Source organism: Segatella copri (assembly GCF_026015295.1).
GTDB classification, from domain to species: Bacteria; Bacteroidota; Bacteroidia; order Bacteroidales; family Bacteroidaceae; genus Prevotella; species Prevotella copri_C.
Map to the genome: position 1 here is coordinate 115,343 of NZ_JAPDUW010000001.1, position 230,686 is coordinate 346,028.

182 protein-coding genes, 5 tRNA genes, 3 pseudogenes and 1 riboswitch (1 of these 191 only partly in view) are annotated in these 230,686 nt (G+C 45.4%); of the genes and pseudogenes, 78 read left to right on the forward strand and 112 right to left on the reverse strand.

What is annotated here, in order from left to right:
• The 13 genes from ONT18_RS00405 to ONT18_RS00465 form a co-directional block, all read right to left on the reverse strand.
• Window positions 1–119: the beginning of a hypothetical protein gene (locus ONT18_RS00405; protein ID WP_264903548.1), read on the reverse strand. The gene continues 625 nt to the left of window position 1, outside the view; 119 of the gene's 744 nt are visible here — the first part of the coding sequence; it begins with the start codon at window positions 117–119; its stop codon lies beyond the left edge, outside the window.
• 48 nt (window positions 120–167) lie between these two features.
• The gene (locus ONT18_RS00410; protein ID WP_117694445.1) at window positions 168–779 is read right to left on the reverse strand and encodes a polysaccharide deacetylase family protein; all 612 of its coding nucleotides are present in this window, start codon (window positions 777–779) and stop codon (window positions 168–170) included.
• Window positions 780–852: 73 nt separating this feature from the next.
• Window positions 853–4,287, reverse strand: a complete 3,435-nt coding sequence (locus tag ONT18_RS00415) for a glycosyltransferase family 117 protein (protein WP_264903549.1) — start codon at window positions 4,285–4,287, stop codon at window positions 853–855.
• A 166-nt stretch (window positions 4,288–4,453) separates the two neighbouring features.
• Window positions 4,454–5,155: a metal ABC transporter ATP-binding protein gene (locus ONT18_RS00420; RefSeq protein WP_153083617.1), complete on the reverse strand. Its 702-nt coding sequence runs from the start codon at window positions 5,153–5,155 to the stop codon at window positions 4,454–4,456.
• Between the two features lie 13 nt (window positions 5,156–5,168).
• Complete coding sequence (locus tag ONT18_RS00425) at window positions 5,169–5,972, reverse strand: metal ABC transporter solute-binding protein, Zn/Mn family (RefSeq protein ID WP_264903550.1); 804 nt, start codon at window positions 5,970–5,972, stop codon at window positions 5,169–5,171.
• 77 nt (window positions 5,973–6,049) lie between these two features.
• Window positions 6,050–6,502, reverse strand: coding sequence for a YqaA family protein (locus tag ONT18_RS00430; protein WP_118063560.1), 453 nt, complete (start codon window positions 6,500–6,502; stop codon window positions 6,050–6,052).
• The gene (locus tag ONT18_RS00435) at window positions 6,499–7,446 is read right to left on the reverse strand and encodes a hypothetical protein (protein ID WP_264903551.1); all 948 of its coding nucleotides are present in this window, start codon (window positions 7,444–7,446) and stop codon (window positions 6,499–6,501) included. The genes ONT18_RS00430 and ONT18_RS00435 overlap by 4 nt, the downstream gene beginning before the upstream one ends.
• A gap of 122 nt (window positions 7,447–7,568) precedes the next feature.
• On the reverse strand, window positions 7,569–8,837 hold the full coding sequence (gene purD / locus ONT18_RS00440) for a phosphoribosylamine--glycine ligase (RefSeq protein ID WP_117587961.1): 1,269 nt from the start codon (window positions 8,835–8,837) through the stop codon (window positions 7,569–7,571).
• Between the two features lie 74 nt (window positions 8,838–8,911).
• Window positions 8,912–11,155 (reverse strand): S9 family peptidase, encoded by a 2,244-nt coding sequence (locus ONT18_RS00445; RefSeq protein WP_264903552.1) that lies wholly within the window; start codon window positions 11,153–11,155, stop codon window positions 8,912–8,914.
• Window positions 11,156–11,279: 124 nt separating this feature from the next.
• The gene (locus ONT18_RS00450) at window positions 11,280–12,860 is read right to left on the reverse strand and encodes a THUMP domain-containing protein (protein WP_022120474.1); all 1,581 of its coding nucleotides are present in this window, start codon (window positions 12,858–12,860) and stop codon (window positions 11,280–11,282) included.
• On the reverse strand, window positions 12,844–13,785 hold the full coding sequence (locus tag ONT18_RS00455) for a serine O-acetyltransferase (protein ID WP_117694464.1): 942 nt from the start codon (window positions 13,783–13,785) through the stop codon (window positions 12,844–12,846). Before ONT18_RS00455 ends, ONT18_RS00450 begins: the two co-directional genes overlap by 17 nt.
• 162 nt (window positions 13,786–13,947) lie before the next feature.
• Complete coding sequence (locus ONT18_RS00460; RefSeq protein ID WP_264903553.1) at window positions 13,948–18,387, reverse strand: acyl-CoA dehydratase activase-related protein; 4,440 nt, start codon at window positions 18,385–18,387, stop codon at window positions 13,948–13,950.
• Window positions 18,388–18,453: 66 nt separating this feature from the next.
• On the reverse strand, window positions 18,454–19,821 hold the full coding sequence (locus ONT18_RS00465; protein WP_264903554.1) for an MATE family efflux transporter: 1,368 nt from the start codon (window positions 19,819–19,821) through the stop codon (window positions 18,454–18,456).
• A gap of 173 nt (window positions 19,822–19,994) precedes the next feature.
• On the opposite strand from ONT18_RS00465, the gene ONT18_RS00470 reads away from it, so the two are divergent.
• Window positions 19,995–21,146: an N-acetyltransferase gene (locus ONT18_RS00470; RefSeq protein ID WP_264903555.1), complete on the forward strand. Its 1,152-nt coding sequence runs from the start codon at window positions 19,995–19,997 to the stop codon at window positions 21,144–21,146.
• Between the two features lie 339 nt (window positions 21,147–21,485).
• Here the strand turns inward: ONT18_RS00470 and ONT18_RS00475 are convergent, their stop codons facing one another.
• The 9 genes and pseudogenes from ONT18_RS00475 to ONT18_RS00515 all read right to left on the reverse strand — a co-directional run bounded on the left by ONT18_RS00475 (window position 21,486) and on the right by ONT18_RS00515 (window position 31,323).
• Complete coding sequence (locus ONT18_RS00475; RefSeq protein WP_264903556.1) at window positions 21,486–21,962, reverse strand: hypothetical protein; 477 nt, start codon at window positions 21,960–21,962, stop codon at window positions 21,486–21,488.
• Window positions 21,963–21,974: 12 nt separating this feature from the next.
• Window positions 21,975–24,176 carry a peptidase domain-containing ABC transporter gene (locus ONT18_RS00480; RefSeq protein ID WP_264903557.1) on the reverse strand — a complete coding sequence of 734 codons (2,202 nt, stop codon included), beginning with the start codon at window positions 24,174–24,176 and terminating at the stop codon, window positions 21,975–21,977.
• A gap of 9 nt (window positions 24,177–24,185) precedes the next feature.
• Window positions 24,186–26,510 carry a TonB-dependent receptor domain-containing protein gene (locus ONT18_RS00485; protein ID WP_153122229.1) on the reverse strand — a complete coding sequence of 775 codons (2,325 nt, stop codon included), beginning with the start codon at window positions 26,508–26,510 and terminating at the stop codon, window positions 24,186–24,188.
• 12 nt (window positions 26,511–26,522) lie between these two features.
• Complete coding sequence (locus ONT18_RS00490) at window positions 26,523–27,986, reverse strand: radical SAM/SPASM domain-containing protein (RefSeq protein WP_153122230.1); 1,464 nt, start codon at window positions 27,984–27,986, stop codon at window positions 26,523–26,525.
• 74 nt (window positions 27,987–28,060) lie between these two features.
• On the reverse strand, window positions 28,061–28,222 hold the full coding sequence (locus tag ONT18_RS00495; protein ID WP_176930815.1) for a hypothetical protein: 162 nt from the start codon (window positions 28,220–28,222) through the stop codon (window positions 28,061–28,063).
• 285 nt (window positions 28,223–28,507) lie between these two features.
• Window positions 28,508–29,263 carry a hypothetical protein gene (locus ONT18_RS00500; protein ID WP_264903558.1) on the reverse strand — a complete coding sequence of 252 codons (756 nt, stop codon included), beginning with the start codon at window positions 29,261–29,263 and terminating at the stop codon, window positions 28,508–28,510.
• A gap of 35 nt (window positions 29,264–29,298) precedes the next feature.
• Window positions 29,299–30,249, reverse strand: a pseudogene (locus ONT18_RS00505) (relaxase/mobilization nuclease domain-containing protein).
• A complete protein-coding gene (locus tag ONT18_RS00510; protein WP_264903559.1) occupies window positions 30,246–30,659 on the reverse strand; it encodes a MobC family plasmid mobilization relaxosome protein in 414 nt (137 codons plus the stop codon). Before ONT18_RS00510 ends, ONT18_RS00505 begins: the two are co-directional and overlap by 4 nt.
• A gap of 184 nt (window positions 30,660–30,843) precedes the next feature.
• Window positions 30,844–31,323, reverse strand: coding sequence for a DUF3408 domain-containing protein (locus ONT18_RS00515; RefSeq protein WP_153093595.1), 480 nt, complete (start codon window positions 31,321–31,323; stop codon window positions 30,844–30,846).
• A gap of 397 nt (window positions 31,324–31,720) precedes the next feature.
• Here ONT18_RS00515 and ONT18_RS00520 point away from each other — a divergent pair, with 397 nt between their 5' ends.
• Both ONT18_RS00520 and ONT18_RS00525 read left to right on the forward strand, forming a co-directional pair.
• Complete coding sequence (locus ONT18_RS00520; RefSeq protein WP_008628599.1) at window positions 31,721–32,032, forward strand: helix-turn-helix domain-containing protein; 312 nt, start codon at window positions 31,721–31,723, stop codon at window positions 32,030–32,032.
• Between the two features lie 82 nt (window positions 32,033–32,114).
• Complete coding sequence (locus ONT18_RS00525) at window positions 32,115–32,423, forward strand: helix-turn-helix domain-containing protein (protein WP_008145366.1); 309 nt, start codon at window positions 32,115–32,117, stop codon at window positions 32,421–32,423.
• A 238-nt stretch (window positions 32,424–32,661) separates the two neighbouring features.
• Here the strand turns inward: ONT18_RS00525 and ONT18_RS00530 are convergent, their stop codons facing one another.
• The 5 genes from ONT18_RS00530 to ONT18_RS00550 form a co-directional block, all read right to left on the reverse strand.
• Window positions 32,662–33,024, reverse strand: a complete 363-nt coding sequence (locus ONT18_RS00530; protein ID WP_264903560.1) for a hypothetical protein — start codon at window positions 33,022–33,024, stop codon at window positions 32,662–32,664.
• The gene (locus ONT18_RS00535; RefSeq protein WP_264903561.1) at window positions 33,021–34,232 is read right to left on the reverse strand and encodes a site-specific integrase; all 1,212 of its coding nucleotides are present in this window, start codon (window positions 34,230–34,232) and stop codon (window positions 33,021–33,023) included. The genes ONT18_RS00530 and ONT18_RS00535 overlap by 4 nt, the downstream gene beginning before the upstream one ends.
• Before the next feature lie 64 nt (window positions 34,233–34,296).
• Complete coding sequence (locus ONT18_RS00540; RefSeq protein ID WP_264903562.1) at window positions 34,297–35,529, reverse strand: phage integrase SAM-like domain-containing protein; 1,233 nt, start codon at window positions 35,527–35,529, stop codon at window positions 34,297–34,299.
• A gap of 840 nt (window positions 35,530–36,369) precedes the next feature.
• Window positions 36,370–37,008, reverse strand: coding sequence for a helix-turn-helix transcriptional regulator (locus ONT18_RS00545; protein WP_006847727.1), 639 nt, complete (start codon window positions 37,006–37,008; stop codon window positions 36,370–36,372).
• An 87-nt stretch (window positions 37,009–37,095) separates the two neighbouring features.
• Window positions 37,096–39,699 (reverse strand): DUF5686 and carboxypeptidase-like regulatory domain-containing protein, encoded by a 2,604-nt coding sequence (locus ONT18_RS00550; RefSeq protein WP_259301894.1) that lies wholly within the window; start codon window positions 39,697–39,699, stop codon window positions 37,096–37,098.
• Window positions 39,700–40,130: 431 nt separating this feature from the next.
• On the opposite strand from ONT18_RS00550, the gene ONT18_RS00555 reads away from it, so the two are divergent.
• The 9 genes from ONT18_RS00555 to ONT18_RS00595 all read left to right on the forward strand — a co-directional run bounded on the left by ONT18_RS00555 (window position 40,131) and on the right by ONT18_RS00595 (window position 54,793).
• The gene (locus tag ONT18_RS00555) at window positions 40,131–40,673 is read left to right on the forward strand and encodes a phosphatidylglycerophosphatase A family protein (protein WP_264903563.1); all 543 of its coding nucleotides are present in this window, start codon (window positions 40,131–40,133) and stop codon (window positions 40,671–40,673) included.
• An 89-nt stretch (window positions 40,674–40,762) separates the two neighbouring features.
• A complete protein-coding gene (locus ONT18_RS00560; protein WP_264903564.1) occupies window positions 40,763–41,431 on the forward strand; it encodes a CDP-alcohol phosphatidyltransferase family protein in 669 nt (222 codons plus the stop codon).
• Window positions 41,432–41,466: 35 nt separating this feature from the next.
• Window positions 41,467–42,303 carry a phosphatase PAP2 family protein gene (locus ONT18_RS00565; RefSeq protein WP_264903565.1) on the forward strand — a complete coding sequence of 279 codons (837 nt, stop codon included), beginning with the start codon at window positions 41,467–41,469 and terminating at the stop codon, window positions 42,301–42,303.
• Entirely contained in the window at window positions 42,276–42,689 is a 414-nt protein-coding gene (locus tag ONT18_RS00570; RefSeq protein ID WP_006847720.1) for a GtrA family protein, read from the forward strand. The genes ONT18_RS00565 and ONT18_RS00570 overlap by 28 nt, the downstream gene beginning before the upstream one ends.
• A 356-nt stretch (window positions 42,690–43,045) precedes the next feature.
• Window positions 43,046–44,068 (forward strand): LacI family DNA-binding transcriptional regulator, encoded by a 1,023-nt coding sequence (locus ONT18_RS00575; RefSeq protein ID WP_264903566.1) that lies wholly within the window; start codon window positions 43,046–43,048, stop codon window positions 44,066–44,068.
• A gap of 51 nt (window positions 44,069–44,119) precedes the next feature.
• A complete protein-coding gene (locus ONT18_RS00580) occupies window positions 44,120–48,256 on the forward strand; it encodes a hybrid sensor histidine kinase/response regulator transcription factor (protein WP_264903567.1) in 4,137 nt (1,378 codons plus the stop codon).
• A gap of 114 nt (window positions 48,257–48,370) precedes the next feature.
• Complete coding sequence (locus ONT18_RS00585; RefSeq protein WP_264903568.1) at window positions 48,371–51,325, forward strand: TIM-barrel domain-containing protein; 2,955 nt, start codon at window positions 48,371–48,373, stop codon at window positions 51,323–51,325.
• A gap of 1 nt (window position 51,326) precedes the next feature.
• Window positions 51,327–53,828 (forward strand): glycoside hydrolase family 2 TIM barrel-domain containing protein, encoded by a 2,502-nt coding sequence (locus tag ONT18_RS00590; RefSeq protein WP_264903569.1) that lies wholly within the window; start codon window positions 51,327–51,329, stop codon window positions 53,826–53,828.
• 389 nt (window positions 53,829–54,217) lie between these two features.
• Window positions 54,218–54,793, forward strand: a complete 576-nt coding sequence (locus ONT18_RS00595) for a GNAT family N-acetyltransferase (protein ID WP_264903570.1) — start codon at window positions 54,218–54,220, stop codon at window positions 54,791–54,793.
• A gap of 247 nt (window positions 54,794–55,040) precedes the next feature.
• On the opposite strand, the gene ONT18_RS00600 is transcribed toward ONT18_RS00595, so the two are convergent.
• From ONT18_RS00600 to ONT18_RS00610, 3 genes are all read right to left on the reverse strand, one after another.
• Window positions 55,041–56,417 carry an alanine/glycine:cation symporter family protein gene (locus ONT18_RS00600; protein WP_118139507.1) on the reverse strand — a complete coding sequence of 459 codons (1,377 nt, stop codon included), beginning with the start codon at window positions 56,415–56,417 and terminating at the stop codon, window positions 55,041–55,043.
• 78 nt (window positions 56,418–56,495) lie between these two features.
• Entirely contained in the window at window positions 56,496–57,068 is a 573-nt protein-coding gene (locus ONT18_RS00605; RefSeq protein ID WP_264903571.1) for a DUF4230 domain-containing protein, read from the reverse strand.
• A gap of 17 nt (window positions 57,069–57,085) precedes the next feature.
• Window positions 57,086–57,757: a DUF4230 domain-containing protein gene (locus ONT18_RS00610; protein ID WP_264903572.1), complete on the reverse strand. Its 672-nt coding sequence runs from the start codon at window positions 57,755–57,757 to the stop codon at window positions 57,086–57,088.
• A 371-nt stretch (window positions 57,758–58,128) separates the two neighbouring features.
• Between ONT18_RS00610 and ONT18_RS00615 the strand changes: the two genes are divergently transcribed.
• Both ONT18_RS00615 and ONT18_RS17375 read left to right on the forward strand, forming a co-directional pair.
• The gene (locus ONT18_RS00615; protein ID WP_218435440.1) at window positions 58,129–58,707 is read left to right on the forward strand and encodes a DUF4738 domain-containing protein; all 579 of its coding nucleotides are present in this window, start codon (window positions 58,129–58,131) and stop codon (window positions 58,705–58,707) included.
• Window positions 58,708–58,796: 89 nt separating this feature from the next.
• A pseudogene (locus tag ONT18_RS17375) lies at window positions 58,797–58,904 on the forward strand (DedA family protein); the annotation flags it as partial.
• A 742-nt stretch (window positions 58,905–59,646) separates the two neighbouring features.
• Here the strand turns inward: ONT18_RS17375 and ONT18_RS00620 are convergent.
• The 7 genes from ONT18_RS00620 to ONT18_RS00650 all read right to left on the reverse strand — a co-directional run bounded on the left by ONT18_RS00620 (window position 59,647) and on the right by ONT18_RS00650 (window position 66,903).
• A complete protein-coding gene (locus tag ONT18_RS00620; RefSeq protein ID WP_089544302.1) occupies window positions 59,647–60,030 on the reverse strand; it encodes a hypothetical protein in 384 nt (127 codons plus the stop codon).
• A 10-nt stretch (window positions 60,031–60,040) separates the two neighbouring features.
• Entirely contained in the window at window positions 60,041–60,634 is a 594-nt protein-coding gene (locus ONT18_RS00625; RefSeq protein ID WP_022328649.1) for a C39 family peptidase, read from the reverse strand.
• A 257-nt stretch (window positions 60,635–60,891) separates the two neighbouring features.
• The gene (mobV, locus tag ONT18_RS00630) at window positions 60,892–62,256 is read right to left on the reverse strand and encodes a MobV family relaxase (RefSeq protein WP_089544304.1); all 1,365 of its coding nucleotides are present in this window, start codon (window positions 62,254–62,256) and stop codon (window positions 60,892–60,894) included.
• Between the two features lie 190 nt (window positions 62,257–62,446).
• Entirely contained in the window at window positions 62,447–63,397 is a 951-nt protein-coding gene (locus tag ONT18_RS00635) for a toprim domain-containing protein (protein ID WP_089544305.1), read from the reverse strand.
• A 276-nt stretch (window positions 63,398–63,673) separates the two neighbouring features.
• Window positions 63,674–64,930 carry a primase-helicase family protein gene (locus ONT18_RS00640; protein WP_022121237.1) on the reverse strand — a complete coding sequence of 419 codons (1,257 nt, stop codon included), beginning with the start codon at window positions 64,928–64,930 and terminating at the stop codon, window positions 63,674–63,676.
• Window positions 64,931–65,311: 381 nt separating this feature from the next.
• On the reverse strand, window positions 65,312–65,683 hold the full coding sequence (locus ONT18_RS00645; protein WP_089544307.1) for a hypothetical protein: 372 nt from the start codon (window positions 65,681–65,683) through the stop codon (window positions 65,312–65,314).
• On the reverse strand, window positions 65,680–66,903 hold the full coding sequence (locus ONT18_RS00650; protein WP_089544308.1) for a site-specific integrase: 1,224 nt from the start codon (window positions 66,901–66,903) through the stop codon (window positions 65,680–65,682). Before ONT18_RS00650 ends, ONT18_RS00645 begins: the two co-directional genes overlap by 4 nt.
• 294 nt (window positions 66,904–67,197) lie before the next feature.
• Here ONT18_RS00650 and ONT18_RS00655 point away from each other — a divergent pair, with 294 nt between their 5' ends.
• From ONT18_RS00655 to ONT18_RS00700, 10 genes are all read left to right on the forward strand, one after another.
• Window positions 67,198–68,415, forward strand: a complete 1,218-nt coding sequence (locus ONT18_RS00655; RefSeq protein ID WP_264903573.1) for an OmpA family protein — start codon at window positions 67,198–67,200, stop codon at window positions 68,413–68,415.
• Window positions 68,416–68,435: 20 nt separating this feature from the next.
• Entirely contained in the window at window positions 68,436–69,350 is a 915-nt protein-coding gene (locus ONT18_RS00660; RefSeq protein ID WP_264903574.1) for a FimB/Mfa2 family fimbrial subunit, read from the forward strand.
• A gap of 61 nt (window positions 69,351–69,411) precedes the next feature.
• Complete coding sequence (locus ONT18_RS00665) at window positions 69,412–70,323, forward strand: fimbrillin family protein (protein ID WP_264903575.1); 912 nt, start codon at window positions 69,412–69,414, stop codon at window positions 70,321–70,323.
• A 32-nt stretch (window positions 70,324–70,355) separates the two neighbouring features.
• On the forward strand, window positions 70,356–71,345 hold the full coding sequence (locus ONT18_RS00670; RefSeq protein ID WP_264903576.1) for a fimbrillin family protein: 990 nt from the start codon (window positions 70,356–70,358) through the stop codon (window positions 71,343–71,345).
• An 11-nt stretch (window positions 71,346–71,356) separates the two neighbouring features.
• Window positions 71,357–72,871 carry a fimbrillin family protein gene (locus ONT18_RS00675; RefSeq protein ID WP_264903577.1) on the forward strand — a complete coding sequence of 505 codons (1,515 nt, stop codon included), beginning with the start codon at window positions 71,357–71,359 and terminating at the stop codon, window positions 72,869–72,871.
• Between the two features lie 178 nt (window positions 72,872–73,049).
• Window positions 73,050–73,529 (forward strand): LytTR family transcriptional regulator DNA-binding domain-containing protein, encoded by a 480-nt coding sequence (locus ONT18_RS00680; RefSeq protein WP_264903578.1) that lies wholly within the window; start codon window positions 73,050–73,052, stop codon window positions 73,527–73,529.
• 150 nt (window positions 73,530–73,679) lie between these two features.
• Window positions 73,680–74,561, forward strand: coding sequence for a DUF2589 domain-containing protein (locus ONT18_RS00685; RefSeq protein WP_264903579.1), 882 nt, complete (start codon window positions 73,680–73,682; stop codon window positions 74,559–74,561).
• On the forward strand, window positions 74,558–75,061 hold the full coding sequence (locus ONT18_RS00690) for a DUF2589 domain-containing protein (RefSeq protein WP_264903580.1): 504 nt from the start codon (window positions 74,558–74,560) through the stop codon (window positions 75,059–75,061). Before ONT18_RS00685 ends, ONT18_RS00690 begins: the two co-directional genes overlap by 4 nt.
• Window positions 75,062–75,074: 13 nt before the next feature.
• Window positions 75,075–75,272, forward strand: a complete 198-nt coding sequence (locus tag ONT18_RS00695) for a hypothetical protein (protein ID WP_151202092.1) — start codon at window positions 75,075–75,077, stop codon at window positions 75,270–75,272.
• Window positions 75,273–75,360: 88 nt separating this feature from the next.
• Window positions 75,361–76,227 carry a hypothetical protein gene (locus tag ONT18_RS00700; protein ID WP_151202093.1) on the forward strand — a complete coding sequence of 289 codons (867 nt, stop codon included), beginning with the start codon at window positions 75,361–75,363 and terminating at the stop codon, window positions 76,225–76,227.
• Between the two features lie 99 nt (window positions 76,228–76,326).
• Here the strand turns inward: ONT18_RS00700 and ONT18_RS00705 are convergent, their stop codons facing one another.
• Window positions 76,327–77,274 (reverse strand): Rpn family recombination-promoting nuclease/putative transposase, encoded by a 948-nt coding sequence (locus ONT18_RS00705; protein WP_264903581.1) that lies wholly within the window; start codon window positions 77,272–77,274, stop codon window positions 76,327–76,329.
• A 301-nt stretch (window positions 77,275–77,575) separates the two neighbouring features.
• Here ONT18_RS00705 and ONT18_RS00710 point away from each other — a divergent pair, with 301 nt between their 5' ends.
• Window positions 77,576–77,719: a hypothetical protein gene (locus ONT18_RS00710; protein ID WP_153082491.1), complete on the forward strand. Its 144-nt coding sequence runs from the start codon at window positions 77,576–77,578 to the stop codon at window positions 77,717–77,719.
• Window positions 77,706–78,203 carry a DUF6169 family protein gene (locus ONT18_RS00715; RefSeq protein WP_118117046.1) on the forward strand — a complete coding sequence of 166 codons (498 nt, stop codon included), beginning with the start codon at window positions 77,706–77,708 and terminating at the stop codon, window positions 78,201–78,203. The genes ONT18_RS00710 and ONT18_RS00715 overlap by 14 nt, the downstream gene beginning before the upstream one ends.
• A gap of 106 nt (window positions 78,204–78,309) precedes the next feature.
• On the opposite strand, the gene ONT18_RS00720 is transcribed toward ONT18_RS00715, so the two are convergent.
• Window positions 78,310–78,498: a hypothetical protein gene (locus ONT18_RS00720; protein ID WP_119229956.1), complete on the reverse strand. Its 189-nt coding sequence runs from the start codon at window positions 78,496–78,498 to the stop codon at window positions 78,310–78,312.
• Window positions 78,499–78,711: 213 nt separating this feature from the next.
• The gene (locus ONT18_RS00725) at window positions 78,712–78,951 is read right to left on the reverse strand and encodes a hypothetical protein (RefSeq protein ID WP_264903582.1); all 240 of its coding nucleotides are present in this window, start codon (window positions 78,949–78,951) and stop codon (window positions 78,712–78,714) included.
• Between the two features lie 233 nt (window positions 78,952–79,184).
• On the opposite strand from ONT18_RS00725, the gene ONT18_RS00730 reads away from it, so the two are divergent.
• Window positions 79,185–80,282, forward strand: coding sequence for a PDDEXK nuclease domain-containing protein (locus tag ONT18_RS00730; protein ID WP_264903583.1), 1,098 nt, complete (start codon window positions 79,185–79,187; stop codon window positions 80,280–80,282).
• A 391-nt stretch (window positions 80,283–80,673) separates the two neighbouring features.
• Here ONT18_RS00730 and ONT18_RS00735 read toward each other — a convergent pair whose 3' ends face one another.
• From ONT18_RS00735 to ONT18_RS00745, 3 genes are read right to left on the reverse strand one after another with little or no spacing between them, the layout of a single operon-like run.
• Window positions 80,674–81,102 carry an N-acetylmuramoyl-L-alanine amidase gene (locus tag ONT18_RS00735; RefSeq protein ID WP_234564288.1) on the reverse strand — a complete coding sequence of 143 codons (429 nt, stop codon included), beginning with the start codon at window positions 81,100–81,102 and terminating at the stop codon, window positions 80,674–80,676.
• A gap of 10 nt (window positions 81,103–81,112) precedes the next feature.
• Window positions 81,113–81,217, reverse strand: coding sequence for a smalltalk protein (locus tag ONT18_RS00740; RefSeq protein WP_022120813.1), 105 nt, complete (start codon window positions 81,215–81,217; stop codon window positions 81,113–81,115).
• A gap of 25 nt (window positions 81,218–81,242) precedes the next feature.
• Window positions 81,243–81,827 (reverse strand): HU family DNA-binding protein, encoded by a 585-nt coding sequence (locus ONT18_RS00745; RefSeq protein ID WP_181992730.1) that lies wholly within the window; start codon window positions 81,825–81,827, stop codon window positions 81,243–81,245.
• Window positions 81,828–82,921: 1,094 nt separating this feature from the next.
• On the opposite strand from ONT18_RS00745, the gene ONT18_RS00750 reads away from it, so the two are divergent.
• On the forward strand, window positions 82,922–84,043 hold the full coding sequence (locus ONT18_RS00750; protein WP_264903584.1) for a replication initiation protein: 1,122 nt from the start codon (window positions 82,922–82,924) through the stop codon (window positions 84,041–84,043).
• Window positions 84,044–84,057: 14 nt separating this feature from the next.
• On the forward strand, window positions 84,058–84,285 hold the full coding sequence (locus tag ONT18_RS00755; RefSeq protein WP_254970217.1) for a DUF4248 domain-containing protein: 228 nt from the start codon (window positions 84,058–84,060) through the stop codon (window positions 84,283–84,285).
• 123 nt (window positions 84,286–84,408) lie between these two features.
• Here ONT18_RS00755 and ONT18_RS00760 read toward each other — a convergent pair whose 3' ends face one another.
• From ONT18_RS00760 to ONT18_RS00770, 3 genes are read right to left on the reverse strand one after another with little or no spacing between them, the layout of a single operon-like run.
• Window positions 84,409–84,789 (reverse strand): hypothetical protein, encoded by a 381-nt coding sequence (locus tag ONT18_RS00760; RefSeq protein WP_006846253.1) that lies wholly within the window; start codon window positions 84,787–84,789, stop codon window positions 84,409–84,411.
• Window positions 84,790–84,845: 56 nt separating this feature from the next.
• Window positions 84,846–85,322, reverse strand: a complete 477-nt coding sequence (gene ribH, locus ONT18_RS00765; RefSeq protein ID WP_006846254.1) for a 6,7-dimethyl-8-ribityllumazine synthase — start codon at window positions 85,320–85,322, stop codon at window positions 84,846–84,848.
• A 28-nt stretch (window positions 85,323–85,350) separates the two neighbouring features.
• Window positions 85,351–86,046 (reverse strand): tetratricopeptide repeat protein, encoded by a 696-nt coding sequence (locus ONT18_RS00770; protein ID WP_153112903.1) that lies wholly within the window; start codon window positions 86,044–86,046, stop codon window positions 85,351–85,353.
• Window positions 86,047–86,255: 209 nt separating this feature from the next.
• Between ONT18_RS00770 and recF the strand changes: the two genes are divergently transcribed.
• On the forward strand, window positions 86,256–87,353 hold the full coding sequence (gene recF / locus ONT18_RS00775) for a DNA replication/repair protein RecF (RefSeq protein ID WP_217315200.1): 1,098 nt from the start codon (window positions 86,256–86,258) through the stop codon (window positions 87,351–87,353).
• A gap of 33 nt (window positions 87,354–87,386) precedes the next feature.
• Entirely contained in the window at window positions 87,387–87,677 is a 291-nt protein-coding gene (locus ONT18_RS00780) for a DUF721 domain-containing protein (protein WP_217327216.1), read from the forward strand.
• 273 nt (window positions 87,678–87,950) lie between these two features.
• Here ONT18_RS00780 and ONT18_RS00785 read toward each other — a convergent pair whose 3' ends face one another.
• The 17 genes from ONT18_RS00785 to ONT18_RS00865 all read right to left on the reverse strand — a co-directional run bounded on the left by ONT18_RS00785 (window position 87,951) and on the right by ONT18_RS00865 (window position 104,739).
• Window positions 87,951–88,496: a 5-formyltetrahydrofolate cyclo-ligase gene (locus ONT18_RS00785; protein ID WP_264903585.1), complete on the reverse strand. Its 546-nt coding sequence runs from the start codon at window positions 88,494–88,496 to the stop codon at window positions 87,951–87,953.
• Between the two features lie 3 nt (window positions 88,497–88,499).
• On the reverse strand, window positions 88,500–90,227 hold the full coding sequence (locus ONT18_RS00790) for a S41 family peptidase (protein WP_264903586.1): 1,728 nt from the start codon (window positions 90,225–90,227) through the stop codon (window positions 88,500–88,502).
• Between the two features lie 45 nt (window positions 90,228–90,272).
• Window positions 90,273–90,725: a deoxycytidylate deaminase gene (locus ONT18_RS00795; RefSeq protein ID WP_118152954.1), complete on the reverse strand. Its 453-nt coding sequence runs from the start codon at window positions 90,723–90,725 to the stop codon at window positions 90,273–90,275.
• Window positions 90,726–90,729: 4 nt separating this feature from the next.
• A complete protein-coding gene (locus tag ONT18_RS00800; RefSeq protein ID WP_264903587.1) occupies window positions 90,730–92,817 on the reverse strand; it encodes a M3 family metallopeptidase in 2,088 nt (695 codons plus the stop codon).
• Window positions 92,818–93,198: 381 nt separating this feature from the next.
• Window positions 93,199–93,873, reverse strand: coding sequence for a Crp/Fnr family transcriptional regulator (locus ONT18_RS00805; protein WP_119226870.1), 675 nt, complete (start codon window positions 93,871–93,873; stop codon window positions 93,199–93,201).
• A gap of 6 nt (window positions 93,874–93,879) precedes the next feature.
• Window positions 93,880–94,899 (reverse strand): FAD:protein FMN transferase, encoded by a 1,020-nt coding sequence (locus tag ONT18_RS00810; RefSeq protein ID WP_264903588.1) that lies wholly within the window; start codon window positions 94,897–94,899, stop codon window positions 93,880–93,882.
• A gap of 21 nt (window positions 94,900–94,920) precedes the next feature.
• A complete protein-coding gene (locus ONT18_RS00815; protein WP_317511188.1) occupies window positions 94,921–95,616 on the reverse strand; it encodes a DUF6048 family protein in 696 nt (231 codons plus the stop codon).
• The gene (locus tag ONT18_RS00820) at window positions 95,567–96,046 is read right to left on the reverse strand and encodes a DUF6452 family protein (protein WP_118152946.1); all 480 of its coding nucleotides are present in this window, start codon (window positions 96,044–96,046) and stop codon (window positions 95,567–95,569) included. The genes ONT18_RS00815 and ONT18_RS00820 overlap by 50 nt, the downstream gene beginning before the upstream one ends.
• The gene (locus tag ONT18_RS00825; protein WP_117691989.1) at window positions 96,034–97,005 is read right to left on the reverse strand and encodes a glycosyltransferase family 2 protein; all 972 of its coding nucleotides are present in this window, start codon (window positions 97,003–97,005) and stop codon (window positions 96,034–96,036) included. The genes ONT18_RS00820 and ONT18_RS00825 overlap by 13 nt, the downstream gene beginning before the upstream one ends.
• A gap of 35 nt (window positions 97,006–97,040) precedes the next feature.
• Window positions 97,041–97,655, reverse strand: coding sequence for a DUF4199 domain-containing protein (locus tag ONT18_RS00830; RefSeq protein ID WP_006846268.1), 615 nt, complete (start codon window positions 97,653–97,655; stop codon window positions 97,041–97,043).
• Between the two features lie 207 nt (window positions 97,656–97,862).
• Window positions 97,863–97,936 (reverse strand) — tRNA-Thr (locus tag ONT18_RS00835).
• Window positions 97,937–98,128: 192 nt separating this feature from the next.
• Window positions 98,129–100,702, reverse strand: coding sequence for an endonuclease MutS2 (locus ONT18_RS00840; protein WP_264903590.1), 2,574 nt, complete (start codon window positions 100,700–100,702; stop codon window positions 98,129–98,131).
• Window positions 100,703–100,808: 106 nt separating this feature from the next.
• Window positions 100,809–101,489, reverse strand: coding sequence for a thiamine phosphate synthase (locus ONT18_RS00845; protein ID WP_264903592.1), 681 nt, complete (start codon window positions 101,487–101,489; stop codon window positions 100,809–100,811).
• Between the two features lie 41 nt (window positions 101,490–101,530).
• The gene (thiD, locus tag ONT18_RS00850) at window positions 101,531–102,352 is read right to left on the reverse strand and encodes a bifunctional hydroxymethylpyrimidine kinase/phosphomethylpyrimidine kinase (protein WP_264903594.1); all 822 of its coding nucleotides are present in this window, start codon (window positions 102,350–102,352) and stop codon (window positions 101,531–101,533) included.
• Between the two features lie 8 nt (window positions 102,353–102,360).
• Window positions 102,361–103,263 carry a radical SAM/SPASM domain-containing protein gene (locus ONT18_RS00855; protein ID WP_264903596.1) on the reverse strand — a complete coding sequence of 301 codons (903 nt, stop codon included), beginning with the start codon at window positions 103,261–103,263 and terminating at the stop codon, window positions 102,361–102,363.
• Window positions 103,264–103,445: 182 nt separating this feature from the next.
• Window positions 103,446–103,530 (reverse strand) — tRNA-Ser (locus ONT18_RS00860).
• Between the two features lie 333 nt (window positions 103,531–103,863).
• The gene (locus tag ONT18_RS00865; protein ID WP_117692000.1) at window positions 103,864–104,739 is read right to left on the reverse strand and encodes an FAD-dependent thymidylate synthase; all 876 of its coding nucleotides are present in this window, start codon (window positions 104,737–104,739) and stop codon (window positions 103,864–103,866) included.
• Between the two features lie 111 nt (window positions 104,740–104,850).
• Between ONT18_RS00865 and tsaA the strand changes: the two genes are divergently transcribed.
• Entirely contained in the window at window positions 104,851–105,531 is a 681-nt protein-coding gene (gene tsaA / locus ONT18_RS00870) for a tRNA (N6-threonylcarbamoyladenosine(37)-N6)-methyltransferase TrmO (protein ID WP_264903599.1), read from the forward strand.
• Window positions 105,532–105,558: 27 nt separating this feature from the next.
• Here tsaA and ONT18_RS00875 read toward each other — a convergent pair whose 3' ends face one another.
• The 6 genes from ONT18_RS00875 to sppA form a co-directional block, all read right to left on the reverse strand.
• Window positions 105,559–106,962: a glycoside hydrolase family 28 protein gene (locus ONT18_RS00875; protein ID WP_264903601.1), complete on the reverse strand. Its 1,404-nt coding sequence runs from the start codon at window positions 106,960–106,962 to the stop codon at window positions 105,559–105,561.
• Window positions 106,963–107,096: 134 nt separating this feature from the next.
• Window positions 107,097–107,169 (reverse strand) — tRNA-Phe (locus ONT18_RS00880).
• A 111-nt stretch (window positions 107,170–107,280) separates the two neighbouring features.
• Window positions 107,281–108,393: a thiamine-phosphate kinase gene (gene thiL, locus ONT18_RS00885; RefSeq protein WP_117727746.1), complete on the reverse strand. Its 1,113-nt coding sequence runs from the start codon at window positions 108,391–108,393 to the stop codon at window positions 107,281–107,283.
• Between the two features lie 23 nt (window positions 108,394–108,416).
• A complete protein-coding gene (locus tag ONT18_RS00890) occupies window positions 108,417–109,226 on the reverse strand; it encodes a purine-nucleoside phosphorylase (RefSeq protein WP_119226860.1) in 810 nt (269 codons plus the stop codon).
• Window positions 109,111–110,286, reverse strand: a complete 1,176-nt coding sequence (gene lpxK, locus ONT18_RS00895; RefSeq protein ID WP_118064278.1) for a tetraacyldisaccharide 4'-kinase — start codon at window positions 110,284–110,286, stop codon at window positions 109,111–109,113. The genes ONT18_RS00890 and lpxK overlap by 116 nt, the downstream gene beginning before the upstream one ends.
• Before the next feature lie 65 nt (window positions 110,287–110,351).
• Window positions 110,352–112,136, reverse strand: a complete 1,785-nt coding sequence (sppA, locus tag ONT18_RS00900; RefSeq protein ID WP_118152934.1) for a signal peptide peptidase SppA — start codon at window positions 112,134–112,136, stop codon at window positions 110,352–110,354.
• Between the two features lie 264 nt (window positions 112,137–112,400).
• Here sppA and ONT18_RS00905 point away from each other — a divergent pair, with 264 nt between their 5' ends.
• A complete protein-coding gene (locus ONT18_RS00905) occupies window positions 112,401–113,210 on the forward strand; it encodes an alpha/beta hydrolase (RefSeq protein WP_264903603.1) in 810 nt (269 codons plus the stop codon).
• Between the two features lie 296 nt (window positions 113,211–113,506).
• Here ONT18_RS00905 and ONT18_RS00910 read toward each other — a convergent pair whose 3' ends face one another.
• The gene (locus tag ONT18_RS00910; protein ID WP_234564302.1) at window positions 113,507–114,934 is read right to left on the reverse strand and encodes an undecaprenyl-phosphate glucose phosphotransferase; all 1,428 of its coding nucleotides are present in this window, start codon (window positions 114,932–114,934) and stop codon (window positions 113,507–113,509) included.
• A 434-nt stretch (window positions 114,935–115,368) separates the two neighbouring features.
• On the opposite strand from ONT18_RS00910, the gene ONT18_RS00915 reads away from it, so the two are divergent.
• The 7 genes from ONT18_RS00915 (at window position 115,369) to guaA (ending at window position 123,486) form a co-directional block, all read left to right on the forward strand.
• On the forward strand, window positions 115,369–116,712 hold the full coding sequence (locus tag ONT18_RS00915) for a sugar phosphate nucleotidyltransferase (protein WP_118079041.1): 1,344 nt from the start codon (window positions 115,369–115,371) through the stop codon (window positions 116,710–116,712).
• 150 nt (window positions 116,713–116,862) lie between these two features.
• A complete protein-coding gene (locus ONT18_RS00920; RefSeq protein ID WP_006846288.1) occupies window positions 116,863–117,135 on the forward strand; it encodes a co-chaperone GroES in 273 nt (90 codons plus the stop codon).
• 100 nt (window positions 117,136–117,235) lie between these two features.
• Window positions 117,236–118,864 (forward strand): chaperonin GroEL, encoded by a 1,629-nt coding sequence (groL, locus tag ONT18_RS00925; protein WP_006846289.1) that lies wholly within the window; start codon window positions 117,236–117,238, stop codon window positions 118,862–118,864.
• 365 nt (window positions 118,865–119,229) lie between these two features.
• Window positions 119,230–119,445 (forward strand): hypothetical protein, encoded by a 216-nt coding sequence (locus ONT18_RS00930; protein WP_006846290.1) that lies wholly within the window; start codon window positions 119,230–119,232, stop codon window positions 119,443–119,445.
• Window positions 119,429–120,973, forward strand: a complete 1,545-nt coding sequence (locus tag ONT18_RS00935; protein ID WP_117692142.1) for a RapZ C-terminal domain-containing protein — start codon at window positions 119,429–119,431, stop codon at window positions 120,971–120,973. The genes ONT18_RS00930 and ONT18_RS00935 overlap by 17 nt, the downstream gene beginning before the upstream one ends.
• A gap of 77 nt (window positions 120,974–121,050) precedes the next feature.
• On the forward strand, window positions 121,051–121,794 hold the full coding sequence (locus tag ONT18_RS00940; protein ID WP_153119452.1) for a nucleotidyltransferase family protein: 744 nt from the start codon (window positions 121,051–121,053) through the stop codon (window positions 121,792–121,794).
• A gap of 81 nt (window positions 121,795–121,875) precedes the next feature.
• Window positions 121,876–123,486 (forward strand): glutamine-hydrolyzing GMP synthase, encoded by a 1,611-nt coding sequence (gene guaA / locus ONT18_RS00945; protein ID WP_264903604.1) that lies wholly within the window; start codon window positions 121,876–121,878, stop codon window positions 123,484–123,486.
• 44 nt (window positions 123,487–123,530) lie between these two features.
• On the opposite strand, the gene mscL is transcribed toward guaA, so the two are convergent.
• Entirely contained in the window at window positions 123,531–123,956 is a 426-nt protein-coding gene (mscL, locus tag ONT18_RS00950; protein WP_264903605.1) for a large-conductance mechanosensitive channel protein MscL, read from the reverse strand.
• 354 nt (window positions 123,957–124,310) lie between these two features.
• On the opposite strand from mscL, the gene gap reads away from it, so the two are divergent.
• From gap to ONT18_RS00965, 3 genes are all read left to right on the forward strand, one after another.
• Complete coding sequence (gap, locus tag ONT18_RS00955; protein WP_022121643.1) at window positions 124,311–125,342, forward strand: type I glyceraldehyde-3-phosphate dehydrogenase; 1,032 nt, start codon at window positions 124,311–124,313, stop codon at window positions 125,340–125,342.
• 133 nt (window positions 125,343–125,475) lie between these two features.
• Window positions 125,476–126,444 (forward strand): tRNA (adenosine(37)-N6)-dimethylallyltransferase MiaA, encoded by a 969-nt coding sequence (miaA, locus tag ONT18_RS00960; protein ID WP_022121644.1) that lies wholly within the window; start codon window positions 125,476–125,478, stop codon window positions 126,442–126,444.
• A 108-nt stretch (window positions 126,445–126,552) separates the two neighbouring features.
• A complete protein-coding gene (locus ONT18_RS00965; protein ID WP_022121645.1) occupies window positions 126,553–127,482 on the forward strand; it encodes a diacylglycerol/lipid kinase family protein in 930 nt (309 codons plus the stop codon).
• 77 nt (window positions 127,483–127,559) lie between these two features.
• Here ONT18_RS00965 and ONT18_RS00970 read toward each other — a convergent pair whose 3' ends face one another.
• Window positions 127,560–128,264, reverse strand: coding sequence for a Crp/Fnr family transcriptional regulator (locus ONT18_RS00970; RefSeq protein ID WP_118079039.1), 705 nt, complete (start codon window positions 128,262–128,264; stop codon window positions 127,560–127,562).
• Between the two features lie 212 nt (window positions 128,265–128,476).
• On the opposite strand from ONT18_RS00970, the gene ONT18_RS00975 reads away from it, so the two are divergent.
• From ONT18_RS00975 to ONT18_RS00985, 3 genes are all read left to right on the forward strand, one after another.
• Complete coding sequence (locus ONT18_RS00975) at window positions 128,477–130,420, forward strand: amylo-alpha-1,6-glucosidase (RefSeq protein WP_264903606.1); 1,944 nt, start codon at window positions 128,477–128,479, stop codon at window positions 130,418–130,420.
• A gap of 18 nt (window positions 130,421–130,438) precedes the next feature.
• Window positions 130,439–131,707, forward strand: a complete 1,269-nt coding sequence (locus ONT18_RS00980; RefSeq protein ID WP_264903607.1) for a glycosyltransferase family 4 protein — start codon at window positions 130,439–130,441, stop codon at window positions 131,705–131,707.
• An 85-nt stretch (window positions 131,708–131,792) separates the two neighbouring features.
• Window positions 131,793–133,241 carry a glycoside hydrolase family 57 protein gene (locus tag ONT18_RS00985; RefSeq protein WP_119237430.1) on the forward strand — a complete coding sequence of 483 codons (1,449 nt, stop codon included), beginning with the start codon at window positions 131,793–131,795 and terminating at the stop codon, window positions 133,239–133,241.
• A gap of 112 nt (window positions 133,242–133,353) precedes the next feature.
• On the opposite strand, the gene ONT18_RS00990 is transcribed toward ONT18_RS00985, so the two are convergent.
• The 8 genes from ONT18_RS00990 to ONT18_RS01025 form a co-directional block, all read right to left on the reverse strand.
• Entirely contained in the window at window positions 133,354–135,144 is a 1,791-nt protein-coding gene (locus ONT18_RS00990) for a glycoside hydrolase family 43 protein (RefSeq protein WP_264903608.1), read from the reverse strand.
• 21 nt (window positions 135,145–135,165) lie between these two features.
• Window positions 135,166–137,196: a glycoside hydrolase family 28 protein gene (locus tag ONT18_RS00995; RefSeq protein ID WP_264903609.1), complete on the reverse strand. Its 2,031-nt coding sequence runs from the start codon at window positions 137,194–137,196 to the stop codon at window positions 135,166–135,168.
• Window positions 137,197–137,439: 243 nt separating this feature from the next.
• The gene (locus ONT18_RS01000; RefSeq protein WP_264903610.1) at window positions 137,440–139,149 is read right to left on the reverse strand and encodes a RagB/SusD family nutrient uptake outer membrane protein; all 1,710 of its coding nucleotides are present in this window, start codon (window positions 139,147–139,149) and stop codon (window positions 137,440–137,442) included.
• Window positions 139,150–139,173: 24 nt separating this feature from the next.
• Window positions 139,174–142,449, reverse strand: coding sequence for a SusC/RagA family TonB-linked outer membrane protein (locus ONT18_RS01005; protein ID WP_264903611.1), 3,276 nt, complete (start codon window positions 142,447–142,449; stop codon window positions 139,174–139,176).
• An 862-nt stretch (window positions 142,450–143,311) separates the two neighbouring features.
• On the reverse strand, window positions 143,312–145,024 hold the full coding sequence (locus tag ONT18_RS01010) for a DUF5123 domain-containing protein (protein ID WP_264903612.1): 1,713 nt from the start codon (window positions 145,022–145,024) through the stop codon (window positions 143,312–143,314).
• A 26-nt stretch (window positions 145,025–145,050) separates the two neighbouring features.
• On the reverse strand, window positions 145,051–146,985 hold the full coding sequence (locus ONT18_RS01015; protein ID WP_264903613.1) for a RagB/SusD family nutrient uptake outer membrane protein: 1,935 nt from the start codon (window positions 146,983–146,985) through the stop codon (window positions 145,051–145,053).
• A gap of 16 nt (window positions 146,986–147,001) precedes the next feature.
• Window positions 147,002–150,247 carry a SusC/RagA family TonB-linked outer membrane protein gene (locus ONT18_RS01020; RefSeq protein WP_437183701.1) on the reverse strand — a complete coding sequence of 1,082 codons (3,246 nt, stop codon included), beginning with the start codon at window positions 150,245–150,247 and terminating at the stop codon, window positions 147,002–147,004.
• Between the two features lie 433 nt (window positions 150,248–150,680).
• Window positions 150,681–154,082: an Ig-like domain-containing protein gene (locus ONT18_RS01025; RefSeq protein WP_264903614.1), complete on the reverse strand. Its 3,402-nt coding sequence runs from the start codon at window positions 154,080–154,082 to the stop codon at window positions 150,681–150,683.
• 294 nt (window positions 154,083–154,376) lie between these two features.
• Here ONT18_RS01025 and ONT18_RS01030 point away from each other — a divergent pair, with 294 nt between their 5' ends.
• The gene (locus tag ONT18_RS01030) at window positions 154,377–155,078 is read left to right on the forward strand and encodes a hypothetical protein (RefSeq protein ID WP_264903615.1); all 702 of its coding nucleotides are present in this window, start codon (window positions 154,377–154,379) and stop codon (window positions 155,076–155,078) included.
• 209 nt (window positions 155,079–155,287) lie between these two features.
• On the opposite strand, the gene ONT18_RS01035 is transcribed toward ONT18_RS01030, so the two are convergent.
• Entirely contained in the window at window positions 155,288–157,912 is a 2,625-nt protein-coding gene (locus ONT18_RS01035; RefSeq protein WP_264903616.1) for a glycoside hydrolase family 88 protein, read from the reverse strand.
• A 283-nt stretch (window positions 157,913–158,195) separates the two neighbouring features.
• Here ONT18_RS01035 and ONT18_RS01040 point away from each other — a divergent pair, with 283 nt between their 5' ends.
• Complete coding sequence (locus ONT18_RS01040; RefSeq protein ID WP_022120800.1) at window positions 158,196–158,792, forward strand: sigma-70 family RNA polymerase sigma factor; 597 nt, start codon at window positions 158,196–158,198, stop codon at window positions 158,790–158,792.
• Here the strand turns inward: ONT18_RS01040 and rpe are convergent.
• Both rpe and ONT18_RS01050 read right to left on the reverse strand, forming a co-directional pair.
• Window positions 158,789–159,442 carry a ribulose-phosphate 3-epimerase gene (gene rpe, locus ONT18_RS01045; RefSeq protein ID WP_117727141.1) on the reverse strand — a complete coding sequence of 218 codons (654 nt, stop codon included), beginning with the start codon at window positions 159,440–159,442 and terminating at the stop codon, window positions 158,789–158,791. The two genes, ONT18_RS01040 and rpe, sit on opposite strands and share 4 nt — an antisense overlap.
• A gap of 13 nt (window positions 159,443–159,455) precedes the next feature.
• Window positions 159,456–159,584 carry a hypothetical protein gene (locus ONT18_RS01050; protein WP_022120798.1) on the reverse strand — a complete coding sequence of 43 codons (129 nt, stop codon included), beginning with the start codon at window positions 159,582–159,584 and terminating at the stop codon, window positions 159,456–159,458.
• Window positions 159,585–160,155: 571 nt separating this feature from the next.
• Between ONT18_RS01050 and trpD the strand changes: the two genes are divergently transcribed.
• From trpD to ONT18_RS01085, 7 genes are all read left to right on the forward strand, one after another.
• Entirely contained in the window at window positions 160,156–161,160 is a 1,005-nt protein-coding gene (trpD, locus tag ONT18_RS01055) for an anthranilate phosphoribosyltransferase (RefSeq protein ID WP_264903617.1), read from the forward strand.
• Window positions 161,161–161,325: 165 nt separating this feature from the next.
• Complete coding sequence (gene trpC / locus ONT18_RS01060; RefSeq protein WP_264903618.1) at window positions 161,326–162,132, forward strand: indole-3-glycerol phosphate synthase TrpC; 807 nt, start codon at window positions 161,326–161,328, stop codon at window positions 162,130–162,132.
• Window positions 162,133–162,260: 128 nt separating this feature from the next.
• Window positions 162,261–162,881 (forward strand): phosphoribosylanthranilate isomerase, encoded by a 621-nt coding sequence (locus tag ONT18_RS01065; protein WP_264903619.1) that lies wholly within the window; start codon window positions 162,261–162,263, stop codon window positions 162,879–162,881.
• Between the two features lie 44 nt (window positions 162,882–162,925).
• A complete protein-coding gene (gene trpA / locus ONT18_RS01070) occupies window positions 162,926–163,702 on the forward strand; it encodes a tryptophan synthase subunit alpha (RefSeq protein ID WP_264903620.1) in 777 nt (258 codons plus the stop codon).
• Window positions 163,703–163,779: 77 nt separating this feature from the next.
• Window positions 163,780–164,979 carry a tryptophan synthase subunit beta gene (gene trpB, locus ONT18_RS01075; protein ID WP_022121018.1) on the forward strand — a complete coding sequence of 400 codons (1,200 nt, stop codon included), beginning with the start codon at window positions 163,780–163,782 and terminating at the stop codon, window positions 164,977–164,979.
• Between the two features lie 117 nt (window positions 164,980–165,096).
• Window positions 165,097–166,533 carry an anthranilate synthase component I family protein gene (locus tag ONT18_RS01080; RefSeq protein WP_264903621.1) on the forward strand — a complete coding sequence of 479 codons (1,437 nt, stop codon included), beginning with the start codon at window positions 165,097–165,099 and terminating at the stop codon, window positions 166,531–166,533.
• Between the two features lie 81 nt (window positions 166,534–166,614).
• Window positions 166,615–167,181: an anthranilate synthase component II gene (locus tag ONT18_RS01085; RefSeq protein ID WP_118079021.1), complete on the forward strand. Its 567-nt coding sequence runs from the start codon at window positions 166,615–166,617 to the stop codon at window positions 167,179–167,181.
• Window positions 167,182–167,409: 228 nt separating this feature from the next.
• Here ONT18_RS01085 and ONT18_RS01090 read toward each other — a convergent pair whose 3' ends face one another.
• Window positions 167,410–168,390 (reverse strand): ROK family protein, encoded by a 981-nt coding sequence (locus tag ONT18_RS01090; RefSeq protein WP_264903622.1) that lies wholly within the window; start codon window positions 168,388–168,390, stop codon window positions 167,410–167,412.
• 311 nt (window positions 168,391–168,701) lie between these two features.
• On the opposite strand from ONT18_RS01090, the gene ONT18_RS01095 reads away from it, so the two are divergent.
• The 6 genes from ONT18_RS01095 (at window position 168,702) to ONT18_RS01120 (ending at window position 175,276) form a co-directional block, all read left to right on the forward strand.
• The gene (locus tag ONT18_RS01095) at window positions 168,702–169,379 is read left to right on the forward strand and encodes a LysE family translocator (RefSeq protein WP_117692055.1); all 678 of its coding nucleotides are present in this window, start codon (window positions 168,702–168,704) and stop codon (window positions 169,377–169,379) included.
• 82 nt (window positions 169,380–169,461) lie between these two features.
• Complete coding sequence (locus ONT18_RS01100) at window positions 169,462–170,016, forward strand: DUF4924 family protein (protein ID WP_006846332.1); 555 nt, start codon at window positions 169,462–169,464, stop codon at window positions 170,014–170,016.
• Between the two features lie 58 nt (window positions 170,017–170,074).
• Entirely contained in the window at window positions 170,075–171,661 is a 1,587-nt protein-coding gene (locus ONT18_RS01105) for a peptide chain release factor 3 (RefSeq protein ID WP_117727133.1), read from the forward strand.
• A 69-nt stretch (window positions 171,662–171,730) separates the two neighbouring features.
• The gene (locus ONT18_RS01110; RefSeq protein ID WP_117727148.1) at window positions 171,731–173,491 is read left to right on the forward strand and encodes a chloride channel protein; all 1,761 of its coding nucleotides are present in this window, start codon (window positions 171,731–171,733) and stop codon (window positions 173,489–173,491) included.
• A gap of 80 nt (window positions 173,492–173,571) precedes the next feature.
• Window positions 173,572–174,666, forward strand: a complete 1,095-nt coding sequence (gene fmt, locus ONT18_RS01115; RefSeq protein ID WP_264903623.1) for a methionyl-tRNA formyltransferase — start codon at window positions 173,572–173,574, stop codon at window positions 174,664–174,666.
• Window positions 174,667–174,703: 37 nt separating this feature from the next.
• Window positions 174,704–175,276 (forward strand): L-threonylcarbamoyladenylate synthase, encoded by a 573-nt coding sequence (locus tag ONT18_RS01120; RefSeq protein ID WP_118079018.1) that lies wholly within the window; start codon window positions 174,704–174,706, stop codon window positions 175,274–175,276.
• A 198-nt stretch (window positions 175,277–175,474) separates the two neighbouring features.
• On the opposite strand, the gene ONT18_RS01125 is transcribed toward ONT18_RS01120, so the two are convergent.
• From ONT18_RS01125 to rlmN, 9 genes are all read right to left on the reverse strand, one after another.
• Window positions 175,475–175,550 (reverse strand) — tRNA-His (locus ONT18_RS01125).
• Between the two features lie 34 nt (window positions 175,551–175,584).
• Window positions 175,585–175,660, reverse strand: a tRNA-His gene (locus tag ONT18_RS01130).
• Between the two features lie 78 nt (window positions 175,661–175,738).
• A complete protein-coding gene (gene secG, locus ONT18_RS01135) occupies window positions 175,739–176,134 on the reverse strand; it encodes a preprotein translocase subunit SecG (RefSeq protein WP_006846337.1) in 396 nt (131 codons plus the stop codon).
• A gap of 36 nt (window positions 176,135–176,170) precedes the next feature.
• Window positions 176,171–176,950: a tetratricopeptide repeat protein gene (locus tag ONT18_RS01140; RefSeq protein ID WP_264903624.1), complete on the reverse strand. Its 780-nt coding sequence runs from the start codon at window positions 176,948–176,950 to the stop codon at window positions 176,171–176,173.
• Between the two features lie 112 nt (window positions 176,951–177,062).
• The gene (locus tag ONT18_RS01145) at window positions 177,063–177,584 is read right to left on the reverse strand and encodes an LptE family protein (protein ID WP_006846339.1); all 522 of its coding nucleotides are present in this window, start codon (window positions 177,582–177,584) and stop codon (window positions 177,063–177,065) included.
• On the reverse strand, window positions 177,581–178,945 hold the full coding sequence (locus ONT18_RS01150; RefSeq protein ID WP_118190363.1) for a sigma-54 interaction domain-containing protein: 1,365 nt from the start codon (window positions 178,943–178,945) through the stop codon (window positions 177,581–177,583). Before ONT18_RS01150 ends, ONT18_RS01145 begins: the two co-directional genes overlap by 4 nt.
• Before the next feature lie 161 nt (window positions 178,946–179,106).
• A complete protein-coding gene (locus tag ONT18_RS01155) occupies window positions 179,107–180,204 on the reverse strand; it encodes a PdxA family dehydrogenase (protein WP_118079016.1) in 1,098 nt (365 codons plus the stop codon).
• A gap of 8 nt (window positions 180,205–180,212) precedes the next feature.
• A complete protein-coding gene (locus tag ONT18_RS01160; protein ID WP_264903626.1) occupies window positions 180,213–181,148 on the reverse strand; it encodes a DUF4837 family protein in 936 nt (311 codons plus the stop codon).
• A gap of 17 nt (window positions 181,149–181,165) precedes the next feature.
• Window positions 181,166–182,233, reverse strand: a complete 1,068-nt coding sequence (rlmN, locus tag ONT18_RS01165) for a 23S rRNA (adenine(2503)-C(2))-methyltransferase RlmN (protein WP_118253805.1) — start codon at window positions 182,231–182,233, stop codon at window positions 181,166–181,168.
• 136 nt (window positions 182,234–182,369) lie between these two features.
• Here rlmN and ONT18_RS01170 point away from each other — a divergent pair, with 136 nt between their 5' ends.
• On the forward strand, window positions 182,370–186,152 hold the full coding sequence (locus ONT18_RS01170) for a DUF4922 domain-containing protein (protein WP_264903628.1): 3,783 nt from the start codon (window positions 182,370–182,372) through the stop codon (window positions 186,150–186,152).
• A 9-nt stretch (window positions 186,153–186,161) separates the two neighbouring features.
• Window positions 186,162–187,487: an MFS transporter gene (locus ONT18_RS01175; RefSeq protein ID WP_119228742.1), complete on the forward strand. Its 1,326-nt coding sequence runs from the start codon at window positions 186,162–186,164 to the stop codon at window positions 187,485–187,487.
• A gap of 52 nt (window positions 187,488–187,539) precedes the next feature.
• Here ONT18_RS01175 and ONT18_RS01180 read toward each other — a convergent pair whose 3' ends face one another.
• Window positions 187,540–187,953 carry a secondary thiamine-phosphate synthase enzyme YjbQ gene (locus ONT18_RS01180; RefSeq protein WP_006846346.1) on the reverse strand — a complete coding sequence of 138 codons (414 nt, stop codon included), beginning with the start codon at window positions 187,951–187,953 and terminating at the stop codon, window positions 187,540–187,542.
• A gap of 249 nt (window positions 187,954–188,202) precedes the next feature.
• Window positions 188,203–188,314, forward strand: a riboswitch (SAM-I-IV-variant riboswitch).
• Between ONT18_RS01180 and ONT18_RS01185 the strand changes: the two genes are divergently transcribed.
• The gene (locus ONT18_RS01185) at window positions 188,314–188,565 is read left to right on the forward strand and encodes a hypothetical protein (protein ID WP_264903631.1); all 252 of its coding nucleotides are present in this window, start codon (window positions 188,314–188,316) and stop codon (window positions 188,563–188,565) included. It overlaps the preceding riboswitch by 1 nt.
• Before the next feature lie 70 nt (window positions 188,566–188,635).
• Here the strand turns inward: ONT18_RS01185 and ONT18_RS01190 are convergent, their stop codons facing one another.
• Complete coding sequence (locus ONT18_RS01190; RefSeq protein ID WP_264903633.1) at window positions 188,636–189,490, reverse strand: TIGR02452 family protein; 855 nt, start codon at window positions 189,488–189,490, stop codon at window positions 188,636–188,638.
• An 88-nt stretch (window positions 189,491–189,578) separates the two neighbouring features.
• On the reverse strand, window positions 189,579–189,752 hold the full coding sequence (locus ONT18_RS01195) for a hypothetical protein (protein ID WP_182384224.1): 174 nt from the start codon (window positions 189,750–189,752) through the stop codon (window positions 189,579–189,581).
• A gap of 848 nt (window positions 189,753–190,600) precedes the next feature.
• Between ONT18_RS01195 and ONT18_RS01200 the strand changes: the two genes are divergently transcribed.
• The 3 genes from ONT18_RS01200 to ONT18_RS01210 all read left to right on the forward strand — a co-directional run bounded on the left by ONT18_RS01200 (window position 190,601) and on the right by ONT18_RS01210 (window position 196,878).
• Window positions 190,601–192,283, forward strand: a complete 1,683-nt coding sequence (locus ONT18_RS01200; RefSeq protein ID WP_264903636.1) for a class I SAM-dependent DNA methyltransferase — start codon at window positions 190,601–190,603, stop codon at window positions 192,281–192,283.
• Between the two features lie 3 nt (window positions 192,284–192,286).
• Complete coding sequence (locus ONT18_RS01205) at window positions 192,287–193,507, forward strand: restriction endonuclease subunit S (RefSeq protein WP_264903638.1); 1,221 nt, start codon at window positions 192,287–192,289, stop codon at window positions 193,505–193,507.
• Between the two features lie 125 nt (window positions 193,508–193,632).
• On the forward strand, window positions 193,633–196,878 hold the full coding sequence (locus ONT18_RS01210) for a type I restriction endonuclease subunit R (RefSeq protein WP_264903640.1): 3,246 nt from the start codon (window positions 193,633–193,635) through the stop codon (window positions 196,876–196,878).
• Window positions 196,879–197,053: 175 nt separating this feature from the next.
• Here ONT18_RS01210 and ONT18_RS01215 read toward each other — a convergent pair whose 3' ends face one another.
• The 3 genes from ONT18_RS01215 to ONT18_RS01225 form a co-directional block, all read right to left on the reverse strand.
• Window positions 197,054–197,413, reverse strand: a complete 360-nt coding sequence (locus ONT18_RS01215) for a HepT-like ribonuclease domain-containing protein (RefSeq protein WP_006846415.1) — start codon at window positions 197,411–197,413, stop codon at window positions 197,054–197,056.
• On the reverse strand, window positions 197,397–197,705 hold the full coding sequence (locus ONT18_RS01220; RefSeq protein ID WP_118190354.1) for a nucleotidyltransferase family protein: 309 nt from the start codon (window positions 197,703–197,705) through the stop codon (window positions 197,397–197,399). Before ONT18_RS01220 ends, ONT18_RS01215 begins: the two co-directional genes overlap by 17 nt.
• Before the next feature lie 369 nt (window positions 197,706–198,074).
• Entirely contained in the window at window positions 198,075–198,941 is an 867-nt protein-coding gene (locus ONT18_RS01225) for an SGNH/GDSL hydrolase family protein (protein ID WP_228115171.1), read from the reverse strand.
• 158 nt (window positions 198,942–199,099) lie between these two features.
• Here ONT18_RS01225 and ONT18_RS01230 point away from each other — a divergent pair, with 158 nt between their 5' ends.
• Entirely contained in the window at window positions 199,100–200,272 is a 1,173-nt protein-coding gene (locus tag ONT18_RS01230; protein WP_264903654.1) for an MFS transporter, read from the forward strand.
• A gap of 276 nt (window positions 200,273–200,548) precedes the next feature.
• Here ONT18_RS01230 and feoB read toward each other — a convergent pair whose 3' ends face one another.
• The 4 genes from feoB to ONT18_RS01250 all read right to left on the reverse strand — a co-directional run bounded on the left by feoB (window position 200,549) and on the right by ONT18_RS01250 (window position 208,592).
• A complete protein-coding gene (gene feoB / locus ONT18_RS01235) occupies window positions 200,549–203,080 on the reverse strand; it encodes a ferrous iron transport protein B (RefSeq protein ID WP_264903665.1) in 2,532 nt (843 codons plus the stop codon).
• A gap of 245 nt (window positions 203,081–203,325) precedes the next feature.
• On the reverse strand, window positions 203,326–206,664 hold the full coding sequence (gene secA, locus ONT18_RS01240) for a preprotein translocase subunit SecA (protein ID WP_022120998.1): 3,339 nt from the start codon (window positions 206,662–206,664) through the stop codon (window positions 203,326–203,328).
• A gap of 223 nt (window positions 206,665–206,887) precedes the next feature.
• Window positions 206,888–207,247 carry a hypothetical protein gene (locus ONT18_RS01245; RefSeq protein WP_228112481.1) on the reverse strand — a complete coding sequence of 120 codons (360 nt, stop codon included), beginning with the start codon at window positions 207,245–207,247 and terminating at the stop codon, window positions 206,888–206,890.
• A gap of 67 nt (window positions 207,248–207,314) precedes the next feature.
• Entirely contained in the window at window positions 207,315–208,592 is a 1,278-nt protein-coding gene (locus ONT18_RS01250) for an Lnb N-terminal periplasmic domain-containing protein (protein ID WP_264903671.1), read from the reverse strand.
• Window positions 208,593–208,757: 165 nt separating this feature from the next.
• Here ONT18_RS01250 and ONT18_RS01255 point away from each other — a divergent pair, with 165 nt between their 5' ends.
• The 4 genes from ONT18_RS01255 to ONT18_RS01270 all read left to right on the forward strand — a co-directional run bounded on the left by ONT18_RS01255 (window position 208,758) and on the right by ONT18_RS01270 (window position 214,392).
• Window positions 208,758–210,065 (forward strand): hypothetical protein, encoded by a 1,308-nt coding sequence (locus ONT18_RS01255; RefSeq protein ID WP_264903673.1) that lies wholly within the window; start codon window positions 208,758–208,760, stop codon window positions 210,063–210,065.
• A gap of 43 nt (window positions 210,066–210,108) precedes the next feature.
• A complete protein-coding gene (gene lptC, locus ONT18_RS01260; protein ID WP_022120994.1) occupies window positions 210,109–210,774 on the forward strand; it encodes an LPS export ABC transporter periplasmic protein LptC in 666 nt (221 codons plus the stop codon).
• Window positions 210,775–210,793: 19 nt separating this feature from the next.
• A complete protein-coding gene (locus ONT18_RS01265; protein ID WP_117727113.1) occupies window positions 210,794–212,065 on the forward strand; it encodes a hemolysin family protein in 1,272 nt (423 codons plus the stop codon).
• 176 nt (window positions 212,066–212,241) lie between these two features.
• The gene (locus ONT18_RS01270) at window positions 212,242–214,392 is read left to right on the forward strand and encodes a peptidylprolyl isomerase (RefSeq protein ID WP_264903676.1); all 2,151 of its coding nucleotides are present in this window, start codon (window positions 212,242–212,244) and stop codon (window positions 214,390–214,392) included.
• A gap of 146 nt (window positions 214,393–214,538) precedes the next feature.
• Here the strand turns inward: ONT18_RS01270 and ONT18_RS01275 are convergent, their stop codons facing one another.
• The 3 genes from ONT18_RS01275 to rfbA all read right to left on the reverse strand — a co-directional run bounded on the left by ONT18_RS01275 (window position 214,539) and on the right by rfbA (window position 218,535).
• Window positions 214,539–214,967, reverse strand: coding sequence for a BT0820 family HAD-type phosphatase (locus tag ONT18_RS01275; protein WP_006846429.1), 429 nt, complete (start codon window positions 214,965–214,967; stop codon window positions 214,539–214,541).
• Between the two features lie 84 nt (window positions 214,968–215,051).
• A complete protein-coding gene (locus ONT18_RS01280) occupies window positions 215,052–217,595 on the reverse strand; it encodes a GumC family protein (RefSeq protein ID WP_118079005.1) in 2,544 nt (847 codons plus the stop codon).
• 64 nt (window positions 217,596–217,659) lie between these two features.
• On the reverse strand, window positions 217,660–218,535 hold the full coding sequence (gene rfbA, locus ONT18_RS01285; protein ID WP_022120989.1) for a glucose-1-phosphate thymidylyltransferase RfbA: 876 nt from the start codon (window positions 218,533–218,535) through the stop codon (window positions 217,660–217,662).
• Between the two features lie 227 nt (window positions 218,536–218,762).
• Here rfbA and ONT18_RS01290 point away from each other — a divergent pair, with 227 nt between their 5' ends.
• From ONT18_RS01290 to ONT18_RS01310, 5 genes are all read left to right on the forward strand, one after another.
• On the forward strand, window positions 218,763–219,413 hold the full coding sequence (locus tag ONT18_RS01290) for a hypothetical protein (protein WP_006846432.1): 651 nt from the start codon (window positions 218,763–218,765) through the stop codon (window positions 219,411–219,413).
• Window positions 219,414–219,502: 89 nt separating this feature from the next.
• Entirely contained in the window at window positions 219,503–219,796 is a 294-nt protein-coding gene (locus ONT18_RS01295) for a hypothetical protein (protein ID WP_022120986.1), read from the forward strand.
• A gap of 11 nt (window positions 219,797–219,807) precedes the next feature.
• Window positions 219,808–220,107: a cell division protein ZapA gene (locus tag ONT18_RS01300; protein ID WP_022120985.1), complete on the forward strand. Its 300-nt coding sequence runs from the start codon at window positions 219,808–219,810 to the stop codon at window positions 220,105–220,107.
• A 29-nt stretch (window positions 220,108–220,136) separates the two neighbouring features.
• Entirely contained in the window at window positions 220,137–221,672 is a 1,536-nt protein-coding gene (gene rny, locus ONT18_RS01305; protein WP_117586134.1) for a ribonuclease Y, read from the forward strand.
• Window positions 221,673–221,788: 116 nt separating this feature from the next.
• Entirely contained in the window at window positions 221,789–222,487 is a 699-nt protein-coding gene (locus ONT18_RS01310; protein WP_264903681.1) for a tRNA 2-thiocytidine biosynthesis TtcA family protein, read from the forward strand.
• A 141-nt stretch (window positions 222,488–222,628) separates the two neighbouring features.
• Here the strand turns inward: ONT18_RS01310 and ONT18_RS01315 are convergent, their stop codons facing one another.
• The 4 genes and pseudogenes from ONT18_RS01315 to ONT18_RS01330 all read right to left on the reverse strand — a co-directional run bounded on the left by ONT18_RS01315 (window position 222,629) and on the right by ONT18_RS01330 (window position 224,994).
• Window positions 222,629–223,531, reverse strand: coding sequence for a transglutaminase-like domain-containing protein (locus ONT18_RS01315; protein ID WP_264903682.1), 903 nt, complete (start codon window positions 223,529–223,531; stop codon window positions 222,629–222,631).
• A 16-nt stretch (window positions 223,532–223,547) separates the two neighbouring features.
• Window positions 223,548–223,712, reverse strand: coding sequence for a hypothetical protein (locus tag ONT18_RS01320; RefSeq protein WP_153073933.1), 165 nt, complete (start codon window positions 223,710–223,712; stop codon window positions 223,548–223,550).
• Window positions 223,713–223,722: 10 nt separating this feature from the next.
• Window positions 223,723–223,890, reverse strand: a pseudogene (locus ONT18_RS01325) (PD-(D/E)XK nuclease family transposase); the annotation flags it as partial.
• A 435-nt stretch (window positions 223,891–224,325) separates the two neighbouring features.
• Window positions 224,326–224,994, reverse strand: coding sequence for a Crp/Fnr family transcriptional regulator (locus ONT18_RS01330; RefSeq protein WP_264903684.1), 669 nt, complete (start codon window positions 224,992–224,994; stop codon window positions 224,326–224,328).
• Window positions 224,995–225,205: 211 nt separating this feature from the next.
• On the opposite strand from ONT18_RS01330, the gene ONT18_RS17380 reads away from it, so the two are divergent.
• Window positions 225,206–226,186, forward strand: a complete 981-nt coding sequence (locus ONT18_RS17380; protein ID WP_264903686.1) for an Rpn family recombination-promoting nuclease/putative transposase — start codon at window positions 225,206–225,208, stop codon at window positions 226,184–226,186.
• Window positions 226,187–226,305: 119 nt separating this feature from the next.
• On the opposite strand, the gene hcp is transcribed toward ONT18_RS17380, so the two are convergent.
• Both hcp and ccsA read right to left on the reverse strand, forming a co-directional pair.
• A complete protein-coding gene (gene hcp, locus ONT18_RS01340) occupies window positions 226,306–227,949 on the reverse strand; it encodes a hydroxylamine reductase (RefSeq protein WP_264903688.1) in 1,644 nt (547 codons plus the stop codon).
• 311 nt (window positions 227,950–228,260) lie between these two features.
• Complete coding sequence (gene ccsA / locus ONT18_RS01345; protein ID WP_264903690.1) at window positions 228,261–230,525, reverse strand: cytochrome c biogenesis protein CcsA; 2,265 nt, start codon at window positions 230,523–230,525, stop codon at window positions 228,261–228,263.
• Window positions 230,526–230,686 lie beyond the last annotated feature (161 nt).

A 230,686-nucleotide genomic window follows, 5' to 3' on the forward strand; every position in this document is an offset into this window, starting at 1 on the left:
TTCTTCTTGCTGAAGTCATTGCCTTCGATGGTAGCATCGATGATGCCACGTGCGTAAGCTTCGAAGAAACCTCTTACAAATGCAGCTACTGCCTGATAACTGTTGATTCTTTTGCTCATTTCTTGTCTGTGTTTATTGGTCTGTTCCTGTTTGGGAATAACAGCTTCTTATTCAAAAGTCTTAAATTCATACCCCTGTTCCATGAGCCATTCTATGGCCTGAGGGAGCGCTGTCTTCAGCTTTTCAATGCTCTTCAGCGAGTCGTGGAAGGTGATGATGCTGCCATTGCGGGCATATCGCTTCACATTGTTCACCACATCTTCTGCCGTCATCCATTTGGAATAGTCGCGCGTCACCACGTCCCACATGATGACCTTGTAAGTGCGGTGCAGCCACCAATACTCACTTGGTCGCATCCAGCCGTGAGGTGGACGGAAGAGATGGGCATGGATGATATCGTTCGCCTTATTGGTGTTGAGCACGTAGGAGATGACGCGGTGCTTGAAGGCACCGATATGATTGAATGTATGGTTGCCTACCTGATGACCCTCTGCCACAATCTGGTTGTAGAGGTCATGATTGCGCAATACATTCTCGCCTACCATAAAGAAAGTAGCCTTGATATTGTACTTTCTCAGGGTCTCTAAGATGAATGGAGTTGACTCTGGAATCGGACCGTCATCAAATGTAAGATAGACAGAATGGTCTTTCTTGTCCATTCTCCAGATGGCCTTTGGATATAACCATCTGAGCCATTTGGCTGGTTGCTCTATGAACATGAATAAAACAGGTTTATATGAATAATGAAAAGTTTGGTGTCGTGTTTCGCGACACCAAACTTTTTTCTATTTTTTACTGATTGCCTTCCGGCATTCTGCCACCTCTGCCATGATAGAGACGGTAGAGGTTGTTGAGCTGCTTCTCATACTTCTGCTCCAACTGTGGACTCACCATTCCGGCAGCCTCGCAGATGCTCTGCATGATCATAATCTGACGGATGCAATCGTTCTCTGCCTGGAGGAAACGGTCGTTTGGCAGCGAGAGATAGTAGTTGAGGTATTGTGAAGCATTCTTCCATACCGCTTCTATATATTCCTTGCCCTTGGCTTTCTGACCGGTCATCAGCCAGCCGCGAGCCATATCCAAGCCACCGCTCATGTAGTCGAGGGTAACATTGTAGGCAGGAATCTCGGTATCAGCCTTCTTCAGGATGTTGATAGCCTTCTGCTTCTTGCCTTCGGCGATGAGCTGGAGGGCTGTCTGGGCGAGCAGGCGACGGTGTGTATAGCACATGCGCATGGTTGTCTCGTCGATGTAGAGTCCCTTCTGCTTCAGGTTGCCGAACTTGAATCGGGTCATGATGTTGTGATAAGCCTTCTCTGTATCGAAGTTCTTGGCACCTGGCTTGTTGGTGGTGAACGGAGTGATACGGTTCACAAGTCCCTCCTGTACGAAGTTGTCACCGAGGTTCATATAGTTCTCTTCGCCTACGGTGAGTGCTACGTAGAGCGGACGGGTCCAGTTGCACTGTGCCAACATCTCAAGCATCATGAGATCGCCCTTGTAGAGTGCGCTCTTGCCGGCAAGCGAGATGACCATCTTGTCTGGAATAGAATCTGATGCCATCATCATGCCGCTCTTCTTTACAGCCTCCTTGTCGATGGTGACATAGAGGGTATCCGTAGGGATGAAGTGCATGTCAGGGTTCTTGCTGCGTACCCAGTTCTTCAGGATGTTCTTGAGCTCGAACGGTTCGTCACCAAACTGCTTCTTGGCATTCTCCGGATCCTGCTTGTAGAAGTCGAGAATCTGCTTCTTTGCTTCAGGCTCTACAGATACATATTCGTTGGTACCTGAACAGAAATCGAGACGTGACCAGGTGATTGGCACAGATGGTGAGTTGTATGCAGGACGCTTCATCTGGTCGATATACCAGTCGGTCTGCAGGTAGCTCAGGTTACATACGCGGGCATCTGTTCCAACGCCTTCTACCTCCTGGTTGTACCAGAGTGGGAAGGTATCATTATCACCATTGGTAAAGATGATAGGGTTGCCCTTCTCCTGGAGTGACATCAGGTAGTTCTGACCGAAGTCACGGCAGGTGTAACGGTTTGATCGGTCGTGATCATCCCAGGTCTGTGATGCCATCTGGATAGGTACGAGAAGTGTGATGACTGCTACGATGGCTGTTACGGCAGTACCGCTGAGCTTCATCTTGCGCTTCAGGATGTCGATGATGGCGAGTACGCCGAGACCGCACCAGATAGCGTATGCATAGAATGAACCGGCGTAAGCATAGTCACGTTCACGTACCTGCATAGGTGTCTGATTCAGGTAGATGACGATGGCAAGACCTGTCATGAAGAACAGGAAGAATACGATCCAGAACTGCTGGATACCGATAGGGAGGAGCACTTCCTCTTCCTTGCCGTTCTTCATTACCTTCTTCTTGCGGGTATACCAAGCCTGCCAGAAAAGTCCGACGAGACCGAGAATCAGCGGCATGCAGTAGAATACATTGTGGCCCTTGTTCTCCTTCAGGTCGTCTGGCAATTTGCTCTGGTCGCCATAGAGTGAATCATCAATGAATGAGAAACCGGTAATCCAGTTTCCGTGCTCTGGCTCACCATTGCCCTGGATGTCGTTCTGACGGCCGGCAAAGTTCCACATGAAGTAGCGCCAGTACATGAAGTTGCACTGATAGGAAAGGAAGAAGCGGATGTTGTCAAACTGTGACGGCATCTTCACCATCATACTCTCTCCGCAGCGGTCGTAAGGAATCTCTGTGCCTTCTACACCGCCCATCCAGTCTTCGTATGCCTGGGCATGAGCCGAACTGTACATACGAGGGAAGAGCATGTTCTGGGCATAGATATACTTATTTTTGTGACTTACTACGAAGTAAGAGTCCTTCTCATCAGCCGAAGCCTTCTCCTTGCGCTGGTAAACCGGTGCGCCTTCCTTCATGACAGGCTTGCACATGTTGCCGTCTACTTCGAGGGCTACCTGTGATGTATAAGCCTGGCCATAGAACAGAGGGCGGTCGCCATACTGGTCGCGGCTCAGATAACTTCCCAGGGTAAAGATGTCCTCAGGAGAGTTCTGGTCCATAGGAGGGTTGGCAGAAGAACGGATTACGATGAGTGCGTAGCTGGAATAACCAATCATCAGCATCAGCATGCAGAGCAAGGCTGTGTTCTTGACGCGTGCTGAGATGAGCGGCAGGAGCTGCATCTTCTTTTTGGCGATGCCAGTAGATTCGTCAACGCCTGTTACTACTTCCTGCTTGCGCTTGTAGCCGAGTACGAACCAGAGGATAACCAGCACGATGATACCGGTGATGGCAGCTGTCCAGCCATATCCGTAGAATGGGATGCCGAGCATGCCGAAGCCGAGAACGAAGGCGATATTCTGCTTCTTCTCGTTCTTCTCTGATGCATTACAGGTCTCGTAGATGCCCCAGATGACTGAGGCTACGAGGCAGATGATATATACGATTTCACCGGTATTGAACGGACAGCCGAGGGTGTTGACAAAGAACAGCTCGAACCAGCCGCCTACGGTGATGATACCTGGAACCACACCATACAGTACGGCTACCACTACGAGGAATGAAAGGAACAGTGCCAGGAGTGAACCCTTAAGGTTGGCATGTGGCACCTTCTTGTAGTAATAAACCAATACGATGGCTGGGATACAGAGCAGGTTGAGCAGGTGGACACCGATACTCAAACCGGTCATATAGGCGATGAGCACAAGCCAACGGTCGCTATGAGGCTCGTCAGCATGGTCTTCCCACTTCAATATCAGCCAGAATACCACAGCGGTAAAGGCAGAAGAGAACGCATAAACCTCACCCTCGACAGCTGAGAACCAGAAGGTATCGCTGAAGGTGTAGATGAGTGCGCCCACCATACCGGATGCCTCGATGGCAATCAGCTTGCTGGTAGTCAGTTCTTTCCAGTCGCTGATAACGAGTCGGCGAGCCAGGTGGGTGATGGTCCAGAAGAGGAACATGATACAGACGGCGCTCAGCAGGGCGCTCATCGTATTTACCATCTTGGCTACCTGGGTAGTGTCGCTGGCGAAATGTGTGAAGAAATTGCCTAAAAGCATGAAGAATGGTGCCCCAGGTGGGTGACCGATCTCCTGCTTGTAAGCAGTCGTAATAAACTCAGGACAGTCCCAGAAACTGGCTGTCGGTTCAATTGTGGAACAATAAGTGAACGCCGCAATGATGAATGCGACCCATCCGAAGATATTGTCCACTAATCTGTACTGTTTCATTATTGTTTAAACTTTAATGTATTATATTTCTTTCTGAATGCTTTCTCTGTTTCTGAATGCTTTCTCCGTGCCTTTCATAAAGGCACATTCCAGTTGCAAAGATAATAAAAAGATGAGATAATATGGATTTTTGCACCTGTTTTTTAGGCATTATTATATAATAAGCCTATACATTTAAGAAATGCTCTTCCAGTTTCTCTCTCGGCATATCTGCCGTATCGTGGTAGTGGAGATGATGATTTACGCAGGCGATGTGCTTTACGTTATTGAGCACTTCGGCTACATCATGGCTTACGATGATAATGGCGCATTCCCGGTTGATCTGTTCCAGCATCTCGTACATCTGCTTCTGGAAACGGCGGTCGATGTAGGTGTTGGGCTCATCCAGTATCACTACATCGGGTTTGGAAACAATGGCGCGGGCGAGGAGTACTCGCTGCAGTTGTCCGCCGCTCAAGGCTGCGATATGGCGGTCTTTCAACTCTGTGAGCTGCATCTGTTCCAGACAGTCGAGTACCTGCTGGTGCTGTGCCTGGGTGTATCTCGAAAAGAGACTTTTGGTCTTGCTGAGTCCTGAGAGTACCACTTCATAGACGGAGATAGGGAACTGTTTGTCGAGATGGTTGTATTGGGGCAGATATCCCATACTGATTTCCCTTACTTCCTCCCCGTCTTTATAAAAGCGGATGCTGCCGTCTGTGGGTTTCATCAGTCCCAGGATGAGGCGCATGAGGGTTGTCTTGCCACCACCATTGGGACCGATAATGCCAAGATAATCGTCTTTGCAGACGGTGAGGTTGATGTCGTGGAGCACCTCCTTGCCTTCATAGCCAGCAGAAAGATGCTCGATTTTTATGATTGGAGTCATATTATTGTAGTTTTTACTTCCCAACAACGATTTTCTTGCCTTGTACCGCTGCTGCCGCTTCCTGCATCGCCCAGTTCCAGTCTCCCTGCAATGGATTGATATCCATTGGCTTGGTCTGGCTTTCCTTGATGAAAGTATTGGTGTTGCGGTTGGCAAACTCTGCTTGTATGAGGCAATATTTGATCTTCTCTTTTCTTGCTCTCTCGATGAGGCTCTTCAGCTGGGCAGCACTCGGCTCCCTGCCTTCTTCCTCTATGGCAAGTTGCTCCAGCTGGTAATCACGGGCAAAGTAGGTGAGGATAGGGTGATAGATGACGAACTTGCGAACCATCTCCGGATTATCCTTGAAACTCTTTCTGATGATGCTGTCTCGCTTGTCGATGATGCTGAGCAGCGACTGGTAGTTCTTCTCGAAGAACGCCTTGTTCTTCGGCTCCAGTTCGCAGAGCGCCTTGAGGATGTTGCTGGCTATGATGCGGGCGTTGCTGCAACTCATCCATACATGCGGGTCGGTATTGCCGCCTGGTGTCTTGGCGGGCGTGATGCCTGTGGAGGTATCTATCACCTTCATGTCAGGAGCGTTGTCCTGCAGTTTCTTCATCCAGGTCTGTTCGAAACCGATGCTTCCCACTTTCAGATAGAGGGCACTCCTGGAGAGTTCCATCATCTGCTGGGCGTATGGCTCGTAAGTCTCTGGATTGTTACCATTCGATACCATTACGTTGACATCTACCTTGTCTTCGGCAATCTTATCTACGAAATATTGGTAGGGAGGGATGGTAACGGTTACAGTAGGCTTGGCATTACTTTCAGCCATGCCAGCCTTTTGCTGGTTGCTTTTGCAGCCAACCATTAGGGCGCATATTATAATAAGGTATAAAAATCTCTTCATAATTAAACGATAAAACTCAGTCCATAGACCAATAAAACATATCTTAGTACTTTTCCGATGGTGATACTGAGTATCGAAATCGGAATATTGGCTCTTGTCAAGCCTAAAACGATGGTGATGGCACTTCCCAATAGTGGGAGAAAGGCGAAGAATCCCATCCAGGCGCCTCTGCCTGCCATGAAACGTTCAGCCTTATCCAGACTTTTTTTCTTCACATGCAGGTATTTCTCTATCCATTCCATCTTACCCATTCTGCCCACACCGTAGTTGAACATGGAACCAAGCACATTGCCGATGCTACCGTAGATAACGAGGGGGAGAGGCTCTAGTCCAGCTGCCTGCAAGCCTGCCATTACTGCCTCGCTGCTGAATGGGAAGAAAGAACCTGCCAGAAAAGCTGCAGCAAGCATGCCCCAATAGCCCCAGTCGATTAAGAAACTGATAATCCAACTCATAGTAAGATGCTCTCTGGTACGAGTATGTTGTAAGCCATGATAAGTACCAGCATGATGAGCAGCAGGATGAAGGAGATGTTGGTAAACTTACCTCTGGTGAATGTGATGAAATGGGCGATAAGCGGTGCTGTATTTACAATCAGGATGCCGCCCAGTTCCTGTATATGTCGAGGCTGGAGGACGATGAAGATGATGCAGGCAACCGATATCATGATAAACGTTTCGTAGATCATGCGGGTTCGTATCTTATCGCCGTAGCTGGTGCGTATGAAGTGGATGGAACCGATGATGGTGAGCAGGGTAACGAAACTCAGGTTCAGTACCTGATGGTCGGTAACCTGCGAATAATCAAAGAGTTCGCTGTAGCTGATGAATTCGCAGAAGTGGTCAGCCAGACCCTGTATGTTGTCGGTATAGAAGAAATAACCGGCTGCAAACCAATAGGGCACGATGAGACCTACCAGGGATGCAAAGAATGTCTTTACGCTAAACGAGAGGGTAAACACCATCATCATGATCCACAGGATAGGCATGAAATAGCCTATCTGTACGAAAACCATCGATGCCAGACCGATGCAGGCAAAGGCGTAGAAAGTCCAGCCTGTAGAGCGCTTATCCTGATAGCAATTCCAGATAATGAGATAAAAGGCGATGAAACACATCGTCACAATACTGCTTTTTAAAGAGAGTTGGGGGAGTCCTGCCATCGTCATTAATGCCAGAAAACTGCAGGATACCATTCGGCTGTAGGTACGCATGAGGGCATTACGGTTGTTCAGTTCCACCATCAGCAGGGTACACATGGCTGTAAAAGCAAATTCTACCCAGATATTGGATACCAATAAACCTACTGCAACCCAAACCAGCGTGGCAAGGGTTGCAGTAATAGGTAAAGAGTAGCGGCTAGCCGCTACTTTATTTTGAAAAGTTTTCTTTCTTAACATCTAATTCAATGTTGAATGCTTAAAACAATGTTGAATGTTGAATGTTGAATGTTGAATTGCCTAACGGACTCAAGGGCGCTAGCCTAATTCAACATTCAACATTCACCATTCAACATTAAAATCTAAAGGTCCTGTCCGATATCAGAACGGAAGTACTTGTCGGTGAACTGGATCTTCTGTGCCTCAGCAAAGCTCTTCTTCAGGGCTTCTTCCTTGTCCTTGCCGTAGCTGCTTACGCAGATGACACGACCACCGTTGGTTACTACCTGACCATCCTTCATGGCTGTACCGGAGTGGAATACTACCGAACCTTCTACATCGTCGATGCCCTGGATAGGATAACCCTTCTTGTAAGCCTCAGGATAACCGCCGCTTACGAGCATCACGCAGACTGCTGCACGCTCGTCAAACTCGATGCTGCGCTTGTCCAAATCGCCTGCTGCTACACCTTCGAAGAGATCCACGATGTCGCTCTTCAGGCGGAGCATCACGCTCTCTGTCTCAGGGTCACCCATACGGCAGTTGTACTCGATTACCATAGGCTCGCCTTCTACATTAATCAATCCGAAGAAGATGAATCCCTTATAGTCGATGTTCTCCTCAGCAAGTCCCTCTACGGTAGGACGGATGATGCGCTCGTCAACCTTCTGCATCCACTCCTTGGTAGCGAATGGTACAGGGGTAACGCTACCCATACCGCCGGTATTCAGACCGGTATCGTGCTCGCCGATGCGCTTGTAATCCTTAGCCTCAGGCAGAATCTTGTAGTTCTTGCCGTCGGTCAATACGAATACAGAGCACTCAATGCCGCTGAGGAATTCCTCGATGACTACGCGTGCAGAAGCGTTGCCGAACATACCGCCGAGCATCTCCTTGAACTCCTTCTTAGCCTCTTCCAGGGTAGGGAGAATGAGAACGCCCTTACCGGCGCACAAACCGTCAGCCTTCAGTACGTATGGAGCCTTCAGTGTCTCCAGAAATTTCAAGCCTTCCTCTACGTGCTCGCCGTCGAAAGTCTCATACTGGGCAGTAGGGATGTTGTGGCGCTTCATGAACTTCTTGGCGAAGTCCTTGCTGCCTTCCAATACGGCGCCAGCCTTTGATGGACCGATGACAGGGATGTTCTGGGTGCGAGGATCGTTCTTGAAGTCATCGTAAACACCCTTTACCAATGGGTCTTCCGGACCAACTACCACCATATCAACGCCATTCTCTACTGTGAAGTTCTTGAGCGCCTCAAAGTCGTCTGCCTTGATATCTACGTTCTCGCCGACATTCTGAGTACCGGCATTACCAGGAGCGATGAAGAGTTTTTCACACTTCTCGCTCTGAGCGATTTTCCATGCTAAGGCGTGCTCGCGGCCACCGCCTCCTAACAATAAAATTTTCATTTGCTGTAAGTTATTGTTTGTTATTTGATGTAGAAGTAAACTCCCCTTTTCGGAGAATGTTTACTCCTAGATATTTACTTGAGATAATCGAAGAAATAATTGCTGATGCGCTCATGCAGATGAGTGCTCTGATGACCTCTCATGTTGTGAGGCTCGCCAGGATAGACGAAGAAGTCTGGCTGGGTGCCTGCTGCGATGCAAGCCTTGAGGAAGGTGAGGCAGTGCTGTGGCACTACAGTCACATCGTTCAAGCCCTGGATAATCTGCAGCTTGCCCTTCAGGTTCTTTGCCTGATAGAGCAGGGAGGTCTTCCTGTAACCCTCTGGGTTGGTCTGTGGGGTGTCCATATAGCGCTCGCCATACATCACCTCGTACCAGTGCCAGTCGATTACCGGACCGCCTGCTACGCCTACCTTGAACACATCAGGGTGGTTGGTCATCAGCGAGATGGTCATGAATCCGCCGAAGCTCCAGCCGTGAACGCCAATCTTGTCTGCATCTACGTAAGGCAGGGTCTTCAGATATTCCACGCCCTTCATCTGGTCTTGCATCTCAATCTGTCCGAGCTGGCGGAAGGTAGCCTGCTCGAAAGCCTTGCCACGGTTCTCGCTTCCACGGTTGTCGAGGATGAAGAGCAGATAGCCCTTTTCTGCCATGTAGGTTTCCCAACCACGGCTAGAGTAGTTCCAGCGGGCATCTACGTTGTGGGCATGAGGTCCACCATATACATATATAATGGTAGGATACTTCTTGTTTGGATCGAAGTTTACCGGCTTCACCATTCTCCAGTAGAGGTCTGTTTCGCCATCGGCAGCCTTGATGGTACCGCAGCTGTACTCAGGCACATTGTAGCCCTTCCAAGGGTTCTCGGCTGTGAAGTATGCGGTGCGCTTGCCGTTCTCGGTATTCACGAGGGCAATCTTGCGAGGCACGGTAGGAGTAGAGTAGTTGTCGAAGACATACTGTCCGTTCTCGCTCAAAGTGGCGCTGTGCCATCCCTTGCCGCAATCATCTACCAGCGTACGCTTGCCGGTTTTTGTATCTACGGCAAAGATGTTTCTCTGGATAGGCGACTTCTCGTTGGATGCGATGATGATGCTCTTGCGCTTGCTGTTGAAACCGAGTACTTCCATTACCTCCCATTTGCCGGAAGTCAACTGCTTGATTTCAAGTGATTCTGTATTGCTTGCCATGCGGCTTCCGTGCTTGCCCAGGGTGCAGAGATAGAGGTGGTTGTAGCCATCCTTGCGGCTCTGCATGATAAAGCTGTTGCTGTCCCAAGGCAGGAACTGGATAGGGTGGCAAGGCTCCACGTATTTCTCGTCGGTTTCGCGATAGAGCTCGCCTGTCTTCTCGCCGGTTTCTGCATTGTAGGCAGTCAGACGGCAGTCGTTCTGGTCGCGGTTCAGTTCGAACATATAGATGGTCTTGCTGTCCGGACTCCATGCGATGTTGGTGAAGTAGCGGTCGGTTGGATCGCCAGCCTTCAGATAGATGGTCTTGCCGGTCATGCAGTCGAACACGCCTACGGTTACCTTGTGTGATGTCTCGCCAGTCATCGGATACTTGTCTGGTGCAGGAGTAGCAATGCAACTCTGTGTTTCAGGATGATTGAAACCGATTTCCGGGATGTCGACCTGTGGATAGTCGGTTACCATACTCTGGTCCATGCGATAGAAGGCGAGCAGTTCGCCGTTCGGACTCCAGAAGGTTCCCTTGCTGATACCGAACTCATCGCGGTGAACACTCTGTCCATAAACAATTTCGCGGCTTCCGTCCTTTGAAAGCTGGAAATCGTGAGATTTCTTCTCTTTTGTCAGGGCGTTGCTTGTTACATCGAAGGTACGCACATAGAGGTTGCTGCCCTTCAGATAGGCGAAGGCGTTCTGCTGGGCGTTGGCCTCCAGGAGGTTCTCGCCGTCAGCATAATCCATCTCGCTCAGCAGCTTATGCTTCTTGAAGTCTACGGTATAAGTCTTGCTGCCGTTGCTTACCATCACGATGTTCTTGCCTGCAAAAGGGAAGATAGCATTGTAGAGGGCTCTTACCTTGATGTCTTTGGTAGGAGCAATCCACTGGTTGATGTCATTGATGCCGAAGAGTTTGGTCTCCTTGCCTGTCGTCTTGTTGACGAGATAGCAGGCATCTACATCCTGGCGAACGAGTTCATTGCCCCACCAGGTGCACCAGCGGTTCTTAGCTACCATGTTACGATAGTTGTTGCCGCCGAAGTTCAGGTCTTCCAATGTAAAGGTTTTCTCGCCTTTCTGAGCAGGAACCACGTCCTGAGCCTGTAAGTCGGTTGCATTCATAGCCATTATGATCATAGCAGCAAAAGATAATTTATAAATTGAATTCTTCAGATTCATTATATTCTTTACTTTACTTTATCGGGTTTACCACCCATGCGTCGTGAAACACGACGCATGGGTCGATATGTCTTTAATCCTCGTCGTCGAAGTCAACGCTGAAGTTCTTCTTGCCTCCGCGCTTGCCTCCGAAATCACGGCCACCACGTTTGTCGCCCTTGAAGCCACCACGCTTGTCGCCTTTCTCGAAACGCTTTCCGTCGCGCTTGCCACCGAAGTCACGGCCACCCTTGCGGTCGCCCTTGAAGCTACGGCTGCCACGCTTGTCATCGTCGTCATCATTGCGTCGACCGCCACCGATACGTGAACGGCCGCCCTTATGGAACTCAGCACGCTTCTTCTCGAAGTCTTCCAGACGGTGAGTATGGAACTTGAAAGAACGGATATCGTCCTCTTCGTTTTCAGTCTCCTCGCTTACACGCTTCTTGAATTCACGCTCCTTCTTGAAACGGTGCTTCTGAGCCATCTCGCTCTTCTCGCGCTCAGTCTTCACTATACCGCCTTCAGAACGGAAGTCCTTCATCTTGCCGTCGAACATCACATACTTGCGGAATTCGCACTCCAAGCTTCCGTTGAATACAGGAATCTTGATAGATGGTTTCAGACCAATCTGTTCGAAGCACTCCTCGCGGTAGCTCAATACCCAAGCCTCGTTGCCGGCAAAAGCCTTCTTGAAGCGCTCACCTATCATCTTGTAGGTGTTCAGGAGGTTAGGGGTAGAGATGCGCTCACCGTATGGAGGGTTCATCACGATGATGCTCTTCTCGGCAGGCTGGGTGAAGTCCTTGAAGTCCTGCTGGGCGATGGTGATATCCTTGCTCAGTCCGGCAGCACGAACGTTGAGATTAGCTGTATTGACAGCCTTCATGTCAACATCGTAACCATAGATATGGTGCTCGAACTCGCGCTCCTGAGAGTCGTCGTTATAAATCATATCGAAGAGATCCTGGTCAAAATCGTTCCATTTCTCGAAAGCAAACTCCTTGCGGAATACACCTGGAGAGATGTTGCGGGCGATGAGGGCAGCTTCGATGGCGATGGTACCTGAACCACACATCGGGTCGATGAAATCGCATTCGCCCTTCCAGCCAGTCATCAGAATCATACCTGCAGCGAGAACCTCGTTCAGAGGAGCCTCTACCTGCTCCTGGCGGTAGCCACGGCGGTGCAGACTCTCACCACTCGAATCGAGACTCAAGGTGGCATTGTCTTCTGCAATGTGGATGTTGAGGCGGATATCCGGGTTAGATACGCTGATATTTGGACGTGTACCCTGCTTCTCGCGGAACCAGTCAACAATCGCATCCTTTACCTTGTAGGTTACGAAGCGTGAGTTGCGGAACTCCTCTGAGTAGACTACTGAGTCAACAGAGAAAGTCTTCTTCACGTCTAAGATGTCATCCCACTTGATCTTCTGGATCTGATCATACACCTCTTCAGCGCTTCTAGCCTTGAAGTGCTTGATAGGCTTTAAGATACGGATGGCTGTGTGCAACTGGAAGTTAGCACGATACATCATTTCCTTGTCGCCTGTGAAAGACACCATGCGGCGACCGATCTGTACATTATTGGCACCCAACTGGGTGAGCTCTTCAGCCAAGACAGGCTCGAGGCCCATGAAGGTCTTGGCAATGAGTTCAAATTCCTGTTCCATTATTGAATTCTATATCTAATAAACTTTGTTTTTCTTTTTTATATTTCTTTGTTTTGGGTTTCATATCCTTGGTAACCCATACGTTGGCTCCCACTACGCAGCCTTCTCCGATGGTGATGCGACCGAGGATGGTGGCATTGGCGTAGACGATGACATCATTTTCGAGGATAGGGTGGCGAGGGATTCCCTTGATAGGATTGCCGTCCTTATCGAGTGGGAAACTCTTGGCTCCGAGGGTAACACCCTGGTAGAGTTTCACATTGTCGCCGATGATGCAGGTAGCTCCAATCACCACACCCGTACCGTGGTCGATGGTGAAGTGCTTGCCGATGGTAGCCTCCGGGTTGATGTCAATACCGGTTTCCGAATGCGCCAGCTCAGTCATCATTCTCGGAATGAGCGGCACTCCCAGTTCGTGCAGTACGTGGGCGATGCGGTAGTTGGTAATCGCCTTGATGACCGGGTAGCAGGAGATGATTTCTCCGTGGCTCATGGCAGCTGGGTCGCCCTCGTAGGCAGCCTCTACATCGGTAGCCAGAATCTTGCGCAGTCTCGGAAATTCCATGATTGCCTTGGCTGCAATCACGCCTGCCTTGGCACGCTGGTGCTGCAGTTCAGCCTGGGTTTCCGTTTCGCAGTCGTTGGCGAAGCAGAGACCGGCGAGAATTTGCTCTGACAGCATCTCATAGAGTTTCTCTACTCTTACTCCAATGTGATATTTGATGGTTGAGATATTTACCGAAGAATTGCCGAAATATCCCGGAAAGAGGATAGAACGGGACAAACTGATGATTTCTTCGAGCGCCTTGCCCGAAGGAAGTGGATTCCCGTCTCGATGCTGATGGAAGAGACCCTTCAAAGATTCGGCGCTCGAAAGCTCCTCGATGGTCTCTGTCAGCTGATGAGTTAATGTATCTTTACTCATTTTCTTAATGTCTCAATAAAATTTGAGTGCAAAGATACGATTATTTTCTTGAATGACAAAGAAATAGCTATGGTTTTTTGTATTTTTTAGAGTGATTTTTTGAGGGAGGAAAGACGGAAAGACCCATGTACGGTGTTTTACCGTACATGGGTCTGGCTTGTCTTATTTTGCGATGCTGTCCAGGAAGAGGAGCAGTCGGTTGGTGACGTTTACCTCTGAAACACCGGAATCGAAGTCGAGTGATACGAGGTTGAGTGTAGGGAAACGGTCGTGGAGACGTTTCTCGATGCCCTTGGAAATCACGTGGTTAGCGATGCAACCGAAAGGCTGGAGCGAGATGATGTTGTTCACGCCATCACGGATGTAACCTACGATGTCGGCAGGCAGAAGCCAGCCTTCGCCAAACTGGGCTGCGAGCGAAACCAGTCCCTGTACGTCCTTCGCATCATCATAGATATTGGTGAACGGACGGAAGTAGCGGAACTTGCCGGCTGCCTTGTTTACCTGGCGCAATCTTCTGCCTATCAGCGCCTGATAAGCGCCCTTGATGATGAAATCGGGCACTTTGGTGCAACTCAGCCGCATGTGTTTCTGTATCTCCACGTTCACAAATTCCTGCAGGAAGAAGGGGGCAAGCAGAGGCGGAACCACCTCAATGCCGCGCGAAATGATGTTCTGCTCCAGGAACTGGTGGGCGAAAGGATTGAACTTCAGGAAGATTTCGCCTACGATTCCTACCTTCGGCAACGTTCTGTCGAGGGTCAACTGGTTGAATTCTTCGGCTGCCTGTTCCAGGAGTCGGATGAGTCCTTTGGCTGAATTCTGGGCGATAGGTCCGTCTATCAGCTGCATGTATTTATCGCGCAACTCTCTGGCAATGCCCGGTTTGCGCTCTCTTACGATGCAGGCGTTGTACATCTCGTTGATTGCATCGCCATAGAAAATGGCGGTAACGATAATCTGACTGTATTTCAGCCAAGGTACATTGAAGCCGTCCTGCTCGTTGTAGTCTTGTTTGTCGTCTGTTGAGCCTGATGCTTCGCCTGTTGAGGCTGTTACACCGAGCGTGAGCAGCGGAATGTCCTGGAATCCATTGGAAATCATCGCACGCTTGATGAGACCGGCGTAGTTGGTTGCGCGACACTGACCGCCCGTCTGACTCATCACTACTGCCGTATTGTTCAGGTCGTATCTGCCTGATTTCAAGGCTTTGATGATGTCGCCGACGATGAGGGTTGCCGGATAACAGACTTCGTTGTTGGCAAACTTCAAGCCGAGTTCGGCGCTTACCTCATCGCTCATCGGAAGTACCTCTACATCATAGCCTATCAGTTTCAGGATAGGCGGAATGATAGGGGTGAGGTATTCGGTCATGAAAGGAGCGAGAATCTTGCGATGAATGTCCTGCTTGGTGAATACCTTGGTCTGCTGTAAATGTTGAATGTTGAGTGTTGAATGTTGAATTTCTTCAGCTGTTGAATTTTTCACTCTTCGTTCTTCACTCTTCACTTCCTTTACTCCCTTCAGGCTTTCTATCAGCGAGCGGACACGGAGTTTCAATGAGCCGATATTGCTTACATCATCTATCTTCAGCAGCGTGAACGGCTTGTTGTGGCGCTTCATGATGTCGCGAATCTCGTCCTGGATAAAACTGTCAGGGCCGCAGCCGAAGCTGGTCATCTGGACGAAATGAACCTCATCGCCCTGTTCGGCTGCCCATTGCGCTGCCTTCAGAATGCGGTTCATATACGCCCATTGCTTTACGAGATAAGTCTCTGGCTGACAGTTGTATGCTTCGTTGTTGTCCTGGCTGGCTAATGCTGCCTCATTTCTTTCTGCCGCCAGGTTCTCCAGATTGAAGTCTTTAAAATCTGCAAAGAGATTACCCCGGGCGATGTCTTCGCTGATGACGTTGACTCCCAGATTGGCAATCATCTCGCTCAGCTTGTGCTGAATCAGCGGGTCTGTATGATAAGGACGGCCCGCCAGCAGAATCGTAAGTCCCTTGTTTGGCTTCAGAATCTCCCAGCCCTGTTTCTTAATCTCAGCTGCATATACTGCCTGAGCATAGAGGGCCTCTCTCAGCGCTTTATGGGCAGTCTTCTTGCTTACTCCCAGTTGCTTGAGATAATCGGTAATCTGTTTTTCCAGCGCCTTAGGCTGGGCAAAGTTGATGACGGGTGTATCGATCGGTTTCTTCAGATTGATGACCGACTTGATGACATCGCTGTAGCCAGAAACGACCGGACAGTTGAAGCTGTTCAGCGTATTCTTCGGGTCGTCATTATGCTCATAAACCACGTATGGCATGAGGATGCGGTCAACCTTCGGGTTCTCGTTGAGTTCCTTCAGATGACTGTGAGCCAGTTTAGCCGGGAAGCAGATATTATCGCTCATCACCGTATTCAAGGCTCCTTCATACTGGCTGAAAGTGGAATCTGAAGAGAGAATCACGCCCAATCCGGCTGCCCGGAGCAGCGCATTCCAGAACGGATATTCCTCGTACATATTGAGGATGCGAGGAATGCCTACCCATGTACCGTGAAACGCGGTAGCAGGTTGGTTAACTGTCTCTCTATCAAAGAGTAAACTGTATTTGTATTCGTAAATATTTTTGCCTTTTATCCCGTTTGCTCCTTTGTTGTTGAACACTCGCTCACACTTGTTTCCTGAGTAGAATCGGTTGCCGCCGGCAAAGGTGTAGCGGGAAACATAACAATGGTTTTCGCAGCCTTTGCATTGCAGCTGTTTGGTTTCATAATGAGCCAGATTCTGGAGATCATCGATGGATCTTGATGAGGCAGGTTGCTCGTCTTCTCCAGATGTGCGATGCTTGTAATCTGCCGCCGCATGAAGGGCACAGCCGTAGGCGCCCATCAGTTCAGGCATGTTGCTTCGTGCCACTTCGGTATGGGTGAGCAACTCAAATGCTCTTACCACCGCATCGTTTCTCATCGTACCACCCTGCACAACGATTTTGCCTCCAAGGTTCTCATTACCATGGAGTTTCAATACCTTATAAAGACAGTTCTTGATGACCGAATAAGAGATTCCGGCAGAAATATCAGCTACAGATGCGCCCTCTCTGAGCACCTGCTTCACCTTCGAGTTCATGAAGACGGTGCAGCGGGTTCCCAGGTCGCAGGGAGCCTTCGACTGGCAGGCGAGTTGAGCAAAATCGCCTACAGAATAACCCATATTGTTGGCAAAGGTCTGGATAAACGTTCCGCAGCCCGAACTGCACGCCTCGTTGAGTTCCATGCGCACCACAGCCCCTTTCTCCACGAAGATAGCCTTCATGTCCTGTCCGCCGATGTCCAGGATAAAACTCACGTCGGGCATGAGTGAGGCAGCCGCTCTTTCGTGCGCCATTGTTTCGATAATGCCGCTGTCGAGTCCGAAAGCCGCCTTGATGAGTTCTTCGCCGTAACCTGTAGAGCAGGACCCTACGATTTCCAGTTCAGCGCCTCGCAATGCTGCTTCCTGCTTCAGGGCGTTCAGTCCATCCGCTACTGCCTTGATCGGATTTCCCAGATTCAGGCGGTAATTGGTAAAGACAATATCTCCCGTAGGTGTCTCCGCATTCACCCTTACCGCAACAATCTTCGTCGTAGTAGAGCCCGAGTCAATACCAATCACAACCTGCTGTTTTCCTTTATTCAGCGGTTGGGTTTCGGTAGCGAATTTAGCCTTAGATTTGAGCCATTCCTGGTGCTCTTTCTCATTCTTGAACAGAGGCAGCAGACTGCTGGTCCATTCCGTTTGTATTTCTTTTTTCATCCGACTTCTGAGTACAGAAACTGAGGCTGCAGAATCTGCCGATTTAGCCCGGTAAGCACAGCCCAGAGCCGGAATGAGATTGCTGTTTCCTGATACGATGAAATCGTTTGGAGAGAGATGGAGATAATCGCAGAAAGCCTTGCGGAGAGCCGGAAGAAAGGTAAGCGGACCGCCGCAGAGCAGGATAGGAGCCTCGAAGCTGATGCCGTGAGAAAGCGTAACCACCGTCTGTACGGCGATGGAATGGAAGATGCTGGCTGCAATATCGGCTTCGGGCAGATTGCGCGCCATCAGGTTCTGGATGTCGGTCTTGGCAAATACGCCGCAGCGGGCAGCCATCGGATAAACGTGCTCTGCCTTCATCGCCAACTCGCTCATCTTCTGGTTTTCTACGCCCATCAGCACACTCATCTGGTCGATGAAAGCGCCCGTTCCGCCAGCACAGTTGCCGTTCATGCGCAGTTCCATATTTCCGTTTTCCTTGAAGAAGATAACCTTCGCGTCCTCGCCACCAATATCGATGAGCGCTTTCGCCTCAGGATGAGCCGTACGGGCATAGACCGATGCAGCCACCACCTCCTGTACAAACTCCGCCTGGAGCTGTTCGGCAGTAGCCATTCCTACGCTTCCCGTTACGCAGATTCTTGCCTCTGCATCGCCCGTGAGGGCTAAAATCTCATCGAAATATTGCGACACAAGTTCGTTGACACGAGCGTTGTGGCGTTCGTATTTTGAGTAAATTACCCGGTTATCGCTGTCGATAACGGCTATTTTGGCTGTCGTAGAGCCAACGTCCAATCCTATGTAATAAGTTTTCTCCATTTCTCTTATCTCAAGTATTTCTCTTATCTCAAGTATTTTCTCTTATCTCAAGTATTTTCTTTTATTCTAGTGGCTTTTCCCAAGTTCCATCTGCTCTCTTCTCATATCCCTGAAAGCGCTCCAGGCTATCGGAACCGCAACGGCAAACGAGCAGCAATCTGCCCACATCTGACACATCTCCACGCCCAGCAGTCCGAAGAAATAGGGGAGGATGAAGATGAGCGGAATGAAGAAAAGTCCGCTGCGTGCTGCCGCTACGATGTTGGCTCTCACCGGTTTACGGATGGTCTGCATTAGCATGTTGGTGAGCACGATGCTGGCTACGAGCGGAAAACTGAGCACCTGCCATCGCAAAGCCACCGAACCTACGGCTACAACCGCTGCATCATCGCGGAAGATACTGATGATGGAAGTTGAGAAGATGAAGCCGAGAAGGGCACAGACGCTGAGGAAAACCGTGCCGCATTTGATGCAGAAAAAGAAGGCTTCCTTTACGCGCCCATAGAGTTTGGCGCCGTAGCAGAATCCGCAGAGCGGCTGGAATCCCTGCCCCAGACCGATAACCATCGCATAGGTGAAGAAGGAGATGCGGGTAACGATGCTCATGCCCGCAATGGCTGCATCGCCAAACGCACCTGCTGCCACATTGAGCATCAGCGTAGCGATACTTCCCAGTCCCTGTCTTGACAGCGAAGGGGTTCCGCCGAAGATAATCTCCTTGGCAAAGGCGCGGGTAGGGGTGAAATTGCTGAGACGGATGCGGATGTTCTCGCCTTTATACGTCATCCAGAACAGCATGGCGCAGCCGAAACACTGGCTGATGAGGGTGGCTACGGCGGCTCCGGTAATGCCCAGTTGGAAGTAGAGAATGAGCAGAGGAGCCAGAATCAGATTGAGCAGCACACCCGACATGATGCCTTTCATCGCATACATCGTATTGCCCTGAAATCGCATCAGATTATTCAGCGTAAGCGAGGTGGTCATAAAGGGAGCACCCAGCAGGATAATGCCCAGATAACGCTCTGTATAAGGAAGAATGGTGGGCGTAGAACCCATCAGCAGGCAGAGCGGTGTGAGGAAAAGATGCCCCAGAATGGCTATGAGGAGACCGGTAAGAAAACTCAGCACAAAGCCTGTTGTTGCCATCTTCTGTGCCTCTTCCGTATGCTTGGCGCCCAACTGTCGCGAAACATAATTGCCCGCTCCGTGACCGAAGAAGAAACCTATCGCCTGAATCACAGCCATTGCTGCAAAGGAAACGCCTACCGCTGCCACACTCTGCGTGTTGATGCTGCCCACGAAATAGGTGTCGGCGAGATTGTACATGCTCGTCGACAGCATACTGATAATCGTTGGTATGGCCATCGTAAAAATCACATGATGCACAGGGGCATGAGTGAGGAACGTATAGTTGTCTCTTTTCTCTTTCTTCATAACTTTATGATGCTCTTTTGGGGCATTTCAACCTGCAAAGGTACATAAATATCCACAAAGTTGGACAATTATGAACAAACTTTTATAAATTTATAAGAAAAGAGTTGCATTATTCGTAAATTTATTGTATTTTTGCACCGCAATTGAATATATATACAAAAAACAATTTACTAATGAATGATGAGATAAGAATCATACCGGTAACAACAAAAAAGGGGTTGAAAACCTTCATTCAGTTTCATTATGATCTCTACAGAGGCCATAAGTTTGCCATTCCTTTTTTGCGTTTCGACGAGATGAATACGCTGGACCCAAAGAAGAATCCTGCCTTCGAATTCTGTGAGGCTCAATACTTCCTGGCGGTTGACAGCGAGGCTCGTATCGTAGGTAGAATTGCTGCCATTATCAACCATCGTGCCAACGAAGAGTGGAACAAGAAGCAGGTTCGCTTCGGTTGGTTCGATTTTGTGGATAATGTAGCGGTTTCCTGTGCCTTGTTGCGCACGGTAGAAAACTGGGGCAAGAGCAAGGGAATGAACGAATGTGTAGGTCCGCTCGGATTTACGGATATGGACCGTGAAGGCTTGCTCATCGAGGGCTTCGATCGGAAGTCTACGATGTATATCAATTACAATTATCCTTATTACAAGACGCATATGGAGAGTTATCCGCTCTATGAGAAGGATAACGACTGGCTGGAGTACCGCATCAGGATTCCGGAAGTGACGCCGGCTAAGTTTGCCAAGACTGCCCAGATGATAGAGAGCCGATATAATCTGCATGTTCATAAGTTCACCCGCCGGGAACTGACCTCGGGAGGAATGGGCAGGAAGGTGTTCGAAATCGTGAACGAGACTTATAAGAATCTCTATGATTTCCAGCAGCTTACGGAGAAGCAGATAGATGAATATGTAAATACTTATATCAAGAAGGCTGACTTGAACCTGGTAACGGGTGTGGTGGATGGCAACGCTGGCAACAAGCTGGTAGCCTTCGGTGTTTCCTTCCCTTCGTTTACCGATGCGCTGCGCGAGATAGGCGATGGCAAGCTTTTCCCTACGGGTTGGCTGAAGGTGCTGAAGGTTCTGAAGTGGCACAAGACGGATACGGTAGATTTGCTCTTGATAGGTGTTCTTCCGGAATATCGCAAGAAGGGAGCCAACGCGCTTATTTTTGCCGATCTGATAGAGCAGTATCACCGTTATGGCTTTAAATGGGCTGAGGCAATGCCGCAGATGGAGACCAATACCGGTGTTCAGAGCCAGTGGCAGTATCTGGAGAGCGAACAGCATCGCCGTCATCGCTGCTATAAGAAGAAGATTTAAAAGTCTCTGTTTTGAGCCATTTAGGTGTAAAAAAGATAGAAAATGGGCTAAAAAGTTAATAATTCTAACTCGCTCTAAATTGGACTTTGATTGAAAATCAAGAAGTTGGGCGTTTGCCTATATTATATAGGTAACAATATGGAAACGAGCGGACTTCTGCTCGTTTCTGTATTTTGCAATATGCAAAGAACGCCTCAATTCGGGGACAAAGATACGACAATTTTCTAAATATCCCATAACTAGCAAGGAGAAATTTACGGAATTTAGAACTTTTTGAGTTAAATCTGATGCTTACCAACAATATGTATCCAAAAACAAACAGCAGTATTCGGATATAGCTTATCCGAATACCTGCTGCCATAACGTTTTGTTGCTGACGATGATTCTGACATCGGCTTTCATGTACTTTTGCAACACAGGGGACTTTTGTCCCTGTGTACTCACAGTGGCTATAGCCATAAAATAGTTACCATCTTCCCTATGTATGAGCCTGGCTTTATGGCTTGTGATGTCGCAGTTACAAGATGCATTATCGTTGCCCTCGAAAGATACATGAGCCGTCCTTGGCTCATCGAAAAGGTACAAATACTTATATGGCACAAACACTTGCACTGTTCTTTGATTGATGACCTCACCATTAGCATCTATGGATATAGGATAAGGTATCTTGTAGAAAGCAACTGCGAGGGCGAGGACTATTATCGTAATGACAACCGTTCCCAAGCTGACGAGGCGAGGAGGAACCTTGCCTATCACGTTCCTCACCTTCTCGCTTCTCAACTCGATATTATCTGTTTCTTTTTCTTTCTGTTCCATGTCAAAAGCATTTTAGTTTCCCAATTCCAACTGATTCTTCACAAGATTATAGTATGCTCCTCGCTTGGCGGTCAAAGACTCATGGTTGCCTTCCTCAACCACTTTGCCATGGTCGATGACCACGATTTGGTCGGCATTCTTCACTGTGCTTAGGCGATGAGCTACAATCACAACAGTCTTACCCTTATAGAACTTATCCAAGTTCTCGACGATGCTCCTCTCGTTGTTGGCATCGAGCGAGTTGGTCGCCTCGTCAAGGAAGATGTAGTCGGGATTCTTATACACCGCCCTCGCTATCAAGATGCGTTGTTTCTGTCCCTGGCTCAGTCCCACGCCATCACGTCCAATCTTGGTGTTGAACTTCAGAGGCAAAGCCATCACATAGTCCTTGATACAAGCTATCTCGGCAGCTTTCAACAACCGTTCCTTGTCTATGTCGCCATCGTCAACGGCAATGTTTCTTGCGATACTCTCCGAGAAGATAACACCATCCTGCATGACAACACCACATTGTCTGCGCCACCACTTTTTGTTGAGTTTGTTGATGTCAGTATTTCCAATGTTGATTGTTCCCTCCAAGACAGGATAATAACCAAGCATCAAACGGATGAGGGTGGTCTTTCCACTGCCAGATGCGCCAACGATGGCTGTTACCTTACCTTGCGGAATGTGAATGCTCACATCGTCTATGGTTTTGCGCAAAGCATGTGGGTCGTACTTGAACATGATGTTCTTGATGTCAATGCCCTCATTCTTATCTTCAATAGAAGTTAGCAAGCCTTCCTTTCCATTCTCATCATCCATCTGGTGAATCTCGTTGATTCGCTCCAAGCTAATCTTCACATCTTGCAGAGAATAGAAGAAGTTCATCAGTTGCTCCACAGGCGAGTTGAGCTGTCCGATGATGTATTGCACGGCAAGCATCATACCGAGTGTCATTTGCCCATGAATCACGGCAGTTGCAGCGACTACCGTGATGATGATGTTCTTCACCTCGTTGATGAAAATACTTCCAGCTTCCTGTGTCTGTTGGAGTTTGAGCGACTTCATCTGCACGCCGAATAGCTCAGCTTGTGTGTCCTCCCATTCCCATCTTCTACGTTGCTCACAATCCTGCAACTTGATTTCCTGCATATAGGTGATAAACTCATAAGTTTTGTTATTGTTGATGGCTTGCTGCTCGAACAACTCATAGTCAAGCACCTTCCTCCGCTTCAAGAACAAGGTCATCCATGCACCATAGAGGATGCTTCCCAACAAAAAGATGGTAAACACCAACTTGTTGTAGAAGAACAGTACCACCGAGAATACCACAAAGGTTAGCACGGCAAAGGTGATGTTGAGCGTCTGCTGCGTAAGGAAGTTGTTCACACGGGTATGGTCGTTCATTCTTTGCATCAAGTCGCCCATGAGTTTCGTATCAAAGAAAGACATAGGCAGTTTCAATAGCTTGATGAAGAAGTCACTTACCAATGATATGTTGATGCGTAAGGATATGTGAAGCAACAACCATCTGCGGATAAAGTCTATTGCCGTTCGGCTGATTGTAAGCATCAACTGCCCCAAGAGTATCAGCCAAACAAAACCTATATCTTGGTTCTTGATACCGACATCCACGATAGATTGGGTAAGGAATGGCAGGACAAGCTGCAGGAGGCTTCCGACTACCAGACCCAAGATAATTTGTCCGAAATACTTGCGATATTTCCTCACATATCCAAGGAGAAAGCGGAAAGACCTCTTCTCTTTGATGTGTTCTTCGTCCTCCATCTTATAGGTAAAGAAAGCAGGAGTGGTTTCCAAGAACATGGCAATGCCCTTGTCCTCGCCATTAGATTTCGTGCTTATCCAATGTTGCTTGAACTCATCCAAGCCATAAGTTACCAATCCTTTTCCTGGGTCAGCTACATAAAACTTCTTGCCTTTCTTGACCTTATATAAGACTACAAAATGGTTTTGGTCCCAGTGAAGGATGCTAGGCAAAGGGGCTTTACCTAACATAGTAGTGGTTACCCTTGCACTTATCGTATGCAATCCAAGCGTGTTGGCTGCTTCATTAATGCCAAGCATGGAAACACCTTCCGTGGTGGCAAAACAAAGTTTCGACAGAGAATCCAAAGAGTATTCTCTGCCGAAATATTTGCATACCATCTGCAAGCAAGCTATGCCACATTGCATGGAGTCGTGTTGAAATATTATTGTTATTTTTCTCATTTTTGAACATTATAGACTCATCCTACTTTTTTGACTTTGTCCTGCCCCTGTACCTTTATACTTCTTTTTTGCCACATTAAATCTATATCGGATAGTTAGAGAATATTCACTTATTGAGTAATCATGATGAATTATTTCTCGCATACTTCCGGAGTACATTTTACTATGCATATTCCCTGTACCGAGCAAATCATTAGCATAAAAGAACACTACCATTTTTCCTTTCAGAAACGATTTATATATTGATAAATTCGAGCTGAAATAATTACGGTACATATAAGAAGTTTCATCGTCACCCTTAGTCTGCGCTGTTAGCAGCAGGGAGATTGTACAGAACTTAGTATCTATAGTATTATCAAAACGCACCGTAATCTTTGGATTGTCAAGACCGTGCCCTCCATGAGTTTCCATGTCAAACCATTGCTTGAAGAAATGGAAACGCAAAGAGGGATGCCATATTCCAAATTTGGGACTTGCGGAAAGCGAAGCCCCGATACGATTATATGGTTTCCAATTCACATTTTGTATTAACGCTATATTAGGATTGTCCTTGTACGACTGAGTTAACATCACAATTGGATCAGATACATGAGTATAAATGCCCTCAGCCATAAGCCATTTGTAAGACACCATATAATTAATGTTACGGCTTATTTCCGAGACAAGGAAGGGGTTTCCTGATTCATAAGTATAACGATTATCATACCCTATTCCTGACCGCATATCATAATATGAAGGACGCTTTATTGTAGCTCCATAGCTTAATTGCATTTGGGTTTTTCCTACCGGAAGGGATAATGATAATGAAGGAAGGAGATTCCCATACCTCTTACTTTGTTCGGGGATTCTTTTTCCTTCTTCATAATAATTAAAATCCGTATTCTCATACCTTATTCCCGCAAGGACTCTCAATTGCCCGAATTTCCGTGTATAATCACAAAACACAGAGGCCATGCCCTCCTTGATTCTGTTATCCTGTTTGTCCAATAATCCCATAGGCTGAACATCATACGAACTGTTACGGTTAGTATTAGAGTATTCTCCTCCGAAAGAAAGTTGTCCTTTCCAAAATGGCAAAGTCAATGTCAGCTTGGAAGCAAAAAGCTCATTCTTGGTATTTGTTTTTGTATGTACAGCTTTATCCTGCCAATCGCCTCCATACTCTTGGTACCTTTCAAGGGTATTTACTTTGGAGAAATCTTTGTCCCAAAGCCAATCGGTATTAAAATTTATGTCCACGATGCCTATTTTCCCCATATAATAAACGTTACTACTTGCAAGGCTCATGTTGCCTGGTTTTGCTATGTCACTTGCGGATTCTTCCGTGAAGGCATAATCTTTATATATGGTTGTCGCTATATTGCTTACAGCTTTATTGAACATGCGGTTGAAGTTGAAACTTGCACCTATAAAACTATTATTGCTTATCTGATAGTTAACTCCTAGTCCGCAATATAATTGCCTGTTTCTTATGCTACCCTTAATATCATTGCGTTGATGCCAAACATTGTCGACATAGGTGTTTTGAACGAGATCTTGCTTGATTGAACTTTCAGCGTCTTTAATCTTCAAGACAGTGAATGTCTCAAGACCTTTCTTCTGATAGTTTATGTTCAGTTGCTCATATCCACCAATTCTTGAGTTTTCATCATTTTTCCCAAATGTCCTCGTTTCAAATCCGAATCCATCTTTTGTTCTTTTTTTCGTATTGATACGTATAACCGCCTTTACATTTGAGGCATATTGCGCTCCCGGATTTTGTTTTACCTCCACAGTGCTTATTTCATCTGGGTTCAAGCGGTCCAATTCCGTATTATCCCTAACCTTTTTGCCATTAATGTAAATCACTGGTTCACCAATTCCAAAGATATTGATTTTCCCGTTTTGCGTAGTGACATTGGGAATTCGGTCAAGCAAATTGTATATGTTTCCCGTTTTTTCCAATATTGAGCCAGCCACGGTTGTGATAACAGCCCCATTCTTCAACTTACTCTTGGGTAAAGAAGATTTTACGATGACATCTCCTAATGTCATAGATTCCTCTTTTAAAACAATAACACCAAGATTATCATCAGTTACATTTAAGAAAACAGTCCTATATCCTATACATGTTACCTTGACAATTCCATTTTGATGAGGCGTATTAAGTATAAAACTGCCATTTTCATCACTAACAACACCTTTAACAAATACAGAATCTTTTGATTGTAGCATAGCAACATTGGCAAATTGTATTGCATTTCCCTGCTCATCTACAATTTTTCCTGTTATGCTTTGTGCAATACAAGCAAGATTACAACTTATGTAAATTAAAAAAACTACAAAATATCTCATATTTCAGTTTTGCTATAAAATATAACCTGTCACGGTAGAATTTGGACATCTTGGGTCTGGGTAATCAAAATAGCCTTTACCTAAAGTCTTAGATATATCGACAAAACATACACGTCTATTTATAGATTTGCGACAAATATCAATAACTTTGCAATGCTTACAAGGAGAGTTTGTGTCTCTCTTTTCAATTTGACTAAATGTACATATCTCTAATGCTTTTGGTGAATTCCAAATTGTTTTTAATGGGAAATTATATATATTCCCAAGAACAAAGTCTGGATTGTCATAAAGCATTTCACAAGGTGTGCATATTCCTGTAGTCAAAATAGACAGCATATAATTTCCTGCATGGCATATTTGATTGTTACTTACAAACTCGTTAACAGTCTTAAATCTCTTCAACTGATACCCACACTTATTTATTTTATTTAAAAAGATTGGGAAATGTTTCTTTTGAGCATCTACATATGATGAAATAGATGCCAATTGCTCATTTCTTGGTGTATAGTCTTTGTATTCTTCCTTAAACTCAGAATAAAATGCAGGAGTTATTACCCAATCAATAATATTTTCGAATTGAGACAAAAAATCATACAACTCTTTGAAATTTTCAACAGTTCCATTATGGATAGTTATAACACTTCTGACATTTAAAGACACGCCATTTTGTTGGCAATACAAAAACATCTTCTTTACTTTTTCAACATATGCTTTAGAGCCACCAACCATTACTTGTATGATGCCACCATCAATTGAATCTAAAGAAAATTGCATTTTGTCAATACCGATACCCTTTAACAACTTAACATCATCCTCTGTCAACGGTGTCTTTGTCGAAAGAAATGGATAATACCCTTTATTTAATGTATATCCAAGAAGTTCTTTCCAATCTTTACGTGCAAAAATATCACCTCCAGTTAAAGCTATGTTAGAAACTCCAATTTTATGGCATTCATCTATAATTCTTTCTATTTTTTGTAATGGCATAGAAAGGTTTTTACTACGTTTTGCATAGCAATAAATACAATTGGTGTTACATGCCGTTGTCACCATAATGCTAACATTGAAAGGCACTGTAGGACGCTTGTTAATGAATTTGTCAAATGGACTATATCCCTGCTCAAAGTAATATTTACGTTCGTCTGGCAACATACTATAAACCAATAAATGAGCGGGAATAACAAATGTTTGATACTTATAAGTAAACCTACTTTCATTTTTACCGATTAAATTATTCACAAAATATTCAATTTTGGCAATATCTATACCCAATGACAAAGAAATTTTTTGCAATGATATTGTCGTAGTATTTTTACCAATTTCAGATATAATAAATCCTACTACAGGTGGTACGACAAAGATATTCCCAGAATTTCCTTGTACGTCGTTATCTACTTGTTGTTCCAATTTTACAATATACGAACAACATTTTTCATTGCGAATAATATATTGAGGATTTAATCTTATATAGTTCATAATACAATATTTTAAAGGGCATGTCAAAAGTAGCACAACTAATTATAGAAAGTTACTCCTGGCATACCCACATTTTAACATTCTACCCAACCTTTTTCAGGTTGATCTGGAACTGATGGAGACACGATAGTTTCGCCAGCTCCACCATATTCACAAACACAAGTGCTAGAACCACTGCCACCATTTACCTCTTCCATTTCAGAGAGAAGTAAATCTTCAATTTCATTCTTTTTCATTGTCTGTATTTTTATAAGAATGTATTTTTAACCAACAAGCATCACCGTGTTGTCGATGCCTTTAATTTTTCTCAGTAAGGTCTGAGTTGTTTCAACCTTGCACAAAGGTTATTGGAACAATCGTACCAAAACGAAAGCAAACTGCAATTATTTGCATCATTTTGTGTTCCGAGTACAAAGATATGAAGACTTTTTGAAACAAAGTAATTTTCAGAGAATATTTAAACTACATTAAACTATGTTATACGTGATTACACTTTGCATAATAATACAAAAATAGCATTTTCACTTACTTTTTTTACGGTTTACTTGCATCTTTATTCTATTTGATTCATCAATAAGTTGTCTTGCTATACTATCTTTATATGATGCTATCTCAACCATTTTGTGGTAGTGATAGACGGAATCTTCATACACATCAACTTGGGTTCTTAATTTATCAATTATGTCTTCGTCTCGTTGGACATTGAAATGTTTTTCGATGTAGCGAATGTTCGGGTCGTTAGATGGAAGCACCATCTTCAATGCCCTATATTTCAAGTCTGCCTCCTCCCAATCTTGGTGCTCTCGCCATTGGGTGAGATTGCCCCAAATGGAGAGGACAAGAGACAGAGCCAAGCTACCAATGAAAAGAAGAACTTTCTTTGAGGTTGGCTCGAAGCGATGGGTTACAACCTTCTTTTGAGGTGATTTGTTCATTACTTCAAGTTTTTCCTGCAATGCCTTCGAGGTGACAGTATGCTCTTGTTTCATCTGCTTGACAGCATCTACCAAGAGCTTGTTTCGCTGCTCATTTTTTCCAAGTTCAACCTTGATAACGTCAGCAAAAACGACAATGGCATCTCTTAATTTGGATATTTTACCAATGGCTTCCTCTTCTTTACCAAACATTGCAATGATTGAGTTCTCCAATCTGGTTGTGTCATTACTTGCAGGAACAGTTTCCGCTCCTGCGTTCTTTGGTGAAGCAGAAAGTTCATCGACTTTCTGCTCCAATCTCTCAACAGTGCCGTAGATGGCTTCCAACATTTCTTCTTTCATAGTTCTGGTGTTGTTTGAATGGTTTGTAACTTGCATCAAAGGCTAAAGCCTCTTCTGCGTTTCCTCTTTTTCTTCTTGGTGGATTCATCCTCTGGGAATTGCTCAAAGGTCTGTGCATTGGCAGAAGCAAAAAGTCCTATGGAAGAAATACCGTCCCAAGGGTCCTGGCTGCTCTCCGATATGGATGGCACCTGCTCATTCTTGCAACAGCCCTGCTCATATTGCTGAGCAGAGCTGGCTCTTGCTGATAAAAGGTTCTCCGTTCCCTCAAATCTCGCATTCAGCTTGCCAAAGCTATAGCCTCGGCTAATCTGCGTACCTTTGAAGCTATATCCATCCTTGCAGAAACGGATACCTTGTACCTTGGTTCGTTCCTTGTCCTTATAGACAAGTTCCAAGCGAACACCTCGCTTTGCAAGTTCATTCTTGAACTTTTGCCAACTATCAGCGACTTTCAAGGCATCCTTGACAGCATTGTGTATCTCGTATTTTGCACGCTCCGCATTGCGCAATTTGCGAGTGTTAGTCTTGCTCTTGTCAGTTCCGTAAGTCAATCCATACTTGGATTTTAGAGCCTTGGTCACTTGCTCATTACGCCTGTAATCGTGGGCGTCTGATATGAGTTTGCCCTCATTGTTGATGCGGTTATACACGATATGACAATGTGGATTGTCCGTGTTGTGATGCCTTACGATAATGAATTGGGTATCGTTGATACCCATCATTTGCATGTATTCAAGGGCTATCTTAGCCATGAAATCATCCGTCAAACGTGGCTTGTCCTCGGGCTTGAAGCTCAAAGCTATGTGCCCCACAGGCTTCTTAATCCTTGGATTTAGCTATCTTTGCAGCTCAAAACTTTGTACTATCTCGGCATTCGTGCCGAGTAACACTCCATCCGAGGCAAGGATTTTCGCCTCGTCCTTGCCTGTCACGTAGCGGACGCAACCACCAAAGGATGCACCTTTCTTTAGCTTGCCTATCATGTGGTATCCTCCTTTCTGCCCATACTGCTTGGCTTCGGTTTATAACTTGCTTGGCGAAACTCGCCAAGGATTTCTTTCAATCTTCTCAACAAGTCCACCACATATACATGGGTTTCATGGAAACCTCTCTGATGCGACAGCTTGGTAAGTTGGTTGAGGTTGTTCGCCATGCCAATGAGATTCTTGGCGATGGCTACCGTCTCTGCATTGTGTCCGCTGACCACCTCGCCGTTCAAGGCGGACTCACGGATGTACTCCGCCAACTTGCGGTTGGCTTTTCTCGCCCTCAGTCTCAAAGCCTCGTAGCTTGGCTTCGAGAACTTCACCGTGACAGACTTCGACAGCTTGCGAACCCTGCCCGTAGGCGGTCTTCCGCCCTTTTTCCTATTCTGTTCCTGTATGCTTGTCATTCGATATACTGTTTACAGTTGGTACACTCACTTTCTGCGACCGTCGGGAGCAAAATTCCTCCGCCCTCATGGTGGAGCGAGGCGTTTTGGGGTTCCCAAAACATAACCTCGCTCCCTCTCAGAACACGTTAGTTGGAACTACAGCCTTTCAGCTATCCACGTCCAAGGTCGCAGACCTTAATTCTCACAATTTGCGCCAAGCCTCGAAGTCCTCTTCATAAAGGCTTAGGTGGTGGCGCACGATGTTCTCGATGATGCCCGATACGCTCATGCGTCTCCCTCCGAGGATGCGGACGACACGATCAAGACGGTCTCGTACATCGGAACTGACGAAGACTGGCTTGCGGTCGTCAATCCTTGGAACTTGGAGGAAGGTCTGCTGATACTCCTCTAATGTCGCCTTGCGCTGCTTGCCACTGATGCGCTTCTGCGGATTCGGTGGCGATTGAACCTCGTTCGTAAGCTCGTCCTCCATGTTGGAGGTTGTTGCAGCCACATTCTCTGTCACAACTTCTAAATCGGAGTTCTCCACCTCTTCAAAGAAAGAGCTATGTTTTTGGGCATAGTCTTTACCATAAGTGGATGGGTGAAGCGAAGCCATCACCTCCTGTGTCATTTTCTCCTGCTGTTCAGGAGACATTTTCGTTTCTTTTGTTCTTGCCATAGCTTATGCTGTTTTATTTGTTAGTATAGTGGTCACGGTTTGCACCATTGACCGATTGTCGGGTGCAAAGTAAGTGTACTGAGTGCAGCCATGCAACTGATTGGGTGTAACGTGGCAATTTAGTTGTGGCTTGCTTATTTGCATACCGAGATAGTTGTGAGAACTTCAACGTATTTCTCAACTCATCATTGTTCATGTATTCGTTGCAGTCGTGCAAGTTTTTCTTGTTGTTTTTGGCGTTGAAGTCGGCAAACCCCGGCAACATACTGCCACAGAAATTGAAAACGCTTGTTTTTAGATTGCCGTGCCTTATCTTTGCACTCACAAACGTGGAGCACAGCATATGCGTGGAGCTTTGCGACATATAACATAGTATTAACTTAGAAAAAAGAAAAGTATGGGATTCATCGTATTCGAGGAAGAGGCATTCAACTATCTTGATGCCCAGTTGGAGAACTTCGTGAAGCGCATGGACAGAATCCGTGAGCGCAGTGAGGACAAGACCATGAACAAGTGGCTCGACACGCAGGACGTGTGTCAGACGCTCAACATCTGCCCACGGACAGTGCAGACGCTTCGGGACAACGGAACTTTGGCTTATACGCAAATCAGCCACAAGACCTACTACAAGCCGGAGGACGTGATGGCTATCGTAGCAGTAGTGGAGGACAGGAAAAAGGACATGCGCTTTCGCAAGCGCACAGGTTAGGCTGTCAATATACAACAGCCACTTTATCCAATGCAGCAAGTAAACCGAGTAACGTAAGTATCAACAATAAAACGAGACAACTATGAGCAATGAAGTAATGACAAGAAACAGCGAGTGGATGAACCACATCGTGAACCACCTCAACCGAATGGTTGACAATTTTGAACGTGCCGTGATGAACTACCGCCCCATGCTTGGCGGTGAGCGCTTCATGACGGACAAGGAGCTTTGTGCCAGGCTGCAACTGAGCCGAAGAACCCTGCAGGACTACCGAAACAACGGTGTCATCCCGTATATCCAGCTTGGCGGAAAGATACTCTACCGCGAGTCCGACATTCAGAAGATTCTGATGGCTAACTATCGTGAGGCGTACAGAATGAAGGGCTTGTAGGAGAAATACATGTCCTTGATGAGTGGGGTGAAATGAACAAGGCGACAACGTATAACTTACCGAGCGTGGTTGTTATAGGTTGTCGCCTCGTTTTATTGGCTATACCGAGTTGTTCGTGTTTGCCGGGTATCATTTGTGTTACCTGTATAAATCTAATACCATGCTAAAACACACTGCGGTGGTTCGCCCAAGTGGCTGGAGGCGCAAAGCCTCCAAGGAACGTTGCTTTATGGCAGGTCTATGCCATTGCATTCTCTGTAAAGATACAGACCAGTTTAGTGCGGCTTGTCTGTCTGCCGATGACGGACTGCATGATGAACTCCCGAAAGGCTCGGCTCTCAATGCTGTCAATACGGAAGGCTACCGCAATGACGAGTTCAAGGCTATACACATCATAGCTGATGCGGTCGTTCTTCCTGACATGACGGCGTACACCCTGCTCTTTCAGAATGCCGTCCTTGAATACAGCCTTGACAGCCTTGCGCACATAACAGCCGAATATATTATACATGTCGGCAATCTCCTGCATGGTCATCCATACAGTATCGGTCGGCATGGATACCGTTCCGCTCTCGCTGATAGTTATAACTCCTCTGTTCATTTTCCAATAGTTTTTTCGTTCGATAATCTGTTCCTTTCTCGCTTGGCAATAAGCTTATCCATGTCATTTGAAATCTTCTGCTCCGTCACCTGCGCATAGACCTGTGTGCTTGTAATGTCTGCGTGTCCCATCATCTTGGCTATGCTGCCGATGGGAATGTCCTCGTTGAGCATCAAGACTCCGAATGTATGGCGGCTGGCGTGGAATCCCAACTTATTACTTATGCCAAGCACCATTCCAAGGGTATGCACATCAAGATAGATGTCTTTCTTCTCACCCAGTGGAAAAACAGGCTTGCTGTCGTCCGTGGTATTGTAGAGCGAAAGAATCTTCTCGGCTATCGGATGGAGTGGCACGAAGAACTCCACGCCTGTCTTCTCTCTTTCCTTGCGGATGAACTTCCTACCCTCGGAGTTCTCACTGATATGGTGAGGGTACAGTTTCTTTACATCTATATAGGATAAGGAGGTGAGCGAGGCAAAAATGAAACATCTGCGTGCAAGCTCCGTTCGCTCGTCAGCCATCGGGGTAGAGAGCATCTTGATGAAGTCTGCCTTGCTGATATGGGTCATCTTCGGGGCTGCCTTCTTCTCATACCCTATCTTGGCTATGGGATTGAAGCGGATAATGCTCCTGTCCACTGCCTTGTACATCAACATGTTCAGCCAGAGCAAGCAATGGTTCACGTAGCTGTCAATACGTCCCTGGTCTCGTTTCAGGAATAGCTTGTATTCCTCCCCGAAATTCTCGTCTATGTCCTCAAAGGCGATGTCGTCCTTATCCAACGAATGGACAAAGGATCTCAGGTTCTTCTGCCATGTCCGCTTGTGCAGGAAGGTTTGTCTGGCTTTTGCGGTTCGATACCATTCCACGATGGTATCACCAAAGTTCAGCAAGAACCTTCCTGTCGTGTCCTTGTCCTTCAACACTGCCTTCAGCATTTCCACGGTGATGATGCCGTTGGTGGAAAGAAGTGAGTTGTATTTATCCTTGACCTCAGCAAGGAAACTTGCCAATCGTCCGTTGTCCCTTGCGTTCCGTACCTCTCCCTTCTTGGCGTTCCACTCCTGTGGGGTACAGGATATGCCTGTGGAAATGGCTGCACTTTTGCCGTCAACGGTGATGCGGCAAAGTATGTTGGCTGTTCCGTCTGCCTTCACCTTCTGTCTGTTGATGTAAGGCAAAATTGAAAATGTACTTCTGCTCATAGTTGTTGTCCTTATAATATAATAATGTAGTTGAAACTGTAAAAAGAAAAGTTGAAAGCCTTGTTCATAATGCGAGAATAAAGTCCTTCTCGGTTGCAGCGATGAACTTGTCCATGTCCTCAAACAGCTTCTTTTGGGTTACTCTCGCATACCGCTGCGTCATCTTCACATCCTTGTGACCGAGCATCTTGCAGATGGTCTCCATCGGCACACCAGCCTCCAGCGTAATGAGGCTGGCGAACGAGTGTCGTCCCGAATGGTAGGAATAGGTCTTGCTCGTTTCCGCCAACTTGCAGATGGTGATGAGATCGATACGAACACGATTCGTGCTCAGCAATGGGAAAAGGGTATCTCTTGCCCCGTCCTCGTATTTCGCCATCAGCTCCAACGCCTCGGGCAGGAGTTTCACCCTGGCAAGTGTTCCGGTCTTCTTGCGGTTATAGATGAGCCATTTGTCACCATCCTCCAACACCTTGACATTGGCTTTCGTGATGGAAACGGTGTCTATGAAGGCTGTTCCTGCATAGCAGGCGAAAAGAAACAGGTCACGGCTAACGGATAGTCTCGGCTTGTCTTCGGGCAGTTCCACATCACGGATTTTTATGAAATCAGACATGCTGAGAGCCTTGGGTGTCGTAACCCTTGGAGTGCCAACCCGATAATGGGCGAACAGCAGGTTCTTGCACAAGCCTCGCTCAAAGGCAATGCGGCACATCTTCTTGAAGAGCGACACATAGATGGTGATGGTTCCTGATGAAAAGCCTTTCTCGTCAAGCAAGTAATGGTGAAAGTCACTGATGAAAGGCTCGGTCAGCTGTCCGAAAGCCAAATCAGTCAACCTATACTTCTCCCCGATGAACTCAGCGAGATTCTTGCGAATCTTTCTGTAAGTCCAGACACTGCTCTTCGACATATCGATGCCCTCATGGGTGCTGAGTTCACTGATATGCTCGTCCACGAAGGAGAGAAGGGTGGTCTGTGTCTTGACGCTGCCCTGCAAAGCCTCCTTGACATCATTAGCCTCGAAGTCCGTTCTCTTTTCCACAAGCACATCGAAAGCCTTTTGGATGGAAAGCAACAACTGCCCGATGTCCTTGTTGGTCTCCACGGCTTCCTTGCTCTTGCCCTCCAATCGGCTGGCACGGGGATTCCAAAGCGATGGAGTGCAAGACAACTTGCAGGAGAACTGCGCCATAGTCCTGTTCACCGTGATGCGTCCCATGATGGGAGCTTTTCCGTTCTTGTCCATTCCGCTCTTTTTTAGGTAGAGCAACACCTTGAATTTTTCGATTTTCATAACGCTTACATTTTGAGTGTGCAAATATAATCATTTTGTAAGCGTTCCTTGACACGCAAAACATTGATAATCAGTGCAATAAAATCCGTTGATGCACAAAGTTGCCTTTCCGCATTGTTACCTGCTTTGCATAGGTAACTGTGGCTCACGATTTAGTAACTGAACTACTTCAATATTCCTCACTCGCTTGCTTTATGCCGATTTGGCAACTTTGTGCAAATCTACTCATTCCCAACTGTTTACGTTCCAACCTCTCTTATTCTCCTTTGGCTGCTTTAGAGCTTTATGTTAAAAAAACTAACTCATAGTTTTGTGGTTCTCAACTCATAGCTTTCCGGTTAGCAACTCATAGCTTTCCGGTTGAGATAATTAAGAATGCATCGCAATAGGATGAAAAATGGCTGTAAAATGGCTGTTTTTTTCCATCGCGATGCATTATTTTTTCCATCGCGATGCATTATTTTTTGCGTCGCGACGCAATTTTTTTTCATCGCGACGTACCAATTCTTCCGTCGCGACGCATTAATTGCCCCCTCGTGAGGCATCATTGAAGCCTCCCGCTGGTCATCATTTAAGCCTCTTATCTGTCTTAATATAAGGCACTTCTCCGTCTTAATATAAGACGCTTGCCAAGATAAAAAGATGCGCTCTGGAAAGAGAAAATTAAGATGGGGGTTAACAGGTTAACAGTTAACACCCCAAAAATGCATACTTCCATCCACACACTTATATAAAAATAAGTATATATATATTATTATATAATAAGGTACGCGAGGGGGACCATGCAAAAAACAGCTGTTAACTGTTAACCCTGTTAACCCCCCAATGAAAAGTTGATAGTTAAATATAATATTCTGCCGAATCAACCAAACCGGCTCTCAGCGCATATTTCGTAGCCTCGTGAACGTTGTTTACGCCCAGCTTGCGGAAGATGTTCTTGCGGTGGGTATTGACCGTATGGAAGCTGGAAAAGCGCTTCTCGGCTATTTCTTTCGTCGTCATTCCCAGCGCAATGTCTTTCAGAATCTCTGTCTCGGTCTTGGTGAGGTTGATTTTCTCCTGCTCCTCCTGTTTCGGAGCCAGAAGAACCTCCATCATGCGCTGGCAGACAAAACGGTTGCTTGCCACACAAAAACGTATCGCCTCCTTGATTTCCATTAGCGAACACTCCTTCAGCAATACGCTGAACTGCGTACTGCTGGCGATGAGAATCTTCACGAAATCGGCACTCAGATCCTCACTGAACAGTAGCCAGCGCGTATATGGGAAACGCTGGTTTAAAATAAGTAACTCGGCAGCATCATTGATGTCGAAAAGGGTGTAGTCGAGTATAACGACCGTATCCTCATTCTCCTTTAAGGCAAGCATCAGGTCTGCCTTGTCTTCGATGGTCCGGGTTTCCAAACCCTCTATCTTACTGATCACATAGCTCAATCCGGCTCTTGTGATGTCCTGTTTGTCTGCTAGTAGAATCTTCATTGTGTTTACTCTCTTATATGTTGTTTATAAATGTACGCAGATGCCTTGATGCAATAAAAATACTGCATCAAGGCATCTTTTTTCTTATTAGAATGACATGAGGAAGCCCATACGGATGCCCCATTTTGAGATGTTTGCATGGTCATAATAGTTGAGGCGGCGAACATAATCGATTCCGAAGAACTTGAAGATGTTGTGCACGCCGGCTACAAACTCCCAGTATGGCGTCTTGCCAAAGGTATAGGAGTTGGTAGGGAACTTGAAGAGCTTCTCATCATTGAGGTTCTTGCTCGGGTCGTTCTTGCTGGTCAAATCGCCCCAAACACCCTTGATGGCTACATATTCACGCCACTTCAGCTTCTTGATGAGCGGAATGCGGTTGAGCAGCTTGCCGTTCATATCCCAGGCTACTGACCAGAACAACTGGCGGTCGCTCAGGAACTCCCAGTCCTTCATCATACTGATGGTTGCCTCCTGCTCGAAGAGAGAGAGGTTGACCGGTGGCTGGATGAGCATGGTGAAAGGCACTTTGCTCCACTGCGCCTTGCCCACGATGTTGAAATCCATATAACCGAAGCTTCCCAGCCACTGGCGCTTGTAAATGCCCAGCGTGGTGAGGTTGCTCTGATACTGGCCGCCCATGAATCCGTCTAAGCCCATGGTGTGGCGAAGCGAGATTTCAGGACTGTCGAGGTTGATAGGCAGGCGCTGCTGCTTGGTGTTGACATAGGTGACACCCGGGTTGTAATCTAAGCCTACACTCGCCTCTGTAGTGCGTATCTTGCGTATTTCCTCGCCGTCGCTCACCCTGTAGTAGTGGAGATTGCCCACGGTGCGGTTGCTCTGCCAGCGGAGGCTGGTGTCGAAGCGGAAGCCCCAGTCGGTTTCGTAGGTGAAGGTCACCTTCTGGCGGTGATACTGATACATCTGGTCCTGCGTGGTGGCACGGAGGGTCATGAAGAAGTTGTCCTTGTTGTGCAGCAGGTTATCATCGGATGGAGATGTAATATCATGCCCCAGCTCGAAGGTAAGCTTGCGCATCGGGAACTCGAACGGACTGTTCTTCTTCTTGTTGAACGAATAGGTGAGCACATGGCCGTAATACCACTTGTTGCTCTTCAGACCGTAGGCGCCGTAACCATCCCAGAAGAAGTGGGGGTTGAGGGCTGCCATCGTTCTGCCCGCCAGACGCAGGCGCACACCGTCTACGTAGTTGTTGGAGAGGAACGTGTTGATAGGTCCGAGGTCGAAGAGGCTGCGGCGGTCGTTGATGATGCTGTCTCTTTCAACACCCAGACTGTCTTTCACCGTTACCTTTTTGCCCTTGGTATGAGCCACTTCCACATAGTTCTCCATCAGGGCTCTCACACCGAAGATGATGTATTTGAATCCCTTGGAGTTCTCCATGCGGTGGATAAAGCTGTCCATCGACGATTCGCTCTTCGTGAGGCCCACCTGCCGGTATTTGTTCCAGTAAGCCTCATCGCGGTTCATCGCATCCATATCGTGCCTGATCTTCGCCTTGCCCTTGAAGAGCTGCTTCGGCAAGGCATCGAAGGCATAATCGGTGATTCGCGTGTTTCGCACCACCAGCAGGTCCTGAAGGAGCTTGTTGACGTGGAGTTCGGCTATCATATCGTCTTTAGAGAGCACCCACTCGCCGTTGTCGAGCTTGGTGTACTCCTGTTCAATCTTCATGTCAGTAACCCAGTTTACATCGCTGTTGTGAGGCATGTAGAGGTTACATTTCTTCACGTGCAGGCTGCTGTCGGCAAGCACATAGAGTTCGCCTCGGAATCCGAAGTCCTGGCTGTTGGCTGGGATAAACTGCAGATGGTAGCACAGGTCTCTTTCCACATACACCGTATCTTCGATGTAATAATGGTAGAAACTGATGGCTGTTCTGCCGATAGGAGACGGGAAGGGATACTGCAGCAGGCGCACGTAATCATCGTAGATGTCTACATCGGTGAACACCTCTTTCAGAGCGGTGTTGAGAATCTCTCCGGTCTGGATTACCTGTCCGATTCCATTGCTCTGCTGACCCTTGATGATGTCCTTTTCGGTCTTCGGATCTTTGCGGTAAATATGCTGTGAAACCGTCTCGTCGATGCTGACAGGCAGGGTGAGCTTTCCGTTGTACGGAGAGGTTTCTACCTGGTCGAGGAGATACTGGCGGCGCTGGAAAAACTTGCTCTCCAACTGCTCTTTCTTCAGGTCGTTGAGCGCGAGTGTAATCTTCTGATACTTATCATATTGCACATAGTCGTGGTTGCTCAAATCGCTCTTTTTCTTGGCGGCAATCACGCGTCGCATCAGTTCTACGGCAGGATTATCCTTACGCTTGTAGCGGCCTTTTTTCGATTTTACCACCACTTCGGTAAGTTTGTGCGTATCGTCTTTCAGTTTGATTTCCAGGAAGTTGGTCTTTTCGTCAACCTTCACCGATGTGCTCTTGTAGCTCAGTGCGCTTACGGTGAGCATGAGTCCCGGCTTCTTTTCGATGGTAAACTTACCTTCTCCGTTGCTGGAAACTGCGATTTTATGTCCTTTGTATTGCACGCTTGCATACGGTACGGCAAAACCGTCGTCATCGATGACACGGCCTGTTATCTTCTGCTGAGCCATCATCTGAAGTGTAGAAATCATCAGAAGGATGACTGTAAAATACAACTTTTTAATACCTTTCATTTTTTATACCTTATTATATATAGGGGCTCTCCGCCCATGATTTAATCTATTATCTGTCAAATTCCTCACCCCCACATGCCCCGCAAGAGCCGAAGTTTGAGGATGCTTTATTGGCTTTCAGGATGCAAAGTTATAACATTATTCGTAAATAGACGCAAAAACCTATTCATTATTTCAGTTTTTTATGAGATTTTCAGAAAAAGGCTTCCATGCAGTTCCTTCTGTTGCCTGTTCTTGCTCTTCGCCGTGCGAGCCTGAGTGGTATAAAACCCCTTCATATTGCTCTATTTCACCTTTTTATCTGTCAATATATGATGAAATTCCGAAAAATATGAGAAAACTATTTGGTTAATTTAATTTTTTAGCGTAATTTTGCACACTGAAATTTAAAGAAGTAACGCCCTTCTGCGGGCTTATTAAACATCAAGCGAATGAATAACAAGGGAAATCTTACCGACGAGCGGCCTCCTTTGCTGCCCGTCATCATAGGCACCGGTTTCGGCAGTGGCTTCTGGCCTTGGGGACCGGGAACGGCTGGCTCTGTATTGGCAACCCTCATCTGGGCAGCCCTGGCTTACGGACTCGGTATTACGGGCGAGAGTCTGCAGAGTATCACCTTCTTTCTCGTCATTGTTTCCACTATTCTGGGCACTTGGGCAACAGCTCAGTTGCAGCCTTATTGGGGTGAGGATCCCAGCCGTGTGGTCATCGACGAGATGGCTGGCGTGTGGATTCCCCTGTCGTTGCTGACTCCGCTTACCGCTCAGGGCGAAGTGAAAGATGCCTGGTGGTGGGCATTGGTGGCACTTGTTCTCTTCCGCTTCTTTGATATGGTGAAACCGTTGGGCATCAAGAAACTGGATAACAGACAGGGCGCCTTCTATGTGATGGCTGATGATCTGCTGGGCGGCTTCTATGCAGCCGTTTCTTTAATCATCATCAAAATCATACTGGTTTCGACTGGAATCATCTAGTCTGGCATTTCTTAATGCAGACAAATTCTTAAAGAAACAAATTCTTAAGCAGACATTTCTTAAACAGACAATAAAAAATAGATTAAAATATGAATTATAGAGATTTCTTACAAAAAGTTATCTATGCCATCATCAATCCACTTATCAAGGGGATGATAGCAGTAGGTATTACTCCTAACATTGTTACCTTCGTAGGATTCCTGGGCAATATCGTAGCAGCCGGTTTCTTCCTCGATGCTGCATGGATGCTCGGAACAGAGCAGGCTGATTATGCATCTTGCATGGTTACTGTAGGATGGGGTGGATTTATCATCCTGGCAGCCGGTCTCTTCGATATGATGGATGGCCGATTGGCACGTATGAGCGGCAAAAGCAGTCTCTTCGGTGCACTCTGGGATTCTACACTCGACCGCTACAGCGAGCTGGTAAGTCTCTTTGGCATCTGCCTCATCTTCGTACGTATGCAGGGCGATATGGTCTGGTTCTGGATGGGCGTAGTCACCTTTGCTGCGATGATCGGTTCCGTGATGGTAAGTTATGTCCGTGCCCGTGCCGAGGGTTTGGATATTGAGTGCAAGGTAGGTTTCATGCAGCGTCCTGAGCGCGTTGTCGTTACTGCCGTTACTGCGATGATTACCGGCTTTACAGGCAATATCTGGTGGCTGGCTGGCGGCATGATTCTGATTGCCGTTCTGGCAAACATCACCGCTTTCTGGCGCATCTGGCATTGTTATGTTGTGATGAACGCTCATAAATAATAAACTCAAGTTCTATCAATAAAAAGTAGAAAAAAGTGTTTAGTATCTATCTGATTATCCTCCTGGCGGTACTCGCAGCCTGGAAGAAGACACGCCGTTTTGCCTTCTATTTTCTGCCTTGGTTCCTCTTTGGAATCATCTACGATTCGATGCGCCTTTATCCTAACTATATGGTGAACGATATTGACGTGGCGAATCTCTATCATGCAGAAAAGTCGCTCTTCGGCATTGCTGCTTCATCCAGCGCAGAATTGCAGGCTGTAGCCGACCATAGCCAGCTGATGATTCCGGGCGAATACTTCAAGGTTCACCATTGCGGCTTTGCCGATTTCTGGGCAGGCATCTTCTATCTCTGCTGGGTTCCGGTGCCTATCGCCTTTGCCCTTTATCTGTATCTTACGAAACAGCTTAACTGGTTCAGACGTTTCTCCTGGGCTTTCCTGCTGGTGAATGTCATCGGCTTCATCGGCTACTACATCTATCCGGCTGCTCCGCCCTGGTATGCGATGAACTATGGCTTCGAGGCTGTGCTCAATACACCGGGTAATGTGGCTGGTCTGGGCAGATGGGACGCAATGACCGGACTGCACGTGTTTCACGGACTCTACGGCAAGAATGCCAATGTCTTTGCTGCCGTGCCTAGTCTGCATGCTGCCTATATGTTCCTCACCACGATTTATGCTGTAATGAGCCGTAAACGCTGGTATACGGTGGTGCTCTTCGCCTGCATCTGTCTGGGAATCTGGTGGACGGCAGTCTATTCCGGTCATCATTATATCATCGATGTCATGTTGGGTATTCTTACTACGATAGTAGGCGTACTGCTAATGGAATCCAAGAGATTATGGGCAAGATTAAAGAAGAACTCGTAACCTTCGGCAAGGCGGAACTGACCGCCTCCTGCGCCTCAGTGGTAGACTTTGGACTGGCATTCTTCCTCTCAGATATCATCGGCATTTATTACGGACTTGCCAATGCGCTGGGAGTGATAAGTGGCGGCATTACCAACTGCATACTGAATTACCGTTATGTGTTCGGCGATTCCAAGAGCAAGAAAAAGAGTGTAGCCTGGCGCTATTTTATCATCTGGGGCATCAGCTGGATGCTCAATTCGGGCGGCACTATCGCCCTGACCGAATTTCTGAATGCGCACGAACATATTCAGCTGCATTATATGATTCCGAAGAGTATTGTATCTCTGCTGGTAGCGATATTCGTTAACTATCCCGGACAGAAGAAATTTGTTTTTAAGCAGTAATAACCATATCAGATGGGGGCAGTATTCAGTATGTGCCCTCATCTTTTTTTGTATCCTATCAGGTAATCTGTTGGCATTGGGACATAAAAAAGAGTTTGGATTGTCTCCCGACATTCCAAACCCACGCTTGTTTCTAACTAACTTATTATCAACTATTCATTACTTTTCAGTTTGCAAAAATACGAGTTTTTTTCTTATAAAATAAATTTTTTCAGAAAAATAATAACGTAAACGTTTGCGTTTTCGAAAGAAATTGTTATCTTTGCAAAGAATTCACTAACTTTGCAGTCGGAAAGGCAAAATATGCAGAATTTGTGGATACAAAATGTATGTCAATAATAAGCGTAAACTAACAAATGAAACAACGAAGAACATCTTTGAAAGACCTCGCCGATCAACTTGGCGTCAGCATAGCAACTGTATCTAGAGCCCTGCGAAACAGCCATGAAGTGGGTGAGGAGATGACTCAAAAGGTGAAAAGCCTTGCCAAGGAGCTCAATTATCGCCCAAACCCCTTTGCACAGAGCCTCAGAAAAGAAGCACCTAGGGTGATTGGTGTAATTGTGCCAAACCTGGTGACTCATTATTATGCTGCTGTGCTGGATGGTATAGAAGATTATGCCGTAAAGAATGGTTATTCGGTGATCAGCGCCAATAGCCACGAGAATACAGAACACGAGAAGAGAGCGGTAGAAAACTTCCTGAATATGCATGTGGAAGGCATCATCGCCTGTCTGGCACAGGATACGGTCGACTATTCTCATTTCGAGCAGTTGCATAAGATGGGAGTTCCACTGGTGTTCTTTGCCCGTTGTTGCTTAGAAGATAAGTTCTCCCAGGTAGTAGGCAATGGTGATGTTGCAGCCCAGGAGGCTACCCAGCATATGATAGATACCGGTTCGCGCCGCATCGCCTTCATCGGCGGTCCAAACCATCTTGATATGGTGCGCCGCAGAAAACACGGTTATCTGGAGGCGCTGAGAGAGAACCGCATCCCTATCGACCGTGACCTTGTAGTTTGCGACAGAATCGATTTCGATGTGGCCCGAAACGCTACCCTCCGTCTCCTCGAAAAGGAGGACAGACCTGATGCCATCCTCGCCTTTAACGATATTATCACTTATGCCGCCTTCGATGCTATCAAGGAAAAAGGACTCCGAATACCAGAGGATGTTGCTATCATCGGTTTTACCGATGGTGATACTGCTGCCTTCGTTACGCCGAAACTCTCGGCTATCATGGACAAGGCGCACGAACAGGGAACCACTGCCTGCGATCTACTCATGAGAAGTATCAATGGAGATGATAGAATCTACAAAAAAGTGGTACCGATGATTCTGAAAATACGCGAAAGTTCTGAAAAGAACGAAGCGAAATAATTCCTATTTACAGAAAGCAATCTTTTTATAGAACTAAACCAATTAATGCTTATGATGATTAAAAAACAAAACTACTTGAAACATGCCATCGTGCTGTTTCTGCTCTTGCTGCTCATGCAGCCGGGTAGAGCATGGGCTGGCTATGAAAACGTAGAATTCAGCAGCCTCACCAATCATGATGGACTTACGAACAGTCAGGTGGGTGCCATCCTCAAGGACACCAGAGGATACATCTGGTTCGGTACCCAGTCGGGACTGTGCCGCTTTGACGGCTTCCGTATGAAAACTTTCTATTATAGCAACACTGATGATAAGTCGCTGCCTAACAATTCGGTAGATGAACTTCAGCAAGACTATGATGGAAATATCTGGGTGCATACCTCTGTAGGTTACAGCATCTACAAATATGATGAAGAGCAGTTTGACCGCAAACCGGAAGAATGGCTCAAAAACATCCACGTGCAGGGACCTCCTTATAAACTCCTGATAGATAAGGATAAGAACATGTGGATAGCTGTCTACGGTCAGGGACTCTACTATCATAATGCCAAAACCAAGAATACCTACCTTTTTAAATTTACCAAAAAGGCTCAGCCGGGCTGTCTGAAAGAGGGAAATATCAGTAAAATAACCGAGGTTGACGGCGATGCGCTCATTACCTATGGTGATGGTACAATCTGCCGTGTCAACGGACAGAAACAGAAGGTTCTCTGGTACAATTCCTTCCTTGCTAATCATAAAGCTGCCGGTGATAATGGTGCCTATACTTTCTATGATGGTATAGGAGGTTTCTGGGTTTCAGTAAGCAATGCCAATTATGTGTATCAGTCTAAAACCGGAAAATGGACCGATGCCCGTTCTTATCTTACAAACATGGGCATTGATATTCCTTGCCCAACCCATATTCTGATGCGCGATATAGCCCGCGATAAGGCAGGCAATCTCTGGGTGGCTTCCGACCATAACGGTCTCTTCTTCGTTGATTTCAAACGCAAAATCTGCCGTCAATATGTTCATTCCGAAGCAAAGGGAAGTATCGTTGACAATTCCCTGCAGAAGGTTTATGTGGATGATGAGGGAGCTATCTGGGTAGGTAGTTACAAGAACGGCGTGGCTTATTATTCGCCTGCCGCTCAGAAATTCACAACGATTCTGCTTGGTGATGTGTGTACAATCACACAGGATCTGAATGGTAATCTCTGGTGCGGAACCAATGATAGCGGAATTGTATGCTACAGTCCGCTTACCGGACAGAGCTGGCGATTCTCACAGGCTGAAACCGGTCTGGCTTCGGATATTGTGGTCAGCAGCGTAACCATGGCTGATGGTACGATGTATTTCGGAACCTTCAATGGTGGACTTGCCCAATATAAAAATGGCAGATGGAAGAGCTTTCAGGCAGCTCCTGGCGGACTTGCCAATAACAGCGTCTGGTGTCTTGCTGAAGATCCGTATCATCGCCTGATTATCGGAACCTTGGGTTCAGGCTTCCAGATTTATAATCCTGAAAGTGGTAAATTCACAACCTACAATGTTCAGAATTCGGGTATTACCAGCGATTTTATCAATTCGCTCTTCCTGCCGAATAAAGATGAAATTCTGATAGGTCATTCGCAGAACTATTCTATCTTTAATTTCGGAACCCGAAAGGTAACCAATGTGAATACAACCAAGGACGGACAGCCTTTCCCGAGTCCTTCCCTGAATTACATGATGAAGGATAGCCGCGGCATCTTGTGGATGGCTTCGCCTGCGGGTGTCACCATGTATGATGAGGCTTCAGGACAGTTGGAGTCAATCAATGACCTCAATGGTACGCAGGGTACGGTAGGCTGTATGGTGCTCGAAGATAAGCAGCATAACATCTGGCTGGTTTCTGAATTTATCGTTACCCGTGTTACGCTGACCAAGAATAATCAGGGCAAATGGGACATTACGATGATCAGCTTCAATTCGCTTGATGGCTTGCAGAGCCGCCAGTTTAACCAGCGTTCTGCCTGTCTGATGAGAAATGGAGCCATCGCCATCGGCGGTCAGGATGGTATTAATATCATCAATCCTGCCAAGATCCTTCCTGCCCAGAAACATGCAAAAGTCTTGTTCAGCGGTTTCGTACTCTTCGATCATCCGCTGAAGGCAGGTGAGGAGTTTGAGGGAAGAGTGCCTCTGGCTAAATCGCTGGATACCAACCCGGAACTGGATCTCAGTTATAAGGATAAGGCGTTTACCATACAGCTGGCTTCCGACCAGGTAAGTATTCCTGCCCGCTGCCGTTTCCTCTATCGCATGAAGGGACTTGATGACAAATGGATGCTGACACCGGAGGGACGTCCGGAGGCTACCTTTACCAATCTCTCTTCAGGCAGTTATGTCCTGGAGGCAAAGGTGGTGAATGCAGATGGTAGTGTGAGCGAAGAGGTGAGCACGCTGAAGATTCATATTCACCCGCCTTTCTATCTCTCTATATGGGCGTTTATCGTATATATTATATTAATAGGTGTAGCTTTCTATCTCTACCGTAAACGTATGCTCGAAAAGCAACGTGTTAAATTCGAACTCCAGAGCAAGGAAGACAGTATCAAGAAGACCAAGGAGTTGAACGAACTGAAGCTCAACTTCTTCACCAATGTGAGCCACGAACTCCGTACTCCGCTCACCCTGATTATCTCGCCGCTGGTTAGTATGATCAGAGAAGAAAGAGATGAGTCTAAACGCAGAAAGCTGGAGATGATTCATCGCAATGCTACCCGTTTGCTCAATCTGGTAAACCAGATTCTCGACTTCCGCAAGATAGACCAGAACAAGGAAAAACTTACCCTGTCGCGTATCGACATCGTGAACTTCGTTGACAATATCTGTACTTCGTTCCGTACTTTGGCAAACAGCAAAGTAACGCTTGCCTTCGATTCTACGGTGCCTAGTCTGCAGATGTCGTTTGATGCTGATAAGGTAGGAAAAATCGTGAATAACCTCTTGAGCAATGCCTATAAGTTTACGCCAGATGGAGGATTTATCACCGTTTCTCTGAGTGTTGCACTCCGCCAGCGTGTAGGAGACAAGGATTCGGATATGCTCCGCATCTCAGTATCTGATACTGGCAAGGGCATCAGCGATAAGGAGAAGGAACATGTGTTTGAGCGTTTCTATCAGGTCAATGGTACTGAAATGCAACCACAGGGTGGTAGCGGAATAGGTTTGAACCTGGTAAAGAAGTTTGCCGAACTGCATGGTGGTAAGGTAGATGTTACAGATAATCCAAGCGGAGGAACCATCTTTATGGTAGACCTTCCGATAGAGAGCAGTACCACCTCCAATTCTACGGCACATCTCGGTTCCTTGCGAGCAGCACCTATCATAACCACGGTGCATCAGGCTACTGATGATGATCCGGATGCAGGTAAGAACGTTCTCTACGGAATGAGTAAACATGCGCACCAGCCTGGAGAATCGATGATCAAGAAGCCGGTAGTGCTCCTCGTTGACGACAGTGAGGACTTCCGTGAGTTTATGAACGAAGTATTGACAGACTATACGGTTGTTGAGGCTGTCAATGGTCAGGATGCCTGGAACAAGATCATCGACCGTCGTCCTGACATCATCCTGAGCGATGTGATGATGCCTGTGATGGATGGTAACGAACTCTGCCGGATGTGTAAGGACAATGACGAAACAACAGCCATACCTTTCATCATGCTCTCGGCCCGTATGGGAGATGAGCAGCGTAAGGAAAGTCTGAAGTGTGGTGCTGACGAGTATATTGCCAAACCATTCGATATAGATATGTTGAATCTCTGTATTCTGAACCTCTTGAAGAAACGCAAGAATGTGAGCACAGAATATGTAATAACAGAGGCCGACCGCAAATTTATAGATGAGGTGAATGTTTATATCCGCGATCATATGAGCAATCCTGAAACATCGGTAGAATCGCTCAGTACTCATCTAAGCATTTCACGCGTACAATTATATAAACGCATGATTTCGCTGACGGGTATTACACCTTCTGAGTATCTCAGAACCAAGCGTATCAAATTTGCAGAGCATCTGCTCCGCTCGGGCGACTTGAACATCAGTGAAATAGCCTATAAGGTGGGATTCAATAATCCACGTTATTTCACTAAATACTTCCAAGACGCGTATGGCGTTACGCCGTCTCAATATCGTAAGAATCTGTCAGAATCAGAGTAGTTTACGCTTCTAGTTAACATTTTATACACATACAGATAACATTTGCGCACAAAGATACGGGAAATTTCTCGTATCTTTGCCGCAGATTTTTAAACTTTCCTTTAAACGTATAAAATGAGACTAACTAAAACATTATTGATTTCAGCAGTGCTGCTGATGAGTGCCACAGGTATGCAGGCAGCAGGTTTCAACCAGAATGGTAATTATCTCACTGTTCAGTTGAAGCAACACCAGAATTTTGGTCCTAGTCAGATTCGCCTCCAGGTGGTGAGCGATAAGATTATCCGTGTTCAGGCTACAGCCGAACAGAGTTTCCGTAATAAACAGAGTCTGATAATAGTGCCTCAAAACAGCAAGGCAAATTACAAGGTGGAAGAGCAGGGAGACAATCTCATCATTACCACTGCAGCCATGCGTGCTGTCATGAACGAGGCTACGGGTCAGATTACCTTCTATGACCTGAAAGACAATGTCCTTCTCAATGAGGTTGCACAGGGCGGAAAGACATTCAAGCCGTTCACGGTGCCTGACCGTGAAATCGGTGTAGACATTGCCAAGGTTCCTGAAGCACAGAAGCACGGATGGTCATGGCGTGCGCTCTTCAACTCTCCTGATAACGAGGCGTTCTATGGTCTCGGTCAGCATCAGAGTGAGGAACTCAATATGAAGGGTAAGAACGAAGACCTCTTCCAGTATAATACCAAGGTGAGTGTGCCTTTCGTCATCTCTAATAAAAACTATGGCATCCTCTGGGATTCTTATTCTTATTGCCGTTGGGGTAATCCGGAAGATTATCTCCAGCTGAACCGTGCCTTCAAACTCTATGATAAAGATGGAAAGGAAGGTCAGCTGACAGGTACTTATGTAGACAAGAACGGTAAAAAGATTGTTCGAGGCGAAGATAGCATTTACTTTGAGTATGCAATGCCTGAGGCTTCTGAGATTTGCAACAAGACAGATAAGGGCGGCATTCAGAACCTGCCAAAGGGTTTTGCACTGAATGGTTCCAAGGTGGTTTACGAGGGTTATGTGGAGGCTCCAACCAACAGCTTCTATCAGTTTATCCTCTACTATGCCGGCTATATGAAGATTTATATCGACGGCAAACTGGTAGTGCCTGAGCGCTGGCGTACAGCCTGGAATCCGAACTCTTATAAGTTTGAAACTCCAATCAAGAAAGGCGTAAAGACTCCTATCCGCATCGAGTGGCAGCCAGATGGTGATGTTTCCTACTGCGGACTTCGCGTAGCAGCTCCTCGTTCTGAGGCAGAGAAGAACCAGTTGAGCATCTGGAGTGAGATGTCGCCGGATATGGACTATTATTTCATTGCCGGTCAGAATCTCGATGAGGTGATTTCCGGTTACCGTACGCTTACCGGCAAGGCTTCGCTTTATCCTAAGTGGACCCTCGGTTTCTGGCAGAGCCGTGAGCGCTATCAGAGCAGCAAGGACATCGAGGACAACCTGAAGAAGTTCCGCGACTTGCATATTCCTGTAGACAATATCGTTCAGGACTGGAACTACTGGAAGCTGGATTCATGGGGAAGTCATGAGTTTGAGGCTGCCCGCTATCCAAACCCACAGGCGATGCTCGACAGCGTACATGCCATGAACGGAAGATTCATGATTTCCGTATGGCCTAAGTTCTACGATACAGTCAAGAACTATAAGGAACTCGACAGCAAGGGTTGGATGTATCATCAGGCTATCAAGGATGATATTCACGACTGGCTCGGCTTCCGCGGTTCATTCTATGATGCATATTCTGATGGTGCCCGCAAGATGTTCTGGCGCCAGATGGACGAGAATCTTTATACCAAGTATAAGTTCGGTATTGATGCCTGGTGGATGGATGCATCAGAACCAAACGTTCGCGACTGTACCCCGATGTGGTACCGCAAGGCCCTTTCCGGTCCTATAGCCCTCGGTACATCTACCGAATATTTCAATGCTTACAGCATCGTGAATGCTGATGCTATCTATAACGGACAGCGCAGCGTGAACCCTAACCAGCGTGTCTTCCTCCTGACCCGTTCCGGTTTTGCCGGTGAGCAGCGCTACAGTACGGCTACCTGGTCTGGTGACATTGCTACCCGTTGGGAAGATATGCGTGCCCAGATGACTGCAGGTTTGAACTATTCTATGGCAGGTCTGCCTTTCTGGGGAATGGACCAGGGCGGTTTCTGTGTAGAGAACCGCTATGTGGCTGCCCAGCAGGAGTTCGATAAGACCGGTAAGGAAAATGCTGACTTGAAGGAATGGCGCGAGTTGCAGGCGCGTTGGAACCAGTTCGGTTGCTTCGTACCTCTTTATCGTACTCATGGCCAGTGGCCTACCCGTGAGGTATGGAACATTGCTCCGGCAGATCATCCGGCTTACAAGACCATCGTGGCATACGATAAACTCCGTTACCGTCTGATGCCTTACCTCTATAGTATGGCTGGTATGGTTCACTTCAAGGACTATACGATGATGCGTGGATTGGTAATGGACTTCAACGGCGATGACAATGTTTACGACATCAAGGATCAGTGGATGTTCGGTCCTGCTCTCATGGCTTGTCCTGTAGGCGAGTATCAGAAGTACAGCCGCAATGTTTATCTTCCTAAGCAGAAGGGCTGGTATGATTTCTATACCGGTAAGCACTATGCCGGTGGACAGACAATCGTAGCCGATGCGCCTTTCGATAAGATTCCAGTCTTTGTTCCAGAGGGTTCTATTCTTCCTGTGGGTCCAGAGATGGAGTGGAGCGATCAGAAGAAGGCTGAGCTCATCGACCTCTATGTCTATGCAGGCAAGGACGGTTCTTATACACTCTATGAGGATGAGGGAACCAACTACAACTACGAGAAGGGTAAGTATGCTATGATAGACTTCAAGTATAATGATGCTCAGAAGACCGTTACTATCGCTGCCCGTAAGGGTGCTTTTGATGGTATGCTACAGAAGCGTCGCTTCAATATCGTACTTGTTAGTGATAACAACCAGCAGGGCATCAGCCTCGCCAAGGCGCCTAAGGGCAAGATGGTGAAGTATGCTGGTAAGGCAGTTACTGTAAAACTGAAGTAATATGAAGAAGATATTTGCTTTAGCAATCTTTCTATTGGGCGCTCAGTCGTTGAGCGCCCGTGATCGCCAGTCTTTTGATAAAGGCTGGCTTTTCACTTTAGCAGATAGTGCCGGAATGTCAAAGTCTGATTATTCAGACCGGCATTGGCGAAGTTTGAATCTTCCTCACGATTGGGCGATAGAGGGCGATTTCTCCCCTTCGAATCCTTCGGGAGCCAGTGGTGGTGCATTGCCGGGCGGCATCGGATGGTACCGTAAGCATTTCTCGGTGAATCCAAAGGAAAAGTATGACCGGTTTACCATCACCTTTGATGGAGTATATATGAATTCTACCGTGTATATCAATGGTCATAAACTCGGAACCCGTCCTTACGGATACAGTACATTCGAGTATGATCTTACACCTTATATTAATAAGAAGGGTGATAATGTCATTGCTGTGAAGGTAGACAACAGCGACCAGCCTAACAGCCGCTGGTATTCCGGTTGCGGTATTTACCGCCATGTTTGGCTCACCAAAACCATGAAATCTGCTTATATTCCTCAATGGGGACAGTATGTAGTAACTTCTCCACAGGGTGATGTCAGGGTGAAGGTGGATTTCGCTGCTTCCGGTAACAAGATGAAACTCTCTGTCCGTAACACCATCTATGATGCTGCCGGAAAGATCGTAGCCAAGAGTCAGGGTGTTCGGGAACAGAAACTCAAGGTGAAGAATCCGCATCTCTGGGACATCGGAAAGGGATATCTCTATACAGTCAAAAGCGAGCTGTTAGTAAATGGGAAGGTAGTGGATGTTGCTACGACAACTACCGGTTTCCGTGATGTGAAGTTTGATGCTAAGAAGGGCTTCTTCCTCAATGGCAAGAATCTCAAGATAAATGGTGTCTGTGAGCATCATGATTTCGGTTGCCTGGGTGCTGCCGTTAATGAGGATGCGATGCACCGTAAACTTACCATCCTTCGCGATATGGGCGTGAACGCTATCCGAAGCAGTCATAATCCTCCGGCACCAGAACTCCTGAACATGTGCGATTCGATGGGTTTCCTCGTGATGGACGAGAGCTTCGATATGTGGCGCCGCAAGAAATCGAATGGCGATTATGCCCGTTTCTTCGATGAATGGCATAAGAAAGACCTGTCTGATCTCATCAAGCGCGACCGTAACCATCCAAGTATCATCATGTGGAGTATCGGTAATGAAGTTCTCGAACAATGGTCGAATGCGGCTGCTGATACGCTCAGTCTGGAGCAGGCTAACCTGATTCTGAATGCCGGTCATGATGCTTCAACTTTGGCACATAGTGATGAACTGAGTGTCAATTCGCTTCTTACCCAGCATCTGGCAAAAATCGTGAAAGAGTATGATCCTTGGGGCACACGCCCTGTTACTGCTGGCTGCAATGAGCCCGACCCGAAGAATCACCTCTTTAAGAGTGGGGCTATTGATGTTATAGGTTTCAATTATCACCATCAGTGGGTGAAGGATGTGCCAAAGAATTTCCCTGGCAAGCCTTTCATTCTGTCGGAGAGTGTTTCAGCCTTGCAGACTCGTGGCTACTATATGATGCCTAGCGACAGCATTTATACTGCGCCAAAGGAATGGTGGTTGCCTTATACCGATCCTTCGTTTATGTGTTCGGCTTATGATAATTTCCATGCCTCATGGAGTAGTACCCACGAAGAAACCTGGGATGTGGTGAAGCACAACAACTTTGTGGGCGGACAGTTTATCTGGACCGGTTTCGATTATATCGGTGAACCTACTCCTTATGCTTATCCTGCCCGTAGCAGTTATTTTGGCATTATCGATTTGGCGGGTCTTCCAAAAGACAGCTATTATATGTATCAGAGTGAGTGGAGTCAGAAAGATGTGCTTCATCTCTTCCCTCATTGGAACTGGCTGCCGGGACAGACCATCGACATGTGGTGTTATTATAATCATGCCGATGAGGTAGAACTCTTTATCAATGGCAAAAGTCAGGGCATCCGTAAGAAGACAGTCTATGGTGCAAAGAACGAAGGCGATGCTTTCAGAAAGAGTACTGAATATCATGTGATGTGGCGAGTAAACTTTGAACCGGGAGAAGTAAAGGTTGTAGCCAGAAAGAATGGTAAAGTTCTTAGAGAGCAGGTCATAAAAACAGCAGGAGCTCCTCATCATCTTGTGTTGAAGAAGACTTATCAGGGGCATCTGGCTTATGGCTCTTCGTATCCGACCACCTTTGTCGAGGTGAATGTAGTAGATAAAGATGGCAATCTCTGTCCGAACGCAGATAACCAGATTTTCTTCTCTGTTTCTGGAGAACAGGATGCAAGTGGTAATGGTTTCCTGAAAACGCCAAAGATTCTGGGAACAGATAATGGATGTCAGACTTCTTTGGAGCGTTTCACCGATTCACATCGCAAGGCATTCTTCGGAAAATGTGTCGTTGTGATAAAAGGTAAGGGAACGCTCAAGGCACAGGCAGTAGACTTAAAGGATGCTTCTGTAGCTTTGTGATTATAGTAATATTCTGAAAATCAAAACATTAAGGATTTATATTGCGAAGAAGGATACACTCTTTCGGTGTATTCCTTTTTCGCTCTTAAAAACGAAAAAGGTTTTGAAGCATTGGGACCCAAGGGATTTGGGTATCTCTATTATGCTAGTAATAGAAATTTAGCTTCAAAACCTGCGGCAAAGATACATCTTTTTTTCGAATAAAAAAACTTTTTCGAATAAAAAATATAAAAAACTTGCTCTTATCAAAAAATATACGTAACTTTGTAAACGATAAGGCATCAAACCCAATCTGCAATCATGAAAAAAGTAATCTTTGTAGAATTTCCTCACGATGCTGGAGCATGAAAGAAATAACAATAATAAAACAATAAACAAAAAATAGTATAATGAAAATTCAAATAGAACAGGCTACGCCAGACAAGGCTTCGCATATCGCATCGCTTATCATGGAGGCGATGAATGCGCAGTGTTGCCAAAATTTTGCTGGTCCTCAGCATACATTGGTTGATTTTCACCGTATGATGACTAAACTTGTAGAGATGGAGGACAGTCAGTATAGTTATAAGAATACATTGGTTGCTATGTCTACTGATGGCATTCTTGTTGGCATCTTGGTTGCATACGATGGTGCTGACGTCAAAAGATTACGTAAGCGCTTTATTGAGGCTGCGATCGTTGCTTTTGGAATAGACTATTCGGCTATGGAGCTTGAAACAGAGGAAGGTGAGTTCTATTTGGATAGTTTGGCAGTTTCTAACCAATACCGTGGAAAAGGTATTGCATCTAAACTGTTGGATGCTGCTATCTCTCGCGCAAGAGAATTAGGACTTCCTGCTGTAGGTTTGCTTTGTGATAAAGGCAATCCGAAAGCGGAGCGTCTCTATGCGAAGGTTGGTTTCCAATATGTCAATGATACCACTTGGGGTGGTCATGCAATGAAACATCTTCAGTATAAATTGTAATCTGATAGGGCAAACTGTGCAAACGTTTGCCCAATAAAAAGTATAGAAATCAACAGAAAATGTGCTGTTTATTGCGCAAATGGTAGTATCTTTGCACCATAAGTTCATAACGAATAGGTTTTTTGGTTTTTAGAAAAGATATTTTATTAGTTTTTGTTGATTTAATAATAAAAGCTCGGTCTGCAGTGATGCAATGCCGAGCTTTTGTATTTTTACTCCCTTTCAGGGTATTTTCTTTCTGTGTCTTTTATTCTAATTCCTCTATTTCTTTTTCGTCCATGTCTTTATCTAACTGGTCTCTCCACAGATACTTTCTGGTTTCATGCACTATGATACCACTCAGGCAGAGCAAGGAGATAAGGTTTGGTATCGCCATTAAAGCATTCATGCAGTCGGCAATGTTCCAAACCAGTCCCAGACTGATGACACTACCCAGGAAGATAGTAGCAATATAGACTATGCGGAAACAGAGCATCCACTTTTTGCCTTTCAGATATTCTACACACCGTTCTCCATAATAACTCCATCCCAATGTCGTACTGAATGCAAATGTTGCCAGTCCGATGGTCAATATCGGAGCTCCGATATATGGAATCTTACTGAAGGCAGCCTTGGTGAGTGCTGCTCCGTTATGATAGTCGATGTCTGGATATGCTATGATACTTGAGGTGATGACAAGACCTGTAAGGGCACAGATGATGACAGTATCCCAAAAGGTACCGGTAGATGAAACCAATGCCTGGCGCACAGGGTTGCGGGTTTGGGCTGCTGCAGCAACGATGGGTGCCGAACCCAGACCACTTTCGTTAGAGAACAATCCGCGGGCTATACCATAGCGGGCTGCAATCATCACGGTACTTCCAGCGAAGCCGCCACCTGCAGCCTTTGTTGTGAATGCAGAGTCAAAGATTACGTGGATGGCAGGCAATAAATAAGCATGATTTACACAGAGAATGTAGATGCAGCCTAATACATAAAAGAGTGCCATGAAAGGTACCAGCATGCCACAAACCTTGGAGATACTTTTCACGCCTCCAAGAATCACTGCTGCTCCTAAAGCCGTAACGATGGTTCCAGTAATGTATGGAGAAATGCCGTATTGGTTTTCTACCAGGGTTGAGATGGCATTTGCCTGTACCGTGCTACCGATTCCGAATGATGCCAATGCGGCAAAGAGGGCGAACAGGACTGCAAGCCATTTCCAGCCCAATCCTTTTTCCAGGGCATACATAGGACCACCCAACATCGTGCCTCGCTTGGTCTTTACGCGATATTTTACGGCGAGTAATCCTTCGGCATATTTGGTAGAAATACCAAAGACACCGGTTAACCAGCACCAGAGTACGGCTCCTGGTCCGCCAAGAGCGATAGCTGTAGCCACACCGATGATGTTACCGGTACCAATTGTAGCTGCCAATGCTGTTGCCAGTGCTCTGAACTGTGAAACATCTCCTGTGGCATTCTTGTCTTTCTTTACAGACAGTTTGATTGCCTTGAAAATCTTGCGTTGTGGAAAGCGCAAGCGGATGGTCAGAAAGATGTGGGTTCCCAACAGCAGGATAATCATAGGCCATCCCCAGAGGAATGAACTAAATGCGGTGAAAAAATCGTTTATTGCATCCATCTCTTAAAAATTTTATGTTTATCTTATATCTATATTTTTTATACCTGATAACGCAGTTACTTATGTGTTATAACCTTGTTATTTCTCAAATTCTATCTTTACGTTTTTGAATCCCATTGCTTTCAGCATCTCTCTAAACTGAGTCTTGGCATTCGCCTGTGCAGTATAGATATTGGTGCGGTTTAAGCAACGTTTCTTCATAGCTTGATAAGCACGCTCATACATAGCCTGTCTGTCGCTGCCTGTCCATTTGCCTTCTTCAAAGAAACTCTTGGTCTTCGCTTCGTCTATGAAGTTATGGTCCAGCAGTTTGATAGGAGGTAAAGTGCATACGATGCTGTCCTGGCTGGCTTGTAGCCATCCTTTTTTTACATCCTTCATATCGATACCCAAGCGCAACGTTCCGTAATAGATACGTACCAGTTGGTCATCGCCCCAAAAGCCACGGCGTATTGTATCTATCAGTTCTTCATCACTTACAGATAGAAATTCCCATTGGCCGATATTCTCGATGCTTTCTACCTGAGTGGGTGAGAGGGTTGTCTTATCTTCCTGTACCACGCTGACCTCGTTGTCTTTGGTGAACCAATAGAAGGCTCCACCCAGAATAAGGATCAGTGCTAATAGTACGATGATTTGTTTTCTTTTCATATCATTGTTCTCCTCGCTTAGTGATTCTTTTCGATAGTTGTCTTATCCAGAAGAGTCTTCAGATCGTTGAAAGTGAATTTCTTCCTGAAACTGATTTTGATATTCTCTTCTGCAAATCCCATGTCCTGTAGCATCGGAATCAGGGTGTTTGCTGCACTTTGGCGTGCCTGCTCAAGAATATCTAGGTTCGGTATATCGCGAATAATACTTTCCCTGCCTTGTTGTTCGAATAGTGACAGTTCTGCATCACTGTAGTTTCTTCTGGTGAGTGAAACGAATTGTCTTACACCTTCATGATTGATTTTACTGCTGGTGAGCATCACTTTTGGGTCTGGTAAGATGATTTCTATCTTGTCACCTTGTCGGTTAACGTTCTTAGCAGAGAATCCTGAAAAGTCTACATAAGCTTTTAATGTCGCATCCATCGGAATGGCCACCTTGCGGTTTGAGCCGGGAACATGAATATTGAAGTCTTTCTTGAACAGTGAGCCCTTCAGATTGAGCTGGTCATCATGTGTTATAATCTTATGGACATGAGCTTCTGCAGTATATAAGCGATTGCATTTCTGTATCTGCATCACCATCACAGGTATTGTGTCGATGACTTGCTCCTTCTTTTCTGTTTGCTGATGCGAACATGAAACGAAGGCAAAAAATACAGAAATGATAAATATTAACCTCTTTTTCATACTAAATGTCTTTATTATGCTGCAAAGGTACGGCAAATTGTTCGAAAAACAAAACAAAATCGTTTTTTTTGATGTTCTTTTGCTAAGAAATGAAAAAAAAAGCAGAAAAAGCACTTTTTTTTATATCTTGATTAAACCTTTTCATTTTCTTTACGTCAAAGTTACGATTAGAATTCATAAACTGAACTTTTATTATATCGTGTAAGATTCAATAGGAAATTTATTAGTTAGTATTTAGGTATGTAGGGCGCCTGCTTGTGAAAGTAGACGCCTTTTTTGTATCTGATTTTGTGTAAGAATGTAGATTTCGGTTCTTTTCTTTGGCTATTTCAAAAGAAAAATGTACTTTTGCAGTAAGAAAAAATAACGGAATGAAACGAATTGATTATATATTAATAGGTCTTTTGGCTATTTCTAGCTTGACGGCTTGTACAGAAAAGAAGAAGAGTAATATCATTATTGCTCCTAAACCGGTGGCTAAGGTTGTGAACAAAGCTACTCAGAAAATGAGTGATTATGAGCAGACCAGGGAGGCTGACTGGGTTGGTTCCCATTATAAAGTGGTGGTGAAGCGTAGTTCTGACAAGGAACTTCCGGTTCTCCAGTTGGACGAAAACACCAAGTATTATGATAACAGAATTTCGGTTAAGGTATTGAGAAGCGATGGTTCTGAATTCTTTAGCCGTACTTTCACAAAGAAAGATTTCACATCCTATATTGACAAACATACACAGGATATGGGTGCTTTGCTCGGTATTGTGTATGTGAAAGCAGAAGGTGATTATCTTTACTTCGCAGCAAGTGTTGGGTCGCCTGATGTTACCAGTGATGAATATGTACCTCTGGTACTTAAGATTTCCCGAATGGGTAGTATCTCTATATCAAAGGATGAGAAGTTGGATACCAACGCTTCTGCTGAAGAGGAAGAAGAGGAAGAAGATGGGGTATAAAGCGGTTCTTCCGTTAAATGTATGAGTATTTATTATGTCTATTCTGAAATTATTATTGTACTTTTGTAAGCGTATTCATATAATAATGTATATATCAGCAGGCATTAAAGTATAGTCATGAGCTCGGTTACATCATCTTGGCTCTTGCCGTAGTTATTGTAGCTTTCCTTGCATACAAGGGGCTCAAGAAGAAATAAGAAACTATCCTCCATCCTGCTTCCTCAAGCGGGATGGGGGATTTTTCTTTTGTACAGAACTTTCGCATGCAGGCTCCACACGCCTTGAACCAACGGACACCGGCTAAAGATTTACACAGATTCTGGGCTTGAATAGAGTCTGAAAACGTTAAAGAATACTAACAAGGTGTCGCATTGCTCACGAATGAGACACCAAAAACCAAAAATTCATACCTGAAAAAACAAATATTACCCCCCCCACTTTCATATAAAAGCCTTAACTTTGCACCAAGATTTTTACAATCTGTATCATGAAGGATTTAAAATGTTGTAAATTATAATCAAAACATAATAGATATGAAGAAAGTTTTAACTAAGAAAAAAGTATGTTGCTCTTTGGAAAAAGACAGTATATTTTCTAATAAAATTACGCTAAAATCAGCCGAATAGCTAAAAATGAACTATTTATGAGTTTTTCACCTCAACAGAGGTAATGATTTAGCAACAGTTCTAAATTCTGCAATCTGCATACGTTTGCTGCCTAACAACTCTTTTCGGCTGCAAAAATACAAAAAAATAATGAATCTAAGAATTTTATTAAACAAAAAATATCAAACAGAGAAATATGTTGCAAAAAGCACTGTCTTACTAGTGGTCTGTAAAGTCTAAAAGTTGAGTAAAACGTCGTTCGTCACATACTGATGATTGATGAAATATCACACGTGCCTTACTAAACTTTTAGACTTTACAATCTACTAGTTGTTTATTTTGCGAAATACGTATTTACAACATTTGTTGTTGTATTTTGCAATTTTAGCAACTTGTCGGTAAATTCTAAAACTTTAAACTTAACAGAGAAAGTTTTTGTACCCTTTCCTTCTGATGGAAAAATAACATAAAATGTTTCTACGTTTTCCTGCTGTATTAAGTATGGCTTCTCTATAGTATGAGTCTGTCCATTAAAGGAGAAACTAGTTGTGTATGTCGTATCTTTGAATATAAGACTCGAAGTATAAGACTTTCCTTTTGGCAATTGCAACTCCCATTTTTTACCTTTTAAGCTGTCGATTTTAAATGATTGTGCATGAACTAATTGCCCATTTAGGAACAATAGAGAAATAAAAAAATATTTAAAAATCAACTTCATATTTATTTAATTACTTTATACCTGTTAATACTATATTATAATCTTGTAAAAAATACCCAGCATTAACTGAGTACATACAAGCAAGCTCAGGGTCCATATAAATAGCAGCACCCGTATTGGAGTTATATCCTACACATAACACATTATGGGCAGAGCTTTCTATTTGGCTATTTACATCAGTCATGACGGGATGCTTGGCATCTATTGCAGACTTATAATTTGTAAATGTTTGAGTTTTAAAGAAATGTGTTACAAAAGGCTCGATATAATCCAAAGAAACACCATCAATCAAAGGATTTGAATTATATGTCTGTGTATAATATAGAATATACGCTCCCTCATTTACTGTTCCACCAAAAACTTTATTGTTTGCATACTCCATAATTGATGTTACGCAGGCATTAGGTATTTGCTTTGCCATTGTTGTTGGCAAACTGCTTTTGACAAAGACATCACCTTTTTGTTTTGAATATTTTGTCGGGTTATAAATTATTTGAGTGGAAATCTGTTCTTTCGACACATTGTCTGGCTCGATTAAATCAGTCCCTTCACATGCGACCAAAAAAGTTACAGGAATAAAAAATAACAAATGTTTTATCTTCATATACATTTTCCTTTCCAAATGGTTTCGTCATTCAATTCTTGCACTTGTAGCAACCATCTTTAAATCTACAAGATTCTATATTTTTTAGCAAATTTACAAAAAAAATATTTTAAGTGTTGAAAAATTAAAATTATTTATCCTTTTTAACAATATATCTTTGTTTGCCTAGAAATATCTTTTTAAATTTTGACGCTACAAAGATAGCGTGATTTTTCTGACATATCCAAATCCTGAGCAACTTTTTGTTGCTCAGGTCTTTAGATTTTTTCTTCTTTATTTATCTTCGGATTTAAGGTTCTTCTATCTTTTGAGATATTCCATTGCTCCTTGAACCATTCAACAATAGGCTGTCTATTGATACACAGAAACAATTGGTTCGGTTTGGTAGAATCAGAGAACACCTTGATTTCTGCATTCTCCACATTGAACTTTCTTCTGTGCTTCTCGGAATAGAGTGAACCGCTAAAGTTGAGTGCCTTTCCAGCAAGGAGCACACTAATTTGTTCAGCCGTGAAGCCTATCCTCTTGCACAAACTTTCTATTTGCAAGTATGCCTCCAACATCGGGAACCAACGCTTGGCTTTGCGGATGATGTTGTTGAGCATCGTTACCTCCGTGGAGTGCTTGCTTTTCAAATCAACGACCTCTGCTTGGTGTTTCTGTTGCATCTCGCCGAGTTGTTGGGTGTGGCTGTCCTCCATTCGCTGCATTTTCCCATGGAGTTCGTCAATGTATTGCTCTCTGTCTGTCACAAGCTCGCACAACTTTTGGTTGTGCTGCTCCACCTCCTTCAATTTTCCACTACCTAAAAGAGAACAAATCTTCGACACAAAGGCAGTCTTGGCTTCCGTCTTAGCAGCCTGTAGTTTCTCCGTGTTGATTTCGCTCTTGGTCTGTTTGAGCAGTCGCTCTGCTTCCTCCACATCGGATTGCAGCAGTTTCATGCAGTTTTGAAGTCTCTCCGTCTCTCGCTTGATGTTACGGTAATACTGTGCCGTGGAGGTATGCCTCGCATCCGACCCACGGACACCTCGCTTCAAGCCATACTTGCCCATGGCTTCAGCATAGCTGTCGTGATAGCCAACCATCTTGTCACGGTTGAGCACATCATCGGCACACAACCTCACGGCATTGGCTTTCTTGCGGTATGTCCGCTTGCCCTCTTCCGTTGTCTTGTTCTTCGCCTTTCTCCGTTCGCCTGTCACTATCGGAACAATGGAGGCGTGAAGGTGCGGCGTGTGCTCGTCCATGTGGAGAACCACCGACACGACATTTTCCTTGCCGAACGTGTCCTGCAACCACTTCAAACTGTCGTTGCACCAATCGTCAAGCTGACCATTGGCTGCGATGTTCATCATGTCCTCGTGCGTTCCAGACAGCACGGTTCTAATCACCCTCACCTGGTCATTGGTTATCTTGCGCTTGATGCCTGCCGTCTTGATGCGGTGGGCGATGGCTTCGTCACGACCATACACACCGCTCGGCATCTTGACAAGCTCACGGTTGAGGTGAGTTCTCGTAGGGTCAGCGTTGTCGGGTATCACCTTGCGCTCTATGTGGTCTGACTCCCTTGCGTCAGAGCTGCCCTTTGCCTTCTTGAAATCCAAACTGAAATGTCCCATAATAAACTTGTTTTTGAGTTGTACAAATCCGCTTGCCGCATTGCGCCCTGCGCATGGCTCACGGGGTTTCAAAAGGGGATGCCCCTTTGCTCAAATGGGTGTTTTTAGCGGTGGCGTGCCACTGCGTCAAGAAAACGCCCTATTGAGCTATGGCTTTTCCGTTCAGAATAGCCATTGGAGCAGGAACCGCCTACATACCTAAGGCTGCGCCTTTCTTCCGAGGTGGAGCAGTCCGCTTAACAGGCTGTACTTGGTGTACCGACTGTTTGGATTTCACTCCGCACAGATAGTCGTTCAAGTCGTTGTACTCGCTGTACAAGTGGGATGCATCCCTCACACGGTAGCTGAGGGCGTTCTCGATGGCAAGCGTTGCCTTCCGCCCTGCCTCGTCGTTGTCGAGCAGACAACTGATGCGCTCGTAGCCGTGGAGTGCGTCAACAGCCTTGTCCACATTGCTTGTGGAGTTGAGTATCACGTAGTCCTGCGCTTCCAATGACGGACAAGACGGAAACTTCTCCATGCGTAACGAGAGAAAGGAAAGATAGTCCATCATGCCCTCGAAAACATAGCAAGAGTATCTTGGCTCGCCTTGCTGTCGGATATGTGTGATGTCCTTGGGGGACATGCAACCCTTGAAGAATCGGTTACGAACCTCGTAACCGCCCGACTTGTTCTTGAAGCCGATGGCGAAGTAGTTCTTGCCATTATGCGAGAAGTGGAGTTCCACACATTCCTTTCGGGCTATGCACAGGTCAATATTCCGCTCGCTCAGATAGCGCAGGAGTGCAGGGTGGTTGAGCTCCCTAACCTCCAATCTCTCAAAACTCGGCTCGGAAGCTTGCTGAGGGAAAGAAAAGTCGGTCGGGCGTACATGGGGCGCTTGCTTCTCCATCTTGTCCAAGAGATATGGCAAGTTGTCTGATGCGTAAAGGTATGACGCAAGGGTGATGATGTTGCCGCCCTTGCCCATTCCGAAATCGAACCAACTGTTCATCGTGGTGTTCACCTTGAAAGATGGCTCGCTCTCGTTTCTCAGCGGTGACTTGTACCAAAGGTTTGCACCCTGCTGTTTGACAGGGTGGTGTCCCAAACTTAGCAGATAATCTGCAATCTTGATTTGCTTTGCTTCTTGAATATTCATGTCTTACTGTGGATTAAGTGGTGTATGTATTTCTGATGAATTGTTGAAAATAGTATGTATTGGTATGATAACCAAAGGCTTATCTTCTCAACAAACTCTCAACAAATGGTTCTTTTCAACAAAATCACTGGGCAAAAGAGAAAGACAGGCATTAGCGGTCATGTTTTCTCTTTTCAACAGTCTCTTTCTTTTGTTGAGAGATTTGTTGAGAAAATGTTGAGCCTTAAATACTTGATATCCAACACTTCTTTCGTCATATTCAACAATTCAACAAAATTATATGCTATTTAGCTTGTCCCTCGTTACAGTGTAGAACCTGCCCACACGTTTTGTTGGCGAGTAGTGACCGCTGCTGTTGTAGTTGTACTCGTATGAGGTGTAGGTGAGGGCGTTCTCTGAAGGTTGCAGCTTCCAACAGTCCTGCACTATCTTTCGCACAAGGTGCTTCTCCGCTTTCACGTGGTTGCATTGCAACAAGGCGATTGCATCATTGAGGCAGAATTGCAAACTGTCGGTTTGGGTGTTCTCCATGACCTCAAGGAACAGCTCCGACATTTCCACCTCAAGTCGGTTGCGGTTGCAGCGTATGATTCTCCTCAGAGCATCGGTCGCTATCTGTTCGGGGGCGAACCACATACGGCTCTTCCGCTCTGTGGACAGCGTTCTGCCTTGCAGATGGAACAGAAAAGCGGGTATCTCCGCCTTCAGTTTCTCCAAGAAGTCGGTATCGTCAGATTGCAACGATAAAATCTTCCTCACCCAATATCGGGTCTCGCCCTCGTCAATGATGACAGGGAGTGATTCGTTGTTGGAGCACAGCACGAACTTGGCAAAGAAGGAAATCTCGTTCCTGTCCTTGCCCTTGGCTTCCACCTTGTACGAGAGTGTGGTGCTGAGGTTCTTCAACCGCTCGGAATCCTCCCTGCGGCTGAGCAATACCTCGTCCACGACTATGAGCAGTTTGCCAGCCCAATCGGAGTTGAACTGACTGCGGAAGTCCTCGTTGGTGTTGAATGTCACGTTGTCCTGGAACAATGCCTTCAGAAAGTTCAAGAACGTGGTCTTGCCTGTGTTTCTTTCCTCTGATACAAGCAATAGAATAGGCAGCTTCTGCACTGGTCTGAGATAAAGAAGTTGCAGGTAGTCCATGCCAAGCTCATATTGCTCACCGAAGATGTGACTAACCAACTTCTTGATATTTGGGAAGCCCCCTTGCATCGGCTTATGTCCTATCGGCTCGTATAGGTTGAGGAAACCGTCTATCACCGTGCGGTGGTTCACATGTTCGGGAACAGTACAGAAGCCGTCATACTTGTGAACGTACTTGATGAACTCCTTGCCGTAGTCCTGACGCAAGGTCTCCATGTTCCATGGGATGCGCTTTCTTACCTTTCCTCCATTGATGGTAGGTTGGTCAACCACCTTGTACAAGGTTGTGCCAACACGGATGAACACCTCGTTTGTCGGAGGTGCAGCCTGTGGCTTTGCATTTGCCACGCCTACAAGCTGATTGTTGTCGTTTGTCTTGCTCATAATCTAACCTTTGTGAGTTGATAAATTAAAGTTGCAAAGGTAAGGGCGGAAAATCAAAACGCAAAACACAAACTTGCGCAGAATGGAGAAGTTTGCACCGACAATGTTAAAAGATTGGAAATCAATGTGCTTGATGTAGCCTTTCGGGATAAGATAAAACGAAAAATCCCGAAGAGAGGCTTCCTTGCAAACCTTTCCTCGGGATGAACAAAAATGTATTCCTGCATGTCATACGTTTTATATGTCATACGATAAAACTGTAAAACGTTTGACATCAGCAGTTCTTCGTTCTTCACAGAAATGCTTGATACGACAGTGAATCAGTACGTAGGCAAGTCAATACGACAGTGAATAATAGAAGCGTCAAAGATACAACCAATCTCAGCTAATGGCATTTGTCCCTCCGTAGAGTTGTAGGACAATGGCTGCTTTCTCTTTTGCTCCGTACAGCCTCTTGAAGATGGCATTACGAAGTTGCATAGCCCCATTAGAGGTGAGACGGAAGCAAATGGCAACAACCATAGGGAATCCATACAATGTTTGCCAAATACCCTTGGAAGTTTCTTGTCTTTGTTGGACTTCCGACATAGACAACATGCCTTCTTTATATATGACTTGTATCACAGAGTTGAGTTTTGGGGCGGTAACATGAAGCATATTGACCAATTCTCCCTCACTCATCCACAAGTTCTCCAAGTTGGACGGAATGGAAAGTATTCCATTTCCGTCCACGGTGATTACAGTCCTTTTCATACCATTCCTCCCATAACAGGCAAGTGCCCCTTGATTCGACTTTCAAAGACTGCTATGTCATGGTCAAGTTTGTTGCTTGTCACCTTGGCGTATATCTGCGTCGTGGTGATGTTTGTATGGCCAAGAATCTTGCTCACGCTCTCTATCGGCATACCATATTCCAAGGCTAAAACAGCCCAAGAGTGGCGAGACACGTGAAATGAAACCCGCTTCTTGATGCCACACATTGCAGCAACTTTCTTGATGCGCTTGTTGATGTTGCTAAGATTGCCGATATTGAATACGTGGCTTCCTTTTCTGAAAGACTTGTATCTCTCAATAATCTGCATGGGAATATCCATCAACTTGATTTGAAAAGGTACACCAGTCTTCTGACGCTTGGACACAATCCAAGGAGCACCGTTTATCATGCTGATGTTATCTTCCGTCAAGTTCTTGATGTCGATGAAAGAGATACCTGTCCAACAACCAAAGAGAAAGAGGTCTCTCGCAAATGCCATATTCGGGTCTTCCAACTTCATCTCTGTCATGGCGGTAAGCTCGTCCAAGGTCAAGAACTCACGTTCCTTGTGATCTGGGTCAACGTGGTACATGGCAAACGGATTTCTTGGTATCTTGCCGTTGTAGTGAGCTGCCGTTACGATATGTTTCAGTGGTATGGAGTAAATCCAAATAGAGGACTGCGCAAGTCCTACAACATTCTTCAAGTACAGACAATAGTCACGAATGAACTCCTCTGTAAGCTCATTCATGGACATATCGCTGCGCTTGTACTGATACTTGATGAACTCGGCAACATACTTTCTTACCGTCAGATACTTGCGGTAGGTGTTCTTGGCTCTGTCCTTGCCTACACGCTTGGCAAAGGCTGCGTTCTCCTTGTCAAAGGCTCTGAGCAAGGTCTCGTACTCTGTGCCTATGCCTTGGTAGGCATTTCTCACCATCTCAGCTGTAACGAACGCCTCACGGTCGGAAAGGCGTTGGTAATGCTTGGCGATTTGAGCCTTGATGTTGTCAAGCGCAAAGTTCACCTCCTTGGCTTCCTTGCTCTTGCCAATGGCTCTGTTGCCCTTGGCATCCCAGATAGCCTTGGTCACGCTCTGCTTGCAACTGAACTGTGCGATAGTTCCGTTGATTGTCACTCGTCCCATGATAGGGACAATTCCGTTTCTCTCCTTGCTTCCATTTATATAGAAGACTGTCTTGAAAGTGCATCTCATAATTCTTACTTTTTTGTTCGGTGCAAAATTAAACTGTGAGAGCTGCATGACAAAACCAAAACTTACGCAGAATGGGGAAATATGAACCGTCACCGTTAAAAATGCTTATTAGGGCGTTTCTGCGAGGTAATGATTTGAAAGCGTTTCTATTTCATCAATCTGCGTTTTCCGTATTTCCTTGTCTGTGCCACTTAAAGCCAACGGCTGCCACAACCACTTGAAACTCAAAATAAAAGCATCATTCTGCTATTTTTTGCTTTCTTAGGCGTTATTTTCTATAAAAAAAAGATCAATATGAGAAATTACTTAATTGGAAAAGAAAGATTACTGGTCGCAGCACTTGCTTTTATTCTTCCATTTTCTTTCGCGAAAGCAGAAGTAAAAGAAGATGGAAAGACCGGTCAGCAAGGCTGGTATATAGGAGTAGAGGGTGGAATGCCTTTCGGCTTCTCTACCTTCTCTAGCTTCGGACACGACAAGACGCACCTCGGTTGGGCTGCTGGCTTATATGGGGGCTATCGTTTCAACTCCATCTTCTCGGCAGAGTTATCTGCTAAATATGGAGAAATGAAATTGTCGGCACAAGACTGCTGCGTAGAACGTAACTATTGGTTGGGTAGCGACGGTATGCTTTACAACGCAGGTGTCCTGGGCATGGACTGTTGGGAATATGCCAATCTGAAAAGCCATGTCAGGATGGGCAGATATGGGGCAAGAGTGAACGTTCATCTCCTTGGACTGTTCCATCAAACAGCTGACAGCCGATGGGATTTGGCTGTTTCACCTCATATATATGCAGTAACGACCAAGGCTGATATCCGTACTATAGCCGATGACGCTAAGGTGATGAAAGGTTCTACCAACTGGCATTTGGGTTATGGTGCAGACTTGCAGGTAGGTTACCAACTGACCTCATGCCTGAAATTGGGCATCTATTCCGGTTTGACTCGTCTTACTGGCGAACGTATGGACGGAATGCCAGAACATCTGCATAAGAACAACTTTGTTTGGGAAAGTGGAGTAAGATTAGGGATTAACCTCTCTAAAAAGAAGAACAAGGTAGCAGAAACTCCATCAGTTCCACAACAGGAGGTTCTACAACAGGAACCAACTTCTTCGGAGGAGGTCAATCTGAAAAAAACTGTGGATAAGGCAGAAACAAAAGTTGTTGAACAAAACATAAAAGAATCTGCAAAGGTGACTTTCCCTGTCATATATTTCACCTTCAATAGTATCGACATCCAGCAAAATGAAGAGACTAAATTGAATGCTATTCTCAAAACATTGAAAGAGAATCCGAACATGAAGGTGACGGTAACAGGTTGGTGTGACACGAAAGGCAGCGTGGCTGTCAATAAACGTATATCTCGCCAGCGTGCAGAAGCCGTAAAAACCTGGCTTGCGAAGAATGGCATAGAGGCTAATCGCATTACTGCAATAGGAAATGGTAGCGATGACACCCAAGATGCGGATAAGGCTCGCCGAGTAGAGACTATAGACAATAATAAGTAACCCATAAAACAAGATAGAGAATGAAAGCAAAAAGAATATTTAATATTGGGTTATGGGTGCTGCTATGCGTCCCATGCCTGTTGGCAAGTTGCGACCATGATGTTCATGATGGTGAGGATGAAGGTGGCTTGTCTGTATCGCTCACTTGGGCAGATGAAGCCGACCAAGGTACGGAAGTGAAGGATGTGAAGCTCTGGATATTCAATGCCGATGACGGTTCCTTAGTTGAGGAAAAACATGATGGAAGCACGCAGGAGGTAGCAAGCCAACGCTTCGCTCTTCCAGTTGGGCATTATCAGATTCTAGCTGCCACCAACCTTATAGAACCGTTTTTTATCGGTGAGGCTACAAGGGCAACCCTCAATATAAACCAACTCATGTTTGGATTGTCCAATCCAAGTGCCTCTCCCGACCATGCCTATTATGGTGTCACGGACATCGGTATAGACAAATCAAATGTCAACTACATAACCAAAAATGAAATGCGCCATATACTTGCAGAATTGACCATCTTCATTGAAGGAGTTCCTGACAATTTTGCAATGATAGGTAAGGTTCTGAATGTGGCAACCGGACTCCTTCCCCTGCAAAAGAATGAGGATGGAACATTCGGGACAGCAAGCTATACCAAGGAAGAGTGTGATATACCTTTGAGAATCGCAGTGCCTGGCGAAACTTTAAAAACGGAAACATTACGCTTGATGCCGACAGCCAACGGTTTTCATACCACCAAGTTGTTTATCCAACTGATTTCTCCTGGGGGAGTAGTTAGCAACTACGACATCGAAGCACCCATCATGAAGTCTGGAGGCAAGTATCAGATAAACTTGGAATACGAGGAGATGAAACCTTATATGTATCTTACGAGCACGAAGATAGATGATTGGACTGAGGGATGGATTTATCGTGGTGAAATCCTGAATCCTGAAGATTAAGCAACCCTATCATTTAAGCAAGAATCAAAACAAGAATATAAACATAAAATAGTAAAAGACAATGAAAAAGAAGACTTATCTCATTGCCCTGATGGCAATGGCTTTGACATTGGGCAGCTGTTCAGACAACGAGAATGGTATCGGAGGCGAGACCTCCAAGTACATCACCGTTTCTACCAGTATCGGCAATATGACACGTGTTGCCACAGATGCGAATGGCGGTCAAACCTTTGAAGAGGGTGATGAAATCAGTGTGTATGCCTGGATAGGTGCCCCAACTGTAGCTCCTGAGACAAGCGAGCGTGTAGTGAACAACGCCATCAATAAGTTGACTAACGGCTCATGGGTATCAACTCCGCAGATGCTGTGGAAGAACAACCGTGACAAACATTATTTCATCGGTGTGTATCCTACAGCAGCAATATCCGATTTTACAGCTGGCGAATATAAGCTTGATGTTACGAAACAGGAGGATAGCGACCTTTTGGTGGCAGTCAACAAAGATGGCATATCCTATAATGCAGATGAACAGCAAACGGTGCCATTAGCGTTTACTCATGTGATGTCGAAGGTGATAGTCAATATACAATATCGCAATCAGTTTGGTGGTAAGCCTACCGTAGAGAGCCTTGTTGTTAAGAATGCCGCATCTGATGCCTCTGTCAATCTCTTGACCAAGACTGTAACTGTAGCTACAGATGCTGCTCGCACCGACATCAGTATCCCTGTAATCAAGGAAAATGAAAAATATGAGTCTATCATGATACCACAATCAGGCATTACCAAGATTGCTGTTAATATAAATGGCAAGCAATATGTCTACACTCATCCTACTGATATCAAACTGGAGGGTGGCAAATATACGGTAGTAAATCTCATTGTAGGTCGTGACGAGATTACTCTTGGCAATGTAAGCATCGCTGATTGGGGCGAAGGAGAAAACATCAATGGTGGTGAAGCGCAAACAGATTAAAAGATTTGTATAATATTTAAAATTATAAAGTCATGAAGATAAATAAAATATTAGTGGCAGCAGCAATGGCTCTTGGATTCGTTAGCTGCTCAAGTGAAGGAGAATTGACACCTGCTATAGATACATTGAAAGATACTCCGTTGCAGATTAATGCATCTGTAGCAGGTATGAAAACACGTGCAGGATATGATGCTAATAGCGTACCTAACCAATTCTATCTTAAGATAAGACAAGGGCTTAAAGAGCAAAAAAAATATTGGTATGATGTTGTCATGAAACTGGAAAATGGCCAATGGGTTGCTTATAATGCTGAAAACAAGACTGAAACGGTTCAATTACTTCGAGCAGGATATAATATAACTTGCGATCTCTATTCTACTACATTTCCTGGATACGAACTGGATGAAAGCGGAAACCAGATTAAATCTATAGAATTAGAGGTTCTGGCAGACCAAAGCTTAGATGCCAGTGTCAAGGCAAGTGACCATTTGTATGCCTTAAACAAAGATAAAAATATGGAGGTTAAGGCTATTGAGTTAAAATTGGAACATCAAATGTCAAAACTCTCACTAGAGTTGACTTTGGGTAGTCAATATGAAGAGGAGCAAAATCCTGTCAAAGACATGCAGATTGTAGGAACTAAGAGAAAAGTAAATTGGTCAGATGGACATTCGTATGTTAGTGATGACGCTTCTGCAGAGCCAATTATACCATATCTTGCGGGTTACACCAAGCCTACGGATGATTCCCCAAAAGCGAAAGTTTGTTATGAGGTGATTTTAGCTCCACAGACTGTTGAGGCAGGAAACTTTGGTGTTGAATTTAATGTTTTAGGCAAAACTTATCGTTGGTACAGTGATGCTGCTGTTAAATTGAAAGAAGGCACTCAATACACATTGCAACTGACGGCAGGAAAAGATCAGGCTAATCTTGTAGAAGTTACATCTAAGGCTTGGAATACAAAACACAAAAACGAAAATAATGAAGAAGTGGACAACAAGTCGGATATAGAAACCTTTTAATGACTAGAAGTATGAAAATTATAAATAAATACATATTGGTGGCTGCAGCTTCTCTATCTGTTGTTGCGTGTAGCCAAGATGATGGCTTGTCAAATAGCTATCTTAAAGATTCGGATGCTGTTCACATTACAGCCCAAGTGGGAAGTAATGAAGCTACAGGTGGCTTTATTTCTCGCTCCAATCCATTGGGTAGTGAAGTTGAGCAAGCAAAGTTTAATGAAGGCGATGCCATTTCTGTTGTTGCAGATAACCAAGATGCCGTTATTTATTCTTATGATGGTACCAGTTGGAGTCCAAAAGAAAAAGGTCTGCACTTAGTTTGGAATAGTAACGAGATGAATTTTAAGGCTTTTTATCCTGCAAATGCTAATGGTGCTTCTTTTACAGACTTCACACTACCTACTGCATACAATAGCTTAGAGAACTTGGCTTTGGGTGACTATATGACATTTAGTGGTAGCCGCAAGCGTAGTTCCGATAATGATGGCGTGAACTTGGAAATGGAGCGCAAAATGGTGCGCATCGTTGTCGGCCTAAGAGATGTTAATGTTTGGGGAGACACGATGGATGAAGGGTTGGAACTGACAGAAGTAATAATCCATCCTAATACAAATGGATATTTCGATGGTGAAGTTGTTCCCGCTGATTCAAAAGATGTTAGTGTGAAAGCGTACAAACACACTGATGGTAAGTTTTATGCGCTTATTACTCCGACAAAGCCTGTGTCGGATAGGTATAATTATTTGCTTTTCATGACAGTAAAGGTGGCAAAGCCTGATGGCACAGGTGAGCAAGAATTTGAAGTTAGGCGCATTCCACATACAGGTACAGAAGCTGGTAGTAGCTACGAGTACTTTTTAAAGATTGGTAAGGACGAACTTGTTGTAGATAAAATTACAGTATCTGATTGGAAAACTGGTGAAGCGATTCCTGGTGGCGAGGCTTTAGACGATGTAGAGTTTGTTAAAAAGACGATTGCAGATGCTTTGGCTGCAAATAAAACTGATATCGAATTAACATTGAATAGTAACATAGATAGTAACGAGCTATCTGCTGCGATTAGAGATGCTCTAAAAACAACCACTGATGGAAGTGTCAATTTAACACTGAAGGGTATTACTTTCTTCCAAACAGGCTTAGATAATTTTATTAATCATTGTAATAAGTTGAAGTCAATTACTTTACCAGATGCTACAGAATTTAGCATGTGGGCATTTGCAAATTGTGATAAGTTGGAGGAAATATATGCTCCAAAAGTGTCAGTGCTAGGATGTCAAGTTTTTAAAGGTTGTAAAGGATTGAAGAAGATTGCATTGGGAGCTCTTACAAATGTGAATTTGGGGGATGATAGCGAAGCCTTTTTTGGCTTGAATACAGAAAATGTTGATTTGGTCTTGTCTGAATCGCAGAAACAGATGGAGAATCGAAATAATTGGTACTCTACCGAGGAGGATTATAAGTCTACTGATGATTATACGAAAAATATTTTTTTGGGAAGACAATTCAAGTCTGTGACTTTACAGTAAGTTAAAACGAGATTTACATATAGACTCCTAAGCTGGGCAGGAGTATAAGGTGCCCAGCAACTTTTATGAACAAAGTGGGGGCTGCAAGCGGTGGTAATGCCGACTTGCAGCCCTTATTGTATGTAACGCATTCGGCGTATAATCGTTTGTAGCTTGCTACTGCAAATAACAAACGATTATGAAGGAACAAAAATTATTATCAACATCAGTTTTAGTTGAGGCTGTAAGTGTAGCATTGAAATCGCTTACCGTAGATGACGAGGAAAGAACGAGCATAATGGAAGAGCTACAAGCTAGCATAGCTTATGAGCAGAACCGCTCAAGTCCTATTGCTTTCCTAAAAGGCAAGGCAGAAGACGAGTGTGTTGTCTTGAAGAATGTAGCTTGGCTAGAAGCGGATGGCTGCTACACTAAGTTCCATTGCATGGATGGAAGCACACACATTCTTACAGCAAATCTTGTTTCTACTCTGCGCCAACTAAAAGCTAATGGTTGGGATGACTTTCTTCGCATCCACAAGTCGTATGCCGTGAATTTCAATCATATCAAGTCAAAATGTGGCAATACCTTGCGAGTTGGCAAGACAGAGTTAACCATCGGAAGAACCTATCGAGAATACTTTGAAAAACACATCATTATCCTAAACAAATTATCTTAGTTTTGTTGTTCGTATGCCATTGCATACCGTTTGTATGACCCGTTTTGCCTTTTCAAGACAATGTTATACCTTTGCGGCATCAACGTTGAAAGGCGGAACCTGAAAAGCCTACAGAATAACGAGTAAGGAAAATATCTAATATTTACAATTATGGCTACAATCAATACAGCACCTTCGCAGGTCGCTACTTCGGCTCTCGAATCATTACCTTTGGAGAATATTATCGGCGCTCCTCTTGATGCGTGTATCAAAGCTCAGGCTCAAGCGGCACAGACCTCGGCAAGGTTTATCCATGAGGTCGGTTTGCAGAGCAAGGATGATAATGGTGAGTACCAGGCTATCAATGTCGCTTTCACTTTTGTGCAAAACGGCAGACTTACTCGCCTCAACATTCCATTGCTCACCATCGTGCCTATCCCTTACATCGCTATCCAAGACATTGATGTGGCTTTTAAGGCAAACATCAACGCTGCCTCTAGTTCTTCTGACGAGACTACATCCAACACAGAGTATAATGCAGAACTCTCTGGTGGCGGAAGATGGGGCTGGGGATTGTTTGGTGTGAATCTCAACTTGAAGGGGGCTGTCTCTTCCAAGCGTGACTCCCGTGCTACACAAGACTCCAAGTATTGCGTGGAGTATACGATGGATATTGGTATTCATGCAGGGCAAGACAGTATGCCTGGCGGTATGGCTAAGGTGTTGGAAATATTGAACAATAGTATTACGCTGTCTGAGCCACAGGGTACTTTAGCTGTGAATGCTAACGACTTTGTCATCCAAGAGAATGAAGACAAGAAGCATGCTCAGTTGATTGTCACCTACAAGAGTCCGGAAGGAATTTATGAGCCAGATAAGATAACGTGCAAACTAGGTAATGATGCTCAAAATGGACTGTTAGCAGGCAATAGTGTAGTTTATATGTTGACCAAGACAGGTACTTATACATTGACAGCTGGTGCCTTGAAAGAAACAGTGACGGTGAATAGCAACAAGGAAACAACGTCAGACACCAAAAAGGATGAGTCATGATGAACAGTGAAGATAATCGACAGTTGGTGCCTTTGCGAGAGTTAATAGCTACGACCTTGGAGGCAGCTATCGAGGCTGATATGGCGGCTTTGCGTTGCTATTATAACAATCTGTGCGAACTCGCTTTTGATAGCGATGATGCAGAGAAACAGGCAGTTCCTCGTCTTAGGCATCTTTCATTCTCCTATGCTAATGGCGATGAGCAGCAGCATCAAGTGAAATTGCCAGTGCTGTCACTTCTACCACTGCCCATGCTACAGATGAAGGGGATTGATTTCTCCATGGATGCCCAATTGGTGGAAATGAGAAACTTTGATTCGGATGGTGAGAAGACGAATCATGAACTTTACGTCTCTCTAGCCCCACAATCCAAGGCTTTTCAAGAGGAGAAGGGTATAGCTACAGGCTATTCCGCAAAGATAAATATCTCGATGCAACAGAGTGATATGCCTGGAGGCATGGCTCGCTTGCTTCAGATGGTAAATAACTTAAACTTATAAAATCATAGAGCTTATGTTGGATTCCAATAAATTAGGTGGGTTTGAATGCCCTGTTTGCAAGGGCTTTATCCCTGTGAGAATAGAAGAACTGGTGGTAAGTTTGCAAGTGTCTTGTCCTTCGTGCGGTCTGTTGCTGACACTGGATAAGAATAACTCTGGAAAGGCTTTGGGATTGATAGATAATGTACTGAAAAACAAGAAATATGGTTAGAGCATGGCGCAAAAGAATATCTATGGTAAGCCATAATATCCAGAAATTTGCTAAGAAAAAACCCGAAAAGTGCAAAAGGAAGGAGGTTGTGATACGCAGCATCTTGAAAGAGGAGATACCAGATTTGTATCTTTTGCAAGAGGTGACTAGTCAAAATTTCTTCAAGGAGGAAATGCAATGCTTGCGTTCTTCTGACTATTATGTGGCAATGGGACCAAGTTTCTCTTCTGGCAGTTATCTGGAGAGCTATCCTTTGATTTTCAATTTGGCTACGATTCATTATGCTCCATTGCCTTATCGTATGAATGGGCGTATGGCAAATAAGGTCATCCCATTTTCCATAAGAGGTAAGAAGTCACGTGCCAATACCTACTTTGAGGTTTTCATCCCAAAGGGAAGATACAATCTCCGTCCTCCCAAAGTTATATCGGGGGATGAGGAACGTGACCGAGAGTATGATGAGAGGCACAGTAATCTTGCTCATCGCAAGTACTTGGAGTATTATCGTTTACGTATCTTTGCTGTGCATACTTCTCCTGGATTGGATTTGAATAAGCAAATTCAGAGCGTAATCTCAGCACTGGAGAAGGAAGGTGAGAAAGTGGCTTGTATGGCTGTTGGGGATTTCTATGGTGAGAAAGGTGCTAGGAAAACTATGAATAATTATGCTGGCAAGATAGACCTTCCCGATAAGCCTACCAACTATAAGCTAAATGGTGAAGCTTCGCAAAGAGCCGACATGTTTGTGAGGGGCTATGGAGTAGCTCCCTGTGGGGGTGTTCGGACAATATTTCCTCATAGTGTGGGTATAGATGATGGCGCTGGCTATATCAAATCAGGTATAGACCATGCGGCAATAATAGGTACTTACGAGGTGGTGAGTTCTTCTACGATTACAGCAGGTGAAATCATCGACAAATACCAGTCGCTCTATGAATTGAATGGTAGAATTTAGCTAGGCTACCACCACTCTTGCCTTTTCCTTAAAAAGGGTCTATATGCCACGATGAACAGGAGGCGTATAGACCCTTGGTTATATGGTGATATTCGTAATCTACATCTCTGCTTTCAGCAGCTTTATCTCCTCTGACGTCAGCCCCGTCATATCCATGATAGACGCTTCATCCATACCCTTTGCCAGCATCTTCCTGGCAATTTCAAGGCTTCGCAGGTTCATGCCTTCAGCTCTGCCTTCTTCTCTACCTTTCTCCATACCTTTTTCCATACCTTCCTTCATACCAATTTCCTTACCCTCAGCTATACCTTCACGCTTAGCAGTGTCTACGGAATTCTTGATGTCGCGATATGCCATCTTGCTGGTCTCGTACTCCCTCATTTCCTGCGGAGTAAACTTGGCTATCTCGGCTTCCTCGAAGAGACGGTCGAAGACCTTGTCGCACAGTTCTTTAGGGCGCTGGGTAAGTTTATAGAGATTCTTCAGTGCATAGAGCCACTTCTCGTAGAGCGTATCCAGTTCTTCCAGGGATTTGTTGAACTTGGAAATCTCTACATAGATATATTCGAGTTTGTCGTAAAATACTTTGTGGGTAGCTGTGTCGCACAACTGCACATGATGGCGGATTTTCTCCTTGTCGAATGCATCCTCGTTCATGCTGAAGTTGAGCAGGGCAATGGTATAGATATGATTGAGCTTGAAATCCCACTCATTCCCCTTGGGCGCCTGTTCTCGGATAGGGAAGGTGGAGTAGAAGAGGGCGCGATCCTTGAAATACGTCTGGTAGGCATTCTGCATTTCAACGATGAACTTCTCGCCGTTTTCGCCCTCGCAATATACATCAAAGATGGCTCTGCGGTCGGTATATACATCTCCCACATGCTCTGGATTCAGATACGACACGTCCTTCACAACCTGTCTGCCATTAAACAAGCTGTTGAGGAAGCAAATGAGCAAATCCTTGTTCATTGCTGTTCCGAAAATTCGCTTGAAACCGAAGTCGGTCAGCAAGCTGATATATCTTTCTTCTACCTGTTTCATAATCATCTGTATTAAAAATCCATGCCGCAAAGTTACGACTTTATTTTCAAACCCGCAAGAGATTTCAGTGAAAAGTTTATGAAAAAGTAAGAGATTGCGTTTCTTATGTGACAGGACAAGGGTCTATATGCCACGATGAACAGGTGGCGTATAGACCCTTCATTTGTGGCATGGAATGGCTATCTTTTATCTTTTAAAATACGGGAATCCAAATTTTCCCGAAACTTTTCTCCCGTTTTCTTTGCACTTTCAAAATAAAAGCTTATCTTTGCAACCAACAAGAAGTAGAACTTTAAAATGAATAAGTATGGCTTTAAAAATTAAAACTCGTGAAGAAGCAATTGCTGTATTACGAGATATGGTTAGACGTAAAAAAGAAATGGAAGCAAAGGCTCAAATAGACTTTGCTAAAGCACGAGAGGAGGCTGCAGACTGTTATGCATGCCTTTAACTTAACTCGCCTCAATTTTCATTCTCCTTATAAGGTCTGGATAGATAATGGATCATATAAGTTCTTAACAGATTATGGTGTTCAGTATCGAATAGAATTTGTAGAAAACAATAATATTTGGGAGGATGAAAAAGCGTATGAATTCGGCATTCTCAATGAAAACAAGAAGAATTCTCCTAACGATTCTAAAGTTAAAGCAACTATACAATGTATTATAGAGGAATTCTTTCTTACGAATCCAGATATACTTCTATATCAATGTGAAACGGGTGATAGCAGACAGGCTATGCGAGCTCGCCTTTTTACCAGATGGTTTAACGAATTCGATAAACGAGATCGTTTTTGTGTCAAGGTTTCTATTCTTAGGGATGAAGAAGTTGACAATTACATAGCCATTATAGTTCAAAAGAGTAATCCTAAGTTGAATGACATTCTTCGAGATTTTGATGAGTTTATCGGTTTCTTTGATACAAAGCCCGAATAATATAGTAAATCTGCAATTAACTTGGTTGACAAGGGTCTATATGCCACGATGAAAAGGTGGCGTATAGACCCTTGATTATATGGTGATATTCGTAATCTACCTGGCATCAAACCAAAGTAGTCATTTTCAGAAAATCTCGCAGATGAATGTGCTTAATGCCATCAATATTGGTTTGACTGATCACACAACTCTTGCCGACACGCCTCTGGCCCGTCAATGCAATCATCATTCCACGTCCAAACATGCGTTCGATACGATTGGAATACCCAAGTCTTTCTAATATTTTTTGTTTCATACGAGTAAAACTTTTCGCAAAGATACTCTTTTTGTTTCACATAAGTAACAAAAACGATAGATTTTTTGTTTTTATTACTTATAATTAACAGGTTTGGTACACATTGCGCCTCATGGGAAGCGACAAGGGGCTATATGCTACGAAGAAAAGGTGGCGTATAGACCCTTGGTTATATGGTGATAATCGTAATCTACATCTCCGCTATTATATTTTTTATGTATTGCTCAGATTCTTAATGATTTCCAAAGGTAGCTGGGTAGCTTTGGCAACCTGTTCGGCAGAAAGTCCCATTGCCAGCAATCGTTGTGCTGTTTCTGTGTTGGCCTCATGCTTGCCTTCTGCTCTACCTATTTCTATACCTTCACGCTTGGCAGTATCTACGGAATTCTTGATGTCGCGATATGCCATCTTGCTGGCTTCAAAGCTGATATATCTTTCTTCTACCTGCTTCATAATCATCTGTATTAAAAATCCATGCCGCAAAGTTACGGTTTTATTTTCATATCTGCAAGAGTTTTCTGGGATTTTTAAAGGTAAAAAAGTAAAAAGGTAAAAAAGTAAAGATTTTGCTATCCCAATACTATCTGATAACTTTTTCTAAAACTTTTCCCAAAAAACTCTTGCGGGTTTGAAAATAAAGTCGTAACTTTGCGGGAAAGTTGACTTTTAAAGATAGATTAGGTGTTATGGCTGAAAAGAACAATATACCACAGTTTGTGAACAGCGACTCATTCATGGCAGACAAGAACTATGTGAAGTGGTTGTCTGACTTGAAAAAGCGCTTTCATGCGGCACAGCTTAAAGCTGCAGTCAAAGTGAATACAGAAATGCTCAAATTCTATTGGAGTTTGGGCGAGGACATTTGTGAGAAACAGAAACAGTATAAGTGGGGGGCAAAAGTTATTGGAAGACTTAGTCTTGACTTGCGTGCGGAATTTCCTCAGAGTGAGGGATTTTCCAGGACCAACTTGTATGATATCAAACGGTGGTTTGCGTTCTATTCAAGTCAAATAGAATTTGTCCACCAGGCTGGTGGACAATTACAGAAAGTGGATAATGCCAACACACCAATTCCGGAGATTCTGCTTGGTGTGCCTTGGAGACACCAAACGGTAATTGTTTCCAAATGCGATACGATAAACGAAGCCTTGTTCTATCTTAATAAGGTAGTTGAAAACAACATGAGCCGTACAGAATTGGAGTATGTTGTTAAGTCTCAATTGTATGAGCATACAGGCAAGGCGTTGAACAACTTTGATGTTACATTGTCGCAACCGCAAAACCTATTGGCTGCAGAGATTATAAAAGATCCATATAAGTTGGATTTCTTCTCTTTACCGAGCAAGTTCAGCGAAATGGATTTGGAGAATAAGTTGGCTACCAATATTACTCGTTTCCTCTTGGAACTGGGTAAGGGCTTTGCGTATGTAGGTCGGCAGATGGAACTTGATACGCCAAGCGGAAAGGCGTACTTCCCCGACATGATATTCTACCATACTCGGTTGAAATGCTATGTGGTAGTGGAGTTGAAAATCGTGGATTTTATGCCTGAGTTCATCGGTAAGCTGAATTTCTATGTTTCGGCAGCAGATGAGTTGCTTAAAGGAGAAGGAGACAATCCAAGCATTGGCATTCTCCTTTGCAAGGATAAAGACTCGTCCGTTGTTGAATGGTCTTTGCGTGGTATTACCACTCCGTTAGGTGTGGCTAGTTATCAGTTGCAGGAGGTGTATGAACGTACACTGCTTGAAATCAAGCAGGAATCGGCAGAGGAAGAAGACTAAGCAAAATTGAAATCGTAGACAGGGTTTACGATGTTTGCATGTTTGCATGCAAACATGTTTTGGTTTGACTAGCATGTGTGTTGTCTAATGGGGGTAAGTCCCTAATAAGCCCTAATAGCGGGAATTATCAAGCAGGTAACGAAGGTACTTATGCCTAATGGTAAGTACCGATATCCTACTGTGTATTTTACTGTTAACGATGATGTCAAGGCTCTGACAACAGAACAATTAGACAAAATCCGCATCCCTGTCTATAAACAGTTAATTTGAAATTAATATGGAAGAAATATGACGACAAAGAAAAAGGGCGCATCGGATTGGGATGCGCCCTAACTTGTTAAATAAATTCAGAGGGTTTCTGCTCATGAAAAACCCTCTTAATGGAAGAGAATCAGGAAGCATCCAGGAGGTACTGGAGCTTCGTGGCATCAAAACACGGACAGGCTTTCTGAACGCCAGGCAAATCGCGATGCCCCAGGATGGTACGGATGCCCGGAAAACGGTGGTGAAGTTCCTGAATCAGATGCTTCATTGACTCCTTCTGCTCAGGAGTGCGGGTGTCGCTGATGCAGCCCGATGGCGAAAGACCACCCTCGTAACAGATGCCTATGCTGTGCGCATTGTAACCGAGGGCATGAGAGCCCATACGCTCTACCGGGCGACAGGCATGAACCACTCCATCCAGCGTGATGTAGAAATGGTAGCCGATGTCAGTCCAGCCGTTGTTATGAACATGGTCGTAGCGCAGCATCTTCATCGTATAACGGTGATCGCAGCGGCTGCCACTGCAATGCACCACTATCATATCGATGTCTCTCATAGGCATCACTCTAAAGTCCACCTGCCGAAACGCCCAACGCCCCGAGGAGAGCTGTCAGTACGGTTACTGCAAACTTGAGAATCTCATTCCATTTCTGCTTGTTCTTTTCTGTCATAATCTATTCTGTTTTAAAAGGTTAATTATTCTAATCCGTCTCCAGTGTCACCATTGCCGGTACTGCCAGTTCCGCCGGTCTGCTCGCCTGAGGTGTTGCCACCCGTGGTATCGCCGCCAGAAGGAGCATTGTCCTTGGCAGGCTTTTTCTTAGCCTCCTCGATGTCGAGGGTCTTGGCACCCTCCTTCTCAGCCTTGAGGGCAGCCTTCTGTACGGCACGTGATGCAACCTGCTCAAACTCCATACCTACGAAGATGTTGGCAAGATCGCTGCCCGGGATAAACTGGATGTTCACACCCTTGATGTTGATGTCGCTCTTAAATTCGGCTGCAGTTGCCGCACCCTCACTGGTAAGCTGGAGGCGGAACTTGCCCAACTCGCCGAAATCAATCTGGTTGCCTCGCTGCAACTCGATGATCATGTTCTCCTGCATACTGACCAGAACGGCTGTTACATCCGCATAGGATACAGTGGTCTGCATAGCGATCAACTTCGCAAACTTCTTGAGCGAAATGGAGTCTTTCATCTGAGCACGGGCGTAGAAAAGAGGAACTCCTGCTTTGTCACCAAATTTTGACGCAAGCTTTACTAAACTGTAATTAATTGCCATAATACATAAAATTTTAAAATTGTGAATAATCATGTTGTGCACCGGTCTCTTCCCGAATGCTGATACAAAGATACAACATCGGCGGTGCCCCACTTGTCCACTTTGGTACGATAAGTACCAGTTGTGCTCTATTTGGCTCAATTATGTATACTTTTGCACGCAAGCGTATGCTGCAGAATATTCAAGTGGCTCAGTTAACTTACTCAAGTGGCTCAGTTAACTTACTCAAGTGGCTCAATCAGCTTACTCAAGTGGCTTTGTCAGATTACTCAAGTGGCTCAATCAGCGAGTCCAGCCGTCTGAGTAAGCGAATCCAGCCGTCTGCGTAACCCAGTTCAGCCATATCCTTAACCCGACGCAGCCGCTTCAGTTGGTAAACGGAAGAACATCATTTTTTCACCTCATTTGGATGGGCAATGACTATCAGGGCAATTTAGTCTTTCAGAGGGTACCATGAGGGCCAATAATAGGTACCATCAGGGCCAATCATGTATTTTCTGATATGCCCGAATGACTATCTTGGCGAATCTTGAAAATGCAAGATGCTGAATATCAGATAGTTAAATACTAATTTTTCTTTCCTATACTATACCAAGTATATTATATATATACATTTACATCAATTACACTATACGTAATACGGGAAGAAAAAGATTTTTTTTTTCGACAAATCAGCTATTAAAATGCATTTTTCTCTTCAAAAAATTTGCATAAGTCTGAAATTAATATTACTTTTGCATCATGAAAGCGCGGAGAATGCGATTCTCCTCCCGATGAAGGACACCGGGAAATGCTTTCGGTTAAGGATTAGAACATAGCTCATTGAGTAGGAATCGGCCCCAAAAGATGAGTGACCAAATAGTAATCCTTACAAGGCATTCTATGCCTGATAAATTTGATGAAAATTTATCGGCATGGATGCGAAGTAAGGTTATTTGGTAATAAGAAGAAATGGCCGATTTACAATCCTTTATGGATGTAACATTTCAACTTATCATGTTATCCTTACTCCAATTCCATGCCGGTTTTCAATAAACTATAACCAAGACTTGCCCCAATCGGTAGGCCTCTAACGATTTTAACAGAAAACGGAAATGGAACAATTTAATCAACCGCCTCCGGGCGGGCAGCAGGCCTTCCCTCTGACAAATCAACAAGAGAAACAACTGATAGCCATCCTTGGCGTACAAGGATTGTCTTACCAGAACTATTCTGTGCTAGAACTCAAAATCGTTCTACAGATTATCAGGCATGCCCAGAAAGCCATCTTGGGCTATGTCATCCCTTATCAGGTAACTTCACAGACTTTTAATGGCTTCACCGCAGAACAGAGAGCTGCAGGCCACACCGATGTCATCATGAAACTGTCGGAGTTACCTTATGGTGCTCATCATTATGCGCAATTGCGCACTGCCATCAAGCGTATAGAATCCCAGCCCATCCTGCTGCCGTTTAAGCTGGAAAAACAGACATTATACCGGAAATTTGCATGCCTGTTTAAGAGTGAGATATACCAAGACCGGCACAAGAACTGGATGGTAAAATTCCGCTTCGACAACAACGTGATTCGGTTTTTCTACAGTTTCGACAAGGGAGTCAGCCGTATCGACCTCAATGCCATCAACCAATGCCGCAGCGCATCGAGCATCAAGTTATATATCATCATGAATTGCTGGGGTGCAAAGGGATTCACCATCTGCAAAACGGCGCATATCCAGCAACTGATGCATGGCAGGGAAGATTACTACAAGACCTGGTCGGCACTGGACAACAAATGTCTGACTTTTGCCTGCAAAGACCTCAAGCGCCTTTACCAGAACCACATCATCGACCAGTATCTTACCTATAAGCCTTTCTTTCTGGAGGAGGGTGAAAAAGTGAAGCATCACCTGCCCGAACACATCACCTTTACCCTGCACGACCGTCGCACTTCTGGCGAAACTGCGGAGGGTGCAGAAGTGAGCAGCGAACTGAGAGGACAGCGGAGCAAACTGAAACTCCGGCTGCAATACAATTATGATGTGAGCGAGAAGAAGGCTGACCAGCTGAGCGGCTATCTCAGGTTAGATATGATTGGCGACCTGGAGGACTTCTTCCTGCGAAAGGATTATTACATAGCCAACTGCAGGCGTTCGAACAAGAAGATGAACATGGGTGGCTATATGACCACAGCGATGATAGGTTTCTTTAAGGATCATGGTGTAGAAGGATTGTAAAAAATATAAAGCTTATGAATTATCCCCAACGTATGTACAGCAAGACCGAGCTGGGTCTGCTCTACTTTCCCGACACAACCGACGGGGCAACAGCGCGCCGTCATATCATGGGATGGATTAAGCGTTGTGAGCCCCTCTGGAACGAGCTGCAACGTTTAGGCTACCAGGAGCATAGCCAGTATTTCCCTCCCCGCCAGGTATTCACCATCTTCGAATATCTGGGCGAGCCGGGGGCGGAATAGGGAATGTTGAATGGTGAATGTTGAGTGTTGAATGTTGAGTGTTGAATGTTGAATGTTGAATAAAAAAACTCCTGAAGTTTGTTTCAAACAACTTCAGGAGTTTGATTATTTTGTATTGATAGTTTATTTCAATAACTTTTTGTAGTCCTTGTCAAATCCTTGAGGATGACGTCCGATGAAAAGAACATTGAGTAAGCAGTTGGCTGCCAGTTCTACATCGTTGAGATCAGCGCCTTTGCCTTTTTTGACTTCCTTTCCCAGGCATACATCCCATGTGGACTGGAAACAGCTATCATTTGCTCCAACAAACATATCATTTGAGTCAGGATCTTCCATCAGTTCAAACTTGATAACCTTTTTGGATGTGATAGGTTGGATATTGCAAAGCATATCGAATGCTTTTTCAAAAATATCGCGATGCAACTGTGCATTTGGAAACATCACATTGACTGTTGGAAAAATCTCTTCAAATTCAAACGACTGCAATAGCTGGTAGAGTTTCATATGCTTATACCTTATTATATATATAACATTCAGTTTATCAACTCTCGTTGTGAAGACTAGAACTTAGCCATCTTGATAGCATCTATAGCACACTCATCACCCTTGTTACCCAACTTGCCGCCGCTACGATCCTTAGCCTGCTGCAGATCGTTGGTAGTCAAGAGACCATAGATAACAGGAATTTCCTGAGTAGCATTCAGACGGGCAATTCCGTAGGTAACACCCTCGCAGATGTAATCGAAGTGAGGAGTTTCACCACGTATCACACTACCTAAAATGATGACTGCATCATAGCCGCCATTCAAAACCATTTGATGGGCTCCATAGATAAGCTCAAAGCTGCCTGGAACAGTTTTCACATGGATATTCTCAGTGAGAGCTCCATGTTTTTCGAGTGTTTTTACTGCTCCGTCGAGCAAAGCGCCCGTTATCTCAGGATTCCATTCTGCTACAACGATACCAAAGCACATGTTACTGGCGTCTGGTATTTTAGTAAAGTCGTATTCAGATAAATTATGAAGTGCTGTTGCCATATTGATTTCGAATTGTTATCAGTACAGATTAGTTAGAAGCGCGCTCGATGTACTTGTCGATTTCGCCACTCTGTACGAGCATAGCGTTAACATACTTCTTCTTAGCATCCTGATAAAGCTTCAAAGCTTCGTCTTTCTTACCCTGGCTTTCGAGAATCTCGCCTGCCTTGATAATGAATATAGGAGAAAGACTGTTGTTTGTACCATCCTCGGCCTTGCTGTCTGCCATAGAAGCAGCCTTCTTGAAAGCATCAACAGCCTTGTCGAGCTGGTTGAGATGCGCATAAGCATCACCTAAAGCAGATTCAGCAGCAGGACTGATCATCTGGTCGTCTTCTGAAGAGAAAGATTCCAGACTCTTCTGAGCTTCTGCCCATTTGCCGAGGTTTGCATAGCAAAGACCAGCATAGAGGTTTGCCAGGTTACCTGCATCTGTGCTGCTGTATTCGTCAGCAATCTTAGTAAAACCTACATAGCCTGCGCCATCACCCTTCAATGCCTGCTCATACATCTGGTTAGCAAAGTAGGTCTGACCCTTAGCAAGCATAGTGCTAGCCTTGTCCTCACGAGGACCTGAGATCTGAGATACATAACCGAATACACCTGCAATGATAACAATGATAGCTACTACTGCAATGATAATTGCCTTCTTGTACTTCAAGAAGAAGGCCTCACGAATGTTTAGGCTCTCTGTTTCCTGAGCCTGTACGTTGTTGTTTGCCATTTTTATTTTGCTTTTTTATTATTCTATACTTTTTCGTTTCTGGTTTTGGGGCAATCTGCTCAATAGAAAGTTAGCTTTCAAATTGTGGAATGCCGCTAAACTTCTGCAAATTTACTCAATTTTATTCAATTATTGAAATTTCTAGCCTATTTTTTTTGTTTTTTCCTCTTTTTCTGCTAACTTTGCACTATAAAAGCAGAAAAGAGACTATGATTTTAAAGAATATTTCCATTATTAACTTTAAAAATATAAAGAGCGCCAATCTGGAGTTGTCGCCCAAAATCAATTGTCTGATAGGACATAATGGCATGGGAAAGACTAATTTCCTTGATGCAATCTACTATCTCTCTTTCTGTAGGAGTGCCTATAATTCTATCGATTCCCAGATTATTACTCATGATGAGCCTTTCTTTATGCTGGAGGGAAATTATGATAATGATAAGGGGGAGATAGAGAATGTTTACTGTGGCATGAAACGGGGTACTAAGAAGCATTTCAAGAGAAACAAGAAGGAGTATAAGCGTCTTTCGCAACATATTGGACTTATCCCTCTGATTCTGGTTTCTCCATCTGATGTTTCTCTGATAGAAGGGGGAAGTGAAGAGCGCAGAAAACTGATGGATGTGGTCATCTCTCAGTATGATTACTCTTATATAGAGGCTTTGTCCAACTATAATAAGGCTTTGCAACAGAGAAATGCTTTGCTGAAAATGGAGGAGGAGCCTGATATTACGCTGCTGGAACTTTGGGAGCAGCAGATGGCGAGTAATGGTGAATTGCTGTACCGGAAACGGCAGGCTTTCGTTGACGAACTGGTTCCGCTGTTTCAGCAGATTTATCAGCAGATTTCGGGTGATAAGGAGCAAGTCCGTCTTCACTATGTTTCTCATTGCCAGAGAGGTCCTTTGCTGGATGTTATCCAGCGCGACCGGTTTAAGGATCGTGCTGTAGGGTATTCTCTGCATGGTGTTCACCGTGATGATCTGGAGTTTTTGCTGGGTGATTATCCGATGAAGAGAGAGGGAAGTCAGGGGCAGAACAAAACTTTCGTGATTGCCCTGAAACTGGCTCAATTTACTTTCCTGCAGCGCACGAGTTCCAATACGCTTCCTTTGCTCCTCTTAGATGATATTTTCGATAAGTTGGATGCACAGCGGGTTGAGGCTATTGTGAAACTGGTTGCCGGTGACCATTTCGGACAGATTTTTATTACGGATACGAACCGTGATCATTTGGATAAGATTCTCCAGAACATGCAGGGAGATCATACGATATTCTATGTAGAGAATGGGGAAATAATGAAGTAGAAAACTAAAGGTTTCCCTTAAAATTTTGAGAATATGTTTAAAAGAAAAGTTAAGTCAATAGCAGAACTCTTGCCCGAATTTCTGAGAAAGGAAGGGTTGGAGACACCTTTACAGCAGAAACGCCTGATCATGAGTTGGGATTCTGTGGTAGGGGATAATATTGCTGCATATTGTGGTGATAAGTTTATCAAGAACCAGACTCTCTATGTAAAGATAGAGAATGCTGCATTGAGGGCTGACCTCACGATGAGCCGTGCTAACCTTGTTCACCGTTTGAATGAACAGGTTGGTGCACAGGTTATTGCAGATATACGCTTTTATTAATCCTCCGTTCTGATATACTATACTGAACTTTCGCATGTGGTTCAAAAACGGGCTGAAGGCCCAAAAGCTCCTAGCCCAGGGCATCGCCCTGGGTATAGTAGCAGTCAGCAAGGCGCCCTGTAAGGGCAAAAGCTTTATAAATTGCCTGATATTTGAAAGCTTTTGCCCTTACAGGGCGACAGGTTTGCGCCCGTAATAACCCAGGGCGATGCCCTGGGCTAGGAGCTTCTGCCCTTTCAGGGCGTGTGGGGCAAAACTTGCGAAACTTCAGTACTATATGATTTCGTCCATGCATATATCTGTAGGGGTAACAGGAAGGAGTCCTTCCTCTTTGATTTTCTGGAAGTCGAAACAGATTCCTATTTTGTATGCATGTGGAATCTGGGCAAGAAATCTGTCGTAATAGCCTTTTCCTCTTCCTAACCGGTTGCCTTTCATATCGAAACTCATACCTGGGATTACGGCAAGTTCTATCTCAGGATATTTTTCTTCCGGATAAATCTTGCCTTTCGGTTCAAGTATATGATAGGCTCCTTCCTTCAGGTCTTGAACTCCGGAATATTCTCTCAGTTCCATATTTGTATCGTCCAGCACAACGGGCAGTATCACCCGTTTTCCCCTGGAAACAAGTTGGTCTATATAATGATGGGTGTCCACTTCATCAGGAAGCGAATAGTACATCAGTATGGTTTGGACATTCTGAAGATGCGGGTTGGAATCTAAACGTGATAATACAGAAAGCGACAGTTCCTCAAGTTGTCTTGAGGAATACTGTCGCTTTCTGTCTTTTATGATTTTTCTTAATTCTTTCTTGTCCATGCCTTAAGCATTTGCTATCATACAATTATTATGGTGTAAGGAAGAATAGTTGTAGGGCGTATTCGCCATAGCTATCTTTTCTTTCTTCGCAGCGCGTTTTTTGGCTGGCTCTGGTTTCTTTGGAAATGCTGCATGGTTCTCAAATACATCCAGCGTCTTTTTAATGACTGGATCATCAAGATTGATGTACTGGGTCCATGCCTGCTCGTCCAACATATTGTAGATGATACGGCTGTCGATGACACGGACTAACAGTTTGTGTGATTTCTTGATTAAAAGATTTCTACGTTTCAAACCACGTTTATCAGCATAGCTGGCAAACTTTTCAACCATGTCCTGACTGTCAAGATAATCGGCAAGTTCCATCATCTCCTTGAAGTTGTTCAACTTCGGACGGTTATCGTCTGTATAAGTGAAGGCAAACTGCAAGATGAGACCACTCAGACTGGCCTCCTTGAAATAGGATGTCATGCCGAGCGTATCTTCAGGAACAAAGATGTCTGGGGTGATACCACCTCCGCCATAGACAATACGGCCGTTACCTGTATGATAAGCTGGTCCTGTATGCTTGATGCTATCCTGTGAGAAGAACTCTCCGTGCTGGTATCTGTCAAGCAAGTCTTGCTCATAATCCTTGTCATCGCCCAGCGTATATGGCTTCTGGATGCATCTTCCTGAAGGAGTATAGTAGCGCGCAATGGTCAGACGGATGAGGCTGTGGTCAGGGAATTCTATCTGTTGCTGAACCAGTCCCTTACCAAACGAGCGCCGTCCGATGATGGTAGCACGGTCATTATCCTGCATGGCACCCGCAAAGATTTCTGCAGATGATGCAGAACCTTCATTGATGAGAACTACCATCGGAATCTTCTGGTAGGCACCCTTACCGTCACTCGTATAGTTATGTCTAGGCGATTTGCGTCCCTGTGTGTAAACGATGAGCTTCTTGTCTGGCAAGAATTCGTTTGCCATGTTTACTGCAGCCGTCAGGTAACCACCTGAGTTATCCCGAAGGTCAATACAGAGGTTGGTGAATCCCTGCTGTGAGAGTTTGGCCAGAGCAATCAGCATTTCCGGATAGGTGTTCTCGCCAAAGTTCTTGATACGGATATAGCCAGTTTTATCGTTTAGCATGTAGGCTGCTGTAACACTCTTTGTCGGTATTTCACCTCGGGTTACGGTAAAGGTCTGAACCTTCTTGCTTCCATATCGTATAACTCCGATTTTTACCTTGGTATCCTTTGGACCCTTCAGGCGATGCATTGCCTCCTGATTGGTTACAATCTTGCCGACAAAAGGCTTGCCGTCTACGGCTACAATCTTATCTCCTGCCAAAAGTCCGGCTTTCTCGGCAGGTCCATTCTGTATCACATTCTGTATATGTATCGTATCTTGGCGGATGACAAACTCTACGCCTACACCCGAGAACGAGCCTTTCAGATCGTCGGTGGCCTGAGCTGCGTCTTTAGCACTGATATATACGGAATGTGGATCCAGTTCTGCTAAAATCTGTGGAATTGCCTTATCTACCAGCGAGTCGATGTTCACGGGATCTACATATTGGTCATCAATAAGATGGAGCAGGTTGTTCAGACGGTTGCTTCCACTATTGATAACGTTGAGGCGATTTCCAGAGAAATGGTTGGAAAAGAATGTTCCGATGATAATACCTATCACAACACAGAATGCCATGATGAATGGCATAAAGCGGTTGGTCTTATTCTTACTCATGTTCATAACAATTCTCTTTTTACTAACGTTTTATCTATCTTATCTCTAATCTTCTACAGAAGATGTCTTTTCTTCAGGATTGAGGTATTCTACCTTGATTCCTGCTCGTTGCATCAGTTTGATACCATCGTCCAGACGGTATTTCTCTGCATATACAACACGCTTGATGCCCGACTGTATAATCAGTTTGGCACATTCTATACATGGAGAGGCGGTGACGTAAAGCGTACTTCCCTCACTGTTATTGCTGCTGCGGGCCAGTTTCGTAATAGCATTAGCCTCCGCATGGAGAACGTATGGCTTGGTCACGTTGTTATCCTCACAGACATTTTCAAATCCGCTCGGTGTACCATTGTAGCCATCACTGATAATCATTTTATCTTTTACAACTAGTGCACCTACCTGTCGGCGTTTGCAATAGCTGTTTTCAGCCCATATACGTGCCATTCGCAAATAGCGAAGGTCGAGCTTGGTTTGTTTGGAAAGTTCGTTTGCCATCCTCTTATCCTTTATGTTGTACCTTGATTTCGTTACGTTCCAGCAGTGCATCGATGGTTGGCTCTTGTCCACGGAACCGTTTGTAGAGAACCATAGGATGCTCTGTTCCACCCTTAGAGAGTACGTTGTCACGGAAACTTTGAGCAGTCTTCTGGTCGAAGATTCCATTCTTCTTGAATACACTGAAAGCATCAGCATCCAGTACTTCTGCCCATTTGTAGCTATAATATCCTGCGGCATAACCTCCTGCCATGATGTGGGAGAACTGTACGGTCATACAGGTTTCCTGCAACTGTGGCAATATCATCGCCTTTTTCCAGGCTTCCCTTTCATAAGGCATGATGTCGGCAGTAAATTCTTTCTCTTGGGTGTAGTATGCCATGTCAAGCAATCCGAAACTTACCTGGCGCAAGCAACCGTAGGCTGTCATGAAGTTGCGACTCTTCATGATGCGCTCTATGAGTTCATCTGGCAATGGTTCACCTGTCTGATAGTGGAAGGCAAATGTACGGAGAAAATCTTTCTCTATTGCATAATTCTCCATAAACTGTGATGGCAATTCTACGAAGTCCCACCATACGTTGGTTCCCGAAAGACTCTCGAAGCGGGTATTGGCAAACATGCCGTGAAGACTGTGACCAAACTCATGGAGGAAGGTTTCTACTTCTCCTAATGTCAAGAGAGCAGGTTTTTCCTCTGTTGGCTTGGTAAAGTTCATTACCACACTTACGTGAGGACGTATGTTTTTGCCCTTATGGTCTATCCACTGTCCCTGGAATTCTGTCATCCAGGCACCTCCTTGCTTGCCCTTGCGAGGGAAGAAGTCGGCATAGAATACAGCCAGATAGCTTCCGTCTTTATCAAATACCTCGTATGCCTTGACGTCTGGGTGGTATACCGGTATCTCTTTGTTCTCCTTAAAGGTGATGCCATACAGCTTGTTGGCGAGTCCGAACACACCGCCTATCACTTTGTCCAGCTGGAAATAAGGGCGAAGCATTTCTGCATCGAGATTATATTTCTCCATCTGGAGTTTATGAGAATAGAAGCCGAAATCCCATGGTTTCATTTCGAAATCTTTACCCTCCAGCTTCTTGGCAAGGGCTTCCACTTCTTTCACTTCCTTTTCTGCCGTTGGCTTATAAGCCTCTATCAGGTCGTTGAGAAGTTTATATACATGTTCTGTATTGCTTGCCATACGGTGGCGAAGAACATAGTCGGCATAGGTTTCGAAACCGAGCAACTGAGCGAGCTCTCTGCGCAGGTTTACCAGTCGTTTGCAGATTTCCAGGTTGTTCTGCTCGTTATCATGGGTACATACCGTATTGCGTGCCATATACATCTGTTTGCGGAGCTCACGCTGGGTAGAGTAGGTCATGAAAGGAGAATAACTTGGATAATCGAGTGTAAAGATCCAGCCTTCTTTTTCCTGCTCTTTGGCGGTATGCGCAGCGGCAGCTTTTGCTGTTTCTGGAAGTCCGTCGAGCTGAGCTTCGTCTGTGATATGGAGCGTAAATGCCTTGTTTTCTTTTAAGAGATTCTGTGAGAACTGCAGAGTGAGCATACTGGCTTCTTCTGTAAGTTTGCGAAGTTTCTCTTTACCTTCTTCGTCTAAGAGTGCACCGCTGCGTACGAATCCGTCATAGCTGGTGTCCAGAAGCATTTTCTCTTCTGGTGTCAGTTCTCTGTTGGGATGATCGTGAACGAACTTGATGCGCTCAAAGAGTTTCTTGTTCAGCGTGATGTCATTTGCGTGCTTGGTGAGAATCGGACTCATCTTCTGCGCAATTTCTTCCATCTCATCGCAGGTTTCAGCACTCATCATGCAAGAGAAAACGTTAGATACACGGCTCAAGAGGTCGTAATAGTGTTCGCCCTTATCGGGATCAACTCTTGCAATGGTATTCTCAAAGGTTGGTTCTGCCGGATCGTTTACAACCTTGTCTGTAGCCTCGTCATCACGGCGGATTCCCTCCATGAATGCTGGCTCATAATCTTCGAGACGGATTCGTTCGAATGGTACTGTATCGTGCGGTGTATTGTAAGGCACGAAGAATGGGTTGGTTCTATTTTGTATTGTATTGTCTTGCATATTGTTACTTTTTAGCTGCAAAGTTAGCAAAAAAATGCTTTATTGCCTTGATAATAAACGTTTTTAACTTATATTTATCGGTCGTTATACTTTCTTTACTCAAGTTTCGCAAGTTGGCTCCACACGCCCTGAAAGGGCAGAAGCTCCTAGCCCAGGGCAGCGCCCTGGGGTATTATGGACGCAAACTTGTCGCCCTGTAAGGGCAAAAGCTTTAAATACCGGGCAGTTTACAAAGCTTTTGCCCTTACAGGGCGCCTTGCTGACTGCTATTATACCCAGGGCGATGCCCTGGGCTAGGAGCTTCTGCCCTTTCAGGGCGTGCTGCTTCTGGAGCTTTTGGGCCTTCAGCCCGTACTTAAACCACATGCGAAAGTTCAGTCTTTAGCGTTTGATGAGATTTTCCAGTGCAGGGATATAGATTCTGCCTCGTTCTAGCTGGATAAGTCCTTCTGACTGTAGTTCGTTGAGGGCTTTGGATACATAGATGCGCTTTACATTCATCTCTTCTGCTAAACGGGTCATCTTGATATGAAAGATTTTCTCGCCTGCCGGGCGGACGCTGTGGCTCTCGAAGAAACGGATCAGACGCTCACTCAGTGTCTTGGCAGGAACTCTGAACAGTCTGCGGTTGTTCTTCTGGGATTGGGTGCAGACCAAGTTCAGAAGATTGATGCGGAATATTTCATATTCATCGGATAACTTCATGATCTCTTGCTTGCTGACAGACATGATGCTGCAGTTGTTCTTTGCCACATAAGTGTGGGTGAAGCGCTGGGTAAGACCGAAAAGTCGTTCCAGCTGGAATGATTCCGGTGCCGAAATGTCTTCTTCTACCTGATAGCCGTAGTCATCTGCCTGGGTTATCACCTTAATGTCTCCACTGATTAAATAATATAGACGTGTACAACTGGTGCCTTCTTCAACTATAGTTTCACCCGCTTCCAGTTTTTGAAAGTCAAAACGGGTTTTACCAGCTACATTCTGGAAGTCATAGCAAGTCATTCCCAGGAATAATGGGAGTGATAATAAACTGTCGTATAGTCTATTGGTTGACATGTAAGTTTATTTATTTAATATCTTGTTTTTGAGAGATGGTGAATACCATATCTTGTTTTGTCCTTTCTCGTCAGCATAGATGAGATATGCACAGAGGTCCGGATGCTTTTTCAGAATCTGTTTTGCACCCTCCATTCCCATTACCATAAACGAGGTGGCATAGGCATCGGCTGTAGCACAGTTCTTGGCTAAAACCGTTGCAGATAAGATGTTATGCTGCACAGGATAGCCTGTTTTGGGGTCTATGGTATGTGCATACTTCTTGCCGTTTTTATAATAGAAGTTTCTGTAGTTACCACTCGTAGCCATGGTTATGTCGGTAATATCAAGTACATCCTGAATTTCCTGACTCGTATTGGTAGAATCGTCAGTTGGCTTGTTGATACCAATATGCCAAGGCACTTGTTTCTCGCTAACACCGTTTACTACAATTTCTCCACCAATCTCAACCATAAAGTTGCTGATACCTTTCTTTTTCAGGAATCTGGCAACAATGTCGCTGCCATATCCTTTGGCGATAGCAGAACAGTCAAGCATGATCTTAGGATTTTGCTTGATGATGCGTCTCTTTTCCAAGGCTACTTTCTCATAACCTACCAGCGTTTTGATACTGTCTATCTTGGCTTTCGTAGGAGGTACCCCCTGCTTGAATCCAAAGCCCCAGAGGTTTACCATTGGGGCAACCGTGATATCAAAGGCTCCATTGGTTTCTTTTGAGATGCTTTCTGCCATGCGGAATACTTCGGTAAACATTTCGTCTACCTCAATATCTTTACCTTGGTTTACCTGTGTGATGACAGAGGTCTTATTGAAAGGAGACAAGGATTGGTCTACCTTCTTGAGTTCTGTTTCTATCTCTTGCTGGTAGTTGGTATCACTCTGATAGGTAATGTGATAGATGGTGCCAAAGATAAAGCCGGTATCTTTCTGATAGGGCGTATTATGCTGCTGACGTATGATAACGATGGTACCAACGATAAGTATCAACAGAAATGGAATTTGCCAGATAAGTTTCTTTTTTTTCATTCTTTACACATTATGAAGTCTTTAAATCTCAAGGGTTACATTGAATGTTCCGCCAAGGCGTGAACCTCCCTGCTTACCGTAGCCTGGCACATACCAGGTGTTGCCTAATTCTCCATCGTTCTTGAAGAGGCGGCGTTTGTATCTGAAACTCCAGCCCATACGGACGGGACCCCAGATTTTGGCATCAATACCTATTACGCCTTCCAGCCAATGATAGTTGCAGGAAATGCCGTTACCTCCATAGGGCGTTTCGCCGCCCCATACTGGGTCTGTAACGGGTGGGGCGCTCAGGTCATATTCATAATAGGTGCAGGCATAACGGAAACCGCCAAACAGACGGTAGTCGTCGTGTTTGTTCTTCAGAAGATTCCAGTCTACACCTAATCTGAAATAGGGAGCGCTGGTCTTGTAGGTGATTTTGGTTGCCTCATCGCTGGCATCTGCCTTTCCATAACCCAATTCGAAAACAGGATAATACTTGTCTTTCAGATTGATACGGAGAGATGCTTCGTACTGCCCATAGTCGCTAACCATCAACTGTACGGGACCTATCAGGTCAACTCCCACAGCCATACCTCTAAAAAAAGGAATGGTATCAGGTTGCTGCTCTATGATCTTCTTCTTGCTTTGGGCATGACAGGGGAGAACAGCAAATAGGGATAGCATACTAGTTGCGGCTGCCAAAATATATGTAGAAATGTGCTTTGGATGCATCATAATTTACCTCTTTTTGATTGATGACTATTGAGTCAATATAATTGTGAGTAGTCTTAACATCGGTTATCGTATGGAAGAACGATGGACTGCAGTCTACCGACTCAAAATGAGAGCGGTTTTCCTTTGATACAGTCACGGTGTCCTTGAATACTTGCTTCGATAGGGTATGTATCTCGAAAAACAATACGTCTTCATCCAGGCTGTAACTCATAGGCAGACTGAAACTGTCTACGTTTACATCCTTATTGATCAGCACACTATCTGTTCCTGCTATCTTTTTCGTAGAAATCGTTAGCGTGTCTTTTAGCGTCTTGTTGTCGCCCATCAACTTGTATTTGGTATATACAGTATTGTTGAGTGGGCAGTCGAGAGATGTACATCCCATCATGGCCAGAACCATGAAAACGACGAAAGGTATTATTTTCCGCATCTTATTTCTTTTTCTATTTGATAATCGTTACGGTTTGGGTTCTGGCGGCTGATAAGGTCGCCCAGGAATCCGGCAAGGAACAGCTGGCTACCCAAAACCATCGCTACAAGAGCAATGAAGAAGTAAGGTGAATCGGTAATGAGATGTCCGTAGATGCCGTTGTGCAGGTCGATGGCCTTGTCTATGCCTAAGCCGATGAGCGATAGGAAGGCTATGAAGAATACGACGCTACCCAGGAAGCCGAATACGTGCATTGGCTTTTTGCCAAAATTGCTCAGGAACCAGAGAGTCATCAGGTCAAGATAACCATTTACAAAGCGGTTCCAACCCATGAACTTTGATTTGCCGAACTTTCTTGCCTGATGATGAACAGGCTTTTCGCCTATCTTGGCAAAACCTGCATTCTTGGCTAGATATGGGATATAACGGTGCATCTCACCATATACCTCGATATTCTTAACTACGTCGAGGCGATAAGCCTTCAGACCGCAGTTGAAGTCGTGCAGATTGTGTATGCCGCTTACTTTGCGTGCAGTAGCATTGAAGAGTTTGGTAGGGATGGTCTTGCTCAGAGGGTCTCCTTCTTTACGGTTCTGCTTGTAACCTGACACGAGGTCGTATCCCTCTTTCTTAATCATCTGGTAGAGTCCCGGAATCTCGTCTGGAGAATCCTGCAGATCGGCATCCATGGTGATGACAACATCGCCCTGTGCTTCTTTGAAACCACAGAAGAGAGCTGGGCTCTTTCCATAGTTTCTGCGGAATTTGATACCCTTTACTTGCTCATTCTTCTCAGCAAGTTCTTCTATGACGTTCCATGAACGGTCGGTAGAACCGTCGTTCACAAAGATGACTTCATAAGTAAAATCGTTTGAGTCCATTACTCGCTTTATCCAGGCGAAGAGCTCTGGTAACGACTCTTCCTCATTGAAAAGAGGAATTATTACTGAAATATCCATTATCTTGTATTTATCTGTTTGTTTCTTATTTATTGTTATTTTGTATGCTGTTGTTTATCCTTCTTTGCCATTACAGCAGCAATAATCGGACTGAGTACAGCACCTGCTACCAGGTCGGTAATCATAAACATGGAAGCCCAGGCTATCGGTTTCATCATACTGACGGCATCAAGAAGGGCTTTAGATTCCCCTGCAGTTAACTGATACGCTTGTGCTACAATCTGATAGTTGGTTTGCAGTTGGTTCATGAATAGCCCCGTATCCATAAAACGGAACCAAAGATATTGCACAAGGGTAAGCAGAAGGGTTGCATTGAAGAATGTTTGGATGCAATAGTAGAATGCATGACGGAAAGAGATATGTCCGTCTCTTGCATAGTCACGGAATGCCTTCAGTCGCTTGGCCACAACAAATGGGGTTGCTATGATGAGAATGTTGGAAATGAATCCCAGCATCTGGTATTGCGGGTCTACTGCCAGCATGGTACATACGAAACTGACAATCCAGACAGCTCCGAGGATGGCACCATCTTGCCGGGCGAATGCTTTGGTTTGTCTTATCTTGCCTGTGTCGATGATAATCGTTTTAACCTTATGCATTTGTTGGCTTGTCTTCTTTTCTTCCTGATTCTCGTTATTTTCTGTATTCATTGTTTTTATTGTATTTCTACGGATGTAACATATCAATTTGCAAAAATACAACTTTTTTATTATATAAGGTGTAAAGGGTGGAAATATTTATATATAATTAAAGATAAATCCTCGTGAAATAGAGGTTTCAACTGTAATGTTATGCAATATAGAAGTAAAATGTATGTAAATAAAAAAAGGAACCTTCTAAAAGAAGATTCCTTTTTGAGCCTCTTGTCGGATTCGAACCAACGACCCCGAGATTACAAATCACGTGCTCTGGCCAACTGAGCTAAAGAGGCGGGTGGACAAGCGATTCATATCGCACCGCTACAACCAAGTACCCTTGCTATGTTCCCATCCTGGGGGATTCCGAGGGAGCTGGTCGTATGAGACTTGTCCGTCTCAATTTTTAAGCGGGTGCAAAGGTACGGTTTTTCTTTGAACCCGCCAAATGTTTTGCCAAAAAACTTCAGCTGTTTAACGTTTGTTTGCTAAAAATCAACTACCGTAATGCCTGATCCGCCAAATTGTACGTGTTCATCTGCATAATGGGTCACATTAGGCACACTACTCAGATATTGGCGAATGAGCTGTCTTAGGATGCCATTTCCCTTTCCGTGAAGGATTCTGACTCGTGGCATTCCTACCAGGATAGCATCATCGATGAAGTATTGTACCGCATTAAGTGCTTCATCGCCTCGCATTCCGCGAACGTCCAGATCCTGGTGGAAGTTGGATTTATGAGAGTCAATGGTCTTTCTGGTTTCCTTACTGATACCGTATGAAGCCAGATTTTCCTTGCGCTCTTCTGTCTTGTCTGCATTTTCAACAGGAGTTGTGGCATGCTCCAGACGGTTCAGGCGCATCTTGGTTCTCATTCCTCCAAATACGGCAGTTGCTGTATCTCCAGTAATGTTTTCTATCTTTCCGACAGTAGTCAGTCCCTTGATGCGCACCGTATCACCAATCTGAATTTCGCGTTTACTATCTGCTTGAGTCTTGTTCTGTGCATTCCTCAGTGCTGCTGCAGCCTTTTCCTGATTCTCTTTCTTTTCAGCCTGGCGCTTGGCATGGCGCTCTTTGCGTTGTTGAATCTGGGCTATCTTGCGGGCAATTTTGTCATCGGTCTCCTTGGTATCAATTTCCTGAACCTCTTGCTTGAAGGTATCAAGTTCCTGACGGATACGGCGGGTTTCTTCTTTTTCAGCCTGGCTTTCTTTGATTTCCCGGATGGCGTTTTCGATTCTCTTGTTACTTTCTTTCAGAAGTTCTGCGGCTTCTTCTTTTGCCTTTTTGAGAATAGCCTTTCTGCTTCGCTCAATATCCTCTATGTCGTTTTCGTACTTGGAGATTGTTTTCTCCATGTCTTTTTCACGCTGATGGATATTCTGACGTTTGTTTTCCCAATATCGCTTGTCACGAACTATATCCTGAAGATACTTGTCGCTTTGAATGTATTCAGAACCAACGATATCTGATGCTTCCTTGATTACTTCTTCGGGTAATCCTATCTTTCTTGCAATTTCAATCGCAAAGGAAGAACCTGGTCTGCCGATAGCTAATTGGAAGAGGGCTTTCATCTCATGGCGATCGTAGAGCATGGCGCCGTTAACCACTCCTTCATGGCTGTCGGCAAAATGCTTCAGGTTCTGATAGTGGGTGGTAATCACACCATAAGCTTGCTGCTTGCAGAACTTGTCGAGTACAGCTTCGGCGATAGCACCTCCGATTCCTGGCTCTGTACCTGTACCAAACTCATCTATCAGAATGATGGTCTCGCCATTGGCTGCCTTCATCATATTCTTCATGTTCAGAAGATGAGATGAGTAGGTACTCAAGTCGTTCTCCAGACTCTGTTCGTCACCGATATCAATCATGATGTTTTGGAAAACACCTGTCTTTGAACGCTCACTTACAGGGATGCTCAAACCGCATTGCAGCATATACTGTAATAATCCGACGGTTTTCAGACAGACAGATTTGCCGCCTGCATTTGGACCGGAGATGATAAGAATGCGTTTGTCCTGTGTAAGCATGATATCCAACGGAACTACTTTCTCGTTTTTTTTCTGTAGAGATAGCTGCAATAATGGGTGTATCGCACGGGTCCAGTCTATGTGTGGGTGGTCTTCTACCTCGGGTTCTATGGCTTTGAAGATATCAGCCAGTTTTTGCTTGGCTTGTATCAGGTCAATGATGGCAAGAAAACGGTAACTGTCCAGAATTTCCTTGGAATATGGGCGTACCTTGTTGGTGAAGTCGGTGAGGATGCGGATGATTTCTTTTCTCTCTTCACCCTCCAGTTCACGTACACGGTTGTTAGCCTCTACCACCTCGGTAGGTTCTATAAAGACTGTTTTACCTGTGGCACTCTCATCGTGTACGATACCTTTGATTTTACGCTTCAGAGTAGGGATGACGGGAATAACCAGTCTGCCGTCACGCAGGGTAGGGGTAACATCTTTTTCTACGATGCCTTCACTTTGTGCCGAGCGCAATATACTATATAAGGTACGTGAGATGCTGCCCTCTGTCTTTGCCAGTTCTCTGCGAATCTGAAGAAGTTCAGGGGTTGCATTATCTCTTATCTTGCCGAATTTGTCAAGTATCTGGTCGATGCGCTGAATCAGTTGTGGAAAAGTAACTACATCCTGTGAAAGGCGATGTAGGGCTGGGTAGGGATATTTTTTCTCTCTTTTCCATCCGTCTTCCGGCTCGTCATCGTCATCGCTGTGATTCAGTATCTTTACCATATCAGCTATGGTAGACAGTGAGCGTCTCAAGTCAAACAGCTCGTCCTCCTCCAAGTGACTGTTTTCTACACGGATACGGAGGATGCTCTCCCTTACATCATAGAAATATTGTAGGGGAAAGTCTTCTACTTCCTCCATCAGTCTGCGGAACTCACGCACCTGCATGAGCCATTCGTTAACTTGTTCTGCATCGCTGCTGAATGCCATCTTGTCTACCTGTTCCTTTCCGAGTGGAGAGAGGCATCTTTCGCGCAGCATCTTGCGGATTTCATTGAATCCTATCTTATTTTCAAAATTATCTGGATATATCATGGGTGCAAAGGTAGTGCAAATCGAAGACAATACAAAATAAAAAAGCATTTTTTTATTTTTATTGTTGAGATTCGGCCTGTCTTATTAGAATGTAGTGTATTTTCCTCTACCAAATGTTTGAACTGTTAAGTGTATTCTGGGCATTTCCGGGTGTAAGTTTCTGCTTAATTAAGGCAAGATATTCCGTCCATTTTGCATCTGTTCTTCTGTTCCAGACGTCGCCTAAAAAAGCAATTCCGCCAAAGTTCCATGCTCTCAATTGTGGAATATATTCAGGGGTGACACCTCCCAATGCAACTACTCGCTCATTGATGATTCCATTGATGCCTGCTTCCTCTAAGTCTTTGTTAGAGAAGGAATGTTTATAGCCTTTCTTTGAAATGCTGTCAAAGATTGGACTGAGGAAAACATAATGGCAGGCAGGTTTAAGAATCGCGCTCTTTTCGTCTTTCGTCTTGGGTGATATAGTCTGGAGAGCTTGTTCTACTTCCTTAAAACTATGGCAGGATTGTGAGATGCTTCCTTGAAAGCCTTCTGGAATCTCGTGGTTTCTTCTGTTAAGATGAATACCATGAAGATGAAATTCCTGACAAAGTTCGAAGTGATCGTGTACTACGATCTTTTTATGCCATTTCTTGTCGATTTCCTGTATCAGTCGCTTACACTCCTCTATATTTGATTCTGGTTTGCGCAGATGTAGCAGGTCTATACCTGCTTTAAAGAGTTGGTTGATATAGGTTGATTCATTCTCTATAAAATCGGGCAGAGTGATTACTATCCATTTCATATTCGTTGTGACTTTATTTGTTTATATAAAGGTGTTGGCTGTTATTTGATAAACAGTGCCTTGGGTTCATAGAAATGATTCACCGGACCATGACCTTTTCCTATCTGTACATCTTTTCCTGCCAGAATTGCGCCTGAAAGATAGGTTTTTGCCATGGCGATAGCTGTATTCATATCCATTTCTCTTGCCAGATAAGAAGTGATGGCTGAGGATAGGGTACAACCTGTACCGTGGGTATTGCGTGTGTTTACGCTAATGCCTCGATAACTGGTAATAGGTTTTCCGTCTTCGAAGAGGTAATCAATCTTTTCTGCTCCCTGGAAATGGCCGCCTTTGATGAGTACATATTTACAGCCTAACTTACTGATGGCTAAAGCTGCGTTCTGGATGTCTTCCTTATTCTGTATCTTCATTCCTGCCAGTATCTCTGCTTCCGGGATGTTAGGTGTTAGCAGGGTAGCTAGTGGTAATAACTCCTGTATGAAAATGCTGAGAGCGTCCTCCTGCATGAGTCTGCAACCACTGGTGGAAACCATCACGGGGTCAATGATGAGATGCTGGTATTCCCCTTGGTATCTTTTCAGGGCTTCAGCAATAGCCTGGATAGTGGTACGGTCGTTCACCATACCTACTTTGATGGCATCTGGGTGGATGTCGTCCATCACAGCTTCTATCTGGCCCTTTACGATTTCGGGGTTGATGTCTTGGATGGCATAAACTCCCAGGGTGTTCTGTACGGTAATGGCTGTAATGGCCGATGCGGCATATACGCCTAGTGCTGACATTGTCTTGATGTCAGCTTGTACGCCGGCTCCTCCGCAACTGTCTGAGCCAGCTATTGTCATTGCTGTATAATATTTCATAATTCCTATTAACTTCTTGCTTTTCCTCTAAAACTGTTTCTTACCAGGGCTGATTCACAGGTCTCACAGAGATGTTCTGTGGCTTGATGGTGCTTGAAACCTTCTATCATGGCTTGGGCACGGGGTGAAGCCAGAATTTCTTCCAGCGATTGTTCAAGCAGGTTCCCAAGTGCAACATCTCCGTTGTGGTCCAAACAGCAGGGTACCAATGTTCCGTCTGCCAATACGCCTATCTGTTTGAGTAGGGCTTTACAGAAAACTTCTCTTTTTTCTTCTCTGATACCTGATTTCTGATTTTCTTTTATCATTTCCTTTTCTTCGATATGGTTATCAAAGTTGGGCCATTCGAATTTCCTGTCAAACTCCAGATAGAGATTATTGGCAAGTCTGTAACCGTCAGGTCGTTCTTTCCAGGGTTTGGGGACAAATTTTTCGATGTGCTCCATTACTTCTTCATTTTCCCGGTCTTTTCCTCCTTGGTTCCAAAGTCTGAGAACTATGCAGGTTCCTTTCTCTGCTGCTTGGGTTGAAAAAGTCATCACCTCGTTCATGTAACTGGCAAGCTCTCCCTTGGCATTACTCTCGTGTGAGTGGAGCGAGAGCTGTATTTTGTGGGGAAGTGTGTCAAGGAGATCCATAGCTTTGGGTAGCAGAGTACCGTTGGATGTAAGTACGGTTTTGAAACCTTTCTCTCTTGCCATATTGATAAACTCGGGTAGAAGAGGGTGTAGTAGAGGTTCGCCCATAATGTGGAAATATAGGAAACAGACCTTCCCGCGTATCTTGTCGGTGAGCAGGTCGAATTCCTCAGCACTCAACTGTCTTTTCTTCCTTGTATGTTTGGGACAGAAGTGGCAGTTGAGATTACATGTATTAGTGATTTCTATGTAACAGCGATCTATCATTGTCATGTCTTTTCTTGCATATAGCTTACTTTTTAGCAAAGTTACATGTTTTCTTTGATATGACCAAATAATATAGCATAATTTTGCATTTGAAGTCTTCTTGTCATGGATAGTGAATGAATATGAAGGAAATATACAAATACGAAAATAAAAAAAAGCCTTCTGAAATTTCTTTCAGAAGGCTCTTGCGGAGAGAGAGGGATTCGAACCCCCGGTACCTCTCGGTACGACGGTTTTCAAGACCGTTGTAATCGACCACTCTACCATCTCTCCATTGTTTTAGTCTGGATGACTATAGCTTGGTTTTCTTAAGCGGTTGCAAAGGTACTACTAATTTCTGGTTCCACCAAATTTTTCGCCAACTTTTTTTCATTTTTCTTCAAAAAAATGCGTTTTGGGGGGTAATAAGTGGCAAAATCGGCAAAAAACAGTGAGGTAAGGCTGAAAAAGACAATAAAAAAGGGCTACCGCCGTAGCCCCAATCTTGATAACCTTAAATCTAATACTATGAAAAACACACCGCAAAAATACGAAATAAATCTATTCGTTATGTCAAAAGAATAGAAAATCTTTATTTTGAAAGGGTGCTTTAATATTTTTTAAACCTTATAGGTAACCTTTCTGCTTAAACTCTTCCATCAGTGGCAAGGCTAAAATCTTGGCATCAGGATGTGGTGCACCGGTAGTACCTAATGCGCGAAGGTCGAAGAAATGTTTCCAGTCACTCACGAAAGCGGTATGAACCAGTTCTGTGTTGCAGTCCAATGGTAGGATGGCTCGTGCTTCCTGTGGTTTGCAACCTGCCTCTATCAGTTTCATGTAGGCATATTCGGCAGCCTGATTGGCGAATATCCAAGTTGTGAGTTTACTCCATTCTGCAGTTCTTCCTTCTGCAATGTCAGCACACATATCTTCTATTCGGTAGTCGCTGGGATCTTGTGAACCATCGAAGCCTTCTGCTTCTACCCATGTTGGCAGGTTGATGGTAATCTCGTTATCAAACTTATTCTTCGAATAGTTGCAGTATCGGGTACTCTGCTCTGCCATAGAGTTGGCACGATGACGGTTATATTCTCGGGTTATGGAAATCTGAGTAGTAAAATGAACGGTAATACGGAGTTCGTGCTTACCTTCTTCATAGTTGCTGAGGTATTTCAAATCATCCATCGCCTTGTTTTCTGCCAATACTCGGAGATTGGTTGTAATATAGTCTTTGCCGTCTAAAGTTTTCAGACGTGAGAACTTGTTGTGGGTATAAAGCGGCAACTCTCCATGTTTGCATACCAGATATACGGTTCCATGTTCCAGCATGGCAAAGTGTTCACTCTGCACCATCCGATCCACGAAAGGCTTGGCAGAATCCACAGTGGTATTATTCTCACTTTTATAGCATACTCTTCCTGCTCGTTCTATCTGCTGGTAGATACCGAGCTCACCTGGTTTCTGTAACCAGATTTCATACGATGGTCTTTGTATTTTCATTTCTTTTTGTTTTTTGTTCTGTCTGCAAAGGTACATTATTTTGTGCATACGGCAAAATAATTCATGCCTTTTTTCGTCTTATATATAATTAAGGTGTAATAATTAGTAAATATGGAGATAAAACCAATAGCATATTTTCGTTCTCCCTTCAGTAGCAAGTTTGGTATCCCCAAACAGGCTGGATTGGTAGCAGAACTGGAAGGACAGATCGTTTTTGAACCCGAATTTCGTAACCCTGATGCGCTGCGTGGCATTGAGGGCTTTGATTATCTTTGGCTGATTTGGGAATTTTCTGCCAATAGGCACAAAGCGCACAGTCCGGTTGTTCGTCCTCCTGTGTTGGGAGGCAATGAGAAAGTGGGTGTCTTTGCCACTCGAAGTCCTTTCCGTCCCAATAATATAGGTCTTTCATCGGTAAAAATTTCTCATATCGAATGGGAGACTCCTCATGGTCCTGTCATTCATGTTAAGGGAGCTGATCTTATGGACAAAACACCGATATTTGACATCAAGCCGTATGTGGTGTATGCCGATTCTCATCCTGGGGCAAGGAGCGGTTTTGTTGATGACCGCAAATGGCAGAAACTTGATGTAGAGATTTCTGAAGATGTAGACAGGTATCTGCGTCTGCAGGGATTGAATGCAGAAAAGATTGAAATATTGAAAGAGGTACTTGCCCAAGATCCCCGTCCGCATTACCAGAAAGACCCTCATAAGGTCTATGGAATGCCTTATGAGGGTCTTGATATTCATTTCACGGTTTGCAATCATACGCTTACTGTTGTCAAGTAGGCTTCTTGAATATGTTGAGTAGAAAATTTACTTTGCGAAACTTTCAAAACGTACGTTTTCCAACAGAATTTTGCAGGCAGCATCGATATTCTTGGCTTCCTTGGTGTAGAAGATATTGGAGTTTTTGATAGTGATATCGTGTACCATACCTTCTGCACCATGTGCTTCAATACCTGTTTCGCAACCTCGTACGTAGATGTTGCTCATGTGGATATCCTGAAAGTTTGGCAGGAATTCCTGCTTTACGGGAGTTGTCTGCTTCTGGGCACCTACATGGTTGTCAAAATAAGTGGTCTCAAAGGTGATGGCTGCATCCTTGATATCGGTCATGTAGATATGGTCGATATAGATGTTCTCTGATGTTCCACCTCTCTTCACTGCACTTTTAAAGCGTAAACCGGTATCTGTTCCCTGGAAAGTATTGTTGCGAACAACAATATTCTTCATGCCGCCAGAGAACTCGCTGCCGATAACAAAACCTCCATGGGCATGGTATACGGTGTTGTCCTGGATATTGATGTTTTCACAAGGACCTGCTGCCACACCTGCTGCGCCTGCGCCACCCTTCATGCAGATACCATCATCACCGGCATCAATCACATTGTTTACGATGAGTACATCCTTACAGCTGGAGATATCAATCGCATCACCATTTTGGGCATTCCAAGGACATTTTACGGTGATTCCGTCGATAATCACATTCTTGCATCGGGTAGGGATGATATGGAATTTAGGACTGTTCAGAAGTGTAACACCCTGTACGAGCACATTCTCACAACTGGTGAATCTGATCATGTGTGTTCGGGTTTTCTCCTGTGTATCCATATTCTCTGCCACGTTAGGTTGATGTTTCAGATTGAATGGATACCAGATGTCACCCTTCTCATTCAGTGTTCCGCCCATAGCCTGGAATTCTTTCCATTCTACGTCACTAACCTTACTGCGCTTTACCGGTCTCCACCATTCTCCGTTTCCGTCAATGGTGCCCTCGCCTGTGATAGAAATGTTTTTTCTCTTGCTGGCATTGATGGCTGGAGTTGCACGGTTTTCTTTCTTACCCGTAGTCTTGTCTATCTTGAAATGGTCGTTCTTGTCTTCTGAAAGAACGATGATGGCATTCTTTTCCAGATGCAGGTCAATATTGTCCTTCAGTGAGATGAGACCGGTAAGGTAGATACCTGCAGGCACATTAAGATGACCGCCGCCCATTTTGTTCAGTTTGCTGATGGCTTTGGCAAATGCCTGGGTATTCATGGTGAGTCCGTCACCATTACCGCCACATTCCAAGATACTGACATGATTGTCTGGGATGCTAGGCAATGTTGGTTGCTGCATCTGAACTGGTAAGTTCTGATAATACTTACTGTAATCTTTTGCTTTGGCTGTAACAAAAGAGAAACAGACCAATAAAGCTATTAAAATCTTCTTCATAAGCTTTTTAAGTTTAGTTTGTTTAATAAATTCTATACTTTGTCTTGTTTGTAATATCTGTTACCTTAAGGTGTGGATATAAAAAAAAGACGGCCCTAACCACAGTTAGTAACCGCCTTTTATGAAAGGAGGAGTGGTACCACCAGGAATCGAACCGGGGACACAAGGATTTTCAGTCCTTTGCTCTACCAACTGAGCTATGGCACCATCTTGCTTTTTGCGGTTGCAAAGGTACAATAAATATTTTAATTGAGCAAGAGAAAACGAAATATTTTCTCTTGCTTAATGTTTATTAACTAAATATCCCCTTGCTTGAAATTAATCTTTCAGCGGATTCCAACCTTGTGCTTTCAGTTCAAATTCCTGTCCGTCTCTGGTAATGAGGAACTTGCCCAGATTTTCTTTGGTGATGTAGCCAATCTGCCTTACACCCTCCATAGCCTCAATCTTCTCGTGGTCACCGATAGGTACGGTAAAGAGAAGTTCATAATCTTCGCCACCATTCATAGCACAGGTGGTAAGGTTCATATTGAATTCTTCTGCCTGCACGGCTGTCTGGTAGTCGATAGGTATGTTCTTCTCATATACTCTGCATCCGCAATGACTCTGTTCGCAGATATGCATCAATTCACTGCTCAGACCATCGCTCACATCCATCATGGCGGTAGGACGGATACCTGCCTCACGCAGTTGTGCTATCACATCTCCGCGTGCCTCAGGCTGCAGTTGTCTTTCCAAGAGATATTCCTTGCCGGCGAAATCTGGCTGGAAGTTGCGCATATTCTCTAAGTCTCTGTTCAGAAGAGCCAGTTTCTCGTTATCACCATTTGCTTTAGCCTCAGCCATCTTCTTTCGGATATCTTCTATCTGTCCGTAGTATACAGCCTTTTCGCGTTCCAGCAGTTGAAGTCCCATATAGGCACCGCCCAAGTCGCCCGACACACAGATCAGGTCTGTTTCCTTGGCTCCGTTGCGGTATACGATTTCTTCTTTTGCTGCTTCTCCGATACAAGTAATACTGATGGCTAAACCGGTGAGAGAAGAGGTAGTATCACCTCCCACGATATCTACTCCCCATTTGTCGCATGCCATTCGAAGACCCTTATAGAATTCATCAATGTCTTCTACTTTGAATCGTTTACTCAATGCTATGCTTACTACCATCTGACGTGGGGTTCCGTTCATAGCAAAGATATCACTGATGTTTACCATTGCACTCTTGTAACCCAAGTGAACCATGTCAATATAGGTAAGGTCGAAATGTACGCCCTCCATCAGCATATCTGTAGTCATGAGCACCTCCTTGTCAGGATAATGCATCACGGCACAATCGTCGCCTACACCATAAACTGTAGACTCGTTTTTCTTTTCATAACCTTTGGTGAGATGGTTTATAAGACCGAATTCACCTAACTTTGAGATATCCAAAATAAATAATAGTTTATAATTTATACTTAAGATCTGCGGATGATTTCTCGCATAATCTCTGTCATCTTAGGCTGTGCGGCATTGGCTGCAATCTGCACCTCCTCATGACTGACTTCTACAGGTACATCGAAACCGCCAAGATCGGTGATGATGCTGATGCCGAAAACCTTGATTCCACAATGGCGGGCAACAATCACTTCAGGTACAGTACTCATACCTACGGCGTCACCACCCAATATACGATACATGCGATACTCTGCCGGTGTCTCGAAGGTAGGTCCCTGAACGCCAACATATACGCCATGCTTTGCATCAATTCCCTTCTCCTTAGCGATATCGTCGGCAAGGTCGCGGAGTTTCTTGTCGTATGCTTCGTGCATATCCGGGAAACGTGGACCGGTAGGGAAGTTCTTTCCGCGCAATGGATGTTCTGGGAAGAAGTTGATGTGATCATCGATAATCATCAGGTCTCCAATCTGGAATTCCGGATTCATACCGCCCGAAGCGTTGCTTACAAAGAGGGTTTCAATGCCCAACTCGTACATCACACGTTCTGGGAAGGTTACAGCCTTCATGTCATATCCTTCATAGTAATGGAATCTTCCTTCCATAGCCATGATATCTTTACCTCCTAACTTACCGAAAATCAGTTTGCCTGCATGACCTTGAACGGTAGATACTGGGAAGTTTGGTATTTCACTATATGGAAATTCATAACTGTCAGTTATTTCTGAAGCTAATTGTCCGAGACCGGTTCCCAGTATGATAGCTGTCTTCGGACTTGTTGTCATCCTTTCTTTTAGCCAGGATGCTGTTTCTTGAATTTTTTCGTACATAGCTAATGATTTTGTCGTTAAAATTATCTTCTTGTTCCAGCATGAAACTAACCTTGATAGGCAGTTCGTATATGCTTTTCTTAACTATTTCATAGAGTCCCTCTGTCTCTTTTAGTCTCACGGCATCTTTCTCTGTCGTGATAATCAGACGGGGTTCTGGCATCTGTTCAAACGCCTCGTTGATGCGTGTGATGTCTTTATTCTTGAAGCGATGGTGGTCACCGAAACTCAGCGACTGCATACTCTTGACCATTGGCTTCAGGTCGTGTTCCATCTGCTTAGGCGATGCGATACCAGTAACCAGCAGAGCATGGTAGTTTTTCAACTCCTCCTTGGCTATCTGCTGATCTTCGAAAACTCCCTTTGGCGTATCATAGTTGATGCAGGTGAAGTAGAGCTTCTGGAAAGGGTAAAGGTCCATAGCCTTGGTGAGTACTCGAAATTCCATTGGCTTCAGGTCCTTTGGACATTTAGTGATAATCACAATGTCTGCACGGTTCTTACCGCTTAGAGGTTCTCTCAGTCTTCCTGCCGGCAACATCTTGTCATAGATGATCAGACGGTGGTAATCTACCAGCAGAATGTTGATACCTGGCTTCACATAGCGATGCTGAAAGGCATCATCCAGTAATACTACATCTACATCCTTGGTCGGTTCTTCATTCTGCAACTTTTCGATTCCTCTCACACGCTTAGCGTCTACGGCTACATAGATATCGTCAAACTTGCTGTGCATCTGGAAGGGTTCATCGCCAATCTCTGACATTGTCGTATCTTTATCTGCCAGCACATAGCCACTGGTCTTTCTTTTGTAACCACGTGATAGCACAGCTATCTTAACCTTGTCGTGCAACAAGCGTATCAGATACTCCACATGGGGAGTCTTGCCCGATCCGCCCACCGTGATGTTACCCACAGAAATGATCGGGATTGAGAATGACTGACTCTTTTTCAGTCCGATATCGAAGAGCCAATTGCGAAATCTGACCATGCCGCCATAAATCCAACTCAGTGGTAGCAGCCAGTCGTTGATCTTGATAAGATCGCCTTCTGTTCTCATGTCTGTTTCCTTTCTCTTAATTCGGTATGTCTATATATTAATGTACGCATACCTTATTATAAATGTTATTGTATGTTCAGTACGTAAGGAAGTGCAGCCTGTATAGGCTCTTTCTCCTTCATATTGCGTATCATGATGAATGGCTGGTAGAGATCACCCAATGCCAGACGCAACTGTTCGTCGAGATATGTTCCCTTGTTTCCGCCCGCCATATCCAGCAACTGTTCCATCCATCCAGCCAATGCCGGATATTCTACCGCCTGATAACTGCTGAGATGAGCCAATTCTGCAGCCTTGTCGATGGCGTCGCTCAAGCCGCCGAATCCATCAATTAACTTGATCTTCTTGGCGTCTGTACCCAGCCATACTCTTCCTTGAGCAATCTTCTCAACCTGTTCGGTACTCATTTTTCTGCCCTCAGCCACACGATTGCGGAAGAGGCTATATCCACGGTTCACATAGTTTTGCATGGTGGCAATCTCTTCTGCACTCCATGGGCGTGACATGCCTGCAGAGGCATAGGTACTGTTGCGGTTGGTCTTCACTTCATCATACTTGAAGCCTAACTTCTTTGTCATCAGGTCACTGAAATCTGGCAGGGCTCCAAAGATACCGATGCTGCCGGTCAATGTTGTAGGTTGTGCCATGATATATTGGGCACCCATACTCATATAATAAGCACCCGATGCTGCCATACCACCCATCGAAACCACTACCGGCTTCTTTTTATTTAATTCTTTAACTGCTCTCCAGATCTGTTCCGAAGCATAGGCATCGCCACCGCCCGAATTGATACGCAGAACTACGGCCTTTACCTGACTGTTATCTGCAAGTTCCTGAAGGTCCTTGATGACCTTTGTACTTACTATCTGTTGCTCAGAATCATAGATGCTAGGAGTCTCCATCCTGACAATGGACCCCTGACAGTAGTATACGGCAATCTCTTCGCCCATCAGATTCGAGTCGTCTATAGTCATATCTACGTCGTTATAGTCAACCTGATTGATGGTCTCGTCTGCCTTCAGTCCTAACTGTTTCTTTACCACGTCTCTGATTTCATCATAATAGCAGAATCCATCTACCATCTTTCGAGATTTCAGTAGTTTGGTATCATCAAACACCATCAGCCCGTCAGCATAGCGGTTCAGTGAATCCTTGCTGATGTTTCTGCTTTTGCTCACATCTCCCAACATCTGTAGCCAGAGTCCACTAATATAGCGTGAAACCTGCTCTCTGTTGGCATCCGACATTTTGTCTTCGGTGTATGTTTCAGTGTAGCTTTTGTATTTGCCTACCTTCACTACCGTAAAGTGAACGCCAAACTTGGCTGCTACATCTTTGATATATTGTGGCTGCGATGCAATACCATGCCAGTCCACATTGCCTTCTGGGTTTACATATACCTTGTTGGCAACCGAAGCCAGATAATATCCACCCTGTGAGAGAGCATCACCATATGCGATAATCCATTTGCCGCTCTTCTTGAAATCGGCAAGTGCATTTCTGATTTCCTGCAAAGTGGCATAATCTGTCTCCAAGATACCTGTTTCCAGATAGATGCCCTTCACTTTATCCTCATTCTTTGCCTTGCGGATAGAAGAGAGAATCCTGTTCATGCCTAGGTTGTTAAACTGCTCGCCTGTCAGTTCGCCGAGCCAGTTGTCTTCAGTACGGTCTTCAATCTGTCCTTGTAGTTTCATCACCATCACCGCATTGTCTTTCAGTGCTGGTTTACTGTTGCTCGATGCCACCATTCCGATGATACAGATGAATCCCAGGATGGTCATGATCAGCCCGAAGGCAAACAGTCCTACGATAGTGGCTGCCACGTTCTTGAAAAAATCCTTCATTATTCTATGTCAATATTTTATAAGTGAGACTCCTAAATAAATGCCAGCGGCAGAAGAGAGATGTTTTCTCCGATTGCCGTTTACAGCAATTTTTCTGCAAATATAGCAAAAAAGAACCAATAATCAAAGCGATTGGAACAAAAACACCAAAAAAAGAAGAAAAAATAACATAGGGTTAACGAAAAAATGCCTATCTTTGCATTATCTTAGCAAAACAGAATAAAGATATAAACAACATAACAAAAAAGAAAAATGAAAAAGACAATGATTTTTTTTCTTCTGATGCTGACAGCAATTACAGCATCAGCTCAATCTACCGCTCGCAAGTTCGTATTGAAGAACAGTAGCGATGGACAGAGTGAACTTACCTGTTATCTTCCTAAGAACCCCTCTGGAAGAGCTGTAGTAGATTGTCCTGGAGGTGGGTATTCTCATCTTGCAATGGACCATGAGGGACATCAGTGGGCAGAATATTTCAACAAACAGGGTATCGCTTTCTTCGTCTTGAAATACCGTATGCCTGAGGGAAACCGCAATATTCCGTTGAGTGATGCCTATCAGGCGATGCGTACCGTTCGTGACAGTTCTGCAGTATGGAAAATAAACAAGGAATATGTTGGTATCATGGGCTTTTCTGCCGGTGGACATTTAGCTTCTTCCGTCAGTACTCATGCTGAGGCGGCTGTGCGACCTGATTTCTCGATTCTTTTCTATCCGGTGATTTCAATGGATGAGCGTATCTCTCATAAGGGATCATGTGTGAACTTCTTGGGTGAAGAGCGTAATACCAATAAGAAACTGGTAGAAGAATGGTCTAACGACAAGGCTGTTCGTCCGAATCTTACCCCTCGTGCCATCATACTGATGTCTTTTGATGATAAGGTTGTTCCTCCTGTAACCAATGGCGTAGCCTATTATTCTGCCATGAGCAAGGCGGGCAACGAGTGTACCATGCACATCTATCCGACTGCCGGACATGGATGGGGATTCCGTGATGCTGCCCATGGTTTCCCATATCACGACCAAATGTTGAATGACCTTACCTGTTGGCTCAACAGGCTTCCGTCTAAGTAATCTAAGTAATAAGTAAAGAGAAAACCTAAAAAGAGGATGTATCATAAGTTGATGATACATCCTCTTCTTGTTGCTGGAAGAGCTAGGTTATGTTGTTGGAAGAGCTAGGTTATGTTGTTGGAAAAGCTAGGATATGTTGTTGGAAGAGCTAGTATATGTTGTTGAAAGAGCTAGTATATGTTGTTGAGACAGTTAGTATCTCCGGTCGCACAACAGCTGTTGTGCGCCAACTATTTTCCAAACTTATGGCACATCCTCTTTTTTCTTTTTATAGACTCCTAATAAGTTATAGACTCCTAATAAGCATTCTTGTCAGGGCAGATAATGCTCTTGGCTGTCATGAAGATAATCTTGATATCAAGCCAGAACGACCAGTTCTCTATATACCAGATATCACGGCGGATACGTTCCTCCATCTGCCAGAGCTCCTTGGTCTCACCACGGAACCCGGTAACCTGAGCCCAACCTGTGATACCCGGCTTGGAGAAGTGGCGAACCATATACTTATCTATCAGGCTTCCATACACCTCTGTATGATGCAGCATGTGAGGGCGCGGACCCACAATACTCATGTCTCCCTTAAGAACATTGAAGAATTGAGGAAACTCATCTATGTTCGTCTTTCTCATAAAGTTGCCGAAAGCAAATTTACGTGGGTCGTTCTTTGTTGCCTGTGCCTTGTCTGCATCCTTGTTCACATGCATGGAACGGAATTTAAGACAGTAGAAGGTATCACCATTCAGACCCGTTCTTGCCTGTTTGAAGAAAATTGGACCAGGACTCTGAATCTTGATGATGAGAGCTATGAATGGAATGAATGGTAGAACGCACAAACATGCAAGCCCGCTCACCACGATGTCGAAGCTACGCTTGATAATGCGGTTTGACGTGCTTGTTAGGGGTTCTATGCGGTTTGAATATACCGTCCTTCCCATGAAATTCTGGGCATCAAGATGCAATTTGTACTCACCAAACACGCGTGGCAGGTAGTAGAAGTGTATCACATTCTTATCACAGAAGTGTATGATATTGATGATTTCAGGATCTTTATGCGACAGGCAGCAGAAAACCTCGTCAATATTGGAAGGTTCACCATTGATGGTATCATTCATGGTAGAAGAGATAATCTCTTTGAGCTGTTTCATGTTTCCTATTCTTTTCAACCCTTCCGGATTATCAGTGATGTCTTCATCTGCATAATATCCTTTTACGATATAACCTGCCGAGGGATCTTCTGTCATCGTCTTGTACATCTCGCTCACGGCAGGATCGTTACCTACAAAGACGACGGTGCGTGAGTTGCGGCCCTTAGAGCGGAAATACTTTAGTAATTTGAGTTCGCAGAGTCGGCTTATGATGAGAGACAGATAGAATGTTATGCCGAAGATAATGCTGAAGGAGAACATCTTTCCCCCGTGACCGAGTAGTCTTGAGAAGGTAAAGAAACAGAATGTTGTTGCTGCAGCCAGATATAAAGTACGCTTTGTAACCTGTAGGAACCCGATCTTTCTGACATGAATGATGGTGGAATAGAAGTATTCGCCTAGGAACAAGGCAGCATTGGCAACAAAAAAGGTAATCTTTGTTGCTTTGTCGAAATACGCAGGTATGAGTTCTTGACCATATTGGGTATAGAACAACAGTACGATGTTGAGAATAACGAAATCGGCACCTATCACCAGTCTCCTTATCATTTCATTTCCTTTATAATGCTTGTTCGTCATTTGCTTATGTTTTTTATACTCCTAGTTATTTATATATCTTTTTAAGTTATTTGAGGTATGCTTAAACTGATATTTGGTCGCAAAGGTAATAATAATAGTTGAAAATCGGAAATAAATCAGCAAAAAAATATCGAAATAGACTAACTTGAACCAACTTGAACCAGCTTTTCTTGTTTTTAATCTGTTTAAATGATGTTTTTTCTTCCTTTTTACTTTCTTGCACATATCTAGGTATTTTTATATGAATAGGTAGTTTTTTTAGAAATTGCTTGGTGGTCTCAAAAGAAAAACGTACTTTTGCAGCCGGATTATCACGGATGATTCTTCTTTGAGACCTGTTGGTACAGGGAGTAAACTCCTGATGTGATGCAGTCTCTCATTGTTAATTTGTGAAATCTTAAGTATGAACAATAAACGATTTAGATAGTAATAATATGCAATTAATTTTATTATCGGGTGGCTCGGGTAAAAGGCTCTGGCCACTTAGCAATAATGCTAGAAGCAAACAGTTCTTGCCATTGCTCGAAAAGGAGAATGGGGAGATGGAAAGTATGGTTCAGCGCGTGGTACGTCAGGCTCAGGAAGCAAATCTGACCAACGATATTACGCTTGCTACAAACGCCAGTCAGCTGGATATCATCCAGAACCAGCTGGGAGAGCGGGTTTCTGTGGTTACCGAACCGGAGAGGCGTGATACTTTCCCTGCTATCGCTTTAGCTGCAAGTTATCTGAAACTGAAGAAGAAATGTGAGGATGACGAGGTTGTGGTTATTATGCCTTGTGATCCTTATACCGAGTTGGAATATTTCCATACCATAGCCCGTATGGTGGAATGTGTGGAGAAAAACGTCGCCGACCTCGTGCTGATGGGTATCAAACCTACTTATCCAAGTGCAAAATATGGTTATGTGGTTCCTTTTGCTGAAGGAGAGAAGTGTCAGATAGTGAAGAGATTTACCGAGAAACCGGATGTGCCTACAGCAGAGAAACTCCTGGAGGAGGGTGCTTACTGGAATGGTGGTGTCTTCGCTTTCCGTTTGGGCTATATGATGCAGATTGTACGTAAGTATATGCAGAGTGAGAACTTTGAAGATACTCGTGCAAGATATAGCGAATTTCCAAAAATCTCTTTCGACTACGAGGTGGCGGAGAAGGCTGAATCGGTAGCGGTAGTACCGTTTAATGGTGAATGGAAGGACCTGGGTACCTGGAATACACTCACTGATGAGCTGCACCATGCCAGCATCGGTAATGCGGTGATGGGAAGTCATTGCGAGAATACGCATGTCATCAACGAACTCCAGTTGCCTCTGTATGTGGATGGCTTGAAGGATGCTGTTGTTGCAGCGAGTCCTGATGGCATCTTCGTCTGTGCAAAGAAATATTCCGAGGACATCAAGAAGGCGGTAGAACATCTTACTCCGCGTCCGATGTATGAGGAAAGAAGGTGGGGTACTTATCGGGTGATTGACGATTCTGAGTATGCTGACGGCAATCATTCGCTCACCAAGAGTATTACCTTGAAGCCAGGTAAGAATATCAGTTATCAGCTTCATCACCATCGTTCAGAGGTGTGGACATTCGTAGAAGGTGAGGGCATCTTTGTACTTGATGGTGAGGAGAAACATGTGAAGGCTGGTGATACCGTGGTGATTCCTCTGGAGCATTATCATGCCATCAAGGCGATTACACAGCTGACTTTCATCGAAGTTCAGAATGGTAATCCATTGGTTGAGGAGGATATTGAAAGATTCGATTATCAATGGAAAATGAAATAAAACACAAGTTTTTGTGATATAATGTCAGTATTTAAACGTGTCAAAGTGTCAGTATGGATGCTTTGGCACGTTTTTCGTATACTGGCGGGGTGACGGGTAGCAATACCTGTCGACAAAATAAATGTATAACAATTAAAATATTATAGAATCATGAACATTAAACCATTAGCAGACAGAGTGCTGGTACTTCCTGCACCAGCTGAAGAAAAAGTAGGTGGAATTATTATCCCTGATACAGCAAAAGAAAAACCACAGCGTGGTAAGGTCGTTGCTACAGGTAAGGGTACGAAAGACGAAGAGATGATTCTCAAAGAAGGTGATACCGTACTCTATGGTAAGTACGCTGGAACAGAACTCGAATTCGATGGTACTAAATATATCATGATGCGTCAGAGCGATGTACTCGCTGTAGTAGAAGAGTAAGAATAAGTGAAGAGTGAAGAACGAAGAGTGAAGGATTCAATTGCTTTGTTTTAACTCAACATTCAACATTTAACATTCAACATTAAAAAGATAAAAGAAAATGGCTAAAGATATTAAATATAATATGGATGCCCGCGACCTCTTGAAGAAGGGTGTTGATCAGTTGGCAAATGCAGTAAAGGTAACTCTCGGTCCTAAGGGCCGCAACGTGGTAATCGAAAAGAAGTTTGGTGCTCCTCAGATTACTAAGGATGGTGTTACCGTAGCTAAGGAAGTAGAGTTAGAGAATAAATTCGAAAATACTGGTGCTCAGCTTGTTAAGAGCGTTGCCAGCAAGACTGGTGATGATGCCGGTGATGGTACAACAACTGCTACTATCCTGACTCAGGCTATCGTAACAGAGGGCTTGAAGAACGTTACTGCAGGTGCAAACCCAATGGACTTGAAGCGTGGTATCGACAAGGCTGTGGCTGCTGTTGTTGCCTTCATCAAGGAACATGCTGAACAGGTAGACGACAACTACGATAAGATTGAGCAGGTGGCTACTGTTTCTGCCAACAATGATGCTGAGATTGGTAAGCTCTTGGCTGACGCAATGCGCAAGGTTTCTAAGGATGGTGTCATCACTATCGAGGAGAGCAAGAGCCGTGATACCAACATCGGTGTAGTAGAGGGTATGCAGTTTGACCGTGGTTACCTGAGCGGTTACTTCATGACAGACGCTGACAAGATGGAGTGTGTAATGGATAACCCATACATCCTTCTTTATGATAAGAAGATTTCTAATCTGAAGGAGTTCTTGCCAATTCTCCAGCCTGCTGCTGAGAGTGGTCGTCCTTTGTTGGTTATCGCTGAGGATGTTGATTCTGAGGCTTTGACTACATTGGTAGTTAACCGTTTGCGTGGCGGTTTGAAGATTTGTGCTGTGAAGGCTCCTGGCTTCGGCGACCGTCGCAAGGCCATGTTGGAGGATATCGCAGTATTGACAGGCGGTGTTGTTATCTCTGAGGAGAAGGGCTTGAAGTTGGAGCAGGCAACTTTGGATATGCTGGGTTCAGCAGACAAGGTTACCGTCAACAAGGACAATACAACTATCGTTAATGGTCATGGCGAGAAGGCTAATATCCAGGATCGCGTAGCTCAGATCAAGAACGAAATTGAGAATACTAAGTCTTCATATGATAAGGAGAAACTTCAGGAGCGTCTGGCTAAGCTCGCCGGTGGTGTAGCTGTCCTCTATGTAGGTGCCAACTCTGAGGTTGAGATGAAGGAGAAGAAGGATCGTGTTGACGATGCACTCTGCGCTACCCGTGCCGCTATCGAGGAAGGTATCGTTGCTGGTGGTGGAACTACTTATATCCGTGCTCTCGAGGCATTGAAGGATATGAAGGGTGATAACGCTGACGAGACAACAGGTATCCGTATCGTAGAGCGTGCTATTGAGGAGCCTCTCCGTCAGATTGTTGCCAATGCCGGTGGCGAGGGTTCTGTAGTAGTAAATAAGGTACGCGAGGGCGAGGGTGACTTCGGTTACAATGCCCGCAAGGACGTTTACGAAGATATGCGTCAGGCTGGTATCGTAGATCCTGCCAAGGTAGAGCGTGTAGCTTTGGAGAATGCTGCTTCTATCGCAGGCTTGTTCCTGACAACAGAGTGTGTGTTGGTTGACAAACCAGAGCCTGCACCAGCTGCACCAGCTGCAGCACCTGGTATGGGTGGCATGATGTAATTAGATGAATAATTTGAGCAAACAAAGCACATCGTAAGACTGTGAGTTTGCAAAGCGAAAATATCAAATAGGGGTGATTCTCAGCGAATTATCCCTATTTTTTTGTTTTTTTAGTCATAAAGATGCAAAAAATAGCAAAATTATTTGGTTCGAATAATCTTTTTTTGTAACTTTGCATCGTAAATAAAAGAAAGTATCATCCGAAGGGATGGCAAAGATATTTTTTTGATTTGTTTTAGTAGATTAGTTTTTAAGTAGTTTGTTTTTGGAAATCGGTTGTCGTGAGACATCCGATTTTTTTTTGTTTTTATTTTGTTTTCTCAATTTAATTGTGTAATTTTGCAGCATAATAGAAAATTCATAGCATGAACAATATTGATTGGAAAAAAGCAGTGGTCTTTCTGATTGTTATCGGAGGACTCATTTATATTACAAAGGCAGAGTTGGGAATGACTACTACAAACTCGTTCCTTACTACGCTGGGTATCTTATTGCTTCTCTTTATCGGAGATAACTTCGCACAGAAGATTGATGATGATCGGAAACGACGTAAACTGAATAATGATGGAAAAGCTGATTGATCTATATAAGAAATGGGCGGGTGAAGAACCGGCTGATGTCATAAAATTGGCAGGGCAGGGGAGTAACCGGCAGTATTTCCGTATCATTGGGCATGATGGTGATACGGTAATTGGTGTGATAGGAACCAGTCGTGATGAGGATCATGCCTTTGTATATCTGGCTCAGCATTTCCAGCTCAGACAGTTGCCTGTTCCCCAGATTCTGGCGGTGAGCGATGATGAACTCTGCTATCTTCAGACAGACCTTGGCGGTACTTCGCTTTTCGATGCCATCAAGGGCGGACGAGATGCGGGCGGACGTTACAATCAGAAAGAGAAGGAACTCCTTAAGAAAACCATTCGTGAACTTCCGAATATCCAGATTCGCGGTGCAAGAGGATTGGATTGGCAGAACTGCTATCCGCAGCCAGAATTCGATGTGGACAGTGTACTCTTCGACCTCAACTACTTCAAGTATTGTTTCCTGAAGCCTACCGATTTGGATTTTCACGAACTGAAGCTCGAAGCCAACTTCCGGCTTTTTGCCAAGGATCTGACATCAGAACCGATGGATTGTTTCCTTTATCGCGATTTTCAGGCACGCAACATCATGCTGGATGATAAGGGAAATCCATACTTTATTGATTTTCAGGGTGGCAGAAAGGGACCGTTCTATTATGATCTCGCCTCATTCCTCTGGCAAGCATCTGCTAAGTATCCGTTCAAACTGCGCAGAGAACTGGTTTGGGAATACTACCAGTCCTTGAAGCATTATACCGAGGTACCATCGGTGCGCCATTTTGTAAACCGGTTGAGTCTTTTTGTGCTCTTCCGTACCTTACAGGTTTTGGGCGCCTACGGATTCCGCGGCTATTTCGAACGCAAGAAGCATTTCATCGACAGTATTCCGCCAGCTATCCAGAATCTGCGAGATCTTCTGAAGATGGGTGACAAGGTATTCCCTTATCCTTATATGATGGATATGTTGAGAAGACTGACCGAATTGCCACAGTTCAAGGTGATAGAGAGTGTGGCGCTGAGTCGTGCAGACGGCTATAAGACTACCGACAACAATATCTATCGTGCGCATCCGCAGGACGGACCTGCCACCTATTCTAAATATGATGGTAAGGGACCGCTGGTGGTAAGAGTGTATAGTTTTTCTTTCCGTAAGGGCATTCCAGAGGATCCGTCGGGCAATGGTGGAGGTTATGTCTTCGACTGCAGAAGTACCCATAACCCTGGCAGATACGAGCCTTATAAGAAGTTGACGGGTCTGGATGAGCCTGTTATCCGATTCCTGGAGGATGATGGTGAGATATTGAAGTTCCTGGATCATGTCTATGCACTTGCCGACCATCATGTAAACCGCTACATGCAGCGTGGTTTCACCTCTCTGATGTTCTGTTTCGGATGTACAGGCGGTCAGCATCGCAGTGTATATTCTGCGCAGCATCTTGCCGAACATATTCACCGGAAGTTTGGTGTAGAAGTGCATATTTGTCATCGTGAACAGCATATTGAACAGGTTTTGCCGGCAAAACAATAGAAAAATAGCGTGCAAATTTGGCTATCTCGCAAAAAGTTAGTAAATTTGCACGCACATTTTAAAATAGCTATTTAGCAATGATGCAAGCAATGATATTCGCAGCAGGTTTGGGCACTCGCCTTAAGCCACTTACCGACCGCATTCCGAAGGCTCTGGTAAGTGTCGGGGGAGAACCTTTGCTCAAACGTGTCATCTTTCAGTTGAAGGATGCCGGTTTCACTCGCATTGTAGTGAACGTGCATCATTTCTCCCAACAAATTATCGATTATCTCAGAGCACATGACAACTTCGGTATGGACATCCGTATCAGTGATGAGAGTGAAAAGCTGCTCGAAACGGGTGGAGGTATCCGGAAGGCATGGCCGCTCTTCAACCAGTCAGAGCCTATTCTTATCCACAACGTGGATATTCTGAGTAATGTAGATCTGAAGAAATTCTACCAGATGGAGAGCAGGGATATGATTGCAGCCCGCCTGATGGTGAGCGAACGCAAGACCAAGCGCTATCTGCTCTTTGATGACAGCATGCGACTGGTGGGATGGACGAATATAGAAACGGGCGAGGTGAAGAGTCCTTATCCTGATCTCAATCCCAAAGATTATAAGATGTATGCTTTCTCGGGCATCCACATGGTTGCCCCATCGCTCTTTCCATTGATGGAGGAGGAACCGGACAAGTTCCCTATCATGGACTTCTATCTGAAGCATTGCGACAAGGTGCGCATAGAGGGATATGTAAAGAACGACCTCAAGCTGATGGATGTGGGAAAGCAGGAGACGCTGAAAGAGGCGGAAGCATTCCTGAAATCGTTAGTTAATTAGTTTATAGTTAATAGCGGCTATGCCGTATAGCAAGATTACTGTAAACTATAAAATGTAAACTGTAAATTAAAATTAGATATTATGCAACAGAAGATTATTATTTTGGATTTCGGTTCACAGACCACACAGCTCATCGGCCGTCGTGTCCGTGAACTCGATACCTTCTGCGAGATCATGCCTTACAACAAGTTTCCAAAGGATGACCCATCTGTCATTGGTGTCATCTTGAGCGGTAGCCCTTATTCCGTTCATGATCCGGAAGCTTTCAAGGTAGATCTGAGCCAGTTTATTGGCCGTATTCCTGTGCTCGGCATCTGCTATGGTGCTCAGTTCCTCTCTTACGCCCAGGGCGGTAAGGTGGAGGCTGCTGACAGCCGTGAGTATGGTCGTGCCAACTTGGAGCATTTCGATAAGGAGAATCCTTTGTTCAAGGGATTCATCGAGAACTCTCAGGTTTGGATGAGCCATGGTGATACCATCACTGCTATCCCTGAGGATTACAAGTGCATCGCTTCTACTGCTAATGTGAAGTATGCTGCTTATGCTTCTACCAAGCAGCCTGTATGGGCAGTACAGTTCCACCCAGAGGTGTTCCACTCTTTGCAGGGTACACAGCTCTTGAAGAACTTCGTGGTTGATATCTGCGGAAGTAAGCAGGACTGGAGTGCTGACTCTTTTGTTGAGACAACAGTTGCTGAGTTGAAGGAACAGTTGGGCGACGATAAGGTTATCCTCGGTCTTTCTGGCGGTGTTGACTCCAGTGTGGCTGCCGTTCTCCTGAACAAGGCTATCGGCAAGAACCTTACCTGTATCTTCGTAGATCATGGTATGTTGCGCAAGAATGAGTTCCGTGACGTGATGGAAGACTACAAGTGTTTGGGCTTGAATGTAATCGGCGTGGATGCATCCGAGAAGTTCTTTGCTGACCTGGCTGGTGTTACTGACCCTGAGAAGAAGCGTAAGATTATCGGCCGCGACTTCGTAGAGGTTTTCAATGCTGAGGCTAAAAAGCAGACTGGTGCCAAGTGGTTGGCTCAGGGTACCATCTATCCTGACCGTATCGAGAGCTTGAATATCACCGGTAAGGTGATCAAGAGTCATCACAACGTAGGTGGTCTTCCTAAGGAGATGAACCTTCAGTTGTGTGAGCCTTTGAAGTGGCTGTTTAAGGATGAGGTTCGCCGTGTAGGTCGCTCTATGGGTATGCCAGAGCACCTGATTACTCGTCACCCATTCCCAGGTCCTGGTTTGGCTGTCCGAATCTTGGGCGATATTACTCCTGAGAAGGTACGTATCCTTCAGGATGCTGACGATATCTATATCCGTGGCTTGCGTGAGTATAAGGTGAAGTTGAATGGTGAGGAAGCTCGTCGCGTCCTGGCTGCCGGTGTTCCTGCTGACATGCAGAATGGCGAGATCGAGGTTTCTCTCTACGATCAGATCTGGCAGGCTGGTACCGTATTGCTTTCTACTGTCCGTTCAGTAGGTGTGATGGGTGATGAGCGTACATACGAGCACCCGGTTGCCTTGCGTGCTGTAACCAGTACTGATGCGATGACTGCTGACTGGGCACATCTTCCTTATGATTTCATGGCTAAGGTAAGTAATGAGATTATTAATAAGGTGAAGGGTGTAAACCGTGTATGTTATGACATCTCTTCAAAACCACCTTCGACAATTGAGTGGGAATAAACAGAATAAAAAGTCGCCTTCAAAGAGGGCGACTTTTTTTATTCTTATTTCTGGTTCTTCAGGAGATCACGTATTTCCATGAGAAGTTTTTCTTCATTGCTTGGCTCCGGAGCCTTAGGTGCTTCTGCCGGTTTTTCCTCTTTCTTCTTGGAAATCTTGTTCACCACCTTGATGAGCATGAAGATACAGAAGGCAACGATGAGGAAGTCGAAACAGGTCTGGAGGAAGTTACCGTAGTTGATGGTAGCCGCCTTCAGTTCCTCACCCGCTACATTGACGGTAGGTAGGGTGAATTTGAGGTCGGCGAAATTCACGCCGCCAATCAGCCATCCTATAGGAGGCATGATGACATCATCTACAACGGAGCTCACGATTTTGCCAAAGGCACCACCGATGATAACACCGACAGCCATGTCGAGCACATTGCCACGCATGGCGAATTCCTTGAATTCATTCAAAAATTTACTCATACTTTTATCTTTTTAATTATAACTATAGTTTGATTGTTCTCCTTTTTCTCTTTTCTTATATATATAATAAGGTATAGAATGCTGAGTCTTTCCTTTGCTTTTTGCAATATGGAGTTGTCAGTATGGCATGTAATGAGTGAAAATAATGCCAATATTAAAGCTCTACTATTCTTTTTTAACTTATTTAATACTCATTCTGGTTGCAAAGTTAGAAAAAAATTAGTAACTTTGCGCTCGAAAAGAAGAAAAAATGCTCTAAGGCGTAAAATTTTGAATGTTTCAGCATCGGATGAACGCTCGAAAGCAGTTAAAAAAGTAATTTTTATTAAACTTTTAATTTAAATATTAAGAACAATGATTAAGATTGGTATTAACGGATTTGGCCGTATCGGTCGTTTCGTATTCCGTTCTACAGTTGAGGCTGAGAACGCAAAGGAAGTACAGGTAGTAGCTATCAATGACTTGTGTCCAGTAGATTACATGGCTTACATGTTGAAGTATGATACAATGCACGGTCATTTCGACGGTACTATCGAGGCTGACGTTGAGAAGAGCGAGTTGATCGTTAACGGTAACCACATCCGTGTTACTGCTGAGCGTGATCCTGAGAACTTGAAGTGGGATGAGGTTGGTGCTGAGTACGTAGTTGAGTCTACAGGTCTCTTCCTCGCTTACGACAAGGCTGAGAAGCACTTGAAGGCTGGTGCTAAGTACGTAGTACTTTCTGCTCCTTCTAAGGCTGACGCTAACGGTAACCAGGCTGATATGTTCGTTTGCGGTGTTAACACTGACAAGTACAATGGTCAGAAGATCGTTTCTAACGCTTCTTGTACAACAAACTGCTTGGCTCCTATCGCTAAGGTATTGAACGATAACTTCGGTATCGAGACAGGTTTGATGACAACTGTTCACTCTACAACTGCTACACAGAAGACTGTTGATGGTCCATCTATGAAGGACTGGCGCGGTGGCCGTGCAGCTGCTGGCAACATCATCCCTTCTTCTACAGGTGCTGCTAAGGCTGTAGGTAAGGTTATCCCTGAGTTGAACGGTAAGTTGACAGGTATCTCTATGCGTGTTCCTACTTTGGACGTATCTGTTGTTGACTTGACAGTTAACTTGAAGAAGCCTGCTTCTAAGGAGGCTATCTGCGCTGCTATGAAGGCTGCTTCTGAGGGTGAGTTGAAGGGTGTACTCGGTTACACAGAGGATGCTGTTGTTTCTTCTGACTTCTTGGGTTGCGCTTTGACATCTATCTTCGACGCTAACGCAGGTGTTTATTTGACAGACAACTTCGTTAAGGTTGTTTCTTGGTATGACAACGAGATTGGTTACTCACACAAGGTTGTTGAGTTGATCAAGATCATGAAGAAGCACAACGGTTAATTCGTTGCCTCTTAACGATTAAGTATATGGCCGTCCAGCATTTTTTCAATGCTGGACGGCTTTTTGTTTTTATAAGTGAGAATTTCTTTTCATTTTATTTTGTTTTCTCAATAATTTCATTTAACTTTGCGGCATGAAATATTCGATGATAACCATATTGGGACCTACGGCGAGTGGTAAGACGAGTCTTGCTGCCGCTCTTGCAGCCAGGATCAATAGCCTGGGTGCCCATTTGTCGGGTACCCCTGCCAAGGGTGCTGAAATCATTAGTGCTGACAGCCGGCAGGTATATCGCGGCATGGATATAGGTACGGGTAAGGATCTGGCTGACTATACCATCCATGGCAAGCAGATACCTTATCACCTCATTGACATCTGTGAGCCTGGTACGAAATATAATCTCTTTGAATATCAGCAGGATTTTTATGATGCCTATCAGGATATTCAGAAGAGAGGGGCTTTTCCGATATTATGTGGAGGTACAGGACTCTATATTGAGTCGGTGCTGAAAGGTTATCATCTCTCACCTGTTCCGCAGAACCCGGAACTCCGTGAGTCATTGGCTCATAAGAGTTTAGAGGAACTTACGCTGATACTGAAAGAGCTGAAGGCGAAAACGGGTTCTAATATGCACAATCGCACAGACGTGGATACAGCACAGCGAGCTATCCGGGCGATAGAGATTGAAAGCTATAATCTGGAGCATCCGATGCCCGAACGTGAACTCCCTGCGGTTGATTCGCTGATTATCGGTGTCAGCATAGACCGGGACGCAAGAAGGGAGAAAATTTCACGGAGACTGAAACAGCGATTGGATGAGGGAATGGTAGATGAAATCAAGGGACTGCTAGATCGTGGTATTCCTGCCGAAAATCTCATCTATTATGGTTTGGAATATAAGTTTATTACAGAATATGTGATCGGTAAGACTTCATACGATGAGATGTATCGCGGTCTGGAAATAGCAATCCATCAGTTTGCCAAAAGGCAGATGACGTGGTTCAGAGGTATGGAGCGCAGAGGCTTTACTATCCATTGGGTAGATGCATTGCAGCCAATGGAGAAAAAGGTGGAGACGGTTTTGGAGCTGATGAGAAGCTAGGCTGCGGCCTGGAATCTGGCTAGGGCTGGCATCCCGATGGAATCGGATGCAACGGTGGCTGGGCGGAAGTGATATTTTATACAACTTTCAAATTACAAAGAAGAGACAATGGTAAACGAGAATAAATGGGGGCTGCTTTATTGCCCTAGAGGAGGCTGGCGAAGTAACAAGCGCTGGGAAAAAATAGAGAAGGTGCTCAAGCAGCAGGGCGTGGATTACGACTTTGTGCAGAGCGAGAATCAGAAGAGCGTAGAACGGCTCATCAGAATGTTTATCAACAATGGTTATAAGACCATTGTCATCGTTGGTGGAGATTCTGCGCTCAATGATGCCGTAAACTGTCTGATGCAGATAGATCCGAAAGAAAGAGAAGAGGTGGCACTGGGTGTTATTCCTAACGGACTGATGAACGACTTTGCCCACTTCTGGGGATTCAGCGACAGCGATATCGAGAAGACGGTTGCGTCGCTGAAAAAACGTCGTATCAGAAAGATTGACCTCGGTTGTATCCGCTATGTGAACAAGAAGGGGGAGAAATGCCGTCGCTATTTCCTCAACTGTATCAATATCGGACTCATCGCCGCCATCATGAACCTGAGAAGAAAAACCCATCATATCTTCGGTTCACGTACCCTGTCGTTTCTCTGTTCCTTCATCCTGATGATATTCCAGCGTCTGGACTATAAGATGCATGTGAAAATCAATTCGGATGTTATCAAGCGTAGAGTGATGACGATGTGTATAGGCAATGGAACAGGATATGGACAGACTCCGAATGCTGTGCCATATAACGGACTGCTCGATGTGTCGGTGGTATCTCATCCTAAGACAACCCAGCTCTTCGAGGGAATCTATCTTTTTGTGAAAGGTAAGTTCCTCAACCATAAGAGTGTGCATCCTTACCGTACCCGAGAGGTAGAGGTGCTCGATGCCCAGCATGCCCTGATAGGTATTGATGGCAGATTGATGAATACACCGGTAGGCCCATTCCAGATTACTGTAATTCAGGAGGTTATCAACTTCCTGATACCTGTATAACCAGTATGCCCGTAATAAGGGAAATGTATCAAGAAAAACGTATAATGTAAAACATATAAATAAAAAATAGCAGAACTTTATCCGAGTTCTGCTATTTTTATGATTTCTTCTTCCTGTAAGATTTTGATTTTCCTTCCTTCTGTATTGATGAGTTCTTCTGCCGTAAAGGCTGAGAGCGTACGGATGGCATTGCTCGTTGTCATATTACAGAGATTTGCCAGATCTTCACGACTCAATCGGATGTCAAGAGTTTTTCCGTCTTTTTCTAACCCATAAGAGTCTTTCAGAAATATCAGTCCCTCGGCAAGTCGGGCACGGATATGTTTCTGGGTGAGGTTCACGGTACGGTCGTCCGATTTACCTATTTCCACACTGAGATATTTGATAAAGAAGAAGCCGATGTTGAAACTCTTGGAGATCAGTTTCATGAGAACTGCCAGCGGGAACTGGGCAACGACGCAGTTTTCCAGCGACATGGCTGCCGTCTTGTATATCTCATCCGCAAAATAGGCTCTGAAACCAAAAAATTCAATCGGTTTGATAACACGGATAATCTGGCTTTTGCCACCGATACCTTCTTTGTATATCTTCACTTTTCCCGCTATGAGACATAGTGCATATTCGGGAGTACCCTCGTTCTTGTAGATGATTTCGTTCTTCTTATACTTCTTGATTTCCAGATGTTCTTTCAGTAAATCGAACTGGTCATCAGTGATGCCTCCCCATAGCTTAGCAATCAGCATTGCTATATTTTCTTTATCGTATTTTCCTCTAGCTGCCATGTGTACAAATCTTTTAAACTGAAAACTGAGTGCAAAAGTAATGCTTTTTCTTGAAATAATCAAGCATTTTTGTCTAAAAATATGTTTTAAAACATAAAAAGGCAATTTTTTCTAAAAATGGCATACAAAAAACTTTGTTATACCACAAAAAAGTGTTACCTTTGAAAGCAATTAATTTAGTCAACAAAAATATAGAACCTTAATATAGATCTATGAGTTATCTAAAATTCGAAAAGGCCCTTATGACGAATCTTCAAGAGTCGTTGCCTAAGGAGTTGTTGAGAACAAATCGCTCGGGTGCATATTCGTGCTCAACGATTGTAGACTGTAATACCCGCAAGTATCACGGATTACTTGTCGTGCCGGTTCCAGAACTGGACGATGAGAATCATGTGCTCTTGAGTTCGCTGGATGTTACGGTGATTCAGCATGGAGCAGAGTTTAACCTCGGCTTGCACAAGTACCAGGGCAACAACTACAGTCCGATGGGCCACAAGTACATTCGTGAGTTTGATTGTGATAAAGTGCCAACTACCCTTTATCGCGTAGGTGGTGTTATCCTGAAAAAGGAAGTTGTATTCCAGCATTATGAGAATCGCATTCTGATTCGCTATACCCTGGTAGACGGCCATTCGGCTACAACCCTTCGTTTCCGTCCTTTTCTGGCTTTCCGCAGTGTCCGTCAGTTTACTCATGAGAATGCTACCGCATCTCGTGATTATGCTGAGGTAGATCATGGCATCAAGACCTGTATGTATGCAGGTTATCCTGATCTCTATATGCAGTTCTCCAAGAAGAACGAGTTTAAATTCTGTCCAGATTGGTATCGTGGCGTGGAATATCCAAAGGAGCAGGAGAGAGGTTATGCTTCTAACGAAGACCTCTATGTTCCTGGTTATTTTGAAATGGATATCAAGAAAGGCGAAACCATCGTCTTTGCTGCTTCTACATCAGAAATCAAGGCGGTCAGCCTGAAGAAGCTCTTCGACAAGGAAGTGGATGAGCGTTCGCCTCGTGACAATTTCTTCCACTGTCTGGTCAATGCGGCTCATCAGTTCCATCGTCGTGAAAAGAACGATGACCGTTATATCCTGGCAGGTTACCCTTGGTTCAAGTGCCGTGCCCGCGATACATTCATCGCTCTTCCGGGTCTCACCCTCTCTATCGAGGAAGATGACTACTTCGAACTGGTGATGAAGACTGCCATGAAGGGATACTACGAGTTTATGGAAGGCAAGCCGGTCAGCGTTCATATTGCTGAGATAGAGCAGCCTGACGTGCCATTGTGGGCTATCTGGGCTTTGCAGCAGTATGCCAAGGAAACCAGCAAGGAAGAATGCTTCAAGAAGTATGGACAGTTTATCAAGGATGTTATCAGCTTTATCCAGGATAACAAGCATCCGAACCTGAAGCTCGAAGAGAACGGATTGCTCTATACCGATGGTAAGGACAAGGCTGTTACCTGGATGAACTCTACTGCCAACGGCAGACCTGTGGTTCCACGTACAGGTTATATCGTAGAGTTTAATGCTTTGTGGTATAACGCTTTGTGCTTCTGTGCTTCTCTCGCTTCAACAGTAGGTGAAGAAGACAGCCAGCAGAAACTCCTGGCTCAGGCTGAGCTGACCAAGCAGGCATTTCTCGATACCTTCCTCAATGAATATGGCTATCTCTACGATTATGTTGATGGAAATATGATGGACTGGAGCGTTCGCCCGAACATGATATTTGCAGTGGCTTTCGACTATTCTCCATTGTCGCAAGACCAGAAGAAGCAGGTTCTTGATATCTGTACACGCGAACTCCTTACTCCTAAGGGATTGCGTTCACTCTCGCCAAAGAGCGGTGGATATAATCCTGTTTATGTAGGTCCGCAGACCCAGCGCGACTATGCTTACCATCAGGGTACGGCGTGGCCATGGCTCGGTGGCTTCTATATGGAGGCAAGTCTGAAACTCTATAAGCGTACCCGTTTGAGCTTTATCGAACGCCAGATGGTAGGTTATGAGGACGAAATGTCTTCCCACTGTCTCGGTACCATCAGCGAACTCTTCGATGGAAACCCTCCATTCGCAGGTCGTGGTGCCATCTCTTTCGCCATGAATGTGGCTGAGATTCTGCGTGCGCTCGAGTTACTTGAAAAATATCAATATTAATAATAGGAGGACTGCTATATGAAAGTTTTAATGTTTGGATGGGAGTATCCTCCTCACGTATTTGGTGGTTTGGCAACTGCCAACTTTGGTATCTCCCAGGGACTTCATGCCCAGGGCGATGTTGATATCACATTGTGTCTGCCTCATCCTTTCGGTGATGAGGACCGCAGTGCCTGCAAGATTGTGGCAATGAACAGTGTGCCTATCGCCTGGCGAGATGTAAATCACGACTATGTGCAGCAGCGCGTAGGTAATATCATGAGTCCGGACGATTATTTCCGCTACCGTGACCACATCTATGCCGATTTTAACTATATGCATGTAAATGACCTCGGCTGTATGGAATTTGCCGGTGGTTATCCGTCAAATCTTCATGACGAGATCAACAACTACAGCATCATTGCCGGAGTTGTAGCCCGTTCAGAAGAATTTGATATTATCCATGCTCACGACTGGCTTACATTCCCAGCCGGAATTCATGCCAAGCGCGTGAGTGGCAAACCATTGTGCATCCACGTTCATGCTACTGATTTCGACCGTAGCCGTGGAAAGGTGAACCCTACCGTTTACGCTATCGAGAAAGACGGTATGGATAATGCCGACTGTATCATGTGTGTATCCGAACTGACCCGCCAGACGGTGATTCACCAGTATCACCAGGATCCACGCAAGTGTTTCGCCATGCACAATGCCGTATACCCATTGAAGCAGGAGTGGCAGGATATTCCACGCCCAAATCATAAGGGCAAGGAGAAGGTAGTAACCTTCCTGGGACGTCTTACCATGCAGAAGGGACCTGAATATTTCGTAGAGGCTGCCAACATGGTATTGCACCGTACCCGCAATGTGCGTTTCTGTATGGCAGGTTCGGGCGATATGATGGACCAGATGATTTATCTCGCTGCCGAAAGAGGCATTGCCGACCGGTTCCACTTCCCTGGCTTTATGCGCGGCAAACAGGTTTATGAATGTCTGAAAGACAGTGATGTCTACGTGATGCCATCTGTGAGCGAGCCGTTCGGTATCTCACCTTTGGAAGCTATGCAGTGCGGCACACCAACCATTATCTCCAAGCAGAGTGGATGTGGAGAAATCCTGTCCAACTGTATCAAGGTAGACTACTGGGATATCCATGCCCTTGCTGATGCCATCTACAGCATCTGTCACAACGAGAGTCTTTTCGATTATCTCTCAGAGGAAGGCAAGAAAGAAGTAGACCAGATTACCTGGGAGAAAGTGGGAGTCCGCATCAAAGACCTGTACCTCAAGACCTTAGGGTGGAAGTAGGTTAAGTGAAGAGTGAAGAACGAAGAATGAATAATTTTGAGGCTTTACTCATCTTACAAGTTAAACGTTCAAATTTCAAATTTTTATGAAAACAATTTGTTTATATTTCGAGATACATCAGATTACCCATCTGAAACGCTACCGCTTCTTCGACATCGGTACCGACCATTATTACTATGATGACTACGAGAACGACCGTAGCATCAACGAGATTGCTGAGCGCTCTTATATGCCAGCCTTGAATGCCCTTCAGGAGATGATTGAAAAGAACGGCAAGTATTTCAAGGTAGCTTTCTCGCTTTCGGGTGTGGGTATGGAGCAGTTGGAACTTCATGCTCCTCAGGTACTGGAGAAGCTTCAGCAGCTCAACAATACGGGTTGTGTAGAGTTCCTGGCTGAGCCTTACTCTCACGGACTTGCTTCTCTGGTTAATGAGGCAAGTTTCAAGGATGAGGTGATGCGCCAGTGTACTAAGATTGAGGAATATTTCGGAAAGAAACCTACCGTATTGCGCAACTCTTCGCTCATCTACAGCGATGATATCGGTAACGATGTTGCCAACATGGGATTCATTGGTATGCTCACCGAGGGTGCCAAGCACGTGCTTGGCTGGAAGTCTCCTCACTATGTTTACCATTGCGCCCTGAACCCTAAGTTGAAGCTCCTTTTGCGCGATGTGAACCTGAGCGATGATATCTCTCTGCGCTTCAGCAACAGCGATTGGGACGGCTATCCACTCTTTGCCGACAACTATATGAACCGGATTGCTGCCTTCCCAGAGGAGGAGCAGGTTATCAATATCTTCATGGAGCTTTCTGCTCTTGGTATTGCCCAGCCTCTGTCAAGCAACATCCTCGAGTTTATGAAGGCTTTGCCTCAGTGTGCCAAGGACCGTGGCATCACTTTCTCAACACCTTCAGAAATCTGCAAGAAGATCAAGTCGGTAGGCGAGGTGAATGTGCCTGATACCTTGAGTTGGGTAGACGAGGAGCGTGATGTAAGTTCATGGTTGGGTAACCCGATGCAGCGTGAGGCTTTCAACAAGCTTTACAGTGTGGCAGACCGTGTACGTATCGCCAACGATCCACGTATCAATCAGGACTGGGATTACCTGCAGGCAAGTAACAACTTCCGCTTCATGACTACCAAGCCAAGCAATGTGGGTCTTGACAGAGGTATCTATTCAAGTCCTTTCGATGCTTTCACTAACTATATGAACATTCTTGGCGACTTCATCACCCGAGTAAACGACCTCTATCCTGCTGATGTTGATAACGATCAGCTTGAGGGCCTGCTTACTACCATCAAGAATCAGGATGAAGAGCTTGAGATGAAGGACAAGGAGATTGTCCGTCTTCAGGCTAAGATTGAAAAGATAGAGAAGGAGGCTGAGAAGCACCATGGCGAGAAGCCTGCTAAGGCTGCTCCTGCCAAGAAGGCCGCAGCTAAGCCTGCAGCCAAGAAGACTCCTGCCAAGAAGGCTCCTGCCAAGAAAACAACAAAGGCAGAGCCTACAGAAGAAAAGAAAGATTAGAATTTTTAGATTACTCATAAAGATTAATCCCCCTCGCTGCATTGATTTGCAATGAGGGGGATTTTTTAATTTCCCAAAATATTCTCTGAAATAACGCGTTAGCTGGAAAGCGTTATTTTTCGAAATGAATCCAGTCTACGTCGAAGAAGGCAGCATCGTTCTTCTTGGCTGTGCGGGTGTTGAAGAAACCGAGCTTGGCACCTATCCACTTGCCTTCGCGTACAGTAAACGGATTGCCTATCTTGATAAACTTCTTACCATCCAGACTGTAGCTCCATTCAGCGATAGCCTGTATCTGGTTGGCGATGCCTTCGCTATGAACCTTCACGCGGAGCCATACATCCTGGGTAGCGATGCGGGAAGAAGGAATATCATCTACGGCATACTTCACGGTGTAAGGTTGAGGCTGCTTGCTGGTCTTGATGGCCACTTGCTTTACCACCTTCTCAGCCTTTCCCTTCTCAGCCTTCTCGCAGGTTACATATTGCAAAACAACACCCTCTTCCTTGGTATCAACAAACTTGAGTGCCGCATAGTCCATGCCTTGCATGATCATGCCGGCGCTTTCGCCCAATACCTTATCATTTTCCTTGTAAGCCTCGGTGCGGTTAGGTATGAACTTCACCTTGGCAGTAGCAGTAAAGTTCTCGGTAGGGAGTTTCTGGAGCAGGAGGTTTGGCAAATCATACAGGTTCTTTACATCTTCTGCCTGCTGCACGCCATAGAGACGCAACTTGGAGTTCTTGGCATCACAGAAGTACCAGTACTGACTGTAAGGACCGTTCCACTGCCATTGCAGACCTAAATCTACGCTGTTGAAATCATCCGATTCCTTAGGCTGGAAGTTACCGCTTGATGGCAGGTTTGGCTTCTTCCATTGCTGAACAGGGTCACCGCAGCCGTCACCATCCTTGTCGTCTCCGATAACGAGCCAGTCGTTTACCCATTTGGCTGGTTGCAGATGAACCACACGACCATAAGCATGCTTATCCTGGAAGTGGAGGAACCAGTCTTCGCCGTTCTGGGTATCTACCCATGCACCCTGGTGAGGGCCGTTTACCTTCTTGTTCTTTCCCTGTGCCATGCCCACATACTCCTCGTAAGGACCGTATGGATTCTTGGAACGCAGTTCTACCTGCCAGCCATACTTTACTCCGCCCGCAGGACTCATGATATAATAATATCCGTTGCGCTTGTAGAATTTGGTTCCCTCGATGGTAGGCTGGTCTTCGTGACCATCATATACGATGCGTGAAGGACCGGTAACCTTGGTTCCGTCTGGTGACATTGGAGCCACGAAGAGCACTGACTTGATGCCGGCTCTTGAACCGGCGCATCCATGTGAAAGATAAGCCTTGCCGTCCTCATCCCAAAGAGGGCAGCAGTCGATAAGACCTTTTCCCTTCATCACCCAGGTGATAGGCTCCCAAGGACCGCGTGGGTCTTGTGTCTTGGTCATGAAGAGACCCTGGTCAGGATCGCCACAGTAGATATAGAACCATCCGTCGTGATAGCGTATAGAGGGTGCCCACACATAGTTACCATGCTGAACCTTCTTGCGCCAATCCAGTTCGGTGCCCTGGTATTCAGGCAAAACCGGATAGTCATCGAGTAGGGCAGCACCGATAATCTCCCAGTTTACCAGGTCGGTGCTGTGCAGAATCTGCAAGCCTGGGAAACACTGGAAGGAAGAGGAGGTCATATAGTAGTCATTGCCCACACGGCATACATCTGGGTCTGAGTAGTCGGCGTCAATTACCGGGTTGCGGTACATTCCGTTCTTCAGGTTCGGATTCCATGTCTTGGATACCGCTTTCTGGGCATTCACGCTCAGCGCAGAGAGCGGAGAACTCAATGCGATGGTGGCGAGAATGCACAGGAGTGAATGATATTTTATTTTCATTGTTACCGATGTTAAAATGAATTATTTAGCTACGTATTTCTTGTTGTTGTAGATATAGATACCTTTTTTGAGACCTTGCAGGTCTTCTGCCTTGGCATTGAGCTTTACCATGCGACCGCTGAGGTCGTAAATGTTGTTATTGTTTACCTTGGCGGTTAAAACAACATTGTTGATACCTGAACTTGTTACCTTTACACCTTTCAGTGTGATAACCCAAGCGGCTTGTGCATCTTGTGGTGTGAAGGTAAGAACGCCAGTAGCAGGAGTGTCAAGTGTAATATCAAACTTTGTGCTCGTATCCGTTTGGGTTGTACGGCTAGGGAATACGTATTTGTCGCTGGCAAAGGTTGTTCCGTTCAGTTCGCCGAGATAGCAAGTCTTGTTGTCTTCATTGGCATATCCTGCAAATGTAGCCGATGTAATGGTAATATTCTCAGGCAGGTTGATGGTAAACTGTATGCCCTTGCTATACTTGATGGTATTGCTTTTAGCTGTAGCGTAACCTTTGCTGCTCTCTATGCTGCAACCGTTATTGAACGTCCATGGAGATGGATCTGTGCTTGAAGAAGTGCTGGTTGAAGCATCCAGAATATAGCTTACTTCTGTTGTCTCACCTGGATTGGGAGTGGGATTTGTACCTGCCCCTGTAGCATCACACTGGTCATCTACTATAGAATCGTACTGGCGAATCCAGAGTTTGCCCGACTGGCATGTAATCTTAGAGTTGTTCTTGAACACGAGATTATCTACGAAGCGGATATCGATGCCCTTCTTGGCTGAAATCTGCACATTGTCGAGTGTCACGTTCTTGATGTGGCTCTCAGGGCGGCCAATCAGGAAGATAGCGTTACCTTCGCATACATCTGTTGTCTTCACGTTCTGAAGCAGAATGTTGGTGTAGGTTGGGGTAGTACTATCAAGAGCTCTGGCATTTGCTTTATCTACGGCAGGGTCGCTGTTGTAGTTCTTGTCGTAGTAGCAGTCGATAGAGAATGGATTCTTAACCTTGGTCATGGTGAAGTTGCTGAACTTCCAATCCTCCTCGCCACCGCCACGCAGTGTACCATTGCTATTGATACCCGTCTTCATGCGGATTCCTGCTGTTGTTCCGTTCATGTTGATATTGTCGAACCATACATGCTTGATGTTTTTGGTGAAACTACCGATAGAAGCACCATGTCCTGTACCGAAGTCGCAGTTCCATACATGGATATATTGTGCATCATTGTCACAAACGATATTGTCATCGCCGTTGCTGATGTTACAGTTGTAGATATTAACGTATGGACCCCAGATAGAGATTCCATCGGTGTTATGCGATGCCTTTCCCTTGCCAGCTTCAGATGAAGGTTCACTGATAATCAGATCATGGATGGTAGCATGGCTAGCCTTACCACTGTTGCTGATGGTGATGTTTACACCCGGAGTATTCTGAATCTTGAAGTTGCGGAGCAGGAAGCGCTTGCCCTGCTCGAAGCGGATCATTGCACCAGGATTGAAGGTTTCGCCATTCTCTCTTGCGAGCCACCAACGTGCACCCTGACCGTCGATGACAGAAGTTTCACCTTCACCCTCGATAACAATGTCGGTAACGTTCTTACCCTTGTTCTCTCCGCCGATGAAGACAGTCTTTGTGTTAGGAGCCTTGCCGTATTCTACGAGTTTCAATGTGGCACCTGCGCTGAGGTGAAGGATGGTCTTCGCCTTGATGCTGAGTACCTCGGTCTTGCTTGTCATCTGGTCTGTGCTACCAAACATCCATGTACCGGCAGGAATCACGACCATACCACCTGTTGTAGGCACAGCATCAAGTGCTTTCTGGATAGCCTTGGTGTTGTCTGCAGCAGATGTCGAGGCACCATAATCCTTGATATTAAATGTGTTTACCGAAGTGATGGCAGGCAACTGTGGCAGTTCTACGGCAGTCCATCCTTCAGGAGTGTTCTGTGCGTTCTGCTCGGCTGTGATACCAGCGAAAGTTTGTGCTTTTGCGAACATAGGCAGAGCCATGAGCGCAGCCAGCACGACTGTCTTAATGATTGATTTCTTCATTTCTTCTTAGGTTTATTTATTTTATTATTTTTGTATTCTATAAGATTTTCTGCAAAGTTACGACATTTTTGCTTATCACATGCAGATTGTGAATGAAAAACTACGAAAACGATTACGTATACCTTGCCGATAGAACCAAAAGAAAGACCGTATCCATCAGGAATTATCTCCCTAGGATACGGTCTTAAACCTAATGATTAACGTATGTCCTGATAGGTTTTCTTATCAACATAATGACTTTGATTAGTAACCAGGATTCTGGTCGGCTAATGTCAGTTGGTCATTGGCATCAATTGCAGCCTGTGGGATAGGGCGAAGAAGCTTCTTGCCGATATACTGGGCAGCCTTGTCTCCCATCTCATGGTTATACTTGGTGCAACGTGTTACCAGGGTCTGTGTTCTGCGCAAATCCATCCAGCGTGCCTCATTACCGAAGTTCTCGCATGCATTCTCATCAAGGATGTCATCGATAGTGATAGTTCCTGTAAGTGCAGGAAGACCAGCGCGCTGGTGAACCTCGTTGAGTCGTGCTAATGCTTTATCATTAACACCAGCCTTCAGATAAGCCTCAGCTGCTACGAGATACATCTCTGGCAAAGTGATGATATGGATGTCGCGATAGCAGGTGTTCTTCTCTGTGGTAGCAGTCTTGCTGTCGTCAAACTTCTTGCATGGATTTGAACTACATACCAGTTGCTGGTTATCGTAATATTCCATATCGGAGCCATCCATATTCTGTGCCTCCTTAGTCTGTGAATCCATCGGAATGCGATAGGTGTTTGCTCTGTTGGCTGGGTCTTTAGCCTTCCATGCAGCAAAGTCGGCATCGGTCTCATACCATGCAGAATAGTAACGAACCACAGGATAACCCTTTAGGCTCTCACCATTCTTATACCATGTCCAGTAGCCGGTACCTGCAGCATTTCCCTTGTTCATATTTGGCAATTCCTTCATAAAGGTAGCATCGTAACGCAGGTCGCCCTTTTTGAAGCAATGCAAGGCATAGAGGGTTGGTACATAGCTGGAGGTTGTAGCCTTGATGTTATCCTCGTTTCCACCCAGATAGTTACAGTAGTAGCCGCTCCATTCTGTACCACCTGATGTTGTATTGTTGGCTGTAGCCAAATCATATTCCACATCCCAAAGGAACTCTTCGTTGTCATCGCCCGATCCGTCTGCCTTCCAGAGCTTGGCAAATGGGGTAGTCAGTTTTCTGCCTGCAATCACCTCATCGGCAAGAGCTGCAGCCTTGGAGAAGTAGTCTTGTTTGTTGAGGTCCCATGCTGCAGAAAGGTAGGTTTTGGCTAGGATAGCCTTGGCTGTTTCCTGGCTGATTCTGCCGCCACCCTTGGTAGCTGTAGAAGCCTGAAGCACATTCTTGCTGATAACATCTTCGAGTTCGCTGATGATATAGGCATATACATCTGCAGCAGAAGACTTCGGATACCCTGTGTCTGCTGTGGTGAGGAAGTCCTTCATGATAGGCACACCACCGAAGTTGTTTACCAGAAGATAATACTCGTAGGCTGCCAATACACGGGCTTCGCCTATAAGCTGCCCCTTAGTCTTTTCATCAACTTGGGCTGTCTGTGCATAATATGACACAGAGTTGGCTGCACGTATACCTGAATAGAGGTAAGTATAGAGATTCTTGATATCCGTATTTTCTGGAGTCAAGGTCTCGTAAGTATTCAATGCCTCGTTCATCTTGTTACGGCCATCGGCATACATGTCTGTACCTGCTGAGAAACAGCTAGTGAACAGAGGAGCTGCATAAACGTTTTGCAGATGCTGATAGGCATCATTGACGAGGTTGTTTAATCCCTCTTTTGTCGCAAAACTCTGTTTGGCAGTTACATTCGACTTGTTGCTAGCATCCAGAAAGTCGCTGCAACTTGTCATGGTTCCCATGCAGCAGGCCGCCAATGCTACGCTATATAATATCTTTTTCATAATTGTTTATTTCATTTAATGAGATTAGAACTTAAGATTTACACCAAACTGGTAGGTTACAGATGATGGACCGCCATTCTGCAGATTCTGTGATGCCCACTCTGGGTCGAAGCCCTTGTAGTTGGTGAAGCAGAATGGGTTCAGAACGTTTACATAAACACGGAGATTTCTGATACCTGCCTTGTTTACTACGCTCTTAGGCAATGTGTAACCCAGGGTAATGTTCTTAACCTTGGTGAAAGAGGTCTTCTGATACTGGAAACCTTCTCCCTTGGCTGAACCCTTGTCACCGAAGTAACCACCCATAGATGTATCGCTGTTGTTTGGATAAGGATACTTTCCGTAGTGGGTCTCTGTGGCGGTTGTAATCTCACCTGTTGCATGATCGATGATTGGTGCTCCCTTTGGTATGTAGTAATCCAACTTCATGTGGGCATTACCACGGTCGCTATACTTCATATACTTCTCATGGAAATAGCTGCGTGACCAGAATCCGCTCTTGGTATAGAACATGATGGAGAAGTCGAAGCCCTTGAAATATACATTGGTAGAGAAACTACCTGTCCAGCGAGGATCTGTGCAGCCATAAATCTGCTTATCGTTGTCGTCAATCTTACCGTCATCGTTCCAGTCGTTTACGGCTACCTGACCTTCATACCACTTATACTTAGTGCCATACTTCTCGTAGAATTCCTTCAAGGTATAGTGCTTGTCACCATTCATGGTGTGCATGGTTACACCCTTGTCGGTGATGACATCGGTATGGGTATAGTCACGGAGTACATTCAGTGGCTCGCCGATAAACCAGTTGTTGGCTACCTCATCAACCTTACCGTTACTCAACTCCTTAATCTTGTTCCAGTTGCGGGCGAAGTTTACGTTCGCACTCCAGGAGAAGTCTTTCTTGTTGATGATGTTAAAGTTCAAACCGAGTTCAATACCTCTGTTTTGGACAGAACCTACATTGAAGGTTGAAGTCTTCTCACCAGTTTCGATAGGCACTGAACGTGACATAATCTGACCATCAGAAAGACGGTTGTAGAAGTCGGCTGTTACATTGATGCGGTTTTTCAGGAAACTCAGGTCGAGACCGAGGTCAAACTCTTTAACCTTCTCCCAGATGAGTTCTGTATTTACCAATCCGTTAGGATGATAACCCTGTACCTCTTTGCCATCTATGGTTACATAAGATGGACCTGTAGCAGAAGCGATAGTTACATAGTCACCCACATTGTTGTTACCGGTAACACCGTATGACAGACGGAGTTTAGCATTATCAAGCCAGTTGTTGAACTGCTTCATCCAAGCTTCATCTGAGATACGCCATGCTGCAGCTACAGAAGGGAACCAGCCCCATCGGTTGCCGTCTGCGAAGCGTGAACTGCCATCGGTACGGAGTGTAGCTGTAGCCATGTAACGGCCCTTATAAGAATAGTTGGCACGGAAAGCGAATGACTCCAATGATGACTCAGTATAAGAACTTGAGAGGGTCTTGTCGCCGCTGGCTGTTCCCAGATTGTGGAATGTAGTATGGTCGCTGGCGATACCCTTGCCTTCTTCATACTGGTATTCTGTATTGCTCTTGTAGAGTGAGAACAATGCCATAGCACCAACAGTGTGGTCGCCAAATGTGCGGTTGTAGTCAAACTGGTTGTCCCACGTCCAGTCTACACGGGTAGTATTGGCTACTGAACCGAAGTTGGTCTTGTTCTTCTGGTAGTAAGTAGAACCTACATCGTTACCCTCGTTCAGACCTGTTGCATAGAAGATGCCCTGGCGCTTGTGAGAGTAGTTAGGAGAGAAGGTGGTTGTAAACTTCAATCCCTTGATGATGTTGGCACGCAGGTAGAAGTTACCCATCAGTCGGTACATCTTGGTCTCGTCGGTGTAGTTGCCGTCATTCAAATCTATGAGCGGGTTATATGTAGATGTAAAATTTGCATCTGCACCAAAGGCTGCCTTTGCTCCCGGGTTAGGAATCAGGTTGCCATCTGCATCTGTAGGAGATACGAATGGGTTGAAATAGAATGCATTCACGTATGGAGAATAAGTACCATCAGTACATACGTCCTGGGTGCGGCTCATTGACATGTTGGTAGAGAAACCTGCCTCGAATATCTTGGAGAGCTTGGCATCCATTGCTCCCTTGAAGTTGAAACGCTCATAGTCGTTGCCTTTGAATACGTTCTCTTCTCCCTGATAACCCATACCTACACGGTAGTTGATCTTGTCTGTAGCACCGGCAGCACTGATAAAGTGGTTCTGCTGGGCGGCTGTGCGGGTAACCATTTTCTTCCAGTCGTAACCTTCGAAGTTTGGATCCATCATCAGCTCATAAATTTTGGAGTCTTTGTAGCTGGTTGCTCCCTTGCGGGCAAGGAAGGCAGAATTCAAGTCGGTATTCTTGATGATGTAGTGTGGATGTCCTTCGGCATCAACACCCTTTCGGCTTGAGCCATCGTAGCTCTTTCCTTCAAGCGTGGTATATCTGGCAAAACGGTAATCCATAAACTCGTTGGCATCCATAAACTCAGGCATGCGCGCCAACTTCTTGATACCATAATATCCGTCATAAGAGATGGTAGCCTTCTGTGCCTTGTCTGCACCCTTGCTGCCCTTGGTGGTAATCATGATGACACCGGCAGAGGCACGGGAACCATAGATGGCGGTAGAAGATGCATCTTTCAATACGTCGATGCGATCGATATCATCAGGATTGAGGAAGTCCATGTTGTCGCAAACTACACCATCGATAACATACAATGGCTGTGCCTGCTTGTTGATAGAAGCCTGTCCACGAACCTGAATATTGAAGCCTGCACCTGCGCGGCTACCAGACTGGGTGATGTTGACACCAGGAACAGAACCCTGCAGAGACTCTGCAAGATTGGTAGTACCACGAGCGGCTATCTTTTCTGAGTTGACAGATGCGATAGAACCAGTTACGTCGCGTTTACGCATAGTACCATAACCAACGACAACGACCTCGTCAAGGGCTGCATTGTCATCTTCAAGTACGATGTTCCATGTTTTCTGACTTCCTACTTTTACTTTCTTAGGCTTGCAGCCGATGTAGCTGAAAGTCAAGACCGCATTAGGGTCTGCGTTCTGGATGGTAAACTTACCGTCAAGGTCGGTGATGCCACCTGCTTTACCATTCTGGTCAGTAATGGTTACACCAATCATTGGGTCGCCATTAGCATCCTTAACGGTACCTTGGATTGTTTTCTGCGCAAAAGCGAGGAAACAAACCGAACTCAAGGTCAGTGCCATGCTGGCACGTTTCAGTTGTTGATACATAACGATGTTTGTTTTGTAGGTTATTATTAATCTTGTTAAGTTTCTCTGGTCTAATTGAACTTACTAGCGATTAGTTGTTGTCGTGTTTGATTCTCAATAGATCATAAGGAATCTTCGATTTTTGGTTATAATCTTAGATTTCTGCTACAAAGGTAATTAAAATTTTTAAATGTTGAATAAAATAAACGAAAAATCTAACGTAAACGTTTTCGGAAGTGTTGTTTCTACAATATTGTCTTTTCGTCGTATTGATTCAGGCGGGTAAGTGAGCCCTACGTAACGTTTACTGAGGCTTTTTTGAAGTTCAGATGAGGCTTACTTGATGGGGCAGGAGTTAGCAGAAATTACATCACGACGTATCTGTTGCTGCGTCGTGACGCACCGATTGCTACGTCGTGACGCCTCAGAAGCTGCGTCGTGACGTAATTTCAGCAGCCTCAGGGCAAGCGGAGCCGCTTACGCTGATGAAACCATGTTCTTCATTGCGCAAGTTCATACGTTTCATTGAGCCGATACATCCGACTGCGCTGGCTTGAAGATTCGATTGCGCTGGCTTGAAGATATGACTTCGTTGTCTCGAAGATTCGAATTCGTAAGCAGAATGAGACGGATTTGTTTGCTGAATGAAGTGGCTGAGTTAGCTGACTGAAGTGGCTGAAATAGCGAAAAAAAAAAGGGCATGTCATCGCACTTATGACACACTCTTCCTTATGTACTTACGCTGCAAAGATACGCTTTTCTTTCGTAACTTCCAAGAAATTAACTAAAAAAGTTTTTGTGGGTGGTAGGGGAGAAGGAGATAAATAAAAAAGTGCAACGCCCAATAGGGGCATTGCACTTTAATATGATAGTTTGATTGAATTTATCTAATCCAACGTGGGTCACCTACCTTTTCCTTCTCCAAGATAGAGTTCTTAAGATAGAATTCGCCATTGGCTGCATTTTTGAACGCTGAGCCAGATGCTACTTCAAGTTTGTTAACTTCAAAAGAGTTTTTGTAGAAACTGAAGTCTGTGGTCTGGTATGTAGCTGTTGCATCAGGTTTTACTACACCATTCTTGTTAACGTTCAAATCCCAAGCTTGGATACCTCTAGCATTTGGATTGGCTGTCTTTGCAAGGATTGTTTTATTCATCTTAATATTAATTCCTTGTTTTGCATCTTTTGCATTGATGAAATAGCCATCTGCACCAACTACATTGTAGAAAGTACATGCATTTATGTCAATGGTTGTAGAAGATTTCGCCTTTGATAAATCGAAGACACTACTCTTTCCAAGACTGATGTTTGAGAATGTAGAGTTAACAAACTTGATGTTGTTAATCTTGTCCATACCCTTGTTCATGCAAATGAATGCATAACCACCTGTACCATGATTATTTGAAATACAATTGTCAATGATAAGCAGGTTTACTGATTGACCAGAAGAAGCCTTGAAGTTAACAAGTGCTCTTTCCATGTTGCTGATGTTGCATTCTGTGAATCCCAAAGAATCGATATCGCAAGCTTTATCTTCATTGATGAAATATTGGCAGCCTGAAATGCCTTCATCTGTGTTCTGAAGTCCATCAATATTTACGTGTTCAAAGCTGATGTAACCATGATTTCCTGCTACAGATACAGCCTTCTTTACATTCAGTGTTGCCTTTTCACCAGCTCTACCAAAGAATGAAATAGAAACACCCTCTGGGATGCTGATTGCCTTTTCTGAAGTACCCAAGTCGATAGTCTTACCAGCAGGGATACCTAATGTGATAGATACATTAGAAGCACCTTCCATCTTCTCGAATGCCTTATTAGCCCACTCTTCGATGTCCTCATTTGTGATGACAGTACGGTCTTCATTCAGTTTTACAATGTAGTCGGCAGATGGTAATCCCTTGGCTGTCTTCACAGTCTTGGAACCACGAACTTTCTCTCCATTGAGTAAGCTAAATGTATATGAACGATTTGAGTTCAAACCTGTAATTTTATACTCACCAGCTTCGCGGTCAGCATCTGTCAGAGCAATGTCCTCAGTCTGGATTTCTCCTTCGCTATCCTTATAAGTATAGCGAAGAGTGGTTACGTTAGAACCTGGAATCCATGTCAAGCGGATGTTATCGTCCAAGCGGTCTTTCTCCAAAACATCGTGAAGGATACCTGGAGTACGGAAAGAGTCGCCATCCTTATAATATACCCATTTTGATTCAGCCTTGGTTGAAGACATAGCTTTTACACGCATGTAGTACTTGGTGTATTCTTCCAGGTTGTTAATGTCAACTGGAGCAGATGTGATGCTTTTGTCTTCACCGAAGATTCTTGCGTTCTCACCTCCCATAGGTACGTCATCATAAAGAGAGTCTGTGCTCAACTCTACGATGTAGTATTCTGTGTTCTTGTCATAAGCAGAGAAGTTGACTGCAATCTTGGTTGGTTGGTCGTCATCTGTGTCAACAGACAAAGCAGAACTCTTGACACCAAACAAGCGGTCGTGAGCACTGTCAACTTCCCAGTCGTTCTTATCTGTACAAGAAACCATTGGAGTCATGGCCAAGAAGGCCAATGACATTCCAAATATATTCTTTATTTTCATCTTATTTCTATTATTAACAGTTCGTACTAATCGTTATAGCCATAAGAATTGTGCAAATGACCATTTGATGCAGAGATTGTGGTAGATGCAATAGGCATGAGGTATCTGTTCTTTACAGGTACATTGTCGCCTACAAGACCACTGCTGATAGAAGGCAAGTTAGTGTTTACCTGAGTATCCTTGCCGCTTGTCAAGCTAGACTTGCCAAAGCTATCTGTACTACCAGTGAAGTCAGATTCAGACTGGTCTGCAGCGAGACCATACCAAGTTACACTGCTCATGTCAATCTTGGTCTTTGTGTCATCAGTATAGTTGAAGTAAATCTTCTCCTGATATTTCTTGTCAGTCAAGTCCTGGATATAAGTATCCTTGAACTCCTGAATCTTCTGAGCCAAGAGATTCCAGCGAATCAAATCCCATTTGCGGTAACCTTCTCCAGCAAACTCCCAAGCGTTCTCCTGTACGATTGCTTCGAACAGACCTTCCTTGGTTTTAGGAATGTTGTTGATGTAGTGGATTGCCAAAGCCTTGTCGCTGAAAGCACGGTCGTGTACTTCTGCAAGAGCCTGAAGTGCAGTCATACCTGCGTCACCATCATAACGACCTGTAGGACCAGCCAACTCGTTCATAACCTCAGCGTACCAAAGCAGAATCTGAGAGTAGCGCATCACGACAGGGTTAATACCTGTGGTGTGCTTAGCTGTTGCCTTCAAGTTGTCTGCCAACCACTTGTCGTTCATCTTGCGAGCATCCCACTTACCGCAGTAAAGACCAAATGGAGCGTTGCCAAGCATGCTCTCTACAGTCTTCTTGCCATCCTGTTTAATCTCGAATGCTGCTACTGTAACGTCACGACGCTGGTCTGCCTTGTCGTAAGAGTAGAGGAGAGGCGCTGTCAACTTCAATTTACCAGTAGAGTTACCATAACCATATTCTGTAGTAACGCCATTCAAGCGTACACCAACTGTATAACCCAACTCACCAGTAACATTGCTACCCATAGGTATCTCGAAGAGGTTTTCCTGATAGGTCTTGTCGAGAGTCAGCTGGTTCAAGAGATACCATTCATTTTCGAATGATGGATTCAATTTGTGTGAACCACTCTTGATGATAGCACTGAGATGCTTGAGTGCAATCTCATACAGTTCCTTACACTTAGCGGCACCTGGACGCTGTGTAGGGTAGGTTGCGTCTGTGTAAGTTGCAGTCTCGTAGCCTTCCTTCGCTTTTTCGCGGATAGCATATCCTGCACGTGTCAAGGCAATCTGTGCCAAGAGACCATGTGCATAACCCTTGGTTGCATGCTCTGTAGTGTATCCTTCTTGACCTGCCCAAGGAAGAAGTTCGATGGCTTCATCAAGATTTACCATTAAGCTGTCAAGGATGCTGTCGCGATCCATTTTATAAAGGTATGCATTGGAAAGGTCTGATTTTGATGACTCTGCCTTGAAAGGTACGTCACCGAAGAAACGTACCAGGTCGAGATAGCACTGTGCACGGAGTGTTAAAGCCTCACCGAGATAGCGTCCCATTGTTGCTTTGTCTGACTTGCTACCATTCTGGTACAGGTCGCTGTTATTTACGCCATCAACAACGTCGTTTGCGTCTTCAATAACACCATAGAGTGCATCCCACACGCCAGAAATCTTAGACCATCCAGGATCGGCATTGTAGTTCATGTTACCACGCTCACTTGTAGCGTTAGTAGCGTCACTTCCAAGACCATCCACCAATTCGATGTCGCTGTTCAGGTTCCATACGATGGCGAGGTCCTGAGAGTATGTACGGTCTTGAGTCAAACCGCCATATATCTTGTTTACTCGTAAGCCTGTGTAGTAGGTAGAACCATATACATTAGAGTTCTCCAACTCAGAAGGTGACTTCTGATCAAGGAAGTCTGAGCAAGAGACCAATGTTGCAGCTCCCAAAGCTACCAAGACTTTTGAAAATATCTTGTTCATGTTCTTTGTTACTTTTTTAGAATGTTACATTAATACCACCTACAAATGTACGGCTCTTAGGGTATGCTGCGTAGTCTATACCTGGAGTCATAGGATTCTTTTTGCTGCTTGTGTCAACTTCAGGGTCGTAACCCTTATAGCTTGTCATGCAAAGCAAGTTGTAGCCGGTGAAGTAGATACGTACGTTGCTGATGAAGATGTTCTTCAACCAGGTCTTTGGCAATGTGTAGCCAATAGTTACGTTCTGCAAACGCAGGAATGAAGCGTCTTCTACAGCATAATCAGTCAACTGCATGGCTGTAACGGCAGCTGGATTGTAGATGCTCTTGCCTTGGTTCAACTCGTTCAAGCGAGCCATAACTTCTTCTGTGCCACCATATGTTGTGATGGTTGAAGTAGAAATCTTACCAAGGTTCAAACCATTGTTAGGGTCAATCCATGTGTAACGTTTGTCGAGGGTAAAGTCATCTACAAGGTTGTACTTCTTGTTAGAACCTGAATAGAAGGCGTTAGCCAGCTTGGTTCCGTTTACAATCTTGTTGCCAAGAGAGTAGTTGAAGAACACATTGAAGTCGAAGTTGCCTACGTGACCATCGAAACCGAAACCACCAGTTGTTGTAGGAACGGTATTTCCAAGACGCTGCTTGATAGGATTACCATTTTCGTCGCATTGTACCTTAGGACCACCAGGGTAGTAGGTACCGCCGAAGATGTCCTTGCTCTTGTCTTTTACTCCATCAGCCAATTCCCACTTGCCCTTAGCATTGAGAACCAAGTCGCCAGTGCCTGTAGCTGGGTCGTATACTGTATAGTAACCATTCATCTTGTAACCCCAGAGCTCACCAAGTCGGCCGCCCTGTTCTACACGGAAGTCTTCATACTTAGAGATGGTTGAACCACTCCAGTTGCTGCTCTGCCATGGATTCTCAAGATTCAACTCATCAATCTTGTTCTTGTTGTAAGAAACATTGAAGTTGAAGTTCAAGCCAAACATCTTTTTGTCTACGATGACTGCATTGAGTGCCAACTCGACACCCTTGTTAGATGTCTTACCGAAGTTCTGGAACTGGTAGCTATAACCTGTGTTTGATGGAATCAAAGTCTGCATCAAGAGGTCCTTAGTGGTATTCCAATAGAAATCCAATGTACCGCTGATACGTCCGTTAAAGAAACCATAGTCGATACCGAAGTTACGGGTAACGGTTGTCTCCCACTTCAAGTTTGGATTGTAGAGATATTTTCCATGCTCCAACATAGAACCACGATTCTCATCAAAGAATGGAGCCTTTGATGTGTTGCTAGCCATAGAGTATACGGTAGAAATCAAACCGGAATTGATACGGTTGTTACCGGCAGTACCGAAACTCAAGCGAGCCTTCAAGTTAGAGAGCCACTTAGAAGCACCTTTCAGGAATGATTCGTCAGACATACGCCATGCCAAAGCTAAAGATGGGAATACGCCCCACTGGTTGCCGCTGCCAAACTTACTGGAGCCATCAGCACGCATAGTGAATGTTGCCAGATACTTATCATTCAATGTATAATTGATACGACCGAAGTATGAGAGGATGTTCTCATTGGCAGCGATAGTTCCTTCGTTTGGAAGGGCAGTACCTGCACCAGTATTTGACAAAACGTCATCAATACCAAAAGATGCTGGGTAAGCAACAGATATGGCATTTCTTGTAGTCTGCTCGCTGCTGCTCCATTCCTGACCCAACAATACGTTGATATGGTCACGGCCTCCGAAAAGCTTGCTGTTATCGTAAGTAATAGTGTTGGCATTGCGCCAGTTCTTCTTGCTTACCTTAGTAAACACAGCTTGTGGCTGACCATTGTAGCCGTACTTTGAATTGGTTGTGGCATTAGAACCCCAAACCTGATCGGTATTGTTGTAATCCCAGCGATAACCAAATTCTGAGCGTAAGGTGATATTCTTGAAAGGCTTCCAGTTCAAACCTACGTTGTAGTTCTGCTGGAAACGCTCCTGATACTTATAAGAATCATAAATACGCTCGATAGGATTGCGTTCTACTGATGTTGAGTTCTCCTCGTCCTCATCGCTGTCTGTAAGAGGATATACTGGCCAGAACTTTACGGTATTGGCAACGATAGAGTTGGCTGCGTTGCTTTCATTTGTGTCAGCACCACCATTCAGACCATCAAGTTTGGTAAATGCCATACGAGCATTGAAGTCGAGTGACAACCACTTGTTTAACTTAGCGTTGAGTTTTGCGTTAACGTTGTTCTTTGCATAACCAGAACCAAGCATGATACTCTTCTCATCGTTATGAGAGAAGCCAATGTTATACTTGATATCCTTAGTACCACCGCTAACGCTTACATTATACTGCTTTTGGTTACCAGTACGACCGAATACTTCGTCCTGATAGTCTGTACCTTCTACAGACTTCCAGATATCGAGGTCGCTGTAGTTACCATAGTTTGTTGCACCAACTTCATAAAGAGAGTATGCAAAGTTATAAGGATCAAGAGTCTTGATCAACTTTGTAACCTTCTTGTAGCCGAGAGAAGCATTGAAGTTTACCTGAGTCTTGCCCTCAGTTCCGCTCTTGGTTGTTACGATGATAACACCATTGGCACCACGGGCACCATAGATAGCTGTAGAGGAAGCATCCTTCAATACGTCGATGCTCTGGATTTCGCTAGGAGCGATGTCGCTGATAGAGCTTACAGGGAAACCGTCAACGATGTAGAGTGGAGAGTTGTCCTGAGAAAGGGAACCGCCACCACGCACGCGAATCTTCACGTCAGCATCTGGTGAACCTTCGGTGGTGGTGATATTTACACCCGCCATCTTACCGGTCATCGCCTCGCTTACGTTAGATACAGGAATGTTGGCAATCTGCTTGTCGCTGATAGAAGATACAGAACCTGTGAGGTCTTTCTTTCTAACAGTACCATAACCGATTACTACGACATCGTTGAGGGTGGTGTTGTCATCCTCAAGCTTTACATCGATTGATTCTTTACCTGCAACGCTTACTTCCTTAGCTTTCATACCAATGTATGAAATCTTCAGTTTCTTGCTTTTGCCTTTTAAGTTTACTGTGAAGTTACCGTCAATGTCGGTCACGCCACCATTGCCAGCTACACCTACCTCCATGACAGATGCGCCGATGATTGGCTCGCCCGTATTGTCAGTAACAACGCCTTTTACTGTTTGTGCAGATACACTTGTTACTACGAACATCAGTGCGCCTGCCAAAGCAATTTTCTTTTTTCTAAAATTACCAGACATACACTTTAGGTTTAGATAAAACTTATTCTAAATTACTAATATTCTAATGTTTTTATTTAATGTTTTTAAGTAGAATTCCAGTTCTGAGCAGATGCTTGCTGAAGGGATGTTCCTCTTGGAACCCGAAGGCTCCGATGGGGCAACCTAGATGCGTAGCAATAGCTAAGTCGTGGTTTTCTTGTTGCAAAAGTATATAAAAAATATGAGAATATAGGTATATTGGGGGTAAAAAATTACGTAAACGTTTACAGATTTTTGAGTAAATACTCTGTTTTTTACATTTCGACGGTCTGTTTTCTCAGTTCCCGTTTTTGTTGTTTCGGGAGTTGAGGGAACAAAAAAAGTGCAATATCCGGCACCCTTCTGAAAGAGGATGGGGATATTGCACTCCGAATGTTATCTGTCAATCTAATTACTTATGGTCTCTGCTTCTTTACTTTACGATGACCTTGCTTGTCTTCTTGCTGCCATCTGCCAGGGTCTTCACAATGATGTTGATACCCTTCTGAAGATTTGAGAGCTGGGTGCCGTCGGCTGCATAAATGGCGGTCTTGATGACTGCTGCATCTGTAGCTGAGGCGATGTTGCGGATACCGGTGCCCTGACCAACAACTGTAGCTTCGCTCAAACCGCCCATCTCGTTGGCTGCACGTACGCTCCATGTTGCAGAGGTGTCATCAACGATATAGCTAGGAGTGATGGTGAAGTCTACTACCTTGCCGTTCTTGCATACTGCCCAGAGAAGCGCGTAGTCGTTATTGTCCCAAGCGAGGGTTGTACCGTTCAGCTTAACGTTGCTAGGTGCTGATGCCTGCTCGGTAGCTGCAGTTGGATCCCAGTCATCATCCTGACCCATTACTGTTTCAATGGTGTAGGTTGCAGCTTCCTCTGCTGTGAGGATAGGGTCTCCTGCTGTTTCATTACGACGGTTTACATAATTGTCACCATCCTTTGAATCGTAGGCATCGTAAACTTTCTTTCTGTCCTTGAGGTCTACTACGCTACCTGTTGATGTGTATGAGTTGTATTCAGCGAAACGCTTAGGGTAACCGCCACTCATCTCGTTCCATCCTGCTGCTGATGGGATAGCTTCCATCTTGGTGTCGATGTAGAGCGCGATAGGTGTTCCCTTGCCCCATGGACGACCTAAGGTGTAGTTACCATTCAGGTCTTTTGCCTCAGTAGCATCCTTGATGGTACAGTCTTTGAAGATGTAGCCATACTTCTTAGGCTGAGAAGGAACTGCGAGATAGCCTCCCTTTTCACAGATCCAGAGTTCTACATTATTATAAAATACATCACCCTTACCGCAGAGGTAGTCGGTACGACCACGAAGGATTCCGTCTTCGAAGTAGAATTTACCGTTCTGGTTGTTTGATACGTAGGTGTCCTGGTATGCCCAGAGGTTTACGTTTTTACAGATGGTCTTGTTGCTCTGGTCGTTGAGTACGATGTCGCGACCCTTGTCGTCGCCCATGCTGCTGTACATCTTCAGATCCTGGAAGTAGGTACCCGTAGCTTCCTTCTGCAGGCAGAGTACGTCGCCCTTGCCGATACCTTCCAATACGTTGGCTGATTGACCTGAGTTTGGAATGGTGTTGGTCAGTGAGGTGTTGTCCATGCCTTCACCAATGATTGATACGTTTGGCGTATTCATATAGGTGGTTGGGTTAGCATAACTCTTGCCGTCGCTACCTGTTACCTTACTCTTCTCGTCAGCAGGAATCTTGTAGTCGCCCTGCTTGATGAAGATGCGGAAACGCTTGCTGGTATCTGTGCGCTTGGCTGCTGCTGCAAGTGCTGCCTTGAAGTCGCCGTCGGTTGGGACGATGAAGTCGTAGAGTGCTTTGGTTACTGCTGGCTTGGTCTTGGTAGTGAAGTTCAGAACAATTGCCTGGTCTGTGGCATTGTCTGTCAAATCGGCTACCGAACCTGCAGCGAGTGTGAAGGTATAAGCTGTAGCGTAGTTCAAGCCTTTGTATGCGAAGGTGATGGTCTTGCCGGATACGGCTCCTTCAATCTTTTGTGTGCCGAGTGTAGCGGCTGCGTTGCCGGTGAGTTTTACCTTCTCATCGAAAGTCAGTACAATCTTGCCGTTGGCAGATGCGTTGGTTGCGCCTTCTGCTGGTACGGTGTTTACGAGTACAGGTGCCTTGCCGTCGTTAACGAGCTGGGCAGTACCTGTGATGTAGATATTTGTGATAGAGATTCCGTCGTTGTCGCCTGTTGCTCCCTTGATGGAAGAAGTCTTGTCGGCAATCCAGCGGATGTATACTTCTGCCTTGTTGTTGGCATCGGATGGGAGAGTAAACTCTCTGTCTGTCCAGGCTTTGGCTCCTGGCATATTGATGGCACCTACTTTGGTCCAGTCGGTTCCGTTGAGAGAGTATTCTACATTATATGTTTCGTATGCGTTATAATTGTAGAGCATGCTGCTCTTTACCTTGATGTCGGTAAAGGCTGTTGCGTTGACCTTGGTCTGCCAATAGGTTTCGCCCAGTGCCTTGGTTTTCTTGGAGGTCCAGTTTACAGCTGCATTCTTTCCTTCGTAGCCGCCAGCACTGTTGCTCTTGTCGAGCCATGTGTATGTATTTCCGTCTGCATCGCGCAGGATGAGCTGGTCTACATCGTTGTCTTCTGCAGCGAAGTCTGCTGTACGACCTTCTCTTGCTGACTTATAGAAGTCCCAGCCTGCGATGAAGTCTTTTGCAGAATATGCAGCAGTGTATGACTGGTCGGCGTTCATGTTTATTTTGCGTTCTGCTCCTGTTTCACCATCATTCCAGTTGGTAAAGGTGAGGATGTCGTTGCTGCTGGCTGTGAGGGTTACTTCTGTTCCCTCTTCATACATATTCTTTCCGTTAACAATGGTTGGGGCAGGAGTTGCGCTTACCATATAGTCTTTTGCACCACCTTCTACCTTGTAATCCAAAGCGTAGGTGTTTATCTTCTCAAAGTTTGCCTTCAATGCTGTGTTGGCAGAGATAGAGAAGGTATATGCTTCATCTGTAGATACTACCTTATTATTGGCATCTGTCCAATTGACAAATTTGTAGCCGAAATTCTTTGTTGCTGTTACGGTGATTGATGTCTCTGCATCAAATACGGTTCCTGCAGGAGATACTTTGACTGTTCCTGCTCCTACGGTTGAAACGGCAGCCGACAGGGTGTACTGTTCAACCTGCTGAACGGTTCCGTTCAAGAGACCATTGATGTGTACATCGGCAAAGCCTTGCTGCTTAGTAGAGCTAACGCCGACGGTGCAACTTAGCGTGAAGCCTTCAGCTGATGTCAGTTGGGCTTGCTGCTCGGCAGTGAGTTGGATGACGATATGGTTGGTCAGGTTTTCGTTTTTCGAATATCTGTCATCCGCTGTAGTTTTGTTTTCTCTTAATGCCGTGAAATTACCCAAGTCTACAGAAGTTCCGTTGCTAAGTTTGGCGGTTACGGTTACTCCATTTTCTGAATCTGTACCGAATCGGTTTACATAGGTACTGATAGATGTTGGGGTGAATGTAAGACCCTTGCTTGGTTTAACGGTCCATTCTACGGCTTTTGTTGTGCCAACAGGACCGAAACTAGCCATGACCATCGGGCTGCCGTTTTTATCCAGTGTTTTCGTTGATGTCTTGGCAACATACTTCAAGTCACCGGTGTTTACGGAAACCAGACTGAAACCATTTTCTGGTGATTTAGTGTACTGCGTAGCGTAGTTGTCGTCATTAAACGGCCATGAAACGCTAGCTTCTTCGTTCTGGTAGGTTTGCGCATTTGCTACTACCATAACAAACAGGGCTATGAGTGAGAGCCCAAATCTTAGTAGATTTCTTTTCATTTGTTTGCCTTTTAGGTTGTTATACTTATTATAATTTTTATTTTCAGTTTATATTTTAAGTTTATTGTTGCAAAATTACACTTATTATTTCTATTTAAGAACTTTTTGTTTCAATTTTGTTGTAAAAGCTACGCAATCGTTTTCGTAGTTTTAGCTCATTTTGGTTCGTATTTTTCTGAGATTCTCAAAATGATTTATTATTTTTGCCACCGAAATAAACTAGCAAATGAATCAAACTAAAATAAAGTTATTCAGTAACTAATTAATAATATATAAACTTAAAATAAAACGATTATGAAGAAATTCTTTACTCTTATTGCAGCTGTAGCTTTGGCTGCTAGTGTTAATGCTCAGGGAACTTATGCTGTGCAGGTAGGTGACAAGGTAAATGCTGGTGATAAGATTACGTCAGTAAAAAATGTCACTTTGACTTATATGGAGAATGCTGGTACAGCTTTTGCAGCTGTTAAGAAGCAATCTAACTGGGCTGATGGTGATTTTACTGCTTACGTTTGTGGTGTGAATAATGGTAAGTTGGTGAAAGGATCTGAGCCAACTGGATGTGTTTATAAGTTCAAGACTGCAAATGCAGGAACTTTAACTGTAGCTATACAGATGGGAGCAAATAAAGGTTTCCATATTTTGGATGCTGGTTTTGCTGAGGTGACTCCTGCTTCTTATAATTTACCAAGCGCAAAGGATGGTGAATCTCAGAAATTCACACTGAACGAGAAAAATGAAAATATTATTGCCGAAAAGTCTAATGGTATAGTAACCTTCAACGTTGCTGCTGGTGGTACATACTATGTGCTTGCTGCAGGTACTAAAATGGGCTTCTATGGCTTTAAGTATAATGTTGGTACATCTACCGGTATCTCTTCTGTAAACGCTGCCGCAGCCAAGAAGAATGGTAAGACCTACAACATGGCTGGTCAGGAGGTTTCTTCTTCTGCCAAGGGTATTGTTATCAAGAACGGTAAGAAGTATGTAAAGTAACAGATTATATATACATATAAAACAAAAGGAGGGTGTGTCATGGACTTATGACACACCCTCCTTTGTTGTGAATATTTTCTTTTCCATCGGTGAGAATTCAATTAATAGTTTTAAATTCAGTTTACAGTTTATAGTTAATAGTTTATAGGGCAATCTTGCTATACGGCGAAGCCGCTGTAAACTATAAACTGTAAACTGTAAACTAAGTTTTACTTATTCAGTCCCTGCATTTCCATTTCCAGACTAGCCCAGATGAAAGGACCTACGCCCTTGGCATCATTGTCGCGGATAGGCTCGCTCATGTAATAGTCGAAGCTTCCATCGCGCTTGAAGTTTGGCTTCTTGACGTATGGACCAGGGCCAGGACCGAGTCCGCTGACAGCACAGCAGCGTGTAAGGCTGATGGTCTTGTCAGGATTTACCTGGATGAAGTTGTTTAGGATTCCCTCATAAGCCTTGATACCTGCTTTCTGATATTCCTTGCCGAGGTATCCCTTGCGGTAACCTTTGAGGAGAACATAGGCAAACATGCTTGAAGCGGTGCTCTCGAGGTAGTTGCGAGGATCCTTTACGTCCATCACATCGTACCATACACCTGTCTTCTTATCCTGATATTTCACCACGCTCTTCATTGCCTTATTTAATAAGGTGATGATTTCGCTGCGGCGAGCATAATCTTCAGGCATGGCATCGAGGCATTCGGTCATCGCCATGACGTACCATCCGAGGGCTCTTGCCCAGGTATGCTGGCTCTTTCCGTCTTCCTTGTTTGCCCAGAACTGGCTGTGGGTTTCGTCCCATGCATGCTTCCAGAGCTGGGTTTTCTCATCGTAGGTACGCAGGTCGGTCTTCACAATCTGGTCTACCGCATCGTCGAGAATCTTCTTCGCCTTCTTAGGCTTGAGGTTCTGAACGGCGTAGTTGCAGTAGAAAGGCAGACCCATGAAGATACCATCGAGCCATACCTGGTTGGCGTAGATAGCCTTGTGCCAGTAAACGCCTTCCTTGGTGCGAGGCTGGTTCTGCAGCTGCTTGAAGAGCGTCTTCAGTGCCAGTTCGCTGCTCTTGCTAGGGAAGAGGTTGTGCATGCGGAGGATGAACTTCGCGGTGCGCACGTTGTCGAGGTTGAAATCCTCATATTTGTAGCCTGTGATGTTTCCTTTTTCGTCAATCATCTTGGCTGGATATTCTTTCAGGTAGTTGATGATAGCCTCGTTGTTGGCTTCGGCATCAGCTCCCTTGAAGGTGCTCTTCCCGTCTTTGTAGTGGAGGTAGGTGTCGAGCATGCCTTCCATCTCAATGCCCATCACGTAGCTCCAGCGAGGTTTCTTCGGGCTGAAGTCGAGGTTGTATGGGTGGGGAGTGCGCTGCATCTCGCTGTGGGTGAGCCACTCTGAATAGGTCTGGTAAGGACGGTCTTCCTTGTTGAGAACCAGGGAACCGTTGATGATGAGATTGTCGAACTTCACATCGCGGGTCTTGCCGGTCATCTTGACAGGCTGCTTGATGACACCATCGAACTTACAGTTCTTTACATGGATATCGTATACGTTTTCTATTTTGTTTCCACCGATGATGAGCACACCGTAGTTGCTCTTCTGGCAGGTAACATCTTCCATGCTCACGTTGCGCACAGTAGGTTCAAATCCGCGGTAGCAAGCCTCTTTTGGCTCATAGTCGAGGTTGATTTTGAGCACGGCTTCCTTGCACTGGCCTACGGTAACCTTACGCATGTGGATGTTCTGGATGAGTCCGCCGCGGCAGTTGTTGGTTTTGATGCGGAGGATGCGCTCCAGATGAGGAGAGTCCATCTCGCAGTTTTCGGCGTATACATTCTCGCATCCGCCTGAAATCTCGGAACCGATGACTACGCCACCATGTCCGTCTTCCATCCGGCAGTTGCGGATGATGATGTTTCTGGATGGTTGGTTCCAGAGACGACCGTCGTTGTTTCGTCCGCTCTTGATGGCGATGCAGTCGTCGCCGGTGTGGAAGATACAGTTCTGTATGAGTACATTCTCGCATGCTTCAGGGTCGCATCCGTCTCCGTTAGGTCCTTCGTTCCATACGGTTACGCCGTCTACTGTGATGTTCTTGCAGAGCAGAGGGTGCATCACCCAGAAAGGTGAATTGATCATCTTGACATCCTTGATGAGGATGCGCTCAGAGCGTACGAAGTTGACGAGCTGAGGGCGGAGACCCTGTCCCATGCCGAACTTGCGTTCGTCAAAAGGCACACCGTCTTCAGCCATCTTCAGCAGTCTGGCACGTGATCCCATCTTCTGGTGTTCCTTGGTTACGCCCTCCTTATATCCGAATCTGGCATTACCGTTCATTGGCCACCATGTATCGTTGTTACCACCTCCATCGATGGTACCTTTACCAGTGATGGCGATGTCGGTAACCTTGTAGGCATAGATGCATGGAGAATAGTTCCAGCATGCGATGCCCTCCCATGAGGTGCGTACCAGCGGATAGAGTTTCGGTTCGAAGGCAAACTGCAGTACGGCACCCTCTTCGAGATTCAGTTCTACGAAGCTCTTCATCTCAATGGCTCCTGTGCGCCAGGTACCCTTCGGGATGACTACAGTACCGCCACCTTTTTTAGAGACGAGGGCGATGAGCTTGTTGATAGCCTTCTGGTTCTGTGCAGCCGAAGCGTTCTGCTTGGCTCCATAGGCAGAAATTGCATACTTCTTAGCTGCCTGCTTGATGCCTGGCAACTGTATGCTCTGTTCAATGCGCTGATATTCAGCATCGTTCCATCCGTTGGCCCAAGCGCAGGCTGGGATGAGGAGCAGAGCAACGAGTAAGGTCTTAAAGAATTTCTTCATTGTCTTTGTTCTAGTTTTATGATTATTTGTATTATGAATTCGTTTGTATTGATCTGTTTTATTCGTTAGTCGGGTCTTACGTTTAACACATCGCTGCAAAGATACGAATTTTATTTGTAAAACAGGTGCTGGTAATGTTAAAATTAAATGTTTTTGGAAAAATGTTTGGTGTTTTGAAAATAAAATGTTACCTTTGCAATGATAATTAACATTATTAACGCAATAAATACTGGGTAGCCTATTGGATAGACATTTACTTAATGAATAAAATAAGATTAAGAAAATGAGTAAACTCAATGAAATGACAGACGAAGAGTTGGCCCTGGCTTATGTCGGGGGCGACAACAGAGCCTTTGACCTGTTGCTTTCCCGCAACGAGGTGAAATTGTTCTCTTATATCCTTTTCGTGGTTCACGATGAGGATCTGGCGAATGATATCTTCCAGGAGACATTCGTGAAGGCAATCAGTCGTTTACATGCTGGCCAGTATTCCAGTTCGGGCAAATTTATTTCGTGGTTAATGCGCATAGCGCATAATGTCATCATAGACGGTTATCGCAGTCAGTGTGTGTTCCGCATGGTAGAACAGGGGAACGATAATGATCTTTCCTGTCTGCGAGGCGAAGATTTTCAGGCAGACTGTGCTGAGCAGGAGATGGTACGCAAACAGGTGCTCCGTGATGTGAAGAAACTGGTAGACTTTCTGCCGGCTCCACAACGCGAAGTGGTTTATATGCGTTTTTATCAGCAGATGTCTTTCAAGGATATAGCCGAGTGTACCAATGTGAGTATCAATACGAGTCTGGGAAGAATGCGTTATGCGCTCCTTAACCTCCGCAAGATGGCTAAGGAGCACAATATCTATCTGAATCTTGATTAGTGGAGTTCTTTCAAGGCATGGATGGTAGCATAAGGGTCTGTGCTCTTGAATACATAACTTCCGCTTACCAGCACGTCTACTCCGGCTTTTACCAGTCTTGGAGCAGTTTCTGCCTGCACGCCGCCATCTACCTCGATGAGTGCCTGGCTTCCGCTCTCTTTGATGAGCTGGCGCAGACGGCCTATCTTCTTGATGGTGTTCTCGATGAATTTCTGTCCGCCGAAGCCTGGGTTAACGCTCATCAAAAGTACCATGTCTACATCGCAGATGATGTCTTCCAGCACACATACCGGGGTAGAAGGGTTGAGGGTAACTCCTGCCTTCATGCCTGCTGCATGAATCTGCTGGATGGTGCGGTGCAGATGGGTGCAGGCCTCGTAGTGCACGTTCATCATCATGGCACCGAGCTTGGCAGTCTGCTCAATGTAATTTTCCGGGTGCTGTATCATAAAGTGGACGTCGAGGGGCTTGGTGCACACCTTGCTTACGGCTTCTATCACAGGGAAGCCGAACGAGATGTTGGGCACGAAGACACCATCCATCACATCGAGGTGGAGCCAGTCGGCCTCACTCTTGTTAATCATCTCTATATCACTCTTCAGGTCAATGAAGTTGGCTGAGAGCAATGAAGGGGATACCATTGTTTTCATCTTTCTTCTTCTTTTAGTTAGGATAGCACACCTTTAGCTTCCCATTTTGCACCATGGTATGATAGGAGTAGGCTATCTGCTTGATGAAGTAGATGGTCTGAGCCGAAGGTCTCATTTTCTTTGGTGTAAATACTTGCTTCATAGGCGTGAATCTTTAAATTTGAATAATACTTCTTGTTATTTGTTGATTTCAGAACGGGCATGTCTTGAGGATGAGTTTTCCTCTTTCCGTAACCTGTTCTCTAAATAAATAACGGCGTGTTGGGTAATTTATTACATTCCGGCGAAATATTTTTTCTTTCTCCCTATATATAATAAGGTATAGTGGTGAAAACGTGAGACGAAAGTGGGGAAAAAGGGGTGCTGGATGATAAAATAGTGTTAAATCTTAAAATTTCTCGACAAAAAGTTTGTAGTTTAAAAGAAAAACTGTACTTTTGCAGTAGAAATGAAGAACGAAGGAGAATCTTTTCGTTAAAAAGAAAGAAACGCCTCGTTTTTGGTAGTAACAAACAATTAAAAGAAAAAGCAATATGAATACATTCGTATCTACATCATGGTGGTGGCGTAACTCAAGATTCCAAAAGTCGTGAGTCGAGACGCCGTATGTGGATGTGAACAACATAATATACTAGGGGCCTGCCGTAACTTACGACAGGCCCCTTTTCTTTTACAACGAAAAATAAAAACAAAAAATATAGGAGATATAAACTATGGAAATGAAGGACATTTTGAACAGAATGTTGAACCACGAGGAACTTTCTCGTGAGGAAACCCGAGACATCATTGTAGGAATCACCAAGAGTGCATTTCCTGAGGAACAGATTACAGCCCTGCTCACCGGTTTGCAGATGAGAGGCGTAACGGTAGATGAACTGCTCGGTTTCCGTGACGGAATTCTTGCCACAGGCGTGCCAGCCATCCTGGATTGCGACCGCTACATTGACGTGGTGGGAACCGGTGGCGACCGCAAGAACACCTTTAACATTTCTACTACTTCCTGCTTCGTCATTGCGGGTGCGGGTTACAAGGTGGCAAAGCACGGCAACTATGCGGCTACTTCGGTGAGCGGTGCCAGCAACGTCATCAAGAACCACGGTGTTCAGTTTACCGATGATATAGACAAGCTGAACCGCAGCATCAACGAGGCAGGCATCGTTTATCTTCATGCTCAGCTCTTCGCCAAGGCAATGAAGTTTGTAGGTCCTATCCGCAAGGCTTTGCAGTTTCCTACCGTGTTCAATCTGTTAGGTCCTCTTGTTAATCCTAGTCAGCCTAAGTGCCAGTTGCTGGGTGTAGCCAATCTCGACCAGATGCGCCTCTACAACCAGGTTTACCAGAAACTAGGCATTGATTTCGGCATTGTGAACAGCATCGACGGATATGATGAAATTTCACTCACCAGCGACTTCAAGGTAACTACCAACAACTATGAGAAGATCTTCAAGCCTCAGGATCTCGGTTTCGAGATAGCCAAACCGGAAGAGGTGAGAGGCGGGGCAACCGAGGAAGAGGCCAAGGACATCTTTGATGCAGTGCTTGAAAACCGTGCCCTCCCAGCCCAGAAGAACATCGTTCTCGCCAATGCAGCCTTCGGCATCCAGGTAATGGAGAAGGGACAGAAGAGCATAGAGGAATGTGTGGAGATAGCAAGAGAGAGCATTGACTCGGGTAAAGCACTCGCTACCTTCAAGAAATTCGTAGAGATCAATAGTTAAAGGTAAAAAGGGCTTTTAAAAGTAAAAGGGTAAAAAGGTAAAAAAGTAAAAAGAGGCTTTTTAAAGGTAAAAAGAGCCTTAACCCCTTTCTCCCCCCTTGCGCCCCCGTTCCCAGCGATTCCATCGCTGGTCTCCCAATAAGGTTAAAAAGTAAAAACGAAAAAAATGGCTGATATTTTAGAGGAAATTGTGGCTCATAAAAGAATCGAGATTGAGCAGCGCAAGCGCTTTATCCAGCCACGGCAGATGATAACCCTCACCGAGCAGAAAATGCAGGAAGATGGGGGAAAGGTGCCGGGCGGAAGCATGAAGGAGTCGCTGATGAACTCGGAGACGGGAATCATCGCTGAATTCAAGCGCAAATCGCCTTCCAAGGGCTGGATCAAACAGGAAGGTAAGCCGAGCATCATCCCGCTCGCCTACCAGCAGAACGGAGCCTCGGCGCTCAGCATCCTCACCGACATTGATTACTTCGGAGGATATGATGAGTATATTCAGGAGGCGCGCCATGTGGGCGTTACCCTACCTATCTTATATAAGAACTTCGTGGTAGAGGAATACCAGCTGCTGCAGGCGAGATACTGCGGAGCTTCTGCCGTGCTGCTCATTGCGGCCTGCCTGACCAAGGAGGAGTGTAAGCAACTCATGAACATGGCACACCAGCTGGGCATGGAGGTACTGCTCGAGATGCATAATGAGCGCGACTTCGAGTATGCTGAACTGGAACCGGATATGTACGGCATCAACAACCGAAATCTCGGAACCTTCTTTACGGATGTGGAGAACAGCTTCAGATTGGCAGAGAAACTTCCGAAGGATGTGTGCAGGGTGAGCGAGAGTGGCATCTCCAACCCGCAGACGGTTCTCTGGTTGAGAGAAGAAAGCGGCTTCAGAGGTTTCCTGATGGGCGAACAGTTCATGAAACAGGCAGACCCGGGCGTGGCGCTTGCAGAATTTATTTCTAAATTATAGGATTGTTTGCTCCTAACGCCCTGAAAGGGCAGAAACTCCTAGCCCAGGGCATCGCCCTGGGTATAAAGGCAATCAGCAAGGCGCCCTGTAAGGGCAAAAGCTTTAATGAAGAATAAACAATAAAGAAAATGTTTGTAAAGGTTTGTGGAATGCGTGAACCTGATAATGTAAAGCAGGTTGCGCAACTCGGCGTTGATATGATGGGATTTATCTTCTATCCTAAGTCTCCACGGTATGCCAGTCATGTGGTGGCTCGCTCTGATGCTGACCGCAATGTGTGCCGAGTGGGAGTCTTCGTAAATGATTCCGTTTCCACGATGTTGGACAAGATTCATTCATTCTCTCTGAATGCGGTGCAGATGCATGGAAGCGAGAGCAGGGAACTGTGTGAGCAGCTGCGTGCAGCAAAGGGGAATATGAAGATAATCAAAGCCATTAGTGTTTCCAATGCCGGGGACATTCAGAAATATAAGGAGTATGTAGGCGCTGTTGACTACTTCCTTTTCGACACCAAATGTAAGACGGTGGGCGGAAGTGGTCAGCAGTTTGACTGGCAGGTACTGGATGAATATGATGGCGATGTTCCATTCCTGTTGAGTGGCGGCATCGGTCCGGAAGATGCTTCCCGCATCCTGTCTTTCCATCATCCCCGATGCGTAGGAATCGACCTCAACTCCAGGTTTGAGATAGAACCGGGACTGAAGGATGTAGAGAAACTCAAGGAATTCCTTTTAAAGGTAAAAAAGTAAAAAGGTAAAAAAATAAAAAGGTAAAAAAATAAAAAAGTAAAAAAATGAATAAGATAAATGCATTATTTGCAAACAATAAAGACCGCAAGCTTTTGAGCTTGTATTTCTGCGCCGGATGCCCTACTTTGGAAGGTACCGGTGATGTAATTAAGGCGATGGAGCGCAAGGGGATAGATATGATTGAGGTAGGAATCCCTTTCAGTGATCCGTTGGCTGATGGTCCTGTTATCCAGAGTGCCGGAACCGTGGCTCTGAAGAACGGAATGACGGTGAAGAAACTCTTCGCTCAGTTGAAGGAAATCAAGGATGAAGTGCAGCTTCCACTCGTGCTGATGGGATACCTGAACCCAATCATGCACTACGGTATTGAGGCTTTCTTCAAGAGCTGCGTAGAGAGCGGAGTGAGCGGCACCATCATCCCAGACCTTCCCTTTGATGATTATCTGAAGGTGGTAAAACCCATAGCCGACAAGTATGACATCCGTGTCATCATGATGATTACGCCAGAAACCAGCGAGGAGCGCATCCGTTTCATCGATGAGCATACCGATGGATTCATCTACATGGTCAGTTCGGCAAGTATCACGGGCGCCCAGAGCAGTTTCGGCGATGCCAAGCTGGCTTATTTCAACCACATCAACGGCATGAATCTGCGCAACCCACGCATGATAGGTTTCGGCATCAGCAACAAGCAGACCCTTACCAGTGCGCAGGATAATGCGGCGGGAGCCATCATCGGCAGTAAGTTTGTAACCCTGCTCAATGAAATCGGTGATCCGGATAAGGCACTGGATGGGCTTTTTGAGTGTCTCGAAAAGTAGTTGATAGTTAACAGCAGCTTCGCCGTGTAGCAGGCTTGCTCTATAAACTATAAATAATAAATTATAAACTAAGTATTATGTATCAAGTTGACGAAAAAGGATTTTTTGGAAAATTCGGAGGAGCTTATGTTCCTGAGATATTATATAAATGTGTAACCGAGTTGCAGCAGGCTTACAAGCCAATCATTGAGAGCGAGGAGTTCAAGAAGGAATACCGTGCGTTGCTGAAAGATTATGTGGGCCGCCCTTCACCTCTTTATTATGCCAAGCGCATGAGCGAGAAGTACGGATGCCAGCTCTATCTGAAGCGCGAGGACCTGAACCATACCGGTGCACACAAAATTAACAACACCATCGGTCAGATTCTCATGGCCAAGAAGATGGGCAAGACCCGCATCATTGCCGAAACCGGAGCCGGACAGCACGGTGTGGCTACAGCTACGGTATGCGCCCTGATGAACATGAAGTGTGAGATTTTCATGGGTGCCACCGATGTGGAACGCCAGCATACCAACGTAGAGCGTATGAAGATGCTGGGAGCCAAGGTGAACCCTGTGCGTACCGGCAATATGACCTTGAGCGATGCCTGCTCTGAGGCCATACGCGACTGGTGCTGCCACCCACAGGATACCTTCTATATCGTAGGTTCTACCATGGGTCCGCACCCTTATCCAGACATTGTTGCCAAGATGCAGAGCGTAATCTCTGAAGAACTGAAATGGCAGCTTGAGGAGAAGATTGGCCGCGACTATCCTGATTACCTCATCGCCTGTGTGGGTGGCGGAAGCAATGCTGCCGGAACCATCTACCACTACATTGATGATGACCGCGTGAAGATATATCTGGCTGAGGCTGCCGGACACGGAATAGATACCGATTATACCGCTGCCACCATGCACTGCGGCACAGAAGGCATCATCCACGGAGCACGCACCCTCGTGATGCAGACCGAGGACGGACAGATAGAGGAAGCCTTTACCATAAGTGCCGGTCTCGACTATCCGGGCATCGGCCCTATGCACGCCGACCTTGCCACATCGGGCAGGAGTCATGTGCTCGCCATTAAGGATGATGAGGCCATCTACGCCGGTTACGAGCTCACCCGCATGGAGGGCATCATTCCGGCTATTGAGAGTGCGCACGCCGTGGCAGCCCTGAAGAAGATGAAGTTCAAGAAGGATGATGTGGTGGTGCTCACCGTATCAGGCCGTGGCGACAAGGATGTAGAAACATATTTGAGCCATAAGGAAATGGCAGGAGAGTACGGCAATTTTTAAATAGTTAATAGTTTATAGTTAATAGTTAACAGAGGCTGCGCCGTTGAGCACGATTGTCAAAGCGGTTTATGCTATAAACTGTAAGCTGTAAACTATATACAGTAAATCATAAATTAAATGAAGTTTAATTACAAGACAGTTACCCGCAAGATTCTCGCCGACCTCTATACGCCGGTGGGAGTCTACATGCGACTGAGAGATATTTATCCGCAGTCGGCTCTGATGGAGAGTTCCGACTATCATGGCTCCGAGAATTCGCGCTCCTTCATCGGTGTGCATCCGCTGGCAAGCATCGCCGTGAGTCATGGTGAGGTCATCAAGACCTATCCCGACGGAAGAGTAGAGAAAGAGCAGCTTCCTGCCTTCGGTGCCGGTCAGGGCGAGGAATGCAAACTCGCCATCTCAAAGAGTATCAACGACTTCATCTCTTCCTTCCATGTAGAGGGCGAGAGCAAGGAGTTTTGCGGACTCTATGGATTCACCACCTTCAATGCGGTGAGATATTTTGAGAACATCCCTGTCAAGGATACCACCATGGAGAAGAATGATGCGCCCGACATCTATTACATCATGTATAAGGACATCATCGTCTTCGACCATTTCAACAACACCATGGAGCTCATTGCGCTCCAGGAAAGTGAAGATTCTCACTCTTCACTTCCAGAGCTCGACGAACTGCTCAAGGCGGTGAACAAGGCAAATGTGAAACCTTATGATTTCCACCCGGTGGGCGAAACCACCTCTACGCTCACCGATGAGGAGCACAAGGCAAACATACGCCGATGCATACAGCACTGCCTGCGCGGAGATGTATTCCAGATTGTGGTGAGTCGCCGCTTCGTACAGAAATATGAGGGCGATGATTTCAAACTCTACCGTGCGCTGCGCAGCATCAACCCTTCGCCTTACCTCTTCTATTTCGACTTCGGCGGTTTCCGCATCTTCGGTTCTTCGCCTGAAACCCATAACCGCATCGTGGGCAACAAGGCGTTCATTGACCCGATTGCCGGAACCACCCGACGCACAGGAGATATGGAGCAGGACCGCAAGGCTGCCGAATTCCTGCGCAACGACCCGAAGGAGAATGCCGAGCACGTGATGCTGGTAGACCTGGCGCGCAATGATCTGAGCCGCAACTGTCATGGGGTGAAAGTAGATTTCTACAAGGACATGCAGTTTTACAGTCATGTTATCCATCTCGTGAGCCGTGTGAGCGGAGAGTTGGATGAGCATGCCGACCACATCAAGGAGTTTATTGATACCTTCCCTGCCGGCACGCTGAGCGGTGCGCCTAAGGTGAGAGCGATGCAGATTATATCAGAGCTGGAGCCTCACAACCGCGGTGCCTACGGAGGCTGTATCGGCTTCATCGGTCTGAACGGCGACCTGAATCAGGCCATCGTGATACGTACCTTCATTAGCCGAAACGGCGAACTCTGGTTCCAGGCGGGTAGTGGAGTAGTGGCAAAGAGCAATGATGAGTATGAGCTAGAAGAGTGTAACAACAAGCTCGGTGCGCTGACCAAGGCTATTCACATTGCTGAAGAGTTGTAATAGTGATTAATTATTAGTGATTAGTGATTATTTCTCGCTGATTGTACTCACTAATCACTAATCAATAATAAATAACAAAAGATGAAAGTAGTAATCATAGATAATTACGATTCCTTTACCTATAATCTGGCCCATCTGGTAAAGGAGTTGGGAGCTGACGTTACGGTGTTCCGCAACGACCAGTTCCAGTTGCCGGAGCTGGAACGCTTCGACAAGATCATTCTGAGTCCGGGGCCGGGCATTCCGTCGGAGGCGGGACTGCTGATGGATGTTATCCGCAAGTATGCAGGCCGCAAGCCGATGCTGGGCGTATGCCTGGGGCATCAGGCTATAGGCGAGGCGTTTGGAGCCAAGCTTACCAATCTTTCTGAGGTGTATCATGGAGTGGCAACCCCTTGCACCCAGTTCGGCAACGATGTTATTTTCGACGGGTTGGACAAGCGCATAGAGATTGGTAGATACCACTCTTGGGTGGTAGACCGCTCGGGATTCCCTGACTGCCTGGACGTTACGGCAGTAAGCGATGATGGTTGCATCATGGGTCTGAAGCATAAGAACTATGATATTCATGGTATCCAGTTTCATCCGGAAAGCGTGCTGACGCCAGACGGCAAGAAGATGGTGAGAAACTGGTTGGAAAAAGCTTAATGACCTTAATGACCAATGACCTTAATGACCACCATGACCGCATGGTGGTTGTTGAGTTTTTTTTTGTTTTATGATAAGAAAAAGCAAAGCCTGACGCTCTCTCGAGTGCCAGGCTTTTCCTAACAATCTTAACCCTCGCTACAATCCTCTCACGAGTTTCGCGAAGCATATTACCTAAACTGATTTTTCCAAAAATGGAAAATTAAACCTTTTTGTTTTTACAACCCTTTACATATCCCAAGCCACTGCACTCGCACCGAGTACGGCAGCAGAACTGCCATTAAGGGTAGAAACAAGGAATTTAGCCTTACCCTTGAAGGTGCGGAACACGTGCTCATCATAAGCCTTCTGGATAGGTTTCATGATGAGGTCGCCAGCCTTGGTCAGACCACCGAAGAAGACGAAAGCCTCTGGTGAAGAGAAGGCTGCGAAATCAGCACAAGCCTCACCGAGCATCTTGCCGGTAAACTCGTATACACGCAGTGCCAGCTTGTCGCCCTTGCCTGCAGCAACGCTCACATCATAAGATGTAATATCCTCAGGGTTCATCTCGCGGAGCAATGAAGGCTCATCGCTCTTCTCGAGAAACTCGCGTGCTGTGCGAGCCACACCAGTGGCAGAGCAGTAAGCTTCGAGACATCCTGTACGGCCGCATCCGCAGATACGACCCTCTTTGCCACGTACCATGGTAACGTGACCCAATTCGCCTGCGAATCCGTCGCAGCCGTAAACCATCTGTCCGTTGATAACGATACCAGAACCTACGCCTGTACCGAGTGTAATGTCGATGAAGTTTTTCATACCTCTTGCTACACCGTATGTCATCTCGCCGAGCGCAGCAGCGTTGGCATCATTGGTCATACCTACAGGCAAGCCGCCGAGGGCTTTGCTGAACAAGTTGGCCAATGGTACCACTCCGTCGTGTGCCCAAGGAAGATTTGGAGCGAATTCAATGGTTCCATTATAATAGTTTGCGTTTGGCGCACCGATACCCATTGCCTTAATCTTGTCAATGCCGCCTACCGTATCAATGATAGGCTGGAGAGCTTCTACGGCTGCCTTCACATAGTCTTCAACCTTTTTGTAACCGCCTGTCTTGATGGCAGTTGTTGCTTTGATCTCTCCGCGAGCATCTACGATGCCGAAAACTGAATTTGTACCGCCGAGGTCAAGGCCTATTACGTACGGTTTAAGTGTATTATCTGTCATGTTAATTATTTAAAATTAGTTAGAATTATTTTATTTCTCGGCAAAGATACTGAAAACTTTTGAATCTCGTTTATTTTTAAATATAAAAAATTTTAATTTTCTTTTTTTTTCTGCCAGATGATTTGCTGTCCGAAGTTTCTCTGTTGCCCTAAATCCTGTTTATATTCATGCAGAACATCCGCGTAATCCGTGTAATCCGTGCCCGAAAATATAAAAAACGGATATAAAATGAACTTTTAGGCGAAAAAATTGTGCTTTGTGCCCAAAATTTTGTAACTTTGCCGACTGTTAGAAATTGTAACGATACTAAGATGAATTTAGCATTTCCAATTGAGATAAACATCCTTGACTTCATATTCAAAGGAATTGTCATCGGTGTTCTTGCCTCAGCCCCTATGGGTCCGGTAGGCATCCTTTGCATCCAGCGTACACTCAACAAGGGTCGCTGGTATGGGTTTGTAACAGGTGTGGGTGCCGCATGCAGCGACATTGTATATGCTCTGTTTACAGGCTTGGGCATGAGTTTTGTGATGGATTTTGTGAGCAACTCCGAGAACAAGTTCTATCTTCAGATTTTCGGTAGTCTGATGCTCCTTGTGTTCGGAATCTACTGCTTCAAAAGCGACCCGATGAAGAACATGCACAAGTCGAGCAACAAGCAGGGTACCCTGATGCACAACGGCATCACGGCGTTCCTCGTAACACTCTCCAATCCGCTCATCGTGTTCCTCTTCATGGCCACCTTCGCGCAGTTTGCTTTCGTCGTACCGGATATGCCGGTAGAAATGGGAGTAGGGTATCTCAGCATCGTCTTCGGAGCCCTGCTGTGGTGGTTCGGACTCACCTGGCTCGTCGACAAGATTAGGAACAAGTTTGATACCAACGGCATCGTCATTATCAATAAGGTAATAGGCAGCGTGGTCATCATCTTCTCCATGATCGCTCTCTTCGGCACGATTTTCAATCTGTATCATCTGCCGGAATTTTAAAAGTACTTAAACAGGTCTTTAAACACCCCTTCAATCAGAAGAAGGCAAAGCATAAAGTTCAATAGTTAACAGTTCAAAGTTTATGTTTGTAGCACAAGAATTAAGAAAGAAAAGTATCGCAGAATACTTATTATATATGTGGCAGATTGAGGACATCATCCGAGCTTACGGATGCTCGCTGCCTGTCATCAAGAAAAATTATGTAGACCGGTTCGACTTTACACCTGAGCAGCGCGAGGAAGAACTCGACTGGTTTGGCAACCTGATTCGCATGATGAACGAGGAGGGAAAGCGCGAGGGAGGACACCTTAATATTAATAAGGTGATACTAAAGGACGTCATTGACCTGCACGGCATGCTGCTGCAGAGCACCAAGTTTCCTATCTACAATGCCGAATATTACAAGGTGCTGCCTTTCATCGTAGAGCTGCGCCAGCGGGGCGACAAGGATCTCAACGAGATTGAAACCTGCCTCGATGCCCTCTATGGTGTGATGATGCTGCGCCTGCAGAAGAAGGAAATTACGCCCGAAACCGAAAGGGCCATCAAGGAGATTACCGTCTTCATAGGTCTGCTCAGCGATTATTACATCAAAGACCGAACCGAGGGACTCAAGTTTGATGATGACGACATGTAGTGATTAGTTATTAGTGATTACTTTTTAAGAATATACATTATTATATATTTACAACAGGATGAACGAAATAGAAAGAAGAAGAACATTTGCCATTATCTCTCACCCGGATGCTGGTAAGACAACATTGACCGAGAAGTTTCTGCTTTTCGGTGGACAGATTCAGGTGGCAGGTGCCGTAAAGAATAACAAAATTCGCAAAACTGCGACTTCTGACTGGATGGATATTGAGAAACAGCGTGGTATCTCGGTATCTACATCTGTAATGGAATTTGATTATCTCCCTGCCGGACAGGAGGGAGAACCTTATAAGGTGAATATCCTGGATACGCCAGGTCACCAGGACTTCTGCGAGGATACCTACCGCACACTTACAGCCGTAGATTCAGCCATCATCGTGGTTGACTCTGCCAAGGGTGTGGAGGCACAGACCCGCAAACTCATGGAGGTGTGCCGCATGAGAAATACCCCGGTAATCATCTTCATCAACAAGATGGACCGTGAGGGACGCGACCCGTTTGATGTGCTCGACGAGTTGGAAGCAGAGCTCAAAATCAAGGTTCGCCCGCTGAGCTGGCCTATCGGTCAGGGCGCCCGTTTCAAGGGCGTTTACAACATCTACGAGCATCAGCTGAATCTCTTTACCCCTAACAAACAGCGAGTTACCGAGAAGGTAGAGGTAGACATCCAAAGTTCAGAACTCGACGAGCGGGTTGGTGAACGTGAGGCTGCACAACTGCGTGAGGAACTGGAACTGGTAGATGGTGTTTACCCTGAGTTTGAGGAAGAAACCTACCGTTCGGCCGAGGTAGCACCTGTGTTCTTCGGTTCGGCACTGAACAATTTTGGTGTTCAGGAACTCCTCGACTGTTTTGTTCATATTGCTCCATCTCCTAGACCCACCCAGGCAGAGGAGCGTCTGGTGAAGCCTGAAGAACCTAAGTTCAGTGGTTTCATCTTCAAGATTACAGCCAATATTGATCCAAACCACCGCTCCTGCATCGCTTTCTGTAAGATATGCTCGGGCAAATTTGTGAGAAATCAGCCATATTACCACGTGCGCTTGGATAAGAACGTACGTTTCTCTTCGCCTACCCAGTTCATGGCACAGCGCAAGAGTACCATTGACGAGGCTTATCCGGGTGACATTGTAGGTTTGCCAGACAACGGTATTTTCAAGATAGGAGATACGTTGACGGAGGGAGAGAAGATGCATTTTCGCGGTTTGCCAAGCTTCTCTCCACTCCTTTTCAAGTACATCGAGAATGATGACCCGATGAAGAGCAAGCAGTTCCAGAAGGGATTGGAGCAGCTCATGAACGAGGGTGTGGCGCAGCTCTTCGTCAACCAGTTCAACGGCCGCCGCATCGTGGGCACCGTGGGTCAGCTGCAGTTCGAGGTTATCCAGTACCGCCTGGAGAACGAGTACAATGCCAAGTGCCGCTGGGAGCCAGTGCATCTTCACAAGGCTTGCTGGATAGAGGCAGATGACGAGAAGGAACTCGAGAACTTCAAGAAGCGCAAGTACCAGTACATGGCCAAGGATATTGAGGGGCGCGATGTCTTTCTTGCCGATTCGGGCTACGTGTTGAGCATGGCGCAGCAGGATTTTGAACACATCAAGTTCCATTTCACATCGGAATTCTAAATCAATGTAAAAAAGATGGATGAAGAAATTCTAGATTACAACGAGCAGAAAGAGGGATGGGTCAGTAAGATGGTGGATTGGCAGAAAAAACATATTTCTGACCGCCAGATGACCCTTATCCTGGCTTTTATCATCGGCCTTCTGGCGTCGGTGGCAGGATATTTCCTGCACGGCATTGTGCACGAAATACAGTTGCTGCTCACTTCGGGATTTAACAAGGGCACCTATAACCTGCTCTTCCTGCTCTTCCCGATTGTGGGCATTTACCTCACCATGCTCTTTATTAAATATGTGGTCAGAGATAATATTTCCCACGGTATCACCCGTGTGCTTTACGCCATTTCTACCAAAAATTCCAAGCTCAAGGCCCACAACTGTTGGTCATCGGTGGTGGCATCAGGTATCACCATCGGTTTCGGTGGTTCCGTGGGAGCCGAGGCTCCTATTGTGCTCACGGGTTCGGCCATCGGCTCAAACCTGGGACAAATCTTCCGCATGGACAAGAAAACCATGATTCTGCTGGTGGGCTGTGGCGCCTCTGCAGCCATTGCTGGAATCTTTAAGGCGCCTATTGCTGGACTCGTGTTTACGCTTGAGGTGCTGATGGTAGACTTGAGCATGGCTTCCTTGCTGCCTATCCTTATCAGTTGTGTAACAGCTACTTGCTTTACCTACATCCTGATGGGCTCCAAGAGTCTTTTCGATTTTACGCTTACCAGTCCGTGGGCGCTCGACCGCGTGCCTGCCTGCCTTTTGCTGGGCATTTTCTGCGGCTTGGTGAGCCTTTATTTCATGCGCACCATGTCGGCGTGCGAGGGCTTCTTTGCCAAGCTTTCGCCTTATCCCTACGTAAAACTGCTGTTTGGAGGACTGATTCTGAGTTCGCTCATCTTCCTCTTCCCTTCGCTCTACGGCGAAGGCTATACGGCAGTCAACGTGCTGCTGAAGGGGCAGAATGTGGAAGACTGGGGGCAGGTGATGAGCCGTTCGCTCTTCTACGGGCACAACCAGCTGCTCATCCTCTACATCGCTCTGGTAACCTTTACCAAGGTTTTTGCCACCTCGGCAACCAACGGCAGTGGCGGATGCGGTGGTACCTTTGCTCCTTCGCTCATTATTGGAGGTTTTGCCGGTTTCCTCTTTGCGCGCCTCTGGAATGTGAACCAGGTGGGCGTCTACATTCCTGAGCAAAACTTTACACTCTTGGGCATGGCGGGCCTCATTACGGGTGTGATGCATGCCCCGCTTACGGGCATCTTCCTCATCGCCGAACTCACGGGCGGCTACCAGCTCTTCATGCCGCTGATGATAGTGTGCATCTCTTCGCTGCTCACCATCAGCATCTTTGAGAGTCACAGCATCTACGCCCTGCGTCTGGCTAGAGAGGGCAAGCTGCTCACCCACCATATTGACAAGGCTGCGCTCACCCTGCTGGGCATGCAGGATGTCATTGAGAAAGATTATCATCCGGTAGGTCCGGATCTGCCGATGAGCAAGCTGGTGAGTGAGATAAGTCGCAGCAACAACAACTTTCTGCCTGTTTTAGATCAGGCGGGTGTGCTGTTGGGAGTAATAGATATTACGAAGATTCGCCACATCATCTTCCGCACCGAACTGTATCAGCATTTCACCGTGCGTCAGCTGATGATGCAGCCTTCTGCCGTTCTTACCGAACATGACAGTATGGACGAGGTGATGCAGAAATTTGATAAAACCGATGCCGCCCAGCTGCCAGTGGTTGATGTGGCAGGCGTACTGAAGGGTTACATCAGCCGTACTAGAATCTATTCTATGTACAGGCAGATTGTAGCGGATATGTCGGCAGAGTAGGAGTTTTAAGTGTAGAGTGAAGAACGAAGAGTGAAGAATTCAACGGCTTTGCTGGTTTTATTTTAAAATATTAGTGTTTTATGGAGAAGAAGGATTTGAGAATTGTTTTCATGGGAACACCGGAGTTTGCGGTGGAATCCCTCAAGCGCCTGGTAGAGGGCGGTTACAACGTGGTGGCTGTGGTTACGCAGCCTGATAAACCGGTGGGCAGACATCAGGATACGCTGCAACCTTCGCAGGTTAAGCAGTATGCCGTAGAGCATGGTTTACCGGTGCTGCAGCCTGTAAAGATGAAGGACCCTGACTTTGTGGAGCAGTTGCGTTCTTATCAGGCTGACTTGCAGGTGGTAGTTGCTTTCCGCATGCTGCCAGAGGTGGTTTGGGCGATGCCGAAATATGGTACTTTTAATGTACATGCAGCCCTCCTTCCGCAGTATCGCGGTGCGGCGCCTATTAACTGGGCAGTGATTAATGGCGAGAAGGAGACGGGTGTTACCACCTTCTTCCTCGACCACGATATTGATACCGGTCGCATCATTCTGCAGAAACGTTTTCCTATTCCGGAGACGGCAAATGTGGAGTATGTTTACGACGGGTTGATGCATCTTGGTGCTGAATTGGCGCTGGAAACCATTGATGCGCTCATCGCTGCCGATGGCAATATCGGTTCCATTCCTCAGAGCGAAATGATAGGACAGGGTGCCGAACTCAAGCCGGCTCCGAAAATCTTCAAGGATACCTGCCGCATCGACTTCCACAAGCCTGCTAAGCAGGTGTATGATTTCATCCGCGGTCTTTCTCCATACCCTGGTGCATGGACTGAAATTAAGAAGAAGGAGACAGTAGTATTATTTGACGATCCTAAGGGAGATGATGATTACGTGAGGTTCCCTGAGCCTACAACTCATCCATCCCATAAGCAGAGTACACAGAAAATTCAGGTACTTAAGATATTTTCTACCCGTCTTTCATGTATGAAGCGTGGTGATGCGCCTGTGGGATCGCTCCGCGTTGAGGGGAAGTCGTTACAAGTAGCCTGCCTTGATGAATGGCTCATTATTCAGGAGTTGCAGCTCAGTGGCAAGAAACGCATGGATGCTTCTGCTTTTCTCAATGGTATGAAGGACATAGCTTATTATGAGTGTTTGAAGAAAGATGTTAGTGACGATTTTTAAGATTCAAAAGATTTTTGATTTTTAGTTTTATAGTATTATGACTGTAGAAGAAGACATCAAGCGTGCTATAGAGTGCATGCGAAAGGGTGGAGTGATACTCTATCCTACAGATACCGTATGGGGCATAGGATGCGACGCCACCAACCCTGAAGCGGTAAAGAAAGTTTATGAAATAAAGAAACGTGACGATTCTAAGGCGCTTATCTGCCTGATAGATTCTGCTGACCGCATGGCGCGTTATTTCCGCAATGTGCCACAGGTGGCATGGGATTTCATCGATGCTGCCATGCCTGTAAAGCCTACTACGGTTATTCTTGATGATGCCAGTGGAGTGGCTAATAATCTGGTAGCAGAGGATGGAAGTCTGGCGATGCGTATAACCTATGAGCCTTTCTCCAAACAACTCTGTTACCGTTTTCAGAAGCCTATTGTAAGTACAAGTGCTAATGTGAGTGGTGAGCCTGCTGCACAGAATTATCGCGACATCTCCGAGGAAATCCTCAATGCTGTAGATTATGTTTGCTGGAGCCGCCGTCAGGAGCATAAACCTCATCAGCCTTCCAGCATCGTTAAGATTGCTAAGGATGGTGAAGTGAAAGTAATCAGATAAGTTTTCAATTCATCCTATATGAAATGCCTGCTAGAGGGATATTTTCTTCCTTTAGCAGGCTTTTTTGTATGTTTTCAGTCTATAATATACTTAAAGAAGTATTATTGCAATTCGTTTATATGACAAAAAAGAATTTCCGCTCAATACGGATATATAACAAGAAACCCTGCAAGAAATGAATCTTGCAGGGTTTATCTTGGGTGGAAGGTGGGACTCGAACCCACGACATTCAGAACCACAATCTGACGCTCTAACCAACTGAACTACGTCCACCATATTGGTTATGTTTTGCTTTTTCAAAAATAGTTGGGTGGAAGGTGGGACTCGAACCCACGACATTCAGAACCACAATCTGACGCTCTAACCAACTGAACTACGTCCACCATATTCTTGTTAAGCGGGTGCAAAGGTACGAAAAAAAAATGGTTCTACCAAATTTTTTCGTACCTTTTTTCTTATTTTTTATTTTGCAGGGCTTGTTGGAACAACTGGAGCTGCCTTCTGGGCATCTGCACCAGCTGCAGGAACAGCCTTCTGAGCACCTGCTGCTGCATCCTTGCTAGCACCTGGCATAGCAGGAAGAGCGGTCTGCTCCTGAGTGGCTCCCTCCAAAACACTGCTTTCGCCAGCTGCCTGAGGGGCTACATAAGCACATGCCACGCTGATGACAACCAAGGCTGCAGCGAGGCCCCATGTTAATTTCTCAACAATGTCAGTGGTCTTGCGAACACCCATGATTGAGTTGGTTGAAGAGAAGTTACTTGCAAGTCCACCTCCCTTTGATTCCTGGATGAGCACGATGAAAATCATCAGGATAGCTACCAGGACGATTAATACTACTAATAATGTGTAAGCCATTTTTTAAAACTAGTTTTATTTATTTATTATTCTTCTTTATTTCTTCTTGCTGTTCAGTATCAGTTTCTCAAGGAATCTGAGCTGGTCAACATAATATCCGTTCTTGTCAGGATGCTGCTGATGCAGGCGGCTGATGATTTCGTAAGCCCTCTTATACTTGCCCTGCTTGATGTAGATGCGGGCGAGGGTTTCGGTGAATACACCGCTGTTTTCCTCTTCGCCATCCTTGCCGGAATCGGTCTGAAGTTCGGGAGTAAATTCTGGTTTGTAATCTTCGTCCTGCTGGATTTTAGGCAGTTTGAAACCGCCATCCTCCATAAAGTCGTCGATGAGACTCATGGTGCGCGAAGTATCTTCTGGCTCCTGCTGGTCTTCGGTCTCCATGAGATAAGCCACATAGTCTACAGCCGCGTCAGCAGGTGTAGGCTTACGTTTCTCCTTCTTCTCTTCTTCGTCTTCTTCCATAGGAATGGATCCCAGGAAGTGGTCGATGAGGTCACTAGTACGGTCCCCATGTTTTTCTGCTCCTATTCCTCTTACGCCTTGCTGCTTGTTGGATTCAGCCTCTTCAGGGGCGTTTTTTATCTGATAGTGGGCTGCCTCTACCATCTCGAAGATAATCTTACGGTCGGTGATGTAGATGGCTGCACGGCGCAGTTCTTCGTCGAAACTCGGGTCGTGGAGCAGGTACAGATTCTTCAACATCAGTAGGCGTGCCGTCTGATAATACGGATATAAGGCCAAGAGGGCGCGCAAGTCGTAGAGCGTCTCTCGGTTCATTTCCTCTGGGTGTTGTATCAATCTGCTTAATTCCACGATATTTTTACTTTACTTTATTTTACTTTGAACTTTGAACATTGAGTTTTGAACTTTATGATTAGTAAAGCCGTTGAATTCTTCACTCTTCACTTTTCGTTCTTCACTTACTTTACCAGTTAGCTACCGTAGCGTTGAATATCTGGTCTACCAGATCTTTGATAATCTGGGTTACCAGTTCTTCCTGCACCGAGGCAAGGCTCTGAGTGGTGTCGTAGGTCTTGGCAGATGTAAACTGCTTTTCAAAGTCCTCGGCATGGTTCTTGGTGTTGGTGAAACGTACGTTTACGGTGATACTGAGCTCGGTCTGTGCTGAGTATCCCTCAGAACTAACCGACTTGTTGCGCTGAGAATATTGGGTGATTTCGCCCTCTATCTTCAGGTCTCCGTTGCGTGACACCTGTATGAGCTGGGTGTTGCTGGCAAACTTATCCTTGAGTTCGTTGTTGAACATCGGACCCATCGGACCCCACACATACGAACTTCTGATAGGGAAGTCGGCTATCTGTATGGTCTTGGTTTTGGTGTAGTCGATGCTGGCACCGTTGAACTTGTAGCTCACGGAGCATGCTGCCATGACCGCCACCATCAGTGTGACTCCTATTATATATAGGTACGCGCGTATATGCTTCATAACTTATATTTGTTAATCTTTCTGTACAGAGTTCTGTCGGAGATTCCCAGTTCTTCTGCCGCTTTCTTGCGGTTTCCGTTGTTTCTCTCCAATGCCTTTTCTATCATCTGCTTGCTAAGGTCGCTGAGGTTCAGATTCTCGTTTTCTTCCTTGATCTCCTCAATTTCAGCATCCTCGGCTTCGGGTTTGTAAGTGCCCCTAATGCCTCCTGTAGCTATTTCCTGACGGATGTGTTGTAGCTCGTCGAGATCGGTAATCGGAGGTACGGAAGATACCGGAGAAACCGATGGAACGGATGGTACGGACGGAACCGGAGAAACCGATGAAACCGGAGATACGGATGATACTGGAGCTACCTGGGTATTCGGTTGAACCGGAGAAACATATCCGCCTGTACCGCCCAACTGGCGTGCCTCATCGAGTTGCTTGCGCAGGCTGTTCATCTCTCGTCTCAGGTCGCTCACGTTGCCCCTCAGTTCGTAGAGAATCTTGTATAGCAGTTCGCGCTCGCTGGCGTAGCTATGGTCGTCCTTGCCATCCTTCTGTATGGTGGCGAGCTGTGTAGACTCCTCATCTCTCGGAATAAACTGGGTGAGGGTCTGTGCATCGATTTCTCTTTCTCGGCTCAGCACTGACATCTGTTCGGTAATGTTCTTGAGCTGTCTCACATTTCCCGGCCACTTGTATTTCAGCATGATCTGCTTGGCCTCATCTGAGAGTGAAATCTTAGGCAGACGGTATTTTTCGGCCATCTGCATGGCGAAGAGGCGGAAGAGCAGGAGAATGTCGTCGCCACGCTCTCTCAATGCAGGCATCTGTATCGGGATGGTGTTGAGGCGGTAGTAGAGGTCCTCGCGAAAGCGGCCTTCGCTCACAGCCTTGCGCATGTTTACGTTGGTGGCTGCCACGATGCGGACATCCGTTTTCCTTATCTCAGTTCCACCCACGCGGATGTATTCTCCCGTTTCGAGCACGCGCAGCAGTCTTGCCTGCGTCTGTATCGGGAGTTCGCCCACCTCGTCGAGGAAGATGGTACCCTTGTTGGCAATACCGAAGTATCCTTCGCTTTCGCCTATGGCTCCAGTGAAGGAACCCTTCTCATGTCCGAAGAGTTCGCTGTCAATGGTTCCCTCCGGAATGCTTCCACAGTTGATGGCGAAATATTTCTCTCTGCGGCGTGGCGAATTGTCGTGAATCACCCTTGGAATGATTTCCTTACCCACACCGCTCTCGCCGATGATGAGCACGGAGAGATCGGTCGGCGCTACCTGTAGGGCTACGTCGAGCGCATGGTTCAATCCGTCGCTGTTACCGACGATATTGTAGCGTTGTTTTATCTTTTGTAGTTCGGAAGTATCCATTTAGCTGCCAAAATTACTCATTTTTTCTGAATTATCTGCATTTTTTTTTAATTTTAACGTTCGGGAGGTCTGATTACAGGGCAGATTTGCCTTTTTTGCGTCATCTGCCCTCCCGAATCTTTCTTTATTCCGCTTTTTCTCGGGAATAGGGAATCTTTCTCTTATCCCTTTTTCTTAGGGATGGAGAATCTTACCTTCTCGCTCTCGTCACGCTTCTCGTGGTAGAGTTTAGGCAGTGGATTCTCGTAGGCCTCATCATAGTCTTCGCGGTTGCAGAAGGCATCCAGCGCCAAGTAGATGGCGTGGCGGAAGGAGAGTGCATCGGCTTCGTTGCAGCCCGTGATGCTGTAGCTAGGAGTGGTGTTGGCGGCGGTGTGCACGAGTGGCAGACCGGCAGTAAAGAGTACGCCATCCTCGGTGTAGAGAGAATGGAACGGGGTAGTAGCCTGATCATGATACATGGCCATGATGCCGTCGAACTCTACGAAATGACCGTTGCCGAAGAACTCGTCAGCAGGGTAAGGACCAAAAGCTTGTATTTTCTGCTCGGCAAGCTGGTCAATGGCTGGGATGATGATGCTGGCTTCCTCTGGTCCGCAGCTCTCCTCACCGTTGTTGCTAGGATTCAGGGCGAGCACGGCGATGCGCGGATTGGTAATCATGAAGTCTCGCTTCAGTGATGTGTGCATCTGCTTCACCTTCTCGATGATGAGTTCCTGGGTGATAGCTGCCGGCACGTCCTTGAGCGGAGTCTTTCCGGTTACGGATGCGATGCGAAGGTCGCCGCCGCAGAGGATGGAAAGGCCCTTGGCACCTTCGCCCAGGCAAGTTTCAATGTATTCCTTGTGGCCCTTGAACTGGAAGCCCTCAAATTGTGCGTTCTGGTTGTTTACCGGTGCGGTAACGAGCACGTCGAAGAGCTCGTCGCGGTAGTCGGTCATGGCTCGGTCAAGTGCCTTGATGGCTGCCGTACCCGATTCCTGAGTAGGCATGCCCATGTCAACCTTTACCTCCTCGTCTACGGCTGGCAGGAGGTTGATTCTTCCGTCTTCAGCATCTTCTGCTTTCTGGATGATGGAGAACTGGGCAGGCAGATTCATCGCCTTGCGGTAATAAGCTGCCACTTTAGGCGAACCGTAGATGATAGGGGTACAATACTCCAACATCTCTGGCTCACTGAATGCCTTAAAAATGAGTTCGTATCCGATACCGTTGGTATCTCCGTGAGTGATGGCCACTCTAATCTTTTTGCTGTCCATTTATCGTTTTATTTTATAGTAGAAATCGCAGCTTCTAGCTGCTTGATTAATATTTTCTTTTTCATTTCGGGCGCATAGACGAAGCCGATGATGATGATTTCATCCCCCGTTTTTCTCAGGCGGATGCGCCTCATCGCGTAGGGGCCTCCCATGGCATCGCCCTTCATCTCCCAGAGTCCTTTTTCAGAAAGGACCGGGATTATCATGTACATGCTGTCGGTTTCGCCGGGCATGTTTGTGCGGAGCATGCTGTCAATCTGCTGTTTCTCTTGAGCAGGAAAAGCATCAGAATTGGCTTTCCCTCTTCGTTCTTCCCTCTTCACTTTCATGAGGATGAGGTTCTTCATGCCCGAACTGGCGTTGTTTGAAATCCAGATGAAGTTCTTCGCCTTCTTGCTGGCCTGCATTTCGGCAGGGATGTTCATGCTGATGCCGAAGTTCTTCTTTACCAGCTGCTGCATCTCGCGGTTCTGCTTGCTCGGGTTGGTGGAGATGATGGAGGCGAGGTGCTCCAGTTCAGTCTCATCTACGAGCTGGCGCAGTTTCTCGGGGTTGAGTTTCTCTCTGAGTTGCTGCAGCGAGCGGGCAGAGATGCGGATGACAGTCTGCGGTGAAGCATTCTCGTTGCGGCTCAGCCTGACTGAGAATTCCGCTGCCGGGATGTTCACTACGATGCGAGTTCTTACGAGCAGGTAGCTGCCGTGGATCTTGCCCTTCTTAACCTGGATGAGCCGGCAGAGCGGTTCGGGTTGGGGCAGGGCAGGCACCTCTTCCGTCAGTATCTTCGTAACGATGCTGTCGGTATCTCCCTCGAGCACCACCTCGTAAGGCTGTCCTGTGCTCTTGGGCAGTTTTCTGTTTCTTCCTCTTCCCGGGCTGCAACTTGCCAGAAAAAGGAACAAAAGACAGCCGGCAAGTAGGATCTTTAAAGATTCTCTAACCATTTTTCCCCCACCTTTCCTTACTTATTCATCTTCTCTTCATCCTCGTGCTCACGGATTTCTCCGATTTTCTTCGAGGTGCTGAGCAGACCGCAGGCGGCGTAGATGTCCTGGCCGCGGCTGGCACGGATGGTGGTGAAGACACCATGCTGGGTGAGGTAATCACGGAACTGCTCCATCTTCTCATCATCCACACCTTGCAGAGGAATGTCTGGAATTTGGTGGAAACGGATCAGGTTGAAGCGGCAGTCAAGTCCCTTCACCAGTTTGATGATGGCCTTGGCATGCTGCATACTGTCGTTTACGCCCTTAAAGACGATGTATTCGAAACTCAGGCGGCGTTGATGAGAGAAATCATAGTTCCTCAGCAGTTCTACTACCTGCTCAATGCCCATGCCCCTTTCGGCAGGCATCAGTTCAGCGCGCTCAGAAGGGATAGGGTCGTGCATGCTGATGGCCACATGGCAGTCGCTCTCTTCCAGGAACCGCTTCAGCTTGTTCTTCACGCCCACCGAACTTACCGTGATGCGCTTCGGGCTCCATGCCCAGCCGTAGTCGGCGGTGAGAATCTCTGTGGCGCGCAGCACATTGTCGAGATTATCCATCGGCTCGCCCTGACCCATGAACACGATGTTGGTAAGCTTGTCCACCTCCGGCAGCGAGTAAACCTGGTTCAGAATGTCGCCTGCAGGCAAGCTGCCCTCAAACCCCTGCTTGCCGGTCTGGCAGAACAGGCAGTTCATCTTGCATCCCACCTGCGAAGAAACGCACAGTGTGGCGCGGTCTTTGTCTGGGATGTAAACCGTCTCGACAAATTTGCCGCTTCGGGTAGGGAAGAGGTACTTGATGGTACCATCCACCGAATGTTGCGCATCGGAATATCCGAAGCATCCTATTTCGTATTCGGCAGCGAGTTTGGCACGGTTCGCCTTAGAGATGTTGGTCATCTCATCAATGCTCTTCACATGCTGCTCATAGAGCCACTTCGCCATCTGCCCACCGGTGAAGGCGGGCATGCCTAAGTCCTTTGCCACCTGCTTCAATTCGGCAAGTGTAAGGCCCAAAAGATATTTTTTTTCATTATTCATACTGCAAAGATAGTGTTTTTTGCCGAAAAATTAGTATCTTTGCCACATATTTTAATATAATAAGATAAAATAAAGATAAAAAACACAGATTTAGCCCCCCGAAAAGGGCTGAAGTGAACAAAAATAACGTAAGAAAATGAGAGAAAAAATAGACCTTTTCTTGCCTTGCGAATACATCGACGATGCGCAGAAAGCCTTGTCGGTGCTTCATGAGTACAAGACTGTACAGCATATCCACTTCCTGGTGAGTGCTGATTTTGCTGCTCATCATCAGGTGCCCGAAGGATGTACGTTTGTCATCACCGACCGCCTGGAAAGCAGTAACACTATTGTCAGCATCGCTGAAAATACAGATGCCGACTACGTGATGATCTGTACCCGCCACACCACCATAGGCTGGGGAAACAACACGCTGGAGCGATTCCTCAGAGTGGCAGATGATACGGATGCCGTCATGGTTTACGCCGACCACTACAAGATGGTGGAAGGCAAAATGGAGAAACATCCGGTGATTGACTACCAGTCAGGTTCTTTGCGAGATGACTTCGACTTTGGAAGCCTCTGGTGCATCAAGGCACAGGCGCTGGCCGACTACATCGCCCAACCCGACCGCGAAGAGTATCAGTTTGCCGCCCTCTACGACCTCCGTCTCTATCTGAGCCGCGTGGGCGAAATCTTTCATCTCAACGAATTCCTCTATTCAGAAGCCGAACTCGACACCCGTAAGAGCGGCGAGAAGCAGTTTGACTATGTAAACCCGCGCAACCGCGAGGTTCAGATTGAGATGGAAAAGGCATGCACCCAGCATCTGGGCAAGGTGGGCGCCCTGATAGACACCACCTTCTACCGCCAGCCCGACTTCGGTGAGCAGGAGTTTGAATACGAGGCATCTGTCATCATCCCCGTCTTCAACCGCGAAAAGACGGTGGCTGATGCCGTGAAGAGTGCGCTGGGACAGAAGGCCAACTTCAAGTTTAACGTCATCGTGGTAAACAACCATTCTACCGACCGCACCGGCGAAATACTGGATGAACTTAAAGCCGACAACCTGATACAGATTGTGCCGGAGAGAACTGACCTGGGAATAGGCGGATGCTGGAACGAAGCCATCAACAGCAGTTTCTGCGGAAAGTTTGCCGTACAGCTTGACAGCGATGACCTCTATTCTTCACCAAAGACACTCCAGAAGATAGTAGATGCCTTCTACAAGCAGAAGGCAGCCATGATTATCGGCTCGTACCGCATGTGCGACTTCGACCTCAATACCCTGCCACCGGGACTGATAGACCACAAGGAGTGGACCGATGAAAACGGATGCAACAATGCGCTGCGTATCAACGGATTGGGTGCTCCGCGCGCCTTCTTCACTCCGCTGGTCAGACAGATCCAGTTTCCTAACACCTCGTATGGTGAGGATTATGCGCTCGGCTTGGCATTTTCGCGCCGTTACCGCATCGGCAGAATCTACGACGAACTCTACCTCTGCCGCCGCTGGGGAGGTAACAGCGATGCAGCCCTTAGCGTAGAGAAGGTGAACGCCAACAACCTGTATAAGGACCGCCTGCGCACCATGGAACTGAAGGCACGTCAGCACCTGCTGCAGGGCAAGGCCGACATTATGGAAGACAGCAGCATCTCGCGTTTCTTCAACCGTCAGCTGGAGGTTTGGACCGATGCGCGCCACCGCTTCCGCGACCTCAAGCATGTAGAAACTCGTCAGTTCTCCGACCAGCTGAAACTGCAGTGGAACCCAGCCCGCATCGTAAGTACGGGCGCCAAGATAGATAAGAAAACCCTGGGCGAGCGCCCTTGTTTCCTTTGCGACAAAAACCGTCCTAAGGAACAGATGTCGAAGCAGATAGACGAGAAATTCCATCTTCTAGTGAATCCGTTCCCGATTCTGCCAGTCCACTTCACCATTCCGGCACGCAAGCATCAGCCTCAGCTCATCTACAAGAACTACGGCGAGATGCACCGCTTCATCAGTCTGCACAGCGACCTGATGGTGTTCTACAACGGTCCGAAGTGTGGTGCATCGGCTCCAGACCATCTTCATTTCCAGGCAGGAACCAACGGCATCCTTCCTCTTCAGACCAACTGGCAGCGTCTCTCCCGCAACCTGACCGACATCATCTCTCTCAATGATGAGGAGAAAATCTCTGTGGTTCGCGACTTCATCGTTCCCGCCTTCGTCATCATCTCGAAGAGTGCTGAGAGCGATGAGGCCCTCTTCCGCCGTCTCTACAAGGCAATGCCTCAGCGTGGCGACGAAACCGAACCGATGATGAATATCATCTCCTGGCGCAAGGGCGAGGAATTCATCAGCGTGGTCATTCCGAGAGAAAAGCACCGTCCGGAAGCCTATTTTGCCGAAGGCGACGCCCAGTTTGTGGTTTCGCCGGGAGCACTGGATATGAGCGGACTCATCATCACCCCTCGTGAGGAAGATTTCCGAAAGCTGACCGAGGAGAAAGCTCTCTCGCTGCTGCAGGAATGTGGCGTTTCGGAAGAAAAGATGAACGCCATCATCGCCAAACTGAAGGCATCTAAGGATGCCGAGGATGCAGCCGAAGCCTCTTCCACCTTATATAATAAAGGTAAGCAGCCCGACGTAACGGTGGGCATCGTGAGTGCGCAGAAGATTCATTTCTCGCTCAACAAACCTTATCTTGCCAAGGGCGAAAAGGTGCTGGGCGAACAGGTGGTAGAATTCTCAGAGGGCGGTGTGCTCTGGAACGGCAACCAGTACAGCCAGCTTACCTTCCATCCGCAGAGTGCCGACGCCTCGTTTTCGCTGAGCGACGTAACCATCGGTGTCAACTTCCACTGGGAGCGCAAGGAAACCCAAACCTTTCTGGGCACGCTCCGCTTTGTGGTAGAATCGGATAAGATTGTGGCAATCAATGAGTTGCCTGTAGAGAAATATCTGGAGAGCGTCATCAGCAGTGAGATGAGTGCCACTTCGAGTCTCGAACTCCTGAAGGCGCACGCCGTCATCTCCCGTTCATGGCTCCTGGCACAGATGAAGAAGCGCCGAGAGGTGGCTGAGAGCGGCAACAACTTCTTCTCCTTCACCAAGAAGGAAGATACGCTCATCCGCTGGTACGACCGCGAAGACCACACCCTCTTTGATGTATGTGCCGACGACCACTGCCAGCGCTACCAGGGTATCACCAAGGAAACATCGCCCCATGTAGCTGAAGCCATCCGCCAGACTAAGGGACAGATTCTGATGGACGGCGAAGAAATCTGCGATGCAAGATTCTCGAAATGCTGCGGCGGAATAACCGAGGAATTCCAGTATTGCTGGGAGAACACGCCGAAGACTTATCTCACGGCGGTTCGCGACATCGCCCTGGGCGTGGAACATACACTGCCTAATCTGACCAATGAGGAAGAGGCTGAGAAATGGATCCGCTTTAATCCGCCAGCTTTCTGCAACACGCAGGACAAGAAAATCCTGTCAGAAGTGCTCAACGACTATGATCAGGAAACCGTCAATTTCTACCGCTGGAAGGAAACGCTCAGCCAGGAGAAGTTGCAGCAGCTCATCGCCGACAAACTGAAGATGGACCTGGGTGCCATCCTTGACATGAAGGCCGTGGAGCGCGGAAAGAGTGGAAGAATCAGCAAACTCCAGATCATCGGAACCGAGAAGACCTTTACCATCGGTAAGGAACTCGAAATCCGCCGTACGCTGAGCGACAGTCATCTGCTGAGTTCAGCCTTCGTGGTGGATAAATATGATAAGGATGAACAGGGAGTGCCTCAGCGTTTTGAACTCATCGGAGCCGGTTGGGGGCACGGAGTAGGCCTCTGCCAGATTGGTGCTGCCGTGATGGGCGAGCAGGGTTATCATTATGATGCCATCCTGTTGCACTACTATCAGGGTGCTGAAATCAAGAAACTTTATAAATAGTGATGTAAAATGGTAACAAAGAAAAACAGTCGGAGTCCATGGGCATGGATTCCGACCCTCTATTTTGCCGAAGGACTCCCCAACGTCATCGTAACCGCCCTCTCTGTGGTGATGTACATGCAGTTGGGGCTGACCGATGCTGAGGTGGGTCTCTATACCGGATGGCTCGCCCTTCCCTGGGTCATCAAGCCCTTGTGGAGTCCGTTCATAGATTTGCTGAAGACTAAGCGCTGGTGGGTGCTCACCATGCAGGCTCTCATCGGAGCTGCCCTTGCCGGCATCGCCTTCTCGCTGCCTACCGCCTTCTGGTTCCAGGCCACGATGTGCTTCTTCTTCCTCATCGCTTTCTGTAGTGCCACCCACGACATTTCGGCAGATGGTTTCTACATGATTGAGCTGGATGAACATACGCAGACTAAGTTTGTAGGCTTGCGAAATACTTTCTACCGTCTCGCCATCATCTTTGTGAATGGTTTTCTGGTGATGCTGGCAGGTGTGCTTCAGGTTCTCTTCCGCAACCAGATTCGCTTCTCATGGGCGCTTATCTTTTACGGACTGGCAGGTATCTTCATCGGTTTGTGGCTCTATCACAGCCGCTTCATGCCGCGCCCGAAGGATGATGTGCAGACCGACAGAACGGTGGGTGAAGTTGCTCATGAACTGAAGAACATGTTCCGCACCTTCTTCGTGAAGTTCGGATTGGGTGAAACCGTCTGTGTGATGCTCTTTCTCTTGCTCTACCGATTCCCTGAAGCGCTTCTGAACACCATGACCAAGACCTTCATCCTCCGTCCTAATTCGCAGGGTGGACTGGGACTGTCACCTCAGGAATATGGCTTTGCCAATGGTACTGTGGGATTGATAGGTTTGCTGCTGGGTGGAATTCTTGGTGGTATTCTGGTGAGCAGGGATGGAATGAAGAAATGGCTCTGGCCTCTGGTTTGCGCCATCACCTTGCCTGATGTGGTTTACATCTATCTGAGTTATTCGCTCAACAGCAACCTCATCGTGGTTTCCAGCTGTCTTTTTGTCGAGCAGTTGGGGTATGGTCTGGGCTTCACGGTTCTTACCCTCTACATGCTGTTCTACAGTCAGGGAAAGTTCAAGACCTCCCATTATTCCATCTGTACGGGCATCTCCTATCTCGGATTGATGCTGCCGGGCATGGTTTCTGGATATCTGAAGGATATGGTAGGTTACCGCATGTTCTTTATCATCGTGATGGCATGTTGCGCCATCACCTTCCTGGTTACTGCTTTCCTGAAGATTGATCCTAATTTCGGAAAGAAAGAGGAGAAGGAAGAGGATGAAGCGGAATTGGACGCGATAGAATAAATGATTATGTTAACGTAAAAACGAGGATGTGCGAACATCCTCGTTTTTATCTTTATTCCCCGATAATCGTTGCGATGAGGTGTCGGCTTCCGCCTCCCTCTCTGAATTCGCAGAGGTAAATCCCCTGCCATGTACCAAGGTTCAATCTGCCATTGGTAATAGGAATGGTGAGCGATACACCTACCATGCTCGATTTGGCATGCGCCGACATATCCGTAGGTCCTTCATCCTGGTGCAGATACCTTGGGTCGCCATCTGGAACCAGTCTTTCGAAGATACCTTTTAAGTCATGTCTCACATCCGGGTCGAAGTTCTCGTTCAGCGACAATCCGCAACTGGTATGTCTTACGAAGAGATTCAGTATCCCCGTCTTAGGCAGCGCCGGCAAGTTCCTCATCACCTCGTTGGTTACGAGGTGAAAGCCGCGAGGAAGTGGGCGCAATGAAAATTCTACTTGCTGTATCATATTCTTCTTTGTTTTTATATTTCAATTGTTTGTATCTTTCTGATTGTCAATTTACAAAGGTAATTATAATTTTATTATTATAATACTATTATAATGCAAATATAGGAAAGTTTAACCATTAAAGGATTTCTCTTCCTTACTATCTGCTACCCCGAAAAAACTTCTTCTTTAGAAGAAGGAAAAAAACAGGAAAAATAATCCCGAAAAAATTTGGTGGTTTCAGAATAATGATGTACTTTTGCACCCGAAATCAAGCATTAAGAGTTGCCCAGTTGTGGCACACCAACCGAGTTTCGCATAGAGATAACCACGGTGGTAAAAGAATGTGTAAGTGTTTAACAACTTAAAATAATTATCTTTATGAATCCAAATTCAGATTTAAAGAACAATGAGAATGTAATGGCAGCTAATGCCGAGTCTTCAACTGTTGATGCAGGTTATGCCGAGTCAAGAATTTCAGAGTATGCAGCCCGCTTTGCTGCATACAGCGATGAGCGTTTGAAGCAGACCATAGATCATGAGCGCAAGGTTCGTGGTTGGGGCAGCGAACGCAGCTACTTCCTCGCCGCCCTGCGGGGTGAGTGCGAGAAACGGGGCATTGATTACTGCTAATCAAGCCCCATCTGTGTGAATCTGTGAATTGAAAATCGGCGGCCGAAGGGAAAGCCAAATCTGTGGAAGTTTATGACTTGAATTCCTCGATGAAGGGTTGCAGGTTTCCACCTCTTGGCGAGTTATGGTCTTCAAGGATGGCGAAGGCGATGAGCTTGTACTTGTCCTTGAACTCCTTCTCGTCGATGACTTCGTGAAAAAGTCTTGCGATATGTTTCGGAGGATTGTGGAAGGCGCCGCAACCGAATGCACCGAGTACGATGCTGTCGTGTCCGTTCAGCAAACCGATGCGCAGCATCGTCCTCATTTTGTTTTTCGTCAGTGCGGCATCTTCTTCGCAGATGTTCCCATCTCTATCTAAATCAGGATAATTGATGGCAGCTACTGCCACGAACGACATATAATAAGGAGTATCGAGCAAGGCGAAGTCATCCTTAGCTCCAGCTCTGAACACGGTAGCATCTGGCACATAGATGCCTCCGAATCTCACAGGCATCGGATATTGGAACTTGCTTTTCTCCAAACTGTAATCCTCGGCATATTCTGCATAACGATACATAGAGAGAAAGAGGTTGGTGCTGCGGAAGAGGCTCTCCTCCTGAGCCCGGCTTCCGTTCTTCACTCCACCGCCCGGGTTGCGACGGCTTGCCAGGTTGAGAACCACGGGATTGTATCCTTCCTGTTGCAACAGATGACCGCAATGAATGCTGTCGTCATTCTTCACGATAATCTTGGTGGAACTATCTGCAAGGGTAGGTATGTTTGAAGCATCCAGTGGCTTGGTATAGAATCTGCTTCCCCTCAGCATCTTCGTGTTGTCGAGCTGTTTCACTTCCTCCCCATTCTCAGAGGTGTAATGTCCCTCCAGTACAATATCTATAGTTTGCTGATACACGTCAGCCAGTTGTCTTCTGTCGTTTATCATGAATTCTTCTGTTTTAAGCTAAGTATCTTTAAATACTTCATTAATCTTCTGCCAATAAGTTACAATACATGAGTTTGGTATTTCTTAATTATCTTAATCCAGATTTGTGTAACATTTCTCTCATTTTTATAACAAAGGGGTCTTTATTTCTATCCCTTTTTGATCTTGAAAGAAATGCTCTTTCGTTTGCTTCCATTTCCTCACGAAAGCGGATTGCATCTTCGCCATGTAAAGTAGGGATTGCTTTTATTGCTGTTGCCATATTTATGTCCTCCTATTAATTAATTTATTATATGTGCTGCAAAATTACAAGTTTTCTTTGTATTCTCCAAACTTTTATATAAAAAATGTGTATTTGTTCTATTAATAATACATATAGCAAGAGATTTGCTAAGAGTTGTTTATAGAACTTAACAAGATTCTATAAGGCTTTCCAAAACATTTTCCAATCACTGATTGGAAAAAATGAGCTTCAATTTGCATATCTGATGGTCGAGAAGTGATAGTACCGATATCTATGTTTCCCGATATTAAGAGTCTGAGTAAGAAGCAGAGAGAGGATTATTTGATTATGGATGACCAGTATTTCTCCTTTGATGCTTCAAGTAAAATTTACTCGATAAAAGATATTTTGAGGTATTAAGTTGCATATTTCATTTATTTTTTGTAACTTTGCCCTCGAAAGGGGAGAGGTTGCCGCAGGTGGCTGCTCCCTTGTAACATAAGTTGAACAAATAAAATAGAATAATAAGAAACAGAAAGAATAAAACTTTAGACATATAACATATTAGTATACAAAGCGTTTACGATTATTTGGAGTCTCTTGAAATTTGGCGATTGAAATAGACATCTGTATAATAGGTAAAAAGTGAATGCTCACGCTCATAAGGCGTGAGCTAAACTTATCTATGCAGAGAGGTCACGCCAAATACCTTAGAGACTGATAAGTGAGGCTTACGCCTTTCTTATGCTCTCTTCCCAATAAGGTATTTACATCTGTGACCTGCACATCCGATAAAGTTTACGCTCATTGTTTCCTTATAGCGGCGAAGAATTAATGCTTTTAATTCCTTGTCTCTATTGTCGTATATGGAATTAAAAGTAAACTTTATGACAGACATTGAACTGAAAAATCTAAAAGATAATCTTTGGCACTCGGCTGATATGCTGCGTGCGGGTGCCCATTTAGCACCAAACAAATATGGTCAACCTATCCTTGGTCTTATCTTTCTCCGTTATGCTGATGTGCTTTTCAAACAGCATAAAGCGGAAATTGACAAGGAATATGAAGTTCTCAAAGGTACTCGCATGGAGCGCAGCTATAAGGACATTGCTGTGCAGAAGTGCGGATTCTATCTTCCTGAATGTGCTTATTTCGATACAATAAATGATGCGCCTGATGAAGCCCACAAGGCGGTGCTCGTGAAAGAGGCGATGGAGGCTATCGAACGAGAGAATCCAAAATTGGAGAATGTCCTGCCAAAGGAGGTCTATGGGCAACTGGTGCCAGAGGAAGATCCTGAGTTATTGAGCCGCATCGTGCGTGTCTTCAAGGATATTCCAGAGAATATCAACATAGATCTCTTTGGGCAAATCTACGAATATTTCCTCGGTAACTTTGCCTTGGCTGAAGGACAGGGTGGTGGAGCTTTCTATACCCCTCCTTCGGTGGTTCAATATATGGTGGAGGTTATTCATCCTGTCATTGGCGACAGGAAGTTCCTCGACCCAGCTTGTGGTTCGGGCGGTATGTTCGTGCAAGCTGCTCGATACATGCACCGTCACAATGCCACCAACCAAGACTTGATGCACTTCCGTTGCTATGGTGTGGAGAAAGATCCTGATACGGGAAAGTTGGGCAAGATGAACTTGTTGCTCAACAATGTGCGTGGAGAAATCATTGAGGCGAACTCGTACTATAGCGACCCTTATGACGCTTTTGGCAAGTTTGATTATGTAATGGCGAATCCTCCATTTAATGTTGATGAAGTATTGGTTAGCAAGGTGAGCGATGATGCTCGATTCAAAACTTATGGTATTCCTCGTAACAAGACCAAGTCTGCCAAGAAAAACAGTGATAAGACAGAAACAGTTCCGAATGCCAACTATCTGTGGATAGGATACTTTGCCACGGCTCTGAATGAGACTGGCAAGGCTGCTCTCGTCATGGCTAACTCGGCAAGCGATGCGGGCGGCAGTGAGTTGGAGATACGCAAGAAGATGATACTGGATGGTATCATCTCTCAAATGGTTACTCTTCCAAGCAACATGTTCTCCACTGTTACCCTTCCTGCTACTCTTTGGTTTTTCAATAAAAAGCGTACCAAGAAGGATGAAATTCTCTTTATTGATGCTCGCAACATTTTTACGCAAGTGGATCGTGCCCACCGTAAGTTCAGCGAAGAGCAAATCAAGAACCTCGGCATCATCACTCGTCTCTACGAGGGAGACAGCGAGGCTTTCTGGGCTTTGATTGATGAGTACAAGAGAGCTGGTAAGCAAGAGGAGGTAGATTGGCTTCTTGAACGTTGGCCTGATGGAAAGTATCGTGATGTCATCGGCTTGTGCAAGGTGGCGAAGATTGCTGGTGAAGACGGAATTGAGGACAATGACTGGAGTCTTAATGCTGGAAGATATGTGGGAGTAGTAATAGAGGATGACGGAATGACGAAAGAGGAGTTCCACCAAGAAATGCTCTCGCTCAATGGTGAGTTCGAACAGCTCAGTACTGAGGCTGGTCAGCTGGAAAAGGAGATTGGAAAGAATATCGTGGAATTGTTTGGGGAGGAATAGGGTATGGAGTATGTTAGATTAAAAGATATAGGTCGAATCATAACAGGAAATACTCCGCCTACGAGTAAGCCCGAATATTATGGAGATTATATGCCTTTTATAAAGGCTACAGATATTTCTCTTGGTACAAAATGTACATTAGTTACAGAACAGATGTATTCTGAGTTGGCTGCTGAGAAGTACAACGAAAGTTTAGTGCCTAAAGGTTCGACATGTGTTGTGACAATTGGGAGTATTGGCAAGAAGATGACTTATGCTCATACAGATTTGTTTGTGAATCAAGCGATAAATGCTATAATTCCAAAAGATTCATATGATAATGAATACGTTTTTTACAATGTAAAATATAGTGTTCTACCGCAGTTGAAGAAGTTGGATTCTGGTACAACTTCAGGTAGAGAGAATGTTTCTAAATCTTCTTTTTCAAGTATTCGTATTCCTGTTATTAAGGATAAAAGAGTCCAGCACCGCATAGCCTCCATCCTCTCCACATACGATACTCTGATAGAGAACAACACGAAGCGTATTCGTCTTTTGGAGAAAATGGCAGAGAATCTATATAAAGAATGGTTCGTCCGCTTTCGCTTCCCTGGACATGAAAAGGTTGAAATGGAGAATGGCTTGTCGAAAGGGTGGAGTATAATCAAAATCAACGAATTGTCAAATGTAAAGTCAGGTTTTGCTTTTAAGAGCGAATGGTTTACGGATGCTGGATGTAGGGTTGCCAAGATAAAGGATATAGGGGGTGTTCTTATGGATACTTCTGATTTATCTTATGTCTCAGAAGACAATTGTAAAAAGGCGGAAAAGTTTATATTGAGAGAAGGGGACTTAACGATTGCTTTGACAGGTGCGACAATCGGTAAAATCAGTATTGTACCAAAGCATCGTGGTCTTATATATACTAATCAGCGATTGAGTAAATTCTTTAATGGAGATAATCCTATAGAGAACCTTCCTTTTTTGTACTGTTTGTTTGCACAAGATATTATGGTGCAAGATATTATGAATTTGGCAAATTCAAGTAGTGCTCAACCTAATATTAGTCCAGAGCAGATTGGCAATATCAAGTTTAAGGGAAATATGGATTTGATAAAGAGATATAATGAGGTAGCAAAAGGTTTCTTTCAAGAAATCTTAAGTTTGCATGAAATGAACCAAAACCTTGCTCGCCAGCGAGACCTCCTTCTCCCTCGTTTGATGTCGGGCAAACTTGAAGTATAGCTTCAAGTGCCAACGAAGTATAACTTCAATCCACACCACAATGAAGTACTACTTCGGAGGGCAATGAAGTACTACTTCATCAAAAAGGCTAACATAGTAACAAAACGATAAAACGTAATAGCAATATGAAGTCATTTATCAGTGAAGACGATATAGAGCAGGCGATTTGCAATCGCCTTTCACTTCCCGAATACGGATGGAAGCGAATAGAATGTGACGCACGAGTGGAGGCTCAGGACGATGTCTCCACCACAGGTCGTGCCAATCCATCGGAGTGTATTCTGCCCGATGTGTTCCTCGCTGCATTGAAACGACTGAACCCACAGGTGGAGGAGGGTGTGCTGCAAGACATCCTCAGGGATTTCCGCAAGGACTATACCGCCACGGATATGGTGGAAACCAACTATAAGCTCTACAACCAGCTACGCAATGGCATCAAGAAGCCTGTTCGCAAGAACGGCAAGGAGGATTTCGACATTGTGCGACTCATCGACTTCGACCATCCCGAGCGCAACGACTTCCATTGCGTCAACCAAATGTGGATAAAAGGGCATTATCGCTATCGCCGTCCCGACGTGCTGCTCTTCGTGAATGGATTGCCTGTGGTATTCATCGAACTGAAGAACTCGACCGTCAAGGTGGAGGAATCTTATAACAAAAACCTCACCAGCTATCGCAAGGACATCCCGAATATTTTTTCCTTCAACCAAATCTGTGTGTTGAGCAACGGTTTGCAAACCAAGATAGGTGCCTGGAACAGTCGCTATGAATTTTTCTTCGAGTGGCTGCGTGTGGATAATGAAAAAGAGAAACTCGACCGTGTGCAAATCGCCGAACACGGACTGAGCATTCAGAACCTGATAGACGGTCTCTTCCGCAAGGACTGTCTCCTCGACTATATCGAGAACTTCATCTTTTTTGATAACAAGCGCATCAAAATCATCGCCAAGAACCACCAGTATCTCGGCGTGAACAATCTGATGAAGAGTGTGGAGCGTAGAGAGTCGCTGAATGGCAAGCTTGGTGTGTTCTGGCACACCCAAGGCTCGGGCAAGAGTTATTCAATGGTGATGTTCGTGAGAAAGGTAAAACGCAAGTTGCATGGTAACTTTACCTTCCTTGTGATTACCGACCGTGAAGACTTGGATGATCAGATTCACAAGACTTTCGTGCGTACAGAGGTAATTGGCAACAAGGAAGAGTGCCAACCTAAGAACTCCACTCAGCTGAGGGATTTTCTCAGAACTAATAAGCCGATGGTCTTTACGCTGATACATAAATTCCAGTACGACAAGACCAAAAAATACCCTCTCCTTTCCGACCGCAATGACATCTTTGTCTTGGTGGACGAGGCGCATCGCACCCAGTACAAGCAGCTTGCCGAGAATATGCATACGGGACTTCCGAATGCCAACTACATCGCCTTTACAGGTACACCGCTCTTGGGAAGTAAGAGACTAACCAATCAGTGGTTTGGCGACTATGTGTCAGAATACAATTTCGCCCAAGCCATCGAGGATGGTAGTACCGTGCCGCTTTTTTATAGCAGAAGAGTGCCGGAGGTGGGATTGACCAACAACTGGCTTGATACTGATATCGACCAGATATGCGAAGAAGAAAACCTCAATGGTCGGGAGAAGGAGCTTTTAGAGAATTCTTCCTCTCGCATCTTGGAAGTAATCAAGCGTGAGGAACGCTTAGACCGCATAGCCAAGGACATTGCCCACCATTTCCCTCGTCGTGGATTCATGGGGAAAGGTATGGTTGTAAGTGTGGATAAGTACACCGCCGTAAGAATGTATGACAAGGTGCAGAAATATTGGGCAGAGGAGAAGAAGGCTCTGGTGAAGGAACGCAACGAAGCTAAGACACGGGAGGAGCGAGAGAAGATAAACGCTATGCTTGCCTATATGAACAAGGTGGAAATGGCTGTAGTTATCAGTAAGGAGGACGGCGAGGAAGGAAAGTTTGCAGCCCAAGGGCTTGACATTACTCTTCATCGCAAAAAGTTGGAGGCCATAACTGCCGATGGCAAAGATATTGAGGATAGGTTCAAGGACAAGGATGACCCATTAAGCTTGGTCTTCGTCTGTGCCATGTGGCTCACAGGTTTTGATGTTCCGTCACTCTCTACGCTCTATCTTGATAAACCGATGAAAGGACACACCTTGATGCAGGCTATTGCTCGAGCCAATCGTGTGTTCCCAGGCAAGTCCTGCGGCATCATCGTCGATTACGTCAACGTGTTTAAGTATATGCAGCAAGCTCTTTCTGATTATGCATCCACTGGTGATGATATGGATTATCCTGCTAAGGATATCGGGCTGTTGATAGCGAATATCGACCGAACAATCGTGGAATGTGATGGGTTCTTGCTGTCGCTTGGTGTCAAGATTGATGGCATTATTGCCGAAGGTAATACCCTCGACCAGCTGGAAATGTTCCGTAAGGCATACAACCGCATCTTAGAGAAAGACGAATGGAAAGACCGATTCAAGGTTCTCACCAATCTCCTGATGAATCTATATGATGCAGCGAAGCCTGAGATATTTGAACGTGCTTGGTACAATGAAAAGTTTGCGCCGTTAGCATACTTGAACGGCTTGTTCTGTAACCAGATAGACGATGAGAAGTTGCGCAGGGCAAAGCAGCGTATGGCTGAGACGCTAGATCAGAGCGTTTCATCTGTAATGGTGGGAATGCCAGGCTCTTTGGCTGATGGTTCTATGGCGGCGGATGAACTCCATCCTCGTCCGGGATACATGATTCATCAAGGCAAAGTCATCGACCTGAGCAAGATAGACGTTGAGGCTCTCCGAAAGGAACTCAACGCCACTCCTTACAAGGCTTTGGAGGTTGAAGACCTGCGTAGTTTCATCGAGCAAACTTTGGTGCAGATGATTAACAGAAATTGTACTCGTGTAAAGTTCTCTGAGCGATACAAGAACATCATCGACAAGTATAATGCCGGTGGAAGTGAGAATGAGGATTACTATGAAAAATTGCTTCAGCTGGTGGAAGAACTGAAGAAGGAGCAATCTCGTTCCACGGATATAGGATTGAAGGAAGAAGAGTTGGAAATCTACGATATGTTGACTTCTGGCAGGAAACTTACCAAGGCTGAGGAGCAAAAAGTGATTCTTGCCTCCAAGAACCTCTATAAAAAGTTATTGGAGGAGAAGGACAAGGTGATGGTGGTGGATTGGTATAAGGATGAACAACCAAGACATCAAGTGTTAGCCTTGATACAGACCTCGCTCAATGAAGATTTGCCGATGAGCTATGATCGTATGTCGTTCAATGACAAAACTCATCTGCTATTTGAACATTTTGTGGATATGGCAGTACAAGGATATGGTTGGGTGGCGTGATAAATAGCTATTATTGATGGCTATGTTACATCGCGTATATAGAAAAAGTTTTTCTATTTTATTGCCACATCTGCCACGCAGATTGTAAGTAATTGAGACACAGAAAGAAATGGGTGGCAATAAGACGTATTCTTATTGTCACCTATTGCCACCTATTGCCACGCCTTGTTTTTGCTTATTCTTCTGTAAACTTCTCAGAATCAAGCAGTTGTTTGATTTGTGGCATCAAAACAGGTATATCCTTCTCTATGATATTCCAAAGCTGTTTGGGCTTTATTGTATAGTATCCATGCACCAAAACATGCCTTAAACCTATCATTTGCTCCCATGGAATCTCTGTATGTTTTGCTCGAAATTCTTTGGTAAGCATATAAGAGGCTTCACCTATGATTTCTGCTAACTTGACGAAACCATAAAAGATAATTGGATCGTCCTTAACTGCATCAAATGTGTACTTGTCTTTTGAGGCAAGTAAATCATTGCAAGCTTGGAGAATATGTTCAAGCCTTCCTTTGTCTTTAACTTTTTCTCTCATAAATCAATATTTTATCTCGGTTTGCTGATTTTGATGCAAAAGGAAGAAGGCAATCCTCTTCTATTAAATCTACAGGGCGCTTGATAATCTTTTTGAGGTTTACCATGATTCCTGAGATGTCGAACAGGGATATGGAGTCACTGTCTTGGTATCTAACCAACAAGTCAACATCGCTCTTTGGAGTTTCTTCACCACGAGAGCATGAACCAAACAGCCAAGCCTTTTCTATGGGCTGGCTAGCAAGATACTGCTGTATCTTTGGTATCATTTCTTGTACATTCTTGCTAAGCATAAGCGATACAATTTGATTTATGTTGCAAATATAATCTTTTTTATCGGTTCTTCCAAACTTTTTATAGAAAAAGTGAACTTTTTAAGCCTTATTGCTTAGTGAAGGCAGAGTGTCTACTATTTCTGTTTTATAAAATAGATACTGTCTACCTTTCTAGTCTATAAAGTAAAAAAGTGTCTACTGAAATCAGGAAAAGTCACGCTAAGGCAATGCCCGCTAGTGCCCGAGGCGTTGGGCAAATTTGCCCAACTACCTCGGGTATCTTTGCTCATCGTCTCGGTCATTCGTACCCGCGTACGTGGTCACGGATACCCGTGTACGTGGGTATGGATGCTCATGTACGCGGGCAGAAAATGATGATGCGGATTTCTAGAAGACGCAAGGCAATGCTGATAGCTGCTGCATGATGGTCTTTGCCATGCGGGAGTGGCCGGCATCATTAGGATGAAGACGGTCGGTATCCGGTTTGTTAAACATCTGCGCACCAGCATCGTAAAGAGGGAAGAGACCGGAAAGGGAGTTGAGGTCGATGACCGGAACTGCCCAGACATTGCCTGTTTCCTTGATAGCTTTCACGTATTCATCGAAGAAGATGCCACGCGCATTCTCGTACATCTCATCTGGCTGGATGTTCTTGTCACCACTGGCAAAGAGAGCACGATGCACAGGAGTCATCACCACGATTTGCTTGGTAGGATACATCTGCTTCAACTTCGACATGGCGATGTTGATGCGGCCTTTCAATGTATTCTTGTCCATGCTGAAGTGGCGGTGGCGGCGCTGTACCATTTCGCTTGGCTTGTGGCGGGCTACTCTCACGCTGTCGAAAGTCTCCGTGTACCATTCGCCTACAGGCACACCATTGTTGTAATCGTTGGTACCCATAAAGATGAGGATGGCATCAAAATCATCACCATGTTCCTTCTGCAGTTGGTCTGCCTGACGGGGAATATCGTTCCACTGTCTGCCGCTCACACCATAAACGTAAGGGGTGATGCCGAGCCAATCCTGCAGGAATCCCCAGTATTTTACTTTTGATGCCTTGATGTTAGGGTCGGTGATGGAGTCGCCGAAGTAAGCCACTTTCTTTCCCTTCCAGGGATGCTGAAGGTTCTTGAAAGCCTTTTCTTTTTCGGCAATTTCTTTCTTGCTCATCGCCTTCTGGGCGAAGGCGGGTAGGGTTGGCATCGCCAAAGTCAAGGCGAGTGCCAGGGTAATCATTGTTTGTTTCTTCATTGCTAGTTTGTTTTTAATTCTTTTCTGAGTGCAAAGGTACGGCAAAAATCCCAAACGGCGCAACATTTATTGTTCAAATATCAGTCTTTTTCTGTTTTTTTTTGTAATTTTGCAGCCGCTAATAGAAATGAGTATTTATAATAGGTATATTATTAAGGATGACAATCAGTTTGAGTAATTTAAGTGATTTGGCGCGCAAGCGAGTGGCGGTTGCGGCTTATTATTTTGTTCCGGGAGTAGTGTTTGCCAGTTGGGCAAGCCGTATTCCGGATGTAAAACAGATGTTGCATCTGAGCAACGGCCAGTTGGGAACGGTGCTTTTCGCCATTCCTATCGGCCAACTTCTGATGATGGCTTTCTCAGGTATCCTGGTGAGTAGATTTGGCAGCAAGAAGATGCTGGTTCTCTCTGAGGTGCTCTATGTTCTGGTTCTTTTCTGCATCGGTAGCAGTACTACGGTTTTTCATCTGATTTTGAGTCTTATTGCTTTCGGAATGATGGCGAATCTGATGAACATTGCCACCAATACGCAGGCATGTCTGGTAGAGAAGATGTATGGGCGCAACATCATGTCGTCGTTTCATGGTCTGTGGAGTCTGGGTGGATTCTCCGGTGGTATCATTGGTGCCATCTTTGCCAATACTTTGCTCCCGATAGATGTCCACTTTGGAACTATCCTGGTTCTGAGTATTCTCATCGTTGCTGTCGGTTTCCGCTTTCTGATTAATGATGCCATGGCGAAAGCAGAAGAGGAGGATGTTCCGAAGTTCTCTTTCAAGACCATCGACCCGATTCTGTTCCTTTTGGGACTGATGGGATTTGCCGGCATGTTCTGTGAAGGTACCGTTTACGATTGGAGTAGCGTATATTTTTCATCAGTAGTAAAACCCGATGAGGCTTTTATCCGTGCGGGCTATGTGGCTGGTATGGGTGCGATGACGTTGGGTAGATTCATGGCTGATGGGTTTGTTACGAAATACGGCCCAGCCAGAGTATTGAAGGTTTGTGGTGGTTTGATATTGGGCGGTTTGTGGCTGGCTGCTGCCTTGCCTTATCTCATTCCTGCCACCTTGGGTTTCCTGCTGGTAGGTTTCGGCATCTCTTCGTCGGTTCCTATCTGTTACAGTATCGCCGGAAAATTGGGAACCATCAAGGCGAGCATCGCTATTACTATCGTTTCGAGCATCAGTTTCTTCGGTTTCCTTGTAGGACCTCCGGTTATCGGATGGCTTGCTGAGGCTACCGGTCTCCGCATTGCCATCAGCATTGCCGCCTGCCTGGGTCTGATGATAGCGTTTGTTGCCGCAAAGGTAGGAAAGAGATTATCCTGAATAAGGAAACGGTTGATGTCTTCTAATGATATGATTGATGTCGTTCAGGTATATGACTGATAACGTTCTAGTATATGACTAAAATCTTCCAAACAGTTACTTGAAGTCTTTCAGATATATAGAATAAGTCTTCTGGATATATTATATAGTAAGCCGCACAACAGCTGATGTGCGCTTGCACAACAGGTGTTGTGCGAGCGTCGCTCAGCTGTTGTGCGGCTGTCGTTCAGGTGTTGTGCGCTCTCTTTGTTTGTTTTCTTAAAGCAGACACCTTGATTAGATAAACAAACATCCTATCTGGAAGACCAGGGCTGATACTACCCATGCCAGGAGCGTGGTGTAGCCGGCGGCGAAGCCTGCCCATTTCCAACTGCCCGTCTCGCCCTTGATGGCAGCGATGGTGGCGATGCAAGGGAAGTAGAGCAATACAAAGAGGAGGAAACAGTAGGCGGTGAGCGTTGCCTTCGCTGCTGCCTCGGCATCGCTGTAACCGTAGGTCTTCTTCAGGTCGGAAGTCATCTGCTTCTTCAAGACTTCGTATTTTCCGTCTTCATCGTTGTAATCCTGATCATCAGAGAAACTGTCGTTGTTGCTGTAGAGCACGCCCATTGTTGAGGCTACAATCTCCTTGGCACCCACACCGGAAACCAAGCCCACATCCAGTTTCCAGTCGAAACCCTGTGGGGTGAAGATAGGCTCGATGGTCTTACCGATTCTGCCGATATAGCTCTGTTCCTGCTGTGCCTGGGTATCAAGTTCTTCATTATGAGGGAAATAACCCAAAGCCCATACGATGATACTTGCCACAAGGATGATACCACCCATCTTCTTCAAGTACTGCTTACCCTTCTCCCAGGTATGTCGGCCTATCGCCTTCCAGGTAGGGAAGCGGTAAGGAGGCAACTCCATTACGAACGGGGTATCTTCGCCCTTCACCACGAAACTGGCAAAGATGCGGCTCAATATCACGGCAAGGAAGATGCCGATGAGATAGAGCGATACCATGATGAGTGAACGGTATTGGATGGCAAAGAATGTTCCGATGACCATGATGTAGATTGGCAGACGAGCAGAACAGCTCATCAATGGCAATATCAGCATCGTAATCAGACGCGAACGGTGACTCTCGATGGTTCTTGTTGCCATCACGGCAGGTACGTTACATCCGAATCCCATAATCAGCGGAATGAATGATTTGCCATGCAGCCCCATCTTGTGCATCAGCTTATCCATGATGAAGGCAGCACGAGCCATATATCCCGAATCCTCCATATAAGAGATGAAGAAATACAGAATCAGAATCTGTGGCAGGAACACGATCACGGCACCTACACCACCAATCACACCATCTACCAGCATGTCCTTCACCGGTCCGTCCGGCATCGTGGTACTGATGAATTCGCCCAGCCATGACACGCCGTCCTCAATCCATCCCTTAGGAATCTCGCCCAGTACGAAGGTGGCTGAGAACATGATGAACAGCAGCAGGATGAAGATAGGGAAGCCTACATATTTATTGGTCAGGATTCTGTCGATGAGGTGGGTTACCTGATAGGTATCCTTTGCCTTGCCCGGTTCATAGCCTGCTTCCTGCAATGCGCCATGAATGAAACCGTATTTGGCATCCATGATGGCGGTTTCGCTATCCTCCAGGGTCTCTTCCTTCACACGCTTGGCTGCCTCATCACGGGCTGTGAAGATTTCCTTTGCTGAATTCAGATGGCTTACGTATTCCTCGGCGTGCTTATCATTCTCCAACAACTTGATAGAGAGGTATCGGGTAGAGTAGCGCTGGCGGATGGAATCATCTGCCTTCAGATATTTCTGGATATGTTCGATGCCGTGCTCTATCTCATGTCCGTGGTTGATGTGGATATGGCGATAGTGAGCGCTGGAATCTTCCTTGCCTTCGTAGAGTTCGATGATGGTCTCGAAGAGCTTGTCCACGCCTCGGCCATTGGTGAAGACGGTAGGAATCATCGAGATACCGAAGAGTTCGCCCAATTTGTCGTAGTCGATGTTGTCGCCACGCTTCTCGGTTTCATCAAACATATTGAGGGCGCAGACCATGCGGATGTGCATATCTATCAACTGTGTGGTGAGATAGAGATTGCGCTCCAGGTTGCTGGTGTCGATGACGTTGATGACGATATCCGGCGTATGCTCGATGAGCTGCTTGCGCACATAGAGTTCTTCTGGCGAATAAGCCGAGAGGGAATAGGTACCCGGCAAATCTACCAGATTGAAGTGGTAGCCGTTGAAATCGGCTTCGCCCACCTTGGCATCCACGGTTACACCACTATAATTTCCAACGCGTTCGTGAGCACCCGAAGCAAAGTTGAAGAGGGAAGTCTTACCGCAGTTTGGATTTCCCACCAGTGCCACGTTGATGACGCGGTGGAGTCTTTCTGCTTCCTGTTCAGCCAGGGCTTCGTTGCTGGCATTGTCTTTTCTTTCAGCCACGAGCATCTTGTCGCCGAGCGCCTGCTCGTCGCTATCGTTGGAATCTACTACTTTTGAGTCAATTACCTGCTGGCGGTCTTCTTCTTCCGCCTTGCTGAGCTTTGCATCGTTCTTGGCTTCATCAATGGAAACCACCTCGATATGGTCTGCTTCGCTGTGGCGGAGTGACACCTCGTAACCCATAATCTTGTATTTCACTGGGTCCTGGAGTGGGGCGTTAAGGAGTACATCTACCTTCTTGCCCTTGATGAATCCCATCTCGATGACTCTCTTTCTGAAGCCACCGTGTCCTGATACCTTGACGATAACGGCGCTTTCACCTGTTTTAAGTTCTGATAATTTCATATATCTTTCCTTGTTTTAATCTTGTTCTTTTCTTTGGGGCATGACCTCATGGTCAGCTCTTTTTTCTTTTCGACTGCAAAAATACTAATAATTTTTTGCAACTTGGTAGCAATAATGTAGTTTTAAAACAAAAATACCTAGAAATGATGAGAGTATCATCAAATCTAGGTATTCTTATCATTATTTCTGATGATGGATGTTCTTATACCTTATTATATATATAAGAGCATCATCATTTTCTGTGATTACAGGTTTCTGCCGTGGCAGTTCTTAAACTTCTTGCCGCTTCCGCATGGACATGGGTCGTTAGGACGTGGCATGTGCTCTGCACGGTAAGGAGTGCGGTTTACCTGTGCGCCCTCTCGGGTATCCTGGTTAGCAGCTGCCTCCTGTGCCTCACGCTCTGCATCCAAATCTACCTTGCTTTCTACATAGTTCTGCTGAGTGTGCTGCTCAGGAGCTGCCTCCTGAACTGGCTGCTCTTGCTCCATTACTGGAATCTGACCACGCATCAGGATACTTGCAATACGGTCGTACATGTCATTGATCATGGCATCCCAAACCTTGGCACTCTCCAACTTAAAGATGAGGAGAGGATCCTTCTGCTCGTAGCTTGCATTCTGTACAGAGTGCTTCAGTTCGTCGAGCTTGCGGAGGTTCTCCTTCCAGTCGTCATCGATAATCTGGAGAACAACGCTCTTCTCAAACTCCTTAACTACGTTCTTAGCCTCGCTCTCGTATGCCTCCTTGAGGTTGCAAGGAATATTGTACATGCGCTTGCCGTCTGTGATAGGCACCATGATGCGCTCGTATATAGCACCCTGGTTTTCGTATACCTGCTTGATGATAGGCATAGCTGTAGCCTGGATGCGGTCTGTCTTACGCTTGAATGTAGCCATAGCCTCCTGGAAAGCACGCTCTGCCAAATCCTCACGTCTGCCGTTCTCATACTCATCCTCGTTGAATGGAATCTCCATAGCGAGAACTTTCAGGAACTCTTCCTTGGCACCGAAGAAGTCGTTGTTGTTGACGATGTTCAATACGCGGTCCCAGATGATGTTGGCAATATCCATACCGATACGCTCACCCATGAGGGCGTGGCGACGCTTCTCGTAGATAACGGTACGCTGACGGTTCATCACGTCATCATACTCCAAGAGGTGTTTACGGATACCGAAGTTGTTTTCCTCAACCTTGCGCTGAGCACGCTCGATACTCTTGCTGATCATTGGGCTCTCGATACGCTCGCCATCCTCGAAACCGAGACGGTCCATTACCTTGGCGATACGCTCTGAAGCGAACAGACGCATCAGCTTATCCTCCAATGATACATAGAATACAGAAGAACCTGGGTCACCCTGACGACCAGCACGACCACGGAGCTGACGGTCTACACGGCGGCTCTCATGACGTTCTGTACCGATGATGGCAAGACCACCTGCAGCCTTTACCTCTGGAGTCAGCTTGATATCGGTACCACGACCTGCCATGTTGGTAGCGATGGTTACGGCACCCTTACCGTTTACTGAGCGACCTGCCTCGGCTACAATCTGAGCCTCCTGCTGGTGCAGCTTAGCGTTCAATACATTATGAGGAATGTTGCGCATCTTCAACATCTTGCTCAACAACTCAGAAATCTCGACAGATGTTGTACCTACCAAGACTGGGCGGCCAGCATTACGTGTTTCCTCGATTTCGTCGATAACTGCACGATATTTCTCGCGGGCAGTCTTGTATACACGGTCATCCAAGTCCTTACGCTGGATAGGGCGGTTGGTTGGAATCTCAACAACATCGAGTTTGTAGATATCCCAGAACTCACCTGACTCTGTACTTGCAGTACCGGTCATACCTGCGAGTTTGTGGTACATACGGAAGTAGTTCTGAAGTGTGATGGTAGCAAAGGTCTGTGTAGCAGCCTCTACCTTTACGTGCTCCTTAGCTTCAATAGCCTGGTGCAAACCATCGCTCCAGCGACGGCCTTCCATGATACGTCCTGTCTGCTCATCCACAATCTTTACCTGTCCGTCCATGACAACATATTCGTCGTCCTTATTGAACATGGTGTAACCCTTCAGGAGCTGCTGCAAGGTGTGAACACGTTCGCTCTGTACACCATAGTGAGCCAGCATCTCGTCTTTCTTGTCAAGACGCTCCTGGTCGGTAAGGTCTGTACGTGCCTCGAGTTCACTCATTTCTGTTGTGATATCAGGCAATACGAAGAGTTCCTTGTCGTTTACCTGCTTAGCCAACCAGTCGGTTCCCTTATCGGTAAGGTCGGCAGAATTCATTTTCTCGTCTACTACGAAGTACAATGGCTCAGTAGCCTTAGGCATCTCACGGTTGTTGTTTGCCATGTAGTATTCCTCGGTCTTCAGCAGACCAGCCTTGATACCTTCCTCAGAAAGATACTTGATCAATGGTTTGTTCTTAGGCAATGCCTTGTAAGAACGGAAGAGTGCGAGGAAGCCTTCATCAAGGAGTTCCTGATTCTTAGCTTTTGTACCTTCGTTAATCTTCTGCTTAGCCTCGGCGAGCAATTCTGTAGCCTGCTTGCGCTGTACCTCATAAAGTTTCTCAACCAATGGCTGATACTGCTCAAACATCTGGTCGTCGCCCTTTGGAATAGGACCAGAGATGATCAATGGGGTACGGGCATCATCAATCAACACTGAGTCGACCTCATCGACGATGGCGTAGTTGTGCTGGCGCTGTACCAGATCGGCTGGGTTGGTAGCCATGTTATCACGAAGATAATCGAAACCGAACTCGTTGTTGGTACCGAAGGTGATATCTGCCAGGTATGCCTTGCGGCGCTCGTCGGAATTAGGACGGTGCTTGTCGATACAATCTACAGAGAGACCGTGGAACATATAGAGAGGTCCCATCCACTCAGAGTCACGCTTAGCCAAGTAATCGTTCACGGTAACGACGTGAACACCATTGCCTGTGAGGGCATTCAGGAAGATAGGTGTTGTACCTACAAGGGTCTTACCCTCACCGGTAGCCATCTCGGCAATCTTACCCTGATGGAGAACAACACCACCGAAGAGCTGTACATCGTAGTGAATCATTTCCCACTTCATATCATTACCGCCGGCTGTCCAGTGGTTGTGATAGATAGCCTTGTCGCCATCGATGGTAACGAAGTCGTTAGCTGGATTAGAAGCCAGCTCGCGGTCGAAGTCGGTAGCAGTAACTATTGTTTCCTCGTTCTCAGCGAAACGGCGAGCAGTATCCTTAACGATAGCGAAAACCTGAGGCAAAACCTCGTTGAGGGCTTCCTCATACTTGTCGAGTGCTTCCTGCTCTAACTTGTCGATCTGGTTGAAGATACCTTCACGCTCATCGATAGGAGTGTCTTCAATTTTAGCCTTGAGTTCAGCAATCTTAGCCTTCTCTTCCTTGGCGTACTCCTGTACGTACTTCTGAAGTTCTTTTGTTTTTGCACGAAGTTCGTCATTGCTTAAGGCCTGCATCTTAGGATACTCTGCCTTGATCTTTTCTACGATTGGCTGGATCAACTTCATATCGCGAGTTGACTTGTTGCCAAACAATGACTGGAGAATTTTGTTAAAGTTCATTGTATATTTATTTTTTATTATTATTCGAAATATAGGAGTTAAAGAAGTTAAGGAGTTAAGACAAATGCTGCTCTGTCAGTCCTTTTTTCCTCTTCTGCTTTTTCCTGTTGTTTATTACTAGCTTGCAAATTTACTAAAAATATCTGTAAATCTGCAAGGAATTGCCAATTATTACCTGTTTTTATGGCAAATCTTCTGAGTTTTGCTTACAGAAAGCATAAAATCAGCAGTCTGGACCTCGAATAACAATACTCCCATACGGAACTTTGTATCTATGCTCCGTAGGGGAATCATAATAAATATGTGAATGAATGTCTGTCAGAATGTCAGAAGAATTGGCGGCAAGTGTTGCCGACAGGATAGGATGATGCGTAGCGATGCTCTCATCTTCTGATGCCGCTTTGATGGCTTTGAGCACGCAGAGAATGTCCTCCTCCAATGCCTTCGCCTCCGGTTGCTGGATGAATTCATCGTAGGATATATCCGTAAGCGCAAACTTCAGCGCCTGCTGATAAGTCTGCGCCTCCATGCCGGTTGCCGCCAGGACAACCAAAAGGGCTGTGATATATCTGTTTACCATCATTGTTGTTTATCTTCTTCTGTTCGGAAACGATGTTGTGCCAATCGTTTCCTTACGTATATTTTAATGTCTATTTATTCTTTCTGAATTTCTTTACGATATGCTTCTGTAGACCGTAATTGTTTGGACTTAAATCCATCATGGTCGACTTGACGCAGTATCTCGCTAGCAAAGAAAGTGCCAAAATACTCATACCCTCAGCATAGTTCTGCCATATCTGCATGAACAGGGCTATGAGCAGAAGCCATCCCAGAAGTTCGAAATACCAATACTGACGACCTGCTTTCATCCTCTTGACAGTCTTCCAGGCAAAGATGAGGTTGAGCGGATTCAGTATCAGAATCTGGAAATTTATCTGTACAGTAGGATGCTGCGAGAAGATCATGGTAAAGAGAATCAGTCCCGGTAATCCTGTCAGGACAAGCAGGATGGCATCAAACCACCAGTAGTTTTTCTTTTTTACACATTCTCTTACCGTTGTTCCTATGATGATGATTGCCAGAGCTATGGCTATCATTTGTGGTGTAACAGGAGCATCGTCTGTTATTTGTGCCTGGGCTGGGATAATATCGGATGTTTCATCTACCAGAGTGATATAGCCGCTGGCACTTGTTGCATTGGTTTTGCCGTCTGTAGTCTGAGATACATCAATAAAGTCGGTTCTTCCTTCTGTGGCAAAGTCTTTGCTCAGATTGTCTGGCAAGAATTCCCATTCTCTTTGTGTGATAGGGCGGTCTGCCTGACAACCCAAAAGGAGGTCATTGCCGAATCTTGCCCAGCGGTGCTGTCCGTTGAGCTTGTGAATCTCTTCCCTGTAGGTAGAAGGGGTAGGGATATCTTTAAAGTTGGTACTCTGGTTTCCAATGTTGGAGAGAATCATCTCGCGTGCCCGGGTCGTACAATTATCATAGAAGAAATTGTAGCGGTATACGCGGTTCTCCGGCTGTGCATTCTTGTCGATGCTTCTCAGAATTCCCAGTTTCTCTGTACGGGAGAGACGGAGGCGCTGCTGTCTTACCCATCTGCCTTCATGTGCATATTCGGCAATGAAGTCGCTCATCGGGTAGATGCCAATCTGATAATCGGTGAGTCCGAAAACAAAACGGAGTACGAAGCAACTTTGGTTAAAACTGAACATACCCCAGTTGACGGCAACATCCGTTCCCATAGCTTTGTTCTGGATGCGTAGAGCGGTATGTCCATAATACGACCACACCTCCTGACCTGGTCCGCAAGTCAGGAGAGAAATGTCAACAGAATCGAGCCACGCAGTAGCTTCTTCATTGACACGACTGTTCTGCACAGAAATATCAGAGTCTTTGTCTCTTGAAAAATCCTGTGCAGCCACTTCAGTAGTTAAATTGATTAAAATTACTGCTAAAATGGCACTAAAAATATGCTTAAAACGTTTCACGATGCAAAAATACCTTATTATTTTCAATTATCCTTCTTTTTTCTAGATTTTTTTTAATACTTTTGCACTCTGAATATAATTTTGAATGATTATTAAAGAATGAGAAAGCTTTTTTTAGCAACCCTATTGTTGGGTTCAGCCCTTATGGTTAATGCCCAAAGTGGTACTAATTCGCCATACAGCCAGTATGGTCTTGGCATCTTGTCGGACCAGACTTCTGGTTTTAATCGCGGTATGAATGGAGTCGGTCTCGGCTTTCATGAGCATAATCAGGTGAACTATCTCAACCCTGCATCTTATGCTTCGCTCGATTCTATGACTTTCATCCTTGATGCCGGCATCTCTGGTCAGGTGACAAATTTTGAAGAGAATGATGTGACAAAAAAGACTGGTGTAAAGAAGAAAAATGCCAATAACTCAAACTTTGAGTATGTTGTTGCAGGTTTCCGCTTGCTGCCACATGTAGGTATGAGCTTCGGTATCATTCCTTTTACCAATGTTGGCTATAATTATTATCAATCTAAGCCAAAGGATATACCTAGTGATATGGATTTTGATTATGCCAATACCTATTCCGGCGAAGGCGGTTTGCATCAGGCATACATCGGCGCTGGTTGGGAACCGGTCAAGGGCTTGGCCGTAGGTGCCAACTTCTCATATCTCTGGGGTAGTATAGACAGAAGTGTATCAAACAGCTACAGTAATTCTTATTACAAGACCCTCACCCGCTACTATTCTATGCAGGTGAACAGCTATAAGGTTGATTTCGGTGTACAGTATACCCATCAGTTATCAAAGAAAGATTGGGCTACCATAGGTATCACCTTCTCACCAGGACATGGTCTGGGGGCTTCTGCTGATATGAAAATCATTTCTAATGATACCCAGAACGGTGTTACCGATACCACCGCTTACTCTATCGGCAAGGCTTACAAGTTGCCTACCATGATTGGTGCGGGTGTGATGTGGAATCATAACAACCAGTGGAAGGTTGGCTTTGATTACAGTCTGCAGAAGTGGGGTAGCTTGGGGTATCCTAGTTTCGATGGAACCAACTACGCCTTGAAAAATGGTATCTACAAGGATAGAAGCAAGTTCAATCTCGGTGCCCAGTATTGCTATGGAGAGCGCAGCCGTGCTTTCTTCAAGCGTGTTCAGTATCGTGTAGGTGCCAGCTACGCCACACCTTATTATAAAATGAATGGTGTTGATGGTCCGAAGGAAATCTCTGTAAGTGCCGGTTTCGGTATTCCTATCATGAACTCTTACAACAACCGCTCTATGCTGAATATCAGCGGTCAGTGGGTGAAGAGTTCGGCTAAGGATCTGATAAAGGAAAATTCTTTCCGTATCAATATCGGATTCACATTCAACGAGGATTGGTTTAAGAAGTGGAAGATGGATTAATCTTCCGCTTATATATAATAATGTATAGAATCTATATATAATAATGTATAGAATAAAAGGCTCTTATGTTGTCGGTATCCTAATGTTCCTGATTTTGGCAGGTTGCCAGAATCAGGTAGAACATACTGCGCCCGCCATCCGTCCGCAAGACTCGGTGGCGATGATGACGTCGTATGGTGTAAATACATTGGTAAGCGACTCGGGAGTTATGAAATATCGCATCGTAACAGAACGGTGGGAGGTGAATACCAGCAAGAATCCATCTTTGTGGATCTTTGATAAGGGACTTTTGCTGGAGCAGTTTGATGAGAAATTCCATATTAATAGTTATATCCAGTGTGATACAGCTTATTATTATGATCAGCAGAAGATATGGAAACTTTATGGTAGGGTGAGCATCCTGACCAAAGATGGTTTGCGCTTCAATAGTGAGCAACTTACCTGGGATCAGAATAAGCACGAATTGTCAAGTAACGTATTCAGTAAACTTGTTACTCCTGAAAGAACGCTACAGGGTTCTCATTTCTGGAGTGATGAAAAGATGACGCGCTATTATGTGAGCAATTCGAAGGGTAGCTTTGAAAAGGGAGACCTGACAGGAGGTGGTGGTGCTGCCGATACTTTGAGCAGCCAGCCTGATTCTGTCAAGAATAACTTCCGTCAGCCGGCTACACCAGTCAGAGCCACTACGATTCCTATCATGCACTAATTAAAAAGAAAAAGATATAATGAATGAACAGGTGGATATGAGTTTAGTCGTAGGCATTCTCATTACGATGGTCTTCTCAGCATTCTTCAGCGGAATGGAGATTGCCTTCGTCTCTTCCAACCGTATGTTGGCGGAGATGGATAAGGAGAAAAACGGCCTTACGCAACGACTGTTATCTTTGTTTTATAATCATCCGAATGGCTTTGTCAGTACCATGCTCGTGGGCAACAATATAGCCCTTGTAGTTTATGGTATCCTGATAGCCCGTCTTTTTGACAATACGATTTTCGCAGGTTTTGATGCAGCCTTTACTGTGCCTGCAGATACCATTCTGTCTACGCTGATAGTACTCTTTACAGGTGAGTTTCTGCCAAAGACGCTTTTCAAGTCTAATCCGAACCGCTTGCTTTCTATCTTCAGTCCGATAGCTTATCTGTGCTATGTGGTATTGTGGCCTATCAGCAAGTTCAGTACTTTCTTGAGTAAGTGCCTGCTGCGTCTGGTGGGTATGAAGATGGATGCAGAGGGGACAGATGAAGGCTTTTCTAAGGTAGATCTTGATTATCTTGTGCAGTCAAGTATCGATAATGCTACCAATGAAGATGAAATTAATGATGAGGTGAAGATATTCCAGAATGCCCTTGATTTCTCCGATACTAAAGTACGCGACTGTATGGTGCCCCGTACTGAGATTCAGGCTGTTGAAATGGATACTTCTCTCGAAGAACTGCAGCAGAAATTCATAGAGAGCGGTAATTCGAAAATCATTGTATATGAAGAGGATATAGACCATATTGCGGGATATATTCACAGTTCCGAACTGTTCCATCATCCTTCACGTTGGCAGGATCATATCCGTACACTTCCTTTTGTGCCTGAAACGATGCAGGCACAGAAACTGATGCAGACTTTTTTGCAGCAGAAAAAGTCCTTGGGTATCGTTGTAGATGAGTTTGGAGGTACTAGTGGTTTGGTGAGTCTGGAAGATATCGTTGAGGAAATCTTCGGAGATATTGAAGATGAGCACGATTCAGCCAAATATGTAGCTAAGAAAACCGATGATGGTGATTATCTCCTTTCTGCGCGACTGGAGATTGACAAGGTGAACGATATGTTTGGTCTTGAACTGCCGGAAAGTGATGAATATATGACTGTAGGCGGTTTGATATTGCATGAATATCAGAGTTTTCCTAAACTCAACGAGGTGATCAAGTTTGATAACTTTGAGTTCAAGATTATCAAGTCAACATCGCGTAAAATAGAGCTTGTTAAACTCCACATCATCAAATAGCTGAGCGGGAAAAGGGAATTTTTTGCTTTTTTTGAGGTAATAGTCAAAAAAGATAGCAAAAAATTCCCTTTTCTCGTATTATTTTTGTATTTTTGCAGACAATTGGCTACTAGCATCAAAAGTGGTTCAATCTAAACTTAGGAAAAAATAAAAATAATAATAATAATTAAAACGTAATGGCAGCATTAGGAACAATTAGAAAAAGAGGCGTGATACTGGTTTGTATCATCAGTTTCGGCCTTTTCGCCTTTATTGCCGAGGAAGCTTTCCGCTCTTGCGATTCAGCAAAGAATAATGAGCGCCAGCAGATTGGTGAAGTTTTGGGCGAAAAAATCAGCGTGCAGGATTTCCAGAAGCTCGTTGATGAGTATTCAGAAGTTATTAAAATGCAACAGGGTCAGGAAAATCTTCCTGAAGACCAGATGAATCAGGTGAAGGATATGGTATGGAATACATACATCCAGAACCAGATTATCGCTAAGGAAGCTAGCAAGTTGGGTCTCACTGTGACCGACGAAGAGCTTCAGGACATCTTGAAGACAGGTACTAACCCTATGCTTCAGCAGACTCCTTTCGTTAATCAGCAGACTGGCCGTTTCGACGCATCTTCTCTCCAGAAGTTCTTGGCAGACTACAAGGCACAGAAGGCTAACCCATCTGCTAACGCACAGATGATGGATCAGTATACCAAGATTTACAACTACTGGTCATTCATCGAGAAGACTCTCCGCCAGCAGACTTTGGCTCAGAAGTATCAGGCTCTTCTCGCCGGTTGCTTCCTGTCAAACCCTGTAGAGGCAAAGATGGCTTTCAAGGAGGAGAATGAAGAGAGCCAGATTCAGTTGGCTGCTTTCCCTTACTCTGACATCCAGGATGATAAGGTAAAGATTTCTGAAAGCGATCTGAAGGCTAAGTATGATGAGATCAAGGCACGCTTCAAACAGCCTGTTGAGAGCCGCGACATCAAGTTCGTTGATATCGAGGTTCAGGCTTCAAATGCAGACCGTGCTGCTCTTAACAAGGAATTTGCAGGTTATCACTCACAGTTGGCTGCTGCTGCAGATCCTACAGAGGTTGTACGTAAGTCAGCTTCTACTGTAGCATATCTTGGTATTCCTGTTTCAAAGGATGCTTTCCCACGTGATATCGCTGCTCAGCTTGATTCTATGGCTGTAGGTTCTACTTCTGCTGTTAAGGCTAATGCTGGTGACAATACATTGAACATCGTTAAGTTGGTAGCTAAGCAGGAATTGCCTGATTCAGTACAGTACCGTGTTATCCAGGTTGCTGCTAACTCAGTAGCTGAGGCTAAGACTAAGGCAGATTCTATTCAGGGCGCTATTGCCGGTGGTGCTGATTTCGAGGCTATCGCTAAGAAGTATGGTCAGACAGGTGACAAGGCATGGATGACTACCAAGCAGTATGAGTATGCCCAGTCTATGGATAAGGACAACAAGACATTCATCAATACATTGAATACTGCAGCAGTTAACTCTTTGAACCAGCTTCAGTTGGGTCAGGGATATGTAGTTCTTCAGGTTCTTGACCGCAAGGCAATGGTTAGCAAGTATACCGCTGCCGTCATTAAGAAGCCTATCGACTTCTCTCAGGGTACTTACCGTACAGCTTACAACAAGTTCTCTAGTTTCGTAAGTGCTAATCCTAAGTCAGAGGATCTCTTGAAGAATGCAGCTAAGGAAGGTTACAAGGTTCAGGACTTGAAGGATATTACAACTTCTGTTCATTATGTAGCAAACATCCATTCTACACGCGAGGCTTTGAAGTGGATCTTCGATAGCAAGGAGGGTGAGATTTCACCTCTCTATGAGTGTGGTGACAACAACCACCTGTTGGTTGTGGTTCTTGATAAGATTCATCATATCGGTTATCGTGATTTGAATGATGCAGTTGTCAAGGAGACTGTTAAGGCAGAGGTGCTCAAGGATAAGAAGGCTGAGATGATAGAGGCTAAGTTGAACGGTGTTAAGAACATCGCAGCTGCTAAGGCTAAGGGTGGTAAGGTTTCTTCTGTAAACCAGATTACTTTCGCTGCTCCTGTATTCATCGCAGCTACTGGCGCTAGCGAGCCAGCTCTCTCTGGTGCTGTTGCAGGTACTAAGAAGGGTGCTTTCTCTGCTCATGCTGTGAAGGGTAACGCTGGTGTTTATCTCTTCCAGGTTGTAAACAAGACTAACCGTCCTGTTAAGTTCGATGACAAGACATACGAGCAGAAGTGCCGCCAGAAGGCTATGCAGTATGCAGGTAACTTCATGAATGAGCTTTATCTGAACGCTCATGTAGTTGATAACCGCTACTTGTTCTTCTAATTCAGACTAGTAAATTCATTCCAATAAATAAAAAAGGTGTATTGCCAATGAGCAATACACCTTTTTTATTTATTGGGATATCTTTTATTTTATCTATCAGGATATCTTTTATCGTATTTACTAGGATATCCTTTTGGAGAAACACTTTATCCGCGGCTCCACCAATGCTTCTTCTTAGGGGCTTCCTGCTGCTCGCCGAACTTCTGCTTCAGTACTCTGCGATAGCTTGTATGGTTGGTGATAATCTGATAAATCTCACCCCAGTCTGGCAAACCGCCAATACCTCGGTCATCGATAAACCAGTCGGCTTTGAGCTTGCGTGAGAAGTGGTTATTGTTCTCCAGACTCTCTTCAGGATAATCCTTATTTACAGCCCAGAATTCAACTCCTCTTTCTCTACACCATTCTACTGCCTCGTCCAGGAGCTTTCCTTCGCGTACGCTCCATAGAATAAGCTTGTGGTGGTCTCTAATCAACATCTTTAATGTTTCTGTGGCGAAAGGTAGCTCTGTACCAATCTTCGGGTACTCGTGGGTTACGATTGTACCATCGAAATCTACTGCAATTGTTGCCATATAGTCTTAATGTTTTTATTAATCTAAAAGAGTCTTCCTATCTGGATAGAAAGACTCTTATTTTTGTTGAATGTATGTTTTTGATTACTTCTTGATACTGTTGTCGTTGGCATTGCCATAGTGGCTGTTGCTATAGTTACCATAGCTGCCATACTGGCCGTAAGTTCCATATTTGCCATATTTGCCATATGATCCATAAGAACCATAGTTGCCATATTTACCATATTTGCCGTACTTACCAACACCATAATAGAAGCTGTGCTTCTTCTTAGAGAGGTCGACGCCATTGAGTACTAAGCACATGTTAGGCAATTTGTTCTCGGCTTTCAAACCATTGATCATGCCGAAACTAGCCTTTGGAGTATAATCTGCGCGGCAGACGTATACACAGAGATTAGCCAGACGTCCAAGCTGCAAACTGTCGTTTACAAGACCTACAGGAGCCGTATCGAGGATAACATAGTCGTAATGTTCCTTCAACTGACTGATAATGTCGTCAAGGCTTGCTCTGGTTACTAACTCTCCTGGGTTAGGAGGAACAGGACCAGCCATAAGGAGGTCGAGTTTACTGTTGACACCCGAAGAGAGAATCTGTTTCTGAATGTCATCCCATGTATTATGGTCGTGTATAATCAGATTGGTGATACCATTATGGTGGTTGTCAATCTCGAAGAGCTCTGCCAGACGTGGCTTGCGGATATCCAGACCTACCATGATAACCTTCTTGCCAAGCAAGGCGAGCGAGATACCGATATTGGATGCCACGAATGTTTTACCTTCACCTGATGTAGAAGAGGTAAACATCATCACCTTCTCACCTTCTTTCAGCATAAACTGAATATTGGTACGCAGGCCACGGAAAATCTCCTCCATCAGATTGTTTACATTCTGGTGAACCACAATGTCAGCCTTTCCTTCCTTCTTGGCAGCATCGCTTGCCACAGGAATGTCGGCAATGACAGGTATCTGGGTAAGTTTCATCACGTCTTCATGTCCTTCAATCTTGTACTTGAAGAATTCTCTCAGGAAGAGGATGCCGGCAGGGATTGCAATACCCAGTACCAGTGCTATCAGCATAATGATAGGATTCTTAGGACTAACCTTTCCTTCCAATGATGGAGCATCGATAACCTTACCCTTGTCTGCCGTTGCTGCTAGCGAAATGGAGTTTTCCTCACGTTTCTGAAGAAGCATCAGGTAAAGACCAGATTTTACTTCCTGCTGGCGACCAATCTGTGTAAGAACTCGCTCTTGCTCTGGCGAGTTACCTATTTGGCTGGCATACATGGCAGCTTGTTTGGCTATGCTGTTACGCTGGATTTCCATACCTAGCTTAGCTTGTCTCATGGCACGTTTGATAGATGTTGTGAGTGCATCCAACTGTGCGGTCAGAGGAGTTATTGTAGGAGAAGTCTCGCTGGCGGCATGCAAGGCGTTGTTGCGATCTAGGGCTATTTTGTTGTACTGGTTGATGAGTTCTGTTGAACTTTCATCAGTCAAACCTACGTTGGATGGGATTGGCTGATATCTGTTGCCAGGTTCGTTCATGTATTTGCCAAGCTCATTCAGAAGTTCAACCTGTGTGTTAGCCTCCTGGAGTTTCTGGGCGTATGTGTCTGAGTTAGCGATGGCAGCTGTTGCGTTGAGCTTCATCTCTACAACATTGTTACGCTTCTTGTAGCTTTCGAGCTGGCCTTCTGTATTGCCCAGTTCGTTGTTGATCTTCTCCAGACGCTGGTTGATGAACTGTTCTGTGCGGAAAGAAATTTCATTCTTGTCCTCGTTGGCCTGGCGGTTATAAACATTTACCAGAGTTCTCAGATAGTCGATGCTGCGCTGAGGATCTTCATCTTTCATCACCAGTTCGGCTATGGTTGTAGTCTTTGAAGTCTGGCTGACAGTCAGTGCTTTTGTATAGCCCTTAGCCGCCATTTCTGGTGACACGATAATCACCTTCAGGCTCTCACCGTCTTTCAATGCGTATTTGCCGTTCTGAGTGAAGTAGAGGGTTCCTACACGTGTATTGATGCTTGCTGGCAGACCAGCTAAAGTCTTTTCAATCTTTACAGGATCCTTCTGATAGGAAAAGGCATCTACAGGTATGTAGTATGAACCTGTTACCTGATACTGGCTGCCAGTTTTCTCTATAAGAAGCTTGATAGGAGCATTCAGCTTCTTGAGATGAGCCAGGTCTAAGTCAACGCTGACTTCCTGCTCTTTATAGACTAACTGATCCCTGAAGGTTCCTTTATGGTAATAGTTCACGTAGCATTTCATGTCTACTACAGCCTGGTTAGCCAAGTCTTGAGCCGAAAGAATTTCAATCTCATTGTCTATACCGTTTGAGTTTGAAATAAAACCGAGGTTTGCAGCATTCTGAATCATGCTGTTACCCATTCCTCTGTTCTTTCTCTGGTCGTCATCCTTTATCAGTACCTTAGCGGTTGCCTGGTATTGCGGTCTTGCATGGCGTATGTAGAGATATCCCAATCCCAAACATACAATGAGTGATAAAACGAACCATTTCCAGTTGAGGATAAGAGTAGAATAAATCAGCTGGAAGTCAATAGATGACTTCTCTTCCTGCTCTTGATCACGTCCCAAATCAAAGTTCTTTGTTTCTTCCATTATTTTATATTCTATTGTGTTTACACCTTTTTATATTCGTATAAGATAAATGATAGAATCTGTGCTATCTGCTTGCCGCTAGTTCTTTCAGATACTGTCCATAACCGTTTTTGAGCATCGGTTGGGCAAGTTTCAGCAACTGTTCTTTGTCAATCCATCCTTGTTTGAATGCGATTTCTTCCAGACATGCCACTTTCAGCCCCTGTCTCTTTTCGATGACTTCTATAAAGGTACTGGCTTCCGAAAGGCTATCGTGGGTACCGGTGTCTAGCCAGGCGAAACCGCGCTGTAAGGTTCTTACTTTCAGAGTCTTTTCTGTCAGATAGTGCTGGTTTACTGTTGTTATTTCCAACTCACCTCTTGCGCTAGGCTTGATGTTCTTAGCCACCTGCACCACGCTGTTTGGATAGAAATAGAGTCCTACAACCGCATAGTTGCTCTTAGGCATTTCCGGTTTTTCTTCTATGCTCAGGCAGTTGCCGTTTTCATCAAACTCTGCCACACCATATCTTTCCGGATCGTTGACATAATAGCCAAATACGCTTGCCAGTCCTTCTTCTGCAGCTTTTACGCTTTCCTTGAGTAAACCCGTAAAACCGGCTCCATAGAAAATGTTGTCACCCAAAACCAGACAGACTGTATCATTACCGATAAACTTCTCACCAATGATGAAGGCTTGAGCCAGACCATCGGGTGATGGCTGTTCTGCATATTCGAAGTGTACACCCAATTCGCTGCCGTCGCCTAACAGACGTTTGAAACCAGGCAAGTCGAATGGGGTAGATATAATCAAAATCTCCTTGATTCCTGCCAACATTAGCACGGAAACAGGGTAGTATATCATTGGCTTATCAAAAATGGGTATCAATTGCTTACTGATACCTTTGGTAATAGGGTAAAGTCTTGTACCCGAACCTCCCGCTAATACGATTCCTTTCATATCTTCTCTATTTCTAATATAATAAAGTTGAATAGTCTTATCTTAAAAACGCGGCAAAGTTACTAAAAAAAGTTGAATGAGTGAAATCATAAGCCATAAAAATGCATTTTTTGATAAAAAAAGCACCTTTTTATATAAAAAACGTCGCTTTGATTTGGGTATTTACTGATTTTATTGTATTTTTGCAGAACAATTTAAATAGATATAGAAAATAAAATAATAAAGGAATGGGAATTTTTGCTAAACTATTCGGTCGTAAAGACGACGATAAAAAGGTAGGTGGAATGGAAGATTACATGACTTTGGTCCGTGTATACTTTCAGGCTGCACTTGCTTCTCAGTTAGGTATCACCAATTTGGCCATGTTGCCAGACTTGCGTGTCTTCAAGACAAGTCTGCATGTTCCGACGGTCAACAACCGTCTGGGTATTGGCGAAAAGGCACAGGTGAAGAAAATGATGAAGAATATCTATGATACGGATGATGCCTTCTTCAAGGAAATAGATTCCAGTATCCGTAAAAACTGCCACAAACTGCAGGATGTCAATGTATATCTCATCCAGTTCCAGAACTTTACGCAGGATCTGATGATGCTGATGGGCAACTTGATGAAGTTTAAGCTCCGTTTGCCTAGCTTCATGAAGAATTCGCTATACAAGCTGACTGCTAAAACTGTAGAAGATATCTTCACTAAGAATGATTTCTCTGATGCCAGTGTGCTGAAAACCGTGCTTCAGTTGCGCCAGTTCAACAAGCGCTTGGCATTCAGCCAGCAATGGGTAACCGACTTTACATTCCAGGTATTGATGCTTGCCAAAAAAGAGCCACGTCCATCAGATGAAGACGTAGAAAAGGCAAAGCAGAAGATGGGAAAGTAACAAATGTTGCGCCCAAAATGAAAAAAAATAGCAGAATATTTGTTTTATTCAAATAATTCTCTTAAATTTGTAGCCAAAAAATAATAGTCATGAGTGCAAATGAGAAAACAATCAATACGTTTGCCACAAGAGTAAGGCAGATGATTCTCAAGTTTGACGAGGTCAAGCAGGAGAATGCTGAACTCTATGCGATGGTGGATGAGCGCGATGCCAAAATCAAGGCATTGGAGGAAAAGTTGGCTCAAGCGCAGAGTGATTACGACAGCTTGAAGATGGCGAAGATGATGACGATTTCTGACAATGATATGGAAGCTACTCAGAAGCGCATCGCCAAGCTCATAAGAGATGTCAATAAGTGTATCACACTATTGGGTGAAAAGTAAAAATCGGAACGATGGCAGAACAAGAACAAGATAAATTACTCATACGATTACACGTCTATGATACAGATCTTTCGGTAAGAATACCTAGGGAAGACGAGGAGTATTATCGTAAATCAGCTAAGCTGATAGATGATATAGTAAACTCATATACCAAGATTTTCAAAGGCAGAAAGAGCGATAAGGAAATCCTGTATATGGCGCTCATTGATGTGGCATTGAGATATGAGAAGGAATCGGATCGGAATGATACGAAACCTTATGATGATATTCTTGAGAAGCTTACCTCCGAGATTGAAGACGCTTTGAAATAAGAATATTTAATAAACATATATATAATATAATGATAGTAACTATTATAGCAGCCTTGGTGGCGCTTGTTATCGGCGGTGCTGCTGGGTATTTCATTTTCCGTTATGTCATTAAGGGAAAATATAATGAAATGATAGAAGCTGCCAACAAAGAGGCAGAAGTAGTAAAAGAGAAGAAGCTTTTGGAAGTGAAGGAGAAATTCCTCAACAAGAAGGCGGAACTCGAAAAAGAAGTGCAGCAGCGTAATTCTCGCATCCAGCAGAATGAGAATAAGTTGAAGCAGCGCGAGATTTCTCTCAATCAACGTCAGGAAGACCTCGGTCGACGCAAGATGGAGATTGATCAGTATCAGCAGCGTGTTGACAACGAGAAGAAACTCTTGTCTGTCAAGCAGCAGGAACTTGATAAGATGCAGAAACAGGAGCAGGCTAAACTGGAAGAACTTTCTGGTCTGAGTGCTGAAGAGGCTAAGCAGAGATTGATTGAGAGTCTGAAAGATCAGGCTAAACTCGATGCTGCAAGCTATGTGAACGAAATTATGGATGATGCCAAACTCAATGCTAACCAGCAGGCTAAGAAGATTGTGATTCAGACAATCCAGCGTGTTGCTACTGAAACAGCCATTGAGAATTCTGTTAGCGTTTTCCATATTGATAATGATGAGGTGAAGGGACGTATTATCGGTCGTGAAGGCCGTAACATCCGTGCCTTGGAAGCAGCAACTGGTGTCGAAATCGTTGTGGATGATACTCCTGAGGCAATCGTTATCTCAGCCTTCGACCCTGTTCGTCGTGAGGTTTGCCGTCTGGCTCTCCATCAGTTGGTAGCTGACGGACGTATCCACCCAGCCCGTATTGAGGAGGTGGTAGCCAAGGTGAAGAAGCAGTTGGATAATGAAATTATCGAAACTGGTAAGCGTACAGCTATCGACCTCGGTATTCATGGTCTGCACCCAGAGTTGATTCGTATCATTGGTAAGATGAAGTACCGTTCTTCTTATGGTCAGAACCTCTTGCAGCATGCCCGTGAAACCGCTAACCTCTGTGCGGTTATGGCTTCTGAATTGGGATTGAATCCTAAGAAGGCTAAGCGTGCCGGTCTCTTGCACGATATTGGTAAGGTGCCTGATGAGGAGAGTGAATTGCCACACGCATTGTATGGTGCCAAGATTGCAGAGAAGTATAAGGAAAAACCTGATATCTGCAATGCCATCGGTGCTCACCATGATGAGATGGAGATGAATACATTATTGGCTCCTATCGTACAGGTTTGTGATGCTATCTCTGGTGCTCGTCCTGGTGCCCGTCGTGAGATTGTAGAGGCTTATATCAAGCGTTTGAACGATCTTGAAGCTATCGCCATGAGTTATCCTGGCGTAACCAAGACTTACGCTATCCAGGCAGGTCGTGAACTCCGTGTCATCGTGGGTGCGGATAAGATGAACGATGAAGAGAGCATCAAGCTTTCTGATGAAATTGCAACCAAGATTCAGAATGAGATGACTTATCCTGGTCAGGTTAAGATTACTGTGATTCGTGAGACTCGTAGTGTAGCTTACGCTAAGTAAGATAGAATTATATTTGAAGTTTAAATTGTCGTTTCTCTTCTGCAAAGTAGAGAGATGTATCTTGATAAAGCCGTACTCTGAAAAAGGGTGCGGCTTTTCTTTTCCCTTTTCAGAATATGATGAAAGCAGAACAGAAAGTATTAAAGCGATTCAATAAAGGATGTGTTGACTATCATCTTTTGGAGGATGGGGACCGTATTCTTATTGCCTTGAGTGGAGGCAAGGATTCATTGGAACTTGTCCGTTTGCTGGCTCAGCGTGCCCGTATCTATAAGCCGCATATCGAAGTGGAGGCGGCTCATATCATCATGGATAACATTCCTTACGAAACCGACCGCTCTTATCTGCAGGATTTCTGTGCAGAGAATGGCATCAAGCTCCATATCCTTCATAGTTCGTTCGATGAATCCACCGATCCCCGAAAGACCCGTTGCTTCCTCTGTGCCTGGAACCGTCGCAAGACGCTCTTCGAGTTTGCGGTAAGCCACGGGTTCAATAAGATAGCTCTGGGACATCACATGGATGATATCCTCGTTACCCTGCTGATGAACATCACCTTTGAGGGTTCTCATTCCACCATGCTGCCCAGTCTTCCTTTAAAACATTATCCCCTCACCATCATCCGCCCCCTTTGTCTGGTGCATGAGGCGGATATCCGGCAGGTAGCAGAAGAGTTGCATTTCACTAAGCAGAAGGCACTATGTCCTTACGAAGAGACTACCCGCCGTGCGGATATGCAAGCCGTCTTCCAGCATTTGGAACAGTTGAATCTAGAGGCGCGTTACAGTCTTTGGCGCTCTGTCTTTATGAAATAAAATATAGTAGAAAAAGCAATAAAAAACGAAAGTAGTTTCATGTGCTCATGAAACTACTTTCGTTGGACAATGAAATAGGCTTCATTTGCCATTGAAGCCTATTGTATTTGTTCCTGGGGTAGATCTAGTAAATGGCAGTTACTAATTTTGGGGAGCTGCCCAGAAACGTGAAGTATCTGTTGTCAGTACTGAATGGTCGGGAAGTTCAAAACCTTTGAATCCAGAAGGAACAAGCACGATATGGCGATTCTTGTTTCGATAAGCAGGATTATTATCTTCGCGACCATAGCCTGTTGTCTCCCAAGTATCAAACCAGTATAAGTTTTTTGCCCAATATGCCCTGTAATAAACAAAATCATTATCTGAATTCAAGAGAGGACGGTAAACGATTTCTCTGCCGTCAATATATCGCTCACGCATTTCTGCAAGAGAAAGTGGAGTGCCTTTTTCATCTTCTGCCCAAGCATTCATATCCGAGTCTAGCATAGCCCATTTCTGTAATTCTGGCAGCCACACCAGGTTAACAACATGGCAGTCGGAATCCTCGGAATCTGCGGGATGACAAGTTACAAAGCGGTTTACAATACCCTCAGACAGCAATAGTTCGTGTAAGAGGATGGAGTGTAATCGACAGTTGAATGCAGGCTCTATCGATCGAGTGTATTTCCAGAGATCTATAGCATTACTTCTCTTTGGATTAATCTTTTGATTGGCATGAGGAATGTTTTCCGCTACAAAACGTGCCAGTGAAATGGCCTTGTCCCATGTTGGCATTGTGGAAGATACAACTGTATCGAGTTTGAAATATTCACGGATTTTTTGTGATTGGACAGAATCTTTCTGATATGCAAAATTATAGGACGTAGTATCTGGTACATATTTGCCAGCGTCTTTTAATTTTTCTACCATTTCATTCTTCAGCGAATTGCAAAGATAAGCTTCCACTTGTTTATTGAAAACAAAGCGTGCCAACAGTAATGTTGCTACAGCTATGAGCAGGATTCCCAAGATGCTCCAGCCTACCAACTTGATTTTTTTCTTCATTTTTTTATTCTATTAGTTATTTCATTTTTTCTATCTGTTCCTGGGTTAGTCCGGAATACTTCTTGATTAGATTGATGTCAACACCATCGGCAAGCATGTTCTTGGCAATTTCCAAGGCTTTTTCATTCTTACCTTCTTGCTTCGCCGTATCAATAGAGTTTTTGATATCACGATACGCCATCTTACTTGCCTCCTACGTGCTCTGGATTCAGATACGACACGTCCTTCACAACCTGTCGGCCATTAAAAAAGCTGTTGAGGAAGCAAATCAGTAAATTCTTGTTCATTGCCGTTCCAAATATTCGCTTGAAACCGAAGTCGGTCAGCAAGCTGATGTATGTTTCTTCTACCTGTTTCATACGTCATTCTTTTTAAATCTTATGCAAAGATTTTGCCAGCGAGTGCAATGAAAGCTTGCTTTCAAATTGCTGAGTGCCACAAATCTTATGCAAAGATACGCTGAATATTTGTAACCTCCAAATTATAAGGCAGTTTTTTCTCATAATCGTCTTGTTTCACATATATATTAAGGTAATTTCGTAGCGTCGGATATGCCCTTTCCTCCGTTAGGCGTTCCGGCGGATTTACAATCCGCCGCTAATAAATGTCCTAACCTCTTTATGCTCTGGGGATATGTTATCCCCAGCAACCAGGATGTAGTCTGCAATGTGATGGGAATGGGGGATTTCAAACCGATGCAGCGGATGTGGTGCTGAAGATGGGCTCTTGAGGCGCAGGTGGAGAACTTCGTCTTCATCGGTTCTTTCTCTCTCCTTTCCTCTCATTCTTGCTTCTTATTTCATGTCATCCGAGTTGAGTATGGTGATGGTCTTGCCATCAATCCTGATGGCGCCCTTCTCCTCGAATTCGGACAGGCAGCGGAGGAGCGAGAACTTCTGGATACCGAAGATATCCGCCATTTCCTGGCGGCTGACATCCAGTCGGATGGTTCTGCTCTGCTGTTCGGTAGCCATCTTGATGAGGTATTGCGCCACCTTCTCCTTGACGGAGAAAAGGGAGAGCATGCGCATTTTCTGCGAAAGGAAGATATCTATCCTTGACAGGTGCTGGATGAAGTTCCAGCGTATGCGTTCGTCGGTATCTATCAGCAGTTTCAGTTCCGAAGGCCTCATGCGCAGGAGGGTAGTCTTCTTGCTTGTCTCCACGCTTACGGGCATCTCGTTATTATGTGCGAAGATATAGGCAGGGGCTATCAGCATCGATTCTCCCAGCCGCTCTATCTGCGCCTGCTTGCCCGACAATCCCGACATGCGGGCTATCATCTCCCCCTCGACGATGATGTCGGCATATCTGCAGGGCATTCCTGCCAGCACATAGGTTTCCCTGGCAGCAAGCTCCACCATCCGGTAGCTTACCGTCGATAGCGCCTCTCTGATTTCCTCAGGAGTAAATCCCTCAAATACCGTGCATTTCTGCAAGGTAACGAATATTGATTCTTTCATACATTTAAGTCTTATTTTCAATAACGCATTTTCCTCCGATTTATTGTTTGCTCCATTTAGAATCTTGAAGGCAGAATCTCCGCACGCCCTATAAGAGTGGAATCTTACTAGCTAAAGTTCTGGTAATAAGCAAGAAAAATACGAAAAAACTTTGGCGTCTTAAAATAAAGTCGTAACTTTGCAGCTGAAAATTAATAAATGGAGGAAGAATATGGCAAATTATATCAGATTTGACTGGGCGATGAAGCGCCTGCTTCGTAACAAGGCAAACTATGCCGTGCTGGAAGGCTTTATGTGTTCGCTGTTGAACGAGAAATTCAAGATCAACAGATTCCTGGATAGTGAGAGCAATCAGCAGACCGAGAATGATAAATTCAACAGAGTGGATATCCTGGCCGAAAATGAGAAGGGAGAATTCATCATCTTCGAGATACAGAACACCCGGGAACATACCTATTTCCACCGTATGCTCTATGGAGTTTCCAAGGTCATCACAGACAATATCAGTCTGGGCGATGATTACGACAAAGTGCGCAAGGTATATTCCATCAATATCGTGTATTTCACATTGGGACAGGCTAAGGATTATGTATATCATGGCAAGACGATGTTCCAGGGACTGCATCAGCCGAATGATATCCTGAAACTCTCCAACCGACAGAGTGAACTCTTCTTCGGTGATGAAATCCCTCAGGGACGCAAGACTAATCGCGAAGCCGGAGATATATTCCCGGAGTATTATCTGCTCTGCGTGAACAACTTTGATAAGCTGGCGGTGAACAATCTGGATGAATGGATCGAGTTTCTCAAGACCGGCGAGATCAGCGAGGCAGCCCAGGCCCCAGGTTTGGCAGATGCCCGCAAATGCCTGGATATAGATAAGTTGACCGTAGCGGAAAAGAATGATTATGTCCGCCACATGGAGAATCTGCGCTATCAGCGCAGCGTTATCAAAACGGGTTATGATGATGGCTGGCAGAAAGGTCTTGCCGATGGTCGAGAAGAAGGTCGTGCTGAAGGACGAGCTGAAGGACGAGCTGAAGGACGAGAAGAAGGACGAGAAGAAGGTCGTGCCGAAGGAGCCAAAGATGAGAAGAAGGCCACCGCCCGTCGTCTTCTTGCAATGGGCTTGTCTGCCGAGCAAGTGGCAGCAGCAACCCAGTTGTCATTAGATGAAATCAAGAAATTATAGCTGCTTTTTGCAATAGATAAAGGGAGATTTCGCCAAGAAATCTCCCTTTATTGTTATATGCTCGGCATGGACGTTGTCTAACGGCTGCAAATTCTCCCTTAACTCAGTAGCTGCTGTTCTTATCCTATATATTTTTTGATGTCCTCTTCTACCGTTCCGTTTCCGGCAATGCCAAAGGTATCTACCAGTACCTTCAGTACGGCTGGTGAACAGAAGGCTGGGAGCGTAGGGCCCAGATGGATGTTCTTTACGCCCAGATGCAGCAGGGCAAGAAGTACGATGACAGCCTTCTGCTCGTACCAGGCAATATTGAAGAAGATAGGAAGTTCATTGATGTCGCTGGCTCCAAAAATCTCCTTCAGCTTCAATGCCACAACCGCCCAGGAATAGGAGTCGTTGCACTGACCGGCATCCAGCACACGAGGAATGCCGTTGATGTCGCCCAGATTGAGCTTGTTGTACTTGAACTTGGCACAGCCGCTGGTGAGTATCACTACATCCTGAGGCAGCGCCTTGGCAAACTCCTCGTAGTAGTTGCGGCTCTTCATTCTGCCATCGCAGCCACTCATCACCACAAACTTGCGGATGGCTCCGCTCTTCACTGCCTCTACTATCTTGTCTGCCAGGGCAAAGACCTGGGCATGCGCAAAACCGCCGATGATCTCGCCTGTCTCTATCTCCCTAGGTGGCTGGCAGGTCTTGGCAAGCGCAATCACCTCGGAGAAGTCTTTGTGGCCGTCGGCACCCGCCTGGATATGCTTCCAGCCAGGGAAACCTGTAGAGTTGGTGGTGAAGACGCGGTTCCTGTAGCCTGCCGATGGCGATGGCGGTACGATGCAGTTGGTGGTGAAGACTACAGGACCGTTGAAGCTCTCGAATTCCTCCTTCTGTTTCCACCACGCATTGCCGTAGTTGCCCACCAGATGCTTGTACTTCTTGAGCTGCGGATAGTAGTGGGCAGGAAGCATCTCGCCATGGGTATAGATGTCGATGCCCGTGCCTTCGGTCTGGATGAGGAGATCTTCGATATCCTTCAGGTCGTGACCGGAGATGAGGATGCCCGGATTGCTGCCTGTGCCGATGTTCACCCGGGTGAGTTCCGGATTACCGTATGCCTGGGTGTTGGCCTTGTCGAGGAGTGCCATCACATCCACGCCGTACTTTCCTGTTTCGAGCACCATGCCCAGCAGCGTGTTCATATCAGCATCAGGGTTGCTGATGGTGGCGAGAGCACGGCAGATGAAGCTGATAATCTCGCTGTTCTCTTCTCCCAGATGGGCTGCATGCTCGTAGTATGCTGCCATACCCTTCAGACCGAGCATGGTGAGTTCCTTGAGCGAGCGGATATCTGGATTCTCGTGGCGGAGCACGGATTCACGGGCGCCCTCTGCCTCGTAGTCTGTCTTCTCGCCACCCCAGGTTACCTCCTGATAAGCAGGGAGGTGGATATTCATGCTTGCCGCCTTTTCCAGCAGCTGTTTCTTCAGGACGATACCCTTATCTACCTTTTGCAGGATATCCTGGTCGTTGAAATTGGCGTTGGTGATGGTGGTGAAGAGTGCATCCGTAAGGAAATGGGTTACCTCTGGTGCCGGCTCTTTGCCTATGTTATGCTGTATGGTTCCTATGCCACGAACCACGCTGAGCAGCAGATCCTGCCACTTGGAAGTTGTAGCCTCCTTACCGCAAACACCCTTGATGGTACAGCCTGTACCCTTAGCTGTTTCCTGACACTGGAAACAGAACATCTTGTTTTCTGCCATATTGCTATAAATTAAAGAGTTATTTTAATGTTTTCTTCCAGGCGGCAATCTGCCATTCCTGGTTTCCGGCTGCAAAATTACGGCTTTAAAAATAATCCTACGGTAACAATTGTGACCGTAGGATATTAAAAAAACATAAAAAGAGTGTGGGGGAACGGATTTTTTCTATCTGTTCCTGGGTTCGTCCGGAATACTTCTTGATTAGATTGATGTCAACACCATCATATATTTATCCTTAAGGGAAAATAAAATTAGCCTTAAGGGAAAATAAATTTTGCCTTAAGACTAAATATATTCTGTCTTCTGATGGGTTATGCATACGAGTGCATGCCCGTGAGGAAATAGTTCACACCGAAGTAGGTCATGGCAATGCTCATGAATGCCAGGGTGATGTAAATGTGATATACCAGCGGCTTGCGGAAGACCGGCAGACTCTGCGTATGCACTACTACGGCATAAATCATAAAGGTGATGAGCGCCCATGTTTCCTTGCTGTCCCAACTCCAGTAATTACCCCAGCTCACGTTAGCCCAGATGGCTCCGATGAAGATGCCGAACCCCATCGTGGTGAGGGCAGGGTAGAGGAAGAGACGGCTTAAATCCCGCAGTTCGTCGCCATGAGAGCGCATGCAGATGCCCATGATGCCGCAGATGAAAGTCAAGGACAATAGGGCATAGCTCATCATGATGATGCTGACATGGATGCTGAGTAACGGACTGTTCAATACCGGCATCATCTGTCCGATAGCAGGATCCATCTGGTTGATATGGCTTACCAGAAGGAAGAATCCTGAAATCAGGAAGCCGAATACCATCACGATGCGGATGCGCAACTGCATCAGAATACTGATAAGCATCACGAACCAGGCTACAGTTAGCATACTTTCATATCCGTTAGACATAGGTATGTTGCCGCTGATAATCCATCTCAATGCCAATCCGAAGGTTAAGGCAAGGAAGGATACGCCAAGCAGGATAGGCAAAGCGATGTTCAATACCTTGATTTCTTTCTTCTTCGTCATGCGATAGATGGTGTAGAAGAGGGCAATGAAGCCCAGTGTGAGGTTTGCCATGAAGAGAATGGTTGCAAAAGGAAAGGCATTATTGATGCGTTCTGCCTTATACTGTGTAGCTGTTGGCAGCGAATTACCGCTACTAACCTCCTGATATTTCTTCATCTTGACGAAGAACTCGTTTACACGACTCGTATTGCCTGCCTTTACATCGCCATTCAGCAGGGAGAATACATCCCTGATATAGAGTGCATGCTGCTGCTCTACGGCTTGCGGCAACTTATCCACCGGTGAAAACCAGGTGGTGGTACCCGCCTTGATGAATGAATGATCCTTGGTAGCCTTCACATTCTTGGTGAAGGTGTAAGGAAGAACTTTCAATGAGATACCTTCTCGCAACTCCATGATGATTTGTATCTTGCCATCGATATCGGCGGCTTGCTGATGGAACTTGTCCTGCTGACCATTGTAGTATTCCTGAACATACTGTCCGATGGTATAGCCACCCATCTCACGATTGAAGAAAGTATTGAGCGAAGCATAGTCAGGCAGATTCATCGCTGTTTTCATTTCTCCGCTCTTGATCTTGATGAAAGGCTCGTTTGCCCAAGTATTTCCATAGAATACCCAACCAGAGAGTACCTGTTCTGCAGTCAATCCCTGATAGCTCCTGGCTCCATATATCTTCTTGCAGAAATCGAGGGCAAAGGTCTGTACCGGACAGATGCGGTCGTTGTAGAGAATATGAAGCTCGCCAAACTTCTCTGCAGTTTCCTTTGGCAATACTGCATTTTGGAGATTGCTTGTTGCAGATTCTGCATGCAGTGTCTGTATATTGCCCATGCTGAGGATGAGTGCTGTTATCAACGCTCCCTTCTTGAGCAAAGGACTCTTCAGTAGTCTGCGATAACCGCCCTTAGGGTCGAAGAGCATCCATACGAGGGAGATGAAGAGCAGCGCATAGCCAGTATAGGTGACTGGTATGCCGTATGGATCGGCATTGATAGCGAGCACGCTTCCCTTGCCGTCTTCATCGTAAGATGACTGATAAAGACGGTAAGACCGGTGGGAATAGATGTTGTTCATCGAAACTTCGCCTTCGCTCTTATCATCTCCGTCTATTACGGTGAATTTTGAAGAATAGTCAGCCACGGCGTTGGTTCCATCGTGCATCTTCGCTTCAAACTTCTTCAGGCAGAGCGAGAAAGGGAGTTTCTCTTCCTTCATGCCCTGCTCTTCATCCTGAGCCATATAAGTATCTGTAGGCTGACCGATGCGCAGATGAATCATGCCTCTTTTTGCTGATACATGCGTGAGTAGGGCACCCAAGAGGATGATGATGAAGGAGAGATGGAGTGCCAGCGTAGAAGCGCACTTCACTTTTCTTTTGATGATATAGAACGCACCGAGGGCAGCAAGTACTGCCCAGATTAGAATGAACCACCATGCTCCATAGTAGTGGGCATGAGCATAATCCGTGCCCTGGCTTTTTTCCACGATGGTGGCGGCAGCCATGCATACGAGCACAAGGATGTAAAGAATGAATATAATCTTTTTAACCATACTTAGTTGGAATCTTGATAGAATTTCCGCTGCAAAATTACGATTTTATTCGGAAACATGCAAGAGTTAATCCGTATATTTGTAGATTCAGATAAAAAAAGCTGCCAAATGCTTTTGATAGCCTGGCAGCTTTTCTTATTTTTGTTTCTTCTTGTAATATC

What these genes read in the sequence shown, in the direction of transcription:
- ONT18_RS00410 (WP_117694445.1), bottom strand. Translation starts at nt 779, where the DNA reads ATGTTCATAGAGCAACCAGCCAAATGGCTCAGATGGTTATATCCAAAG.
- ONT18_RS00415 (WP_264903549.1), bottom strand. Translation starts at nt 4,287, where the DNA reads ATGAAACAGTACAGATTAGTGGACAATATCTTCGGATGGGTCGCATTC.
- ONT18_RS00420 (WP_153083617.1), bottom strand. Translation starts at nt 5,155, where the DNA reads ATGACTCCAATCATAAAAATCGAGCATCTTTCTGCTGGCTATGAAGGC.
- ONT18_RS00425 (WP_264903550.1), bottom strand. Translation starts at nt 5,972, where the DNA reads ATGGCTGAAAGTAATGCCAAGCCTACTGTAACCGTTACCATCCCTCCC.
- ONT18_RS00430 (WP_118063560.1), bottom strand. Translation starts at nt 6,502, where the DNA reads ATGAGTTGGATTATCAGTTTCTTAATCGACTGGGGCTATTGGGGCATG.
- ONT18_RS00435 (WP_264903551.1), bottom strand. Translation starts at nt 7,446, where the DNA reads ATGTTAAGAAAGAAAACTTTTCAAAATAAAGTAGCGGCTAGCCGCTAC.
- purD (WP_117587961.1), bottom strand. Translation starts at nt 8,837, where the DNA reads ATGAAAATTTTATTGTTAGGAGGCGGTGGCCGCGAGCACGCCTTAGCA.
- ONT18_RS00445 (WP_264903552.1), bottom strand. Translation starts at nt 11,155, where the DNA reads ATGGCTATGAATGCAACCGACTTACAGGCTCAGGACGTGGTTCCTGCT.
- ONT18_RS00450 (WP_022120474.1), bottom strand. Translation starts at nt 12,860, where the DNA reads ATGGAACAGGAATTTGAACTCATTGCCAAGACCTTCATGGGCCTCGAG.
- ONT18_RS00455 (WP_117694464.1), bottom strand. Translation starts at nt 13,785, where the DNA reads ATGAGTAAAGATACATTAACTCATCAGCTGACAGAGACCATCGAGGAG.
- ONT18_RS00460 (WP_264903553.1), bottom strand. Translation starts at nt 18,387, where the DNA reads ATGGAGAAAACTTATTACATAGGATTGGACGTTGGCTCTACGACAGCC.
- ONT18_RS00465 (WP_264903554.1), bottom strand. Translation starts at nt 19,821, where the DNA reads ATGAAGAAAGAGAAAAGAGACAACTATACGTTCCTCACTCATGCCCCT.
- ONT18_RS00470 (WP_264903555.1), top strand. Translation starts at nt 19,995, where the DNA reads ATGAATGATGAGATAAGAATCATACCGGTAACAACAAAAAAGGGGTTG.
- ONT18_RS00475 (WP_264903556.1), bottom strand. Translation starts at nt 21,962, where the DNA reads ATGGAACAGAAAGAAAAAGAAACAGATAATATCGAGTTGAGAAGCGAG.
- ONT18_RS00480 (WP_264903557.1), bottom strand. Translation starts at nt 24,176, where the DNA reads ATGAGAAAAATAACAATAATATTTCAACACGACTCCATGCAATGTGGC.
- ONT18_RS00485 (WP_153122229.1), bottom strand. Translation starts at nt 26,510, where the DNA reads ATGAGATATTTTGTAGTTTTTTTAATTTACATAAGTTGTAATCTTGCT.
- ONT18_RS00490 (WP_153122230.1), bottom strand. Translation starts at nt 27,986, where the DNA reads ATGAACTATATAAGATTAAATCCTCAATATATTATTCGCAATGAAAAA.
- ONT18_RS00495 (WP_176930815.1), bottom strand. Translation starts at nt 28,222, where the DNA reads ATGAAAAAGAATGAAATTGAAGATTTACTTCTCTCTGAAATGGAAGAG.
- ONT18_RS00500 (WP_264903558.1), bottom strand. Translation starts at nt 29,263, where the DNA reads ATGAAAGAAGAAATGTTGGAAGCCATCTACGGCACTGTTGAGAGATTG.
- ONT18_RS00510 (WP_264903559.1), bottom strand. Translation starts at nt 30,659, where the DNA reads ATGACAAGCATACAGGAACAGAATAGGAAAAAGGGCGGAAGACCGCCT.
- ONT18_RS00515 (WP_153093595.1), bottom strand. Translation starts at nt 31,323, where the DNA reads ATGGCAAGAACAAAAGAAACGAAAATGTCTCCTGAACAGCAGGAGAAA.
- ONT18_RS00520 (WP_008628599.1), top strand. Translation starts at nt 31,721, where the DNA reads ATGGGATTCATCGTATTCGAGGAAGAGGCATTCAACTATCTTGATGCC.
- ONT18_RS00525 (WP_008145366.1), top strand. Translation starts at nt 32,115, where the DNA reads ATGAGCAATGAAGTAATGACAAGAAACAGCGAGTGGATGAACCACATC.
- ONT18_RS00530 (WP_264903560.1), bottom strand. Translation starts at nt 33,024, where the DNA reads ATGAACAGAGGAGTTATAACTATCAGCGAGAGCGGAACGGTATCCATG.
- ONT18_RS00535 (WP_264903561.1), bottom strand. Translation starts at nt 34,232, where the DNA reads ATGAGCAGAAGTACATTTTCAATTTTGCCTTACATCAACAGACAGAAG.
- ONT18_RS00540 (WP_264903562.1), bottom strand. Translation starts at nt 35,529, where the DNA reads ATGAAAATCGAAAAATTCAAGGTGTTGCTCTACCTAAAAAAGAGCGGA.
- ONT18_RS00545 (WP_006847727.1), bottom strand. Translation starts at nt 37,008, where the DNA reads ATGAAGATTCTACTAGCAGACAAACAGGACATCACAAGAGCCGGATTG.
- ONT18_RS00550 (WP_259301894.1), bottom strand. Translation starts at nt 39,699, where the DNA reads ATGAAAGGTATTAAAAAGTTGTATTTTACAGTCATCCTTCTGATGATT.
- ONT18_RS00555 (WP_264903563.1), top strand. Translation starts at nt 40,131, where the DNA reads ATGAATAACAAGGGAAATCTTACCGACGAGCGGCCTCCTTTGCTGCCC.
- ONT18_RS00560 (WP_264903564.1), top strand. Translation starts at nt 40,763, where the DNA reads ATGAATTATAGAGATTTCTTACAAAAAGTTATCTATGCCATCATCAAT.
- ONT18_RS00570 (WP_006847720.1), top strand. Translation starts at nt 42,276, where the DNA reads ATGGGCAAGATTAAAGAAGAACTCGTAACCTTCGGCAAGGCGGAACTG.
- ONT18_RS00575 (WP_264903566.1), top strand. Translation starts at nt 43,046, where the DNA reads ATGAAACAACGAAGAACATCTTTGAAAGACCTCGCCGATCAACTTGGC.
- ONT18_RS00580 (WP_264903567.1), top strand. Translation starts at nt 44,120, where the DNA reads ATGATGATTAAAAAACAAAACTACTTGAAACATGCCATCGTGCTGTTT.
- ONT18_RS00585 (WP_264903568.1), top strand. Translation starts at nt 48,371, where the DNA reads ATGAGACTAACTAAAACATTATTGATTTCAGCAGTGCTGCTGATGAGT.
- ONT18_RS00590 (WP_264903569.1), top strand. Translation starts at nt 51,327, where the DNA reads ATGAAGAAGATATTTGCTTTAGCAATCTTTCTATTGGGCGCTCAGTCG.
- ONT18_RS00595 (WP_264903570.1), top strand. Translation starts at nt 54,218, where the DNA reads ATGAAAATTCAAATAGAACAGGCTACGCCAGACAAGGCTTCGCATATC.
- ONT18_RS00600 (WP_118139507.1), bottom strand. Translation starts at nt 56,417, where the DNA reads ATGGATGCAATAAACGATTTTTTCACCGCATTTAGTTCATTCCTCTGG.
- ONT18_RS00605 (WP_264903571.1), bottom strand. Translation starts at nt 57,068, where the DNA reads ATGAAAAGAAAACAAATCATCGTACTATTAGCACTGATCCTTATTCTG.
- ONT18_RS00610 (WP_264903572.1), bottom strand. Translation starts at nt 57,757, where the DNA reads ATGAAAAAGAGGTTAATATTTATCATTTCTGTATTTTTTGCCTTCGTT.
- ONT18_RS00615 (WP_218435440.1), top strand. Translation starts at nt 58,129, where the DNA reads ATGAAACGAATTGATTATATATTAATAGGTCTTTTGGCTATTTCTAGC.
- ONT18_RS00620 (WP_089544302.1), bottom strand. Translation starts at nt 60,030, where the DNA reads ATGAAGTTGATTTTTAAATATTTTTTTATTTCTCTATTGTTCCTAAAT.
- ONT18_RS00625 (WP_022328649.1), bottom strand. Translation starts at nt 60,634, where the DNA reads ATGAAGATAAAACATTTGTTATTTTTTATTCCTGTAACTTTTTTGGTC.
- mobV (WP_089544304.1), bottom strand. Translation starts at nt 62,256, where the DNA reads ATGGGACATTTCAGTTTGGATTTCAAGAAGGCAAAGGGCAGCTCTGAC.
- ONT18_RS00635 (WP_089544305.1), bottom strand. Translation starts at nt 63,397, where the DNA reads ATGAATATTCAAGAAGCAAAGCAAATCAAGATTGCAGATTATCTGCTA.
- ONT18_RS00640 (WP_022121237.1), bottom strand. Translation starts at nt 64,930, where the DNA reads ATGAGCAAGACAAACGACAACAATCAGCTTGTAGGCGTGGCAAATGCA.
- ONT18_RS00645 (WP_089544307.1), bottom strand. Translation starts at nt 65,683, where the DNA reads ATGAAAAGGACTGTAATCACCGTGGACGGAAATGGAATACTTTCCATT.
- ONT18_RS00650 (WP_089544308.1), bottom strand. Translation starts at nt 66,903, where the DNA reads ATGAGATGCACTTTCAAGACAGTCTTCTATATAAATGGAAGCAAGGAG.
- ONT18_RS00655 (WP_264903573.1), top strand. Translation starts at nt 67,198, where the DNA reads ATGAGAAATTACTTAATTGGAAAAGAAAGATTACTGGTCGCAGCACTT.
- ONT18_RS00660 (WP_264903574.1), top strand. Translation starts at nt 68,436, where the DNA reads ATGAAAGCAAAAAGAATATTTAATATTGGGTTATGGGTGCTGCTATGC.
- ONT18_RS00665 (WP_264903575.1), top strand. Translation starts at nt 69,412, where the DNA reads ATGAAAAAGAAGACTTATCTCATTGCCCTGATGGCAATGGCTTTGACA.
- ONT18_RS00670 (WP_264903576.1), top strand. Translation starts at nt 70,356, where the DNA reads ATGAAGATAAATAAAATATTAGTGGCAGCAGCAATGGCTCTTGGATTC.
- ONT18_RS00675 (WP_264903577.1), top strand. Translation starts at nt 71,357, where the DNA reads ATGAAAATTATAAATAAATACATATTGGTGGCTGCAGCTTCTCTATCT.
- ONT18_RS00680 (WP_264903578.1), top strand. Translation starts at nt 73,050, where the DNA reads ATGAAGGAACAAAAATTATTATCAACATCAGTTTTAGTTGAGGCTGTA.
- ONT18_RS00685 (WP_264903579.1), top strand. Translation starts at nt 73,680, where the DNA reads ATGGCTACAATCAATACAGCACCTTCGCAGGTCGCTACTTCGGCTCTC.
- ONT18_RS00690 (WP_264903580.1), top strand. Translation starts at nt 74,558, where the DNA reads ATGATGAACAGTGAAGATAATCGACAGTTGGTGCCTTTGCGAGAGTTA.
- ONT18_RS00695 (WP_151202092.1), top strand. Translation starts at nt 75,075, where the DNA reads ATGTTGGATTCCAATAAATTAGGTGGGTTTGAATGCCCTGTTTGCAAG.
- ONT18_RS00705 (WP_264903581.1), bottom strand. Translation starts at nt 77,274, where the DNA reads ATGATTATGAAACAGGTAGAAGAAAGATATATCAGCTTGCTGACCGAC.
- ONT18_RS00710 (WP_153082491.1), top strand. Translation starts at nt 77,576, where the DNA reads ATGGCTTTAAAAATTAAAACTCGTGAAGAAGCAATTGCTGTATTACGA.
- ONT18_RS00715 (WP_118117046.1), top strand. Translation starts at nt 77,706, where the DNA reads ATGCATGCCTTTAACTTAACTCGCCTCAATTTTCATTCTCCTTATAAG.
- ONT18_RS00720 (WP_119229956.1), bottom strand. Translation starts at nt 78,498, where the DNA reads ATGAAACAAAAAATATTAGAAAGACTTGGGTATTCCAATCGTATCGAA.
- ONT18_RS00725 (WP_264903582.1), bottom strand. Translation starts at nt 78,951, where the DNA reads ATGAAGCAGGTAGAAGAAAGATATATCAGCTTTGAAGCCAGCAAGATG.
- ONT18_RS00730 (WP_264903583.1), top strand. Translation starts at nt 79,185, where the DNA reads ATGGCTGAAAAGAACAATATACCACAGTTTGTGAACAGCGACTCATTC.
- ONT18_RS00735 (WP_234564288.1), bottom strand. Translation starts at nt 81,102, where the DNA reads ATGAGAGACATCGATATGATAGTGGTGCATTGCAGTGGCAGCCGCTGC.
- ONT18_RS00740 (WP_022120813.1), bottom strand. Translation starts at nt 81,217, where the DNA reads ATGACAGAAAAGAACAAGCAGAAATGGAATGAGATTCTCAAGTTTGCA.
- ONT18_RS00745 (WP_181992730.1), bottom strand. Translation starts at nt 81,827, where the DNA reads ATGGCAATTAATTACAGTTTAGTAAAGCTTGCGTCAAAATTTGGTGAC.
- ONT18_RS00750 (WP_264903584.1), top strand. Translation starts at nt 82,922, where the DNA reads ATGGAACAATTTAATCAACCGCCTCCGGGCGGGCAGCAGGCCTTCCCT.
- ONT18_RS00755 (WP_254970217.1), top strand. Translation starts at nt 84,058, where the DNA reads ATGAATTATCCCCAACGTATGTACAGCAAGACCGAGCTGGGTCTGCTC.
- ONT18_RS00760 (WP_006846253.1), bottom strand. Translation starts at nt 84,789, where the DNA reads ATGAAACTCTACCAGCTATTGCAGTCGTTTGAATTTGAAGAGATTTTT.
- ribH (WP_006846254.1), bottom strand. Translation starts at nt 85,322, where the DNA reads ATGGCAACAGCACTTCATAATTTATCTGAATACGACTTTACTAAAATA.
- ONT18_RS00770 (WP_153112903.1), bottom strand. Translation starts at nt 86,046, where the DNA reads ATGGCAAACAACAACGTACAGGCTCAGGAAACAGAGAGCCTAAACATT.
- recF (WP_217315200.1), top strand. Translation starts at nt 86,256, where the DNA reads ATGATTTTAAAGAATATTTCCATTATTAACTTTAAAAATATAAAGAGC.
- ONT18_RS00780 (WP_217327216.1), top strand. Translation starts at nt 87,387, where the DNA reads ATGTTTAAAAGAAAAGTTAAGTCAATAGCAGAACTCTTGCCCGAATTT.
- ONT18_RS00785 (WP_264903585.1), bottom strand. Translation starts at nt 88,496, where the DNA reads ATGGACAAGAAAGAATTAAGAAAAATCATAAAAGACAGAAAGCGACAG.
- ONT18_RS00790 (WP_264903586.1), bottom strand. Translation starts at nt 90,227, where the DNA reads ATGAGTAAGAATAAGACCAACCGCTTTATGCCATTCATCATGGCATTC.
- ONT18_RS00795 (WP_118152954.1), bottom strand. Translation starts at nt 90,725, where the DNA reads ATGGCAAACGAACTTTCCAAACAAACCAAGCTCGACCTTCGCTATTTG.
- ONT18_RS00800 (WP_264903587.1), bottom strand. Translation starts at nt 92,817, where the DNA reads ATGCAAGACAATACAATACAAAATAGAACCAACCCATTCTTCGTGCCT.
- ONT18_RS00805 (WP_119226870.1), bottom strand. Translation starts at nt 93,873, where the DNA reads ATGTCAACCAATAGACTATACGACAGTTTATTATCACTCCCATTATTC.
- ONT18_RS00810 (WP_264903588.1), bottom strand. Translation starts at nt 94,899, where the DNA reads ATGAAAAAAAAGAAACTTATCTGGCAAATTCCATTTCTGTTGATACTT.
- ONT18_RS00815 (WP_317511188.1), bottom strand. Translation starts at nt 95,616, where the DNA reads ATGATGCATCCAAAGCACATTTCTACATATATTTTGGCAGCCGCAACT.
- ONT18_RS00820 (WP_118152946.1), bottom strand. Translation starts at nt 96,046, where the DNA reads ATGCGGAAAATAATACCTTTCGTCGTTTTCATGGTTCTGGCCATGATG.
- ONT18_RS00825 (WP_117691989.1), bottom strand. Translation starts at nt 97,005, where the DNA reads ATGGATATTTCAGTAATAATTCCTCTTTTCAATGAGGAAGAGTCGTTA.
- ONT18_RS00830 (WP_006846268.1), bottom strand. Translation starts at nt 97,655, where the DNA reads ATGAATACAGAAAATAACGAGAATCAGGAAGAAAAGAAGACAAGCCAA.
- ONT18_RS00840 (WP_264903590.1), bottom strand. Translation starts at nt 100,702, where the DNA reads ATGATATATCCAGATAATTTTGAAAATAAGATAGGATTCAATGAAATC.
- ONT18_RS00845 (WP_264903592.1), bottom strand. Translation starts at nt 101,489, where the DNA reads ATGAAATGGATAGTAATCACTCTGCCCGATTTTATAGAGAATGAATCA.
- thiD (WP_264903594.1), bottom strand. Translation starts at nt 102,352, where the DNA reads ATGAAATATTATACAGCAATGACAATAGCTGGCTCAGACAGTTGCGGA.
- ONT18_RS00855 (WP_264903596.1), bottom strand. Translation starts at nt 103,263, where the DNA reads ATGACAATGATAGATCGCTGTTACATAGAAATCACTAATACATGTAAT.
- ONT18_RS00865 (WP_117692000.1), bottom strand. Translation starts at nt 104,739, where the DNA reads ATGAAAATACAAAGACCATCGTATGAAATCTGGTTACAGAAACCAGGT.
- tsaA (WP_264903599.1), top strand. Translation starts at nt 104,851, where the DNA reads ATGGAGATAAAACCAATAGCATATTTTCGTTCTCCCTTCAGTAGCAAG.
- ONT18_RS00875 (WP_264903601.1), bottom strand. Translation starts at nt 106,962, where the DNA reads ATGAAGAAGATTTTAATAGCTTTATTGGTCTGTTTCTCTTTTGTTACA.
- ONT18_RS00890 (WP_119226860.1), bottom strand. Translation starts at nt 109,226, where the DNA reads ATGTACGAAAAAATTCAAGAAACAGCATCCTGGCTAAAAGAAAGGATG.
- lpxK (WP_118064278.1), bottom strand. Translation starts at nt 110,286, where the DNA reads ATGAGAACAGAAGGCGATCTTATCAAGATCAACGACTGGCTGCTACCA.
- sppA (WP_118152934.1), bottom strand. Translation starts at nt 112,136, where the DNA reads ATGAAGGATTTTTTCAAGAACGTGGCAGCCACTATCGTAGGACTGTTT.
- ONT18_RS00905 (WP_264903603.1), top strand. Translation starts at nt 112,401, where the DNA reads ATGATTTTTTTTCTTCTGATGCTGACAGCAATTACAGCATCAGCTCAA.
- ONT18_RS00910 (WP_234564302.1), bottom strand. Translation starts at nt 114,934, where the DNA reads ATGACGAACAAGCATTATAAAGGAAATGAAATGATAAGGAGACTGGTG.
- ONT18_RS00915 (WP_118079041.1), top strand. Translation starts at nt 115,369, where the DNA reads ATGCAATTAATTTTATTATCGGGTGGCTCGGGTAAAAGGCTCTGGCCA.
- ONT18_RS00920 (WP_006846288.1), top strand. Translation starts at nt 116,863, where the DNA reads ATGAACATTAAACCATTAGCAGACAGAGTGCTGGTACTTCCTGCACCA.
- groL (WP_006846289.1), top strand. Translation starts at nt 117,236, where the DNA reads ATGGCTAAAGATATTAAATATAATATGGATGCCCGCGACCTCTTGAAG.
- ONT18_RS00930 (WP_006846290.1), top strand. Translation starts at nt 119,230, where the DNA reads ATGAACAATATTGATTGGAAAAAAGCAGTGGTCTTTCTGATTGTTATC.
- ONT18_RS00935 (WP_117692142.1), top strand. Translation starts at nt 119,429, where the DNA reads ATGGAAAAGCTGATTGATCTATATAAGAAATGGGCGGGTGAAGAACCG.
- ONT18_RS00940 (WP_153119452.1), top strand. Translation starts at nt 121,051, where the DNA reads ATGATGCAAGCAATGATATTCGCAGCAGGTTTGGGCACTCGCCTTAAG.
- guaA (WP_264903604.1), top strand. Translation starts at nt 121,876, where the DNA reads ATGCAACAGAAGATTATTATTTTGGATTTCGGTTCACAGACCACACAG.
- mscL (WP_264903605.1), bottom strand. Translation starts at nt 123,956, where the DNA reads ATGAGTAAATTTTTGAATGAATTCAAGGAATTCGCCATGCGTGGCAAT.
- gap (WP_022121643.1), top strand. Translation starts at nt 124,311, where the DNA reads ATGATTAAGATTGGTATTAACGGATTTGGCCGTATCGGTCGTTTCGTA.
- miaA (WP_022121644.1), top strand. Translation starts at nt 125,476, where the DNA reads ATGAAATATTCGATGATAACCATATTGGGACCTACGGCGAGTGGTAAG.
- ONT18_RS00965 (WP_022121645.1), top strand. Translation starts at nt 126,553, where the DNA reads ATGGTAAACGAGAATAAATGGGGGCTGCTTTATTGCCCTAGAGGAGGC.
- ONT18_RS00970 (WP_118079039.1), bottom strand. Translation starts at nt 128,264, where the DNA reads ATGGCAGCTAGAGGAAAATACGATAAAGAAAATATAGCAATGCTGATT.
- ONT18_RS00975 (WP_264903606.1), top strand. Translation starts at nt 128,477, where the DNA reads ATGAGTTATCTAAAATTCGAAAAGGCCCTTATGACGAATCTTCAAGAG.
- ONT18_RS00980 (WP_264903607.1), top strand. Translation starts at nt 130,439, where the DNA reads ATGAAAGTTTTAATGTTTGGATGGGAGTATCCTCCTCACGTATTTGGT.
- ONT18_RS00985 (WP_119237430.1), top strand. Translation starts at nt 131,793, where the DNA reads ATGAAAACAATTTGTTTATATTTCGAGATACATCAGATTACCCATCTG.
- ONT18_RS00990 (WP_264903608.1), bottom strand. Translation starts at nt 135,144, where the DNA reads ATGAAAATAAAATATCATTCACTCCTGTGCATTCTCGCCACCATCGCA.
- ONT18_RS00995 (WP_264903609.1), bottom strand. Translation starts at nt 137,196, where the DNA reads ATGAAGAAATCAATCATTAAGACAGTCGTGCTGGCTGCGCTCATGGCT.
- ONT18_RS01000 (WP_264903610.1), bottom strand. Translation starts at nt 139,149, where the DNA reads ATGAAAAAGATATTATATAGCGTAGCATTGGCGGCCTGCTGCATGGGA.
- ONT18_RS01005 (WP_264903611.1), bottom strand. Translation starts at nt 142,449, where the DNA reads ATGTATCAACAACTGAAACGTGCCAGCATGGCACTGACCTTGAGTTCG.
- ONT18_RS01010 (WP_264903612.1), bottom strand. Translation starts at nt 145,024, where the DNA reads ATGAAAATAAAGAATATATTTGGAATGTCATTGGCCTTCTTGGCCATG.
- ONT18_RS01015 (WP_264903613.1), bottom strand. Translation starts at nt 146,985, where the DNA reads ATGAACAAGATATTTTCAAAAGTCTTGGTAGCTTTGGGAGCTGCAACA.
- ONT18_RS01020 (WP_437183701.1), bottom strand. Translation starts at nt 150,247, where the DNA reads ATGTCTGGTAATTTTAGAAAAAAGAAAATTGCTTTGGCAGGCGCACTG.
- ONT18_RS01025 (WP_264903614.1), bottom strand. Translation starts at nt 154,082, where the DNA reads ATGAAAAGAAATCTACTAAGATTTGGGCTCTCACTCATAGCCCTGTTT.
- ONT18_RS01030 (WP_264903615.1), top strand. Translation starts at nt 154,377, where the DNA reads ATGAAGAAATTCTTTACTCTTATTGCAGCTGTAGCTTTGGCTGCTAGT.
- ONT18_RS01035 (WP_264903616.1), bottom strand. Translation starts at nt 157,912, where the DNA reads ATGAAGAAATTCTTTAAGACCTTACTCGTTGCTCTGCTCCTCATCCCA.
- ONT18_RS01040 (WP_022120800.1), top strand. Translation starts at nt 158,196, where the DNA reads ATGAGTAAACTCAATGAAATGACAGACGAAGAGTTGGCCCTGGCTTAT.
- rpe (WP_117727141.1), bottom strand. Translation starts at nt 159,442, where the DNA reads ATGAAAACAATGGTATCCCCTTCATTGCTCTCAGCCAACTTCATTGAC.
- ONT18_RS01050 (WP_022120798.1), bottom strand. Translation starts at nt 159,584, where the DNA reads ATGAAGCAAGTATTTACACCAAAGAAAATGAGACCTTCGGCTCAGACC.
- trpD (WP_264903617.1), top strand. Translation starts at nt 160,156, where the DNA reads ATGGAAATGAAGGACATTTTGAACAGAATGTTGAACCACGAGGAACTT.
- trpC (WP_264903618.1), top strand. Translation starts at nt 161,326, where the DNA reads ATGGCTGATATTTTAGAGGAAATTGTGGCTCATAAAAGAATCGAGATT.
- ONT18_RS01065 (WP_264903619.1), top strand. Translation starts at nt 162,261, where the DNA reads ATGTTTGTAAAGGTTTGTGGAATGCGTGAACCTGATAATGTAAAGCAG.
- trpA (WP_264903620.1), top strand. Translation starts at nt 162,926, where the DNA reads ATGAATAAGATAAATGCATTATTTGCAAACAATAAAGACCGCAAGCTT.
- trpB (WP_022121018.1), top strand. Translation starts at nt 163,780, where the DNA reads ATGTATCAAGTTGACGAAAAAGGATTTTTTGGAAAATTCGGAGGAGCT.
- ONT18_RS01080 (WP_264903621.1), top strand. Translation starts at nt 165,097, where the DNA reads ATGAAGTTTAATTACAAGACAGTTACCCGCAAGATTCTCGCCGACCTC.
- ONT18_RS01085 (WP_118079021.1), top strand. Translation starts at nt 166,615, where the DNA reads ATGAAAGTAGTAATCATAGATAATTACGATTCCTTTACCTATAATCTG.
- ONT18_RS01090 (WP_264903622.1), bottom strand. Translation starts at nt 168,390, where the DNA reads ATGACAGATAATACACTTAAACCGTACGTAATAGGCCTTGACCTCGGC.
- ONT18_RS01095 (WP_117692055.1), top strand. Translation starts at nt 168,702, where the DNA reads ATGAATTTAGCATTTCCAATTGAGATAAACATCCTTGACTTCATATTC.
- ONT18_RS01100 (WP_006846332.1), top strand. Translation starts at nt 169,462, where the DNA reads ATGTTTGTAGCACAAGAATTAAGAAAGAAAAGTATCGCAGAATACTTA.
- ONT18_RS01105 (WP_117727133.1), top strand. Translation starts at nt 170,075, where the DNA reads ATGAACGAAATAGAAAGAAGAAGAACATTTGCCATTATCTCTCACCCG.
- ONT18_RS01110 (WP_117727148.1), top strand. Translation starts at nt 171,731, where the DNA reads ATGGTGGATTGGCAGAAAAAACATATTTCTGACCGCCAGATGACCCTT.
- fmt (WP_264903623.1), top strand. Translation starts at nt 173,572, where the DNA reads ATGGAGAAGAAGGATTTGAGAATTGTTTTCATGGGAACACCGGAGTTT.
- ONT18_RS01120 (WP_118079018.1), top strand. Translation starts at nt 174,704, where the DNA reads ATGACTGTAGAAGAAGACATCAAGCGTGCTATAGAGTGCATGCGAAAG.
- secG (WP_006846337.1), bottom strand. Translation starts at nt 176,134, where the DNA reads ATGGCTTACACATTATTAGTAGTATTAATCGTCCTGGTAGCTATCCTG.
- ONT18_RS01145 (WP_006846339.1), bottom strand. Translation starts at nt 177,584, where the DNA reads ATGAAGCATATACGCGCGTACCTATATATAATAGGAGTCACACTGATG.
- ONT18_RS01150 (WP_118190363.1), bottom strand. Translation starts at nt 178,945, where the DNA reads ATGGATACTTCCGAACTACAAAAGATAAAACAACGCTACAATATCGTC.
- ONT18_RS01155 (WP_118079016.1), bottom strand. Translation starts at nt 180,204, where the DNA reads ATGGACAGCAAAAAGATTAGAGTGGCCATCACTCACGGAGATACCAAC.
- ONT18_RS01160 (WP_264903626.1), bottom strand. Translation starts at nt 181,148, where the DNA reads ATGGTTAGAGAATCTTTAAAGATCCTACTTGCCGGCTGTCTTTTGTTC.
- rlmN (WP_118253805.1), bottom strand. Translation starts at nt 182,233, where the DNA reads ATGAATAATGAAAAAAAATATCTTTTGGGCCTTACACTTGCCGAATTG.
- ONT18_RS01170 (WP_264903628.1), top strand. Translation starts at nt 182,370, where the DNA reads ATGAGAGAAAAAATAGACCTTTTCTTGCCTTGCGAATACATCGACGAT.
- ONT18_RS01175 (WP_119228742.1), top strand. Translation starts at nt 186,162, where the DNA reads ATGGTAACAAAGAAAAACAGTCGGAGTCCATGGGCATGGATTCCGACC.
- ONT18_RS01180 (WP_006846346.1), bottom strand. Translation starts at nt 187,953, where the DNA reads ATGATACAGCAAGTAGAATTTTCATTGCGCCCACTTCCTCGCGGCTTT.
- ONT18_RS01185 (WP_264903631.1), top strand. Translation starts at nt 188,314, where the DNA reads ATGAATCCAAATTCAGATTTAAAGAACAATGAGAATGTAATGGCAGCT.
- ONT18_RS01190 (WP_264903633.1), bottom strand. Translation starts at nt 189,490, where the DNA reads ATGATAAACGACAGAAGACAACTGGCTGACGTGTATCAGCAAACTATA.
- ONT18_RS01195 (WP_182384224.1), bottom strand. Translation starts at nt 189,752, where the DNA reads ATGGCAACAGCAATAAAAGCAATCCCTACTTTACATGGCGAAGATGCA.
- ONT18_RS01200 (WP_264903636.1), top strand. Translation starts at nt 190,601, where the DNA reads ATGACAGACATTGAACTGAAAAATCTAAAAGATAATCTTTGGCACTCG.
- ONT18_RS01205 (WP_264903638.1), top strand. Translation starts at nt 192,287, where the DNA reads ATGGAGTATGTTAGATTAAAAGATATAGGTCGAATCATAACAGGAAAT.
- ONT18_RS01210 (WP_264903640.1), top strand. Translation starts at nt 193,633, where the DNA reads ATGAAGTCATTTATCAGTGAAGACGATATAGAGCAGGCGATTTGCAAT.
- ONT18_RS01215 (WP_006846415.1), bottom strand. Translation starts at nt 197,413, where the DNA reads ATGAGAGAAAAAGTTAAAGACAAAGGAAGGCTTGAACATATTCTCCAA.
- ONT18_RS01220 (WP_118190354.1), bottom strand. Translation starts at nt 197,705, where the DNA reads ATGCTTAGCAAGAATGTACAAGAAATGATACCAAAGATACAGCAGTAT.
- ONT18_RS01225 (WP_228115171.1), bottom strand. Translation starts at nt 198,941, where the DNA reads ATGAAGAAACAAACAATGATTACCCTGGCACTCGCCTTGACTTTGGCG.
- ONT18_RS01230 (WP_264903654.1), top strand. Translation starts at nt 199,100, where the DNA reads ATGACAATCAGTTTGAGTAATTTAAGTGATTTGGCGCGCAAGCGAGTG.
- feoB (WP_264903665.1), bottom strand. Translation starts at nt 203,080, where the DNA reads ATGAAATTATCAGAACTTAAAACAGGTGAAAGCGCCGTTATCGTCAAG.
- secA (WP_022120998.1), bottom strand. Translation starts at nt 206,664, where the DNA reads ATGAACTTTAACAAAATTCTCCAGTCATTGTTTGGCAACAAGTCAACT.
- ONT18_RS01245 (WP_228112481.1), bottom strand. Translation starts at nt 207,247, where the DNA reads ATGATGGTAAACAGATATATCACAGCCCTTTTGGTTGTCCTGGCGGCA.
- ONT18_RS01255 (WP_264903673.1), top strand. Translation starts at nt 208,758, where the DNA reads ATGAGAAAGCTTTTTTTAGCAACCCTATTGTTGGGTTCAGCCCTTATG.
- lptC (WP_022120994.1), top strand. Translation starts at nt 210,109, where the DNA reads ATGTATAGAATAAAAGGCTCTTATGTTGTCGGTATCCTAATGTTCCTG.
- ONT18_RS01265 (WP_117727113.1), top strand. Translation starts at nt 210,794, where the DNA reads ATGAATGAACAGGTGGATATGAGTTTAGTCGTAGGCATTCTCATTACG.
- ONT18_RS01270 (WP_264903676.1), top strand. Translation starts at nt 212,242, where the DNA reads ATGGCAGCATTAGGAACAATTAGAAAAAGAGGCGTGATACTGGTTTGT.
- ONT18_RS01275 (WP_006846429.1), bottom strand. Translation starts at nt 214,967, where the DNA reads ATGGCAACAATTGCAGTAGATTTCGATGGTACAATCGTAACCCACGAG.
- ONT18_RS01280 (WP_118079005.1), bottom strand. Translation starts at nt 217,595, where the DNA reads ATGGAAGAAACAAAGAACTTTGATTTGGGACGTGATCAAGAGCAGGAA.
- rfbA (WP_022120989.1), bottom strand. Translation starts at nt 218,535, where the DNA reads ATGAAAGGAATCGTATTAGCGGGAGGTTCGGGTACAAGACTTTACCCT.
- ONT18_RS01290 (WP_006846432.1), top strand. Translation starts at nt 218,763, where the DNA reads ATGGGAATTTTTGCTAAACTATTCGGTCGTAAAGACGACGATAAAAAG.
- ONT18_RS01295 (WP_022120986.1), top strand. Translation starts at nt 219,503, where the DNA reads ATGAGTGCAAATGAGAAAACAATCAATACGTTTGCCACAAGAGTAAGG.
- ONT18_RS01300 (WP_022120985.1), top strand. Translation starts at nt 219,808, where the DNA reads ATGGCAGAACAAGAACAAGATAAATTACTCATACGATTACACGTCTAT.
- rny (WP_117586134.1), top strand. Translation starts at nt 220,137, where the DNA reads ATGATAGTAACTATTATAGCAGCCTTGGTGGCGCTTGTTATCGGCGGT.
- ONT18_RS01310 (WP_264903681.1), top strand. Translation starts at nt 221,789, where the DNA reads ATGATGAAAGCAGAACAGAAAGTATTAAAGCGATTCAATAAAGGATGT.
- ONT18_RS01315 (WP_264903682.1), bottom strand. Translation starts at nt 223,531, where the DNA reads ATGAAGAAAAAAATCAAGTTGGTAGGCTGGAGCATCTTGGGAATCCTG.
- ONT18_RS01320 (WP_153073933.1), bottom strand. Translation starts at nt 223,712, where the DNA reads ATGGCGTATCGTGATATCAAAAACTCTATTGATACGGCGAAGCAAGAA.
- ONT18_RS01330 (WP_264903684.1), bottom strand. Translation starts at nt 224,994, where the DNA reads ATGAAAGAATCAATATTCGTTACCTTGCAGAAATGCACGGTATTTGAG.
- ONT18_RS17380 (WP_264903686.1), top strand. Translation starts at nt 225,206, where the DNA reads ATGGCAAATTATATCAGATTTGACTGGGCGATGAAGCGCCTGCTTCGT.
- hcp (WP_264903688.1), bottom strand. Translation starts at nt 227,949, where the DNA reads ATGGCAGAAAACAAGATGTTCTGTTTCCAGTGTCAGGAAACAGCTAAG.
- ccsA (WP_264903690.1), bottom strand. Translation starts at nt 230,525, where the DNA reads ATGGTTAAAAAGATTATATTCATTCTTTACATCCTTGTGCTCGTATGC.